At 68.6% G+C, this 177,260-nt stretch carries 148 protein-coding genes; 70 read left to right on the top strand and 78 right to left on the bottom strand.

Annotated features, from left to right (window positions below; translation table 11 throughout):
* Positions 1 to 483 precede the first annotated feature (483 nt).
* A complete protein-coding gene (locus ACWEQQ_RS30310; RefSeq protein ID WP_452350644.1) occupies positions 484 to 879 on the top strand; it encodes a hypothetical protein in 396 nt (131 codons plus the stop codon).
* A gap of 81 nt (positions 880 to 960) precedes the next feature.
* Here the strand turns inward: ACWEQQ_RS30310 and ACWEQQ_RS30305 are convergent, their stop codons facing one another.
* Positions 961 to 1,191 carry a hypothetical protein gene (locus ACWEQQ_RS30305; protein ID WP_452350643.1) on the bottom strand — a complete coding sequence of 77 codons (231 nt, stop codon included), beginning with the start codon at positions 1,189 to 1,191 and terminating at the stop codon, positions 961 to 963.
* A gap of 3 nt (positions 1,192 to 1,194) precedes the next feature.
* Complete coding sequence (locus ACWEQQ_RS30300; RefSeq protein ID WP_452350642.1) at positions 1,195 to 2,022, bottom strand: DUF4253 domain-containing protein; 828 nt, start codon at positions 2,020 to 2,022, stop codon at positions 1,195 to 1,197.
* 186 nt (positions 2,023 to 2,208) lie between these two features.
* Between ACWEQQ_RS30300 and ACWEQQ_RS30295 the strand changes: the two genes are divergently transcribed.
* Positions 2,209 to 2,835, top strand: coding sequence for a DUF7691 family protein (locus tag ACWEQQ_RS30295; protein ID WP_452346496.1), 627 nt, complete (start codon positions 2,209 to 2,211; stop codon positions 2,833 to 2,835).
* A gap of 317 nt (positions 2,836 to 3,152) precedes the next feature.
* Here the strand turns inward: ACWEQQ_RS30295 and ACWEQQ_RS30290 are convergent, their stop codons facing one another.
* A complete protein-coding gene (locus ACWEQQ_RS30290; RefSeq protein ID WP_452350641.1) occupies positions 3,153 to 4,487 on the bottom strand; it encodes a TY-Chap domain-containing protein in 1,335 nt (444 codons plus the stop codon).
* Here ACWEQQ_RS30290 and ACWEQQ_RS30285 point away from each other — a divergent pair.
* Positions 4,455 to 4,700, top strand: a complete 246-nt coding sequence (locus tag ACWEQQ_RS30285; RefSeq protein WP_452350640.1) for a hypothetical protein — start codon at positions 4,455 to 4,457, stop codon at positions 4,698 to 4,700. The two genes, ACWEQQ_RS30290 and ACWEQQ_RS30285, sit on opposite strands and share 33 nt — an antisense overlap.
* Positions 4,701 to 4,972: 272 nt before the next feature.
* Here ACWEQQ_RS30285 and ACWEQQ_RS30280 read toward each other — a convergent pair whose 3' ends face one another.
* Positions 4,973 to 6,124 carry a serine hydrolase domain-containing protein gene (locus ACWEQQ_RS30280; protein WP_452350639.1) on the bottom strand — a complete coding sequence of 384 codons (1,152 nt, stop codon included), beginning with the start codon at positions 6,122 to 6,124 and terminating at the stop codon, positions 4,973 to 4,975.
* A gap of 163 nt (positions 6,125 to 6,287) precedes the next feature.
* On the opposite strand from ACWEQQ_RS30280, the gene ACWEQQ_RS30275 reads away from it, so the two are divergent.
* Complete coding sequence (locus ACWEQQ_RS30275) at positions 6,288 to 7,166, top strand: sigma-70 family RNA polymerase sigma factor (RefSeq protein ID WP_452350638.1); 879 nt, start codon at positions 6,288 to 6,290, stop codon at positions 7,164 to 7,166.
* Positions 7,167 to 7,215: 49 nt separating this feature from the next.
* On the opposite strand, the gene ACWEQQ_RS30270 is transcribed toward ACWEQQ_RS30275, so the two are convergent.
* The 4 genes from ACWEQQ_RS30270 to ACWEQQ_RS30255 form a co-directional block, all read right to left on the bottom strand.
* Positions 7,216 to 7,575: a YciI family protein gene (locus tag ACWEQQ_RS30270; RefSeq protein WP_452350637.1), complete on the bottom strand. Its 360-nt coding sequence runs from the start codon at positions 7,573 to 7,575 to the stop codon at positions 7,216 to 7,218.
* Between the two features lie 284 nt (positions 7,576 to 7,859).
* Complete coding sequence (locus ACWEQQ_RS30265; RefSeq protein WP_452350636.1) at positions 7,860 to 8,306, bottom strand: DUF4442 domain-containing protein; 447 nt, start codon at positions 8,304 to 8,306, stop codon at positions 7,860 to 7,862.
* Positions 8,307 to 8,663: 357 nt separating this feature from the next.
* On the bottom strand, positions 8,664 to 9,185 hold the full coding sequence (locus ACWEQQ_RS30260) for a DUF6301 family protein (protein WP_452350635.1): 522 nt from the start codon (positions 9,183 to 9,185) through the stop codon (positions 8,664 to 8,666).
* Between the two features lie 585 nt (positions 9,186 to 9,770).
* Positions 9,771 to 11,090 carry a lipase family protein gene (locus tag ACWEQQ_RS30255; RefSeq protein ID WP_452350634.1) on the bottom strand — a complete coding sequence of 440 codons (1,320 nt, stop codon included), beginning with the start codon at positions 11,088 to 11,090 and terminating at the stop codon, positions 9,771 to 9,773.
* Between the two features lie 353 nt (positions 11,091 to 11,443).
* Between ACWEQQ_RS30255 and ACWEQQ_RS30250 the strand changes: the two genes are divergently transcribed.
* From ACWEQQ_RS30250 to ACWEQQ_RS30230, 5 genes are all read left to right on the top strand, one after another.
* Positions 11,444 to 12,028 carry a hypothetical protein gene (locus ACWEQQ_RS30250; RefSeq protein WP_452350633.1) on the top strand — a complete coding sequence of 195 codons (585 nt, stop codon included), beginning with the start codon at positions 11,444 to 11,446 and terminating at the stop codon, positions 12,026 to 12,028.
* A 57-nt stretch (positions 12,029 to 12,085) separates the two neighbouring features.
* Positions 12,086 to 12,937, top strand: a complete 852-nt coding sequence (locus ACWEQQ_RS30245) for an LLM class flavin-dependent oxidoreductase (protein ID WP_452350632.1) — start codon at positions 12,086 to 12,088, stop codon at positions 12,935 to 12,937.
* Between the two features lie 268 nt (positions 12,938 to 13,205).
* Positions 13,206 to 13,859: a TetR/AcrR family transcriptional regulator gene (locus ACWEQQ_RS30240; protein ID WP_452341787.1), complete on the top strand. Its 654-nt coding sequence runs from the start codon at positions 13,206 to 13,208 to the stop codon at positions 13,857 to 13,859.
* A 138-nt stretch (positions 13,860 to 13,997) separates the two neighbouring features.
* Positions 13,998 to 15,380, top strand: coding sequence for a flavin monoamine oxidase family protein (locus tag ACWEQQ_RS30235; RefSeq protein WP_452350631.1), 1,383 nt, complete (start codon positions 13,998 to 14,000; stop codon positions 15,378 to 15,380).
* Between the two features lie 32 nt (positions 15,381 to 15,412).
* Entirely contained in the window at positions 15,413 to 15,910 is a 498-nt protein-coding gene (locus ACWEQQ_RS30230) for a nuclear transport factor 2 family protein (RefSeq protein WP_452350630.1), read from the top strand.
* A gap of 172 nt (positions 15,911 to 16,082) precedes the next feature.
* Here the strand turns inward: ACWEQQ_RS30230 and ACWEQQ_RS30225 are convergent, their stop codons facing one another.
* Together ACWEQQ_RS30225 and ACWEQQ_RS30220 are read right to left on the bottom strand one after the other, a co-directional pair.
* Positions 16,083 to 16,880 (bottom strand): crotonase/enoyl-CoA hydratase family protein, encoded by a 798-nt coding sequence (locus ACWEQQ_RS30225; RefSeq protein WP_452350629.1) that lies wholly within the window; start codon positions 16,878 to 16,880, stop codon positions 16,083 to 16,085.
* A 200-nt stretch (positions 16,881 to 17,080) separates the two neighbouring features.
* Positions 17,081 to 18,091, bottom strand: a complete 1,011-nt coding sequence (locus ACWEQQ_RS30220) for a GlxA family transcriptional regulator (protein WP_452350628.1) — start codon at positions 18,089 to 18,091, stop codon at positions 17,081 to 17,083.
* Between the two features lie 12 nt (positions 18,092 to 18,103).
* Between ACWEQQ_RS30220 and ACWEQQ_RS30215 the strand changes: the two genes are divergently transcribed.
* From ACWEQQ_RS30215 to ACWEQQ_RS30190, 6 genes are all read left to right on the top strand, one after another.
* A complete protein-coding gene (locus tag ACWEQQ_RS30215; RefSeq protein WP_452350627.1) occupies positions 18,104 to 18,427 on the top strand; it encodes a putative quinol monooxygenase in 324 nt (107 codons plus the stop codon).
* Positions 18,424 to 19,506: a lipocalin-like domain-containing protein gene (locus ACWEQQ_RS30210; RefSeq protein WP_452350626.1), complete on the top strand. Its 1,083-nt coding sequence runs from the start codon at positions 18,424 to 18,426 to the stop codon at positions 19,504 to 19,506. The genes ACWEQQ_RS30215 and ACWEQQ_RS30210 overlap by 4 nt, the downstream gene beginning before the upstream one ends.
* Positions 19,507 to 19,896: 390 nt before the next feature.
* A complete protein-coding gene (locus ACWEQQ_RS30205) occupies positions 19,897 to 20,226 on the top strand; it encodes a PadR family transcriptional regulator (RefSeq protein WP_402766252.1) in 330 nt (109 codons plus the stop codon).
* Between the two features lie 2 nt (positions 20,227 to 20,228).
* Positions 20,229 to 20,591: a DUF1048 domain-containing protein gene (locus ACWEQQ_RS30200; protein ID WP_452350625.1), complete on the top strand. Its 363-nt coding sequence runs from the start codon at positions 20,229 to 20,231 to the stop codon at positions 20,589 to 20,591.
* A 28-nt stretch (positions 20,592 to 20,619) separates the two neighbouring features.
* Entirely contained in the window at positions 20,620 to 21,195 is a 576-nt protein-coding gene (locus ACWEQQ_RS30195) for a dihydrofolate reductase family protein (protein ID WP_452350624.1), read from the top strand.
* A 264-nt stretch (positions 21,196 to 21,459) separates the two neighbouring features.
* Positions 21,460 to 21,666 (top strand): hypothetical protein, encoded by a 207-nt coding sequence (locus ACWEQQ_RS30190; protein ID WP_452350623.1) that lies wholly within the window; start codon positions 21,460 to 21,462, stop codon positions 21,664 to 21,666.
* A gap of 132 nt (positions 21,667 to 21,798) precedes the next feature.
* On the opposite strand, the gene ACWEQQ_RS30185 is transcribed toward ACWEQQ_RS30190, so the two are convergent.
* The 3 genes from ACWEQQ_RS30185 to ACWEQQ_RS30175 form a co-directional block, all read right to left on the bottom strand.
* Positions 21,799 to 23,676, bottom strand: coding sequence for a potassium transporter Kup (locus ACWEQQ_RS30185; RefSeq protein ID WP_452350647.1), 1,878 nt, complete (start codon positions 23,674 to 23,676; stop codon positions 21,799 to 21,801).
* 239 nt (positions 23,677 to 23,915) lie between these two features.
* Positions 23,916 to 24,308 (bottom strand): hypothetical protein, encoded by a 393-nt coding sequence (locus ACWEQQ_RS30180; protein WP_452350622.1) that lies wholly within the window; start codon positions 24,306 to 24,308, stop codon positions 23,916 to 23,918.
* A gap of 357 nt (positions 24,309 to 24,665) precedes the next feature.
* A complete protein-coding gene (locus ACWEQQ_RS30175) occupies positions 24,666 to 25,484 on the bottom strand; it encodes an SDR family NAD(P)-dependent oxidoreductase (protein WP_452350621.1) in 819 nt (272 codons plus the stop codon).
* A 909-nt stretch (positions 25,485 to 26,393) separates the two neighbouring features.
* Between ACWEQQ_RS30175 and ACWEQQ_RS30170 the strand changes: the two genes are divergently transcribed.
* The gene (locus ACWEQQ_RS30170) at positions 26,394 to 26,648 is read left to right on the top strand and encodes a hypothetical protein (RefSeq protein ID WP_452341778.1); all 255 of its coding nucleotides are present in this window, start codon (positions 26,394 to 26,396) and stop codon (positions 26,646 to 26,648) included.
* A gap of 202 nt (positions 26,649 to 26,850) precedes the next feature.
* A complete protein-coding gene (locus ACWEQQ_RS30165; RefSeq protein WP_452341777.1) occupies positions 26,851 to 27,408 on the top strand; it encodes an RNA polymerase sigma factor in 558 nt (185 codons plus the stop codon).
* 276 nt (positions 27,409 to 27,684) lie between these two features.
* Here the strand turns inward: ACWEQQ_RS30165 and ACWEQQ_RS30160 are convergent, their stop codons facing one another.
* The 5 genes from ACWEQQ_RS30160 to ACWEQQ_RS30140 all read right to left on the bottom strand — a co-directional run bounded on the left by ACWEQQ_RS30160 (position 27,685) and on the right by ACWEQQ_RS30140 (position 33,167).
* Positions 27,685 to 28,878 (bottom strand): MFS transporter, encoded by a 1,194-nt coding sequence (locus ACWEQQ_RS30160; protein ID WP_452350620.1) that lies wholly within the window; start codon positions 28,876 to 28,878, stop codon positions 27,685 to 27,687.
* A 168-nt stretch (positions 28,879 to 29,046) separates the two neighbouring features.
* Positions 29,047 to 29,856 carry an MBL fold metallo-hydrolase gene (locus ACWEQQ_RS30155; RefSeq protein WP_452350619.1) on the bottom strand — a complete coding sequence of 270 codons (810 nt, stop codon included), beginning with the start codon at positions 29,854 to 29,856 and terminating at the stop codon, positions 29,047 to 29,049.
* Positions 29,853 to 31,442: a zinc-binding dehydrogenase gene (locus tag ACWEQQ_RS30150; RefSeq protein WP_452341773.1), complete on the bottom strand. Its 1,590-nt coding sequence runs from the start codon at positions 31,440 to 31,442 to the stop codon at positions 29,853 to 29,855. The genes ACWEQQ_RS30155 and ACWEQQ_RS30150 overlap by 4 nt, the downstream gene beginning before the upstream one ends.
* A 41-nt stretch (positions 31,443 to 31,483) precedes the next feature.
* Positions 31,484 to 32,044 (bottom strand): ester cyclase, encoded by a 561-nt coding sequence (locus ACWEQQ_RS30145; RefSeq protein WP_452350618.1) that lies wholly within the window; start codon positions 32,042 to 32,044, stop codon positions 31,484 to 31,486.
* Positions 32,045 to 32,057: 13 nt separating this feature from the next.
* Positions 32,058 to 33,167: a hypothetical protein gene (locus ACWEQQ_RS30140; RefSeq protein ID WP_452350617.1), complete on the bottom strand. Its 1,110-nt coding sequence runs from the start codon at positions 33,165 to 33,167 to the stop codon at positions 32,058 to 32,060.
* Between the two features lie 94 nt (positions 33,168 to 33,261).
* Here ACWEQQ_RS30140 and ACWEQQ_RS30135 point away from each other — a divergent pair, with 94 nt between their 5' ends.
* On the top strand, positions 33,262 to 33,957 hold the full coding sequence (locus tag ACWEQQ_RS30135; RefSeq protein WP_452341770.1) for a TetR/AcrR family transcriptional regulator: 696 nt from the start codon (positions 33,262 to 33,264) through the stop codon (positions 33,955 to 33,957).
* 6 nt (positions 33,958 to 33,963) lie between these two features.
* Here the strand turns inward: ACWEQQ_RS30135 and ACWEQQ_RS30130 are convergent, their stop codons facing one another.
* From ACWEQQ_RS30130 to ACWEQQ_RS30120, 3 genes are read right to left on the bottom strand one after another with little or no spacing between them, the layout of a single operon-like run.
* On the bottom strand, positions 33,964 to 35,382 hold the full coding sequence (locus ACWEQQ_RS30130; protein WP_452350616.1) for a phytoene desaturase family protein: 1,419 nt from the start codon (positions 35,380 to 35,382) through the stop codon (positions 33,964 to 33,966).
* Complete coding sequence (locus tag ACWEQQ_RS30125; protein WP_452341768.1) at positions 35,379 to 37,199, bottom strand: DUF3556 domain-containing protein; 1,821 nt, start codon at positions 37,197 to 37,199, stop codon at positions 35,379 to 35,381. Before ACWEQQ_RS30125 ends, ACWEQQ_RS30130 begins: the two co-directional genes overlap by 4 nt.
* Before the next feature lie 31 nt (positions 37,200 to 37,230).
* Positions 37,231 to 38,688 carry a class I adenylate-forming enzyme family protein gene (locus ACWEQQ_RS30120; protein WP_452341767.1) on the bottom strand — a complete coding sequence of 486 codons (1,458 nt, stop codon included), beginning with the start codon at positions 38,686 to 38,688 and terminating at the stop codon, positions 37,231 to 37,233.
* 167 nt (positions 38,689 to 38,855) lie between these two features.
* Between ACWEQQ_RS30120 and ACWEQQ_RS30115 the strand changes: the two genes are divergently transcribed.
* The 4 genes from ACWEQQ_RS30115 to ACWEQQ_RS30100 all read left to right on the top strand — a co-directional run bounded on the left by ACWEQQ_RS30115 (position 38,856) and on the right by ACWEQQ_RS30100 (position 42,615).
* A complete protein-coding gene (locus ACWEQQ_RS30115) occupies positions 38,856 to 40,130 on the top strand; it encodes a PucR family transcriptional regulator (protein WP_452341766.1) in 1,275 nt (424 codons plus the stop codon).
* 130 nt (positions 40,131 to 40,260) lie between these two features.
* Positions 40,261 to 41,970, top strand: a complete 1,710-nt coding sequence (locus tag ACWEQQ_RS30110) for a PHA/PHB synthase family protein (protein ID WP_452350615.1) — start codon at positions 40,261 to 40,263, stop codon at positions 41,968 to 41,970.
* Positions 41,971 to 41,980: 10 nt separating this feature from the next.
* Complete coding sequence (locus ACWEQQ_RS30105; RefSeq protein WP_452350614.1) at positions 41,981 to 42,433, top strand: MaoC family dehydratase; 453 nt, start codon at positions 41,981 to 41,983, stop codon at positions 42,431 to 42,433.
* Complete coding sequence (locus ACWEQQ_RS30100; RefSeq protein ID WP_452350613.1) at positions 42,430 to 42,615, top strand: hypothetical protein; 186 nt, start codon at positions 42,430 to 42,432, stop codon at positions 42,613 to 42,615. The genes ACWEQQ_RS30105 and ACWEQQ_RS30100 overlap by 4 nt, the downstream gene beginning before the upstream one ends.
* 81 nt (positions 42,616 to 42,696) lie before the next feature.
* Here the strand turns inward: ACWEQQ_RS30100 and ACWEQQ_RS30095 are convergent, their stop codons facing one another.
* Positions 42,697 to 43,593, bottom strand: coding sequence for a DUF4822 domain-containing protein (locus ACWEQQ_RS30095; RefSeq protein WP_452350612.1), 897 nt, complete (start codon positions 43,591 to 43,593; stop codon positions 42,697 to 42,699).
* Entirely contained in the window at positions 43,574 to 44,392 is an 819-nt protein-coding gene (locus tag ACWEQQ_RS30090) for an SDR family oxidoreductase (RefSeq protein ID WP_452350611.1), read from the bottom strand. The genes ACWEQQ_RS30095 and ACWEQQ_RS30090 overlap by 20 nt, the downstream gene beginning before the upstream one ends.
* Before the next feature lie 184 nt (positions 44,393 to 44,576).
* On the opposite strand from ACWEQQ_RS30090, the gene ACWEQQ_RS30085 reads away from it, so the two are divergent.
* The 3 genes from ACWEQQ_RS30085 (at position 44,577) to ACWEQQ_RS30075 (ending at position 49,098) form a co-directional block, all read left to right on the top strand.
* The gene (locus ACWEQQ_RS30085; RefSeq protein WP_452350610.1) at positions 44,577 to 45,980 is read left to right on the top strand and encodes a lipase family protein; all 1,404 of its coding nucleotides are present in this window, start codon (positions 44,577 to 44,579) and stop codon (positions 45,978 to 45,980) included.
* A gap of 114 nt (positions 45,981 to 46,094) precedes the next feature.
* Entirely contained in the window at positions 46,095 to 47,195 is a 1,101-nt protein-coding gene (locus ACWEQQ_RS30080; RefSeq protein WP_452350609.1) for a baeRF11 domain-containing protein, read from the top strand.
* 247 nt (positions 47,196 to 47,442) lie between these two features.
* On the top strand, positions 47,443 to 49,098 hold the full coding sequence (locus tag ACWEQQ_RS30075; RefSeq protein ID WP_452350608.1) for a cutinase family protein: 1,656 nt from the start codon (positions 47,443 to 47,445) through the stop codon (positions 49,096 to 49,098).
* 91 nt (positions 49,099 to 49,189) lie between these two features.
* Here the strand turns inward: ACWEQQ_RS30075 and ACWEQQ_RS30070 are convergent, their stop codons facing one another.
* The gene (locus ACWEQQ_RS30070) at positions 49,190 to 50,146 is read right to left on the bottom strand and encodes an undecaprenyl-diphosphate phosphatase (protein WP_379387505.1); all 957 of its coding nucleotides are present in this window, start codon (positions 50,144 to 50,146) and stop codon (positions 49,190 to 49,192) included.
* A gap of 187 nt (positions 50,147 to 50,333) precedes the next feature.
* On the opposite strand from ACWEQQ_RS30070, the gene ACWEQQ_RS30065 reads away from it, so the two are divergent.
* The gene (locus tag ACWEQQ_RS30065) at positions 50,334 to 51,209 is read left to right on the top strand and encodes an alpha/beta fold hydrolase (RefSeq protein ID WP_452350607.1); all 876 of its coding nucleotides are present in this window, start codon (positions 50,334 to 50,336) and stop codon (positions 51,207 to 51,209) included.
* 53 nt (positions 51,210 to 51,262) lie between these two features.
* Entirely contained in the window at positions 51,263 to 51,526 is a 264-nt protein-coding gene (locus ACWEQQ_RS30060; protein WP_354836231.1) for a hypothetical protein, read from the top strand.
* Positions 51,527 to 51,581: 55 nt separating this feature from the next.
* Here ACWEQQ_RS30060 and ACWEQQ_RS30055 read toward each other — a convergent pair whose 3' ends face one another.
* Both ACWEQQ_RS30055 and ACWEQQ_RS30050 read right to left on the bottom strand, forming a co-directional pair.
* Positions 51,582 to 52,292: a MarR family transcriptional regulator gene (locus tag ACWEQQ_RS30055; RefSeq protein ID WP_452350606.1), complete on the bottom strand. Its 711-nt coding sequence runs from the start codon at positions 52,290 to 52,292 to the stop codon at positions 51,582 to 51,584.
* A gap of 235 nt (positions 52,293 to 52,527) precedes the next feature.
* Entirely contained in the window at positions 52,528 to 53,610 is a 1,083-nt protein-coding gene (locus ACWEQQ_RS30050) for a substrate-binding domain-containing protein (protein ID WP_452341755.1), read from the bottom strand.
* A 132-nt stretch (positions 53,611 to 53,742) separates the two neighbouring features.
* Between ACWEQQ_RS30050 and ACWEQQ_RS30045 the strand changes: the two genes are divergently transcribed.
* Positions 53,743 to 54,396 carry a TetR family transcriptional regulator gene (locus ACWEQQ_RS30045; RefSeq protein ID WP_452350605.1) on the top strand — a complete coding sequence of 218 codons (654 nt, stop codon included), beginning with the start codon at positions 53,743 to 53,745 and terminating at the stop codon, positions 54,394 to 54,396.
* On the opposite strand, the gene ACWEQQ_RS30040 is transcribed toward ACWEQQ_RS30045, so the two are convergent.
* A complete protein-coding gene (locus ACWEQQ_RS30040; protein ID WP_452350604.1) occupies positions 54,345 to 55,295 on the bottom strand; it encodes an SMP-30/gluconolactonase/LRE family protein in 951 nt (316 codons plus the stop codon). The two genes, ACWEQQ_RS30045 and ACWEQQ_RS30040, sit on opposite strands and share 52 nt — an antisense overlap.
* Before the next feature lie 165 nt (positions 55,296 to 55,460).
* Here ACWEQQ_RS30040 and ACWEQQ_RS30035 point away from each other — a divergent pair, with 165 nt between their 5' ends.
* On the top strand, positions 55,461 to 56,960 hold the full coding sequence (locus ACWEQQ_RS30035) for a family 20 glycosylhydrolase (protein ID WP_452350603.1): 1,500 nt from the start codon (positions 55,461 to 55,463) through the stop codon (positions 56,958 to 56,960).
* On the opposite strand, the gene ACWEQQ_RS30030 is transcribed toward ACWEQQ_RS30035, so the two are convergent.
* Positions 56,961 to 57,839 carry a C40 family peptidase gene (locus tag ACWEQQ_RS30030; protein ID WP_452350602.1) on the bottom strand — a complete coding sequence of 293 codons (879 nt, stop codon included), beginning with the start codon at positions 57,837 to 57,839 and terminating at the stop codon, positions 56,961 to 56,963.
* 332 nt (positions 57,840 to 58,171) lie between these two features.
* Between ACWEQQ_RS30030 and ACWEQQ_RS30025 the strand changes: the two genes are divergently transcribed.
* Both ACWEQQ_RS30025 and ACWEQQ_RS30020 read left to right on the top strand, forming a co-directional pair.
* The gene (locus ACWEQQ_RS30025) at positions 58,172 to 58,918 is read left to right on the top strand and encodes a ParA family protein (protein ID WP_452341750.1); all 747 of its coding nucleotides are present in this window, start codon (positions 58,172 to 58,174) and stop codon (positions 58,916 to 58,918) included.
* Complete coding sequence (locus tag ACWEQQ_RS30020) at positions 58,918 to 59,970, top strand: hypothetical protein (RefSeq protein ID WP_452341749.1); 1,053 nt, start codon at positions 58,918 to 58,920, stop codon at positions 59,968 to 59,970. The genes ACWEQQ_RS30025 and ACWEQQ_RS30020 overlap by 1 nt, the downstream gene beginning before the upstream one ends.
* A gap of 226 nt (positions 59,971 to 60,196) precedes the next feature.
* Here the strand turns inward: ACWEQQ_RS30020 and sepX are convergent, their stop codons facing one another.
* The 4 genes from sepX to ACWEQQ_RS30000 form a co-directional block, all read right to left on the bottom strand.
* Positions 60,197 to 61,300: a divisome protein SepX/GlpR gene (gene sepX, locus ACWEQQ_RS30015; protein WP_452341748.1), complete on the bottom strand. Its 1,104-nt coding sequence runs from the start codon at positions 61,298 to 61,300 to the stop codon at positions 60,197 to 60,199.
* 273 nt (positions 61,301 to 61,573) lie between these two features.
* Positions 61,574 to 62,242 (bottom strand): GNAT family N-acetyltransferase, encoded by a 669-nt coding sequence (locus ACWEQQ_RS30010; RefSeq protein WP_452341747.1) that lies wholly within the window; start codon positions 62,240 to 62,242, stop codon positions 61,574 to 61,576.
* 82 nt (positions 62,243 to 62,324) lie between these two features.
* Positions 62,325 to 63,584, bottom strand: a complete 1,260-nt coding sequence (glp, locus tag ACWEQQ_RS30005; protein WP_452341746.1) for a molybdotransferase-like divisome protein Glp — start codon at positions 63,582 to 63,584, stop codon at positions 62,325 to 62,327.
* A 97-nt stretch (positions 63,585 to 63,681) separates the two neighbouring features.
* On the bottom strand, positions 63,682 to 64,644 hold the full coding sequence (locus ACWEQQ_RS30000; RefSeq protein ID WP_452341745.1) for a UTP--glucose-1-phosphate uridylyltransferase: 963 nt from the start codon (positions 64,642 to 64,644) through the stop codon (positions 63,682 to 63,684).
* Positions 64,645 to 64,843: 199 nt separating this feature from the next.
* On the opposite strand from ACWEQQ_RS30000, the gene ACWEQQ_RS29995 reads away from it, so the two are divergent.
* The 5 genes from ACWEQQ_RS29995 to mscL all read left to right on the top strand — a co-directional run bounded on the left by ACWEQQ_RS29995 (position 64,844) and on the right by mscL (position 68,680).
* Positions 64,844 to 66,490, top strand: a complete 1,647-nt coding sequence (locus ACWEQQ_RS29995) for a purple acid phosphatase family protein (protein ID WP_452350601.1) — start codon at positions 64,844 to 64,846, stop codon at positions 66,488 to 66,490.
* A 23-nt stretch (positions 66,491 to 66,513) separates the two neighbouring features.
* Positions 66,514 to 67,098, top strand: a complete 585-nt coding sequence (locus tag ACWEQQ_RS29990; RefSeq protein WP_452350600.1) for a 5-formyltetrahydrofolate cyclo-ligase — start codon at positions 66,514 to 66,516, stop codon at positions 67,096 to 67,098.
* Positions 67,099 to 67,168: 70 nt separating this feature from the next.
* The gene (locus tag ACWEQQ_RS29985; RefSeq protein WP_354836259.1) at positions 67,169 to 67,468 is read left to right on the top strand and encodes an FmdB family zinc ribbon protein; all 300 of its coding nucleotides are present in this window, start codon (positions 67,169 to 67,171) and stop codon (positions 67,466 to 67,468) included.
* Positions 67,469 to 67,555: 87 nt separating this feature from the next.
* A complete protein-coding gene (locus tag ACWEQQ_RS29980; RefSeq protein ID WP_452350599.1) occupies positions 67,556 to 68,203 on the top strand; it encodes an SAF domain-containing protein in 648 nt (215 codons plus the stop codon).
* Between the two features lie 78 nt (positions 68,204 to 68,281).
* Positions 68,282 to 68,680: a large conductance mechanosensitive channel protein MscL gene (gene mscL / locus ACWEQQ_RS29975; protein WP_452341740.1), complete on the top strand. Its 399-nt coding sequence runs from the start codon at positions 68,282 to 68,284 to the stop codon at positions 68,678 to 68,680.
* Positions 68,681 to 68,769: 89 nt separating this feature from the next.
* Here the strand turns inward: mscL and ACWEQQ_RS29970 are convergent, their stop codons facing one another.
* The 9 genes from ACWEQQ_RS29970 to ACWEQQ_RS29930 all read right to left on the bottom strand — a co-directional run bounded on the left by ACWEQQ_RS29970 (position 68,770) and on the right by ACWEQQ_RS29930 (position 77,086).
* Positions 68,770 to 69,450: an MspA family porin gene (locus tag ACWEQQ_RS29970; RefSeq protein ID WP_379442255.1), complete on the bottom strand. Its 681-nt coding sequence runs from the start codon at positions 69,448 to 69,450 to the stop codon at positions 68,770 to 68,772.
* A 65-nt stretch (positions 69,451 to 69,515) separates the two neighbouring features.
* A complete protein-coding gene (locus ACWEQQ_RS29965; protein WP_379442256.1) occupies positions 69,516 to 70,193 on the bottom strand; it encodes an MspA family porin in 678 nt (225 codons plus the stop codon).
* A gap of 300 nt (positions 70,194 to 70,493) precedes the next feature.
* Positions 70,494 to 71,165: an MspA family porin gene (locus ACWEQQ_RS29960; protein WP_452350598.1), complete on the bottom strand. Its 672-nt coding sequence runs from the start codon at positions 71,163 to 71,165 to the stop codon at positions 70,494 to 70,496.
* A gap of 63 nt (positions 71,166 to 71,228) precedes the next feature.
* A complete protein-coding gene (locus ACWEQQ_RS29955) occupies positions 71,229 to 71,903 on the bottom strand; it encodes an MspA family porin (protein ID WP_452350597.1) in 675 nt (224 codons plus the stop codon).
* A gap of 327 nt (positions 71,904 to 72,230) precedes the next feature.
* A complete protein-coding gene (locus ACWEQQ_RS29950) occupies positions 72,231 to 72,377 on the bottom strand; it encodes a hypothetical protein (RefSeq protein ID WP_379397343.1) in 147 nt (48 codons plus the stop codon).
* A gap of 98 nt (positions 72,378 to 72,475) precedes the next feature.
* Complete coding sequence (locus tag ACWEQQ_RS29945; protein WP_354836561.1) at positions 72,476 to 72,970, bottom strand: MogA/MoaB family molybdenum cofactor biosynthesis protein; 495 nt, start codon at positions 72,968 to 72,970, stop codon at positions 72,476 to 72,478.
* A gap of 98 nt (positions 72,971 to 73,068) precedes the next feature.
* On the bottom strand, positions 73,069 to 74,826 hold the full coding sequence (locus ACWEQQ_RS29940) for a trypsin-like peptidase domain-containing protein (protein WP_452350596.1): 1,758 nt from the start codon (positions 74,824 to 74,826) through the stop codon (positions 73,069 to 73,071).
* A gap of 95 nt (positions 74,827 to 74,921) precedes the next feature.
* The gene (locus ACWEQQ_RS29935) at positions 74,922 to 76,307 is read right to left on the bottom strand and encodes a HAMP domain-containing sensor histidine kinase (protein WP_364614579.1); all 1,386 of its coding nucleotides are present in this window, start codon (positions 76,305 to 76,307) and stop codon (positions 74,922 to 74,924) included.
* A gap of 89 nt (positions 76,308 to 76,396) precedes the next feature.
* Complete coding sequence (locus ACWEQQ_RS29930; protein ID WP_354836271.1) at positions 76,397 to 77,086, bottom strand: response regulator transcription factor; 690 nt, start codon at positions 77,084 to 77,086, stop codon at positions 76,397 to 76,399.
* Between the two features lie 330 nt (positions 77,087 to 77,416).
* Here ACWEQQ_RS29930 and ACWEQQ_RS29925 point away from each other — a divergent pair, with 330 nt between their 5' ends.
* From ACWEQQ_RS29925 to ACWEQQ_RS29905, 5 genes are read left to right on the top strand one after another with little or no spacing between them, the layout of a single operon-like run.
* Positions 77,417 to 80,386, top strand: coding sequence for an ATP-binding protein (locus ACWEQQ_RS29925; RefSeq protein ID WP_452350595.1), 2,970 nt, complete (start codon positions 77,417 to 77,419; stop codon positions 80,384 to 80,386).
* Entirely contained in the window at positions 80,383 to 80,790 is a 408-nt protein-coding gene (locus ACWEQQ_RS29920) for a roadblock/LC7 domain-containing protein (protein ID WP_154789962.1), read from the top strand. Before ACWEQQ_RS29925 ends, ACWEQQ_RS29920 begins: the two co-directional genes overlap by 4 nt.
* Positions 80,791 to 80,801: 11 nt before the next feature.
* A complete protein-coding gene (locus ACWEQQ_RS29915) occupies positions 80,802 to 81,179 on the top strand; it encodes a DUF742 domain-containing protein (RefSeq protein ID WP_040812792.1) in 378 nt (125 codons plus the stop codon).
* Complete coding sequence (locus ACWEQQ_RS29910) at positions 81,160 to 81,855, top strand: GTP-binding protein (RefSeq protein ID WP_354836276.1); 696 nt, start codon at positions 81,160 to 81,162, stop codon at positions 81,853 to 81,855. The genes ACWEQQ_RS29915 and ACWEQQ_RS29910 overlap by 20 nt, the downstream gene beginning before the upstream one ends.
* Before the next feature lie 47 nt (positions 81,856 to 81,902).
* Positions 81,903 to 82,736, top strand: coding sequence for an MHYT domain-containing protein (locus ACWEQQ_RS29905; protein ID WP_452350594.1), 834 nt, complete (start codon positions 81,903 to 81,905; stop codon positions 82,734 to 82,736).
* A gap of 103 nt (positions 82,737 to 82,839) precedes the next feature.
* On the opposite strand, the gene ACWEQQ_RS29900 is transcribed toward ACWEQQ_RS29905, so the two are convergent.
* Positions 82,840 to 83,640: a VOC family protein gene (locus tag ACWEQQ_RS29900; protein WP_452341734.1), complete on the bottom strand. Its 801-nt coding sequence runs from the start codon at positions 83,638 to 83,640 to the stop codon at positions 82,840 to 82,842.
* A 103-nt stretch (positions 83,641 to 83,743) separates the two neighbouring features.
* Between ACWEQQ_RS29900 and ACWEQQ_RS29895 the strand changes: the two genes are divergently transcribed.
* The gene (locus ACWEQQ_RS29895) at positions 83,744 to 84,763 is read left to right on the top strand and encodes a DUF1906 domain-containing protein (RefSeq protein ID WP_452350593.1); all 1,020 of its coding nucleotides are present in this window, start codon (positions 83,744 to 83,746) and stop codon (positions 84,761 to 84,763) included.
* A gap of 294 nt (positions 84,764 to 85,057) precedes the next feature.
* On the opposite strand, the gene rpmF is transcribed toward ACWEQQ_RS29895, so the two are convergent.
* The 3 genes from rpmF to mrf are packed head-to-tail and all read right to left on the bottom strand — an operon-like array spanning position 85,058 to position 86,812.
* Positions 85,058 to 85,231 (bottom strand): 50S ribosomal protein L32, encoded by a 174-nt coding sequence (gene rpmF / locus ACWEQQ_RS29890; RefSeq protein WP_452350592.1) that lies wholly within the window; start codon positions 85,229 to 85,231, stop codon positions 85,058 to 85,060.
* Positions 85,232 to 85,233: 2 nt separating this feature from the next.
* The gene (locus ACWEQQ_RS29885) at positions 85,234 to 85,518 is read right to left on the bottom strand and encodes a type B 50S ribosomal protein L31 (RefSeq protein ID WP_354836286.1); all 285 of its coding nucleotides are present in this window, start codon (positions 85,516 to 85,518) and stop codon (positions 85,234 to 85,236) included.
* A 4-nt stretch (positions 85,519 to 85,522) separates the two neighbouring features.
* Positions 85,523 to 86,812, bottom strand: a complete 1,290-nt coding sequence (gene mrf / locus ACWEQQ_RS29880; RefSeq protein WP_452350591.1) for a ribosome hibernation factor-recruiting GTPase MRF — start codon at positions 86,810 to 86,812, stop codon at positions 85,523 to 85,525.
* Between the two features lie 110 nt (positions 86,813 to 86,922).
* Here mrf and rpmB point away from each other — a divergent pair, with 110 nt between their 5' ends.
* The 4 genes from rpmB to rpsR are packed head-to-tail and all read left to right on the top strand — an operon-like array spanning position 86,923 to position 87,936.
* The gene (gene rpmB, locus ACWEQQ_RS29875; protein ID WP_354836567.1) at positions 86,923 to 87,159 is read left to right on the top strand and encodes a 50S ribosomal protein L28; all 237 of its coding nucleotides are present in this window, start codon (positions 86,923 to 86,925) and stop codon (positions 87,157 to 87,159) included.
* A gap of 11 nt (positions 87,160 to 87,170) precedes the next feature.
* Entirely contained in the window at positions 87,171 to 87,341 is a 171-nt protein-coding gene (rpmG, locus tag ACWEQQ_RS29870; protein ID WP_354836290.1) for a 50S ribosomal protein L33, read from the top strand.
* A 1-nt stretch (position 87,342) separates the two neighbouring features.
* Entirely contained in the window at positions 87,343 to 87,648 is a 306-nt protein-coding gene (rpsN, locus tag ACWEQQ_RS29865) for a 30S ribosomal protein S14 (RefSeq protein ID WP_354836292.1), read from the top strand.
* A gap of 33 nt (positions 87,649 to 87,681) precedes the next feature.
* Positions 87,682 to 87,936 carry a 30S ribosomal protein S18 gene (gene rpsR, locus ACWEQQ_RS29860; protein ID WP_040695439.1) on the top strand — a complete coding sequence of 85 codons (255 nt, stop codon included), beginning with the start codon at positions 87,682 to 87,684 and terminating at the stop codon, positions 87,934 to 87,936.
* Positions 87,937 to 88,028: 92 nt separating this feature from the next.
* Here rpsR and ACWEQQ_RS29855 read toward each other — a convergent pair whose 3' ends face one another.
* Positions 88,029 to 88,589, bottom strand: coding sequence for a LysM peptidoglycan-binding domain-containing protein (locus ACWEQQ_RS29855; RefSeq protein ID WP_452341730.1), 561 nt, complete (start codon positions 88,587 to 88,589; stop codon positions 88,029 to 88,031).
* Between the two features lie 214 nt (positions 88,590 to 88,803).
* Here ACWEQQ_RS29855 and ACWEQQ_RS29850 point away from each other — a divergent pair, with 214 nt between their 5' ends.
* Positions 88,804 to 89,265: a hypothetical protein gene (locus tag ACWEQQ_RS29850; RefSeq protein ID WP_452350590.1), complete on the top strand. Its 462-nt coding sequence runs from the start codon at positions 88,804 to 88,806 to the stop codon at positions 89,263 to 89,265.
* Between the two features lie 123 nt (positions 89,266 to 89,388).
* On the opposite strand, the gene purH is transcribed toward ACWEQQ_RS29850, so the two are convergent.
* The 6 genes from purH to sucC form a co-directional block, all read right to left on the bottom strand.
* On the bottom strand, positions 89,389 to 90,963 hold the full coding sequence (gene purH / locus ACWEQQ_RS29845) for a bifunctional phosphoribosylaminoimidazolecarboxamide formyltransferase/IMP cyclohydrolase (protein WP_452341728.1): 1,575 nt from the start codon (positions 90,961 to 90,963) through the stop codon (positions 89,389 to 89,391).
* Positions 90,960 to 91,592, bottom strand: a complete 633-nt coding sequence (gene purN, locus ACWEQQ_RS29840) for a phosphoribosylglycinamide formyltransferase (protein WP_354836569.1) — start codon at positions 91,590 to 91,592, stop codon at positions 90,960 to 90,962. The genes purH and purN overlap by 4 nt, the downstream gene beginning before the upstream one ends.
* Positions 91,593 to 91,697: 105 nt before the next feature.
* A complete protein-coding gene (locus tag ACWEQQ_RS29835) occupies positions 91,698 to 93,236 on the bottom strand; it encodes a cell division protein PerM (RefSeq protein WP_452350589.1) in 1,539 nt (512 codons plus the stop codon).
* Between the two features lie 123 nt (positions 93,237 to 93,359).
* A complete protein-coding gene (locus ACWEQQ_RS29830) occupies positions 93,360 to 94,355 on the bottom strand; it encodes a DUF5336 domain-containing protein (RefSeq protein ID WP_452350588.1) in 996 nt (331 codons plus the stop codon).
* Positions 94,356 to 94,647: 292 nt separating this feature from the next.
* Complete coding sequence (gene sucD / locus ACWEQQ_RS29825) at positions 94,648 to 95,562, bottom strand: succinate--CoA ligase subunit alpha (RefSeq protein ID WP_379387303.1); 915 nt, start codon at positions 95,560 to 95,562, stop codon at positions 94,648 to 94,650.
* 14 nt (positions 95,563 to 95,576) lie between these two features.
* A complete protein-coding gene (gene sucC, locus ACWEQQ_RS29820; protein ID WP_154789973.1) occupies positions 95,577 to 96,743 on the bottom strand; it encodes an ADP-forming succinate--CoA ligase subunit beta in 1,167 nt (388 codons plus the stop codon).
* 510 nt (positions 96,744 to 97,253) lie between these two features.
* Here sucC and ACWEQQ_RS29815 point away from each other — a divergent pair.
* Positions 97,254 to 98,534 carry a M23 family metallopeptidase gene (locus tag ACWEQQ_RS29815; RefSeq protein WP_452350587.1) on the top strand — a complete coding sequence of 427 codons (1,281 nt, stop codon included), beginning with the start codon at positions 97,254 to 97,256 and terminating at the stop codon, positions 98,532 to 98,534.
* 321 nt (positions 98,535 to 98,855) lie between these two features.
* On the opposite strand, the gene pgi is transcribed toward ACWEQQ_RS29815, so the two are convergent.
* Entirely contained in the window at positions 98,856 to 100,496 is a 1,641-nt protein-coding gene (gene pgi, locus ACWEQQ_RS29810) for a glucose-6-phosphate isomerase (protein ID WP_452350586.1), read from the bottom strand.
* 154 nt (positions 100,497 to 100,650) lie between these two features.
* Here pgi and ACWEQQ_RS29805 point away from each other — a divergent pair, with 154 nt between their 5' ends.
* Complete coding sequence (locus tag ACWEQQ_RS29805; RefSeq protein WP_452350585.1) at positions 100,651 to 102,102, top strand: NAD-dependent succinate-semialdehyde dehydrogenase; 1,452 nt, start codon at positions 100,651 to 100,653, stop codon at positions 102,100 to 102,102.
* Positions 102,103 to 102,328: 226 nt separating this feature from the next.
* Here ACWEQQ_RS29805 and ACWEQQ_RS29800 read toward each other — a convergent pair whose 3' ends face one another.
* A complete protein-coding gene (locus ACWEQQ_RS29800) occupies positions 102,329 to 102,634 on the bottom strand; it encodes a chorismate mutase (RefSeq protein ID WP_354836317.1) in 306 nt (101 codons plus the stop codon).
* Between the two features lie 343 nt (positions 102,635 to 102,977).
* On the opposite strand from ACWEQQ_RS29800, the gene pcrA reads away from it, so the two are divergent.
* The gene (pcrA, locus tag ACWEQQ_RS29795; protein WP_452341723.1) at positions 102,978 to 105,425 is read left to right on the top strand and encodes a DNA helicase PcrA; all 2,448 of its coding nucleotides are present in this window, start codon (positions 102,978 to 102,980) and stop codon (positions 105,423 to 105,425) included.
* On the opposite strand, the gene ACWEQQ_RS29790 is transcribed toward pcrA, so the two are convergent.
* The 5 genes from ACWEQQ_RS29790 to ACWEQQ_RS29770 all read right to left on the bottom strand — a co-directional run bounded on the left by ACWEQQ_RS29790 (position 105,426) and on the right by ACWEQQ_RS29770 (position 109,982).
* Entirely contained in the window at positions 105,426 to 105,665 is a 240-nt protein-coding gene (locus ACWEQQ_RS29790) for a hypothetical protein (protein ID WP_452341722.1), read from the bottom strand.
* Positions 105,662 to 107,266 carry a cytochrome bc1 complex cytochrome b subunit gene (gene qcrB, locus ACWEQQ_RS29785; protein WP_452350584.1) on the bottom strand — a complete coding sequence of 535 codons (1,605 nt, stop codon included), beginning with the start codon at positions 107,264 to 107,266 and terminating at the stop codon, positions 105,662 to 105,664. The genes ACWEQQ_RS29790 and qcrB overlap by 4 nt, the downstream gene beginning before the upstream one ends.
* Before the next feature lie 91 nt (positions 107,267 to 107,357).
* Positions 107,358 to 107,576: a hypothetical protein gene (locus ACWEQQ_RS29780; RefSeq protein WP_452350583.1), complete on the bottom strand. Its 219-nt coding sequence runs from the start codon at positions 107,574 to 107,576 to the stop codon at positions 107,358 to 107,360.
* 120 nt (positions 107,577 to 107,696) lie between these two features.
* The gene (locus ACWEQQ_RS29775) at positions 107,697 to 109,319 is read right to left on the bottom strand and encodes an acyl-CoA dehydrogenase family protein (RefSeq protein WP_452350582.1); all 1,623 of its coding nucleotides are present in this window, start codon (positions 109,317 to 109,319) and stop codon (positions 107,697 to 107,699) included.
* 12 nt (positions 109,320 to 109,331) lie between these two features.
* Entirely contained in the window at positions 109,332 to 109,982 is a 651-nt protein-coding gene (locus ACWEQQ_RS29770; protein ID WP_452350581.1) for a TetR/AcrR family transcriptional regulator, read from the bottom strand.
* A 119-nt stretch (positions 109,983 to 110,101) separates the two neighbouring features.
* Between ACWEQQ_RS29770 and ACWEQQ_RS29765 the strand changes: the two genes are divergently transcribed.
* Together ACWEQQ_RS29765 and ACWEQQ_RS29760 are read left to right on the top strand one after the other, a co-directional pair.
* Positions 110,102 to 110,863, top strand: a complete 762-nt coding sequence (locus ACWEQQ_RS29765; RefSeq protein WP_452350580.1) for a crotonase/enoyl-CoA hydratase family protein — start codon at positions 110,102 to 110,104, stop codon at positions 110,861 to 110,863.
* Between the two features lie 85 nt (positions 110,864 to 110,948).
* Positions 110,949 to 112,202, top strand: coding sequence for a hypothetical protein (locus ACWEQQ_RS29760; RefSeq protein ID WP_452341716.1), 1,254 nt, complete (start codon positions 110,949 to 110,951; stop codon positions 112,200 to 112,202).
* 7 nt (positions 112,203 to 112,209) lie between these two features.
* On the opposite strand, the gene ACWEQQ_RS29755 is transcribed toward ACWEQQ_RS29760, so the two are convergent.
* The 4 genes from ACWEQQ_RS29755 to ACWEQQ_RS29740 all read right to left on the bottom strand — a co-directional run bounded on the left by ACWEQQ_RS29755 (position 112,210) and on the right by ACWEQQ_RS29740 (position 116,344).
* Positions 112,210 to 113,823, bottom strand: a complete 1,614-nt coding sequence (locus ACWEQQ_RS29755; RefSeq protein ID WP_452350579.1) for a carboxylesterase/lipase family protein — start codon at positions 113,821 to 113,823, stop codon at positions 112,210 to 112,212.
* Between the two features lie 118 nt (positions 113,824 to 113,941).
* Positions 113,942 to 114,187, bottom strand: a complete 246-nt coding sequence (locus tag ACWEQQ_RS29750; protein ID WP_354836333.1) for a DUF2630 family protein — start codon at positions 114,185 to 114,187, stop codon at positions 113,942 to 113,944.
* Positions 114,184 to 115,578 (bottom strand): MocR-like pyridoxine biosynthesis transcription factor PdxR, encoded by a 1,395-nt coding sequence (pdxR, locus tag ACWEQQ_RS29745; protein WP_452350646.1) that lies wholly within the window; start codon positions 115,576 to 115,578, stop codon positions 114,184 to 114,186. The genes ACWEQQ_RS29750 and pdxR overlap by 4 nt, the downstream gene beginning before the upstream one ends.
* Positions 115,579 to 115,648: 70 nt before the next feature.
* On the bottom strand, positions 115,649 to 116,344 hold the full coding sequence (locus tag ACWEQQ_RS29740; RefSeq protein WP_452350578.1) for a DUF4184 family protein: 696 nt from the start codon (positions 116,342 to 116,344) through the stop codon (positions 115,649 to 115,651).
* Positions 116,345 to 116,422: 78 nt separating this feature from the next.
* On the opposite strand from ACWEQQ_RS29740, the gene ACWEQQ_RS29735 reads away from it, so the two are divergent.
* Positions 116,423 to 117,112: a pyridoxamine 5'-phosphate oxidase family protein gene (locus tag ACWEQQ_RS29735; RefSeq protein ID WP_452350577.1), complete on the top strand. Its 690-nt coding sequence runs from the start codon at positions 116,423 to 116,425 to the stop codon at positions 117,110 to 117,112.
* A gap of 3 nt (positions 117,113 to 117,115) precedes the next feature.
* Here ACWEQQ_RS29735 and ACWEQQ_RS29730 read toward each other — a convergent pair whose 3' ends face one another.
* Both ACWEQQ_RS29730 and cobF read right to left on the bottom strand, forming a co-directional pair.
* Positions 117,116 to 117,982, bottom strand: coding sequence for an Fpg/Nei family DNA glycosylase (locus ACWEQQ_RS29730; RefSeq protein WP_452341712.1), 867 nt, complete (start codon positions 117,980 to 117,982; stop codon positions 117,116 to 117,118).
* Positions 117,983 to 118,050: 68 nt separating this feature from the next.
* On the bottom strand, positions 118,051 to 118,824 hold the full coding sequence (cobF, locus tag ACWEQQ_RS29725) for a precorrin-6A synthase (deacetylating) (RefSeq protein WP_452350576.1): 774 nt from the start codon (positions 118,822 to 118,824) through the stop codon (positions 118,051 to 118,053).
* Between the two features lie 20 nt (positions 118,825 to 118,844).
* Here cobF and ACWEQQ_RS29720 point away from each other — a divergent pair, with 20 nt between their 5' ends.
* The 5 genes from ACWEQQ_RS29720 (at position 118,845) to ACWEQQ_RS29700 (ending at position 122,673) form a co-directional block, all read left to right on the top strand.
* Positions 118,845 to 119,651, top strand: a complete 807-nt coding sequence (locus ACWEQQ_RS29720) for a thymidylate synthase (protein ID WP_452350575.1) — start codon at positions 118,845 to 118,847, stop codon at positions 119,649 to 119,651.
* Positions 119,652 to 119,739: 88 nt separating this feature from the next.
* Positions 119,740 to 120,243 (top strand): dihydrofolate reductase, encoded by a 504-nt coding sequence (locus tag ACWEQQ_RS29715; RefSeq protein ID WP_452341709.1) that lies wholly within the window; start codon positions 119,740 to 119,742, stop codon positions 120,241 to 120,243.
* A gap of 105 nt (positions 120,244 to 120,348) precedes the next feature.
* Positions 120,349 to 120,675 carry a cupin domain-containing protein gene (locus ACWEQQ_RS29710; RefSeq protein ID WP_354836345.1) on the top strand — a complete coding sequence of 109 codons (327 nt, stop codon included), beginning with the start codon at positions 120,349 to 120,351 and terminating at the stop codon, positions 120,673 to 120,675.
* 62 nt (positions 120,676 to 120,737) lie between these two features.
* Positions 120,738 to 121,835, top strand: coding sequence for a Dyp-type peroxidase (locus ACWEQQ_RS29705; RefSeq protein ID WP_452341708.1), 1,098 nt, complete (start codon positions 120,738 to 120,740; stop codon positions 121,833 to 121,835).
* A 40-nt stretch (positions 121,836 to 121,875) separates the two neighbouring features.
* Positions 121,876 to 122,673, top strand: coding sequence for a family 1 encapsulin nanocompartment shell protein (locus ACWEQQ_RS29700; RefSeq protein WP_354836349.1), 798 nt, complete (start codon positions 121,876 to 121,878; stop codon positions 122,671 to 122,673).
* A gap of 20 nt (positions 122,674 to 122,693) precedes the next feature.
* Here the strand turns inward: ACWEQQ_RS29700 and ACWEQQ_RS29695 are convergent, their stop codons facing one another.
* Positions 122,694 to 123,680: a GlxA family transcriptional regulator gene (locus tag ACWEQQ_RS29695; RefSeq protein WP_452350574.1), complete on the bottom strand. Its 987-nt coding sequence runs from the start codon at positions 123,678 to 123,680 to the stop codon at positions 122,694 to 122,696.
* 128 nt (positions 123,681 to 123,808) lie between these two features.
* Here ACWEQQ_RS29695 and ACWEQQ_RS29690 point away from each other — a divergent pair, with 128 nt between their 5' ends.
* The 5 genes from ACWEQQ_RS29690 to ACWEQQ_RS29670 all read left to right on the top strand — a co-directional run bounded on the left by ACWEQQ_RS29690 (position 123,809) and on the right by ACWEQQ_RS29670 (position 126,699).
* Positions 123,809 to 124,399, top strand: coding sequence for an isochorismatase family protein (locus ACWEQQ_RS29690; protein WP_452350573.1), 591 nt, complete (start codon positions 123,809 to 123,811; stop codon positions 124,397 to 124,399).
* A 96-nt stretch (positions 124,400 to 124,495) separates the two neighbouring features.
* Positions 124,496 to 125,026: a hypothetical protein gene (locus ACWEQQ_RS29685; protein ID WP_452350572.1), complete on the top strand. Its 531-nt coding sequence runs from the start codon at positions 124,496 to 124,498 to the stop codon at positions 125,024 to 125,026.
* A gap of 163 nt (positions 125,027 to 125,189) precedes the next feature.
* On the top strand, positions 125,190 to 125,636 hold the full coding sequence (locus ACWEQQ_RS29680; protein ID WP_452350571.1) for a hypothetical protein: 447 nt from the start codon (positions 125,190 to 125,192) through the stop codon (positions 125,634 to 125,636).
* Between the two features lie 10 nt (positions 125,637 to 125,646).
* The gene (locus ACWEQQ_RS29675) at positions 125,647 to 126,096 is read left to right on the top strand and encodes an NUDIX hydrolase (RefSeq protein WP_452350570.1); all 450 of its coding nucleotides are present in this window, start codon (positions 125,647 to 125,649) and stop codon (positions 126,094 to 126,096) included.
* A 114-nt stretch (positions 126,097 to 126,210) separates the two neighbouring features.
* Entirely contained in the window at positions 126,211 to 126,699 is a 489-nt protein-coding gene (locus tag ACWEQQ_RS29670) for a hypothetical protein (RefSeq protein WP_452350569.1), read from the top strand.
* Here ACWEQQ_RS29670 and ACWEQQ_RS29665 read toward each other — a convergent pair.
* Positions 126,687 to 128,315 (bottom strand): DHA2 family efflux MFS transporter permease subunit, encoded by a 1,629-nt coding sequence (locus ACWEQQ_RS29665; RefSeq protein WP_452350568.1) that lies wholly within the window; start codon positions 128,313 to 128,315, stop codon positions 126,687 to 126,689. The two genes, ACWEQQ_RS29670 and ACWEQQ_RS29665, sit on opposite strands and share 13 nt — an antisense overlap.
* Before the next feature lie 173 nt (positions 128,316 to 128,488).
* Between ACWEQQ_RS29665 and ACWEQQ_RS29660 the strand changes: the two genes are divergently transcribed.
* A complete protein-coding gene (locus ACWEQQ_RS29660; protein WP_452350567.1) occupies positions 128,489 to 129,787 on the top strand; it encodes a TerD family protein in 1,299 nt (432 codons plus the stop codon).
* Positions 129,788 to 129,793: 6 nt separating this feature from the next.
* Here ACWEQQ_RS29660 and ACWEQQ_RS29655 read toward each other — a convergent pair whose 3' ends face one another.
* On the bottom strand, positions 129,794 to 130,483 hold the full coding sequence (locus tag ACWEQQ_RS29655) for a TetR/AcrR family transcriptional regulator (protein WP_379437846.1): 690 nt from the start codon (positions 130,481 to 130,483) through the stop codon (positions 129,794 to 129,796).
* A 226-nt stretch (positions 130,484 to 130,709) separates the two neighbouring features.
* Here ACWEQQ_RS29655 and ACWEQQ_RS29650 point away from each other — a divergent pair, with 226 nt between their 5' ends.
* The 5 genes from ACWEQQ_RS29650 (at position 130,710) to atzF (ending at position 137,409) form a co-directional block, all read left to right on the top strand.
* Positions 130,710 to 132,290 (top strand): amino acid permease, encoded by a 1,581-nt coding sequence (locus ACWEQQ_RS29650; protein ID WP_452350566.1) that lies wholly within the window; start codon positions 130,710 to 130,712, stop codon positions 132,288 to 132,290.
* 91 nt (positions 132,291 to 132,381) lie between these two features.
* On the top strand, positions 132,382 to 133,128 hold the full coding sequence (locus ACWEQQ_RS29645) for a DUF1989 domain-containing protein (protein WP_452350565.1): 747 nt from the start codon (positions 132,382 to 132,384) through the stop codon (positions 133,126 to 133,128).
* The gene (locus ACWEQQ_RS29640; RefSeq protein ID WP_452341697.1) at positions 133,125 to 133,742 is read left to right on the top strand and encodes an urea amidolyase associated protein UAAP2; all 618 of its coding nucleotides are present in this window, start codon (positions 133,125 to 133,127) and stop codon (positions 133,740 to 133,742) included. The genes ACWEQQ_RS29645 and ACWEQQ_RS29640 overlap by 4 nt, the downstream gene beginning before the upstream one ends.
* Positions 133,743 to 133,816: 74 nt before the next feature.
* On the top strand, positions 133,817 to 135,751 hold the full coding sequence (locus ACWEQQ_RS29635; protein ID WP_452350645.1) for a 5-oxoprolinase/urea amidolyase family protein: 1,935 nt from the start codon (positions 133,817 to 133,819) through the stop codon (positions 135,749 to 135,751).
* A 44-nt stretch (positions 135,752 to 135,795) separates the two neighbouring features.
* Positions 135,796 to 137,409 carry an allophanate hydrolase gene (gene atzF / locus ACWEQQ_RS29630; RefSeq protein WP_452350564.1) on the top strand — a complete coding sequence of 538 codons (1,614 nt, stop codon included), beginning with the start codon at positions 135,796 to 135,798 and terminating at the stop codon, positions 137,407 to 137,409.
* A gap of 7 nt (positions 137,410 to 137,416) precedes the next feature.
* Here the strand turns inward: atzF and ACWEQQ_RS29625 are convergent, their stop codons facing one another.
* Positions 137,417 to 138,259, bottom strand: a complete 843-nt coding sequence (locus ACWEQQ_RS29625; protein WP_452350563.1) for a patatin-like phospholipase family protein — start codon at positions 138,257 to 138,259, stop codon at positions 137,417 to 137,419.
* A 99-nt stretch (positions 138,260 to 138,358) separates the two neighbouring features.
* Complete coding sequence (locus ACWEQQ_RS29620) at positions 138,359 to 138,829, bottom strand: MarR family winged helix-turn-helix transcriptional regulator (protein ID WP_452341694.1); 471 nt, start codon at positions 138,827 to 138,829, stop codon at positions 138,359 to 138,361.
* A 110-nt stretch (positions 138,830 to 138,939) separates the two neighbouring features.
* Here ACWEQQ_RS29620 and ACWEQQ_RS29615 point away from each other — a divergent pair, with 110 nt between their 5' ends.
* Positions 138,940 to 140,067, top strand: a complete 1,128-nt coding sequence (locus ACWEQQ_RS29615) for a GDSL-type esterase/lipase family protein (protein WP_452350562.1) — start codon at positions 138,940 to 138,942, stop codon at positions 140,065 to 140,067.
* 14 nt (positions 140,068 to 140,081) lie between these two features.
* Here ACWEQQ_RS29615 and ACWEQQ_RS29610 read toward each other — a convergent pair whose 3' ends face one another.
* The 8 genes from ACWEQQ_RS29610 to ACWEQQ_RS29575 form a co-directional block, all read right to left on the bottom strand.
* Positions 140,082 to 141,650, bottom strand: coding sequence for a hypothetical protein (locus ACWEQQ_RS29610; RefSeq protein WP_452350561.1), 1,569 nt, complete (start codon positions 141,648 to 141,650; stop codon positions 140,082 to 140,084).
* Complete coding sequence (locus ACWEQQ_RS29605) at positions 141,635 to 142,402, bottom strand: ABC transporter ATP-binding protein (RefSeq protein ID WP_379397238.1); 768 nt, start codon at positions 142,400 to 142,402, stop codon at positions 141,635 to 141,637. The genes ACWEQQ_RS29610 and ACWEQQ_RS29605 overlap by 16 nt, the downstream gene beginning before the upstream one ends.
* Before the next feature lie 130 nt (positions 142,403 to 142,532).
* Entirely contained in the window at positions 142,533 to 143,102 is a 570-nt protein-coding gene (locus ACWEQQ_RS29600) for a Uma2 family endonuclease (RefSeq protein ID WP_452341690.1), read from the bottom strand.
* A gap of 170 nt (positions 143,103 to 143,272) precedes the next feature.
* Positions 143,273 to 144,433 (bottom strand): epoxide hydrolase family protein, encoded by a 1,161-nt coding sequence (locus ACWEQQ_RS29595; RefSeq protein WP_452350560.1) that lies wholly within the window; start codon positions 144,431 to 144,433, stop codon positions 143,273 to 143,275.
* 330 nt (positions 144,434 to 144,763) lie between these two features.
* Positions 144,764 to 145,621, bottom strand: coding sequence for a hypothetical protein (locus ACWEQQ_RS29590; protein ID WP_452350559.1), 858 nt, complete (start codon positions 145,619 to 145,621; stop codon positions 144,764 to 144,766).
* A gap of 399 nt (positions 145,622 to 146,020) precedes the next feature.
* Positions 146,021 to 146,710: an alpha/beta fold hydrolase gene (locus ACWEQQ_RS29585; protein ID WP_452350558.1), complete on the bottom strand. Its 690-nt coding sequence runs from the start codon at positions 146,708 to 146,710 to the stop codon at positions 146,021 to 146,023.
* 116 nt (positions 146,711 to 146,826) lie between these two features.
* Positions 146,827 to 147,807 (bottom strand): RNA polymerase subunit sigma-70, encoded by a 981-nt coding sequence (locus ACWEQQ_RS29580; RefSeq protein WP_452350557.1) that lies wholly within the window; start codon positions 147,805 to 147,807, stop codon positions 146,827 to 146,829.
* 188 nt (positions 147,808 to 147,995) lie between these two features.
* Positions 147,996 to 177,260, bottom strand: a 29,265-nt coding sequence (locus ACWEQQ_RS29575) for a non-ribosomal peptide synthase/polyketide synthase (RefSeq protein WP_452350556.1), incomplete at its 5' end; no start/stop codon positions are given.

Raw genomic sequence — 177,260 nt, 5'->3', positions numbered from 1 at the left:
GTCTGGTGTGGCCGAGACTATATCCGCCTTCGGAGGACATAGTCTCGGCCAGACCAGACCAGAGTCAAAAGATAGGTACGGGGGTGTGTTGGAGGACAAGGGTTTTGGGAGGTCAGGTGGTGAAGGAAGGACCACAAAGGAGAGGACCACAAGGGGGCGCGTCGCGTGCGGATGTAGCGTTGGCATGTGAGTTGCGTTGGGAGAGAACCACAACCGGGAGGGTTGGCCGCGCATGCGGCGGCACGTGCAGGGTTCGTACACGGAAGGACCACAACGAAGGGATCACCTCTTACGCGGGGAGATGGTCGACGTAGAGCACGACCGAGGAATCCCCAGCTGAGAGTTGAGGCGTACGCATCAATCTCCGTTGATCCGTACGCCTCAAGTCAGGGCCGCTTATGCCGGTCAGCGGGATTGATGCGTAGTCATCAATCAGGGCACTCACGGCCGGCACGGTCGGGTCCGTCGCATCCTGTAATGCCGATGAGCGAGCACTCCGCGGGGCACATACGCGCTGCGGCTTCCGAGAACTTGTGCCCTCAAAATTTGAAGCATGCTCGTTTCATCATGGCCGTGAAGGCGTATCGTCCGTCTGGCAAGTTGTCACGAGCAAAGGTTGCCAAAATGACCCGAACGCCGATGAAAATAGCTGCAGTAGCGATGATTTCGGCCGGAATCGGACTTTCCGCCCTGGGTACGGCCGCGGCGGGTCCGTTGCCGGAAGTCGCTCCGATCGTGGACACCGGGAGTTTCCAACAGGCCACGATGGAGCCGGGGTACATCGGATCGGTGGCGGTGACGCTGTGCGAATTGACTGGCGGCCGCATGCACCCCGCTATGGGTGGCGGCTACTGCGCCGGCGGCCTATTGGGATACTAGGCGATTCGCGCGCGAATCACTATGCCCCCAGTTTGATTCGGTCCCACCGTCCTGCGGGGGACCGAACCCGACGGGTTCCCGCTACGTCGGCGAGCAGAGCGCAAGATCGACGAAGCAAATGCGGCCACATCCGCACATGCCGCATACCGCGCTGACCGAACCGGCCAGCGCGGTACCGCCGGCGGCGAGATCGACAGCGGCCCAGAGACATCCGCTCATGCCGATGTGCGGAAGTCGGACGAGCAGCGCGAGCAGGGTGTCGAGTCTCAGCTTGCGCGCGGGGAGCTCCAGCTCCTCTGGCCAGGGTGGCATCGACTACCACAGGAATCTCCACAGCGGTGCGGGCATACGCTTTTTGAGTTCATCGAGGCTTTCCCACCCCTTGTAGATGAGGTTGGGGGCGTACAGAAACGATTCCAGCGCAACAGTGAGCGCGTCGTTGTCGTCTTGCGGCGGGTCGGCTACCCGCAACACCAACTCGTACTCGCTCAACGCGAGCAACTCCGCGCCCCAATGCCCAGCCCACCTGCGCAACAATGTTGCGTGGTCCGCACCGTCGAGATCGAAATCGCGTGCGCCGCTCCAATTCAACAGCTGCGGCACCAGCCACGGATTCGGCGCGGGCACGAGCACCAATCGATCGGCCTCCTCGAATTCGTCAACGGCGATCCACGCATCAGCCCAGTCGAATCCGTCGTAGTCGCGATCTTCCTCGGTGAGCACGTAAGCACTCTGAAGTATCGGGTCCTCGGCGTCTCGCGGCCCCTCGTCGTCGCGCGGCCCCTCGACCTGGGCGCGTTCGAGCCATGCTCGTCCATCCTGCACAGCTCCCGCGACGACCTGTTGGGCGCCTGGCGTATTCAGACTCTCCTCGATGAGTCCCAGAAGCACAGGCCATAGTCCTGTGCGCTCGTATACCCCACGCGCCCGCTGCCACAAATCGGTGGCCTGATACCCGGGCTCGACCTCGCACATCCACACCGCGCCACCATCGACCGTCCTGGACGCTCGTGTCAGCGGCAGCAATTCGACCCCGAGCGTGGCGAACAATGCCGTCGGATCTTCGTCTCCGGCCACCACATCAACGGACGCAGCCGCAACCGAGTCCGGCCGAAATTCCGCTGCCCCAAGCGCATTGAACATGGCTCGATCCAAGCACACCACAGCCATCCGCCGCTGATCACACGGATCGACCCAGCCAGGAACACCGTCCCGAAAGATCCACGGATCAAGGTCATCTCGGATCCACCGACTGGATCACCGAACGCACCCTCATGCCGAATTCAGTGCGGCGGTAGCCCGTTGGTGCCTAGTGCCTAGGCTGACCGCGTGTCGCATATCTTGCATGTGTACTTGGCCGACCTGGACGAACTTGCCGCCGTGATCGGCTCCCGGGATGAACGGCTCTTGAACCGAGTCCTGGCGAAGTTCCCCGACCCCGCCGGTCTGGGACCCGCCCTCGTCCGGGAGATCTTCGAGGGTGGCCCCTTTCTGCACGAAAACTCCGGGCTCTACGTCGAAGCGTTGGAATTGATATGCGAAGAGCTGGGGTCATACCTGGATGATGTTGGTTTCCGGTTCAGTTATGCACCCGAAGACATTATCGAACTGGCTCACGAGGAGTGTGATTCCGGGCCATGGCCCGAACCGGAAGCAGCAGGTTGGGGAGTCTGGGGCAAAGAGGACTCCGCCGAGCGGCTGGCGGAGCTGGAAGCTGCGAACGAAGACGACGAAGACGATGACGGATATACCGAGCATCGATTGATGTGGTTGCAGGCTTCCAAGGAAGCGAACAAGGATTTGATCGGCTTCTGGGGTGCGTCCGGCGAGTTGCTGTGGGGCCTGGGGCATCCTGCTGAGCCTGATCCTGTCAAGCGGTCCAGAATCCGAATGCTGTGGGAAGGTTCAGAGTTTCGGTGGGCGTTGTCGAGATTCTGGACTCGCCTCTGGTGGTGAGTCCCAGTCAGCGCGGTGCGGCAGAAGGTCAACTGGCTGTGACGACCCGAGGTCGGCCGAATGCCCGCTCATGCCGCATACCGCGCTGACCGAACCGGCCAGCGCGAGGCGCCGGCGGTCGGAACCCGCTGCGGCGCAGAACGTCCGCTACTGCCGAATGTCGGATATTTGGGGGGAAGAGCCTGTCCGGATCACTGAGGGTGAATGACTCGGCAACTTACTCGTCTATCCGTGATCCGTGTCGGCCGTCAACGGGGCACGAGAACTCGGAAAGCTAACGGGCGCCAAGTATCCGACATCTCACCAGATGCTGTGGACTACGGTGTGGCGGCGGTGTCGGTTCGCCTGTCGGGGTGGCACGGTATACCGAGTTCTCTGCTGATGTAGGCCTGGCGGCCATCGACGACGACACTCGCTGGTCCCGCGATCGAGAGGTCTTGCGGGCTGTTCACGCCGAACACAGTGCGGAAGGTATCCACCGTGAGCTGTGGGATTTTATCGAGCCGACGATCGAAAGAGCCAGCGCTGGAGCCGAACGGCCCGTACCACCATTCGGTGAAGCCGGTTCCCTTGCCGTCGAGTTCCTGCCAACCAGTTGCGCGTAGTTGCAGGTCAAGGCTGTCGAGATCAGGCCCGATGACGGTGTCGGCCATGATGATCACCGTTTCCAGCTCTCGCGCCTCCTGCAGAAATTGGATCACGCTGAGGTTCTCCACCGCAGGGGCTGTCAGGGTCACGATGTCGTAGCTGGGTAGCGTTCGTAGCACCCATTCCAGTCGCTCGGCGAAATCGGCCCAGTCGGTGCAGCGTTCGGGCGCACCGCGTTTGGTGGGCTGTTCGGCGGTCAACACGTGACGCAGCGCCCACGGTCCGGTGTCGAATCCGGATTCGTCACCGGCGGTGTAGCGGGTGCGCCGCAACTCCATTCCGAGCCCGTCGCGCATGACCGCGACAACCGCAGCCGATACCTCACGGAGTTCGATCGGTTCGGAATGGGTTGGACTCCAGCGGGTTTCGAACCGCTGCTCGTTGTAATAGGCACGAAACCAGATCGGGTGGGTCTGCAGCACGCTCAGCAACTGCTCTGCGGCAACCGGGTCCGAGGGGACCGTGACCGCGGCCTCCACCGCACCACCGTTCTCGTAGATCATGATGTCGGTACCGGTACCGCTGTCACGCAACCGAACGAACGCCCATTTCTGGATCAAGTTCGCGTCATCGTCGAGTTCGATGTACACCAGCTCCGGTATCGCGGCGCTTAGCTCGTCCCAGCCCTCAGCGGTCATGATCGTCCCTCCCGACGCTCTTTCTCGCTGCCGAACATATCCGCCGCCACCGACATCTACCAAGGTCGTCACCCACTCGGCCGCGGGAAGGCGCTCAACTGCGGCCGAGCTGGTTCGATCTGAGCCAAACGCACGATAATGCCGCATACCGCGCTGACCGAACCGGCCAGCGCGAGGCGCCGGCTGCCGGAACATGCTGCGGTGCAGAGCATCCGCTATTGCCTGCGGCCCGCGGTAACCCCGGCGGCGAACGTCCCCTAGATACTGACCGGCGTGGAAGATGTCGAAATCGTCGTCACCCATCACGAACGCGCGACCGTGCGGGTCGGTGAGGTGTTTCTGAAGATCGACGGTGATCAGGCGCACGACCTCGCCACATTGACACTCGGGCACCCGGAGCGCCTGAGAGATGTGGTGTCGGGCTACGGCACAGGTGTGGACCTCGAAGTGATCCGGGCTTGGTGGTCGTTACGAAGTCTGCGCGGCGTGCGCTGGCTGATCGATCATGGCTTCGATCCCACCTCGCCAGGATGCGAAATCGACGTGCTCAGAACCCAGGCGCGGCGGGATCAGCCGTGAAGAGCTGTATCCGCTTCTGCCGCATACCGCGCTGACCGAACCGGCCAGCGCGCGACGGCCGAAGATCAACCGGCCGTGCCGATCCGAGGCCGGCGGTACGTCGGCAACTGCCTGCGGGCTCAGGCCGCGAGCCCCAGGCCCGGTAGCCGAGATACACCGCCGGTTGTGTGGGTCCGCGGCCTGCTGATCGCCTCGGTCTGATGGTCGATGACCGCACTATGCCGAATGTGGTGCGGTAGTAGGCCTTACGACCAGAGGTACGGGAGTTTGATCTACGTTGCCGAAGCGGCGTGGTGGACGGCGGCGGCGAGGCGATGGTGTTCGGGGTAGGACCAGGTGGAGGAGAACCGGCGGCGAATGTAGCCGAAGGTGATGCCGCTGTGCGGGTCGGCGAAGGCTTCCGAGCCCGCGGAACCGTCGTGGCCGAACGTACGGGCGCTGAGGAACGGGTACTGCCAGCCCTTCGCTTGGAACCCCAGCATGTAGTGCTTGTCCGATCCGGAGACGAGGTCGGTTCCAGCGGCGTGGAGCATAGTGAACTCGCCGAGGGTGTCGGGCTTCAGCAGCGGTGGTCGTCCGTTGAGGCCGTGTACCGCGGCGGTGTAGAGCCCGGCAAGCCCTCGGGCGTTGCCGACTCCGCCGCACGAGGCTGGGCCGAGCGCGCGGACGCGCCGGGTGTTGGCGAAGGCCACCTGGTCCAGCGGTGGGTTCGAGTTGAGGCCGTAGCCGATCCCGGTGATGCTGTGGGGCCCAGGACCACCCGACCAATAGGTGGCGAGTTCGTCGGGGCTGAGTAGTCCCGGCTCGATCTCGCGATAGCGGTGCTCCTCGGATTCGGGTAACCCGAGGTAGAGGTCGAGCGCGTACGGGATTCGGACTCTCTGGCCGAAGATGTCTTGTAGTGAACGCCCGGTGCTCCTACGCACTACTTCGCCGAGGATCGCGAATTCGGTGAATGCGCCATAGCCGATGGCCGAACCCGGCTTCCAGTACGGTCGTTGAGTGGCTAGGCGGGCGGCGATCACCGCATCGTCGGCGAGTTCATCCGCCGTGAACCCGCCATCGACGCCGATGACACCGGAACGGTGGGTCAAGACGTCTCGCAGGGTGATCTCGCTTTTTCCGGCTGCCGAGAACTCCGGCCAACCGGCCGCGACAGGTTCATCCAGATCCAGCATTGCGTCCTGCACCAGCAGCGCCACCACAATGGCGGCAGCGCCCTTGGTCGAAGAATAGACACCGGTGAGGGTTTCGCCGGTCGCCTCATCCCCGAACCAAAGGTCGACCACCTGCCTGCCGTGCACGTAGACAGCGAGCTGGGCGCCAGCCGGACCGGCCTCCTCCGCGACGGCTGTGGTGGCGAATTCCGCACGGACGGTCTCGAATCCTGCGGCGACCGTTCCCTGCACCTGGATCGTGGTCATCGGTGTTGTGCTCCGTTTCGTGATCTGATCGAGCGCGTTGCCCGCACACCCCTTTGAGCCGCCACGTCTCGAGGATGTGACCGGGGACTGGCTGGCGCAGTCACATCCGTGAGTGAGGGCGGCTCATGCACATGCGAGTCGTGACGATGGGATGGTGTGACAGATGGACGAAAACAAGTGGCTAGCAGAGCGTTTCGAGAAGGAACGTCCCCGATTGCGTGCCGTGGCGTACAGGATGCTGGGCTCGGTCGACCAAGCCGATGATGCGGTACAGGACGCCTGGCTGCGGTTGAGCCGAACCGGACCGGCCGAGATCGACAACCTCAGCGGATGGTTGACCACCGTCGTAGCGCGGGAGTGCTTGCACCAGTTGCGTTCTCGCCGACATCGCCGGGAAGTTCCCATCGACACCCAGCTGCCGGAACTGCTCGTCTCGAATGCGGATCTCGATCCTGAACAGGAGATCATGCTCGCCGACGCGGTGGGACTGGCGCTGCTGGTGGTGCTGGAACGACTCGCCCCGGCCGAGCGGGTGGCGTTCGTACTGCACGACATGTTCGACCTGCCCTTCGCCGACATCGCCGACATCGTCGGCCGCACACCGGCCGCCACGCGGCAACTCGCCAGCCGAGCAAGGCGCCGTATCAGCGGAGCCGAGGTGCCACGACCCGATCCGGACCTGGCACGACAGCGCAAGGTGGTCGACGCCTTCTACGCGGCCGCCCGCAAGGCCGATCTCGACGGCCTGCTCCAGGTCCTCGATCCCGACATCGTGCACCGGACCGATTACGGCGCCAGCCGACCCGCGAGTGTCATCAACGGAGCAGCGGCCGTGGCCGAACAGGTACGTATCCCGCGCGGCGGAAAGCTGCGCCCCCTGCTGGTCAACGGAGCGATCGGCGCCCTGACCACCCGCGACCAACAGCCGTATTCGGTCATGATCTTCACCGTCGCCAACGACAGGATCGTCAGGATAGACGTCATCCGCGACACCAGTCGCGTCCACCGTGTCGCAGCCGAAATCGCCGGTCGAGCCAACTGACCGACGGCTCCGGGCCCGGCACGCGGACAGCACGCCGGGCCCGTCGTTTTCAGTAGTACTTGACCGAGGGTCGCACCTCGACCGCACCGCCCAGCCGTGCCTGCTGGACTCGCGCGGCCAGCGCGATGGCCGCGTCCAGATCCTCGGCCTCGACCACCGCGAAGCCGCCCACGGCGTGCCTGGCACCGAGCCACGGGCCCTCGGTGACAACGGCCGAACCGTCCTTCACCGTAACCGTGGTCGCGTCCTGCGGCAGACCCATCGGCGGCGCACCACTCCAGTTCTCCAACTTGTCGAGGGCGGCGAAATCGGCGTAGGCCGCCTTCTTGTCCTCCTGTGACACCCGCTCCGCTCCCGGCGTGCCCGGCAACGGATACGTGCCGTGGTAGATCACCAACACAAACTGCATCCTGTCCTCCTCACAACGTGTGCGCGTCAATCGCGCACACCCATGAGCCCCGACACCGGACCTATGTGACCAAATACCAACAAGCGATTCGAACATCCTGTACTGCCGCATACCGCGCTGACCGAACCGGCCAGCGCGGGGCATCGGAAGATCAACTGGCCGTGCCGATCCGACGCCGGCGGAACATCCGAAACTGCCGAATGCAGTGAACCTACGGACTTGTCTGACAGGTGATGCGGGATCAGAGCTCGGGTCCGCGACGTGCGGTTAGGTCGGCGGTCTGATCATCGAGCAGCTGCTCGCGCACCCGAATCGGTACGAGCCTTCCGGACATACAGGTCCTGGGTTGCGCGAGCGACGATCTTTCCGTCGGAATCATGAATCGTGGCGGTATGCGCGGTGATCGACTTGCCGCCGTCGCGGGTGGCCTGTCGAATCTCGTCGACTTGTGCACGGGTGAGCTCCATTGTGGTGGTGACGATCCCGCGTCCCGGTGCCAAGAACTCGATCCCGGCGGTGGTATTCCAGACTCGATATCCGTTACCGAGCTGTCCTTGCGCCATGAGCCCGAAGAACGGGTCGGTCATCGAGAACAGCGTGCCGCCGAACGCGGCCCCATTGTGATTGCGGTTCCAGAACCGGACTCGCAGCGCCACCCGGACGGAGGTCCAGTCGTCTGCGACGTGCTCGACCCGCACACCGGCGAACAACAACGGCGGGTATGCGCTCATCGCATACCGGAACACCTGTGGCGAAGGCAGCCGCACCACATTCCCCCAATTCTGGCCATCCCGAAGCGTTTTCGGTCGGGAAGCTGCGCACTACGCAGATGGATAGCGGATTCGAAGCCACCACGACCATCAGCAGGGTAGTGCAGATCGACGTTGCGGGCGAAGTTCACCATGGCTCGCTGAAAGCGACTGCCGTGCTTATCGAACACGTCGCAGGAGATCAGCGAACATCCTCTACTGCCGCATACCGCGCTGACCGAACCGGCCAGCGCACGGCGGCCAGCGGCGAGAGCCGCTGCGGCTCAGTGGCATTCGTTTCTGCCAAACCCGCGCGGTTCACCGGGACCCCTGGGGCGGTCAGTCTTCGTCCTGATCCTCGTCGTCTTCGTCATATTCCTCGTACGCCTCGGCTTCGAGTTGTTTGACTTCGTCGACGAAGCGCCAATAATCCGGATCATAGAGCTTTAGATGGACCGCACGACCCGACGCCGCCAGGTCGAAGACGACCTTCGGGGTGAGCCAGTGCAATTTCATTTCGTCGGTGACATCCGGGGATGCAGATATTCCCAGCGTCGTCGTTATCACCTCGCTGATCCTGTTGAACCATTGCGCGACTTCGTCAGCGACTTCTTCGGTATCCGAGGAGGCGACGTCGGTGACGAAGCATGAAATGTACTTGATTTCACCTTCGCTGCGATGGATTACAGCATCCTGCCGATCGACAGCGAAGTTGGTAGTTAGGTCCGAGTACCTGTCTTCCAGGTTGATTTGCCAGCCGGTTCGGGAACAGAACGGCCCCAGATCCTGGAGGGTCCAAGTCCAGTCGAAATCTGCTGCGAGGAGGGTGATTCGGGAGATGCCTTCGAGGTCTGAATGCATGGTCAAGATCGTAACTTCCTCAGACCGTGTCTCACGTCGTCGTGATTCCTTTGCCGCGTGCCGTATTCGGTTGCGCGGGATGATGTCCGGTCGCGATCGACGAGTTGTCGCGTTGGCTGGTGCCGGACGAGTTATGAGCTACGAACGCACTACTTTGCCGCATACCGCGCTGACCGAACCGGCCAGCGCGGGGCGACGCCGGCCCCGCAACCGTGGCCCGTCCGGTTTTTCTGGCGCCGAAGAAGGTTGCACCACAGGGCAATTGAAATGAAGGATCGAGAGAGTTCGTCCGCAGGACGTCCGCAGTAGCTTCGCTGACCGCCAATCCGACCCGATGCCACCAACGTCCGAATGCCTGGCCAGAGCTATGGTGCCAGCACAGCCAACACCACCCAAACCGGGCAAAACAGACAAGATCATCGTTCGCATCGAGAAGGTCAGGGGTTCGATTCCCCTTAGCTCCACAATCATCACAGGTGAAGGCCGGTTCCTCGTCGAGGACCGGCCTCTTGCTTTTCCGGATCTTCCAACAAACTCCCAACTTATTCCTCCCACCATGGCGAATCAGCGCAGGAGCGTCGCGCGCTACGCGCCGCCGAGCGCCATCGACGGCACCGTGCGTATCGAGCAGTCGTCCGGCGCGGGCTGCCCCGCCAGACGGTCATCGATCCACCGCAGGGCCGCAGCAGTCGCAACGACTTCGAGACTGGGATGCTCGCTCATCTGGTCCCGCGTATAGGTGATCGGCGCCCCCGATGCGCACCAATTCGCCACCGCCTGGTCGACCCATGCGATATGGACGATCTCGTCGTTCACGGCGTGATAGAGGAATGTCGGCACGGTCGGCGCCGTGATGCCGTAGTCCGTCTCGTCGAAGAACGCCTGTACCTGCTCGAACACTTGCGAGAAGGGGATCGTCAGGTAGTCGTCCATGTGCAGGAACGGATACTTCTCCACGAGCGGCACCGAGCATTCGTTGTCACCCGCGGCCATCAACGCTTTCCCGGCAGGCGTCAGATACGTGTCGAAAGCTGCCGCTAGACGTGGATCGGCGCGCATCATGCCCGGCAGGAGCGACAGCAGGAAACCGGAGAACGGACCGCCGTCGAGCGACTGCAGATAAGGGCCGACAGGCTCTGACGGCCCACCCGCCCCACCGCCCCGGGCAACACCGACCAGTCGTACTTCGGGAGCGTAGGTCGGCTGCAGCTGCGAGATCCAACCGCTGGCCAACGACCCGCCGGAATAGCCCGCCGCAGCAACCGGAGTATCGGTCCCGGACAGGCCGAGCGGCGTGAATGCCTCGGCCGCGCGCACGCCGTCGAGCGCGGTGTAACCCGGCTGCTTCGGGACGATAATCGCCCCGTTCGACCCCGCCCAGTCGGGTACGGAAATCGCGTGACCGGACGACAACATCTGGTCGATCTGCAAGAAATCCAAGGAGGCGTCGTACTTGTGGTCCAGCGGGACCGCTCCCTGCCGGAGCGCGTACGAGGGAGCGCACTGCGGGGCTGAGGCATCCTCGGCAGCCTGATAGGTGATCAAGCCCTTGACCTGCCCGGTGCGCGGGCGCAGCACCGTCGTCACGGTCGTCATGGGCCGGCCCGCGTTATCTGTCGTTCGATACAGCAACTGCCAGGCATCGGCGTCCTCCGCCTCCGGCCGCATCGAGGCCACCTCGACCGGCCGCGAATTCAGGATGGTGCCCGGCGCCGTCGATTCCCAGCCCGACGGCGGGGTGTAGAACGGGTCGTTCTGCGGAATCGGGATCGGATCCGCATTGCCAACCGCTGCCGGGGTGCCGGTGAGGCACAATGCGGCCGTTGCCGCGATCAGAACCGAGCGCAGTTGCCGGCGTCTGACGCCGGAAACCCCTGCGCCACAAGAAGATTCGACTTTACTCATCATTTGAACTCCCTCCGCCAGGGAGACTACACACCTGTAGAGGACGCATACCGCAATCCGACGAAAAAGATGACTGGCAGCCGCAACCACTCCCCGGCGCCAGATCAGCCGGTCACCGCACCGAAAATGTCTCCCCGCAAGGGAAGCCGGTCCGCATCCTCCGTCGATTCGCCGAGAGTGTTCGTGACGTATTCGCACGGCGGCGTGATACATCCGTGCCCAGGCCTCCCTCGAACTCGTGGAGGGTTCCTCCGTCGCCCACTTCAAGATGTCGGACCGGGACGGGCACCTGTTCTTCCCGACCGCCAACCCGGCGGGGATCGTCCTGTCGATCACGGTGGTGGGGAGCTGACATGCCGGCTGCGGTGATCGCCGCCTGCGCGAGCATTTTCGCGGCGGGCTTGACCTTCGTATTGGCCCAGCGCGGCTTGATCAGTCAAGAGCGGCGGCAAGCCAGACTGCTGCGTGTCAGCAGTCAACTCGCCGAGCTCTATGCTCCGCTACGCACCCTGGTGGACGTCAACGAACACGTCTGGGAGTCACTGCGGGGGTCCCAGCTGCCACCCCGCGCTCAGCGCCGCTTCGACCGGGACAACCCGGACTGGCGCCGGTGGCGCGACCACGTCCTGATGCCCGCGAACCGCGCCATGCGCGACCTGATCCTCGACCACGCCGACCTCCTTCTGGAGCCCGCTCTCCCAACCCCCCTCCGTGACTTCTGTGCCCACGTCGCATCGCTGGAAGTAGCCCTGGCGGCCGAATCCGAAGGCGTCACCGCACCGCCGCTGGTCCGTCACCCCGGCGACCGTTTCGTCCGTCACGTTCGAGACTCCTACGACCACTTGATATCCGAGCGCCAGCGTCTCCTGCCCGTCCGGCCCCATCCGCGACCAGATCGAACGACACGTCCACGCACTACGAGGGTCACCGTCCACTGACACGGCTGGCATGATCGCGGGGTGGACCTACGATTCGGTATTCAGTTGGCGCCGACGGTGACCGAGCTGCCTCAGCTGCGCGCGATGGCCAAGGTGGCGGACCGGGAAGGACTGGATCTGCTCGGCATTCAGGACCACCCGTACTCCGGCGGGCTGGCCGACACCTTCGCGGTAATCGCCACCGTTTTGGCGGAAACCGAACGGCTGCGGGTGTTTCCGGATGTGGCGAGCCTGCCACTGCGCGGGCCCGCCATGCTCGGGAAGCAGGCGGCGACCTTGGATCTCCTCAGCGGCGGACGATTCGAACTCGCCTTGGGCGCGGGCGCTTTCTGGCCCGCGATCGGCGCCATGGGCGGCCCGATGCGGTCGAATCCCGAAGCGCTGCAGGCACTCGAGGAGGCCACCGCGATCATTCGGGCCATGTGGCATCCGGGGACGAAGGCGAAAGTCGAAGGCACGCACTACACCGTGAAGGGCGTGCAGTCCGGACCCGCGCCCGCGCATCCGGTCGGGATCTGGTTCGGCAGCGTCGGCCCCAAGGCCAACGCGCTCACCGGGCGCATCGCCGACGGCTGGGCGGCGCCCATCCCGCACTACCTCCCGTACGAGAAATGGCGAGCGACACAGGACATCATTTCTGCCGCCGCCATCGACGCGGGACGCAAACCGGCCGACATCACCCGGATGGCACAGCTCGTCGGAACGATCACCGACACTCCCGGGCCGGTCACGCTCCGCGGCGAGGAACCGATTCGCACCGACGCTGCGGGCTGGGCCCGCATTCTGGCCGATCTCGCCACCGAAACCGGCTTCGACACCTTCGTGTACTGGCCGGAGTCCGCCGACGATACCCAACTCCATCGCTGGATCGGTGACGTCGTTCCTTCCACCCGCGCCCTGTGCGCCTGACCATCCAAGGTGCGCCGATTCGAGTAGCTTCGCCTCAGCTCAATTCCCGAACGATCGCCCGCGACCTCTGCAGAGGTCGCGGGCGATCGTCGTTTCAGGGCTGTTGGGGATCGCGGTTGGCGGACTCGAGGTCATCCGGACTCGGGACGACATCGGGCACGGTTCCCCACTCAAAACTCAGTCGGTTGTCCGACTGTAAGATAGGTCGGGTCTATGCGGTGTGCAACAGTTGTGCGAAGTTCGTCGGCCAGCGGAGCGAGGAGAACCCGTGGTTTACGTCAAAGCGTCCGAACGCGAGGAGCAGATCGTCGCGGCGGCCGTCACCACGCTCAGCGAATTGGGCGTGCCGGCCACTACGCTGCGCGCGGTCGCCGCCCAGGCCGGGCTCGCGCTCGGGACGCTGCACTACGTGTTCCCGACCAAGGACAAGCTGCTGCGCGCGGTCATCACCACGCTCATCCGCGACATCTCCGAGGCCCTGCGGGCGGAACTCGAACTCGACAAGGGCTTCGAGCACGCCCTTCGGCACGGCGTGACCAGCTTCTGGGAAAAGTTGGTGCGCAACCAGATCGGACTGCAGATCATGCAGTACGAACTGATGGCGTACTCCGTGCGCAGCGACGCGGGCGGCAGCCTCGCACAGCTGCAGTTCGAGCGCTACAGCTCGGTCGTCACCGAGTTCTGCGAGCAGGCCGCCCAGGCCGCGGGCGAACGGTGTGCCGTCGGTTTCGACACGCTCGGACGCCTGGCGCTGGCCCAGGTCGACGGGCTGATCCTGCAATACATCTCCAGGCCGGATGACGACCGAGCCCGGCGGGACCTGAACCAGGCTCTGGACATGCTCGTCCTGTTCGCCGACCCGCAGCCGGTCGCACGGAGTACCGCGCGGCGAACGAGCACGACTCACACCGACGCGTCATAGCTGTCCACGGCCTTCGCTTCACCGCCTATTGCGTCCCGGGTCACACTCGACCTATCGTAACCCGTACGGTTGACCGACTTAGTTCGAGGCGATTCCCTGTCCTCGGTCGGCCCGGTTCGCCATCTGGAGTGAGACGAAATGACCCAACAGAATCCTCATGACCTGCCCGGCCCTCGGGATCCCGCACGGACCGTCACGGTTGCCGTCATCGGTGCGGGGATAGCCGGTCTCATCGCGGCTCGCGAGCTGCACCGACGGGGCATCGACGTCATCGTGCTCGAATCCGCGGCGCGGGCCGGCGGGCGGGTGATGGCCGAGACCACCGTGCTCGGTTCGAGGGTCGACCTCGGCGGCCAGTGGATCGGGCACGGGCATCATCGTTTCGAAGACCTCGCCGCAGAGCTCGGCATGACCGTCTTCGCGATGCACACCCCCGAGCAGCCCAAGATCGTCGACGGCGACAAGACCATCGGGAACTTCGGGGCGTCGGCCGCGACCGTCAATGTGGTCCTGCTGGCCTGGGAAATCGCGACGCGCCTGGGTCTTCCGCGAGCATGGACCACCCGGAGCGTGCAGTCATGGCTGCAGCGAGTACCGGGCCGGCGCGCGCGCCGGCTGCTGGAAGTTCTTGTCTCGGTGTCCACTACCGCCGACCTCGACCGTTACTCGATGCACGCGTTCCTCGAGATGGTCCGATTCCAAGGCGGACTCACCGCCATGCTCTCCACGGCGGGCGGCGCGCAGGAAAGCCTCGTCGCCGAAGGGGCTGGGACACTGGCCGAACGACTGGCGGCCGACCTCGACGACAGGGTGGTGTTCAACAGCGCGGTGACGGCGTCGCATCGCGACGAAACCGGCGTGACCATCCACTCCGCTTCCGGGACATACCGCGCCGCCAAGGTGATCGTGACCGTCCCGCCGCCCATGGCTGCTCTCATCGAACACGCGCCTCCGCTGCCCGCCGCGCGAAATCGCCTGCAGGACACCACCTATATGGGTTCGGTGTACAAGGCGATCGCAGTCTATGACCGCCCGTTCTGGCGCGAGAACGGCCACGCCGAATCGCTGATACTGACCGATCCAGGCATGGCGGTGTTCGATACCTCGACGCCCGGCGGGCCTGGCCATCTCTGCGTTCTCATCGCGGGCCCCGAGGCGCGTGGGCTCGATGATCTCACCGCCGACGCGCGCCGCGCGTTGATACTCGGCGCCATTGCCGCACAGCTGGGCTCCGCGGTGCTCACACCACGAGGCTGGCACGAAAAGTCTTGGCACCAAGACCGATACGTCGGCGGTGGTTACTTGGCGCTGCCCGTCATCGGTCACGACGAGGGGTACCTTCCGGTCTCCGCAGAACCGGTGGGCAACATCCACTGGGCCGGCAGCGAGACCGCCGGCGAACACGCCGGATACATCGAAGGAGCAATCGAATCCGGCGAACGCGTCGCGAGGGTGATCGCCGAAATATTGTCCGCCACAAGCGGAAACGACACCGCAACCGGCTCCCGGACCAGTTCGTGACCACAGCCCCGCACTCACGCAAGGAACCCGCATTGGTATCGATCGACAACAGCGAACGTCACCGGCCGGCGGACATCTCGAAGTTCGCCGCCGACATCGAACGCATCACCAACGACGGCCTCGTCGACGAACTCCTGGCCCTGTTCACCCCCGACGCGGTCGCCGACTGGATCATGGACGGCGCCCACGACCGCCACGAAGGCATCGAGGCCATCCGCAAGGCCACCATCGAACTGGTCAGCGTCGGAAAAACACTCGGACTACACGTCCGCAAGACCGTCCAGTGCGCCGACCAAAACAGCATCGTCCTGACCTGGACCGGCGGATTCGGCCCTGCCAACCGCCAATTCGGCACCGAAATCTGGACATTCCGCAACGGCCTGGTCATCCGCCAACAGATGTACACCTACCTCGACATCCGCCCCAGCACCTCACCCCTCGCGAGCCTCCGACTCCTCGGGGTATCCCCCAAAGTTGTTGCTTCCCTGCTCAAATACCGCTGGCGAACCGGCACACTAATTCGCCACTGACCAACCGCGCAGACCGCCACCGCGGTTGTCGAGGACCCGAATGACGGTACGCCTGCCGACCCGGTCACCCTCGCCAATACCCAAACCACGCAGGGCATGAGCGAGCCGCGTCGCAGGCGACAGCTACTCGTCCTGCATGGTGCTCTTCATCGTTGCCTCGACTCGTTCTCCTTCAGCGACCGGTGAATTGGGCCGGGCGGCGTTCGATGAACGACAACATGCCTTCCTTGGCGTCGTCGCTGACCGAGATGCGTCGCAATTGGTCGCGGATCGCGTCACCGGCGGCGACCTCACCGTCGGTCAGCGCGAGGCGGGCAGAGGCCAAGGTGGTTTGGATACCGAGCGGGGCCTGCGCACTGATCCGGTGAGCCAATTCGATTGCGCGGGTGAGTTGCTGGCCGGTCGCGACAACCTCTTGAACCAGTCCCAACCGCAGCGCCTGGCCGGCGTCGAACGGATCTCCGGTCAGCAGCCAGCGCATCGCGTTGCCCCAGCCGGCTTCCCGTGGCAGCCGGTAGGTGGCGCCGCCGAGAGGGAAGATCCCTCGTTGCACTTCCATCTGAGCGAATTGGGCGTTGGCGGCGGCAATTCGGATGTCGGCTGCCAACAGCAGCTCGATTCCGATGGTCATCGACCATCCGTGCACGGCGGCGACGATCGGGGTGGTCCGGGCGGGGCCGGTGGTGAAGACGGGGTTCAGCTCGTCCTCGGCCCAGTCGACGCTGTCGTCGACGATCCGGGGAAGCACATCCGCGAGGTCGAGTCCGCCGGTGAAATGCTCGCCGTTGCCGTAGAGGACTCCGCAACGTAGATCCTCGTCCGTATCGAGTACGTAGTAGGCGTTTCCGAGTGCGCGGAGCAGATCCATGTTGAAGGCGTTACGTTTCGCCGGCCGGTTCAGGCCCATCAGCAAGACATGGCCGGACTTCTCGACGGTGAGGACCTCGCTGGGCCGCAAATTCTTGATCATGGGACTCCGTACGGAGCAACCGCTGCGCGGTCGCGTAGTAGGTGCTGGTCCGCGATACGGCCAGTTCGTCATTGCGACCGACGCTACGCAGCACAAATGCCACTGATGCGACACAGAAAGCACCCATTGCGACAAGTCGGCGTGTGGCTTCCGGGCGGCGATGAGAGAGGGCCGACTCGATCGAGTTCGTCTACCGGCCTTCAAGTTTCGGTGTTGTCGCGGTCGTCGGTGGTGCTGAGTGCCTTGCGAAGCGCGGCGGTGCTTTGATAGCCGACCATCGGAGCAATCTTGCTCAAGGTGAGATTGGTCGTTCGCTGCAAGTGGCGGGCTCGCTGCGCACGCATTTGCTGCACCAAGGCGTTAGGGGTGGTGCCCAACCGCTCGCGAATGTGGCGTTCGAGGGTGCGTCGAGTTGTGCCGATCGCCGCCGCACCATCGGCGATCGAGATGCGTTCAGCAAGGTGCAGCCGCGCCCAGGTCTCGAAGTCGGTGATCAGCCGGTCCGCGGTAGAGAGGTAACCCAGCGCGGATTCGACACTGCGCGCAGGCCGCTGGTCGATGAGCAATGTCGCGGCCGTGAACTCGGCCAACTGCGGACTGACCCTCGCGACCAGGTTGATCGCGAGGTCGATATGCGCGAATGCTGCTCCCGCAGTGGTGATGTGCCCGTCCTGCACCACCATGCGGGTCATATCCAGATCGACACGGGGATAGCGTCGCTCGAACTCCGTGGTGAGCCACCAACTCGTCGTGGCCCGGCGCCCGTTGAGAATCCCTGACTCCGCGAGCAGTAATGTGCCCGTGCACGCGGCCGCGAGCTGACGACCCTGCTCGGCCCAGTCACGCAGTAGCGCACGCCAATTCGCGATATCGGGGCGCATGAGCGCATCGATCACCCCGGCGGGGCTGTTGGCTCCGAGCGCAGGAACCACCAAGATGTCGAGAGTCGCCATTCGCGAGTCGTCGAAGGTGAAGTCGATCGGGACCAGGAGCCCGCCCTGAGTGGGCACCGGTGCCGATTCGGCGGCGATGACCTGCACCGTGATCGCGGGAATGTCGCGATCGACGCGTTCGCGGGCCGCGTTCGCGGTCCGCAGCACGTCCAGCACGGTGGTCAGGCCGGAATCCCAGCCACCCATGATCGCGGCAACGCCGATCCTCATGTCGCAAACTGTAGCTGTTTTGTCGCAATAGTGATCGCCCGAGTTCATAGGGTCACGGTCATGACAACGAGCACAACCAATACCGCCATCCTGGTCACCTGCACCGCAGCCGAGGGCAAAGCCGATGCCTTCGCGGAAATCCTCGAACGCGCCTTGCCCCACATCCAGGTCGAGGAGGGGACAACCGTCTGGCTCGCTGGACGATCCGCGTCCGAACCGTCGGCGTTCTACCTTGTCGACGTCTTCGCCTCTCCGGAGGCACAGCAATCACACATGGCCGGTCAGGCCGCGAAGCTGATCCTGAGTGCAGGCTCGGACCTGCTCACCGAACCGCCGGTCGTATCACCGCTCGCGGTGATCGCGGTCAAGAACGAGTCGGCATGAAAGCCGTCGTCGGCAGGACCGACACCCACTACCGCCGGGTAAACGAGACACCTGGAGTGATCCGCGCCTGGGAAGACGGTCTACGGACCGACGCAGCCGACGGGACATTCGAGTGGTGGTATTTCGACGGACACCTCGACGATGGTTCTGTCCTGACCGTCGAGTTCCACACCAAACCCCCGTACGTGTCACCCAAAGCACCACCGACCCCGTTTGTGCTGGTGACGTTGACCCGCGCTGACGGCAGCCGCGTCGAAAAGGCCTACCTGGGCAATCCGGCAGAGTTCTTCGCCGCGACCGACACCTGTGACGTCCGTATCGGCGCAAATGTATTCCGCATTCAGGACCAGCGCTACGAAATCCACGTCGAGATAGACGAACTCACCGTCGACCTCACCCTCACACCGCAGGTCCCGCCGTGGCGTCCGGAATCAGGGTTCCTGTATTTCGGCCCCGACGAAGAGCACTACATTGCCTGGCTGCCAGTAGTGGCGCGCGGCGCGGTCGAGGCCACCGTGACGATGGATGGCCGCACCACTGGCCTGAGCGGGCTCGGCTACCACGATCACAACTGGGGCAATATCGCGCCGCGCAAGGTCCTCGACCATTGGTACTGGGGCCGAGCGCTTCTCGGCGACTACACGATCGTGTCGCTGACCTTCGTCGTCAATGACAGTTACGGCGGCACAACGGTTCCCGTACTGCTGATCGCCAAGGGTGACCGGGTCGTCGCCGCCAGAGTGGGGGACGGTGTCGAGGTGATCACCGACGACCGATCGGTTCACCCCGACACCGGGGTTCCGGTCGACCGTCGGGTGCAGTACTCGATCGAGGAATCCGGCAGCAGCTACACCGTCACCTTCCGATACAACGCCGACCTCTTCCGGATCGACTTCGGCCAGCGTGGCGCGTACCACCGCTTCCTCGGCGACGTCGACTTTGTCGAAACCCGTGACGGGCACCGCGACTCCCTGAGTGCGAAAACCGTATGGGAACTGCTGTATTTCGGTGAACGAACCCACTCGCCCAGTGACGTCCTCGGCGATGACCGACCCGCGGTAGTCGGCCACCAAGCCTGACGCTCATCCAGGCAACGCACGATCGGTGTCCGCCGGGCCACCAAGTGCCCGACCGTCCGATGCCATGTCACCACCGTCGGTGGACGCGTACGCGCCCACCGACACCATGAACTCGACAGACCGATGCAGAGGAAACCTAATCGCCCACGCCAGCGCCACCAAGAATCCCCAGGTCGATGACCTGGGGATTCTTGCGATTCATGCCTCTTACCCAGGGCTGGTCGTCCAGTACTGAACGGCCGGCGTCGGGTCAGCAACCGACTGGGCGGAACGGAATATCCAGTAGTCCATGGGTTTACAGGCCTTCGGTGAGGACTACTTGCATGTTCACTACTCAGTGTTACTATCTACTAGTAGTCAGCAACACTGAGTAGTACGAGGAGGTGATCCGTGGGCAAGCAGATGACGGAGCTGCTCAAGGGCACGTTGGAAGGCATTGTGCTGGCGATCCTGTCCGTGCGGTCGGCGTACGGGTACGAGATCACGGCGTGGCTGCGGGAGCAGGGGTTCTCCGATATTGCCGAGGGCACCATTTACGCCCTGCTGATCAGGATCGAGAAGAAAGGTCTGGTCGACGTCGAGAAGGTCGCCTCGGAGAAGGGGCCGCCGCGCAAGGTGTTCACCCTCAACGCGCAGGGGCAGGACTATCTCGACGAGTTCCGCAGGAGCTGGAACTTCCTTTCCGAACGGCTCGAACAACTTCACGAAGGCGGCAAATAGTCATGGATATCTCGAAACTCACCGCGAAGGTGATCGGCGACCTCGGCGACAAGCGACGGTGGCGGCAGTACAAGGAGCGCGCACGACGTCTGCCGGCGAACTACCGCACGGCGATCGACGCGTTCGAGCGGTACCTGATGGTGTACGGGCCGGGCGGCAGCGTTGCCATGTTCGAGGACCTCGCCGACCTTTTCGAGCAGAGTGCGGCGGATCGCACCCCGATCCGGGAGGTCGTCGGCGACGACCCGGTGGAATTCATCGAGACGTTCGCACGGAACTACCAGGAGGACGCCTGGGTCAACCGCGAACGGAAGCGGCTGGTCGACGCCCTCGAGCGCGCCATGGGCGACGACACCGGCAGCTGACCATCGCAGCTTGAAGGGAGAGCGCCCGATGGGGAAGATCGTTCATGTCGTCCACCAGTCCCTGGACGGCTACATAGAAGGGCCGAACGGTGAATTCTACTGGCCCACCATGGATTCCGACGTCGACGCGTATTGGCGCGGACTCGCCGACACGGCGGGGACTTTCCTCTACGGCCGAGTCACCTGGGACTTCATGTCCGAGTATTGGCCTCAGGCCGAGCAATGCGCATTCCATTCCGGCGACGCCGACTTCGCGCCGGTCTGGCTGGCCAAGCCGAAGGCCGTCGTGTCACGCACGCTCGACAGTGCGCCGTGGAATACTCGCGTGTTCTCCGACTTCGGGTCGCTGGCCGATGCGGCGGCTCGTGAGCAGGGGGACTTCCTCCTGTGTGGTGGGTCCGAACTCGCGTCATCGTTGACGCGCGACGGATTGATCGCCGAGTACCACATTTTCGTGCACCCGGTCCTGTTCGGCGGCGGCAAGCCCGCTTTCATCGATGTGAATGTCGGTGCGGCCCTGCGATTGACCGAATCGCGGGTGCTGGACAAACAAGTCGTTCTGCTGCGCCACGAACGGCTCGAGGCATCGAATACACCGGGATGACCAGCGCGACCCAACCGATCAGCGCCACGCGGAACGCAGCGTGGTCGAATGGTCGACCGGGTGAGGCCCCACCGCTGATGCGGAACACTAGTGCGGGGTCATGGCGGACTCGACGGTACCGTGATTCGCTTCGAATGCGCCGACGCCGCTAAGAAATCGAAAATTCTGTGCGCGGGTCGGTGATGGAAGCGTCAAGAGCCACGGGGCGCCTTCCGGGTGGATATCCAATGGGAGCTCAGGCCATGTCGAAGCTGGAGGCAGGTTATGGGCATTATCGGCAGGGAAGTCTGCCTGTCGGCGTTCCATGTGCAATGGTCGCCGGCGGAGGAGGTGTACATCGCGCGCTCCGACCAGCACCCCGGTCTCGCCGCTCGCGATGAGTGGTCCTCCCTCGCCGCCGTCGACACCCTGATCGATCTGATCGAACGCCGAGGGCGGCACGAGGATTGGTCGGGGCGGCCCGCCGCGTGAGATACGCCGGCCCCGGCTCCTATCTCGAGTTCGATCGTCGGCGGGGTGAACGACACGTTCACCGCGCTGACCTCTAACGAAAACACTGGACATCCTGGGGCTCAGGCAGGCCCCAGCGGACGTCGGACCGGCCTACACCTCGATCTGCGAGCCCATGATGACCGTGCGGTCCCGGGGAAGGCCGAAGTATTCGGCGGCGTCGGCGGTGATGTGGCTGGTGGCGATGAACAGGCGTTTGCGCCAACGGGCCATGGTGGGTTCGGGGCCGGGGCGGAGTTCGATGGTGGACAGGAAATACGAAGCCTGGGCCAAGTCCAGCGGGCCTTCGGTTTCGGCGGGGTCGAGCAATGCGAGCGCGGCTGGGACATCGGGGGTTTCCATGTAGCCGTAGCGGGCGGTGACGTGGATGATGCCGTCTTCGCGGTAGTCCAGGTGGTCGATGGCGATGCGCTGGTCGACCGGAACCCGTGGGACCGGTTCGGTTTTGATCGACAGGAAGACGACCTGCTGGTGCCGTACATGGTTGTGCTCGACATTGGCGCGCATGGCCAATGGAGCGGTTTCCTTGCCGCGGTTGAGGAATACCGCGGTGCCGGGGACGGTGACCGTTGCCGGCACGCCTTCCTGCAACAGGTCGATGAACACGCGCAGTGATCCTTCGCGCTGTTCACGGTCTGTGGTGACGATTTCGCGGCCGCGCTGCCAGGTGGTCATGATGGTGAACGCGGTCAGGCCGATCAGCAGCGGCAGCCAGGCGCCGTGCACGAGCTTGGTGAGGTTCGCCGCGACGAACAGCAGGTCGACGATCAGCAGCGGGGTCGCGGCGAGCGCGATCAGCCACATGGGCGTATGCCATTTCGCCCGTGCGACATAGAAGAACAGCAGGGTGGTGATGGTGATGGTGCCGGTCACCGCCATGCCGAAGGCGAAGGCCAAGGCGGCCGAGCTGCGGAAGGCGAACACCAGCGTCAGGACCGACACCATCAGCAGCCAGTTGATCCACGGCACATAGATCTGCCCGATGGTCGATTCGGAGGTGTGCGCGATCCGCAGCCGCGGTAGGTAGCCGAGCTGGGCGGCTTGGGCGGCAACGGAATACGCGCCGGTGATCACCGCCTGCGAGGCGATGACGGTGGCCGCGGTGGCCAGGATGACCATGGGCAGTCGTCCCCAGCCGGGGACGAGCAGGAAGAACGGCGCGCCGGCATTGGCTGGGTCGTCGAGGATCAGCGCCCCCTGTCCCAGGTAGCTGAGCGTGCATGCCGGAAAGACGAGGAACAGCCAGGCCCGCGTGATGGCGCGCCGGCCGAAATGCCCCATGTCGGCGTAGAGCGCCTCGGCGCCGGTGACCGCGAGCACGACCGCGGCGAGTGCGAAGAACGCGATTCCGAAGTGGCCGAACAGGAATCCGAGCGCATAGGTGGGTGCGAGCGCCTTCAGGATTTCCGGATGCGCGGCGATGCCGGTGACGCCCAGTGCGCCGATGGTCACGAACCACACGATCATCACCGGCCCGAACATGCGGCCCACCGCCGCGGTGCCGCGCCGCTGTACGAGGAACAGTCCGATGATGATCACCGCCGTGATCGGCACGACCAGCTCCGCGAGCGAGGGCTGTACGACCTTCAGACCCTCGACGGCCGACAGCACCGAGATCGCCGGGGTGATCATGCTGTCGCCGAAGAACAGTGACGCACCGAAGATTCCGAGCGCCGACAGCGCCAGCGCGGTGCGCCGCCCGCCCGGCGCGACCCAGCGCCGCAGCAGCGTGATGAGCGCCATGATGCCGCCCTCACCCTCGTTGTCGGCGCGCATCGCCAGCAGGACGTAGGTGACGGTGACGATGATCATGACCGACCAGAACACCAGCGACACGACACCGAACACGTTGTCCCGGCTCACCGGAACCGGATGCGGGTCACCGGGATCGAACACCGTTTGCAGGGTGTAGATCGGGCTGGTGCCGATATCGCCGAACACCACACCGAGCGCACCGACCACGACCGCCAGCCGGGCCGTGTCGTGCGCGGCGGATACGCCCGGTGTCGAGTGCGGGGCGGTGGTGTCACCCGTTGCTCCAGTCGGTCGCTGCTCGGTCACAGTGGTACCTCCTCCGAGCGGGCGGCCGTGCGGGTGCCCGCGAATCGTGCCGGACGTTACCGGCTCGTAGGGACAACGTCCGACACGCCCTCATTCCAGCGCGGCGGTGACCACTGCAAGGGCCGAAACGGGTCTCGGCCAACGCGATGTCAGGCTCGAGACGTCGCGGCAATCCCTCCCGCCCTGTTGCGGCGCAAGCTCAGCACTCGGCCGGCGGCTCTTTCAAGGACCGAGCGATACTCTGCAAGCCGGCCGCCATCGTGAGGAGTCCTTCTTGCGGCGGTGTTCGACAGCGCTCGTGCGACCGCCTCGCCCCGGTCGGTCAGCCGCAGCGGCCCGGGAACCGTCAGGGGCTCGTCCCAACTGCCGTGGTTATCGGTGACGAGGAGGCCATGCGCCGCGATCAAGCGGAGAGCCGACGCCAGATCCGCGCCCTGCGCCGACACAAATCTCTGCAGAAGCGCTGTATTGCACCCGGATTCGGAAAGCATGTCGAGGATCTCGACGACGTGGCCATGGGTTGCCAGCTCGTCCAGCAGCATCGGGTCATCGTGATCGCCGACCAATCGAACCATCTCCTCTTTGCCCGAAAATCCTCCGGACGGAAGATGGAAGATAGGCGCGTCGGGGCGGTGGCAACAGCCGCGTTGACGCACCTTTGGCGCTGTCGACCTGCTTCTTTGCAATATCTATACGACCTGATGACGAAGCCGCCGCGGCCCATTCGGGATCGCGGCGGCTCCTGTCCTCGGCGCACCCGTGACATGCCGGTGACGGCTGCGCCGGAGGTTGGTCAGCCCTGGCCGGGCTTGTGGCCGTGGTTCGCCTTCTTCTTGCGGCGGGCGCGCTTCTTACTGGCTCGTTTGGGCATGTATTGCTCCCGGAGAATCCCGACTGGGTCAGGCGGTGTGGGTGAGTTGGTTGCTCCACGCGGCGAGCCGGGTGCGGGCACGCGAATTACGCACCAGTGCAGCAGCTTTCATAGGCGCAGTGCCCTCGTAGTAGCCGCCGTTCATGACCGGCGTGCTGGATGTGGCCAGCTGCACCAGTAGGGCTGCGGCGCTGTCGAGCGGCGCGGTGCGGTGGCTACGCAGGCGCGGCAGGTCGATCTCGAAGTCGGCCGGATGCACGCTGACCGAGGTCAGTCCGTCCGGCCCGGTTTCGGCCAGGGAGCGGCTGAACATGGTCAGCGCCAGCTTGGACTGCGCGTAGATCGCGAATGGCGTGTAGATACCGCGATTGCGGTCCAGGTCCGAGTAGTCGATGTTCCCGGCGGCATGCAGCCTCGACGTGACAGTGACGACCCGACCCCGGGCCGCTTCGAGCGCGGGAATCAGCGCCATGGTCAGGCGGTGCGGCGCGAGATAGTTGACCTGGAACGTCATTTCGTGCCCGTCCTCGGTGTGAGTGCGCGCATCGGGAGCCGCGATGGACGCGACATTGATCAGCGCTTCCAGGCGAGTGAACTCCGCAGCCAGTGTGCGGCCGAGTTCGTCGACCTCGGCCAGGCGGGTGAAATCGGCCTGCACCATACACACCTGGCCGGGCTCGGCCGTAGCCTGCAGCCGCTGCATCGTCTCGTCGGCATGGTTCTTGTCCAGAATGTGCGCGATGACGGTATCGCCGTCGGCGATCACCCGCTGCGCCGTCGCGAAACCGAGGCGCGTATCGGCCCCGGTCACGAGGACGGTACGGGCGCTGGACAGGGTTGCGGACATAGCTCTCCGATCAATGAGGGGGTGGCCCGCGCCGAGGCGCGGAAGCACACGAGATGTTCGCGATGACACTCGCGGGAAGGTGTGGAACGTCGCACTGACACTGGCGACACCGCGGCGCAGATACGCTGCGCAGCAAGGAATATGACGAACCAGCTAGGCCGGACTCGGCGGCTCGTCCTCACTCTGGAAGCCGAAGAGCTCCAAAGCGGACGGCATGCGCTCGACTCGGTACCGGGCAACGTCGACAGCAACGCGCAAGGCGCGACGAGGGTCGACAGTTGCAGTCACATCTGGGATATCACCCCATCAAGCAACCCCAAGCAATACTTCCGGGCCCGGTTTGACGGATATTTGACATGCCCCGACGCTGAAGCCGATAGCCCGCCATCACAGATCAGGCCTGCCCGCTCGCGCCCGCCCACGAGCCGTGCGGTGCCGCTGGGTCATGGCCGCAGGTCTACCTGACCACAGTCGGCTGCCCCCGCTCCCACCCAGCACCAATCTTGGCCACGACCTCGGCATGCTGCCCTACATCGCCGAAGCCGCCGACCGGCTCAGCGCCCGATCATGATCAGTTTTCGTCCAGCAGGTGGTTGATTGGTCGCAGCATGGCTGGTTGATTGGTCGCAAAGTTAGTGGTTGATTCGTCGCTATCCGGGTGGTTGATTCGTCGCGATGGATCCGATGGATTGGTCGCTACCTTCCACCGAACTATTCCGGCGATCCCCGGTTCGCTGCCGACAGTGAGGACATGCTCGGCGTGGCATACGACGGGCGAGCTTCCTCGTCGTCAGCGCGTAGGCCGTCATCGCCGCCCCGGCTGCTGCTTCGGGGCGATTGAACCGCCGATAGTCATCGGTGAAAATGGACAGCGCCGCCTTGTACCGATACCGCTGAGAAGAGCGCTGAATGTGGTTGGAGCTCGTCCTCATCGCGCTGCTGGGCATTGCGGTGATCACTGTCTCGCGGCGGCTGTGGCCCGCCCGGAATCGAGGCCTGGGCACCGACGTCGCCGACAGTGACAACGACCCCGGACACGAGTGGGGCGGGCTGGCCGGGCTACTGGTCGCAGGGTTCCGACGCTTCGTAACCCCGAGAGTGTGGCCACGGATCCAGCAACGACTGGACAACCAGCGGGAGCGGCGGGAGCGGCGGCGACGCTGAGCCTCATGGCCTCTCGGCATGGATGGGTCGAATCGGGTGGGTGGTGAATCCTTTTCGCGGTTGGTTGCTCTTATGGGGGTGCGGGCTTCCAGGTCGGCACGTGGAGGAAGGGTTCTCATGACCGTAGTGGTCGTTGCCGTGGTTGTTGCGGCTGTGTCGGTTTGTAGTTGTGTGCTGTTCCTGCGTAATCGGAAGCGGTCGCGTGGGTAGGGGCACGCCGTCCTCGTGGCCTGCGGCGGACATTGTGGTCGCGGCCCAGGGCGGGGATGAGGCGTCGATTGCGGCGTTGGTTTCCGGTGCGCATCCGCATGTGCGGCGGTTCGCGTATTCGCTGTGCGCGAGCAGTCAGGATGCCGAGGATGCGGCGCAGGAGGCGATGATCGTGCTGTATCGCAAGATCGGAACTCTGCGGGCCACGGGTGCGCTGGCCTCCTGGATGTTTCGGATCGTGCGCAACGAATGCTTGCGGCGAGTCGCGGATATGGCCCGGCGCTCCGAAACGAGTGCCGAGGCGTGCACCGCCTCGGCCGAGGACGATGTGCTGGCCCGGCTGGAGATCGAGCGGGTGGCCGCGGCCATCGCGTCCTTGCCCGCCGATCAGCGCCGGGTACTGATCATGCGTGACGTTCAGGGCCTGCCGGGAAGTGTGGTGGCCGAATCGGTCGGGCTGAGCACGGCGGCGATGAAGTCTCGGCTGCACCGTGCCCGCACCACCGTGCGCTCCGAGCTGGATGCCTGGAAGGAGGCGGCAGCGGAATGAACAGTCGTCTCACCTCGGGCGAAAGGTCTTTCGCCAGCACGTCCGTCCCTGCCCATCTGGCACGAGGAGTCATCGGATTCGGGCTGCTCGCCGGATCGGTCGCCCTGGCACCGGTTTTCGGCATACCGAGTCTGCTACTGCTGCCGATCGGTGTCCTGGCCCTGCGCGGCTGTCCCGTGTGCTGGGCGATCGGCCTGATCCAGACGATCTCACGAGGACGCCTGCAACGCTCCTGCACCGACGGCGCCTGTCACCTGACCCGCGTCGAAGGGAGCGTCAGGCGCGGGCCGCGCGCACCGACACGGTGATCGCGGCCGCGCCCACGATCGCGCCGGCGGCGACGAGAGCAGTTGCCGCCCAGCCGAACCAGCTCACCGCGGCCGCGCCGAACGCGGTGCCCGCACTGCCGCCGACGAAGTACACCAGCATGTACGCGCTGTTGAAACGCGCTGTCGCGGCCGGATCGATGGCGAGCACGGTGCTCTGATTGGCGACCTGCGCGGCGAACAATCCGGCATCGAACAGGCCCAGGCACGCCAGCGTGACAACGGTATTCGACAGGCTCGTCGCGAGAATCACGGTCGCGGCGGCCGCGAGCCCGAGCCCGGCCAGGATCACCCGGCGCGCCCCGACCCGATCGGTCCAGGCCCCGGCGACCCGCGTCGCCACGATGCCGAGCAGTCCGGCGCAGGCGTAAAGCCCGATGCGCTCGGCGGAATACGAGAACGGCGGTTCCGACAGGGCCACCGACAGTCCGGCCCACACCGCACAGAAGGCGAAGAACCACAACGCACCTCGCCCGGCAGCCAGCCGCAACACCGGGAACCGCGCGTACAGCCCCGGCAGTCCGTGCAGCAGCCCCAGGTAGCTGGTGCCGGCGTCCCCGGTTTCGGCGGGCAGCACCGCGCGCGCCGCGACCGCCACCACCGCGCAGGCCGCCGCCAGCAGAAGCAGCATGCCGCGCCACCCGATGGCATCGGCCAGCCACCCGCCCACGATGCGCCCCAAAAGAATTCCCGCCGAGATCCCCGCCGTGACCACGCCCAGCACGGTCGCCCGCCGCGCCGGTTCCGCGAATCGGCCTGCCACCGAACTCAATTGGGCCCCGACCGAGGAGCCGGCCCCGATCACGCCGATGGCGAGGCCGAGCAGCCACGGCGACCCCACCGCCGCCGCCCCGGCCAGCGCCACCCCCAGCGCCCAGAACTGCGCCGCCACCACCGTCCGCGGCGGCACCCGATCCACCAGCGGCACCAGCAGCGCGAGCCCCACCAGGTACCCCACCGGCCCGCACGCCAACGCTCCCCCGACCTCGGCGAGCGATGACCCGAACGACCCGGCCACCGCCGCGATGGCCGGCTGCAGCGGATAGATACTGGCAGTCCCGAACGCGGCCGCGATGGCGATGAACCACACCACCGGCGTCCGCAGGCCCGTAACCCGTTCAACGGCAATCAGTTCCGTTTCCATACTCCCGACGCTACGAACACCCCACCCGTGCGGCTGGCGAGATTCAGACATCACCGTCACGCCGGCAGCGGCGTGGTGGCAATGTGTCAGCGCATTCCTGCTACTCCGTTGCGGGGATGTCTGTTCCGCGATGACTGGGGCGTCGAGCAGGTGGTCGGTGACGGCACGTCATCTGCCGGCGTCGGTGTCGATCTGCTGGGCACGGCGGAGGAGGAGAGGGTCGTGGGCGTTGATCAGCAGCACGTCGGGGGACTGTCCGGCCCACAGCTCGGCGAGGCGTTCGTGGTTGGCGCGAACTGCGTTCATGTCGTGTGCGACAAAACGTTCCATTGCGGTCAGGGCTCGTGGCACCGGGGTGAGGCCGTCGATCTGGCCGTGGTGGTAGAAGGAGTCGCCGGCGTGGAAGATCCATCGTTCGCCGGTGTCGACGGCGATGGCGGCGTGGCCGCGAGTGTGGCCGGGCAGGCTGATCATGACGAGGCCGGGGGTGATCTCGGTGAGTTCCTCGGCGGCGGCGAAGCCGTACCAGGGATCGCCGTCGCCGGGGGTGTGGCAGACCAAGGTCGGGTGGTGATCGCGGTGGGTGGGCAGGTAGCGGGCCTTCTCGACGAAACCTGCCGGTTGCCGGGCCGCTTTCTCTTCATCGGCGGTGAGATGCACTCTGGCCCAAGGAAAGTCGGCGAGCCCGCCGGTGTGGTCGGCATCGAAGTGGGTCAGCACGATATCGCGGACATCACGCGGGTCGAAGCCGAGACGTTCGAGTTGCCGAATGGCGGACTCGTTCGCGTCGAACCTGGGGCGCACGTAGAACCGGGCCGAACCGAATCGGGCTGCGGGGTCGGCGGCATCGCGCAGCCCCAGCCCGCTGTCCACCAGCACGAGGCCGGTGCCGGTCTCCAGGAGCAGGACGTGACACACCAAACCTGCGGGAGTGCATGGGGGATGCATGGTGCCGCAGTTGAGGTGGTGGACTTTCATCCCAGCGCCTCGAGCATCGCCGTCATGGCTGCGGGATCGCCCCCGATGAGGCCGGCGTCGATGGTCTGGATCGGATTGCTGCCGTCCCAGTTCGCGGCTGCCATCCGGACCAGGTCGAAGACGAGCCGCTTGGTGCCGCCGACATCGGAGATCTCGATGACGGTGCCGGGGTGATGCTCCGTCTCGAGGTAGGCGAATCGGCCGTCGGCACCACCGATGCGACCCTCCTGCCCGACGGTGAATCCGGCCGCGAGCACCCGATCGTAGAGCTGCTGGTAACGGTCGCTCCAATAGGCGATGTGTTGCACGCCTTCGTGTCCCGCCTCGAGGAAGTCGCGGTACATCGAGGGCGCGTCGTTGACGGGGCTGATCAGCTCGATCTGAATGTCACCGCTGTTGGCGACCGCGACATCCATCACCATCGCCGACGGTTCACCTCGGTAGGTGAAGTCCTCCGGGCGTACACCGCGCAGGAAGAACCACGGACCGATACCGCAGGCGACGAAGTTGCGCATCGATTCCTCGATATCGCGCACCACGTAACCGATTTGGGCGATGCCGCCGAACAGGTTGGCCACCGGGTCGGGGGTCGGCGCCGGACCGGGGTGGGCGTCGGCGAACGACAGGACGATCTTGCCGGTGGCCGCGTTGTCGCGCAGGCGCTGCGCGGCGGCCCGCGCGTCGTCGACCGGGTAGACACTGTCGAGCGTGGGGGTGATCTTCCCGGCGGCGAGCGCGGGCAGGACCCGGTCGGCGAGCGCGCCGACGACGTCGGCGAGTTCGGTGCGGGTGCGAATGCTGAAGGTGGTGCCGAGCACTCGCTGACGGCGGAAGGCCAGGGTGTCGAGATCGAGATCGGTGCCCGCACCGGCGAGCCGGCCGATGCTGATGATCGTGCCGCCGATCGCGGTGGCGGCGGGCAGCTGCGCGAAGAGGTTCCCGCCGACGTGGTCGAGGGTGATGGTCGCGCCCTTGCCGCCGGTGGTCGCGAGCACCACCGCTGCCAGGTCCTCGGCGGTGGTGTCGACCACCACGTCGGCGCCCGCGCGCAGCAGGGCAGGCCGTTTACCCGCGCTGGTCGTGGTGGCGATGACCGTGCCGGCACCGAGGGCCTTGGCGAGCTGGATGCCGATCAGACCGATCGAACTGGCGCCGCCGACGATGAGCACGGTGTCGCCCGGGGTGAAACCCGCCTGGGTGACCAGTGCGTCGTGTTCGGTGATCAGGCCGACGGGCAGGGTCGCCGCGGCGTCGAAACCGAGATTATCGGGGATCGGCACCACCAGACGGGGGTGGCACAGGGCGTAGTCGGCGAAGGCTCCGGCGGTGATGCCCATGACCCGGGTACCGACGGGCAGGTGCGGTGCGAGCAGGCTGGAAGTCTCGACGACTCCGGCGACCTCCATGCCGGCGACGAAGGGCCCATCGCCCTGCGAATTGGCGGTGTAGCTGCCGTCGAGGGCGTAGAGGTCGGCACGGTTGAGACCGGCCGCCATGACCTGGATGCGGATGGCGCCCAACTGCTCTGGCAGCTCGCGGTCCTCACGAACCCACTCGGTTCCCTTGCCGCCGATGAGTGCACGCATTGTGGTCTTCTCCTCGCGTTCGTTCGAGTCCATGGCGGGAGTCAGTCGCCGAGTTCCGGAGGTGTGGTGTTCAGCAGGCGCGGGTCGGGTTCGCCGGTGATGGTGGCGGCTCCGGCGAGGGCTCGCGCGAGAGTGAGCAGGTCGCGGGGTTTGCGTTTGTCCAGACCGCCCAGCAGTTGTTTGAGGACGGTGAGCTGGTCGAAATAGATCCGCTCGATCGCCAGGTGCTCGTGCTCGTCGAACACGAAATAGGCCGTCATCCTGGTCCGATGGGCCGATCCGGTGGGCGGGATTTTGCCCAGCGGCCCCAAATGGGTTCCCAGCAGCCAGAATTCGACGATCACCGCGTCATGGCTGTGGCGCAGGGCGATGATCTCGTGGTCCTGGTCGGGGAAGGCGACGCGGGTGTCGCGGTAGTAGTCGCGGACCTCGGTGTCGCCGTCGTGGACGACCATCGGTGCGATCAGCTCGTAGTGCGGGTGCGGGAACGTCGACAGCGTGGCGTCCCAGTCCTGGGCCACCTCGTCGTGGAAATGATCGAGCACCAGCTTCTCCCGGGCGCGCAGCACGGCTTCGGGCGGCAGGGTGAATCGTGAAGACATGGTTGGTCTCTCCTCAGCGCTGAGGGCCATGAGTGAGGTGGCCGTGGTGGAAGGTGGGGTGGGTACCCGGGTTGGTCCAGACGCCGGTGAGTTCGCTGGACGGGAAGAACTGCAGGAAGCGTGGGTCGGCCTGACTGCGGTCGGCCAGCGTCTTCTCGAGGATGATCGAGTTGTACTGGTCGGCGGTGGTTTCCATGGTGTTGGCGTTGAGCACGATCTCCTGTCGCCATTCCCGCGCCCACCGCGCCAGCCCCGGCAATCGGGAGTGTTCCGGGGCGAGCGCCTCGGCCGCGATCACGTTCTCGCTGCTGACCCAGATCCCGGTCGAGGTGTTGACCACCAGGCTCTGATTGCCGAACACGTGCCCGGGAGTCTTGACCACGGCGACACCGGGCCCGAGGACGACCGAGCCCTCGATGGGCAGGAACGCCTCGGCGGGAACATCCCGGTACGCGGCGGGCTGGTACCACGGCTGCTGCAGCGGATGCAGCTCGGCCATGCCCGCGAGCTCGTCGCGTTGCACGATGACCTTGGCGTTGGGGAAGATCGCCGCCGGTGTGGTGTCGAGGTCGGTCTGATGGACGGTGGTCCCGATCCAGCGCCGCAGGTCCTGGGTGTGGAGATGGTCGAACATCAGATAGTCGACCTCGTCGCGCGCAATGCCCAGGCGAGACAGATGGCCCAGCACCGTACCGTGTTCGGTGACCATGCGCCGCTCGATCATCGCCGGGGTCCGCCGGGAGAGATTGTCGAAATACGGTGTGTAGCGGCCGAGTTCGACGTCGGAGGGCTCGAACAGCAGGGTGCGGGGGCGTCCGTCGGAGTCGTGCCAGCGGATCACGAGCATCCGGTTGGTGATCGACAGGAACGGCGCGATCGCCCGCGAGGCGCGGAACAGACCGAACCGCGTCGGATACGGCAGGGTCACCAGATCGCAGGTGGTGATGCTGTCGGGGGTGCCGGTGCCCGGGAATTCGCGACGGAACGCCTGCGCCTGTTCACGCGCGACCCGCAGCCGTGCGCCCGGACCGCCCTCGACGTGCGCGAGATCGGTGAAAGTGTCGATACGGGTTCCAACGGCCGGTAGATCGACCACATCGGAAGTGCCCCAGGGGAAACGCATGCCGGACTCCAATATCCACAGCGTGGGTTTTATGCAGTCGTGACGATATACCCACAGTGTGGATTTAATCAAGGGTGTGCGGCAGAATGGCCGCATGACCAGCCCAGCCCCCTCGACGCGCCGGGGACGGCCCCCGAAAGGGTCCGGCCAGCTCACCCGGGCGGGGATCGTCGCTGCGACCCTCACGGTGATCGACGGCGACGGTATCGACGCTGTCGGGATGCGCGCGGTCGCACGCGAGCTCGGTGTCGACCCGAAGAGCCTGTACAACCACGTCGACGGCAAGGACGGGCTGCTCGATGCGGTCGCCGAGCATCTGCTGGGCTCGATCGAGCTGCCCGCCCGCCGCGGCGATCTCCGAGGTGACCTGCGGGCCATCGCGGAGGCGTTCCGCGATCGGGCCCTGCTGCATCCCGCGGCCGCCGCCCTGGTGCTCACGCGGCAATTGGCATCGGTGGAGGGCCTGGCACCGATCCAGGCCGTCCTGGAAGTACTGCTCGCCGCAGGCTGCGATCCGCGGGAAGCGGTCCATCTGATGCGGACGATGGTGGCCGCCCTCATCGGCACCCTGCTGCGCGAAGTCAATGCCGGCCCCACTTACGGAACCAGCGACATCGCCGGGATCGCCGCGCGCCGGGCGACGCTCGAACAGTCGGGACTGCCCGCCGTCGCGGAAGTCGCTCCCTACCTGGCGAGATTCGACAAGCAGGAGGAATTCGACTACACGATCGATCTGGCGCTCGACGCGGTCATCGCCCGCATCGACGGTTCGACGCGGAACTCCCGGTAGTCGTCCTCACACGGATCCGAGATGAGCCAGGGCCGCCGCGGCGGCATTCGCGCCGCACATGCCGTGGGCACCCGGGCCGGGTGGGGTCGCGGCGGAGCAGATGTACATGCCGGGAATCCCGATCGCATATGGGGACAAGGTGATTCGTGGGCCGAAGACGAGCTGGCGGATGTCCTTGGATCCGGTCATGATGTCGCCGCCCGTGAAGTTCGGGTTGTGGGAGGCGAATTCGGCGGTCGGGCTGACGGTGTAGCCGATGACACGGTCACGGAAGCCGGGAGCGAACTGCTCGATGCGCCCGATGATCGCCTCGGTGGCATCGCCGGTATAGCCGTGCGGGACATGGGCGTAAGCCCAGACGGGGTGGACATCGCCCACCGAGCGTTGCGGGTCGGCCAGATATTGCTGGCCCACCAGGACGAACGGTCGCTCGGGCAGCCGACCGGCATGGATATCGCGCTCCGCGGCGGCGACCTCGGCGAACGGACCGCCCAGATGGACGGTCCCGGCGCGGCGGGCGTCCGGATTGGTCCAGGGCACACCCTCCGCGACCGCGAAGTCGACCTTGAACGCACCCGGTCCACGCCGGAATCGCCGGTACGCGTGGGAGATTCGCGACGGCAGCCGGTCGCCGAGGATCTCGGCCACCGACTCAGGGGCCAGGTCGAACATGGTGAGGTCGGCCTGCGGCAATTGGATGGCCGTCTCGATCCGGACGCCGGTCTCGATCTTGCCGCCGAGGTCGACGAGCAGGGCCGCCAGCGCGTCGGTGATGGACTGAGAGCCGCCGGCCGCCACGGGCCACCCGTAGCGATGCCCCGCAGTCAGGATGCCCAGGCCGATGGCCGAGGTCAGCGGCAGGTGCAGCGGCCGGAAGGCATGCGCCGCAACACCTCCGAACAAGGCCCGCGCCTCCTCGGTCCGGAAGATCCGGGCCAGCGTCGAGGCGGGCAGCGGGGTCGGTGCGCCGAAGCGGGCCAGGGTCAGCGGGTGCCGGGGCACCCGCAGCAGGGGTTGCAGGATGTCCTCGGCCAGGGCGTCGTAGCGGGCGGCGGGCCTGCCGAACAATGACGTCCACCGCTGCCCGTCGCGGCCGAGCCCGGCGGCGGTGCGCTCGACCGACCGGCGCAGGACGCCGGCCCGGCCGTCGGCGAGCGGGTGCACGCAGTCGATCTCCGTTGTGCGCCAGGACAATCCGTATCGATCGAGTCCGAGTTCACGCAGGAACGGCGAGCCCGCGGCCATCGGGTGGACCGCCGAGCAGTGGTCGTGCAGCAGTCCGGGAACAATGGCCTCGATGGTGCGGGTGCCGCCCCCGATCTCCTGGTCGGCCTCCAGGACGGTGACCCGCACGCCCGCCCGGGCGAGGGCCACGGCGGCGGCGAGTCCATTGGGCCCGCCGCCGACGACGGTCGCGGTGGTCATGCCAGCGCTCCGTGACCGTGCTGCTGCTGGTCGCGAATCTCCGCCGGGCCGGGCACTTCTCGCTGCGGCCGGGTCCAGGTGACCGCCAGCGGGATCGGGCCGTTGGGCAGCCACGGCTGCTCGGCCACGGCGTCGGCGACCTTCCAGGTGCCCCGCTCGATCACCCCGAGTGCGGCGTCGATGACCTGGTAGTGCTGCACCTGGCTGCCCCACGCCTGCGATTCCACCCAGACGACGATCGCCTCGCCCGGTTCGAAGCGGGCTTCGCGCTGTACGGCGGCGATGAAGTCCGCGTTGTGCAGGTGCCCGTCGCCGAAGTTGAAGCCGATCACCGAGTTGCAGAGGAATTCGCCCTCGCGCACGGTGCGGGCATCGATGTCGGGCAGGTTCTTCAGCAGCACCGAGAACAGGCCGCGGCCCTGGCTGTGCATGGTGCGCCAGGCGACGACCTGCTGCATGGTCACCTCGGCCCACGCCGGCTCGTAGCCGAATTCGACGAACTGGTCGACCTGGTTCTTGGCAGAGCGCGTCACCCTATCCAGTTTGCCCTCCGCGCCGGGGGCGAAGGCCCACACCGCCGAGGCCCAGTTGCCGGCGTACTGCCGCATGGACGGCAGGAACGACACCTTGTCGGGCCGGAAATTGCCGAGGATCGGGAAAACCAGCAGTCCGGCGATCAACCCGAGTGCCAGCCACGGCGAGGAGAGGTCGAAGACGCCGTAGCCGTGCCAGTTCGGGAAGCCCAGAAACAGGAACACCGTCGCGTAGGCGAAGAGCACGTTCCATTCCAGCGGCACCGCCAGCGGGAAGGTCGACACGATGAACAGGTGGAAGATCACCATCACCGCGACGGCCGCCAGGGTGAGCCAGCGGTCGGTGGAGAACAGCAGCACCAGCGGCGTGATCACCTCGACCGTGGTGCCGCCGACGTGCGCCATCACATCGGCGATACGGGACGGGCGCAGATCGCGCGGGAAGTCCCGGTAGTGCGCGCGTTTGAACCAGGTGAACGGTACCGACGGGCTGTTGCTCACCATGGGCGGCACCACCTGCGAGAAGTGCTTGCCGAACTTGGACACACCCGCGCCCACCCACACGACGACGATGAGCAGCTTCAGCGCGATGATCATGTCGACGAAGGGCAGCACCGCGAAGAAGAACAGTGCGGGCAGATACTGTTCGCCACGGGCGGCCAGGAAAATGGTCTTGTCCCGCAACCCGTTCAGGACGAGCAGCACGATCGGCGCGACGAGCAGCGCCGGATTCACCAGGCCGGAGGTGTTGCCCGGTACCGCCGCCGACAGCGAATCACTGTGCACGCCAGGCGAGAACAGCGCGACTGCCACGCTCACCAGCAACGCGATGTACAGCGTGATGTCGGACCAGCCGCGCCGGTCGCCCGCGGTGAACGGCACCCAGGTCCACGGCCGCAGCCGGATGGTGCGCGGCCGCGCCCAGAACCGGATGCCGCCGGTCATGGGTTTCACCTTGCCCGCCAACGGACCCCACGAGCCGGCGATGCCGATGCTCTCCAGCAGGACGGTCCACAGGATGACCTTCTGGTAGACGATCGGCTGGTTCCACCACTCGCTCACGTGCCAGAACGCGGGCAGGTGCGAGGTGGTGGTGGCGACGACAACGCCGCCGAGGGCGTACATCACGATCAGTTTCAGGATGTAGATCGTGTGCACCATGCGCGGTGAGCCGAAGCCGTGTTCGGCCCAGTTGACGGCCAGGATCCGCATGCGCTCCATGAGCGGCAGCCGCAGAAAGTGCTCGGGCTGCACGGCCGGCAGATCGGGTTCGATGAATCCCATGACGAGGCTCCTTGCTGAAAAGTGGTGGGAATCAGAGCGTTTGCGCGTCGAGGCGGCGCAGCGCGGGTTTGTCGATCTTGCCGACCGCGTTCTTGGGCAGCTGGTCGAGAATCGAGATGGAGACCGGCAGTTTGTATTTCGCCAATCCCCGGCGGGCGTGCTCACGAATGCCGTCGGCGTCCAGGGCAGCGCCGGTGGTGAGGGCGGCGAACAGGATCGGCTGTTCGCCGTAGACCGGGTCGGGCCGGCCCACGACAGCCGCCTCGGCGATCTCGGGCAGCTGGTAGACGACGGTCTCGATCTCCTTGGGGTAGATGTTCTCGCCGCCGCGGATGATCATGTCCTTGGCCCGGTCCACCAGGACCAGATAGCCGTCCTCGTCCAGCCGCCCGATATCGCCGGTGTGCAGCCAGCCGTCCACGACGGTGGCGGCGGTGACCTCGGGCCGATTCAGATAGCCGCGCATGACATTCGGACCGGAGATCAGGACCTCGCCGGCCTCCCCTTCCGGCGCGTCGTCACCGTCCGGACCGAGGATGCGGATGCGCTGGCCCGGCAGCGGCAGACCGACCGTGCCCGGCTTACGCAGTCCGGCAATCGGATTGATCGTGCTGGCACACGTGCCCTCGGACAGGCCGTAGCCCTCCACCACCGGGATGCCGTAACGGGCCTCGAATTTCGCCAGTACCCCGATGCTCGCCGGGGCGGCCCCGCAGATGCCGAAGCGCACCGACGAGGTGTCCGGGCGTACGTCCGCGGGCCGGTCGGCCAGCATGGCGTAGATAGTCGGCACGGCGGAAAAGTATGTGGGCCGCGCCTTTTCGATCCGGTCGAAGAAGCTGCCCGCATCGAACCGGCCCGCGACAGTGGTGCGCCCGCCCGCCAGTAGCGGGGACAGCACGCTCACCACGATCCCGTTGACGTGGAACAGCGGCAGGACGAGCAGGCTGTGGTCGCTCTCGTCGAGATCCAGCGCGTCGATGACCATGCCGCACATGGCGAGCAGGTTGGCGTGGTCGAGCATGACCCCTTTGGGCCGCCCGGTGGTGCCGCTGGTGTAGATGAGCAGGGCCAGCGCGGCGGGGTCCGCGTCGATCGGCTCGACGTCGATGCCAGGGCCCGCGAGCAGCTCGCCCAGCGGGACGACCGCGCACCCGGGGCCATCGAACGGCGCATCGGTGACCATCGCCTTCGCGCCGGCGTCGGCCACCTGGAAGGCGACCTCGTCGGCGACCAGCGCCGGATTCACCGGTGTGACCGCCGCGCCCAGCCGCCACGCGGCGAACAGCGTCACCACCAGGTCCGCGGTATTGGGCAGCCGCACCGCGACCACGTCGCCGGCGCCGACACCGTGGCCGCGCAGGGTCGCGGCGGCCCGCTGCACCGCCGCGAGGAACCGGGTGTTGTCGAGATCGGCCCAGTCGTCGGCGAGGGCGGGGGCGGTCGGACGGGCAGCGGCCCTGCGATCGGGTAGTGCCGGGAGGTTCATGAGTTATGTCCTTGCGGGAGGAAAAGTGATGGCGACCACGGTAGAAATGGCCGGCCCCCGCGCCACCGTCGTGTGTGAACGAAGTTCCGGGCCGCATTTGTCGCCGGGAGACAAACCCGGTCGGCGAATCCGCCGCCACCGCGCGGTCCCGGATCTACCGTGGAGGGGTGACGGTTGCGCGGCGCGACGGCGAGGTCGCGGTGAGCCGCTATGTGGAAGCGATCGCCGCCCGGTTGAACGCCAGGGTGACGCAGGTGAGCGCCGCCATTCGCGACGCGCTGGAGGACGACATCGTCGTGCTGCGCGGCGATATCCGCACGGTGGACCTGCTCGGCGCGAGCGTCGAGGCCAATGTGGACACCCTGCTGCAGGCCATGCGCCACGACATTCCGGTGGACCGCATCCAGGCCCCCGGCGCGGCCGTCGAGTACGCCAGACGCCTTGCGCAGCAAGGCATTCCGGCCAATGCGCTGGTACGTGCCTATCGGCTAGGGCAGCGCCGGATGACCGAGATGGTGTTCACCGAGCTGCACACCATGGACATTCCGGCGGCCGAGCGGGTCACCGCCATCGAGCGCATCACGGCGATCCTGTTCGAATACATCGACCGCATCACCGAGCAGGTCGTGTTGATCTACGACGACGAGCGTGAGCGGTGGCTGGAGAGCCGGAACAGCCTGCGCGCGCTACGCGTCCGCGAATTGCTGACCAGCCGCAAGACCGTCGACGTGGACGCCGTGTCCACCGCCCTCCGGTATCCGCTGCGCTGGCATCACGTGGCGCTGGTGCTCTGGTATTCGGGCTCCGAGGACGACGAGATCCCCCGCCTGCAGCAGTTCGTCCGCGAGCTCGGGCAGGAGCTGGCCGTGGAGGCGAATCCCCTGTTCGTCGCCACCGATCCGGCCGGCGCGTGGGCCTGGCTGCCCTATCGCGCGGATCCCGGCGATCCGCTCGCGCGCATTCGGGCCCGGGTCTCGGCCGAGTCCGGCCCGCCGGGTATCGCCATCGGCCCGGCCCAGCCGGGCCTCGACGGCTTCCGGGCGTCCCATCGGCAGGCCGAGCGAGCCCACGGCGTAGCGCTCGCCCGCGGACTGGCGAATCCGCTGCTGGCCGCGTGGGAACCGGGTCTCGCGGCGGCGGCGCTGCTGGGCGGCGATCTCGGCGAAACCCGCGAGTGGGTGGGCGAGGTGCTGGGAAATCTGGCCTGCGACACCGGCAATGACGAACGCCTGCGCGAGACGCTGCGCGTATTCCTGCGCAGCGGTTCGAGTTTCAAGGCCGCGGCCGGTGAACTGGATCTGCATTTCAATTCCGTGAAGTACCGCGTCGGCCGGGCCATCGAGCGTCGCGGCCGGCCGATCACCGGCGATCGGCTCGACGTCGAACTCGCCCTGCTGGCCTGCCACTGGTACGGCCCGGCGGTGCTGCGCCCGCAGGGCTGAGATCGCGAGCGGCTGCCGCACGCGGAGGACAAGACCAGGACTCATCTTCGTCTCCTCGACACAATGGCAGCAGCGCGCCGGCGGCCTACCTTTCTCGCCATGAATTCCCCCATTCCCCGAGGAGTGACTCATGGTGACCAATTCCGACTACGCCGCTGAACCCGCACAGGCCGACGAACTGGCCGCACCGCTGGATCTACTGCTGACCGGATCGGCAGTCGGCATCGGCCGTCGGATGCTGCCCAACAATTCCTGGAGCCGGCTGGCCGTGCACCTGGCCCGGCGACCCCGGGTGGTGGGCGGGCGGGTGTCGGCGCTGCGGCACGAGCTGACCGATATCGCGCGCGGACGATCCGAACGGGCTCCGGTCAAGGCCGACAAGCGCTTCGCCGATCCGGCCTGGCAGAGCAATCCCATCCTGAAGCGCAGCATGCAGGCGTATCTGGCCGCCAGCGACACCGCCGAGGAACTGCTCACCGATGCGCACCTGGATTGGAAGGACGAGCAGTGGATGCGCTTCGTGATCGACAATGTCCTCGAAGGGGTGTCGCCGAGCAACAATCCGCTGCTCAATCCGCTGGGCTGGAAGGCGCTGGTCGACACCGGCGGGGCGAGCGCGGTGCGCGGGCTGCGGCGCTTCGTCGGCGATATGGCCCGGGCGCCCCGGGTTCCCGCCATGGTGGAGCCGAACGCCTTCACGGTGGGCGAGAACGTCGCGGTCACGCCGGGTTCGGTGGTGCTGCGCACCGAGGTCTTCGAGCTGATCCAGTACGCACCGCAGACCCCGCGGGTGCACACGGTCCCCTTGCTCATGGTGCCGCCGGTGATCAACAAGTACTACATCATGGATATCGCGCCGCACCGCAGCATGATCGAGTACTTCCTGTCGCAAGGCCAGCAGGTGTTCGCCATATCGTGGCGTAATCCCTCGGCCGTGCAACGGGATTGGGGTTTCGACACCTACGGCCAGGCCATCATCGACGCGCTCGGCGCCGTCGAGACGATCACCGGTTCCGAACGCACCCACCTGCAGGCGTCGTGCTCCGGCGGCATTCTGGCGGCCATGACCGCGGCCCACCTCACCGAGATCGGGCAGGATCACCGGCTGGCCGGGCTGACCCTGATGGTGACCGTCCTCGACCAGGCCCGCGCCGGATTCGCCGCGGCCGCCATCGACGAGGAGACCGCCAAGACGGCCATCGCGGTCTCCCAGCGCCGGGGCTACCTGGACGGCCGCGCGCTGGCGGAGGTGTTCGCCTGGCTGCGGCCCACCGATCTGGTCTGGCGGTACTGGGTCAACAACTATCTGCAGGGCCGCGCGCCCGCGCCCTTCGACGTGCTGTTCTGGAATGCCGACACCACCCGCATGACCGCCGCCCTGCACCGCGACATGGTGCTGATGGGTGTGCACAACTCGCTCACCGTCCCCGGAGGGGTGCACATGCTCGGCACGCCCGTGGACCTGTCGCGGGTGACCGTGGACACCTACGTGGTGGCCGGGCTCGCCGACCACATCTCGCCGTGGCAGGCCTGCTACCGCAGCGCCCGGCTGCTGGGCAGCAAGGATTGCCGATTCGTGTTGTCCACCAGTGGCCATATCGCCGCGCTGGTGAATCCGCCCGGAAATCCGAAGGCCGCCTATCGCGTCGGCGCGCCCGACGACGCCGATCCGGCCGCATGGGTGGACAACGCTGCGCAGCAGGCCGATTCGTGGTGGCCCGACTTCGCGCACTGGCTCGCCGAACGCAGCGGACCGGACCGGAACGCACCGGCGACACTCGGTGCCCCCGATCTGCCGGCACAGGACCCGGCCCCCGGCACCTACGTACTCACTCACTGAAAGGCCCACCGTGACAACACGACTCGACTCACCCGCCGACCTGATCGGCCTGACCGGACAGCAGCTCGGTACCACCGAATGGATCGAGATCACCCAGCCGCAGGTGCAGCTGTTCGCCGACGCCACCGGCGATCACCAGTGGATCCACACCGATCCGCCGCGGGCCGCCGACGGGCCCTTCCACGGCACCATCGCGCACGGCTATCTCACGCTCTCGCTGGCGCCGGTGATGATCGCCGATGTCCTCGAGATCCGCGACCTCACCGCGGCGCTGAACTACGGCCTGAACAAGGTCCGCTTCCCCGCGCCGGTGCCGGTGGGGTCCAAGATTCGGGCGGTGGTGACGCTGAATGCGGCCCAGCGGAAGACCTCCGGCGTGGAGGCGGTGTTCGGCCTCACCTATGAGATCGACGGCAGCAGCCGCCCCGCCTGCGTCGCCGACGTCGTGGTGCTCTACCCGTGAGCACGCCGATGCCCGCCGACGACGTCGAGCAACGGCTCATTCCCGTACTGGGACAGCAGATTCGGGTCCGGGTGCACTGGGGCGCGGGTGTTCCGCCGGCCCCGGTCATCGAATCCTTCCGCGCCGGCCTGAACCGGCGGACCGGGCACGGGAATCGCTGGGCGGCAACGACGTCCCGATAGGGCACACAGCGGTGCGAATCGACCGCACCGCCCGCGCCATCAGGAGCGGACGCGGGCGGCATTCGGCTGCCGGAGTGCGGCTTACCTGGTGGGTTCGGGGTGGGTCGTCGGGGTGTGGATGATGTCGAAGTAGACGGTCTTGTCGTCGGCCGTGGGATAGACGCGGTAGGTGAAGTCTTTGTCGTTCAAGGTGACGATGTCGACCGCGCGGGTGAATTGTTCTTGGCCCGCATCATTTTTCGCGACGATGGTGCGAGTTCTGCCGTCCGGGGAGACGGACCAGTCGCCGTGCATTTTCGGGGTGTCGTCGAGGTTGAACATCGTGAAGGTGCCGTCGGACTTGAAGTAGGCGAAGCCGACGTAGTTTTTGACATTGTCGTCGGTGAGGGGGACCGCGGCGCCGTGGGCGTCGGTCGCGGAGGTGGTCTCCCAGGGTGTGGCGGCCAGCATGGCGGCGGGCGAGCCCGGCGTGACCGCCGCGGATGCCGAGGTGGGCGCCGCACCGGAGGTGGTGGTCGGGATCGGCTCGCTGCTGTTGCTACTGCAAGCGCCGAGCATGCCGACCGCCGCGAGGGCCATGGCAAGAGTCGCGATCTTTTTCGTCATCTCTTTACCTGTCATCGGACTCACTGTAGTTATCCGGTGGCGAGACTCCGCTCGACGAAACGCTGGCAAGCCTGCACCCTCGAGGATGGCGACGCTGTCGTTCTCCCGGACGAAGCGCGCCTGGATGCGCTGCGCCAGCTGGTCGACCAGCGCGGCCTTGCTGCCGAAATGGTGGTTGGCCAGGCCGCGGCTGTACCCGGCCACCTGCCCCACCTCGGCCAGCGAGGTCTGGTCGACCCCACGCTGGGCGAACAGTTCTTCGGCCGCGTCCAGCAGCGCCTGCCCGGCCTGGGCGGCGCGTTCCTGCTGGGTCCGGCGCGGGGGCGGGGCCGGCCGGGTCGGGATCGTCGACTCAGTTACCCTGGGCGGCAACCGAAATCGGCTGCCACTTACGCCAGGTCTCCAAGCGCGATTCGTAGTCCGCGGTGGCGATTGCCAGCGGAATCTCGCCGAGGAAGATACGCAGCGGGGGCTCGTCGGCGTCGACCACCGCGAGAATGGCCTGACCGGTGGCGCCGGGGTCACCGCGGCGAACCGACGAACGCTGAGCGGCGCGGGCCGCACGGGAACCGTCATAGGCAGGATTCGGGGCGGCATGCCGCGAGGACGGACCGGCCCAGTCGGTGTCGAAGCCGCCCGGCTCGATGAGGGTCACATGAATGCCGAAGGGCGCGACCTCCTGAGCCAGCGACTGGGACAGACCCTCGAGTGCCCACTTCGAGGCGTGGTAGGCGCCCAGATTCTGGAAGGCGGAGATGCCGCCGATGCTGGAGACCTGCAGGATGTGACCACTGCCCTGCGCGCGCAGGATGGGCAGTGCGGCCTGGGTCACCCACACCGCGCCGAACACATTGGTCTCCAGCTGATCCCGGAGCTCCTGTTCGGTGAGCTCCTCGATCATGCCGAACTGGCCGTAACCGGCATTGTTCACGACGATGTCGAGGCGTCCGAAATGGTCGGCCGCCTGCCGCACGGCGGCGAAGTCGGCCGCGCGGTCGGTCACGTCGAGCCGCAGCGCCAGGAAGGTCTCCGGATACTTGGCGACCAGCTCGTCGAGGGTGCTCAGATCGCGCGCGGTACCCGCGACCCGATCCCCCCGCTCCAGTGCGGCGAGCGCCCATTCCCGCCCGAAACCCCTTGATACACCGGTGATGAACCACACTTTGCTCATGTTCTCCGACCCTAGACAGCTGGAGTGCACTCCAAGCAAGGGCCGAGACGGTCGCGCCCGGATATATATGCCGATTCCGCCACGCGCGCATATTGCGAGCCGGGTCACAGCTGTGGCAAAGTGAGCTCGGCAATATTGAGACTATACGGTCTCACAATGGGGATCAGGGTGAGGAAGTGGGTCGATGAAGACCAGGCGACTGACCGGGCGGTTACTGCGGCTCGGGACGGTGTCCATCAGTGCACTGGTGGTGACGGGACTGACCGCGGGACCGGCGCCGGCCGATCCCGCCGCGCCCGTCCTGCCCTCGATTCAGCCGGCGCAGATCCTGCCGCTGCCACCGGAACTCGATCCGGGCTTCTACCAGCCGCCCGCCGACGTGGTCGCGGCCGCCGCGCCCGGTGAGATCATCGCCGCCCGGCAGGTCGATCTCGCCAACTTCGGCCTGATCCCGCTCAATGTGGATGCCTGGCAGGTCTCCTACCGCTCCAACAACGGTCGCGACGAGGCGATCCCGGCGGTGGCCACCCTCATCAAGCCGCGCGGGGTCGCGCCGGCGCCGCGCAAGCTGCTCTCGGTGCAGATCGCCGAGGACTCGACCCAGGGATACTGCAGTCCCTCCTATGCGCTGCAACATCTTTCGGCCGCGCCGTTCCTCGGGCAGATCGTCGCGCCCGCCGAGTTCCTGTTCGCGCAGGCCGCGCTGCAGAAGGGCTTCGCGGTGGTGATCCCCGATCACGAGGGCCCGAATTCGGCCTATGCGGCGGGCCCGCTGGGTGGCCGCATCACCCTCGACGGCATTCGCGCCGCCACCTCCTTCACGCCGCTCGAGGTCGGCGCGGGCGCGCCGGTGGCCCTCTACGGCTACTCGGGTGGATCCATGCCCACCATGCACGCCGCCGAACTGCGCAAAACCTATGCGCCGGAACTGAATATCGTCGGCGCGGCCTCCGGCGGCACCGGCGCGGATCTGGGCGCGACCCTGCTCATGGCCAACAACCAGGCGACCGCGGGCCTGGTGCTCGGCGCGGTACTGGGCCTGTCGCGCGAGTATCCGGACTTCAACGCCCTGCTCGATCAGAAGCTCAATCCGCTCGGGCAGTTGCTGCGGACGGTGAAGGCCCCGTTCTGCGTGCAGTACCAGACGGCGTTGCTGCCGTTCCTGAACATCACCGGCCTGATCGATTCGCCCGACCCGCTCCAGGAACCGGCGGTGCAGGCCATGCTCGAGGACACCCGCCTGGGCAAGAGCCTGCCGGACATGCCGCTGTTCATCTGGCACTCGCACTGGGACGAGATCCTGCCGCTGCCCTCGACCAACCAGCTGGTCGACACCTACTGCCGGCAACTGGACGCGCAGGTGACCTACATCCGGGACTGGGCCAGCGAGCACATCCTGGCCGAGGTCACCGGCGGCCCCGCCGCGCTCATGTGGCTCTTCGATCGGCTGAACGGCGTTGCGGCACAACCGGGTTGCTCCACCACCGACATGCCGTCCATGCTCGGCACCCCGGGCGAGCTGCAGACCCTCGGCGACACCCTGGGCGAGACCTTCGCCTCCTTCTTCGGAAAGCCCATCGGGGCCTGACCGACCCGACCCATCGGGCCCGGCCGACGTCGGCGATGCGGGCCCAGTCCGGATGTAGCAACGTGTCAGCTACCTTGGACTGGGCAGAAGAAACAGACTCCGTGGAGGGTGAGCATGCTGCATACAGATATCCCCACGCGCGGCGAGATTCTGGCGCTGGCGTCGGCCACCGGACCGTGGTGCGTATCCGTCTACACCCCGACCGAGGCGGATACCCCGACCCCGGACAAGAACCGGGTCGCCTTCGAAAACCAGGTGAAAGAGGTGCTCGACCGGGTCACCGACAAGCAGGCCCGGATCGCGCTGACCGACGCCTTCGCCGACCTCGTCGATGACGAGGACTACTGGCGCTTCCAGTCCCGCACCCTGGCCGTGCACGCCACGCCCGAGGGCATGCGCACCTACCGCCTGCCCAACCGGCTCGAACCCAGCGCCACCCTCGGTGACCGCTTCTACATCAAGCCGCTGCTGCGGGCGGTGACCTTCCCGCAAACCGCCTTCGTGCTGGCCCTGTCCGAGAACGCGGTGCGGCTGGTGGAGGTCGCGGCCGAAGGCCCGGCCGCGGAGGTGGCGGTCGCCGGACTCCCGACCGATCTGAACAAGTACCTGGATCTGCCGCCGCTGGGCCGCAGCCCGCACGGCCGACTGCAGGGCAGCGAGGGCCGCAAGGTGCGGGTGCGGCAGTTCTGCCGGGCCGTGGACCAGGCACTGCGGCCGGTGCTGGCCGGTCACGACATCCCGCTCATCCTGGCTGCGGCCGAACCGACGGATTCGCTGTACCGCTCGGTCGACAGCTACCCGCTGCTGCTGGCCGAAGGCATTCCCGGCAATCCCGAGCACCTCTCCGACGGCGATCTCGCGGCCCGCGCCCGGCAGCTGCTCGATCAGCACTACGCCGCCGAATTGGCCGATGTCCGAGGCGAATTCGAGAAGCGCCGCAGCGACGGCCGCGGCGTCATCGATCTCTCCGACATCGCCCGCGCCGCCACCTACGGCATCGTGCACACCCTCCTCGTCGATATCGACGCGTCGGTTCCCGGCGCCGTCACCCAGGACGGCGCACTCGCCGCCGCCACCGGCGACGGCGAGGCCCCGGGCGTCCTCGACGAAATCTCCAGGCGCGTGCTTCTTGCCAATGGCCGCGTGCTGGCCGTCCGCGGCGACGACATTCCCGACGGCGCGCACGCGGCGGCCATCCTCCGCTACGCGCCCTAGTCCCACCCGGTAACGCGGGGATCACACCCGTCACCCGTACCCGACCGGCCGCCGGAACCGGGTGCGGGTGACCACGTTTTCGCTGCTCCAGCCTCTGTGCCGGGCCCCGGCCCAGGTCCTGGTGCGGTAACGACTCATTCGATCAAGTAACGTTCGAATCTCCTGTGACGACGTCTCCGGTGGTAGACGGCCCGGACGCGCGCAGGGCCTGACAGTTCACTTGTCGGGGTGAGATGGGGATTCGGGCATGGATATTCGTGGCTTCATGAAACGACATAAGATCGCGTCGGCGGTGGCGGCGCCGGCGACGCTGGGCGTGGCGGTAGCGGTCGCGGCCACGTTCGCGATCACGTCGTCGCCGGACTCGAAGCAGGCCGATCCGGCGCTGAAGGCCTCGGTCACGGAATGTCACGACATGGTGACCATCTCGGTGGCCGGGCGCAACGATTCGCCGCAGCAGGGCACCACGAAGATGCTGGTCGACGCCAATGGCAACGAGCTGCCCGCGGCCCTGTCGGACGACTACCAGAGCCACTGGGTGGATCCGGTGGTGAACGCGCCCGGCGGATCGGTCGACTCCAACTCGTACTGGGCCGTGTACGTCTCCTATCCGGCGAACCTGAACAGCTACGAGGACGCCGTGAACACCGGTGTCGCCAATACCGAGCAAGTGATGCGCGACATCTCCGCGGCCTGCCCCAACACCAAGTACGCCATCGTGGGCTACAGCGAGGGCGCGGATGTCGCGCGCCGGGTCGCCATGGATGTCGGGCACCAGAGCGCCGGGGCGGACGGCAAGTACGGGATCGTCGATCCGGGCAATGTGGCCGGTGTCGTCATTCTCGCCGACTCGGGCCGGACTGCGGGTGAGGGTCCGTTCCCGGGCGCGCAGGACCCCAGCCATCCCGACAACTTCAATCAGAGCTATCAGACCGGCAAGGACGTCGCCGGCGGCCAGGGCGCACTACCGGACCATTCCGGTGACTTCGGCGCGCTGAACGGCCGGATCGCCTCCTTCTGCTCCGACGGCGACCTCACCTGCGCCGCGCCGAAGAACATCTCGCTGCTCCAGCTGGCCATCAATGTCGGCCGCCAGATCAATGCCGACCAGATGCAGAGCGATGGCCTCACCCCCACCACGGGCATGGATGTGGCGGTCGTGCTGGGCAAGATCGCCGGTAACGCCTTCGCCGACATCGCGCACAACCCCGGCTGGTGGACGAGCAAGGAGACCTTCCTCGACGTCCTGCTCAAGGTCTCGCAGCCGGGCTACAAGCCGAATCAGGACAACCCGACCCCGGTGGCCGCGGACTCGATTCAGGCCGAGACCATGTCGCCGCTGGCGTACCTGCCGCAGAAGGTCTTCAACGAGGTCGTCGGTCTGATCACCACCAACCAGAACACCATCCCGGTGCTCCTGAACGACCCGTACAACCTGACCCTCGGCCCCAACGGCACCGGTCACCACTTCGACTACTGGCGGGATTCCAACCCGGACAACGGCAAGCCCCTGACCTCCGCGGAGTACGCCGCCGCGTGGCTCACCGAGCTCGCCAAGGAGGCCCAGGCCGGCCAGCTGAACCCGAAGACGCTGACCTCGACCGCCACCACGGCCCCCAACGTGCTGGCCGCGGCGCCGAAGAGCGCCACGTCCGGAACCACCACTCCCGCAACCGGTTCCACGACACCGGCCGCCGGAACCACCACCCCGGCCACGACGACGCCCACCACCACCACCACGACGCCGCCGCCGACCACCACGGTCACCCCGGATGCGGCCACCCCGGCGACCACCACGCCGCCGGTCACGACCACCCCGCCGGTGACCACCACGACGGTTCCGGTCACCACCACTCCCCCGGTGACCACGACGACACCGCCAACCACCACTCCCACGCACTGACCCACCGGCGAAACGAGCATGCGCTGGGGCGTCACCCTTCCGGGTGCGCCCCAGCGCATGCTCGTTTCCGAAGGAGCTCGCCGGTTCCGGCTCAGCGGATGGTGAACCAGACCAGGCTGCCCAGGCCCGCGACCAGGCAGTAGATGGCGAACGGGGTCAGGGTCTTGGTCTCGAAGTAGGCCGTGAGGAACTTGACCGAGATATAGGAGAGGACACCCGCGACCACACTGCCCGCGAAGGCCGGGCCGAGGATGGCGTGGTTCTCGTGCTTGAAGAGCTCCGGCATCTTCAGCACGCCCGCCGCCAGGATCACCGGCGTGGCCAGCAGGAAGGCGAAGCGGGCGGCATCCTCGTGGCGCATGCCCTTGAACAGGCCCGCGACGATGGTGCTGCCGGACCGGCTGATACCGGGGAAGAGGGCGGCGATCTGCGCGGCGCCGATCAGGGTGGCGTCGCGCATGCCGAGGCGGGACAGCCGGACATCGGAGGCGCGGGCCGGGTCGGTCATGGGGAGCACGACGGTGTCCTCCATGGAGAGGTCGCCGGTGCGGCCGGTGGGGCTGGCGAGCTGGAACTCGGGTTCGTGTTCACGCTTGCGCATGAGCTCGGCCGACAGCAGCACGAAGCCGTTGATCGCCAGGAAGATCGATGTCGGAACGGGCGTGCCGAGATAGTTGCGGACCGCCTTCTCCAGCAGCAGGCCGGCCAGGCCGACCGGAATTGTGGCGATCACCAGCAATACGCCCAATCTCGCTTCGGGCGTTCGTATTTGGCGTGTCAGCACCACATCCCACAGCCCCTGAACGATGCGTACCCAGTCCCGCCAGAAGAAGATCACCAGGGCAAGCGCGGTGGCGACGTGCATGGCCACCAGCAGCGCCAGATACGGGGAGTCCTTGGCGGACATGCTCAGATCGTCGGCCCATTTACCGCCTACCCAGGCGGGCAGCAGGATGCTGTGGCCCAGGCTGGATACCGGGAAGAGCTCACTCACCCCCTGGAGCGCGCCGACGATGATCGATTCCAGGTAACTGATGGCCATTCGAATTCCTGTCGGGGGCGGTGCGGGGATCCGAACACCCCGGGCCGATACACGGGCATTGTGTGATCGCACCGGGGCAGCTCGCTTGGCGAGGCTACTCGATGCCGTGTCGGCGTGCGCACACGTGGTGGATCGGCGGAGGATGCGGCAGGATGAGAACGATCGGTATACCGGCGATGGGCGGGAGACGGAAATGCGAGCGGAACTCACCGAGTGGATGTCGCGGGGGAGCTACTTCGACTTCGACGGGCATCGGATCTTCTACATCCGAGAGGGGAAGGGACCGACGCTGCTATTGATCCACGGCTATCCCTTCAACTCCTACGACTGGCATCGCATCTGGCCGGACCTGACCGCCCACTACGACGTCATCGCGCCCGACATGCTCGGGATGGGCTTCTCCGACAAGCCCATTCGCCACCACTACAGCGTGCTCGAGCACGCCGATATGCACGAGGCGCTGCTGCGACGGCTCGGCATCGGCGAAACCCTGCTGCTGGCACACGATCTCGGCGTGAGCGTGGCGCAGGAGCTGCTGGCCCGCCGCCTCGACGGCACCGCGGCGGCCGACATCCGGGCCGTGGTGTTCCTCAACGGCGGTCTGTTCGTGGAGGCGTATCGCCCGCGCCTGGTGCAGAAACTGCTGGGCACACCCCTCGGCCATCTGGTGGGCCCGCTCATGACCGGCGGGGTCATCGCGCCCGCGGTGCGCGAGGTGTTCGGCCCGGACACCAAGCCCACCGCCGACGAGATGCGGACACTGCAGGAGGTGCTGTTCTACGGCAACGGCCGCTTCGTCAATCATCTGGTCGGTCGCTTCGTGGCCGAGCGCACCACCTACCGCGACCGCTGGGTCGAACCGCTGCTGCGCAAGGAGATTCCGATGCGGCTGATCAACGGCCCGCTCGACCCGAACTCCGGTGCGCACATGGTGGCCCGCTACCGCGAACTGGTCGCCGACCCGGATGTGGTGAGCCTGGACCGGATCGGGCACTGGCCGCAGCTCGAAGACCCCGCGGGGGTATTCAATGCGGCGCACGCATTCCTGCGCGCCGCGAATTCGGCCTAGACGCAATCCATTTGCGCGACGCGGAGCCCGGCTGCGTGGAATACTTCCGCGATATGCAGTACAGGGGATTCGACAATCCCGACGCCGGCGAGGATCCCGAGTTAGCTCAGGCCCGCATCTTCCTGGACGAATTGGAAAGGCATGTAGTCAAACTGACCCGGCGATTGCAGACCGCACCCACCCTCGAAGCCCGGCAGTCGATCAGTGCCGAACTCTCCACGGTGCGCCGGTATGTGGATCGCATTCACCACAGATTCCCGGGAATTGCCGTCGCGAATCCATTTCGCGGCTCACCACCCGGAGCCCCCGCGCTCTAGGCCGGCTACCGGGCCGGATTCGATTGCGGCTCAGCCGGTAGGCCTCGATCGCCGCTCACCGGGCCAGGTGTGCGCGCCAGCGTTCGGCGGAGCGGACCATATCCAGGCCCACCCGCTCGAGATACTCGCTCATGCCCAGCAGCCGCACCCCGGCGGGCGTGGCCGAACCCAGTGCGCCGGCGCCGTCGCGTGCCGTGGCGGCCAGCCGCTCATTCGTGCGCGCACCGGCGAGAGTAGCTCGGTACCAGGCGGATTCGTCGATCACATAGCGGTCGCGACGACTGCCCGGATCCCGGTTCCGCCGGATCAGCGCCTGCTCCTGCAGGTAGCCCACGGCCGCGGACACCGTCGCGGGACTCACCCGCAGCCGGGCCACCAGCTCGGCGGCGGTGAGGCTGCCCGAATCCGCGGCGTACAGGCGGGCCAGCACCGCCGACGCCATGCGCGGCATGCCGGACTGCGCGAACAGCGCCGCGAACTGGGCGCTGAAATCGGCCAGCAACACCGGGTTGCGGCCGTATTCATCGACGACAGCGGCCTTTTCGACGGGTCTGGGCCGGGATGCGCGACGGCGTGAGCGCACCACGGTGGCGGCCTGCGCCAGATCGGCGCGATAGCGACCGGGCCCGCCATTGCGGGTCACCTCGCGGCTCACGGTGGACGTCGGCCGTTCGAGGCGGCGGGCGATCTCGGCATAGCCGAGCCCATGGGCCAGCCCCGCGGCGATGAGACGGCGATCCTCCTGGCTGAGTCTTCCTCCGGGCATCGGAGCGGCTCCTTCATCAGATGCCGCCGAGGCGGCGCGGCTCACCCTATTGCAACACACCACGTGCGGAATCGGCCTGGGATATGGTCGCGTTGGGACACGAATTCCCTTGTGACACAGTCGTTATCCTGTGCATGACGGCCTCTCCTCATTGCCATCGTTGTGAACGCAACGTAGCGTTCGCCCTCATTCGAACGAGCCACCCGGGGGCGAACGGCGGACGAGGACAGCCGATTCAGAGCCCGGTCAGATCGGCGATCACGCTGAAGTCCATGACATCCGTCCCCGCCAGGTACACCGGCTGGGTCGTGTGCGCCCCGCGCACGCGCACCTCACCGCGCGGACCCCCGTAACTCACCCGCGCCGCTTCGCGCTCGATGACCCGCACATCCAGGCTGCGCGCCGCCTCCGCCAGCGAGGCGAACAGCAGCAGGCCCTCGTAGCAGGATTCGCCGATATTGTTCAGCGCCGGGGCCAGTTGCCCGAAGCGGGCCGTGTAACGGCCGCCGAACGCCATACCCTCGCGCGACACCAGACTCTCGAAATAGCCACAGGCCGTGAACAATCCGCGCGCGCTCTCCGGACCGCCCGCGTACAGCACGTCCTCGCCGATCATCATGCTCAGCCGCAGCCGCCCGTCGTCCAGCCCGGCCGCCGCGAACGCCTGATTGAAGGCCGCGCAGTCCGCGCCGACCATGAACACCAGCACCCCCTGCGCGGGCGAGCGCCGGATCAGGTTCAGGGCGGCGGTGAAATCGCGGCCGCCCAGCGGGACGAACACCTCGCCGACCACGTCGATATCGGTGCTGCGCACGAATTCCCATGTTGCCCTGGATGTTTCACGCGGCCACACGTAGTCGTTGCCGACGACGCACCAGCGCCGCACCCCCAGTTCGGAGCGGAACCAGCGCAGCGCGGGGAACAATTGCTGGTCGGGCGTCTCCCCCACCATGTAGACGCCGTCGGAATCCTCGCCGCCCTCGTAGAAGGTGGTGTAGACGTAGGGCACCCGGCCCGCGGTGTGCGGCGTGATCACCTTGCGGGCATTGGACAGGTGCCAGCCGACCACCCCGTCGATCATGCCCAGGCTCACCATCCGGTCGATCTGCGCGGCCAGCACCGGCAGCGGCGCACCGGCGTCCACCGGGTGCAGCCGGACCGGCCGGCCCAGAATGCCGCCGACGGCATTGATGTCCTCCACGGCGAGCGTCGCACAGGCTTCACAGGACGGCCCGAAGATGCCCGCGGGACCGCTCAGCGGCACCACCAGCGCGAGGTCCACCGTGGCCCGGCGCGACCGGAAATCCCGTCGCGTCATCGAATATCACCACCGTCATCGCTGCCTGCGTCCGCCCGGTACGGGGCGGTACATGCCGAAGAGGCACGATAGTACCGTTTCGCCGCGAACCGGGAAATCACTACAGCCCGGCCCCGCCCTATAGTGGCCCCGGTGAACAGTCCTGACGCGCGCGAGCTGATCCTGCTCGCCGGTGAGCGCACCATCGCCGAACGCGGACCGGACGCGGCCCTGCGCGATATCGCGGTGGCGGCGGGACAGCGCAACAACTCCGCGGTGCACTACCACTTCGGTTCCCGGGACGGGCTCATCGCGGCCATCATCGAACGGCATCAACCGGCACTGGAATCCCGGCGCACCGAACTGCTGGCCGAGCACGAGGCCGCGGGCGCGCCGGACAGCGTGGCCGCGCTGGTCGCCATTCTGGTGCGGCCCATGTTCGACGTGCCCTACGCCGAGGGGTCGACGCACTACGCGCGATTTCTCGAGCAGGCGCGCGCGCATCCCGCCGTGACCGGACCGAACCTGCACGAGAAGCGCTGGGCCGCAACACGAGTCCTGGTCGCGCGGCTCTACCGCGCCATGCCCGACAGTACCCCGGCGCAACGCCGATACCGGCTGCAGGCCATGACCACCGTCATGTTCGCCCTGCTCGCCGACTACGAACGCCAGGACCTGCCCACCGCGGCCGAGCGCGCCGACGCCCGCGACAGCATCATCGCCATGATCGTCGGGCTACTGACCGAACCGGTCGGTCAGGACGCCGCGGTCCGGGCATCCGGGTCGAAGCCGCCGGGAATCTCGTAGACCATCCCGCTGAAGGTGATGCCGAACAGCCGCCCGGCCGAGAAGCCGTGGCCGCCACGGCCGTACTGCACCTCACTGGTCAGCTGCGGTCCGGAGCCGAGCACGCAGTATCGCCCCGGCGCGTCGATACGGACCACCTGACCGGACGAATTGAACGGCAGCACAGGGCGTTCCAGCGAATCCAGCGTCAGCCCGTCGGGCGCGGCGAGCAGATCACCGCCGGACAGGTCCAGTAGCGACTGCGGGGCCCACGGGGCATTGGTGGGAATCCGGCTCACGCCCGGGTTCACGAAGGTGCGCGACACGTAGAGGTACGAGTCGTCCTGGTCGAGCACCGCGCCATTGGCACTGGGGAAGCTCGCCCAGTTCGGCTGCACCACACGGTTCGGGTACACCTTGCCCACCAGGGAACCGAAATCATTGGTGGCATAGACGGTTCCGTCGTGCGCCACGTCCATGCCGTCGGCCGCCGAGAGGCCCGTCGCGAAGGGAGCCACCGCCCCGATGTCCGGGTCGACGGTGACGATCCCGGCCTGCCGCAACGCATCACCCACGAACACCCGGGGATCCGCGCCGTAGCCGACCAGCAGCCGGCCGTCCGGCAGCCAGGCCAGCGCGCCCGCGCCGCCACTGGGCACCTTGGCGATCGGCACCGCCGGCGCACCCGGCGCGTCGATGCGGAAGACCTGCCCGCTGACCAGATCGGTGACGAACGCCCGCCCGGCGGGGTCGATGGTCAGCCCCTCGAGCGCCGCGCCCGGCAACGAGGCCACCACCGCGGTCGGCTGTCCCGCGCCGGGACAGACCGGCGCGGCTGAGGCCGGCGCCGCGGCGAAAGACGACAGCGCCGCGCAGGCGAGCATCGCGCAGGCGAGCGCAGCGGATTTCCTGATCCCCATGTCGTACCTCGTCCATGTCGGCCGGTAAATCCCTGCATCGTATGACGTATCAGGAGCCCGAAGGGTTCAATTGTGGCCGTGCTCGGGATTTCGATTCGCCCCACTCGCCACTTCCGTCGCCTCGCCGCCGGTCTCGCGCTGGCAACCTCCTGGACTTTCGTCCATATGTCCGTGATTCACGCGGATACTGTTGCAGCACAACCACTTCCAGCGACCGTCCCGAGTATTCGGCATTGGACGCCGACCGGACCGGATAAGCCCGGATTCGTTCTCGGCTCCGAATCCCGCATTATCGCCGACGCCGGCTCCACCGAAATCGCGGAACACCTTGCCGAGGACCTGATCCGGGCCGGAAAACCGATTTCCCTGGCCGACGGTAGCGACCGGCCGGGCGATATCGTGCTGCGCACAGGCGATATCGACGACCCGGCCGCGGAGTCGTATCGCATCGCCGTCACCGATCGGCTCACCATTACCGCCGACAGCCAGACCGGCATCGTGCACGGCACCCAGGCCGCCCTGCAATGGCTGCGGCAGACCAGCACCCTGCCCGGCGGCGTCGCCGAGGACCGGCCGGACTACAGCGAGCGCGGGCTCATGCTCGACACCGGGCGCGAGTTCTTTCCCGTCGACTGGGTGAAGGCCCGCATCCGCGACGCCGCGTACCTCCGGATGAACCTGGTGCAGCTGCACCTGTCGGACTCGCAGGGCTTCCGGCTGGCGAGCGTCATGCACCCGGAGATCACCTCGCCCGAGCACTACAGCGCCGACGATATTCGCGAACTCGTCTCCTATGCACGATCTTTCGATATCGATATCGTGCCCGAAATCGACATGCCCAGCCACATGAACGCCATCCTGGCCCAGCATCAGGACCTGGTCCTGCGCCCGGCCCGCACCACACCGCAGGACGCGGTGCTGGACAGCGTGATCGGCGGCGGTGCCGGCGGCAAGATCGATCTCACCAATCCCGGTGCCCGCCGGTTGATCAGCGACATTCTGCACGAGTTCGTACCTCTGCTCCCGGGGCGCTACTGGCACCTGGGCTGTGACGAGTACATTTCCGACTACACGCGCTATCCCCAGCTGGGTGACTACGCCACACGGACGTTCGGCCCGGGAGCCGCACCCGGCGATATCCTCATCGACTTCGCCAACTGGGCCGCGGATCTCGTCGAATCGCTCGGCAAGACGCCGCGGGTCTGGAACGACGGCTTCGACCATCCGGGTGTCCTGACACCGAAACCCGAACTGGTGGTGCAGTACTGGTCGGCCGGCGCCGGTGGGCTGCCGTGGCTGCCCGGCGGTCGCACACCCGCCGACTTCACCCGGGACGGGCATCCCGTCCTCAATGCGGCCTTCACGCCCACGTACTTCACGACCGGCGGGCCGGCCGCGGCGCTCAACGCTCCGCCGGAACTGCTGTGGGCCTGGGACCCGGGGCTTTTCGTGAACGGGCAGCGGCTGCCCGATTCCGATCGCCCGCTGTTGCGTGGCTCCATGCTCTTCCTCTGGTGCGATGATCCTGCCGCCCTGACTCCGGAGCAGATCGTCGCTCCGCTGCGGGCCCGGCTGCCGGTCATGGCCCAGCAGTTGTGGGCGGGCACCGGCGGGATCGGGTATCCGGACTTCCTCGGCCGCGCGTCCGCGGTCGGGTGGCCCTGATCAGAAGCGTCTGGCGCCGGCCATCGGCATGGTGGTCAGTGGTGAGACCTTCACGCCGGAACCGTAATCGCTGGCGTGGATGACCTTTCCGTCACCGAGATACAGAGCGGAATGGCCGCCGCCGTAATAGGAGACCAGATCACCCGGCTGCAGGTCGTCCACCGACACCGGCGTTCCGGCGGCCAGCTGTGAATAACTGGTGCGCGGCACTTCGACTCCGGCCTCACGATACGACCACTGCACCAAACCCGAGCAGTCGAAGGTGTCCGGGCCATCGCCCCCCATGGCGTAGGTCGCGCCGAGCTTGGTGCGGGCGGCCTCCACGGCGCGTTCGCCGACGGTCTTCTTCGGCATGGCCGCGGGTACCGGCGCGCGGGGCGCCGCGGGATCGGTCACGCCGGGGATTCCGACCAGCGGGGGCAGGCTGCTCGGCACTGCGAAGGTGCCGAGACCGGCCACCACCACCGAGCGGGATTCCGGAGCTGGCATGACGGGGTACAGCGGAACGGGCGAAAGCGCCTGGACCGGAATCTGATCCGGTACGGGGTCGGCCGGGGCGATAGTGATATGTCCCGGAATCCCGACCATGCGCGAGGCATCCGCCCAGCCGACAGCGGAGGTCTCGCCGACCGCGGGCAGCGGCGCGATATCCACACTCGGCGGCAAGATATCCACACTCGGCAGCGTGACATCCACACTCGGCACTGAAGGGAGGCCGAACGGGGTCGCGATCTCGGTGGGAATCTCGATCTGCCCGATACCGGGGACCGAGACCGGCGCTGCGTGCGCCTGGCCCGCTGTGAACAGCAGGGCCGCTCCGACGGCTGCCGCGCCGAGGACTCCTGTCGCCAGGGCCCGCACGCTCAGCCGCGGTAGCATTCGAACCTTCTGTCTATCACCGTTGGTTTCCATGAGCGGTCGTCCTCCGATCAAGCCGTGAAAGCTATACGGTTTCCGTCCATCACACTCGAACTCTTCGGTCCTGCAGCAGATCCGAGAGTGCATATTTCGCCCGAATTGCACAGGGTGCAACAAGTGACGTGCGTGTTATCGATAACGAAACAGTAACCATTGACGGCTGTGTCCAATTGGACACAGCCGATTTTCATCGAATTCGACGACATCGCGCGAGCCTTCACTGGCCTGGACGCGCGCCCGTGTGAGACTGATCGACGGAAAAACAGCCCTCCCCATCATCAGGAGGATGATCGATGACCAAATCCGGTGCGCTACCGAATCTTCCCGAGCCCCTGGTTGTCACACTGGGGAATCTCAAAGGCGGCGTGGGTAAAACGACCTCCGCCTTCTTCCTCGCCTCGTATTTCGCCACGGTGCACGAACTTCGGGTACTCGTGATCGACGCCGACCCGCTCAGCCAGACCGGTTACTCCTGGTATCGGCGGCTACAACGGGCCGAGGTCGGCATTCCCTTCGAATTGCTCGCCTTCCCGTCCCGGCACGTGAACGACTGCATCACCGACAATTCCGCGAATTACGACGTGATCATCGTCGACGCCGGCGGCGAATCGGCCGACATCTTCAAGGCCGCCGTCACGGTGAGCGATGAGCTCGTTCTCGTCACCAGCGTCAGCCCGTCGGAGGTCAAACGCGTGCCCAGTACCTATCGCGCCGCGGAAGAGGCGGCCGCCGAACACGAAAAGGCCATTCGGGTGCGGGTGCTCATGACCAAGGTGCCGGTCACCATGAAGAACGGCGTCAATGTCTCCACCGAATACCGCACGCAGCGCGCCAATCTGGAGGACGCCGAATACGACGTATTCGAATCCTATGTGAGCGCCTGGAAGTGGTACCGCGAAGCCGCCGACGGCGAAGTCGGCGACGGCGCCGAGAATCCGATCGAGGATCTCGGCGAATACCGTGCCGTCGGTGACGAATTGATACAGCCCTATCTGGAGGCCGCGCAGTCCACCCGCATGCCGGCGGAGGTGTCGGCCTGATGCCGCCCCAGCGCCGCAAGAGTTCCATCGGCGGGGGCCTGGGCCGTAACCCGCTCTCCGACGAGGCCGAGCACACTCCCCCGGTCTCGCCGCTGCGCGACGCCAAATGGCCGCGGACCCCGAAGCTGTCCCAGGCCGCGACCACGGTACTCATGGCCCCGGCCAAACCCGCACAGCCGGAGGCGGACTCGGCGATATCGGCACCGGAACCAGCGCAGTCGACACCGGCTCCGGAGCCGGCCGCACCCGCCCCGCCACAGCCCGAACCGGTGGCGACCGCACCCGAACCGGTTGCCGCCCCGGCCGCTTCGGCACCGTCCGGACCCGCGCCGGTCCGGGCGGCCGCCCCGCCGGAGGTCGAGTCCGCGCCGAGCGTGCTCGATCTGCCGCTGCCCAGTGCGGGTGGCGAGGGACCGCTCAGCCGGACCGAATCCGATCAGCTCGAGCTCTGCGAGTCCTCCATCGACGCGCTGCGGGTGGCCTTCTGGACCGCCGGGCGCGCCCTGCAGATCGTGCGCGACGGGCGGCTCTACCGCGCTGATCACGCGACCTTCGACGAGTACGTCGAGAAGCGGTGGGACATGCAGCGGTCCTACGCGCACAAGCTGATCCGGGCCTGGCCGCTGGCCTCCCGCCTGCACCCGCTCGCGCCCGCCATCAACGAGGGACAGATCCGCGAGCTGCTGCCGGTGGCCGCGGCCCACGGCGAGGACGCGGCGGTCACCGTCTACACCACGCTGGCCGCCGACGTGAGGGTCACCGCGGGCAAACTGCGCGAAGCGGTCGCGGTGCTGCCCGACGACTACGACGAGAGCACGGTGGTGCAGCGGCTGCGGGCGTGGCTGCGCGGCGACCTCATCGAGGAGCAGACGCAGACACCCGATCTGTTCAGCTCGGTGGAGTCGCGCCTCACCGCGCTCACCCAGAAGGTGGTCAAGGGCTCCACCGACCATCCGGTCGCGGCCCGCGAATTCGCGGCCAAACTGCGGACGCTGGCCGAACTCATCGAGCGCCAGATTCCGCTTGCCGGGCGAATGCCCGACACCGAATAGCCTTACTCCGCAGCGTCACAGCGCTACTCCGCAGCATCGAAAGGGCCCGGCCGAGTGCCGGGCCTTTTCGATGTCCGCGCTCGCCGCCGCGAATTCGATAGGAATGGGGTCTTTCTGAAATAGCAAAAACCTATCAACGCGGACTTTGGCCACACGGCACGACTTTGCCCACACAGCGAAAAGGCCCCCCGATCGCTCGGGGAGCCCTCGCACTGTGTCCGGTAGGTTATTCGCCCACCGCGTGGCGTTCGCGGGCGCCGGCGGCGCGCTGGCGGGTGGCACGGGCGGCCGCAGCGTCGAACAGCTCCAGGTGCTCGAACAGCGGGTCCTCGTCATCGGATTCGACCAGGACCGCCCGGCGCAGCTGGGTACGGGTCTGCTCGCGATCCGGGCGCGGGCGTTCGCGGCGGCGCGACTCCTCCTCGTCGTCCTCGGCGCGCTTGCGGGCCAGGCGGGCGGCGCGGCGGCGGCGGATGTCCTCCTCGATGCGGACCTGTCTGCGTAGGTAACCCAGGTACGCCACCAGGACCGCGCCGGACAGGGCGCACAGCCACCACAGCACCGGCGAGACGGCGAGACCGGCGGCAGCCACGACCAGGGTGGACAGCACCAGGCCGAGCACGGCGCGCTGACGGAAGGTGTACCGGGCCGCCCGGGCGGCGGCGTCGGCCTCGGGATCGAAACCGCCGCGGCCGCGGCGGGACGGCACGAAATCCGCGTCCTCGTCCTCGTCCTCGGATTCGGGCTCCGGTTCCGGTGCCGGATCGGGCTCGCGCAGCGCGGGGGTGCGGGCGCGCTGGGGCGCTTCCTGCCGTTCTGCGCGCTCGGCCTCGCGGTCGGCGTCGTCTGCCACCGCCCCATCGTTCTCGGATTCGCCCTCGGCCGTGGCGGTTTCGGGGAGCGTCTCGGACTCGGCCGGCTCGGACTCGGATTCGGCCGCGATCTCCGCCGCCTCGACACCGTCGGCCGAATCCCCCTCGGGCCCGGGCACTTCGGTGGGCGGCGTCTGCGCTTCGGCGATGGGCGCAGCCTCGGTGTCGACTTCCTTCTCGTCCGATGCAGCTGCGTCGTCCGATCTGGTCATCCGATCCTCCGGATCCTCGCTCGGGTGCTGAAGCTTTCTGCGAACCGGCACGTAGTCCGGGTCGGTGTCATGTCCGGTCGCCGGACCTTTCCTGGTGCGCTGTGCGGCACCACCGCGATGCAGGATCCGCGTGGAGAGCGCGGCGTCGGTGTGCTGCCGGATACGGGGATGACGGTTGGCCAGCATCGGAAACAGGACGAAGACCCAGAGCACCACCAAACCGATCCACAAGATCGAATTCGGCATTGCCGTCACACCTCCGTCCCGCCCAGCTCATAGTCCCTTCGACGTGCACCGCAGCGCCAACCGGTGGGTACACAGACGCACCACCGGCGTCCGTAGGTTAATTCCACACCGGGGTAATTCCCCACAGGCGCGCCGACCACACAGGTAACACTAGTAACAGCCAACCCCTCGGTCGTTCTCCGGGTCGGGCCCCGGAAACCCGATTCGGCGGGGCAATTCTGGTGAGCCGCAGGCAGAGGCGGTAATCGGGCCGCCGAAATACACAGCGAGTTATCAGGCTCTGGTGGCGCGTCCGGCGCGAATCAGCCTGTCCACCACCGTTCCTGAGACCTCTTCGACCGTCATGCCGACCAGCAGGTGATCGCGCCAGGCCCCGTCGACATCCAGGTAGCGCTCCAGCAGGCCCTCCTCGCGGAAGCCGACATTGCGCAGAACCGCCTGGCTCGCAAGGTTTTCCGGCCGCACCGTGGCCTCCACCCGATGCAGGCCCACCTCACCGAAGCAGTGGTCCAGCCCCAGCGCCAGCGCCGCGGTGGCCACGCCCTGCCCGCTCAGCTCGCTCGACACCCAGTAGCCGATCCACGCCGAACGCAATGCGCCGCGCACGATATTGCCCACCGTGAGCTGCCCGCTGAACACGCCGTCGACCTCGATGACCAACGGGATCATGGCGCCGCGCCGGGCCTCGGCCTTCAGCGCCGACCACAGCGCGGGCCAGTTGCTCGAGTGGTTGCGCGCCTCCCACGGGCCGCGGCCGGTCGGCTCCCACTTCTCCAGATAGTCCCTGTCCCGGATACGAATCCGGCTCCAGGCGGAGGCATCACGCAAACGGATCGGACGCAGGGTGACGATGCCCGCCGCGACCCGCACCGGCCCCAGATGCGCCGGCCAGCCCGGATGCTGGGCGGTCCGGAAGACATTCACGCTGTGCCCATTCGACATGCTCGGGGGCCCTCCGTGGTTACGCTCGCAAGCGCAGGGTGGTGGAGCGACGCCTGCGGGCCATGACCGATCATGTCGGGCCTCACCCTCGCTGCGCAAGGAACGCGACCTGCACCTCGTCACCGGTGCGCACCTCGGTGACCTCGGGATCGATCACGATCAGGCTGTTGGCCTCCGCCATGGTCGCCAGCAGATGCGAGGACGCGCCGTTCGGGCCGCCCAGCGGCTGCACCAGGTAGTCGCCGGTCTGCTCGTCGCGCATGAGCTGTGCGCGCAGATACCCGCGCCGGCCCGGAATCGAGGCGATCGGCAGGATGGTGCGCGCCCGCACCATGCGCCGCATGGGATGGCGGCGGCCCAGCGCGATCCGGATCAACGGACGCACCATGACCTCGAAAACCACCAGCGCGCCAACCGGATTCGACGGCAGCAGGAAGGTCGGCACCTCGTCGCGGCCCAGCAGGCCGAAACCCTGCACCGAGCCCGGATGCATGCCCACCCGGGTGATCTCCAGCTCGCCCAGGCCCTCGAGGGCCTCGCGCACCTGCTCCGACGCCCAGCCGCCGACCGCGCCCGCGATCACGACCACCTCGGAGCGAACCAGCTGGCCCTCCACCACATCTCGCAGCCGCTTGGGATCGGCGCTGACGATGCCGACCCGGTTCACGTCCGCACCCGCGTCGCGCGCGGCGGCGGCCAGCGCGTAGGAGTTCACGTCATAGACCTGGCCCGGTCCGGGGGTACGGTCGATGTCGACCAGCTCGCCGCCGACCGACAGCACCGACAGCCGCGGCCGCGGATGCACCAGCACCTTGTCCTTGCCCACCGCGGCCAGCAGACCCACCTGGGCCGGGCCGATGATGGTGCCCGCACGCACGGCCAGATCGCCGGGCTGCACATCGTCGCCGATGCGGCGCACGTAGTCACCGGAGCGCACCGACTCGAAGACCTTCACCCGGGCCCGGCCGCCGTCGGTGTTCTCCAGCGGCAGCACGGCATCGGCGAGGGTGGGCAGCGGCGCGCCGGTGTCCACGCGCACGGTCTGGCGCGGCTGCAGCCGGATCGGCTGCCGCGAGCCGGCGGCCACCTCACCCACCACCGGCAGGCTCAGGTGCACCGAATTACCGTCCTCGTCACGGATATTCGCGCCCGCGCCGGCCACATCCACACTGCGCACGGCGTATCCGTCGATGGCGGCCTGATCGAAGCCCGGCAGTGGACGTTCGGTCACCACGTCCTCGGCACACAGCAGTCCCTGGGCCTCGCTGATCGCGACCCGGACCGGCCGCGGGGCCACGGCCGCAGCGGTCACCTTGATCTGCTGATCCTCAACCGAGCGCATGCCGCCCTTCCGTTGTCTCGCCCGCCGCCGTCGACGTGTCGCCCGCCGGGCCGCCCACGCGACCCCGGCGCCTGTCCTTCACTTCTGCCCGTTGCGGCTATTCGTACGAGGTCAGCTGGGGATTCCAGCCGGACCCGAGCCGCTGCTCGAGCCACTCCCGCAGGGCGGGACCGTATTCCTCGCGTTCCAGAGCGAAATCGACCGCTGCTCGAAGATAACCGCCCGGGTTCCCCAGATCGTGTCGCGACCCACGATGCACCACGACGTGTACCGGGTGACCCTCGGCGATCAGCAGCGCGATGGCGTCGGTCAGTTGCAGCTCACCGCCCGCGCCGGGGGCGATGCGGCGCAGCGCGTCGAAGATGGCGCGGTCCAACAGGTATCGCCCGGCCGCGGTGAAGGTGGACGGGGCGTCGGCGATGGCGGGCTTCTCCACCATGCCGTTGACCTTGAGCACGTCCTGCGGGCCGCCGGGCAGCTCCTCGACGTCGAAAACGCCGTAGGCACTGACCTCTTCCTTCGGTACGTCGATGGCGCACAGCACCGAGCCGCCGTAGGTGCTGCGCACCTTGGCCATCAGCTCGAGTACGCCGCCGGGCAGCACCAGGTCGTCGGGCAGCAGCACCGCGATGGCGGACTCGTCGGCGTCGAGCACCGATTCCGCCTGTGCCACCGCGTGACCCAGGCCCAGCGGCTCCTCCTGCACCACCGAGGTCACGTCCAGCAGCGCGGGCGCCTTGCGCACCTTCTCCAGCAGATGGAACTTGCCGCGCTCGGCCAGGGTGCTCTCCAGCACCAGGTCCTCGACGAAATGTGCGACCACACCGTCTTTTCCGGGCGAGGTCACGATCACCAGCCGATTGGCGCCGGACTCCGCGGCCTCGGCGGCGACCAATTCGATGCCCGGGGTGTCGACCACCGGCAGCAACTCCTTGGGCACCGTCTTGGTCGCGGGCAGGAACCTTGTGCCGAGCCCCGCCGCGGGAACCACCGCGGTACGGAAGCACGACTCGGCTGCGCCGCCGTTCGACGACTCGGCTCCGCCGCCATTAGCTGTCATGAATTCACCCTATCCATCCGTCACACGCCCGAGACCGGCTCAGGGCCGCCTCGATATCCCCGAGAGCCTAAGGGGCGGGAGCGTCGGGAGCGCACCGAACGCCGGACCGGAGCGGAACTGGCAGACCGACCTGTTCATTTCATTTCAAGTTCGCCGCACTGTGACCTCTCACGTACCCAACGGTTGTTAGCTGACACCTATGACCGATCGTGAGGATTCCCACAGCCCCGATTCCACCTCGGACAACCCCGCCGCGAACTCGCCCGACGCCGCGCGCGGGCTGAGCCGCCGCCGGCTGTTCGGCGCGTCCGCGGTGGCCGGGCTGGCCGGGCTCGCGGTCGGCGCCGGCGGAGCGGTCGCGCTGCGCGGCGGCGCATCGAACTCCGAGGCGTGGCCGCGCTCGGCCGAACTGGTGACCACCCCCGACCGCGCGGCCGCGCCCCGGGTCGCGGGCCTGCACCTGCAATTCGGATCCGACACCACCCGCGAAGTGGTGGTCAGCTGGCACACCACCGGATCGGTCACCAAGCCCACCGTGCGCTACGGCACCACCGACGCCGGCTTCGGCAAGAGCGTGCAGGCCGAGACCCGGACCTATCGGGATGCCAAGTCCGGCATCGAGATTCAGGCCCACCACGCCCGGATCACCGGCCTGTCCCCCGACACCGACTACGTGTACGCCGCCGGGCACGACGGCGCGCCGCCCGAACTCGGCACCATCCGCACCGCGCCCGCGGGCCGGGCCAAGTTCCGGTTCACCAGCTTCGGCGACCAGGGCACGCCCACCGTCGGCAAGATCGTCGACGGCAAGGCCCTCAACGACAACCTCGGCTCCCAGTACGCCGGCGACGTCACCTCGGCGGTGGAATCGCTGGCCCCGCTGTTCAACCTGGTCAACGGCGACCTCTGCTACGCCAATATCGCCACCGACCGCATCCGCACCTGGAACGACTGGTGGGCCAACAACTCTCGCTCCGCCCGCTACCGGCCCTGGATGCCCGCGCCCGGCAACCACGAGAACGAGCTCGGCAACGGGCCCATCGGATACCAGGCGTTCCAGACCTACTTCACCGTCCCGGACTCGGGTGGCGAGGACCACGCCAAGGGCCTGTGGTACTCGTTCACCGTCGGCGGCGTGCGGGTGATCGCGGTCGCCAATGACGACATCTGCCTGCAGGACGGCGGCAACTCCTATGTCAGGGGCTACTCGGGCGGCGCCCAGAAGCGTTGGCTGGAGGGCGAACTGGCCCGGGCGCGGGCCGACCGGGGCATCGACTGGGTGGTGGTGTTCATGCACCAGGTCGCCATTTCCTCGGCCGACAAGTTCAACGGCGCGGACCTGGGCATCCGGCAGGACTGGCTGCCCTTGTTCGACAAGTACCAGGTCGATCTCGTGCTGTGCGGGCACGAACACCATTACGAGCGTTCGCATCCGGTGCGCGGGGTGACCGGGTCCGAGACGCTGACCCCCAGGCCCGCGGACACGCGTAAGGACGTCGTCGACACCAGTAAGGGCACCGTGCACCTGGTGATCGGCGGCGGCGGCACCTCCGCGCCGTCGAATCAGCTGTTCTTCCCCGGCGACAAGTGCCGGGTCATCACCGCGGTCGGCGAGGTGGATCCGGCCACCGGCAAGAAGGCGCCGGTGTACGTCCTCGAGGACGCGCCCTGGTCGGCCTTCAAGGACGCCGAACACCCTTACGGTTTCTGCGCTTTCGACGTGGACCCGGGTCAGCCGGGCGGCAACACCACCATCACCGGCACCTACTACGCCCTCACCGGGCCGACCAGCGACCTGAAGGCCGTCGACACCTTCACCCTCACCCGGCCGCGCTCGGACCGCTGACCCGCCCGTCCTAGGGTGGAGGCGTGACCGACGAGCGGGACAAGCGCGCCTGGCGCGAGGAGATCCTCGCGCGGCGCAAGGCGCTGCCCGTCGCCGACCGGGAGCGCGAGGCGGCGGCACTGGCCGCCGCGGCCGGGGCGCTCGCCGACGCGGAGTGGGTGTGCGCCTACGTGCCCGTCGGCGGTGAGCCCGGCTCGCTCGCCATGCTCGACGCGCTGCGGGCCGCCGGGGCGCGGGTGCTGCTGCCGGTCACCGGCGAACCCGGTCCGCTGGAATGGGCCGAGTACACCGGTCCGGCGGGGCTGCGGCGCGGGCGCTTCGGACTCCGGGAACCGGAAGGCGCGCCGGTCACGAATGGGATCGCGAAGGCCGCGGCGATTCTGGTTCCGGCATTGGCGGTGGATCGCCGCGGGGTTCGATTGGGGCGCGGGGCCGGTTATTACGATCGAAGTCTGAGCGCCTGCCGCGCCGACGCGCGATTGATCGCGGTGGTGCGCGACGACGAACTCGTGGAGCGTTTGCCGGAAGAGCCGCACGACCACCGAATGGGGTGGGCACTGACCCCGCTCGGGGGCCTGCGACGGCTCGAAGATCGGGTCGGGAATTGACACCCGATTGGCAGCGTTGGCACTGCCAGCTGTAGAGTGCTAATTCGACGAAGAGCGTGGAGGTTTCCCGATGCCTACTTACTCGTATGCATGCACCGAGTGCGACAACAAGTTCGACATCGTGCAGTCCTTCTCCGATGACGCGCTGACCACCTGCGACCAGTGCAACGGCAAGCTCCGCAAGCTGTTCAACTCGGTCGGCATCGTCTTCAAGGGCAGCGGGTTCTACCGCACCGACAGCCGCAACGGATCGACCTCCTCCGAGCCGGCCAAGTCCTCGTCCACCTCCTCGGAGAGCTCCAGCTCCACGGCGTCGAGCTCCTCGACCTCGGCCGCGTCGACCAGCGGCTCCAGCACCTCCGCCGCCTGATCCGAGTTTCTCCACAGGCTTTTCGTTATCCACAGCCCGGGTTCCGCCCGGGCCTGTCGGTACCGGGGCGGCCGTACGCTGCCCCGCATGACGCGACCGTATCGAGCCATCCTGCAGGAATTCCGTAGCCGCCTGATCTGGGCGGACGCGGTGCTACTGCGCCGGGCCGGGGCGGTCGCGCTGCTCGTTCTGGCGGGGTTTCTGGCCGTGCGCGCCGACCCCGCGGCCGGACACACCCAGGTCCTGGTCGCCACCCGGGATCTGCCACCCGGACAGGTACTGGGCGACGGCGATGTGCGGGTCGCGGCACGGGAGACGGCGACCCTGCCCGCCGGCACCGTGCGGGAGGCCGCCCGGCTGCGCGGAGCCACCCTGGCGGGCGCGCTGGCGGCGGGTGAGATCGTCACCGAGGTCCGGGTGGTGGGGCCGCGGCTGGCGGCGGTGGCAGCGCAGTCCGCCGATGCGCGCATCGTCCCGATTCGTTTGGCGGACAATGCCGTTGCCGAAATCCTGCGGGCCGGGGACCGGGTGGACGTGGTGGCCGGCGAGGACTCGGGCGGGGGCGGCCGGCCCGCGCGGCTGCTCGCGGCCGACGCGGCCGTGGTGCTGGTGTCGGGGACGGAGAACTCACGCGGGCGCACCGACCGGATCGTGCTGCTGGCATTGGATTCCCGGCGGGCCGCCGCGGTGGCCGCGGCCTCGCTGCGGACGGCACTCACCGTCGTGTTCCACTGAACCGGCCCGCGGGTGAACTAGCATCCCGTATACCCCCATTACTCTGCGTTCGATCCCTCAGGTAGAGGAGCTTCCGCAATGCTCAAGGGTTTCAAGGATTTCCTGATGCGCGGCAATGTCATCGACCTGGCGGTGGCCGTGGTCATGGGTACCGCCTTCGTCGCCATCGTCACCGCGTTCAGCGACGGCATCATCACCCCGCTGCTCGCCGCATTCGGCGGCACCAGCCAGCTCGGCCTGGGCTTCCAGCTGGTGGCCGACAAACCGGCGACCTATGTGGCCGTCGGCCCGATCATCACCGCGGCCATCAACTTCGTGATCATCGCGACGCTGCTCTACTTCGCCCTGGTGCTGCCGTACAGCAGGGCCAAGAAGCTGTGGGGCACCGCGGAGGACCCGGTCACCGACACCGAACTGCTGACCGAGATCCGGGACCTGCTGGCCACGCGCAGCGCCGGCGGCAAACACGAGATGTGAACGGGGACATAGCAATATCGGATCGGGATACAGCAAACGGGCCCGGCGCGAAAAGCGCCGGGCCCGTTGCCATTACCAGCTAGCGGGTTTTACCCCAGGCTGAAGGGCTGGCCCCACAGGGTGACCCAGCTGATGACGTTGTCGGTCTCGACCTCGACGCTCACGAAGGAGCGCGCCTGGGCGTAACCGGCACAGCCGTTCAGGCCGATGGTCTCATCCGACCAGGTCACCGAACCGTCGGTGCCCTTGAAGGCGTTGCGGGTCTTGTGGGCTTCCTTGCCGTAGTCGTCCGGCATTTCCAGGTCGAGGATGTAGAACGACTTGGCCTGGCCCGGACCCAGGGTCAGGTTGGCGCCGGTGTTGGCGCCGGCCTGCGGGGTGACATTGCCGGAGTTGTCCCAGCTGGCACCGCCGGTCGCGCCACCGTTGACGTTGCCGCCATCGATGGTGACCTGGCAGCCCACCACGTAACCCGGGTAGATCTTGCCGCCGGTGGCGGTGGTGTCACCGTCGATGTGGACCTGCGCCGACGCCGAGACCCAGGCGTTGCGGTGCACCGGGGTGGCACCCAGCGACGGGCTGATGTTGGCGGACTCGCCGACCAGCTTCACCGTGACAACGGTGCCGTCGGACAGAGTCTGGGTGATTTCGCCGCCCGGCAGCGGCACGAAGGTGTCGGCGTTCGCCGCACCGGTGGAGAGCAGGCCAAGGGCGGCGGTGGCAACGGCACCTACACCGGCCGCCCGCGCCACGGTCTTACGGATACTCATTTCTGTTGTCCCTCGTGGGTCGAATTCGCTTATGCGAGAAAGGATTTGGCGGGTCGAGACCACGGTCAGCCGATGCTGAACGGCTGTCCGTAGAGCGTGGTCTTCGAGTAGTCGTTGCCGATGATTTCGACGGTGGTGTACGCACGCGCCTGGGCGTACCCCGCGCAACCCTGAATCTGCATCTCCGCGTCCCGGTACTCGACCGAGTAGGTGCCGGACTTGGTGATGTCCTTGGAGTCGATCTGAACGAAGGCGACCTGGCCGGGGCCGAGGTTGACGCCGATGGAACCACCGACGCCCGCGCTGTTCAGGCTGACATTGCCGGAGATACCGGCGGAGATGGCGTCCTCACCGATGCTGATCTGGCAACCGACGATGTAGCCGGTGCTGATGATCGACGAACCATGGGTGGACGAATTGTTCGAACCCGGGCTGTTGGTCGGGCCGTTCCACGGACCGACGGTGCCATCCGGAGTGTCGACGACGGCGCTCGCGGCGCCGCTGACCCATACGACACGACCCGCGCCATTGGCGGCGAGCGACGGCGACACGATCGCGTGCTCACCGGTGCGGGTGATGGTGACGGTGCCCGCCGGGTTCACCTTCTGGCCGTCCGGCAACGGCACGAAGGTGTCGGCGTTAGCGGCACCAGTGGAAAAAAGGCCGAAGGCCACGGCCGCAGCCGCGCCGATGCCCGCAATGCGGGCAGCGGTACGCGCACCGTGGGTGCGGTTCTCGCTCATACTTCCCCTCATCAGGTTTCAAGCAGTTCAACCTCGACCACCGAGGTTGAAATGGGACCCTTCCGAATCCCCGGTTGAGTTTGTCGCCACATTGTTGCCACCGTGTTACTGGTCACAAATTCTTTTGGCGTAGCGACGCAGGGCACTTTACATCACAGGAGTGGGCTCTGAGACGTGAGCGAACAGAGTCGACCACTCGCCAACACAAACCCGCAGGTATGTCGAGAAAGTCGCGGATAGCAAAAGGGGCCCGGCGCTAATCGCACCGGGCCCCTTCGGAATCCGCTGAGCGGAAACTGATCAGCCGAGACTGAAGGGCTGACCCCACAGCGTGTAGGCGGTGATGACGTTGTCGGTCTCGACCTGGACCGCGACGAACGAGCGCGCCTGGGCGTAGCCGCCGCAGCCGCTCAGGTTGATGGTCTCGTCGGACCACGTCACCGAGCCGGAGTTGCCCTGGAACTTGTTGCGCAGATTGTGCGACTCCTGGCCGTAGTCGTCCGGCGCTTCCTCATCGAGCAGGTAGAACGCCTTCGACTGACCGGGGCCCAGGGTCAGGTTGCCACCGACGTTGGCGCCGGCGGACGGGCTGGAACCGTCGTAGTTGGCGCCCACGCTGGGGCCGCCACTGGCGCCGCCACCGGCGATGTTGACCTGACAGCCGACCACGTAACCGGGCACGATCTTGCCGCCGACAGAGCTGTTGGTGCCGGACAGCTGCACCTGCGCGCTGCCCGACACCCAGGCATTGCGGTGCAGCGGGGTGGCGCCCATGGACGGGTTGATGTTGGCGGACTCGCCGGTCATGGTGATGGTCACGACGGTGCCGTCGTCCATGGTCTCGGTGATGGAGCCGCCCGGCAGCGGCACGAAGGTGTCGGCATTGGCAGCGCCGGTCGAGAACAGGCCCAGGGCGGCGGTGGCGACAACGCCGACGCCGGCGGCCCGCGCCAAGGTCTTGCGAACGTTCATGATGAAATCCCTCTGGGGTCGAATTCGCTTACGCGAGAAATGAATCGAGTGGTCGACCACACGTCAGCCGAGGCTGAACGGCTGCCCGTAGAGGGTGGTCTTCGAGTAGTCGTTGCCGATGATCTCGACCACGGTGTAGGCGCGCGCCTGGGCGTAGCCCGCGCAGCCCTGCGCGTCGACCGGCACATCCTGGTAGTCGATCGAGTAGGTACCCGGCTTCAGGATGTCCTTGGAATTGATCTGAACGAAGGTGACCTGACCGGGGCCGAGGTTCAGGCCGATGGAGCCGCCCGCATTGGCGCCGGTGAGGCTCACGCCGCCGGAGACGCCGGCGGAGACGGCGGTGTCGGAGATGTTCACCTGGCAGCCGATGAGGTAGCCGGTGTTGATCTGCGACGCACCGTGGGTGGACGAGTTGTTGGAGCCCGAGCCGTTCTTGGGTCCGTTGTTCGGGCCGACGGTGCCGTCCGGGGTGGCGGTGACGTCGGCGACGGCCTTGCCCGAGAGCCAGGCGGTGCGACCCGCGCCGTTCGCCGACAGCGACGGCGAGATCACGGCGTGCTCGCCGACCCGGGAGATGGTGACGCCGGGTCCGACCTTCTGACCGTCCGGCAACGGCACGAAGGTGTCGGCGTTGGCGGCGCCGGTCGACAGGAGGCCGAAAGCCACGGAGGCCGCCGCGGCAACGCCCGCGACACGGGCGGCGCGACGCAAACCGGCGTTCCGGTTCTCGCTCATAGTTCCCTCATCAGTTTTCTTGCGGACAACCCCGACCACCGGGGCTGAAGAGGCCACTACGACACGAGATTCCGACAAAAGCAACGCTCGAGCACGCAACTCAAACTCGTTCGAGCCGCAGCTTTGGTGACCAGCGAGAGATATTAGCCACAGCAGCTACCAGATGGCAACAACCAAATAACGGACGTATCAAGTCAGATAACAAGAGGCATGGCAATTATCTGGCGAATGGCACCGTCAGACCGTGAACAGGCATGCGAGATCTACGGCGTATAGCCGGATATGAATACGTCGCGAGCGCGACTCGACCGCGATACGGCAGCAGGATCAGCCGTGATGTGGCGGAACTTGGGAGCGCAGCCAATCGTCGGAGGATCGGCCGGATTCGGGCTCGGGAGTGCGCTCGTCCGTGGTAGTGGACGGCAGCTCGTCACCGAAGATGCGCGCCAGCCGGGCGCGCTCGGCGGGTGTCAAACGACGAGACCCCGCCCGGCGCTCGGCCGGACGGGGTGGTTCCGAGGTCTCGGATGACCCGGAGGTCTCGGATGACTCGGAAGGCTGCTCGGCGTCGATCATTCCGACAGACCGGACAGTTCATCGATGACCCGGCTGGCCAGCGGGCCCAAGGTGGCCATGCCGTCGCGGATCGCGGCGCGCGAACCCGGCAGGTTCACCACCAGCGTGCTGCCGGAAACCCCGGCCAGACCGCGGGACAGCCCCGCGTCCAGCGAACCCGAGGCCAGCCCGGACGAACGCAGCGCCTCGCTGATGCCGGGCAGCACCCGGTCCAGCACCTCCTCGGTGGCCTCCGGGGTCACGTCACGCGGCGACATGCCGGTGCCGCCGACCGAGATGACCAGGTCGACACCACCGATCACCGCGGTATTGAGCGCATTGCGGATCTCCACCTCATCGGCCTGCACCGACACCGAGGCGTCCACCAGGAACCCGGCCTCGGTGAGTAGCTCGGTGACCAGCGGACCCAGCGAGTCCACCCCGCCATGGGCGGTTCGATCGTCGACGACCACGACAAGAGCACGGCCCGCGACAGCGGTATCGATTTCCATGGTGCTCACCGTAGCGCCCTTGTCCGACAACAGCTCCCAGCCCCCGTCACCGGTGACGCGAATCGCCGGGGTCGGTTCTCTACCGCTCTCGTGAATCATCATCGGCCGCCCTCCGCAGCTGCCTCGCCGAGGGTCACCTCGACGGTCTTGGGGTTCTTGCCCTGGTCGTCGGTGTAGGTCACCTTGACCTTGTCGCCGGGCCGGTGCGAGCGCACCCCGGCGATCAGCGAATTACCCGAATCCACAATCTGATCATCGATTTTCGTGATGATCGCGTTCTTCGGAATGCCGGCCTTGGCGGCCGGGCCGTCGGGCGACACGTCCATGACGCGCGCGCCGTTGACGTCGTCCTGCGCCCGCACGGTCACCCCGATCTGGGCGTAGGTGGCCTTGCCGTTCTTGATCAGCTCGTCGGCCACCCGGCGCGCGGTGTCCACCGGAATGGCGAAGCCGAGGCCGATGGAGCCGCTCTGCGCGCCCGCCGACTCGGCGGTGCCCATGGTCGCGATGGCGGTATTGATGCCGATCAGCTTGCCGGTCATATCGACCAGCGCGCCGCCGGAGTTGCCCGGGTTGATGGCCGCGTCGGTCTGGATGGCGTCGATGACGGTGCCCTGCGAGCCCGGCTCACCGCTGGTGGAGACCGGGCGGTTGAGCGAGGACACGATGCCGCTGGTCACGGTACCCGCCAGGCCCAGCGGCGAACCGATCGCCACCACGCCCTGGCCGACCTCCAGGTTCGCCGACTGGCCCAGGTCGATCGGCTGGAGACCGGTCTTGCCGGTGACCCGGATGACCGCGATGTCCGACACCGGATCCGCGCCCACCACGGTGGCCGGGGCGGTCGTGCCGTCGCTGAAGGCCACATCCATCTTGGCGTTCTGGCCCGCGCCGCTGACCACGTGGTTGTTGGTGAGGATCAGGCCGTCCGAGGACAGGATCACGCCCGACCCCTCACCCTCGGCCCGCGCGCCGGCGACCCGGATCATGACCACGCTGGGCAGCACCTTCTGCGCCACCGCCTGCACCGAACCTTCCGGCGCGGGCGCGGTCTTGCCATTGCCGACCGGCTGATCGAGCGCGTTGGTCACCGTGGAGCGGGTGTCGTTGTGGTGGGTGGCCAGCGCGCCGACCGCGCCGCCGATGCCGCCGCTGAGCAGCGCCAGCACCACCGCACCCGCGACCAGACCGGTGCGCCCGGATCGCTTGGGCGCGGGCGCGCCCGCGTAGGGCATCCCCAGCGCGCCCGGCATACCCGGCATGCCCGGGCCGCCCGGTGCACCCGGAATCACCTGTGTCGGATGTTGTCCGGTGGCGTACCCGGCCCCCGACGCCACGTACGCCTGTCCGTAGAGGCCGGCCGGAATCTCCTCGGTCGGATGCTTCCCGGCGCCGTACTGCGCCGAATAGGGCTGTGCCCCACCGAAAGCCGCGCCGTAGGCCGGGGTGCCCTGCGGCGCACCGTAACCCGCGCCGGGCAGGATCTGGGTCGCCGGGTCCGCGCCGTAGGCGGGGCCGGGGCCCGGCCCCTGGGCGGCGCCGGGGGAAAAGGACTGCGCCGCACCGAATCCGGCGGGAGCCGCGGGTGCGGGGGTGGCCGATCCGGGGGCTGCGACCGGTCCGGCGGGGGCGGGATGGCCCGGCTGCGCCGGTGGCGTCATTCCGCCGGGGGCGGGTGCGACCGGCTGCGGGGCCGCGGAGGCGGCGAAGCCGTCGAAGGGCTGGGATCCGGCCTCGGGGGTGGCGGAGCCTGCGGGGTCGCGCTTGGGCAGGCCGGAGGCGGTGGTATCCGGGGCGTCGCCTTCGGGCTCGGGGCCCTGCCCGCCAGCGGGGGATACTGTCGAATCCTCGGTCATTTCTCGTTTTCTCCTCGAGTCTCGTCGCCAAGCCTGGCGGTAACGACTGAGAGTGGACTGAGACCGTGCTTGCTTTTCGCCGAGCTTTCCGGCGCTCAGTCCGGCGCCGAGTCGGGCAGCGGCGGTGCGCCTTCTCCAGGCAGCACGATACGGATCAAAGCGCCGCCGCGGTCGGAAGTATCGATGTTGATGGTGCCACCGTGTTTGGTCACCACCTGCTTGACGATGGCCAGCCCGAGTCCGGAGCCGGGCATGGAGCGCGAGGCGGTGGTCCGGTAGAAGCGTTCGAACACCAGTTCCCGCTCGGCCGGCGGAATGCCGGGCCCGGCGTCGTCGACGGCGAACTCCAGCAGCCCGCGTCCGCTCTCGCGCATGGCGACGAAGACCTTGGCGCCCTCGGGGCTCCATTTGGCCGCATTGTCGAGCACATTGAGCAGTGCGCGTTCCAGTCCCGGTTCGTCGCCGTAGATGAACCAGGGGCGCAGCTCGGCGTCGAATTCGATTCCGGTGCGCCGCCGCCGGACTCGTTCCAGCGCCCGCTCGGCCACGTCGCCGAGGTCGATCTGCTCGTAGACGGTCTCGGGCGCGTCCTCGCGGGCCAGGTCGACCAGATCGCCGACCAGCGTGGACAACTCCTCGATCTGGGCCATCACGTCGGAGCGCAGTTCGGCCATGTCCTCGTCGGGGATGCGGGGCGCGCCCGGCCGGGAGGAGGCGATGAGCAGTTCCATATTGGTGCGCAAAGAGGTCAGTGGCGTCTTCAGCTCATGACCGGCGTCGGCGACCAATCGGCGCTGCCGTTCCCGGGATTCGCCCAGGGCCCGCAGCATGGTGTTGAAACTGTCGGTGAGCCGGGCGAGTTCGTCGTCGCCGGTGACCGGGATGGGGGTGAGGTCGTCGGTGCGGGCGATGCGCTCGGTGGCCGCGGTGAGCCGGGCGATGGGCCGCAAGCCGGTGCGGCCCACGGTGGTTCCGGCCGCCGCGGCCACGATGACCCCGCAGCCGCCGACCACGAACAGCAGCCAGGCCAGCCGGTCCAGCACCTCCTTGGTGGGTTGCAGCCGCTGCGAGACGACCAGGGTGGATCCGGAGTGGGTGCGCCGCGCCAGCACTCGCTGATCCTCGACGGTGCGCAGCGAGAAGCTGATCTCGCCGCGGGCCACCGCGCGCTCCTGATTGCCGATCGGCGGAAGCGTGGTCTGCGGGGGCACGTATTGCGACTGATCCGGGAAGACCAGGGCGACGCCGACATCGCTGGAGTACAGCCCGGCGAACACCAGCGACTGGAAACCGAGGCTGTCGAGGTTGTTGTCGATCATCACCGAAGCCCGCGCCCGCAGTTGCGAATCCACGTCCGCGTACAGCGAGCGCGCCACCATGGCGTAGGCGGCGATGGAGGTGAAGGCGACCGCGACGGCCACCACGGAGGCGGCCAGGAGCGTGACCCGCCAGCGCAGCGAGACCGACCGGGTCAGCGGCATGGGCGGCCGCAGTTCGGCCGACTCCGGACGCGACCCGAGTCCGGCGACCACCGGCCGCCGGGGAACGGTTCTTCCCACGAGCACGGCTCCTACGGCGGGGTCTCGCGCAGCACGTAGCCGACGCCGCGCACGGTATGGATGAGACGCGGTTCACCGTCGGCCTCGGTCTTGCGGCGCAGATAGCCGATGTACACCTCGAGCGCATTGCCGGAGGTGGGGAAGTCGTAGCCCCACACCTCCTCCAGAATGCGACTGCGGGTGAGCACACGGCGGGGGTTGGCCATCAGCATTTCCAGCAGCGAGAACTCGGTGCGGGTCAGGCTGATCTGGCGTTCTCCACGGGTGACCTCGCGGGTGACCGGATCCAGCGACAGGTCGGCGAAGGCCATGGCCTCCGAGAAGGCGTCGGCCGGATCGCCGGCGGTGCGGCGCAGCAGCGCGCGCAGCCGGGCCAGCAGTTCCTCCAGGGCGAAGGGCTTGGGTAGGTAGTCGTCGGCGCCGGCGTCCAGTCCGGCGACGCGTTCGGAAACCGAATCCCGTGCCGTGAGTACCAGAATCGGCAGATCGTCGCCGGTGCTGCGGAGCCGGCGGCACACCTCGAGCCCGTCGAGCCGGGGCATCATGACGTCCAGGACGAGGGCGTCGGGTCGCTGACTGGCGGTCTTCTCCAAGGCGTCCAGACCGTCGACCGCGAGGTCGACGGTGTACCCGTTGAAGGTCAGCGAGCGACGCAGCGATTCCCGGACCGCGCGGTCGTCGTCGACTACCAGAATGCGCATGGCAACCAGTCTGCCCACAGCGACTGAGAGGTGACTGAGAAGGTCCCCTTCGACACGCCGGACGAGTGAGGCAGATGACCTGCGCGTTTCACGGCGGGCCGACGCCAAGTGGTTGCGGTGTCACCCAAATTCGCGCGAAACCCGTTGCGGGAAGGCCGCATTCGGGAACTAAACCTCAAAGTCCTACGAATTGCCGTTGGACAGCTCACGCGGTATGTTGCAGGCCGTAAAAGAAGACCCTTAGTTGGTTCCGCGCGGGTTCGACCCCAAAGCCGTACAACCGCATACGTACCCGAGGGTCAATCGTGAAGCGGAGGCGACGGAAGCGGGATGGAAGCAGCACCCCGGTCGTGGCAATTCAGCCTGTCCAACTGGCCCGTTACCCGCAAGGTCGGGATCGTGCTGGTGCTCCCGGTGCTCCTCGCCGCGACCTTCGCGGTGCTGCGCATCAACAGCGAATTGCAGACCATTTCGAAATTGAGCGCGGCGAGCGAGCAGATGGACGTGCTCCGCCCCACGATCAAATTCCTCGTCACCAGCAACGAACTCGCGGTCGCCGCGATCACCGGCGGCAATCAGGACGTCGACCCCGACCTCGACGCCGCCACGGCCAAGTTCGATCAGGCCGAGGCCGAACTCGAAACAGTCCTCAAGTCCTCCAACGCCGATCCGGGTGTCACCAAGGAACTCGGCGCCTCCATCGCCGTCGCCAAGACCATGCGCAACAGCCTGCGCACCAGCTCCCCGCAGACCATCGGAGATCAGGTCGACGAGGTGCAGACCCGGGCGCAGAACGCGCTCGCGGGCGCGCCCACCGTCGGCGACCTCCGGGTGCAGCAGTCCTTCCTGCAGTTCGGTGCCGCCGAGACCGCCTCCCGCCTGCTCACCCAGGAGCGGATCATGCTCGCCGCGCCCGGGGCGGGTTCCAATCCGGCGCTGCGGACCAAGCTGCTCACCGCCATCGGCGCCGAGATCACCATGATCGAGGTGTATCGCGGCATGGCGCCGGACGCGGCGCAGAACGCGAACACGCTGAAGGACAATGCCGGCGCGCGTGTCGGCATCCTGATGCAGAACGTGCCCGATCCGGGCAGCCTGCCGGCCATGCAGGACTCGTTGCGCGGCAGTGCCGACGCCTACGAGAAGGAAGTGTCCACGGTCGCGAACTCGATGGACTCCAAGCTGGCCGCGCTCACCACCGAGGCGCGCAACAACGTGCTGCGCGACACCTCCATCGTGATCGGCATGCTGCTGGCCGGTCTCGCGCTGGCGCTGGTGGTGGCCCGCTCGCTGGTCGTCCCGGTCCGCCGCCTGCGGCGAGACGCCTTGCAGGTGGCCCACATCGACCTGCCGCAGGAACTCGAGGTGGTGCGCGCCGGCGGCGCGACCCCGGAGATCTCGCCGGTCGACGTGCACACCACCGAGGAGATCGGGCAGCTGGCCCGAGCCGTCGACGACATCCATTCCCAGGCCCTGCACCTGGCCGCCGAACAGGCGCGACTGCGCCTGCAGATCGGCAACATGTTCGAAACCCTCTCGCGCCGCAGCCAATCCCTCGTGGAGCAGCAGCTGTCGCTGATCGAGGAGCTCGAACGCGACGAGGACGACTCCGAGCGCCTGCAATCGCTGTTCCGCCTCGACCACCTCGCCACCCGCATGCGCCGCAACGGCGACAACCTGCTGGTGCTGGCCGGAACCGCGCTGCGCCGTGGCCATCTCGCGCCGGTGCCGCTGTCGGACATGCTGTGGTCCTCGGTCTCCCAGGTGGAGGACTACCAGCGCGTGGAGATCGGCACCGTGCCCGACGGCATCGTCGCCGGTGAGCCCGCCGTCGACATCGAGCACCTGCTGGCCGAGCTGATCGACAACGCGCTGCGCTACTCCCCGCCCACCACCCCGGTGGCGGTATCGGTGGCGCGGGCCGTGGACGGCGGCTATCTGATCGAGATCACCGACCGCGGCCTCGGCATGAACGCCGAGGACCTGCAGGGCATCAACGACCGCCTGGCCTCCGGTGGCGAGGTCAATGTCGAGACCGCCCGCCGCATGGGTCTTTTCGTCGTCGGCCGCCTGGCCAAGCGGCACAACATCACCGTCAGCCTGCGCCGCACCTCCGCCATGGTGCAGCAGCCGGGCATCACCGGCAGCGTGCACCTGCCGGGCAGCCTGGTCTCGCCCGCGCCGGAGCGCGTCGGCGACCCCACCGGTCAGTACCCCGTCGCCTCCCCGTTGCCGGTGCCCCCGGCGGCCCTGGTCTCCGGCCCGATCGCGATGCCGTCCGGGCCGATTCCGGTACCGTCCGCCCCGATTCCGGCGCCCTCGGGCCCGATCACGGGCCCGCAGCCCGTGCAAGCCCCGCCGCGGCTGACCCCGGTGCCGAACCTGCCCGAGCCCACCGCGGCCACCACCACCGCGCGTTTCACCAGTTCCGGCCTGCCGCAGCGCAAGCCGGGTCCCGACACCGGTGAGCACCCGATCGTTCCCACGTTCACCGAGGCGCCGCAGCCGGCGCAGGTGCAGGACCGGTTCTCCGACGGCTTCACCGACGCCTTCACCGAACCCGAGGACGCGCGCGCCTACAGCGTGTCCGCGCTGCGGCCGGAACCGGCTGCGCCGCAGCAGAGTCCCGCGCCGATGCACTACTGGGGCGAGGCGCGCACGCCCGAGCCGGAGCCGGCTCCCGAGTCCGTCTGGGTGCCCGAGACCGTCGCGCCCGCCCCCGAGCCGCAGATCACGGAGCCGGCGCGGGGCTGGAATCCGAACGGGCCCGACACCGGCAGCTACTTCGGCAACGGGTACAGCGCCTTCGGCGACAACGATCGGCCCACGATCCCGGCCGCCGACACCAACGGCAGCACGAATGGCAGCGGCAGCACGAACGGCAACGCCGACACCATTGTTCGCGGCGACGAGGCCGCACCCGCCGCCGCGCGCCCGGTGGCTCCCCCGCCCGGCCTGCGGCCGGTCGGCGCGGCCCCGACCCCGATCTATCAGCGCATGGTGTCCGAGTGGCTGGTGGAACCGGCCGACGGGAACCAGGACGGCGCTGCCTGGTCGTCGACTTCGGACAGCGGCTGGGCCGCGGCCGAAGAGGCGGCCAATCCGACCACAACCAGTCGCACCGAGGGCGGCCTGCCGATTCGGCGACCCGGCGCCCAGCTGGTGCCCGGTGCCGTCGTCCAGGAGGACGACGGCAGCGGCCGCAATCCGGACGACATCCGCGACAGCCTCTCCAGGCATCTCAGCGGCGTCCGCTCCGGGCGGGCCGACTCCCAGTACAACGACGGAGGGCATGCATGACCGACACCCAGCGCACCACCACCGATGAGAATCTGAACTGGCTGGTCACCCGCTTCACCCGGGAGGTACCGGGCGTCTCGCACGCCGTCCTGGTCTCCGCGGACGGTCTGCTGCAGGCCACCAGCCCGCACCTGCCGGCCGACCGCGGTGAGCAGCTGGCCGCGGTGACCGCGGGTCTGGCCAGCCTGTCCGCCGGGGCCGCACAGCTTTTCGAGGGCGGCAAGGTGATGCAGTCCATCGTCGAGATGCAGCGCGGCTACCTGCTGGTCATGAGTGTCGGCAATGGCTCGCACCTGGCGGTGCTGGCCAACAAGCAGCACGACATCGGCCGCATCGGCTACGAAATGGCCCTACTGGTCGACCGGGTCGGGTCCGTGGTCTCGGCCACCGCCCGCACTGCCTAGATGAGCTGCGCATGACCAATCCCCTTGGCGGCGGCGGTAATCGGCCACCGACCACACGTGTTCGTCCCTACGCACTGACCTCCGGCCGCACCGAGCCGGCGGTGGAGCTACCGCTCGAGGCGGTCGTCGAAACCCTGTCCTACACCGCCCATTTCGACTGGCCGGCCGGTGACGTGCGCACCGAGATCCTGCGACTCGGTACGGCGCGACTCTCGGTTGCCGAGATCGCGGCCCATCTGGGCCGCCCACTGGGTATGGTGCGGGTCGTGATCGGCGATCTCGTCGTCGCCGGAACCCTGCGTGTGCATTCGACTTTGAGCGATCAGGCGACCTTCGACGAGCGCCGGTCACTAATGGAGAGGACACTGCATGGACTCCGCGCCCTATGACGGCGGAGGCTACCCCGGTGGCCCGCACGGGGCCCCCGGGTACACAACCGGGCAGTTCCCGAACCTGGCGCTGCAGTACCCGCCGCGACCGGGTGAGGAGTCCCGCACGGCGTCGACCAAGATCGTCGTAGCCGGCGGTTTCGGCGCCGGCAAGACGACCTTCGTGGGCGCGGTCTCGGAGATCGTGCCGCTGCGCACCGAGGCCATGGTGACCGGCTACTCCGACGGGGTCGACGACCTCGCCGCCACGCCGGGCAAGGAAACCACCACGGTGGCCATGGATTTCGGCCGCATCATCCTGCCCGGCAACCTGGTGCTGTACCTGTTCGGCACGCCCGGGCAGCGGCGGTTCTGGTTCATGTGGGACGACCTGATCCGCGGCGCCATCGGCGCGGTGGTGCTGGTCGACACCCGCCGCATCGAGGACAGCTTCGCGGCCGTGGACTTCTTCGAGGCCAAGTCGCTGCCGTTCCTGATCGCGGTCAACCGCTTCCCGGACGCGCCGCGCTTCCCGGTCACCGAGCTCCGTGAGGCGCTCAGCGTGCGCGAGGGCGTGCCGATCGTGGACATCGACGCGCGCGACCCGGCCGAGGTGCGCCGGGCACTGGCCGCCGTCACCGAGTACGCGATCGAACGGCTGACGGCCGCACAGCGCGAAACCGCGCAGCACGGTTAGCGGTTCGCGCGTCCAGGGTCGCAGCAGACGAAGACAGAGGTGTCGGGATGATCTACTTCTCCATGGGCTACTGGGTGCTGGCGCTGGCCTTGATCGTGTCGTTCGCGGGCGCGGCGTGCGGTCTGGCCTGCATTCGCCAGTCCACCAAGTCGGTGACCCAGCGGTTCCGGATCGTGTGGCTGTTCGTGGCGGCGGTGTCCATCGGCGGCGTCGGTGTCGCCATGCCGGTCTTCGTGTCGATGCTCGGCTTCGACGTGCGGGGCAGCCAGCTGCGCTACGACAACGTGTCCATCACCCTGTTCTCGGTGCTGTCGGCGGCCACCGTGTTCGCGGCGCTGCTCATCAACGGGCGGCGGCTGGTCTGGTGGCGGCTGCTGGTGGCGGCGGCCGTGATGGCCTTCGGTTTCGGTGACGTCCACCAGCTGCTGCTGGGCGCCATCCGGATTCAGGGCAGTGTCGATCGCAGCCTGGTGTCCTCGGTGGCGGTGTACGTGATCGCCTTCGTGCTCTCGGCGCTGATGCTGTGGTTCAGCCTGTGGGTCGCCTCGGTGCCGATGGTGCTGGCCGGCGCGGTGCTGTACGCGATCCTGGTGATCGGCATGCACTATGCCGGGCTGACCGGGCTCGAGGTGCACGTGGACCCGGCCGCGGCCACTCCGCACGGCAACGTGCTGTTCAACTTCTTCGTGCCGACCTTCATCATCGGCACGCTGTCGCTGGCGATTCCGATCACGGCCATTCTGGTCGCCCCGGACCGGCGTGCGGCGCGGACCCCGATGAGGACCGCGAATCCGCAGGCTGCGCACGGCACTTCGCTGCAGGCGGCCTCGCAGCAGGCCACGGCGCAGCAGAGTCCGCGGCGGCCGGAATCGGTGCGCTGAACGTTGTTTTCGCGGCGCGACCGTTCCTTCTCGGAGCGCGTGACGCGCGAGTGGGTCCCGGGCCGGGTCGGTGCCGATCGACCCGGTTCGACTCGTCTCCGGATCAGCCTGCGGCCGCGGGCGGTTCGGCGGTGGCGGGATCGAGCAGGCCGAACAGTTCACCCTGCGGCGCGGCCATGATGGCCATTCGGCCGAAGGGTCCGTCGGTGGCGGACATGAGCACGGTCGCGCCCAGCTCCACGGCCCGGGTGAGGCCGGAGTCGATGCCCTCGAACTGGAACCAGGTCAGCCAGTAGGGCTGGGCGGCGGCCACGCCGTTGACGCTGTCGTCGTTGATGCCGCCGACCGACTCGGTCCCGCCGGGCGGGGTGAAGGTGGCGTAGCGCATGGCCTCGTCGTCGAATTCGGTGAAGGTGAAGCCGAAGACCTCGCCGTAGAAGGCCTTGGCGGCGGCGAAATCGCCGGTGTGCAGATCGTTCCAGACGTAGGCGCCGTGTTCGTTGTACACCGCCGCGCCGTCGTGCGCGCGGGCCTGCCAGACCGCGAAGGGCGCGCCGGAGGCGTCGGCGGCCACGAACATGCGGCCGGACTCCAGCACGTCGAAGGCCGGCACCAGCAGGCTGCCGCCCGCGGCGGTCACCTGCTCGGCGGCTTTGTCGGCGTCGGCGACCGCGAGGTAGGTGGTCCACACCGACGGCACCCCGGCCTCCGGCTTGGGCCCGATGCCCGCCACCGCGTGTCCGTCGCGCAGGGCCATGAGGTATCCCCCGGCGTCCTCGCCGCCGCCTTGCATGTCCCAGCCGAAGAGCGCGGCGTAGAACTCACCGGCCTTCGCCGGATCGTCGACCTGACAGTCGACCCAGCACGGTGTTCCCGGGGGCCAGGCCTCATTGCGTATCGGCATCGGTCATCACCTTTCCGCCTCTCCGCGACTTTCGCTCATAGCCGACCAGTCAACCACCGCAATCCGGCACAGTCGGCGTGTCCGCCGAATTACAGTGGGAACCATGCGTTTCGGGCTGGACTACGCCGCAGGTCGTCCCGCGCCGAGTGCCATCAGGGCGGCCGGATACGACTTCGTCATCCGCTACCTGTCCGACGGCGGGCCCACCCTGCCGGGCAAGCTCCTCACTCCCGCCGAGGCGGACGGCCTGCGCGCACAGGGCATTTCCATCGTCTCCAACTGGGAGACCACCGCCGCCCGCATGCTCGACGGCTACGGCGCGGGCGTCACCGATGCGCGTGCCGCACTGGCCCAGGTGCTGCGCTGCGGGGGCCGGGCCGACCGGCCCATCTACTTCTCCGCCGATTTCGACGCCACCCCGCAGCAGCAGGTGCCCATCGACGCCTACCTGGACGGCGCGGCCAGCGTCATCGGACGCGCGAATGTCGGGATCTACGGCGGATATTGGCCGGTGAGCCGGGCGCTGGACAGCGGGACCGCGACCTGGGCGTGGCAGACGGTGGCCTGGTCCGGGGGGAATATCGATCCGCGTATCGCCCTCTATCAGACCGGCGAGCAGGTCACGGTCGACGGCGTGCAATGCGATGTGAACCAAACCGACCGAGCCGACTTCGGCCAGTGGGATGTGGAAACGGAGGAACCCGACTTGACTCCCGAACAGGACGAGGTGTTGCGCGACATCCAGACTCAGCTGCGCGGTCCCGGTCTGCAGGGCTGGCCGCAGCTGGGCACCGATGCCCAGGGCCGCGACCGGACGGTGGTGGACGGGCTGGCGGCGGCACTGGCGCAGATCGACGAACTGCGCACCGAGATCAGCGATCTGGAGACCACGACGGCCGAGCTCAAGGACGAGGTGGCGCGGCTGTCGGGTCAGCATCGCTGGCCGTTCCCCTTCTCGCTGGTGGAGGGTCCGGCCACGGCGATCGCCGATCAGCTGGCAAAGCTCGAGCAGTTGCTGCCCGGAGTGCCGCTGCCCGGCTGGGGCACCGGCCCGAACGGCCATCCGGCCGCCGCGGAACAAGCTCCGGCGGCGCAGCAGCCGAACGTGGTATCCGACAGTTGATTTGGCCGATTTGTCGGATTTATTCCAGCACACGGCCGGCGACCGACCGGACCGCATGTTATTGCGGAACAGTGCGTGAACTGGCGTGAAAGCGAGCCTGAACTGGCCCTGAAGTGGCGATGAGCGGGTTCTTCTGTGATCAGAAGAACCCGCCCTCAAGGCACGAGAATACCGTCGCCAGGCTACGAGTTCACAACTTCGGGGAAACTTTTTCGCACCCACGCCACATTCGGACGACCGAGCGCGGTAGGGGCAACACCCGAGCAGATGCCCGGTGGGACAGCAACTTCGGGGCTATTGTCCGGATCGTCCGATCAGGCCGCGCTCCACCGCCCGCGCGAGCCGGCGCGGCACCTGGTACACCACTCCCCCGACCTCGACCGGAATCAGATCCGGCGGAGTCGCCTTCCACTGCGAGCGCCGGCTGCGGGTATTGGCCCGCGACATTCTGCCCTTCGGAACGGCCATGGTCAGTTCTCCTCATCCCTGGTCGAATTGCGATTGCCACGAACGCGTTTGCCGTAGCGGCGCTCGAACTTCTCCACGCGGCCCGCGGTGTCGAGCACACGCTGATTCCCGGTCCAGAACGGATGCGAATCCGAGGTCACATCGACCACCAGCAGCGGGTAGGTATTGCCGTCCTCCCACTCGATGGTGCGAGTGGACACCGCGGTGGAACGGGTCAGGAAGCACTTTCCGGTGCTCACGTCCTGGAAGACCACCGGATGGTAGTCGGGGTGAATTCCCTGTTTCATCACTTCACCTTTCGTTGTTGCGCGTGGCGCCGTCCCCGGCGCTGGGCACGGATCGGGTTGTGTCACATGGCTCTTCGTGCTGATCGCCGAACGGGTCCGCCCACAGCGCGACCCGTTCCGGCGCGAAGCGCACCTGCCGCAGTTCGTCCTCGTCCACCAGCGCCCAGTGCAGCGCGTGGCGGACCTCCTCGGGATCGGCGTCGGCGACCAGGATCACCAGCGAGGTGTGGCGGTCGCCGAAGTGCTCGTGCCAGCGCAGCGAGGCCAGCGCGCGCCGCTCCGGATCCACCTCGTCCAGTTCCCCGGATGCCATGGCCGCCAGCCACTTTCCCGCGCCGCCGACCCGCAGCCCGCCGCCCGCCGATTCCAGCCACACCACCTCGTCCGGCTGGGTGGCCAGCCACACCCGGCCCCGGGCGCTCACCACGCCGTCCAGCAGCACGTCGATGGCCGAGTGCAGCCGATCGGGGTGAAAGGGGCGGTCGGTGGCGAATTCCACCAGTGCCACACCGCAATCCGGCTCCAGCGGCGGACCGCCGGCCAGCAGCGGGGCGTGCGGATCGAAGGGTGCGCCGCGGCGCGCGTCCGCGGGTACCCGGCGCAGCAGCCAGGTCAGGTCGTCGGCACCCAGGGCGGGCGGCCCGGCCATCCAGGCGACCGGGGCGCGCGGGGCCAGCCGGGCCAGCACTGCGGCGGTGCGCTCGCGGTCCAGCAGATCGGCGTCGCCGTCGAAAACCACCAGGGCATCGGCGAATTCGACCTGGCCGACGGCCAGCTGCGCCACCGTGCGCTCGTCCTCCGCGGTGGCGTGGCCGCGCTCGGACAGCGTCTCGTCGCCGGTGGCGTCGGCCAGCCAGTCGCGGGCGTCGACACAGGTGAGGACGGTGTCGACGCGCACGCTGCGCCCGGCCGGGCCGTCGACCCGGCCGACCACGCCGGTCACCGTCACGTCGGCGATGGCCTGGCACACCGCCTCCGCCTCGAAGGCCGGATCCAGCGCGAGCACGATGCGCCGCACCGAATCCCGCTCGGCCAGCAGGCACAGGTAGGGCAGCAGGTCGGCGCGCAAGGTGCAGGAGACGCAGCCGTGCGCGAGTTCCAGCACGGTCGTGGTCTCCCGGCCGTCGATGCGGACGATGCGCCGCACCACGCCCTGGCGTAGCTCGCTCAGGTCGTGCCGGACCACGACCGTTCCGGGCTTCCCGCCCAGCAGGCGGGCGGCCTGCTCGACACCCTCGGCAGCGCGTCCGGGGAGTCCCGCGAGGACGAGCACGGGCTTGCGTTGGGACGGCACCGGTCCCCCTTTCGACAATGATTTTCAATTACCGAGGACCGAGGGTACCGTGGAATAGATTCGTTGTCGAAAACGATTGTCATGTACATCTACCACCGGAAGGGGTGCCCATGTCGGCCATCTGCCAGGTCACCGGCCGCAAGCCGGGCTTCGGCAAGTCCGTATCGCACTCGCACAAGCGGACCAACCGGCGCTGGGACCCCAATATCCAGCGCAAGACCTACTACCTGCCCAGCGAGGACCGGCGCATCACGCTGACCGTCTCCACCAAGGGCATCAAGACCATCGACCGCGACGGCATCGAGGCAGTGGTAGCCCGGCTGCGCGCCCGCGGCGAGAAGATCTGAAAGGGAGAGCAATGGCATCGAAATCGACCGACATCCGGCCCGTCGTCAAGCTGAAGTCCACGGCCGGGACCGGCTACACCTACGTCACCCGCAAGAACCGGCGCAACGATCCCGACCGGATGATCCTGAAGAAGTACGACCCGGTCGCCCGCAGGCACGTCGACTTCCGTGAGGACCGGTGACGTGGCCAAGAAATCGAAGATCGCCAAGAACGAAGCGCGCAAACTCGTCGTGGCACGGTGGGCGCAGCGGCGCGCGGAATTGAAGGAGATCATCCGCAAACCGGCGAGCAGCGACACCGAACGGGCGGCCGCGCAGGCCGCCCTGCAGAAGCTGCCGCGGGATGCCAGTCCGGTACGATTGCGCAATCGGGACGCCGCGGACGGACGCCCGCGTGGTCATCTCCGCAAGTTCGGTCTCTCGCGTGTGCGCGTTCGCGCGATGGCCCATCGAGGAGAGCTGCCCGGTGTGCACAAATCGAGCTGGTAAGCATCCACGATTCGTGAGTGAGGAACCGCTGACATGGCAGTGAAGCGAGCACCGTCGAAGAAGGTCCGTGCCGAGCAGGCCCGTCGCCCGAAGAAGAATCCCCTCATCGCCGCCGGCGTCGAGACCGTCGACTACAAGGATGTGAACCTGCTCCGCACGTTCATCTCCGACCGCGGCAAGATCCGCAGCCGCCGCGTGACGGGGCTGACCCCGCAGCAGCAGCGCCAGGTCGCCGTCGCGGTCAAGAACGCCCGCGAGATGGCGCTGCTCCCCTTCACGAGCCGCTAGCGATCGCCTGAAACGACGAAAAGAAAAGAGGCTCCGATGCTTTCGCATCGGAGCCTCTTTCTTTGATCCCGAAATCCTTGGCGGAGCGCCGATTACGGGATGGTCAGCACCTGGCCGGGCTGGATGAGGTCGGGGTTGTCGATGCCGCTGGCGTTGGCGATCTCCTGGTAGCGGTTGCCGTCGCCGTAGAAGCGCTCGGCGATGGCCCACAGGGTGTCACCCGGCTCGACGGTGTAGGTCTGGGCGGCGGGCGGCGGCGGGGGCACGTCCTCGACGACCGCGGCGGGCTGGGCCTGGACCGGCTCCGGTGCGGGGAGCGGGTTGTCGGTGTTGGTGCCCGACGACCAGACGGCGCCTTCGGGGCCGTACAGCACCACATTGCGGTCGGGCTGGACGACCAGACGGTCCACGTTCTTGCCATTGGTCTCGGTGGACCAGGCGGCGCCGTCCTCCTTGTAGAGAACGAAGTTGCCGTCGTCTTGCAGGGTGGCCCGGACGACGCCCTGGCCGTTGGTGCCGGTGGCCCACACGACATTGCCGCTCGGTTCGGACAGCACCAGGTTGCCATCATCTTGCAGAGTCAGGGTGTAGGCACCGCCTTGCAGCGCTTCTCCACGACCGAGTTCTTCGCCGACCTTCAACGAGTCGCCCACGGTGCGTCCTTTCGGGAGGGGGGATCATGAGATAAGCCGATGGCGCGGAACTGCATTCGCACATCTGTCACGACACTACCGATCGCGCGCCGGTCACCGCACGGTTACGCGCCGGTTCTGCGAAGATTTCGGCGTGTCTTCGCCAGAAATTCGCCAGGGGGCCGAAGCCGGCGCGTACGCCTGCCGTGCGGTCGCGGACACTAGGGTGTCAGCCATGTACGGGACACGGGGACGCCGCCTGATCGCTGCCGCCGCAGCCACTCTGATCGGGCTCACCATCACGGCGTGCGGAAGCACGAAGAGCAACGGCGACCAATCGAAGACCGGCGCCGCCGCGACCAGCACCAAGACCACGCCCACCGAGGCGCCCAACGGGCAGATCGGACGGGCCTTCACGGCGGATCCGACTATCGTGAGCCCACACGGCATTTCGTTCGACAGCTGGACCCGGGTCGCACCCGACCGGATCGCGGTCAACTTCCAGACCGGCTCCCCCGAGTGCTACGGCGTGAACGCCACCGTCACCGAAACCTCCTCGACCGTCACCGTCGACCTGAAGTCCGGCACCCTGCCCGACGCGGTCGGCAAGATGTGCACCATGATCGCCGTCTTCGGCACCCTCGAAATCCAGCTGAAGTCCCCGCTGGGTGATCGAAAAGTCCTCAGCGCCACCTAGTTTCCCGGCGCTGCGGCGGAGGCGGTCCATGCACGCGACAGGGGCCCGGATCGATGTGCGATCCAGGCCCCTGCCCCGATGTTGTTGTCCCGCTGCACGACTCGCGTCAGCGGGGCCTCATCCTCAGTGCGCGAAGTGCCGGGAACCGGTCAGGTACAAGGTCACTCCGGCCTCACGGCACAGCTCGATGGTGTCCTTGTCACGGATCGAACCACCCGGATGCACGATGGCGCGCACGCCGGCGGCCACCAGGATCTGCGGGCCGTCCGAGAACGGGAAGAACGCGTCCGAGGCCGCCACCGAACCCTTGGCGCGGTCACCGGCCCGCTCCACCGCCAGCTTGCAGGAGTCGACCCGGTTGACCTGACCCATGCCGACGCCGACGGCCGCGCCGTCATCGGCCAGCAGGATGGCGTTGGACTTCACGGCACGGCACGCGCGCCAGGCGAATTCGAGATCGCGCAGGGTGGCCTCGTCGGCGGCCTCACCCGCGGCCAGCGTCCAGTTGGCGGCGCTGTCACCCGCGGCGTCGAGGATGTCGCGCTCCTGCAGCAGCACACCGCCACTGACCGGACGCAGCTCCGCACCCTTGCGCTGGGCCGGCTCGGCCACCAGCACGCGCACGTTCTTCTTGCGCTGCAACACCTCGACCGCGCCATTGGCGTAGGACGGGGCCACGATGACCTCGGTGAAGATGTCGGCGACCTGCTCGGCCATCTCCACGGAGACCTCGCGGTTGGCCGCGATCACGCCGCCGTACGCGGAGACCGGGTCGGTGGCGTGCGCCTTGCGGTGCGCCTCGGCGATATCCGCGCCGACCGCGATGCCGCACGGGTTGGCGTGCTTGATGACCGCCACGGCCGGCTCGTCGAAGTCGTATGCGGCGCGCCAGGCGGCGTCGGCGTCGGTGTAGTTGTTGTACGACATCTCCTTGCCGTGCAACTGCTGCGCCTGCGCCAGCCCGACCGGGCCACCCTGGTTGGTGTACAGCGCGGCCGCCTGATGCGGGTTCTCGCCGTAGCGCAGCACATCCGCGCGCTGCCAGGTGCCGCCGATCCACTCCGGGAACTGCTGCGCGTCTTCGGGTTCCGGCGCGACGGCCGGGACCGCCACACTGGTCATCCAGCTTGCGACGGCCACATCGTAGGTGGCGGTGTGCTGGAAAGCCTTGGCGGCCAACGCGGTCCGCTCGGCCAGGGTGAAACCGCCCTGCTGCACGGCGGCGATCACGTCGGCGTAGTCACCGGTGTTCACCACGACCGCGACCGACGGGTGGTTCTTGGCGGCGGCGCGCACCATGGACGGCCCGCCGATGTCGATCTGCTCGACGCACTCGTCGACGCTCGCGCCGGACGCGACCGTCTGGGTGAACGGGTACAGGTTCACCACGACGAGCTGGAAGGCCTCGACACCCAGCTCGACGAGCTGGTCGACGTGCTCCTCCTTGCGGGTGTCGGCCAGGATGCCGGCGTGCACCCGCGGGTGCAGCGTCTTGACCCGGCCGTCCAGGGTCTCCGGGAAACCGGTCAGGTCTTCGACCTTGGTGACCGGAATGCCGGCGTCGGCGATCTTGCCGGCGGTCGAGCCGGTCGACACCAGCTCCACGCCGGCACTGTGCAGACCGGTGGCCAGTTCGATCAGACCGGTCTTGTCGTAGACGCTTACGAGGGCCCGCTTGATCGGCTTGCGTTCACTCACCGGAGAACTCGCTCATCTGGGATAACTGCCTTTCGTCCATCGGAGACTATGCCTCGGGTAGCGACAGCGGCGACGACCTCCGCCAGCAGCCGGCGCTCCACGACCTTGATGCGCTCGTGCAGGGTGTCCTCGTCGTCATCGGGCAGCACCGTGACCGCCTCCTGCGCCAGGATCGGCCCGGTGTCGACACCGGTGTCGACCAGATGCACGGTGGAACCGGTCACCCGCACGCCGTAGGCGAGCGCGTCCCGCACCCCGTGCGCGCCCGGGAAGGCGGGCAACAGCGCGGGATGGGTATTGATGATGCGACCGCCGAAACGGTCCATGAAAGCGGGGCCGAGAATCTTCATGAAGCCCGCGGACACCACCAGATCGGGTTCGAAGGCGGCGACCACCTCGGTGAGCGCGACATCCCACGCGGCGCGGTCCGGGAAATCGCGCAGCGCGACCTTGAACGACGAGACATCGAAGGCCGCGGCGTGCTCGGTGGCGGCGCAATCGCGATCCACCCCGACGGCGACCACAGTGGCCGGATAACCCGGCTGCTGCGTCGCTTCCAGCAGCGAACGCAACAGGGATCCGGTGCCGGAAGCCAGCACCACGACGCTCGCGGGCGCGGTCGGCGGCAGCTGCGGGGCGGGCGTGGACGTCAGCGCACTACTCCCTGTCGATCGGAGCGGGATGGGGACGGCGGAAACGAACCCGCCGCCTCAAGCCTAACGACCGTCCACTTGCTACTTGTCCGGCAGGTCTCCCTCTACCACTTCCGCGTCGACGATGTCGGGGTTGTCGGTGGATTTCACAGCGGCCGCGGCGGCGTACTCGTCCTGGTCGTCGACCAGTTCGGCGTCGAGGGCGCCGTCGAGATCCTCGTCGCCGTACCAGCCGCCCTCGTCGTCGAAATCCTCGTCGTAGTCGTCGTACTCGTCATCGTCGTACTCGTCATCGTCGTAGTCGTCGTCCGCGTACTCGGCGTCGTCGTCCGCGTAGTAGTAGTCGTCCTCGTAGTCATCGTCATAGGCGTCGTCGAAGGCCGCGGGGGCCACCACGGCCGGGCCGCCGAAGAACCGGGCGCCCAGCATGCCCACGTATCCGGCGACGGCCAGCCAGATAAACACCAGCGCCGCGCCCACCGCGTTCGGCGCGATCCGGCCGAAGGTGCCCAGCTCGCCCCCGGCCACCACGCCCAGCAGCGCCACCACGACGGCCGCCACCCCGGCGGCGGTCAGCGTCGCCCAGGGCGCGGTCGCCCGATCATGCGAGGTGCGTCCACACTCCAGGCCCGACAGCACCCCGATCGCCGCGGGCGCGAGGAGCAGCACCAGCCACCACACCGCCACCGGACCCGACGGCACCGCGGCCGCCACCGGCACCGCGGGTACCGGCGCGCCCTGAATCGCGAACAGGCTCAACGATCCCGGGCCGATCTGTACCTGGCCGCCGGCCAGCACGCTCACCGCGTCGACCGCCACATTCGGCAGGTAGGCCAGCGACAGCAGCGTCAAACCCAGTGCGCCGACCGCGTTTCCGGCCGCATGGTAGGTGTCGCCGAGGCGGGACCAGTGCAGCAGGAACGACACCACCGTCACCGCGGTCGCCGCCAGCAGCAGGCGGCCCACTGCCCGCAGCCCCGTCCGGAAACCGGGAACCACCCAGTCCGGCAAGGGAATCGGCAGCAGATCGGCGAAGTCGCGCCAGCGTCGCGCACCGATGCCCACGAGCGCCGCCAGTAGATTCAGCCCGAGCACCCAGGCGAAGGCGGCCAGGGTGTCCGGCGGCTGCAGCGACACCACCGCCGCCGCGTCCTCGGCCACCGCGAGGCACACCGCGGTGATCAGCAGCGGGCCGCCCACCGCGGCGCCCAGCACCCAGCCCAGCTCGGCGGTCTCGCACTCCGGCCCGGCCGCCTGCGCGCTGTCCCGCGCCACCAGCCACAGCATCAGCAGGGTCGGCAGCAGCGGCCACAGCCCAATCCCGGTCTTGCCGATCACCAGCGGAACCTGGTGCACCGCAAGCCAGCTCGCGGCGATGGCGCCCGACGAACCGCTCATCCCGCTGCCCGCCGCGAACAGGGTGGCGTACACCAGCACGAAGATCACCAGCAGCGTGATGGCCGAGGCGCGCGCGGCGACCAGCATCAGCACCCGGGCGCGTTCCGGGGTCAGCGATCCGAAACCCCCGCCGCCCCCGCCGCGCCGCCGGACCGGGGGCCGCGGCTGCTCCCGGAGATCGGGGTCGCTCAGGCGAGCCAGGGCAGTTCTGGGGGCATTCATGGACATCCAGCGTGGCAGCATCTCGGAAACCGTGGGGTCAGGCGCGCCGGAACGACCGGCGCGCTGGCAAAAGAGAACGGCCCCCGGTCACATACCGGAGGCCGCTCCTGACGGGAGGCGAAACTACTTGTCGTCCTGGCCCGGCCGGAAGGCCCGGGTGGCGTCCGCCGACGGATCCGCCGCCTGCTCGCCGCCGAACGGCTGCGCCGGGCGCTGTGCCTGGGCGCCGAAATGCTGGGTCGCGTCCGCACTCCCGGCCGGCTGCTGCGGCGTGCCGTACGGCGACTGCTGGCCGTAACCGGGCTGGGCGGGCTGCTGGCCGTAGGACGGCGGCTGCTGGCCGTAGGTCGGCTGGGAACCGGTGCCGTAGCCCGCGGGCTGCTGACCGTAACCGGCCGGCTGACCGTAGGACGGCTGCTGCGGCTGCTGACCGTACCCCGCCGGCTGACCGAACGACGGCTGCTGACCGTAGCCGGGCTGCTGACCGAACGCCTGCTGCTGATACTGCGGCCCGGTGGAGCTGAACGGCTGCGGCGGCTGCTGACCGTAACCACCCTGCGGCGCGGCCGGTTTCGGCTCCGGCGCCTTCACGATGCCGAGCTCGAACAGCAGCGCCAGCACGGCCACCACGGCCTGCACGAACGACAGGAACAGGATCACCCAGCCGCCCCACTTCAGCGTCACGCTGTCGCCGAGGTCGAAGGAGCCGAACAGGATGCCCAGGAACGCGCCGAACGAGGCGGCCGCCACGATGCCGGTGTTGCCGCTCTGCTTGGGCAGCAGCGACAGGCCGGCCAGCAGACCCGCGATCAGCAGGATCGTCACCAGCGCCGCGGAGCCGGTGCTCTCGAACAGGCTGAAGCTGGTGTCACCGCCGACCCGGGTGTTGCCGATCTCGACGGCCTTGGTGCCGATATAGGGCGCGAAGCCGAGCAGGAAGTTGATGACGCCGAGTGCGGCCACGCCCACGGCGAGGAAGAACGGCAGGCCCTTGCCCGCAACGGGCGACGTGCCCGACCCGGCAGCAGGGGCGCCCATGGGCTGCGAGCCGTAGCCAGGTACGGAGGAGGGCGTCGGCTGGGGCGCGTTGTATCCCGAGCCCCCGGTCGGGTATGACATGTCGTCGTCTCCTATCGAGTCGTTCACGAACCTCCACCGACGCTACTGCACTCGACGGCAGCGGGCACCATCTACCACCAGCCGTGGCTCGACCGCAATACCCGAATCGGCGCGGTGCACAACCGCGTTACCCGGACCGTCGCACCCGCAAACCCCCGCCCCGGGCCGGTTTCGTCACAGGACCGCGAATCACGAAGGCCGCCCGTCGAATTCGACAGGCGGCCTTCGTATTCAGCCAATCAGATCTCGCCCTGTGCCCTGCTTCCGCCAGGAAACAGGGCACAGGCATTCATCAAGCGCTGATGCTCGCCTTCTCCAGGATCTCGCGCGCCAGGGCGGCGGTCTCGGACGGGGTCTTGCCGACCTTCACGCCCGCGGCCTCGAGGGCGTCCTTCTTGGCCTGGGCGGTACCGGCGGAGCCGGAGACGATGGCGCCGGCGTGGCCCATGGTCTTGCCCTCCGGCGCGGTGAAGCCCGCGACGTAGCCGACGACCGGCTTGCTGACGTTGGCCTGGATGTAGGCCGCGGCCCGCTCCTCGGCGTCGCCGCCGATCTCGCCGATCATGACGATGAGCTTGGTCTCCGGGTCCTTCTCGAACGCCTCGATGGCGTCGATGTGGGTGGTGCCGATGACCGGGTCGCCGCCGATGCCGATGGCGGTGGAGAAACCGAAGTCCCGCAGCTCGTACATCATCTGGTAGGTCAGGGTGCCGGACTTGGAGACCAGGCCGATCGGGCCCTTGCCGGTGATGTTGGCCGGGGTGATGCCGACCAGCGACTCACCCGGGGTGATGATGCCGGGGCAGTTCGGGCCGATGATGCGGGTCTTGTTGCCCTTGTCCACGTTGTAGGCCCACGCGTAGGCGGTGTCCTGCACCGGGATGCCCTCGGTGATGACCACGAGCAGCGGGATCTCCGCGTCGATGGCCTCGATGATGGCGTCCTTCGAGAAGGCCGGGGGAACGAACGCGATGGAGGTGTCCGCGCCGGTCTTCTCCATGGCCTCGGCGACGGTCGCGAAGACCGGCAGCTCGACCTCGTTGCCCTGGGCGTCGACGTGCTTGACGGTGGTACCCGCCTTGCGCGCGTTGACACCGCCGACCACGTTGGTGCCCGCCTTCAGCATCAGGGCGGTGTGCTTGGTGCCCTCGCCGCCGGTGATGCCCTGGACGATGACCTTGTTGTCCTTGTTCAGGAAGATAGACATGTTGGTTCGTGTCCTTACTTGGCCGCAGCCAGCTCGGCGGCCTTGTCGGCGCCTTCGTCCATGGTCTGAGCGAGGGTCACCAGGGGGTGGTTGGCGTCGACGAGGATCTTGCGACCCTCCTCGACCTTGTTGCCGTCGAGGCGGACGACCAGCGGCTTGTTGGCCTCGGCGCCCAGGATCTCCAGGGCCTGCACGATGCCGTTCGCGACCGCGTCACAGGCGGTGATGCCACCGAAGACGTTCACGAACACCGACTTGACCTGCTCGTCGTTGAGGATGACGTCCAGGCCCGCGGCCATGACGGCGGCCGAAGCGCCACCGCCGATGTCGAGGAAGTTGGCGGGCTTGACGCCGCCGTGGTTCTCACCGGCGTAGGCGACGACGTCCAGGGTCGACATGACCAGGCCGGCGCCGTTGCCGATGATGCCGACCTCGCCGTCGAGCTTCACGTAGTTGAGGTCGTTCTGCTTGGCCTTGAGCTCGAGCGGGTCGGTGGCGTCGATGTCCGCGAACTCGGCGTGGTCGGGGTGGCGGAACTCGGCGTTCTCGTCCAGGGTCACCTTGCCGTCGAGGGCGAGGATCTCGTCGTTGGGGGTACGCACCAGCGGGTTGACCTCGACCAGGGTCGCGTCCTCCTTGATGAACACCTCCCACAGCTTCTGGATGGTCACCGCGGCGGCGTCGAGGATGTCGGCGGGCAGGTGGCCCTGCTCGGCGATGGAACGGGCGAAGGCCAGGTCCACGCCCTTGACGGCGTCGACCGGCACCTTGGCCAGGCGGTCCGGCTTGGTGGCGGCCACCTCCTCGATCTCCATGCCGCCCTCGACCGAGCACATGGCCAGGTAGGTGCGGTTGGAGCGATCGAGCAGGAAGGAGATGTAGTACTCCGAGGCGATGTCCTTGGCCTCGGCAACCAGGATCTTCTTGGTGATGTGGCCCTTGATGTCCAGGCCCAGGATGTTCTGCGCGTGGGTGAAGGCGTCGTCGGGGGTGGCGGCGTACTTCACGCCACCGGCCTTGCCGCGGCCACCGACTTTGACCTGCGACTTGATCATCACCGGCTTGCCGATTTCTTCCGCGATCGCACGGGCGTCCTCGGCCGAGTCCGTGACGCGGCCCTCCGACGAAGGCACTCCGTGCTTCACGAAGAGTTCCTTCGCCTGATATTCGAAGAGATCCATGTACTCACCGTCTCGTCTGCGTTGTTGTGACAACGTCTTGGTTGGCGGCCCGTCGTCGGAGGCGGGTTGGCTCGGACTCTAATCAGTCACATGGAGCGGAAATCAGCCGCATACAGCCTAAGTGGCGCAGGTCACGGTACTGTCTCCGCGGCCGCAAAAGCCCTCGTCAATGCTACTCATCGGTAGCTTGTTGACCCCGCGCCAGGTGGGACACACGAATCCCGGACCGTGATACTGGCTACTACGTTGCGTCGTCGACAAACCTCACTCGGTTACCCGAAGCACAGTGAGCGCATTCCCGCTCGGAACGTGATCAATATCACAGCAGCGTGTCGAACCAAGTCCATCGCTTGCTGAGCCGCAATCGTTTCGTTACCGTCGTTGCGGTCGATGTCACAACCCGGTCACGGACAGGAGGACGGCAGGCTTGACGCAGCACAGCGCTCCCAAGGTAATGAGCCGCTTCGCAGGCGACTTGTCGGCCCCGCAGCACTCTCCGGACCGGCGCAAATGAGCGACGGCCCCTTCCCCTCGCAGCCCCGCGCCCGTCGCGGACACCGCTATCGCGAGGACGCAGAGAATTACGGCGGCGCGACCACCTTCGATGCCCCCGCCCCGACGCACAGCGGGGTCGCCCACGGCGACTGGGATGCCACCCAGGCCTGGAACGGCGACACGCAGTGGGATTCCGGCTCCGAGTGGAATTCCGATGCGGACTGGAACGGCGGTCAGCAGTGGGGTGAGACCCCGCAGTGGGACGAATCCGCCGACTGGCAGCCCGAACCGAGCTGGGACTACAACGCCCAGACCACCGTGAACGGCTGGGCCGCACCGAATCCGAGTGATTGGGCCCCGCAGTCGCGGACCAACTGGGATCCGACCGCGGACCCGACCCCCTCCGACGAGTACCGGCCGGTCTACACGTTCAAGACCGCGTCCGGCGAGAAGCTCCAGTTCTCCGGCGACGGCGCCCGCCTGAATCGCAGTGCGCGGGCGGCCGATGTCGAGCACGACGCCGACTACGACGACGAGCCGCGCCCGACCCGCTCCGGCGGCAAGCGCCGCTCCGGCGGCACCCACCGCCTACCCGCCCCGCCCACCGCCCTCAAGGGCCGCGCCGCGGTCGTGGCGGTCGCGGCCGGTGCGGTCGTGGCCGCGGGCCAGGCCACCATCGAGTCCACGGGCCATGACAACAGCAATGTCGACTATCAGGCCGCCAACCAGGTCAAGGAGGTCGCTGCGACCTCGGTGGTCGGCGACGGCGCCCCCGGATCGCCCCAGGTGGTGAGCCCGAACGCGCCCGCGAGCCTGGACCAGTTCAACGACATTCTGGCCAAGGGCAAGCAGTTCGCCGCCGACATGGCCAACCAGGAGGCGTCGAAGAACCGGCCGCTGTGGACGAAGTTCGCCGCCGGCACCTTCACCTCCGGCTTCGGCATCCGCTGGGGCGTCGCCCACCAGGGCGTGGACATCGCCGCCCCGATCGGCACCCCGATCTACGCGGTCGCCGACGCCACCGTGCTCGAGGCCGGTCCCGCTTCCGGTTTCGGCATGTGGGTCCGGCTGCTCCACGACGACGGCACGGTCACCATCTACGGCCACATCGACACCGCGACCGTCTCGCAGGGCCAGCGCGTGCTGGCCGGCGACCAGATCGCGACCGTCGGTAACCGCGGCTTCTCGACCGGCCCGCACTGCCACTTCGAGGTCTGGCTGAACGGCGTCGACAAGATCGACCCGCTGCCCTGGCTGGCCTCGCGCGGCATCTCGCTCGGCCCCGAACGGGACTGACCCGCAACCGAACCCGATCTGAAAGGCGCGCCCGGCCGGGCGCGCCTTTCGGCGTTCCGGGCGGCTCCCCGCGGAATCGGGCTGACCGGCGACCGGATCGAACCCGTCATGCGGACCGTGCCGATCGACGCCGAGGCGTCGTGGCGGACGGCCCCATCGCGCGGCCCTGACGGCCCCGGAGGCGAGTCCGGCTGCTGCGCGCCGAGATCGCGTCGGGGTGATTGGATCCCGTTGCGGTACGGGCGATTCTGGACGCTCTGCTCGGGCCGGCAGGCGGGCCGCGCCGACGAGTGACGCCCGATCAGCGCGGTCCGAGCCCGATCAGCCGCGGTTGGAGCGGTACCAGCGGATCAGCGCGTCGGTGGACGAATCCGATTGCGGCGCGGGCTCTTCCGCCGCGGTCAGCAGCGGCTCCAGGGCCAGCGCCTGCTGCTTGCCCAGTTCCACGCCCCACTGGTCGAAGCTGTCGATGCCCCAGAGCGCACCCTCGGTGAACACCTGGTGCTCGTAGAGGGCGATCAGCTGGCCCAGCACCGACGGGGTCAGCTGCGGCGCCAGGATGGCCGTGGAGGGCCGGTTACCGGGCATCACCTTGTGCGGCACCAGGTTCGGGGCGGTGCCCTCGGCCGCGATCTCCTCGGCGGTCTTGCCGAAGGCCAGCACCTTGGTCTGGGCGAAGAGGTTGCTCATCAGGATGTCGTGCATGCTGCCCGAGCCGTCCATGGTGGGCAGATCGCTGACCGGACGGGCGAATCCGATGAAGTCGGCGGGCACCAGCCGGGTGCCCTGGTGCAGCAGCTGGTAGAAGGCGTGCTGGCCGTTGGTGCCGGGCTCGCCCCAGAAGATCTCGCCGGTGGAGGTGGTGACCGGGGTGCCGTCGGCGTGCACGGACTTGCCGTTGGACTCCATGGTCAGCTGCTGCAGATAGGCCGGGAAACGGGCCAGGTCGTTGGAGTACGGCAGCACCGCGCGGGACTGCGCGCCGAAGAAGTTCGAGTACCAGACGCCCAGCAGGCCGAGCAGGATCGGGCCGTTCTCCGCCAGCGGCGCATTCGCGAAATGCTCGTCCACGGCGTGCATTCCGGCCAGGAACTCGGCGAAACGCTCCTTGCCGATGACCGCCATGACCGACAGGCCGATGGCCGAGTCCACCGAGTAGCGGCCGCCGACCCAGTCCCAGAAGCCGAACATGTTGGCGGTGTCGATACCGAAGTCCGCCACCCGCTGCGCGTGGGTGGACACCGCGACGAAATGCTTTGCGACAGCGTCCTCGCCGAGCGCGGCCACCAGCCAGCGGCGGGCCGCGGTGGCATTGGTGAGCGTCTCCAGGGTGGAGAAGGTCTTGGAGGCGACGATGAACAGCGTGGTGGCCGGGTTCAGGCCGTCCAGCTTCGCCACCAGATCCGACGGATCGACATTCGAGACGAACCGCGCCGAGATGCCCGCGTCCGCGTAGTGCCGCAGGCCCAGCGTCACCATGGCCGGGCCCAGATCCGAGCCGCCGATGCCGATGTTCACCACCGTGGCGATGCGCTCGCCGGTGGCGCCGCGCCACTGCCCGGAGCGCACCTGGTCGGTGAATTCGCCCATGCGCCGCAGCACTTCGTGCACGTCGGTCTCGACGTCCTGGCCGTCCACCGTGAGCGGCCGGCCGACTGGCCGGCGCAGCCACACGTGCCCGACCGAGCGGTCTTCGGAGGTGTTGATGCGCTCGCCACCGAACATGGCGTCGCGGCGCTGCTCGACCCCGGCGGTCTGCGCCAATTCGGCCAGCAGGTCCAGGGTTTCGCGTGTCACCCGATGCTTGGAGTAGTCGATGTGCAGGTCGGCGACCTGCACGGTCAGCTCACGACCACGCTCGGGATCCTCGGCGAAGAACTCACGCAGATGCCGCCCGGCGAGAGAGGCGTGGTGATCGTGCAGTTTCCGCCAGACCGCCGATGCGGTGATGTCGCTGCTCACGATCGCCGAGGTTACAACCTTCACCTTGCGACGCGCAGGTAACAAGACGTCATTCGCGGGATTCTCCCAGCGCAGAGCGATTTTCGGCCGACAGCGGGGGTGCGGATTCCACGGACTCCGGCGGCTCGGACACACACGCGCCTAGGCTCGTCTCATGGTGACCGAAAGCGCCCTACTCTCGTCCATTCCCACGCGACTTTGGATCGGCGGACCGGTGGATGCCACCGGTGGCGCGACCTTCCCGGTGCACAATCCGGCGACGGGTGAGGTCATCGCCCAGGTCGCCGACGCGACACCCGAGGACGCGGTGCGCGCCCTCGACGCGGCCGCGGCCGTGCAGGCCGAATGGGCCGCCACCCCGGCCCGGCAGCGCGGGGAGATCCTGCGCGCGGTGTTCGAGGCGATCACGGCGCGGGCCGAGGAGTTCGCCCTCCTCATGACCCTCGAAATGGGTAAGGCCCTGCCGGAGAGCCGCAATGAGGTTCGCTACGGCGCGGAGTTCTTCCGCTGGTTCAGCGAGGAGGCGGTCCGCATTCACGGCCGCTACCAGCCCGCCCCGGCCGGGACCGGGCGAATCCTGGTGCACAAGCAGCCCGTCGGCCCGTGCCTGGCCATCACGCCCTGGAACTTCCCGCTGGCCATGGGCACCCGCAAGATCGGCCCGGCGCTGGCGGCGGGCTGCACCATGATCGTGAAGCCCGCGGGTGAGACCCCGCTGACCATGCTGCTGCTGGCCCAGCTCTGCAGCGAGGCCGGCCTGCCCGACGGCGTGCTGTCGGTCATCACCACCTCGCACTCGGGTGCGGTCACCGCGCCGCTGCTGAACGACCCGCGGCTGCGCAAGCTGACCTTCACCGGTTCCACGCCGGTCGGCAAGAAACTGGTCGAGCAGTCCGCGCACGGCCTGCTGCGCACCTCGATGGAGCTCGGCGGCAATGCCCCGTTCGTGGTCTTCGACGATGCCGACGTGGATGCCGCCGTGCAGGGCGCGCTGCTGGCCAAACTGCGCAATGGCGGTGAGGCGTGCACCGCGGCCAACCGCTTCCACGTCCAGAATTCGGTTCGCCAGGAATTCACCGACAAGCTGGTGGCGGCCATGGCGGAGTACCGGCTCGGCAATGGCGTGGACCCGGACACCACGCTGGGCCCGCTCGTCAACGAGAACCAGCTCGACACCGTGAGCGAGCTGGTCGACGACGCGGTGTCGGCGGGTGCGCAGGTGAAGCTGGGCGGCAAGGCCCCCGGCGGCCCGGGCTGGTTCTATCCGGCCACAGTGCTCACCGATATCCCGGCGCAGGCCCGCATCCTGCGCGAGGAGGTGTTCGGCCCGGTCGCCCCGATCGTCGGCTTCGACACCGAGGAGCAGGGCCTGGCCGCGGCCAACAACACCGAATTCGGCCTGGTCGCCTACGTGTACACGCGCAGTCTGGACCGGGCGCTGCGGGTGGCCGAGGGTCTGGAGAGCGGCATGGTCGGGGTTAATCGGGGCGTCATCTCCGACCCGGCCGCGCCCTTCGGCGGCGTGAAGGAATCCGGTTTCGGCCGGGAGGGCGGCTTCGAGGGCATCGAGGAATACCTCGACACCAAGTACATCGCCCTGCCGTAGACAGGAAAGAGCCGCCCCGGGGTCGAGACACCCGGGGCGGCTTTGGGGAGGCTGCATCCGTGGCACGCATGCAGCGCGGTCTGTGTGGGGCCGCACTTCGCGACGCACCGCATGGTGTATCGAGCATGCGATGCCCGGCGTTAACGGGCCCTGCCGAAGGCGGCGGGGCCGGGGGTTTCAGGGGTTCCGGGTGCGCAGCAGGCCCCCGAGAGCCTTACGAGAGTTGTCAGTGTCCGAGGCGGCCGCGGCCCAGGCGCAGCAGCAACATCGCGAGGGTGTGGCCCTCCTGGCCCAGCTCGCTGAATCGCTCGAGCACCTTCATCTCGCGGGAGTGGACGAGCTTGGGCCCGCCGTTCGCCATACGCGTTCGCCCGATGATGCGCGAGACCTCGGTGCGGCGCTTGATAGCGGCGAGGATTTCGGCGTCCAGCTTGTCGATTTCCAAGCGCAGCTTGTCGATCTCAGCCTCGGAGGGCAGGGCGGAGTCCGAGCCGGTGGCAGACTCGGAATGTCCCGTCGTCGAGATGCTCATTCTTCAACTCCTCGTGGTCCAGAACGTCGATCGGCGGGTGGACCCAACCTGTTACCGATCGGTTCTTCACCAAGAATCAGACCTGTTGGCCATACATTGTCCCCCTGGGACCGCACCACATTGTCCCCCCGGGATCGGGCTCAGGTGCAATGCGTCGCCTTGGAGCCGGTCATGCGACGAGTGTGCCATGCATAGGGACCTATGCAAAACAGGTACGTTTGTGAATCTCCTGAGTTTCCCGACCTGGTGCGGTTCACCGGATGTTCGCCGGACCGGCACTTATCGGACACCTGCGCGGTCCGCCCCGCCGTCTGTCGGTGCGCGCCGGTAGCGTGGATGGGCGATGAATACGACGGTGGCACAGGACGAGCAGAAGACCGAGCGGTTGCTCGAGGGATTGAATCCGCAACAGCGCGCCGCGGTGATGCACACCGGCACCCCGCTGCTGATCGTGGCCGGGGCCGGGTCCGGAAAGACCGCTGTCCTCACCCGTCGCATCGCCTATCTGCTCGACGCTCGCGGGGTGCGGCCCGGCGAGGTGCTGGCCATCACCTTCACCAACAAGGCCGCCGCCGAGATGCGCGAACGGGTGGCCGGGCTGGTCGGCCCGCGCGCGGCCGGCATGTGGGTGTCCACCTTCCACTCCAGCTGCGTGCGCATCCTGCGCACCCAGGCGTCGCTGCTGGCGGGGCTGAACTCCAACTTCTCCATCTACGACGCGGACGATTCCCGGCGGCTGCTGGGCATGATCATTCGCGATTTCGAGATCGACGCGAAGAAGTACTCGCCGCGCCTGCTGGCCACCGCCATCTCGAATCTCAAGAACGAGCTCATCGACCCGCCGCAGGCCGCGGCCGACGCCGAGACCGAGGACAGCGAGCTGCCGCGCATCGTGGCCCGGGTCTACGACGAGTACCAGCGGCGGCTGCGCGCGGCCAATGCCCTCGACTTCGACGATCTGATCGGTGAGACGGTGTCGCTGCTGCAGCGGCATCCGCAGGTGGCCGAGTACTACCGGCGGCGCTTCCGGCACGTGCTGGTCGACGAGTACCAGGACACCAACCACGCGCAGTACGTGCTGGTGCGCGAACTGGTGGGCCACCATCGGGGCGGGCCGGGTGACGATGTCGCTGCCGAGGATCGGGTGCCGCCCTCGGAGCTGTGCGTGGTGGGTGACGCGGACCAGTCCATCTATGCCTTCCGCGGCGCCACCATCCGCAATATCGAGGAGTTCGAGCGCGACTTCCCGGATGCGGAAACCATTCTGCTGGAACAGAACTACCGCTCCACCCAGTACATCCTGACCGCCGCCAACGCGGTGATCGCCCGCAACGAGGGCCGCCGCGAGAAGAAGCTGTGGACCGACCAGGGCGACGGCGATCTGATCGTCGGCTATGTGGCCGACAACGAGCACGACGAGGCCTCGTTCGTCGCCCGCGAGATCGACAGGCTGGTGGATCAGGGCGACGCCAACTACGCGGATGTGGCGGTCTTCTACCGCACCAACAACAATTCGCGGGCGCTGGAGGAGATCTTCATCCGCATGGGGCTGCCCTACAAGGTGGTCGGCGGGGTGCGCTTCTACGAGCGCAAGGAGGTTCGCGACATCGTGGCCTACCTGCGCGTCCTGGAGAACCCGGATGACGCGGTGAGCCTGCGGCGGGTGCTCAACACCCCGCGCCGCGGCATCGGCGACCGTGCGGAGGCCTGTGTGGCCGTGCACGCCGAACAGCGGAATATCGGCTTCGCGCAGGCGCTCCGGGACGCGGCCGCGGGCAAGGTGGCGCTGCTCAACAGCCGCTCGCAGCGGGCCATCGCCGGATTCCTGGAGCTGCTGGAGGAGATCCGGGCCGCGGGCGCGCAGGCCGACATGGACTTCCCGGATGTGGGTTCGGTGGTGGAGGCGGTACTGGACCGCACCGGCTATCGCGCCGAGCTGGAGGCCTCCGACGATCCGCAGGACGGCGCGCGCCTGGACAACCTCAACGAATTGGTCAGCGTCGCACGCGAATTCAGTTCCGAGGCGCGCAACAATGTGGAGGCCGCGCGGGCCGAGGGCATGCTGCCCGAGCAGGCCGAGGGCGAACCGGAACCGGGTTCGCTGGCGGCGTTCCTGGAGCGCGTCTCGCTGGTGGCCGACGCGGACCAGATTCCCGAAGAGGGTTCGGGCGTGGTCACGTTGATGACCCTGCACACCGCCAAGGGCCTGGAGTTCCCGGTCGTGTTCGTGACCGGCTGGGAGGACGGCCAGTTCCCGCACATGCGCGCCCTGGGCGATCCGACGGAGCTGCAGGAGGAGCGCCGGCTGGCGTATGTGGGCATCACGCGCGCCCGCAAGCGCCTGTATCTGACCCGGGCCGTGGTCCGTTCGGGTTGGGGGCAGCCGGTCTCCAATCCGGAATCCCGCTTCCTGCAGGAGATTCCGGGCCATCTGGTGGATTGGCGGCGGCTGGAGCCGGCCCCGTCGCAGACCTCGCGCGGTTTCCGCCGGCGCGGCGAAGACGAAGGGCTGGAACGGGATTGGACCCGCGGTGACGGCTGGTCGGAGCCCCGCCCCGGTCTGCGCGATCGCGGCGAGCGGCGGCCCGCGCCGGCCGCCGCGGGGGTCAAGCGCAACAACACCGGTCTGGTGCTGGCCGTCGGCGACCGGGTCAACGACGACAAGTACGGCCTGGGCCGGGTGATCGCCGCCGAGGGCTTCGGCTCGCTGGCGACGGTCACCATCGACTTCGGCACGGCCGGCAAGATCCGGCTGATCCCGCAGTACAGCCGGACCCTGACCAAGCTCTGATCAGTTGGTGTGGCGGCTGAGGACGGCGTAGGCGCGCACGGCGTCCTCGGGGAAGACCAGGATCCGGAAGCGGTCCTTGATATTTCGCCAACGGTGGATGCGTGCCCGGCCCATGGTGGCGCGTACCCCGTGGGAGTGCAGCAGCTGCCGGACGGCGCGCGCGGACTGCATGTCGTAGACGGTGGCGGCGGGCACCAGCAGCCCGTATTCCTCGTCGCCGGTGCGTGTCCGGAGTTTCATCCTCGACTCCCGTTGTCCTGCTTGGCTTTCAGCATGGTGAGCTGTGCGTGCTCCTCATCATGATGCTGGGCGGCCAGGAGCGCGCGCTCCTCGGGTGGGTCGGCGGTGAGGAACCCGCCGGGTCCGGGTTTGCCCGCGGAGCCGAGCTTGCTCATCTTCTTGGGGACGGCCGCGCCCTGGTACGCCAGGGGAATCGGATGGCCGTGCCGGTCCACCGGCCCGAGCGACTGGTGCACCTCGATGTACTCGCCGTGCGGCAGCCGTTTGATGATGCCGGTCTCGATGCCGTGCTCGAGCACCGCCCGGTCGCTGCGCTGCAGGCCCAGGCAGAACCGGTAGGCCACGGCGTAGGCCAGCGGCGGCAGGGTCAGCAGCGCGATCCGGAAGAACCAGGTGGTCGCGTTGAGGGAGACGTCGAACTTCAGCGCGATGATGTCGTTCACGCAGGCGAAGGTGAGCACCAGGTAGAAGGCGATGGCCATGGCTCCGATCGCGGTGCGCACCGGCACATCTCGCGGCCGCTGCAGCAGATTGTGGTGCGCGGTGTCCTTGGTCAGCCGCTTCTCGATCCACGGGTACAGCGGGATCACCGCCAGCACGATGCCCATCACCACCGCCACCCAGAAGGGCGCGGGAATGGTGTAGCGGCCCAGGTAGATCTCCCAGGGCGGCATGAGCCGGGCCAGGCCGTCGGTCCACATCATGTAGAAGTCGGGCTGGGATCCGGCCGACACCTGGGCGGGGTTGTAGGGCCCCAGATTCCAGATCGGGTTGATCTGGAACAGCCCGCCCATGAGCGCGACGGTGGCCAGGGTGAAGGCGAAGAACGCGCCCTGGTCCAGGGAGAACACCGGAACGATGCGCGCGCCCACCACATTTCGCTCGGTGCGGGCGGGCCCGGGGAACTGGGTGTGCTTCTGGTACCAGACGAGTGCGATGTGAGCGCCGATGAGCGCCAGCATGATTCCCGGGAACAGCAGCACGTGGGTGATGTAGAGCCGCGGGATCAGGACGGTGCCGGGGAATTCTCCGCCGAAGAGGAAGAAGTGGATCCAGGTGCCCACCACCGGGACCGCCATGGTGATGCCGCCCAGCGGTGACCGCAGGCCGGTGCCGGAGAGCAGGTCGTCGGGCAGCGAGTAGCCGAAGTAGCCCTCGAACATGGCCAGGATCAACAGGACCGCGCCGATCACCCAGGTGGCCTCGCGGGGTTTGCGGAAGGCGCCGGTGAAGAACACCCGGAACATGTGGATGATGATCGACGCCGCGAACAGCAGGGCGGCCCAGTGGTGGACCTGCCGCACGAACAGCCCGCCGCGCACGTCGAAGGAGATGTCCAGCACGCTGCGGTAGGCGGCCGACATCTGGACGCCGCGCAGCGGCTGGTAGCTGCCGTTGTAGGTCACCTCGGTCATGGACGGCTCGAAGTAGAGCGTGAGGTAGACCCCGGACAGCAGCAGGATGATGAAGCTGTAGAGCGCGATCTCCCCGAGCAGGAACGACCAGTGGGTCGGGAAGACCTTGTTGATGGAGCGTTTCAGACCCGCGGCCAGGTGATACCGCTGGTCGGCGGCATCGGCGCGGTTCGCGGTGGCATTCATGAACATGAGACGCCGGAGCGGGCCGAAACGTGACACCTGGATCGAGGGGTTGTCCCGGATCACACCCCGCGCGGTGTCGTCGGGGCGGGTGTCAGCCGATGCTGGTCTGGGTGCCGAGGGTGAAGGTATGGCCGTGCGACGTGCAGGTCATGCCGCCGCCGTGCGGACGCCCGCCGAGGCAGGTCGCGCCCGCGTAGTCGAACTGGGTGCCGGCGTAGACGTTTCCGGCGGGCGCGGCACGTCCCAGAGCTGACGGGCATTCGGATTGCCGTGCCGGCCGCCGAGGCCGAAGGTCGGGTGGGCGGGGCACAATAGTCGTGCGCCGCGGGCGTATTCCGAACAACAAAGGCACAGATCTGGCTGGACTACTGGTTCGGCTGATGCCGGGGCGGCTATCGATCGCCGCCCACGGCCACGACCTCGTGTCAGCTCAGTCGACGTAGGCGCGCTGGATGATCGCCTCGGTGTCCACGCCGGTGGGCAGCGTGCCGAAGGCGATGCCCCAGTCGCCGCCGAACCTGGTGCTGCAGAAGGCGTCCGCGACGGCCTGGTGGCCGTGCCGCACCAGCTGCGCGCCCTGCAGCACCAGCGCCATCAGCTCCACCACGCGGCGGGCGCGGTACTCGATATCGGCGAAGTCGGTGAGCTCCTTGCCGATTCGGTCGATGGCCTCGTCCAGGTGGCGGTTGGCGCCGCGGGACAGGTTCACCTCGGTGAAGAACGCCTCGACCGTCTCCGGCTGCCGGCCCATGGCGCGCAGCGCGTCCAGCGCGGCCACATTGCCCGAGCCCTCCCAGATGGACATGAGCGGGGCCTCCCGGTACAGCCGCGGCATGCCGGACTCCTCGGCATAACCGTTGCCGCCGAAGCATTCCAGCGCCTCGGCCGCGTGCGCGGGGGCACGCTTGCACACCCAGTACTTGGTGACCGCCAGCGCGATGCGGCGCAGCGCCGCCTCGGTGGGATCGGTGTCGGCGCGATCGGTGGCCCCGGCCAGGCGCATCATGACGGTGGTCGCCGCATCGGATTCGATCACCAGGTCCGCCAGCACATTCCGCATGGCGGGCTGGTCGACCAGGTGCTTGCCGAACACCTGGCGATGCCGGGCGTGGTGGGTGGCGTAGACGGCCCCGGCCCGCATGCCGGTGGCCGAGCCGATCACGCAGTCCAGCCGGGTCATATTGACCATTTCGATAATGGTCTTCACGCCCGCGCCCTCCTCGCCGACCAGCCAGCCGATGGCGTTCTCGTACTCCAGTTCCGAGGAGGCGTTGGACTTGTTGCCCAACTTGTCCTTGAGCCGCTGGATGCGCAGCGCGTTGCGGGTGCCGTCGGGCAGCACCCGGGGCAGCAGGAAGCAGGACAGGCCGCCCGGCGCCTGGGCCAGGGTCAGGAACAGGTCGCCCATGGGGTGCGAGGTGAACCACTTGTGGCCGACGATGCGGTAGGTGCCGTCGGCGAGCGGGGTGGCCGTGGTGGTGTTGGCGCGGACGTCGGAGCCGCCCTGCTTCTCGGTCATGGACATGCCCGCGATGAGACCGGCCTTGCTGGACGGCTCGCGCAGGCCGAAGTCGTAGACGCGGGAGGCCAGCAGCGGCTCGAACTTCGCGGCCAGTTCGGGGTTGTGGCGCAGCGCGGGCACCACGGCGTAGGTCATGGAGATCGGGCACATGTGCCCGGCGTCGGCCAGGCCCCAGGTGAAGAACTTGGCGGCGCGGGCCACGTGCGCGCCGGACCGGTCGTCCTGCCAGGGCGAACCGTGCAGACCGTGCGTCACCGCGGTGTCCATGAGGTTGTGCCAGTACGGGTGGAACTCCACCTCGTCGATGCGGTTGCCGTAGCGGTCGTGGGTGTGCAGGATCGGCGGGTTCTCGTTGGCCAACCGGCCCCACTCCTGCGCGGCCGCGCCACCCGCGAGCACGCCCAGCTCCCGCACCTCGGCCTCGGCCCAGCCCGCGCCTTCCCGGTGCAGGCCCTCGAGCAGCGCGGGATTGCGCGAATTGTCGAAGGGGACGATGGGCGGCACCTGGTTGAAGACGTCGTGCGTGTGCATTGCGGGTGACTCCTATTCGTGTGGGACGCCGCGAGATTCGGGGTGGTCGCCGGAGGCGTGTGGCTGGACGCCGAGGGCGCGCAGGGCGAAGGCGACCAGTTCCGGCAGCACCGATTCGCTCTGGAGTTGTTCGGAGAGCGGGCCGACGAGCACCTCGCCGATGGCCCCGACCAGCGCGGTCGCGGAGGTGCGCGGATCCTGAGGCGGCAGTTGACCGGTGGCGATGCCGTCGGAGATGGCGGACACGTAGGTCTCGGCGAAGGCCCGGCGGAAGCGCAGGCGTTCGGCGTCGACGGCGGCGTCCACCGGTTCGGCGAGCAGCACGTAGGCGAGTTTGGGGTTCTTGAGGGCGCGGCCGGCGAAGGTCTCGACGGCGGCGGTGACCCGGTCCGGGGCAGTACGCCCCTCCCCCGCCGCCCCGGCCGCGGCGACGGCGTCGACCTCGCGGGTGACGACCTCGCGGAAGACGGCGGTGACGAGCTCGGCCTTGCCGCTGAAGTTCTTGTACACCGTCCCGGTGGCGACTCCGGCCTCGGCGGCGACCGCGGCCATGGACAGTCCGGCGAACCCGTCGCGGGACAGCACGGTCATGGCGGCGCGCACGATCGACCCCGCCTGAGCATCCAGGCGGGCCTGGACAGCGGGGGTTCTGCGATAGGCCACACAAGAAGTGAACCACCAATTCATTTCTTGACGCAAGCCCACCCGTCGCCCACGACCACCCTCGACCGAGGCGCTCCGCGCCGCTGTGCAGAACCCACTGACGGCGTACTGTCGGCCACGTGACAGTACGAGTGGAGCGCAACGGCCCCGTCTACACCGTGATCCTGCACCGCCCCGAAGCCCGCAACGCGGTCGACGGCCCCACCGCGAAAGCCCTGGCCGACGCCTTCCGCGACTTCGACGCCGACCCCACCGCCGCGGTCGCCGTGCTGTGGGGCGACGGCGGCACCTTCTGCGCCGGCGCCGACCTCAAGGCCCTCGGCACCGAACGCTCCAATGAGGTCACCGAGGACGGCGACGGACCCATGGGCCCGACCCGCATGAAGCTGTCCAAGCCCGTCATCGCCGCGGTCTCCGGGTACGCGGTCGCGGGCGGCATCGAGCTGGCACTCTGGTGTGATCTGCGAATCGCGGAGCAGGACAGCACCTTCGGCGTGTTCTGCCGCCGCTGGGGCGTACCGCTGATCGACGGCGGCACCGTGCGGCTGCCCCGCATCATCGGCGAGGGCCGCGCCATGGACCTGATTCTCACCGGCCGGGCCGTCGGCGCCACCGAGGCGCTGCAGATCGGGCTGGTCAACCGGGTGGTGCCGAACGGCGAATCCCGCCGCGCCGCCGAGGAACTCGCGCTCGAGCTGGCCACGCTGCCGCAGACCTGCCTGCGCTCGGACCGCATGTCGGTGCTGGAGCAGAACGGCCTGGAGGAGTCCGAGGCCATCGCCAACGAGCTGCGCCACGGCATGAAGGCCCTGATGGACGGCGCGCTGGACGGGGCGCAGCGCTTCGCCTCGGGCGCGGGCCGCCACGGCCACCCGGCCTGATCCGGGCTCCGGTTCGCCGGTCGTGCGAAAGCCCCGAATACGCGCGGCAGCAGCCCATGGAACCGATCGGTACGCTAGCCGTTCGATGGATCGGCTGAGCGTGCTGGACGAGATCTTCCTGCGGTCGCATCGGGGCATGGGCACCCCGATCGTCCTGCAGGGACTCTGGCGTACCGCCGAACCGGTACATCCGGCCCTGCTCTGGCGGGTGCACCGCGATCTGCGCACCGGGCCGCTCGGCCGCCGGGTGGTGCGCTCGCGGGTGCCCGGGGCACGGCGGCGCTGGCAGCCGAACGAGACCGCGCACCCGTTCACCATGACGCCGGAGCCGATTCCGCGTGCGGCCGTATTGGATTGGGCCGACCGCCAGGGCGCGGACCTCGATCCCGAGGCCGGGCCGGGCTGGCGGCTGTCGGCGGCACGCCTCGACGACGGCGGCTGCCTGGTCGCGCTGACCTGTTCGCACGCGCTGGCCGACGGCCGCGCGCTGACCCTGGCCATCGACAACGCACTGTCCGGCAGCCCGCTCGCGGCGCCCCTTGCGGGACATTCGGATTGGGCCGACGCCCGGCGCATGTGGGCCACGGTCCTGGGTGGGACCGCTCGCGCGCTGCGGCGCGGCCTTCCCGCACGCCCGGCCACACCCGAAGCGCGAAAGGTGGTGCCGGGCACCGCGAATGCCCTGCCCGGAACCGCCACCACCTGCGGGACGGTGCTGGAGATCCCGGCCCGGGACTGGAACCGCGTCGCGGTCGCGCACGCGGGCACGGCCAACAGCCTGTTCGTCCATCTGATCGCGAAGATGCTGTGGTCCAGCGGTTTTCCCGCCGACACCATAGCCGCCAGCCTCCCGGTCGACACCCGTGACGAGCCGCGTGTGGACAACGACATGTCCATGACCGAGGTCGCCATCACCCGCGACGACACCCCGGCGACCCTGCGCCGCAAGGCCCGTGCGGCCTACGAGCACCGCATGACCAGCCCGGGCGGCATCCCCGAGGAGATCCTCCAGGTCATGCCCGACCGGTGGGCGTATCGGCTGGCCCGGGGCGCGGGCGAGCGAGACGTCCTGTGCTCCAATATCGGCAACCTGCCCGAGTCGCTGCTGGCGCTGGGCCCGCACTCGTGCACCGGGGTGGCGGCCCGCGCCATCCACCCCGGGCTCCGGCCCGACGCCCTGCCCCGGACCCGGCTCTCGGGGTACCTGACCCGGATCGCCGACACCTACACACTGTCGCTGATCGGCCTGGATCCGGACGCCATCCCGACCTCCGCCGCGCTCACCGCGCTTGCCGAGACGGAACTGTCCGCACTCGGCCTGTCCGGTACGGCCTGGTGACCGCCGCTCAGGTGAGGGCGGGGATCCGAACCCCCTGCCACGCCAGGCGTTTGGTGCGGTCCGGGTCGAGTTCGACGCGGCCGGGCGAATCGATGATCAGCGTCGCGCGCTGCTCCTCGGTGTAGGCGGGCCAGGCCGGCAGCGGAGTTCCGGTGCGGGCGAAGGCCAGCCAGTTGTCCTGGAACTGGCTCGACACCTCACGGAAGCCGCGGTGGCCGCCGAGCGCGGTCATGGCACGGCCGAAGGACGAATCGACCGCGCCGAAGACGGGGATCAGATCCAGGGCGTGCGTGGCGCCGAAACCACTCAAATGGATTGCGCGCGGGGCGAAGTCGTAGCGGTACGCGTAGGTCGGCGCGTACCGGCTGTGTGCCTCCATGACGCGGACGGAGGGCCGCCAGAAGGTGAAGTCGCCGCCCATGCGGACGGAGGCCCGCTTGCCCGGAAAACCGGGATAAGCCGCGGCGACCCGGGATTCGACGGCCGCGCCGAACTCGGACAGCGTCTCGTGCAGGCGCTCCTGCGAGGTCGGCATGGACTGGCCGAGTTTGGTGAAGATGGGGCTGTCGCCGCCCTCGCCCAGGGCCTGATCCACATGGCGCAGCAGCCAGCGCATGCGATCGGGGGTGGTGGGCAGGGTGTCGTCGAAGCGCACGAAAAGGGTGGCCTCGTCCCGGTTGGTCCCGATGATGAGCGGCACCCGGTGCGCGGTGCCGGTGGCGAACGCGGCCAGCGGTGCGGCGGGCAGGAATTCGCCGTCCACCACCGGGGCCACCGGGAACAGGCCCGGCTGCTGGTGCATGATCCGGGCGACCGCGTGATCGACGGCCTTGCGGATGTCGTTCGCACCGGCGGTGCGCAACGCCTTGGCGGCGTCCCCGGGGGCGATGCCGAGGTCGTCGAGGCAGCGGCGGGCGAACAGCCGGGCTTCGGCCTGACTCGGGGCCCAGTCCGCGGGCGCGCTCTGGGCGATGCCGCGGTGGAACAGCCCGGCCGCGGCGGGGGTGGCCATGAGGGCCAGCACCGCGTGCGCCCCGGCCGATTCGCCGAAGATGGTGACATTGTTCGGGTCGCCGCCGAACGCGGCGATATTGCGCTGCACCCATTCCAGGGCCGCGACCTGATCACGCAGGCCCAGGTTGGAGTCGAATCGGCTGTCGGGCGTGGAGTATTCACCGAAGTCGACGTAGCCGAAGGCGCCGAGCCGGTAGTTGACCGACACCACGATGACATCTCCGCGAAGCGCCAGCCGGGCGCCGGAATACAGCCGCAGCGCGGAGGTTCCGATCATGTAGCCGCCGCCGTGGATGAACACCATGACCGGGCGGGGCGTGGCCGACGGCGCGTTCGGCGCGGTCACGTTCAGCGTGAGGCAATCCTCGCCGGTCGGCTGTGCCTGCCGCGGCCCGATCCGCGCGCCGTCCCGGTGTTGCATTGCGGCATAACCGAAGTCGGTGGCGTCGCGCACCCCGCTCCACGGTTGCACCGGCCGCGGCGCCCGGAAACGGAACTCCCCGACCGGAGCCGCCGCGAAAGGAATGGACCGCCAGCGTGAAACGCGGCGGCCCCGGAGTCCGCGAACCGTGCCGTCCGCGGTCGTGATGTCTGTCGTTGCCACCATTCACAAAGGGTAGTCCCAACTCTCGGGGGCTCCCAGGGCCTCGGACCACGGAGCACGAAGGTGGCGGGAACGGACGACCCGCCGGCCGGCGGGAACGGCCGGACGGCGGGGTGGGCGGTTACTGCAGGTAGCCCTCGACCTGGCGGGCGGGGTTGACCTGGGCCTCGTCGGGGTTGCGCCCCTGGTCCATGCGGGCGCGGCGCTGACGCAGCAGGTCCCAGCACTGGTCGAGCTGGACCTCGATCTCGGCCAGCTGGCGGCGCTCGGCCTCGGGGTCGAGTTCGCCGCCGGTGGTCTTGGCCCGGAGCTCGTGCTCACGATCCACGAGTTCCTTGATGCGCGCGTGGATGTCCTTTTCGGTCATGCGGACCACTCTACGACCCGGGCCAGCGCCGTCCCCGCCGACCGAACCGCGCGTGGCAGCTCCGCCGCAGGCAGCGCGGCATATCCGAGGGCGATGCCGAAGGTGTGCCGGGCGCCCAGATGGTGGCGGGCCAGCGCGTCGAGGTGGACGCCGAGCTCGCGGGCGGTGGCCACCGCGCGGTCCTCCTGCTCCGGGGCGGCGAGCGGCACGAAGACGTGTGATCCGGCGTCATCGCCACGCACGTCCAGGCCACGGCCGCGCAGCTCGTCCACCACCAGGGCGCGGCGGGCCGGCATGTCGCGGCGCAGGCGGCGCAGATGCCGGGCCAGGTCACCGTGCCGGGCCAGTTCGGCCACCACCTGCTGCCCCGCCGGGGCCGGACCGGTGCCGGTGAGTTCGCGATGGGCGAGCACCGCCGCGGCGACGGCCGGATCCGCCACCAGCCAGCCGATGCCGAGGGTGGGCGTGAGGATCTTGCTGGTGGTGCCCAGATGCACGACCACATCGGGGGCCAGGGTGGCCAGCAGTGGCAGCGGCGCGGTGTCGTACCGCAATTCGCCGTCGTAGTCGTCCTCGACCACGAGTGCGCCGGTGCGGCGGGCGAATTCGATGAGCTCGACCCGGCGGGCGGCGGGCATGCGCGCGCCGAGCGGAAACTGGTGCGCGGGAGTGCAATACACCAGGCGCGCGTCCTCGGGTAGCAGCTCCACCCGCAGGCCCTCGGCGTCCACGGGCACCGGGACCGGCCGCATGCCCGCCGCCCGGAACGCCCCGGCCGCCCGCTGATAGCCGGGATCCTCGATGGCCACCACGTCGCCGGGCCGCAGCAGCGCCGCCGCGAGTTCGCCTGCGGCCGCGCTGGTTCCGGCGGTGGCCAGCACGGTGGTCCCACTGCCCGCGCCCAGCCCGCGATGCCGCAGCAGGTGTTCGGCGACGGCCTCCCGATAGTCGGGCTCCCCGCGCCGGTCCTTGCGGATCAACGGCATTCGATCCGAGGCGGCCCGCCACGCCCGCCGCCAGGCGGCGGGGTCGATGGCCTCGATGGACGGCGCGCCCGCGCCGAGATCCAGCGGTCCCGCCAGCGGTTCGGGCAGGTCGGGCCCGCCGGTCTGCGCGCCGACCGGTGCCGGCGCGGCCGTCAGGTAGGTGCCCGAGCCGTGCCGCCCGTCCAGCCAGCCCTCGGCGTGCAACTGGTCGTAGGCGGCGGTGACGACGGTCCGGCTCACCCCCAGCCGATTGGCCAGCTCACGGGAGGACGGCAGCCGATCACCGCCGCGCAGCGCACCGGTGGTGACGGCCCGGCGCAGTCCGTCGGCCACCTGAACGGCCAGCGGCACGCCGCTGTCCCGTTCGACGATGAACGGTAGATCGTCGTCGACCAGCCGATTCACTCGCAAGTGGCCTCCTGATCATCCGGCAACTGGTGGATATCAGAATGCCACTCCGCGCACGACAGTGCGATCAACGACGTCCCCTGACGGCCGAAACTACCGCGGAAGCGAGCGCATACACCACGAAACCCGTTGCAGCGCTGGTGATTGCGTAGACCAGCACGTGCCGCACGCAGTCGTAGAGACTGACGTGCGCCACCGGATCGGTTCGGGCGACGAGACCGGAGAGCACCGCCACCGCGAGCAACGCAGCCAGCACCAGGGCGCGCCGGGGATCCGGCGCGACCGGCCGGGCTCGCCGGTACCAGGCGGCGAAATAGCCCGCGAGCAGCAGCATTCCGCCGATCGAGGAGATGTAGCCGATCACGTTGTACACCCGGTGCGGTCCGATCACGGACTCCCGCAACACGTCCCAATGTCGCACGGCCGGACCGTCGGTATGAGTGAAGGCATCCCAGGCGAGGTGGGTGAGCGCCCCGATGAGGAGAGCCGCCACCGCCGCCACCGGCCCCGGCCTACTCGCGGTGATCCCCTTGCCGATCATGCCCGAGACGGTGCCGCGCAGCGCCCACCCGATGGCCACCAGGATCGCGCCCAGCAGCACGTCCACCGGAAGCCCCCGGAGCGCATGCGTCAACTCGCCATCCACGCCTATCCGCAGGTAGTACGGAAGGTCGGGCGCGATGCTCCCCGCGACAAGTCCTGGAAACCAGAGCACCCGGCGCATGGGCAGCACAGCGGCCGGATGTGCGAGCGTGAACGGCACGGATCCCCCCAAGTGGTCTGTACATCTTGCGGAGAATTGGCTATTCAGGAATGCCATTTCCCCCTCGAAACTGGTCCTATGAGTGAGACAGCTTCGAACCGGACCCCATTGTCACCGACCCCGCGCAGCAGCCTCACCCGGTCCAAGGAGCGGGGTCGCACCGACCGCGCCGAACTGGACGCGGTCCTCGACGCCGGGCTCATCTGCCACCTGGGCGTGGTCCTGAACGGCAGCCCGGTGGTCATCCCGACCATCTACGGCCGCGACGGCGACACGCTGTACCTACACGGCTCCACCGGCTCCGGCAATCTGCGGGCCGCCCTGACCGGCGACGTCTCGCTGACCGTGACGCACGTGGACGGCATCGTCTACGCCCGCTCCGCCATGCACTTCTCCATGAACTACCGCTCGGCGGTCATCCACGCCCGGCCGGTCGAGCTGACCGACCCGGACGAGCGCAGGCACGCGCTGCGCGTCATCGTCGAGCAGGCCGCACCCGGCGCGTGGGACGCGGTCCGCTCGCCGAACAAGAAGGAGCTGGCCGCGACCATGGTCCTGGCCCTCGACCTGACCGAGGCCTCGGTCAAGGTCCGCACCGGCGGCCCGCGCGACGAGCAGGCCGATATCGACACCGGTGGCGTCTGGGCCGGCGTCCTGCCGCTGCGGCAGGTCTTCGACGCCCCGATCCCGGCCGCGGATCTGGAAGCGGGAGTGGAGATTCCGGCACACGTGCTGGACCGCCGCACCGACGCGGTGGCCGTGGTCTAGGGGCTACTTCAGCAGCCGGGACATGCGGCGGTCGGCCAGGATCTTGCCGCCGGTCTGGCAGGTCGGGCAATACTGGAACGACTTGTCCGCGTAGGAGACCTCGCGGACGGTGTCGCCGCACACCGGGCACGGCAGGCCGGTGCGGGCGTGCACCTGGAAACCGGAACGCTTCTCGCCCTTGAGGCGGGCGGCGTCCTGGCCCACCGAGCGCAGGATGGCGTCGGACAGCGTGGCACGCATGGCCGCATACAGGCGCGCCACCTGTCCGGCGTCCAGCGAGCCGGAGGCGGCGAACGGCGAAAGCCTTGCGGTGTGCAGGATTTCGTCGGAGTAGGCATTGCCGATACCGGCCAGCAGGCTCTGATCGGTGAGCGCGTTCTTGACGCGCTGCGAGGTGCCGCGCAGGATCTCGGCGAATTCCGGTTCGCTCACGGCCAGGGCGTCAGGTCCCAGCCGCGCGATGCCGGGCACCGAGAGCGGATCGCCGGTGACCCACACGGCCAGCCGCTTCTTGGTGCCGGCCTCGGTGAGATCGAAAGCGGGGGTGGCGCCTTCAGGAGTGAAGAAGTGCACGCGCAGGGCCAGCGGTCCCTTGCCGGGCTTGGGCGGACCGACCCCGGGCTCGTCGATCCACCGCAGCCAGCCGCCGCGCGACAGGTGCGTGATCAACCACAGCCCGTCGCAATCCAATCCGAGGTGCTTGCCCCAGTGCCCCACCCCGGTCACGTCGCGTCCCGACAGCGCGGTCACCGGCGGATCGAAGGTCTTCAGCACGCTCAGGGCCGCCACGTCGACCCGCCCGACCACCGCCCCCACCGCATGCTCGGCCAGGAACTGCTCGAGCGCCACAATCTCCGGTAGTTCGGGCAACGGATCTCCTCCAATGGGCGACCATTTCCGTCGTCCACCCTAACCGCACACCCCGACACCCGGCGGATTCAGCGCGCGGCGCCCGCCTGCCGCAGCAGGTAGATATCCATGATCCAGCCCTTGGCCTCGCGCAGGGCCGCCCGCCGGCGGGCGATACGGCCCTCGACCACGCGCAGCGGGCCCTCCACGATCACCTCGTCGGGCATGCCCAGGTACGCGCCCCACCAGATGTAGACATCGTCGCCCGGCACCTGCGTGAACGAGCACTCGCCGTCCAGCATCACCAGCGTGGACTGCCCGGGGACCAGCCCCTCCTCGCGCAGCCGCCGCCCGGTGGTGATGTGCAGCGGCTCGCCGATCTCGTGCAGCACGATGCGGTGCGCGGCGGCCAGCGCCTGCGCGCTGGTGACGCCGGGAATCACCTCGTACTCGAACTGGATGCGCTCGCGTTCGAGCACCCGCTCGACGATGCGCAGCGTGCTGTCGTACAGCGACGGGTCGCCCCACACGAGAATGCCGCCCACCCCGTCGGTTTCCGCGAAGGCCCGCTCCAGCAGCTCGGCCCGCGCCTCGTGCCAGTCCGCGACCGCGCCCTGGTAGACGGCGTCCGCGCCGCTGGCGGGCACGCCCCGGTCGCGCGGCGGGTCGACGATCTCTACTATCGAATGCGGCTGGCGCGCGTACTCGGACAGGATGGCCGACCGCACGTCGGTGAGCTCCTGCTTCTCGGCCCCCTTGCCGATGAGAAAAAACACGTTTACCTGGCACATCGCCTTGATGGCCTGCACCGTCACCTGGTCCGGGTCCCCCGCCCCGATTCCGATCACAAACAACTTCCGCACGGTGCGTAAGCTTGCCAGGCGTGGAGAGCGCCCGAGATACCCAGTACGAGGACCTGCTCCGACTGGTGCTGGAGTCCGGCACCGCCAAGGCGGATCGGACCGGAACCGGCACCCGCAGCATTTTCGGGCATCAGCTGCGCTACGACCTGTCGCAGGGCTTTCCCCTGATCACCACCAAGAAGGTGCACCTCAAGTCGATCGTCTACGAGTTGCTGTGGTTCCTGCGCGGTGACTCCAATGTGCGGTGGCTGCAGGAACACGGCGTCACCATCTGGGACGAATGGGCCGACGCGCAGGGCGAATTGGGCCCGGTCTACGGCGTGCAGTGGCGGTCCTGGCCGACCCCGGACGGCACCCACATCGATCAGATCTCGCAGGTGCTGCAGACGCTGCGCACCGATCCGGATTCGCGGCGCATCATCGTCTCGGCGTGGAACGTGGCCGAGCTGAACAAAATGGCGCTGGCCCCCTGCCACGCCTTCTTCCAGTTCTATGTGGCCGACGGCAAGCTGTCGTGCCAGCTGTATCAGCGCAGCGCGGATCTGTTCCTGGGCGTCCCGTTCAATATCGCCAGCTACGCGCTGCTGACCCACATGGTGGCCCAGCAGACCGAGCTACTGCCCGGTGACTTCATCTGGACCGGCGGCGATGTGCACATCTACGACAATCACCTGGCCCAGGTGCGCGAGCAGCTGACCCGCGAGCCCTACCCATTCCCGCAGCTGCACCTGCGGCCCGCGCCCACGCTGTTCGACTACGCGTACGAGGACGTGGAAATCCAGGGCTACCAGCACCATCCGGCCATCAAGGCGCCGGTGGCGGTATGAGTGGCCAGGGCCGGAGGCGCCGCTCCACCTCCCCGCGCTTGCGGAGTGTGACCATGGAGGCCCCCAGCTCATACCCGGCGGGCACAGCATGAGCCGGACCATCGGGCTGATCTGGGCCCAGACGCCGCGGGGAATCATCGGGCGGGACAACACGATTCCGTGGCGCGTGCCCGAGGACATGGCGCATTTCAAGGACGTCACCTTCGGGCATCCGGTGATCATGGGCCGCAAGACCTGGGATTCGCTGCCGGTACGCTTCCGTCCGCTCGACGGCCGCCGCAATATCGTCGTGACCCGGCAGGCGGACTGGTCCGAGGCCGGGGCGGAGCGGGCGGGCTCGCTGGCCGAGGCCCTGCACATGACCGGCGAGAAGTCGGTGTGGATCATGGGCGGCGGCGAGATCTACCGTGCCGCAATGTCTTTCGCGACCGAGCTGATGGTCACCGAGATCGACGCGGACATCGACGGCGACACCCTGGCGCCGGCCATCGATCGCGCCTGGCAGACGGATGCGGCCGACTGGCGCGAGTCGTCGACGGGTCTGCGGTATCGCTTCCGCCGCTATCGCCGCGCCACCCCGGGCTTGCGGTAACGCCTGTATTCCTAGTCCGGCAATTCCTGCAAACACCGCCTCGAAACCGCCGATCGGCCCGGGTGCGTCCGGCATACTCAGCGATATTCCGGCGAAAGGCAGTCCATGGACAAGAAATCGCTGACCGCGGTTGCCCGCCAGCAACTGAAGCTGGCGGCCACCGCCTCGAGCGGGCGCAGTTCGTTGACCATCTATGGCGGCCACACCCACACCCTGCGCCAGACGGTCATCGCGATGACGGCCGGACAGACGCTGGCCGAGCACGAGAATCCGGGCGAGGCGACCCTTGTGGTGCTGAGCGGGGTGCTGGTGGTGATCAGCGGCACCAACGAGTGGAAGGGCTCGGCGGGTGACCTGATTGTGATCCCCAACGCCCGCCACAGCGTGAAAGCCATCGATGACGTGGCATTTCTGTTGACCGTCGCCAAATAGTCCGGGGGACGCGGGCATACCGGACGGGTCGGCGGTCGGCCGCACCGCATAAGGTGGTGCCCATGGGTGAGCCACAGCCGATCCTCGACCCGCTCACACCGGCCGCGATCTTCCTCGTCGTCACCATCGACGAAGGTGGCGAGTCGGTGGCGCGGGATTTGCTCGCAGATCTGCCCGGGTTGCGCCGCTCCGTCGGATTCCGGGTGCCCGGATCCGGCCTCGCGTGCATCACCAGCATCGGGTCCGCCGCCTGGGACCGCCTGTTCTCCGGGCCGAAACCCGCACAGCTGCACGAGTTTCCGGGTTTCATCGGTGAGCGGCACCAGGCCCCGGCCACGCCGGGCGACCTGCTGTTCCATCTCAAGGCCGAAACCCAGGACGCCTGTTTCGAATTGGCGATGAAGATCGCCGAGCGGCTGTCCGGCGCGGCCACCATCGTGGATCAGACGGTCGGCTTCCGCTATTTCGAGCAGCGCGATCTGCTCGGATTCGTGGACGGCACCGAGAATCCGGAGGGCCGGCTCGCCGCCACCGCCGCGCTGGTCGGCGACGAGGATCCCGAGTTCGCCGGTGGCAGTTACGTCATCGTGCAGAAGTACCTGCACGATCTGGGCTCGTGGAAGGCGCTGTCCACCACCGAACAGGAAAAGGTCATCGGGCGAACGAAACTCGACGACTTCGAACTGTCCGACGCCGACAAGCCCGCGAATTCTCATGTGGCCGTGAACGATCAGGACGAGATCGGCAACATCGTGCGTGCCAATATGCCGTTCGGCTCGATCCAGGACGGCGAATTCGGCACCTATTACATCGCCTACGCCGACGACCCCGCCATCACCGAGAACATGCTGGTCCGCATGTTCCTGGGCACGGCCGACGCCGCCTACGACCGCATCCTGGATTTCTCCACGGCGGTCACCGGCACCTCGTTCTTCGCCCCGCCCGCAGGTTTTTTCGACGCACTGCCGGATGCACCCACCGCGTCCGCGGCCCGGCTCGATTCTGGACTGCGCTCCGCCTCCCCGCGCTTGGAGCGGGGGAGCGAAGCGGAGGAGCGGAGGAGGGAAGAATCGAGCTTGCAGGGCCGCGGACAGCCGGAGCGAAGCGGAGGCAAATTGGACACGGGATCCCTCGGCATCGGGGCCCTACGCAATCGTTGAACCGACGCTACGGAATCGTTGAACCGAACGGAGCTGACGCATGAACAACCTGCATCGCGAACTCGCGCCCATCACCTCGGAGGCCTGGTCGGCCATCGAGGAGGAGGCGACGCGAACCTTCAAGCGGCACATCGCCGGTCGCCGCGTGGTCGATCTGTCCGGCCCGCACGGCACCGACTACTCCGCCGCCGGACTGGGCCGTACCTCCACCATCACCTCCCCCGGTGACGGAGTGCAGGCCCGCCAGCGCGTGGTGCTGCCGCTGGTGGAGCTGCGGGTGCCGTTCACGCTCTCCCGCGAGGAGCTGGACAATATCGAGCGCGGCGCGCACGACGCCGATCTGGATCCGGTGAAGACCGCGGCCAAGAAGATCGCATTCGCCGAGGACCGCGCCATTTTCGAGGGCTATCCGGCGGCCGGGATCATCGGCGTCCGGGCCTCCACCTCGTGCGAGCCGGTGAAGCTGCCCGGCGACCCGCGCCTGGCCCCGGAGGCGGTGGCGCAGGCGCTGAGCAAGCTGCGGCTGGCGGGTGTGGACGGGCCGTACTCGGTGCTGCTGTCGGCGGATCTGTACACCGCGGTGAGCGAGACCTCCGATCACGGGCACCCGATCCGCACTCATATCGAGCGGCTCATCGACGGTGACATCATCTGGGCGCCGGCCATCGACGGCGCGTTCGTCCTGTCCACGCGCGGTGGCGATTTCGATCTGCAGATCGGCCAGGATCTGTCCATCGGCTATCTCTCGCACGATGCCGAGACGGTGCAGCTGTACTTCCAGGAGAGCCTGACGTTCCTGGTGTACACCGCCGAGGCGGCGGTCCCGCTCGAGGCGTGACCAGCTGATCCGGGACGAAACTAGGTGAGCCGGAAGCGGTTTCGATACTCCGTCGGCGTGGTGTCCAGTACGCGCCGGAAGGCCCGGGTGAGGGTGTCGGTGGTGTTGAAACCGCTCAGGGTCGCCACCCGTTCGAGCGTGTGATCGGTCGTCTCGAGCTGATTGCGCGCGAATTCGACTCGGGCGGACTCGATATAGGCCGCCGGGGTGGCGCCGAGATCGGTCTTGAAGATGCGGGTCAGCTGCCGTTCGCTGACATGGGCCTGCGCCGCCAGATCCGCGACCGTCAACGGCTCGGCGAGATGGCGGGCGATGTAGTGGCGCAGGTCGTCGATCCGGCGCGTGGTCGAGATGGGTTCGAGTGACACGCTGAACTGGCTCTGCCCGCTGGGCCTTTTCAGGAACATGACCAGCTGCCGCGCCACGCGCAGTGCGAGGGCGTCGCCGAAATCGTCGGCGACCAGTGCCAGGGCCAGGTCCAGGCAAGCGGTGAGTCCCGCACCGGTCCAGACGTTCTGGTCGCGGATGAAGATCGGATCGGCGTCCACGGTGACGGCCGGATGTTCCGCCGCGAGCTGCTGTGCGGTGGACCAGTGGGTGGTGGCGCGCTTGCCGTCCAGCAGCCCGGCGTCGGCGAGAATGTGCGCGCCGACGCAGACCGAGGCGACGCGGCGGCTGTCGGCGGCCAGCTTCGCCACCCACGCCACCACCCGCGGATCGCTGAGCGCGCGCACCCGGCCGTCGCCGTCCACCTCCACCGAGCCGGGCACCACCAGCGTGTCGATCGCACGCCCGGCGAGGTCGGCGAAGGTGATGTCGGGCAGCACTCGGACTCCGGCGGAGGTGGTGACGGGGTCGAGGGTCTCGGCGGCCAGCGCCACCTGGTACCCGGTGTCCCCGTTCATCTCTCGCTGGAGCAGCGCGAAAACCTCCGGCGGCCCGGTCACATCCAGCAGATCGACCCGGTCGAACAGCACGATGACGACGAATCGCGCCGGTGCAGCCACGGTTCCTCCCTCCCTCGGCATGTCCGAATCTGCAGGCTACATGACATTTCCGACACGCCCGCCGGCCCATAGCGTGAAAACGTCCACCGCACAGGGCGGTTCGGATGTGCAAACCCAGGAGGATCTCCATGCCCGCGCAGACCCTGCGTGACCTCAGCGGCTTCGATCAGACCCCGGCCACCCTGGCCGACGCGACCCTGATCCTCGTCGACTACCAGAACACCTACACCCGCGGCGTGATGGAGCTGACCGGGTGGCAGCCCGCCCTCGACGCCGCCGCCGGCCTGCTGGCCCGCGCCCGCCGGGCCGGCTCGGCGATCATCCACATCGTCAACGACGGCGGCCCCGGCACCCCCTACGACATCACCGCCGACATCGGCGCGATCCACCCCGCCGTGGCCCCGGCCGACGGCGAACCCGTTGTCGTCAAACAGGTTCCGAACGGCTTCCACGACACCGACCTGGCCGCCCGGGTGGATGCCGCGGGCAACAAGAACCTGATCATCGCCGGCTTCATGACCCACATGTGCGTCACCTTCACCACCGAGGGCGCCTTCCTGCGCGGCAACCACCCCACCGTCGTGGCCGATGCCTGCGCCACCCGCCCCCTGAAGTCGGCCGTCGGCGAGGTGACCGCGGCACAGCTGCACGACAGCGCGCTGGCCACCATCGCCGATCTCTACGGTGTCGTCGTGGCCTCCGCCGCCGAGCTGAACTGACCCGCGGGGCCGTCCGGGTATCACCCGTCCGCGTCGAATTCATCGGCGATGCGCACCGGCGGGTACGGTGACCGGCAGTCGGTTTCGGGAGGCGGAATGACGATGGTGCGGGCGGGCGTGGTGCCGGGGCGGCGCATGGCCGGGTACGTGGCCGCGGGGATACTCGCGGTGGCCGTCGTCTGTGCGGGCACGGTCGGGGTTTTCGGCCTGCATCGGGTGTTCACCGGACTGTTCTTCGGTGCGGCCGTCGCGGTGGGGCTGATGGTCGCGCTGTTCGGGCGGGACCGGGTGGAGCTGACCGAGGATGCGATCGTGCGGCGGACCCCGTGGGGCGCCTCGACGGTGGCGTGGGATCGGGTGGTGGCCGGACGGTTCGCGCTGGGCGAGAAGGGCCGCTGGACCCTGGCGCTGGATCTCAACGGCGGCGACGAGCCGCATCGGGAACTGGTGCTGCTGTCCATCCCGCCGGTGCAGCGGCCCATCGCCAACGCCTACGACATGCGCAAGCGTGAACAGGTCGACGAGATCCGAACCATGTTGCGGCACAAGCGGATTCCGGTGATCATCCTGCCGGAGATCGCCGATGCCCTGCAGCGGCACTGGAAGATCGCCCCGCCCACCCGGTGAGCCCGCACACCTAGGGGATCTCCCTGAGCGACCGGCGACCACCGGACGATGCGTCCGCCCCGGTCACAGCCCGAGAATCCTTGGTGTGGCTGGTGATCGCAGCGTCCTCTACGGAACCTCACAGCCACGGCGGATCGGATGCACAGCCGTAGGTGTGAGGGTGATGATCGTGGCGTTGAGCGTTGTGGCGGAGGACTTCCGCCAGTATGGATGGACGATCGAGACGACCGGCGACGGCGTCGACTTGATCACCGGCGAGCAGATCGCGGCCATCGAACTCACCGGGTCCGTCGCTGCCGGGGTGCGCCGGTACCTGCGCGCCAACAACCTCTCCGGACCGGTCATCGAGGTCCCGGGTCCGGAGCGGCGGGAAATCCATCTGGTCGTCGGCGTGGCCAAGGCCGCACGGGCCATCGAGAGCCTGCGCGCCGCGGGGGTGATCGTGCACACCGACGGTGACCGGGTCCCGCTGCCGCAACCCGGCCGCGGGACCGCGTGGAGCGTCATGCCCCACGAGGCGCGCTGGGTGCCGCCGGTGGTCGCCATCGCCGCGGCCGTGCGCGCCGTCGCGGCCGGCGACCGGGCGCGGCTGCGGACCGTGGCCTGCTGACACCGGCCCGATGACACCGCCGCCCGCGCCTCCCGCGCTACCGCGGCTGGCTAGGGTGGGACGGGTGATTCGCACCGCGGCACTGGCGCATATCCGGGATCGTCGCATGTTGCAGACCCGGTCCACCGGCAAGGATGTCTTCTATATGGCGGGCGGCAAGATCGATCCGGGTGAGACCCCGGAGATGGCCCTGCACAGGGAGATTCACGAGGAACTCGGGGTGGCCGCCACCGGCGTCAGCGAGCTGGGCGTGTTCGAGGCGGAGGCCTACGGGCACGCGCCCGGCACCCGCCTGCACATGACCTGCTTCCTCGGCGAGCTCACCGACGAGCCGCGCCCCTCCGGGGAGATCGCCGAACTGCGCTGGTTCACCCTCGGCGAATACGCCGCCATGAACGCGGTCGCCCCCGGCTCGCTGCTGGTCTTCCGGCGGCTGCACGGGCTCGGCCTGATCGACTGATCCTCGCACTGTAACCACCCGCGCTACTTCTGAATGGCAACTACGCCAACCGGATCCGCGCCCCGAGATGCGCCGGTCCGGATTCCGGATCGCACCGAATCAAGGGTGATTGCAGTGATCAAACCGCTTACTCTGCTCGCGACGGCCGTGCTGGCCGCGGGTGGCCTCGGCTTCGGCACCGTGGCGGACACCCGTTTCGACTCCGGCGCCGACTGCCTGTGGGCGGGCGGCGCGCACCCGCAGGGGTCACAGGTGGTGGCGGGCGGCTCGGCCTTCACCTGCGGCAGCGACGCAGCCGGTCCGCACTGGTACCGGGGCGGCGCGGCGGCCGGGAGCACCGTGCCGAATCCCGGGGCGGATACCAATCCGGCGGGCCGCTTCAGCGCGGGGGCGCGCCAGCCCGGCACCGATTACGACGACTACTGCGTCGGCGATCAGCTCATCCCCGGTGTCGGGGACGTCTTCGAGGCGGTCCCGACCAGCGGCGGCCTGCTGTGGAAGTCGGCGGGCCCGGTCTCGCAGTGGACCTTCGACCCCGGTGTGGTGCAACCGAAGACGTCCACCCGCTCGTCCGGGATGTGCCTCGACGGTCAGCTGCTCTGAGCCTCCTCGTCCTCGTCCGCCGCCGGGTAGGGCCGGTTCGGGATGAGGGCGGCCGAGGCCAGGCCGACGAGCAGGAACAGCGCCGCGGCCAGCAACGCGGTCCGGGTGGAGTCGGTGAAGGCCCGGCTCAGGGCGTCCACGATGGCCGCGGCGCCGTGGTGGTCCCGCAACCCGCTGATGGCCCCACCGGCCGACTGCCGGGTCGCGGTGGCGAGGGTGTCGGCGGCCGGCTTCTGCAGATCGGGCACGTGTGCGAGCCGTTTGGGCAGATCGTGGGCCAGCGCCGCCGACAGCAGCGCACCGATGACCGCGGTACCGAAGGCCGAACCGATCTGCCGCACCGTGGACTGGGCGGCCGATCCCTGGCCCGACTGCTCCGGCGGCACATCGGCGAGCACGGTCCCGGTCAGCTGCGCGGAGGCCATCCCCAGCCCGATGCCGTACCCGATCAGCAGCACCGCCAGCCACCAGCCGGAAATGTGCGGGGTGATGAACAGCGCGGCCAGCACCACGGCGACGGCCTCGAAGACGAGGCCCAGCTGCACCACCCGCACCGGTCCGAACCGGCGCACCAGCCGCTCGGCGAGCCCCGCGGCCAGGAGCGCGCCGACCGCCATGGCGGCCAGCACATAGCCCGCGCCGAGGGTGGACAGCCCGAGCACGTTCACCATGAACAGCGGCAGCACGAACAGCAGGCCGAATTCGCCGAGCGCCACCAGGAACGCGGTGATATTGCCCCAGCGGAAGCTGGGGATCCGGAACAGCGCGGGATCCAGCAGCGCCGAGCGGCCGATCAGACGGCGGTGCTGCTCCCAGCGGATGAACAGGTACAGCGCCACCACCCCGAGCACCAGCAGGATCGGGATCAGCGAGACCGGCGCGCTGGCCGGCCAGTTCCACCCGACGAGCGGGAATTCCCGCAGCGGCTTCCCCCAGCCGTAGGTCTGACCCTCGATGAGCGCGAACACCAGCAGCGCGAAACCCGCTGCGCTGAGCAGGAATCCGTCCACGTCCAGGCCCGGCGCGGCCTTGCCCATGCGGGTCTCCGGGACGTACAGCACCAGCCCGATCAGCACCACCGCGCCCAGCGGCAGGTTCACCAGGAAGATCCACGGCCAGGTGAAGTAGGTGGTGAGCCAGCCGCCCAGCAGCGGGCCGATGGCGGCGACACCGGAGACGACCGAGCCCCAGACCGCGAAGGCGATCACCCGGTCACGGCCCCGGAAGAGGGCGTTCATGGTGGCCAGCGTGCCGGGCAGGACACCGGCCGCGCCGATGCCCTGCACGGTGCGACCGAGGAGCAGGGGCCAGGCGCTGTGCGCTGCTGCGGAGAGCACGCTGCCGAGTACGAAGATCACCACGCCCAGGGCGAACATCCTGCGCCGTCCGAGCCGGTCGCCGAGGCGGCCGCTGGTGATCAGCAGCGCGGCCAGCACGACCGCGTAGATGCTGTTGATCCATTGCGCCTGAGTGAAATTCAATCGCAATTGGTCGATGATGACGGGCAGGGAGACCGCGACGATGGTGCCGTCCAGCACCACCATGGACAGTCCCAGCGCCAGGACACCGAGGGTGATCCATTTGTTGCGACCCAGGTCGAGCTGCGTTTCCGTCATTCGTCGCTCCCGCCGCTGAACAGCCGTCCGAAGAGTCCGATTATCCGTTAGCCGCCTATGCGCCAATTGTCCGTTCAACAGTGTATGTCGAGGCGGCTGGGCAGCCGAATATTTGCCGAGAGGTGACCTCTGAACGGCGGATGTCCGGATCGGATACGTTGGATCGTGTGTCGATGCTGAAGGGTTCCAACGTTCCGGTGGTGGTGTCCGAGATTCGGATCGAACTGGGGTGGCAGTCGGGACCCGGGGTTCCCGACGCCGACGCCTCCGCACTGCTGCTGTCGAGCGGCCGGGTGCGCTCGGACGCCGATTTCGTCTTCTACAACCAGCCGCTGCACGCGTCGGGCGCGGTCCGCCACCACGGCAAGCAGACGGGACCGCTGATCGTGGACGCCCTCTCGGTGCACCTGGGCCGGGTGGAACCGCAGATCGACGCCATCGTGCTCGCGGCCTCGGCCGACGGCGGCACCTTCGCCCAATTCCAGGGCCTGCACGTGCGTTTGGTGGATATGGGCGGCGTGGAGCTGGCCCGCTTCGACAGCACCGACGCCACCTCGGAGACCGCCTTCGTACTCGGCGAGCTGTATCGCCGCGACGGCGGCTGGAAGTTCCGCGCGGTCGGTCAGGGCTACGACTCCGGATTGGCAGGGCTGGCAACCGATTTCGGCATCTCGGTCGATGAAGCGCCTGCCCCGCAACCGAATACACCGCAGCCCCTCACGCCCCCGCAGCCGGTCACCTCGCCCCAGCCCGCGGCCACCCGACCGCCGATCGCTCCCCCGCAGCCGATGCCGGCGCCGCAACACAATTTCGGGCCGCCGCCGACGCCTGCACCCCGGCCGAACACCGGCAAGATCTCGCTGACCAAGGAGGCTCCGGCGGTCTCGCTGACCAAGCAGGGCGCGACCGGCGGGATCATGCGGGTCAACCTGAACTGGTCGGTGCCGAGCTCGGGTGGTTTGTTCGGGCGCAAGCGGGCGAACGGCGGGCTCGACCTGGATCTGTGCGCGTTCTGGGAACTGGCCGACGGGTCGAGGGGCTGTATCAGCGCGCTGGACACCTTCGGCGATCTGTACAAGCCGCCGTTCATCGCGCTGGATCGCGACGATCGCACCGGCGGCAGCGCGACCGGCGAGAACCTGTCCATCAACCTCGATCACATCGCGGATTTCCGCCGCATCCTGGTATTCGCCTCGCTCTACGAGGGCGCGCAGGACTTCCGTGGCGTGCACGCCACCGCGACCCTGTTCCCCCGCAATACGCCGCCGATCGAAATGGAAGTCGGTGGCTGCCAGGATGATTCGCGCGAGATGGTGCTGGCACTGATCGAGAACGTGCACGGCGAGCTGGTGGTGCGGCGGGAGGGCCGGTTCGTGCGCCCGCCGGAGGGCCGCCGGTTCTGGGGCAAGCTGGCGGTGGATCAGGCCTACGGCTGGGGCCTCAAGTGGGGCACCTCGAAGGGCAAGTCCTGACGCGGATCACTCCGGAGCGAGTCGCCGCGCCAATTCCAGTGCGGCGACCCGGGTTTCGGCCAGCGAACCGGGCCAGCAGAGCAGTCGCAGGATGGCGTCGGGAATGAGCTGCTCGGCGTACTCCGGCGCCGCGCCCTCATCGGAGCGCATATTGATGACCGACTCCACCAGCCGGAACGGCAGCAGTTCGGCCCCGGCCACCGCGCCCGCGCCGGCCGCGGCGATGACGGACCCGGCCTCGGCGATCACGGCGGCGGACAGCGTCTCGTAGTGGCCGCGCAGCTCGTCGCGGCGTTCCCGGAAGCGGGCGAAGCGTTCGCTGCGCAGCTCCGGCAGCAGGTACAGCGCGCCGAGATTCCAGCGGCTGGCGCACAGCTGGCTGACGTCGTACCAGGCCAGCGCGTACAACCGTACGGCCGCGGGCTCGGTCCGGCCGGCCAGCACGCCCGCCAATTCCAGTGGCGTGGTGACCGTTTCGGCGAGCAGGGCGTCGAGGATGTCGTCCTTGGCGGCGAAGTGGTGATACAGCGAGGCCTGCCGGATGCCGACGGCGTCGGCGACCGCGCGGGTGGAGGTATTGCCGTAGCCGTGACTGGTGAACAACTCGGCGGCGGCGTCGAGGATTTCGGCGCGCGGCGTCTGGCCTGCACGCCGGCGTGGTTCGAGGCGAGGACGGCCGGGTCCGAGTTGGGTCACCCTGCCATTCTGTCCTACCCGCACCATCGGCCCGGCTACGCGCATAGCCGGCCCGTCCACCCGAGCGGCCGACCTGCACAGTGAGGTTCCTGTCATTCGACAGAAATACCGGCAATACAGAAGTTACGGCGGGCCATCCGACCGATACAGCGGCGTCACCTGAGCCGCGATCGCGACCGGAAAACTTTCAAGCGATAGATATTCGCCTCGCGAAAGACTCACCGCCATGGTTGCCTCCGCCGACGCCATCATTCCCCAGCCCCCACCGGCCACCGCCGGGACCAGCCCGAACAGCGCCGAAACCAGCTCGGACAGCGCCGATCTGGCGCGCTTCGGCTATCAGCCGGTGCTGCACCGCAAGCTCGGCCGCTACGCCTCCTTCGCGGCCGGATTCTCCTTCGTCTCCATCCTGACCACGATCTTCCAGTTCTTCGGCTTCGGCTACTCCTTCGGAGGCGCGGCCTTCTTCTGGACCTGGCCGATCGTGTTCGCGGGCCAGTTCCTGGTGGCGCTGAACTTCGCGGAACTGGCCGCCCGCTACCCGATCTCGGGCTGCATCTATCAGTGGTCGCGCCGGCTGGCCGGGGAGATCGTCGGCTGGTTCGCCGGCTGGATGATGATCATCGCCCAGATCGTCACCGCCGCGGCGGCCGCGATCGCGCTGCAGGTGGTGCTGCCGACCATCTGGTCCGGATTCCAGCTCATCGGCACGAACAGCGATCTCACCTCCCGCGACGGGGCGTCGAACGCGGTACTGCTGGGCAGTGTGCTGCTGGTGATCACCACCCTCATCAATGTGGTGGGCATCGACTGGATGGCGCGCATCAACTCGCTCGGGGTGACCATCGAGATCATCGGTGTGATCGCGGTGATCGCGGTGTTCTTCACCCACACCGACCGCGGGCCGGGCGTGGTCACGCACACCGATCAGGCCGCGGCCGGGCCGTACTGGGCCGCCTTCCTGGCCTCCGGATTGATGGCCGCCTACGTCATGGTCGGATTCGATTCCGCCGGTGAGCTTTCCGAGGAGACCAGGAATCCGCGGCACGTCGCGCCGCGCACCATTCTGTCGGCGCTGGCCGTGTCCGCGCTGGGCGGCGGACTCATCCTGCTGGGCGCGCTCATGGCCGCACCGAGCCTGTCCGACGGCTCGCTGGCCAGTGGCGGGCTGGCGTACGTGATCGAGGCCAAGCTGACCAGCGTTCCCGGCAAGGTGGTGCTGGCCTGCGTGGCGTGCGCGATCACGGTGTGCACCCTGGCGATTCAGACGGCCGGTTCGCGCCTGCTGTTCTCGATGGCCCGCGACGGGCGGCTGCCGTTCGCCAAGCCGCTGTCGACGGTGCATCCGCGCTTCGGCACTCCGGTGTGGCCCGCCGTGGTGATCGGCGTGCTGGGTATCGGCCTGCTGGTGGTGAACCTGGGCAATGCCGCCATCTTCGCGACGCTGGCCAGTGTCTGCATCGTCATGCTCTACCTCGCGTACCTGCTGGTCACGGTGCCGCTGCTGGTGCGCCGGATCAAGGGCTGGCCCGCCGATATCGCCGGCGACGCCGGCGGCACGAAACTGTTCGCGCTGGGCCGCTACGGCATTGCGATCAATGCGCTCGCGGTGATCTGGGGCATCGCCATGGCGGTGAACCTGGCCTGGCCGCGCGCCGCGGTCTACACCCCGACCGGCGGCGGCTGGTGGATGCTCTGGGCCGCACCGCTGTTCGTGCTGCTCACGGTGGCGGTCGGCGCGGTGGTGCATCGGATGGTGACCCCCGCGCGCGGCGTAGTCACCGATCCCATTCCCCAAATCGCCTGATCCACAGGATATTCCGATGATATCGCCGGAGACCCGGCCAACGCCTGCACCGCCGGCCGGGTCTCCGGCATCCCCGAGAAACGGAGTAGCAATGAGCACAGCCAACACCACCGGCGCGCGGGATCATGCCCGGTCCCAGGCGGCCGCCGCCGAACGCGTCGGGCCCGAGCTGCCCGTGGACGTCGACATCGCGAAAATCACTTTCGCCCAGCGGATTCCGGCGGGCGGATACGCGAATGCGGTGCTCGCGCGTGGTACCCGGGTGCGGCTGTCGGATCCGTTCGGCGCGGCGTGTGCGCATCTGCTGCTGCTACGAGCCGAATCGCCTTGGGAACGGCTCAATGTCGCCGACACGGTAAAGGTGCCGTGGCAGGCGTATCTGGGCGTCGGTCATCCGCTGCTCTCCGATCAGGGGCGGGTGCTGGCCACGGTGATCGCGGACTCCTCCGGCCGTCACGACACCCTGTGCGGCCCGTCGCCCGCCGCGCGCCAGAGCCTGCGACTGGCCGGGGTCAAGCAGGGGCTCGAGCCACGGGATATCGGTCCGACGGTGTCGTTCTTCCGGGGTGTGCGCGTGGAATCCGATGGCGCGCTGACGATCACCGGCGGCACGGCAACGGGCACGGCGGTCGACCTGCTCGTGCACCTGCCGGTGACCCTGCTGGTCGCCAATGCCGAACACCCGCTCGACCCCACTCCCCCGACCGAGCTCGACCTCGTGGCGTGGTCCGCCCCGGAAGAGCTCGCGCACGCGCACGGTACCGACCCGGAATACCTGCGCGCGGTGGAGAACACCGAACAGGACTGGCACGCACGCACTCTGGAGGCCCGCGCATGATCACCACCGCCCGCACCGTCGTACTCGACGAGACCGTCCCCGCCCGCGCCGCCTGGTCGGCCGTGGTGCGCGCGGGAGACCAGCTGGACATCATCGATCTGCACGGCAATCAGGCGGTGGACTGCCTGCTCTACAACGCCGCCGATCACACCGACCGGTACAGCGCGCAGACGACGATCACGGCCCAGCGCAATATCTTCCTGACCACCGGCAGCGTCCTGCTGACCGAGGCGGGCACCCCGCTCATGACGGTGGTCGCCGACGAGGTCGGCAATCACGACACCGTGGCCGGGGCGTGCTCGCAGGAGTCCAATACCCTGCGCTACGGCCACCACACCCGCCACCAGCACGCCTGTGTGGAGAACTTCCTGGCCGAGGGTCTGAAGTGGGGGCTGGGCAAGCGTGACCTGGTCTCGAACATCAACTGGTTCATGAACGTTCCCGTCGAGGCGGACGGCACGCTCGGCATCGTGGACGGGCTCTCGGCGCCGGGCAAGAAGCTCACGCTGCGCGCCGAGATCGACACCCTGGTGCTGGTCTCCAACTGCCCGCAGATCAACAACCCCTGCAATGGCTTCGACCCCACCCCGGTGCGCATGGTGGTGACCCGATGACCGCCGTGCTGCCGGACCTCACCGCACCCGAGCACTCGTCCCCGGCCGCGACATTCCAGGTGATCCGGCCGGGCATGCAGACGACCGTGCAGGATTGGCCGGGCCGGGTGGGCTACTGGCATGTCGGGGTGCCGCCGTCCGGCCCGATGGACGACCTGTCGTTCCGGCTCGGCAATCGGGCGCTCGGCAATCCGGAGGGCGCGGCCGGGCTGGAGTGCACCCTGGGCGGACCGGCCCTGCGCTTCGACGCCGCCACCTGGGTGTGCGTCACCGGTGCACCGGTGCCCGTGACCGTGAACGGCCGCGCGGTGCGGCAGTGGCGCAGCGTGCTGGTGCCGGCGGGCGGCGTGCTGGACATCGGCATGGTGCGCGGGCCGGGAATGCGGTGCTACCTGCTGGTGGCCGGCGGTATCGAGGTGCCCGAATACCTGGGCAGCCGTGCGACTTTCACCCTCGGCAAGTTCGGCGGCGGCACCGGCCGAGCCCTGGCGGCGGGCGATGAGTTCACGCTCGGCGTGCCCGGGCGGGTGACGGCCGGGGTGACCGGCGACGATCAGCCCGTGCTGACCCGGCGCTGGGAGCTGGCGGTCACCGAGGGACCGCACGGCGCACCGGAGTTCTTCACCCGCGGCGATTTCGACACCATCATCGGCACCGACTACGAGGTGCACTTCAACTCCGATCGGACCGGGGTGCGGCTCATCGGCCCGAAACCCCAGTGGGCGCGGCGGGACGGCGGCGAGGCGGGACTGCACCCGTCCAACATCCACGACAACGCGTATTCCGTTGGTGCGCTGGACTTCACGGGCGACACCCCGATCCTGCTCGGCCCGGACGGCCCCAGCCTGGGCGGCTTCGTCTGCCCGGTCACGGTGGTGGCGGCCGAGCGCTGGAAGCTGGGTCAGCTCACGCCGGGCGACCGCGTGCGCTTCGTCCCGGTCCGCGCCGACCACGCGGCCTCGCTGCGCGAGCTCGGGGCCGAGCGCCGGGCCGCCTGGCCGGTCGTGCTGTCCACGGGCGGCGACGGTGACGACGGCGTCCTGGCCCGCCGCGACGGCGCGGACACCGCGGTCACCTATCGGCGCGCGGGCAATGACGGCCTGCTCGTCGAATACGGGGACATGACACTGGATCTGGAGCTGCGCGCCCGCGTGCACGCTCTGCACCAGGCGCTGCTGGAACGGTCCGAACCGGGGATCACCGAACTGACCCCGGGCGTGCGATCGCTGCAGGTGCGCCATGATCCCGGCCGGCTGCCCACCCGCACCCTGCTGGGCCTGCTCGCCGAGGTGGAGGCCGAGCTGCCGCCCGCCGACGAGCTGGTGGTCCCCAGCCGCACCGTGCGGCTGCCGCTGTCGTGGGACGATCCGTCCACCCGCGAGGCCATCACCCGCTACATGCACGGCGTCCGCGCGGATGCCCCGTGGTGCCCGTGGAATATCGAGTTCATCCGGCGGATGAACGGATTGGCCTCCGTGGACGAGGTTTTCGACACGGTATTCGCGGCCGAATACCTGGTCCTCGGTCTGGGCGACGTGTACCTGGGCGCACCCGTGGCCACGCCGACCGATCCGCGGCATCGGCTGGTCACCACCAAATACAACCCGGCCCGCACCTGGACGCCGGAGAACGCGGTCGGCATCGGCGGCGCCTACCTCTGCATCTACGGCATGGAGGGTCCGGGCGGCTACCAGTTCGTCGGGCGCACCACCCAGGTGTGGAACCACCGCTCCAGCGGCGTCGGCGAAGACCCGTGGCTGCTGCGGTATTTCGACCGCATCAGCTGGTATCCGGTGAGCGCCGAGGAGCTGCTCGACCTGCGCGCCGACACCGCGGCGGGCCGCGGCGAGTTGCTTGCCGAGGACGGCGAGTTCCGTCTCGTCGACTACCGGAAGTTCCTGTCGGACAATGCCGCATCCATCGACGAGTTCCGCGCCCGGCAGGCCGACGCCTTCGCCGCCGAACGCAATTCCTGGCGCGAGGCGGGCGAACTCGCCGAAACACCCTGAGCGCCTCGGCCCGTTCGCATCCATCCCAGATCCTAGGAGACCCCATGACCGTGTGGATCCACCATCGCCCGGACGCCGAGGTGGACGTCGAAATCGCCACCGCCGCAGGCGCTCTGGCGGGACTGCGGCTCGCCGTCAAGGACAATGTGGATGTCGCGGGCCTGCCGACGACCGCCGCCTGTCCCGACTTCGCGTATACGCCGGATCGGGACGCGCCCGCGGTCGCCGCGCTGCGCGCGGCCGGTGCGGTCGTGGTCGGGAAGACCAATCTCGATCAGTTCGCCACCGGATTGGTCGGCACCCGCTCGCCCTACGGCGTCGTGGAGAACGCGCTGCGGCCCGGATACGTCTCGGGCGGTTCGAGTTCCGGGTCGGCGGTCGCGGTCGCGACCGGGGCGGCGGATATCGCCATCGGCACCGACACGGCCGGGTCCGGGCGCGTTCCGGCCGCGTTCCACGACCTGGCCGGTATCAAGCCCACCGTCGGCGTGATCTCCACCGAGGGCGTCGTCCCCGCCTGCCGCTCCTATGACTGCGTGACGATCTTCGCCGCCGATCTGCGCCTGGCAAGTCGGGCCATGGGCGTCATGGCCGCGGGTGCGCCGGGCCGGCCGTGGCCCGCCGACACCCGGCTGGCCGCGCCGCCGCAGCCGGTGATCGCGGTGTTCAGCGCGCTGCCGGAGCTGGATCCGCAGTGGCACAGCGCCTTCGAGCGGACGGTCGCGGCACTGCGCGATCGGGGCGCGACCATCGTGGAAGTCGATCCGGAGCCTTTCCTGGCCGCCGCCAGACTGCTGTACGACGGCGCGCTGGTCGCCGAACGCTATGCGGCGGTCGGCGAATTCATCGACGCACACCCCGAATCGGCCGATCCCACGGTCGGATCCATCATCCGCGCCGCCCGCGAGCTTCCCGCGCATCGGCTGGTCACCGATCTGGCCGCGCTCGAACGCCTGCGTGCCACCGCCATGGCGAGCCTCGCGGGGGCGGACGCGCTGCTGACCCCGACCGCACCGGCCCACCCGACCATTGCCGAGGTCGCCACCGAGCCCATTGCCGTGAATGCCCGGCTCGGCACCTACACCAACTTCTGCAATCTCTTCGACCTCTGCGCGGTCGCAATCCCCACGGATGAGCCGCATTTCGGCGTCACCGTGCTGGCCCGCGCCTTCGAGGACGCCGTGGCGCTCGATATCGCCGCCATGATCACCGGCGCCCCGCTCGACCCCGGCGAGCCGTGCTGGCCCGCGACGGTCGCGGCCGCGCACGATCTGGTCGTCTTCGGCGCGCACCTGCGCGGCCAGCCCCTCGAACACCAGCTGATCGACCTGGGCGCGCGCTGGGGTGGCCCGGTCGAGACCGCTCCGCAGTACCGCCTGGGTGCGCTGGACACGGTGCCGCCCAAACCGGCCGTAACCCGGGTCCCCGCAATGGAATCCGGTGTCGCGGTGGCCGGGGAACGCTGGCTGCTCTCGCCCGCCGCCCTCGGCCGCTTCCTCGCGGCCCTGCCCGCCCCCATGCAGCTGGGCGCGGTCGAACTCGCCGACGGCAGCTGGCACACCGGGTTCGGCTGCACCGGCGCGGCCGCCGAATCCGCCAAGGACATCAGCGAATACGGCGGCTGGCGCGCGGCGCTGGCGGCGGGGGCGGTGAGCTGACGGTCCGTCAGTTCTGCCAGAGCGCCAGGACGCGGTCCGCGTCCGCCTTGCCCTGCGCGCGACCGGCTTCCAGGGACGGGACCCGGGTGGCGGTGTCGAGCGGGTTGAGGCCGAAGGCCGCGGTGGCCGCCTCGTCCGGGGCGATCACCTCGACCCGGGCGCCGGCCGCGACCAGGCCCGCCACCTGGGCCTCGAGTTCCGCGTCCGGCATGGGCGCGATCACCAGCACCCGGGCGTAGCCGGTGGCGAGATCGGCGTTCACCGACGTCCGGACGCCGCCATCGGTGTAGCGTGCGCCGTCGACCGTGGCGCAGGGCCACACCATGGGCACCGCGGAGCTGGCGGTCACCGCGTCGACCAGTGCGACACCGGAGTCCTTGTCGAAGATCCGCAGCTCGCCCGTCTCGGCATTCACCGAGACGATCCGGACATCCCGATCGGACCATTCGTGCACGGGCAGCCGGGTCTCGATGACGGCCCGCCGCTCCGGCTCCGGGACCGACTCCGCCCGCAGCGCGAGCGCGCCGATGCGCTGCCGGCGCTCGACCGAATCCACCTGCAGTTCCTCGATGATGGCGGCCAGCGTCTCCCAGAGCCCGGCGAACTTCTCCATCGAGGGCACGATCTCGCGGCTCTGCACCGCCGGATCCACCTGCCGCCGAACCAGTTCCGCGAGTTCGAGCCCGCTGCCCACCTGGGCGGCCACATTGGACCCGGCGGAGGTGCCGAGCAGCAGATCCGCCCCGGTCACGTCGGCGCCCGCATCCGCCAGCCCGGCGAGAATGCCCGTCGCCCAGGAGATCCCGGCCACCCCGCCGCCGCCGATCACCAGCGCACGTTCCGTCGTCATACCCGCACTCACTTTCCTACCCGCTGCGAAAGACACCCTGCGGTACGAAAACTACCGGCCAGGCCGCCGGAGCGGTGGCTATGGCTCGATTTCCACCACTCATTCCGAGACGTGCGTCGCGTCGGGATTGGTGGCGTCGCGAATGATGCGCAGGCTCGCGGTGAGCTGATCGAGTTGCTCGGGGCCGAGCAGACCGGTGAACCAGCGGTCCACGCCGTCGAGGTAGGCGGGCAGCACGCGCGCCACGCGGGTGGCCCCGGCGGCGGTGAGCACCGCGTACGAGCTGCGCCGGTCGGCCGGATCGGCCTCACGGCGGACGAAGCCGTTGCGCTCCAGGCGGTCCACCAGCCGGGTGACGCCGGAGGTGGACAGGCTGGTCTGGGTGGCGAGATCCGTCATGCGCAGCTTGCGGCCCGGTGAACGGCTCAGGCGCAGCAGGGCATTCAGGTCGAGTCCCGACAGGCCATTGCGCTTCCAGGTCTCCTCGAGCCGGTCGATGAGCCCGTCGTGAGCCTCGTAGAGCAGACCGATCGCGGTCAGCCGGGGGTCGTCGAAGAGGTTGGGATCCACGGTGACCAGCCTAGACCAGACGTTTTCAGTGCGGATAGTTGACACGCGGAACATTTTCGATATCTTGTTGCTAACGCAATATTCCGCAACGCAACTACATGGAGGTTCCGATGACGACCGAGCGCTGGGTGGCGGGATTCCGTGCGCCGCTGGTGAATCCGGCCGAGGAGATCAAGCTCGCCGAGCCGCGGGCCTTCGCCGGCGAGACCGTGCGGCAGGTGGTGCGATTGGCCGGCGGCGGGTCACGGCTGCGCGTGCGCCTGACCAATCGCTACGGCACGGACGAACTTGTGATCGGCGCGGCGCGGATCGCCGTGCGCAAGACGGGCGGCGAGATCGTGCCCGAGACCGACACCGCGGTGCGGTTCGCGGGGTCCGCAGCCATCCGGATCCCGGCCGGGGCCGATATCGTCAGCGACCCGGTGGACCTGGCCGTCGAGGCGGGAACCGAACTCGCGCTGAGCGTGTACCTGCCCGAACCGGCGCTGCCCGCGTTCGCGCAGTTCCCGGTCGAGAGCAGCTGGATCAGCGCCGGCGATCGGACGGGCGACGGCGCTCCGTCCGATGCCGAGGAGACCGCGGCGCGGTTCCTCCTCACCGGAATCGACGTCGCTGCCGACTCCGAGGTTCCGGTGCTGGTGGCCTTCGGCGACTCGTGGTTCGAAGGCTTCGGCTCGACCCACGGCGCGAACCGCCGATCGGTGGATGTGCTGAACCAGCGGCTGGCCACCGGGTGGGCGGTCAATCAGGGCATCGGCGGCAACCGGCTGCTCACCGACGAGATCGGCGAGCACGGGCTGGCCCGGTTCGAGCGGGACGTGCCGTCGGTGCCGGGAGTCGCGGCCGTGTGGGCCAACTTCGGCATCAATGACCTGATCCTGGCCGGCACCGCGACCGCCGGGGCGCTCATCGCGGGCTTCACCGCGCTGGCCGAGCGGGCGCACGCGGCCGGACTGCCGATCTACGCCAACACCATCGGACCGTTCGGCGGGGCCATCTACCCGGGTCTGGCGGTGGCCGAGGGCATTCCGGTGCGGCGCGCGGTGAACGAGTGGCTGCGCACCACCACGGTGTTCGACGCCGTCTTCGATGTGGCCGCGGCCGTGGAGAATCCGGCGGATCCGGACTTCATCCGGCCCGAGTTCGACAGCGGCGACGGCATGCATCTCAATGACGACGGGGCCCGGGCCATGGCGGAGGCGGTGGATCTCACCGCGCTGCCGCCGGCCTTCCGGTGAGCTGCCGGCGCTGTTCAGCGCGGTTTGACCTCGGCGAGCAGCTCGGGTCCACGGGCCTCCAACCGGGTGGTCGCCCAGCGGATTCCGAGTGCGGCGCCCACCCCGCCCAGCAGTACTCCGATCGGCAGTGCCGCCCACTGGAGTAGCGAATTGTGGAGTGCCACACCGATTCCCAGTATCACGAGGACCGGGGCCGCCGTCAGCAACTGCACCAGGCCCACCGCGAACTGCATGAGGATCTTCAGGCAGCCGGGATTGCCCGAGCCCGCGAACGGGTTGCCGCGCTGCGGGGGCAGGGCGAAGGCGGCATGCGTGGACAGGAACACCACGGCCCCCACGCCGACGCCGACCAGCACCGGCAGCGTCGACAGCGCCCAGACGTACAGGTACGGCCGGCCGAGCGCGCCGGGCAGGATGAGGGTGGCGAGCACCGACGGCGGGGTGACCAGGAGCAGCCAGGCGTAGGCGCGGCCGCGCACATCCGCGCGTGGCGCGCCGGGCGTCACCAGCGTTTGCCAGATCGCGGTGCCGTCGAATCCGTACAGGTTGGTGCTGGACATGGTGGCCAGCCACACCACGAAAGCGCCCGAGAACGGGATGGTTCCGCTACCGCCGGTGCGGAGCGACAGGAAGATCGGCAGCACGAAACCGATGAGCAGCAGGGGCAGCAGGGCGGCGCGGCGACGGCCGTCGCGCCACCAGGTGCGCAACTCCTTGGCGACCACGGCGCCGACCGCGGTGGCGGGGATGAAACGGTCGAGCAGCCCGCCGCCGGTGTCGACCACCTGGCCGGCGGGTGCGGCCGGGGTGGTGAGGCGGCGTTCCAGCAGGACTGCCCAGGACTGCCACAGGATCAGCGACAGCAGCGCCAGGCCCAGCAGGGGCAGCAGGGCGAGCAGGTAGTTGCCGCGGGCCGCGGCCTCGACGGCGTAGGGCGCCCAGCCCGACGGAACCGCGCGCAGCGTCACCGACAGACCGCTGTGGTCGCTCTGCAGTTTCGGGCCGACAGCCGAAACCAGCAGGTTCAGTGGGTAATACGCCAGGCCGATGAGGGCGGCGAAGAGCACGCCCAGGTCCTTGCCGCGCCGGGACCGCATGGCCGCGCCGAGCCAGGCCACCACGACCCGCGACAGCAGGACCACGAATACCAGTTGCAGGACCGCGCCGAGCGCCGCGATCGCGGTGGCGCCCAGGCCGATCGGCGCGGCGAGCAGGACCAGGCCGCCGAACGCGATCAGGTTGACGATGGGCGCCGGCCCGACGAAAGCCGCCGCGCCGAGCCCATAGGCCAGTTGCCGAGTCGTCAAGGGCAGCAGGCGGAATTGCTCGGGTTGCAGGGTCTCGTCGCTGCTGCCGGTGAGCACCGGGCCGCAGATCCAGCCGAGGGTCCAGGCCGCGAAGATCGCCGCCGCCACCGTCACTCCCCCGTGCACGGTCTCGCGCGCGCCGGCGATGATGAGCGCGGTGGCCACCGCGGCGATCAGGCCGAAGATGCTGCCGGTCCAGAAGTTCAGTGCCGCACGGCCTTCCCGCATGTGCCGCGCGGTGATACGCAACCGCATGCGGATCAGGACGCCAACCACGACAGCCCCTCCTCGCCGCCCACGCGTCCGCCCACCAGCCGCACGAAGGCCTCCTCCAGCGTGCCCTCGCCGCGCACCTCGGTGAGCGTCCCGCCCGCCACCACCCGTCCTCGGTTGATCACGGCGACCCGGTCGCAGATCGATTCCACCAGTGCCATCACATGACTCGACAGCACCACCGATCCGCCCGCGGCCACGAACCGCTGCAGAATCGTTCGAATCGTTCCCGCCGACACCGGATCCACCGCCTCGAACGGCTCATCCAGCACCAGCAGTTTCGGTGCGTGCAGCAGAGCGGTGGCGAGGCCGATCTTCTTCCGCATACCCGCCGAATAATCAACCACCACAGTGTTTTCCGCGCCGTCCAGCTCGAGCACGTGCAGCAGCTCGTCCGCCCGCCCGACCACGGTCGCCTTGTCCATCCCGCGCAGCAACCCGGTGAAGTTCAACAACTCTCGCCCGGTGAGCCGCTCCGGCAACGCCAACCCGTCCGGCAGCACCCCCACCACGGTCTTCGCCCGCACCGGATCCGCCCACACCTCGTGCCCGAAGATCCGGGCCGCCCCATGATCCGGCCGCAACAACCCCACCGCCATCGACAGCGTCGTCGTTTTCCCCGCCCCGTTCGGCCCCACCAACCCGAAGAACGACCCGGGCGGCACCGCCAGGCTCACCCCCTCGACCACCCAAGGCCCGCCGAACTTCTTGTAGAGCCCGTCCAGCTCGAGCGCCAGTTGCCCATCGACAGTCATATGCCCTCCTCGGAGCCCCCACCTACCGCCCTTTCACGATAAGCATGCTGCTCCACTGCCAGACATATCGCTCAACGCGCACTCCACCGCAACCGGGCGCTCGAATCCGGCGCTCGCGCATCAGGGCGCGCTATGGCCGGAGCGATGCGGGGTCGAAGGCGATGTCGAAGGGGAGGTTCAGGGCGGCAATCCGGCCGGCCGGGCACCGAGCGACCAATTCGTATTCGCCGCTGTCGGTGAGCGCGTACGCGAACAGGACCGGGAGCTCTTCGCTGGACAGCTGCCCCTTGAAGCGATTGGTCTCGATCCGCCAGAAGTTCGGGATCCCGCCGTCTGCGTAGAGGTCCGGTTTCATCCGGCGATCCATGGCGGCGGTCGAGCGCGAGACGACCTCCACCGCCAGTGCGACCTGCGCCGCAGGTATCCCCCGCTCGTCCCAGGGGACCGGGCCCGCACACACCAGCAGATCCGGGATCGGCTCATCGTCGCCGATGAGCACCCCGACCCCGGGGATCATGAAGAGCCCGTCCGGTAGCGCCGAGTCGAGTATCCGCCCCAGCTGGGACACCATCAGCTGATGGATGGGTTTCGGCGCGGCATTCACGACAAGCTGCCCATACACGACCTCGTACCGGAGTCCGTTCTCGGGAAGGTGATCGAGATCGGCCGCGGTCCAACGATCGGAAGCAGGCACATGCATAGACGAATTGTCTGGCTCGAGTACCGGCATCGCCAAGGCAAACACCCCCTTTTCCCCAATCTGGTTGCACACCACCGCCAACAAGGCTGAACGGTAGCTCGATCCCTACAGCGACTCGCCGGTGACGAACATTTGTTCGCTCATCACCGGCGAGTTGCAGCGCGCTCCGATCAGCGGGTGAGGGTGGTGAAGAATTCGCGGATGTCGCCGGTGAGCAGGTCGGGGACTTCCAGGGCGGGGAAGTGGCCGCCGGAGTAGAACTCCGACCAGTGCACGATGTTGTGGGCCTTCTCCGCGAAGCGGCGGATGGCGAAGTCCGCGGTGGTGAACACCGCGACGCCGGTCGGGACCGTGCCCTTCGGCTTCGGGGCGAACATCGTGTAGTCGTGGAAGCGTTCGTAGTAGTAGTTGGCGACACTGCGGGCGGTGTCGGTGAGCCAGTAGATCGCCACGGTGGTCAGGATCTTGTCCCGATCGATCGCGTCCTCGGGCAGCTCGTGGCCGGCGTCGGTCCATTCCTTGTACTTCTCCACGATCCAACCCAGCTGTCCCGCAGCCGAATCCGCCAGCAGCTGCGCGATCGTGTTCGGCCGCGACCCGGCCAGGTTCATGTAGGCGGAGCCGTCGTCCTGGAACTGCTTCATCGCCGCCAACCGCTGCCGTTCCGCCTCGGTGAGCGCGGCCATGTCGGCCGGGTCGCCCGTGGGGAAAGTGACCAGCGCATTGACGTGCACACCGATCACGCGGTCGCTGAAATCGCGGGCCACGCGCGGCGCGACGAATGCGCCGTGGTCGCCGCCGTGCACCCCGAAGCGCTCATACCCGAGCCGGGTCATGAGCTCGGCCAGGGCGGCAGCGACTTTCCCATCGTCCCAACCGGTTTCGGTCAGCGGCCCGGAGAAGCCGTGCCCCGGCAGGGTCGGGATGACCAGGTGGAAGGCCGGGGCGGCGGCCTCGCCGTGGGCGGCCGGATCGGTCAGCGGGCCGATCATGTCCAGGAAGTCGGCGGGGGTGCCGGGCCAGCCGTGGATGAGCAGCAGCGGGGTCGCGTCGTCCCGTTCGGAGCGGACGTGCAGGAAGTGCAGGCGCTGCCCGTCGATGGTGGTAGAGAACTGCGAGTGGGCGTTCAGCGTGGCTTCGATGGCCCGCCAGTCGAACTTCCCGGCCCAGTAGCCGGCGAGTTCACGCAGGTAGGAGGTGGGGACGCCGCGTTCCCAGCCCGTGCCCGGGACCTCGTCGATCCACCGGGTACGAGTCAGGCGCTGGTTCAGGTCGTCGAGGTCGGCCTGCGGGATGTCGATGCGGAAAGGGCGGATGCCGGTGTCGCTCATGACATCGAGTTTTCCGATAAAGAGGGGCCCTCCACATCACGACAATTCGTTATTCCCCGCACCGCACCGACCCACGACCGCCGACGCCGACAACCCCAACCGCTTCTACCTCAACGAGGCCTACGACGACGAGCCGCCTTCAACCTCCACGCCAAGGGCCCCCACTTCGCCCGCTTCTTCGACATCATCAACTCCTTCGCCACCGGCCCCACCTGGCTGATCAAAGGCACCCGAATCGAAGACCCCCGGTCGTAACTCTCCACCCACCAACCAAGATCAGGGAGCCCTGGGCGCGGACAAACCCCACACCCAGAGCTCCCTGATCTTGAACTACTCGAAAATCTGCTCGGCGGCATCCACCTCGAGCGTCCGATCCAGCCAATGGGCCAGCAGGTCGGGATCCGAACAGTCGAGGATGCGCGCTCGAACGGCAGCGTCGATGGTCAGTCCGCGGCGTTCGAGAATCCGCAACACCGACCCTGCCAACGCTTCGGCCCGGCCCTCGGCACGACCTTCGGTCCGACCCTCGGCGCGGCCGATGGCCTGGTGTTCGCGGGCGAAGTCGCTCTCCCAGTGGTAGTTCTCGATTGCAATGGCCACGAGTTCCTCCCACTCCTTCCGGTACCGGGAAGGTACGCATTTGCTGATGTAGTCATGGTAGTGGACACGCAGGTCCGGCTCGAGGTGTTGCATGGCCTCGAGGGCCATTGCGAGAACGCGACGGCGCTCGGTGTCGCCCAGGTGACCCGGCGCGGAGAGCAGCGCTAACTCCGGCCATTGGTCTGCCTCGGCGACTGTGGTGATCGCCGGCAACATGCCGGGCCAGTAGGTCCGCGCTCGGAACACGAAATCGGGATGCCCGGTTTCGACGGGTGTGGCAACCTTGCCGGCGATCCGTTCGTCGGGGCAGAACGCCAGCAGGACGACCGGGCAGCCCAGGCGCTGACGCACGTGGGTGACGTAGGCCGGCCAGCTCAGGGCGATACGTTCCAGTTCGTCTGCGCAACCCGAGTTTTGGACCTCGTGGATGATGGCGAACTCCGGTTTGTCGGCGGTCGTGCCGACCAGCACGATGTCGAGATGGAGTTCGCCGGGAGACAGCAGGGTGACCGTTTCCGGCCCAGGCCGCCAGCACGGTAGATCCGGCACTGGCAGGCCGAGCACGTTGCGGGCGATCCGGGGTGCCACCTCGGGTCTGTGACGCAGCAATTGCAGCGGAACTTCGTGGCGGATGGACGGCACAACAGAAACGTATCGCCTTGCCCGAGTGCATATTTCGAGCTCCAGTGAAACTGTCCGTTTCATCCGCGTGCCCGACGTCCGGCGTGTCCCACAGGTTGAATATTCGGATGTGGGCGGGTCAGCGGGTAACCGCGCGAACGCCGGCCGGATGAGAGGGCTTGGTGCACAAACCATCTGGCGGCGAGACCGATGGCGGCCCAGAGACATCCGCTGCTGCCGATGTGAGTATCGATCGCTGGTCGATGCAGATAACGATGTGTTGCCGGCCGGACAGGAAAGTGTGCGGCCGGTAACGGGGCAGGGGTCACTTGGAACGTCGAGGATCTCGATCGCACCCCGTGATGTTCACAGTGGTGTTGAGTTCGTGGGGGTACATGCCTCCAGTTGATCTGCGAGTTGTCGGGGGCGGGCGAGCGCGATCATGTGGCCGCCGTCGATCTCGTTGGGAACGACGCCGAGGCGTTCGGCGACGATATGGCGCATGAACGCGGCGGGCAGGAAGCGGTCATGACGGCAGAGCAGGAAGGTCGTCGGTGTCGCCGGCCAGGTGGGCAGGGGCCAGGGTTCGGTGAACGGGGTGGCGGATTGCCGACGGCTGTGTTTCCGGGCCTGGGCTGCCAGCCCGGGCGGGACATCGTGGAAGAACAGAGCATCCTCGTCGTCGGGGTGTCGGCCGTCGCATTCGTCCTGCCGACGGCGGGCGTGCTCGTAACCGGTATTGGCCCACCACTCACCGGGGGCTTCTCCGGGCCGCGGGATCATCGCGGACAACAGCATCAGTCGCCGGACCGGGACGCGCTGGCAGACCAGCGGTGCGGTGAACCCGCCGAAGGAGTGGGCAACCAGCACGGTGTCGGTGTGATCGCTGATGGCAGCGGCCACGGTTTCGGCATACTCGAGCAGCCCAGCCGCGTCGTCGTCGCAGGGCAGGTCGGGAGTGGCCACGCGGTGGCCGCGGGACCGTAGCTCGCTCGCGAGCCGGTGCCAGTACCAGGAATCGGTCCCGGCCCCGGAGATGAACACGTACTCGGTCACGCCTGCCCCCATCGCGTCGATATGTCCACACCCAGCTCCTTCGGGTCATCGACCACGCTGGTCGCGGTCGTGCCCCTGTGAGACCGGCAGTGCGCGAAAAAGGAATCGGAGCCGAATCAGGGCAGGGCCGCAGGCAGACCGAAGGCGGCGAACACCTCGGGCCCGAACGCGGTGATCTCGACGATCTGCCCGTCCCGGACACGCACCGCGTTGAGCACCTGTGCCCGATAGACCTGCTCATCCGGTCGGCAGAGGTAGCCGGCCATGGCCGGCTGCCGGTTCGCCCGAACCGGCACGCCCCGCCACTGCCCCTTATACAAGGTCGAGCCCGGCCCCAACGCGTTCTCGGCGAACGCGGCGACCTCCGAACGGCCGACGAAGGAGTACGGCAACGGCGGCATGGACAGCCGCACATCCGCGCTCAACAGCTGCGCGAACGCCGCGATATCGGCGCGCTCGTGGGCGGTCATGAAACGCCGCAGCAGCTCCCGCTCTTGCGCAGTCATAACCTGCCCGGAGTCGTGTTGCGGCAGATGCGCCCTCAGCACAGGTCGTGCCCGCTGCAACGCGCTCTTCACCGCGGCCACGCTCATGCCCAGCAACTCACCGGTCTCCGCCGCTGACCAGCCGAGCACGTCTCGCAGGATCAACACCGCGCGCTGCCGAGCCGGCAAGTGCTGGATCGCCACCAGGAACGCCAGCTCGATGGTCTCCCGCGCGACCACCACGGCCTCCGGCTCCGCTTCCGGGTCGGCCACCGGCTCCAGCAACCGATCCGGAAACGGCTGCAACCATCCCACCTCCGCCGGTCCGCCGGCCCCACCCGCCACCGGCTGCCGTGGGTGCCGGTCGAGGAAGTCCAGGCACACATTCGTCGCGATCCGGTACAGCCACGCCCGAAACGTGGAGCGGCCCTGGAAACTTCGCCTATAGCGCCACGCCCGCAGCAACGTCTCCTGCGTCAAGTCCTCGGCCTCGTCGAACGAGCCCAACATCCGATAGCAGTGCACCCGCAACTCCCAGCGGTAACGCTCAGCCAGGCCCGCGAACGCCGCCTCGTCCCCAGCATCCGCCGCCGCGACGCTCTCACGCTCCACAACCCCGACCGTACCCACAGAGCTCAACAATCGACCCAGTCATCTGCTGGCCGCCCGGCATTCTCGGTGAGGAGCATGGTCACCGCATGCGCCAGCGCACGTCCACATCGACCCGGCTGAGGTTGCTCAACGAGTAGGCCGCTTGCCGCCCGGTGACGAACGGGGTGTTCGTCACCGGCGGGGCGGGGTCAGTCGATGAGGCGGATGTCTTCGCCTGCTTCGTCTCTCGGGTCGCCCGGGGTTGTGAACCAGTGGGTGACTTCGCCGTCTTCCAGGTCGGCGGGGGTGTTGCCGGTGGGGAGGACGGAGAGGGCGCCTGCGGTGGCGGAGGCCAGGAATTCGTCGATCGCGGGTTGGTCGGTGGAGGCGGTGGTGTACGTCGTGGACTCGTAGTCGACGTCGTTGTCGGCGCGCAGGGTGGCTGCGCGGTCGAGGGCCTCGGACTGGGTGAGGGTGGCCCAGGTGTCGGCGTCGCGGTAGACGAAGGCGGGGTCGGATTCGGACAGGGGGCGGACGCGGTCGGTGTAGGAGACCGGGTGCGCGGGGCGGGTGGCCAGGTCGGACTGGACCTTCGGGTCCGACGGGACCAGCCAGCGGACCGAGCTGGCGGCCGGTTCCTGGGCGATGCCGAAACCGGCTCCGGCGGCGAGGATGTCGCCGAAGGAGAGGCCGTCGGCGAAGAGCACCGCGGCACCGGCCTTGTGGATGGCCCAGACCGCGACCACCGCTTCCACCGTGTGCGGGAGGGCCACGGCGACGACGTCGCCGGGGCCCGCGCCGCGCTCGATGAGCAGGCGCGCCAGCTGGGAGCTGCGGCGGTCCAGGATGGCGTACGCGATCTCCTGGCCGTCGGACAGCAGGGCGGGCGCCTGCGGGTCCTCTTCGACGACCTCGGCCAGCACATTGGCCACGGTCGCGGTGCCGACGCGCGCCGCGTCCGCCGCGGAATCGGCGGGGGTGACGGCGCTTTCGGCGAGGATGCGGGCGCGCTCGGTGGCATCGAGGATGTCGATGTCACCGACCAGGCCCTCGGCGTCTCCGACCAGCGCGTCCAGGATCCGGTTGAAGCGCGCGGCGAGGATGGCGACCTCGTCGGCGGTGAACCGGCTGCCCAGGTAGCGCATGGAGATGTCGATGGTCTCGCCCGCCATGATGACCAGGCTCATCGGGTAGTGGGTGTTGTCGTTGATGCCCACACCGCTGACGGACATGCCGTCGATGGAGCTGGCCGCGGCGATGGCGTCCTTGTCCACCGGGTAGGACTCGAACGCCATGATGGTGTCGAATTCCGCTCCGGCGCCGGCCAATCGCTGGATCTCGGTGAGCCCGATGTGGTGGTGTTCGAGCAGATCGGCCTGATCGTGCTGAACCCGCTGCAGCAGCCCCGCGATGGTCAGCCGGTCGTCGACCCGGATGCGCACCGGCACCGTGTTGATGAACAGACCCACCATGGACTCGACACCGGGCAGATCACCCGGGCGACCGGAGACGGTCGCGCCGAACACCACGTCACTGCGCCCGGTGAGGCGGCCGATCAGCACCGCCCAGGAGGTCTGGATCAGCGTGTTCAGCGTGACATTGAGTTCCCCGGCGCGCTTGGTGAGCGCGCGGGTGCGGTCGGCGTCGATATCCAGTGTGTAGCGGCCGATTTCGTAGTTCTCGTCGCGGGTCGCGGCGGGCGCGAGCTGGGTCGGCTCGCTCACCCCGGCGAGGGCGCGCTGCCAGGCGGCGAGCGATTCGTCCCGGTTCCGTCCGGCCAGCCAGGCCAGGTAGTTCCGGAACGACGGCACCCGCGGCAGCACCGACATGTCGCCGCGCACCGCGTACAGCACCAGCAGGTCCTGCATGAGCAGCGGCATGGACCAGCCGTCCACCAGGATGTGGTGGGTGGTGATGACCAGGTGCACCAGGTCGTCACTGATCCGGAACACATTGAACCGCATGAGCGGCGCCGCGGACAGATCGAAGTGATCGGCGCGATCGGCCTCGATCATCTCCCGCATGCGCGGATTGCGTTCGGCCTCCGGCAGATCCGTGAGATCGATGACCGTGAACGGCGCCTCGACCCGGTCCAGCACCACCTGGTGGGCCTGGCCGTCGGCGTCGGTGACGAACGCGGTCCGCAGGCTCGGGTACCGGTCCAGGATGGCCTGCGCGGCCACCTTCAGCCGATCCACGTCCACCACACCGCTCAGGTCGAGCACGGTCTGAATGGTGTAGACGTCCACCGTGTTCTGGGTGAGCAGCGCGTGGAACAGCAGACCCGACTGCAGCGGCGAGAGCGGCCACACGTCGGACAGCGCCGGGTACGTCCGCTCCCACACCTCGATGTCGGACTGCTCCACCCGCACCAGCGGCAGGTCGGACGGCGTGAAGCCGCCCGCCTCCGGCCGCTTGGCGTGCGCGGCCAGCGCGGTCAGCGCCGCCACGAACAGGTCGGCGAACTCCCGCACCCGTTCGCGTTCGAGCAGCCCACTCGGGTAGGAGAAGGCCGCGCCCAGCTCCGGGCCGTCCGCGCCGTCGGTGACGATGGCGTTGATGTCGAGGGTGGCGTTGGCGGGCATGTCGGCGTCCATGTCGCCGTCGAGGCGGCCCAGGTCGTCGACCGGCACCCAGCCCAGTTCGGCCATGCCCTCGGGCACCTCGCCCGCGGACATCCGGCCCAGGTAGTTGAAGCTGATCTGGCCGACATCGCGCAGCTGCGTGGCGGTTTCGGGGTTGAGGTAGCGCAGCAGACCCCAGCCCAGACCCTTGTCGGGCAGCGCCAGCAGCTGTTCCTTGACCGATTTCACGATGTCGCCCAGGGCGTTTCCGCCCTCGAAGGCATCGGCGAGATCCGCGTCGTTCAGGTCCAGTCGCACCGGGAAGGCGGCGGTGAACCAGCCGACCGTCCGCGAAAGATCCGCGCCCGGAACGATGTCCTCTTCACGGCCGTGGCCCTCGAGCTTGATCAGCGCCGAGCCGCCGGTGGTCTCCCCGCGCCAGCGCGCGACCGCCAGGGCCAGCGCCGACAGCAGACCGTCGTTGACGCCACCCCGGTACAGGCCCGGGACGGCGGTGAGCACGGCCTCGGTGACCGATGCCGGCACCGTGACCTCGATCCGCTCGACGGTGGCGAAGGTGTCGACCTTCGGGTCGAACGCCCGCGACCCGAGCAGCGGATCCGGCGTCTCGGTAACCCGCTGCCAGAACGGCAGTTCCGCGACCCGCGCCTCACTGCGCGACTCCTCGACCAGGGCGTGCGCCCAGCGTCGCATGGAGGTGCCGGTCTCGGGCAGCGCCAGCGGCTGCTCGAACGCCACCTGCGACCAGGCCAGGCCCAGGTCCGGAATCAGGATGCGCCAGGAGACGCCGTCGACCACCATGTGGTGCGCGACGATGAGCAGCACGTCCCGGCGGACGCGTGCCTCGTCGGAACCCTCGGGGGCGAAGGCGAACCAGACGAACTGCACCATGGCCGCATTCGCCGGATCCAGACGGCCCAGCGCCGCATCGAATTCGATGCTGCCGACCCGGGTCAGCTCCTCGTCGGAGATGTCCGCGGCCAGCTCGACCCGGTGCACCAGCGCGTCGACGTCGACGGCCCCGCGCGGCAGCGCCTCGAATTCGAAGCCCTCCGAAGCGTTCTTTCCATGGGCGCTGCCGCGCAGACGCGACCGCAGCACGTCGTGGTGGTCGAACAGCGCACCGATGGCCCCGACCAGCACCGTCCGCGTGATGCCGTCCGGCAGTCGCAGCGGCATGGTCTGCGAGAACCGCTCGTACGACGACCCACTCGACAGGATCGCGTGCATGATCGGCGTCAGCGGAATGTCGCCGACCCCGCCGCCCGGCAGTTCCGCCAGCTTCTCCTGCGCGGTGTCCCCGCCCAGCGTGGCGATCTCGGCCAGCCCCGCAACGGTCCGCTTCTCGAACACGTCGCGCGGCGAGAACACGATGCCGCGCGCCTTGGCCCGGGAGACCAGCTGGATGGACAGGATCGAGTCGCCGCCGAGCGCGAAGAACGAATCGTCCGCACCCACCTGGTCGACGCCGAGCACGTCGGCGAAGACCTCGGCGATGCTCGCTTCCAGTTCGGTGACCGGAGCGCGGAAGTCCCGCGCGGTGAACACCGGCTCGGGCAGCGCCCGGCGATCCAGCTTGCCGACCGGGGTCAGCGGGATGGCGTCCAGGATCGTGATCGCCGTCGGCACCATGTATTCCGGCAGGCGGCCCGCGACATGCTCGGTCAGCGCCGGGATGTCGATGGTCCGGCCCGCCACCGGCAGCACGTAGGCCGCCAGGATGGTGGCCCCGGCCTCGGTCTTGTGACCGACGGTGACCGCGAAGTCGACGGTCTCGTGCGAGGCCAGCGCGGCGTCGATCTCACCGAGCTCGATGCGGAAGCCGCGCACCTTCACCTGGAAGTCGTTGCGGCCCACGTATTCCACCTCGCCGGTGGGGGTCCAGCGGACCACGTCACCGGAGCGGTACATCCGCTCGCCGGCCACGAACGGGTTGGCGACGAACCGCTCGGCCGACAGGCCCGGGCGGTCGTGGTAGCCACGCGAGAGCTGGATACCCGACAGGTACAGCTCACCCGCGACGCCCACCGGCACCGGACGCAGGCGCGCGTCCAGGATGAGGGCCTGCATACCGCGGATGGGACCGCCGATGGTGACCAGATCGCCCGGCACCAGCGCATCGCTGATGTTGGTCATGATGGTGGTCTCGGTGGGGCCGTAGCCGTTGTGGAACGCACGAATCGTGCGGTTCTCCAACGGAATCGCCCACTTCTCGACCAGATCGGCCGGCACGGCCTCACCACCGGCGACCAGCACCCGCAGCGAGTCCAGACCCTTCGGGTCGAGGGTGGCGAGCGCGGCCGGGGTGATGAAGGCGTGCGTGGCCCGCTCGCGCTTGATCAGCTCGGCCAGTTCCTCGCCGCCGTAGACGCCCGGCGGGACCACCACGAGGGTGCCGCCCGCGCCGATGGCGAGCAGGTACTCCAGCACCGACGCGTCGAACGACGGCGAGGCGAAATGCAGTGCCCGCGAACCGGAGTCGAGGTGGTAGCGCACGATCTGCTCGGTCGCGAAGTTGGCGAGACCGGAGTGCGTCACCACGACGCCCTTCGGCATGCCCGTCGTACCCGAGGTGTAGATCACGTAGGCCACGTGGTCCGGCCGGACCGGCGCCCACCGCTCCGCGTCGGTGACGGGTTCGGCGAAGTGCGAGGCGATCTCGGCCTGCACCATGGGATCGTCGAGCGAGATCCAGCCCGCCAGGCTCTTGACCGGCGGCAGCCCCTCGAGCTCGGCGTCGACCGTCAGGCCGAGCACCGCGCCGGAGTCGTTGACCATGTGCGCGATGCGGTCCGCCGGGTAGGACGGATCGACCGGCACGAAGGCCGCACCCGACTTGGCGACGGCCCAGATGGCCAGCACCGATTCGAAGGAGCGCCGGATGGCCACGGCGACACGGGTTTCCGGTCCGGCGCCGCGCTCGATGAGCACGCGCGCCAGGCGCGAGGAGGCCGCGTCGAGTTCGGCGTAGCCCAGGGCCTGGCCCTGGAACACGACCGCCTCGCCGACCGGGTTGTTGGCGACGGCCTCGGCCAGCAGCTCGGGCAGCACGCGCGGCTCGATGGCCGGACCGCCCGTGCGGGAGATCAGGTCGGCGCGCTCGTCGGCGGCCAGGATCTCCAGGTCGCCGACCGCGGTGCGCGGCGCGGCGATGATCTCGCCGAGCAGGCGGAGGAACCGCTCCGCGAAGCCCGCCACCGTCTCCTGGTCGAACAGGTCACGGGCGTAACCGAATTCGGCGTACATGCCGGCGTCCGCGTCGGCCGGAGCCTCGGTCAGGGTGAGCATGAGGTCGAACTTGGCGATCTCGTTCTCGAAGTCGACCGCCGCGGCCCGCAACGCGGGCAGTTCGAAGGAGCTGTCGGGCAGGTTCTCGAACGACAGCGCCACCTGGAACAGCGGGTGCCGCGCGGTGGACCGCTCCGGGTTGAGCAGCTCGACGAGCCGCTCGAACGGAATGTCCGCGTGCGCGAACGCCTGCAGGTCACTGTCCTTGGCCTGGGCCAGCAGCTCGGTGAAGCCGGCCTGTCCGCTCACCTCGGTACGCAGCACCAGGGTGTTGACGAACATGCCGATCAGGTTGTCCAGCTCGGCCTCGCCGCGGCCCGCGATGGGCGCGCCGATGGCGATGTCGGAGGTGCCGGACAGGCGCGCCAGGAACACCGCGAGGGCGGTGTGCACGACCATGAACATGGTCGCGTTGTTGGTGCGCGCGAGCTGCTGGAGTCCGCGGTGCAGGTCCTTGCCGATCGGGAACAGCACCCGGCCGCCGCGGAAGGACTGCGCGGTGGGGCGCGGGCGATCCGAGGGCAGGTTCAGCTCGTCGGGCAGATCCGCCAGTGCGGTGCGCCAGAATTCGGCCTGCGCGGCGATCAGGCTGGTCGCGTCGTCCTCGGAGCCGAGTACCTCGCGCTGCCAGATCGAGAAGTCCGCGTACTGCACCGGCAGCGGCGCCCAGCCGGGCGCGACACCGGCGGCGCGGGCGGCATAGGCCACCATGACGTCGCGGGTGAGCGGGCCCATGGACCAGCCGTCGGCGGCGATGTGGTGGGTGACGAAGACCAGCACATGCTCGACGGCGGCGGTGCCGTCGATGGACTCCGTTTCGGCACCGTCGACGCGGAACAGCTTGGCGTGCAACGGCACTTCCGCGGTCACGTCGAAGCCGGCGGTGACCAGCGCGGCGATCCGCTCGGTCACCGACTCGGCCGCGACGACGACCGGCGTCAGATCCGGAACCGCCTGCGCCACCGGCACGATCACCTGCGCGGCCGCGCCGTCCACCTGCGGGTAGACGGTGCGCAGCGTCTCGTGGCGGCCGATCACGTCGGCGACGGCCTGCTGCAGCGCGTCCACATCCAGCGCACCGGTCAGACGCACCGCCACGGGGACGTTGTACGCGGCGGACGCGGTGTCGAACTGGTTGAGGAACCACATGCGCTGCTGTGCCAGCGACAGCGGCACATTGTCGGGCCGCGGTGCGGCCGTGAGCGCCTTGCGATCTCCCGCACCAGCGTGCTGCTCGACCTTGGCGGCCAGCCCGGCGACGGTCGACGCCTCGAACACGGCGCGCACCGGTACCCGCGCGTCCAGGGCCGCGCCGATGCGCGCGGCGACCTGGGTGGCGAGCAGCGAGTTGCCGCCGAGGGCGAAGAAGTCGTCGTCCGCGCCCACGCGCTCGGCGCCCAGGACCTCGGCGATGACGCCCGCCACGATCTCCTCGATCGGGGTGGACGGCGCCCGGAAGGCGGTGGTCTCGAACTCCGGCTCCGGCAGCGCCTTCCGGTCCAGCTTGCCGTTCACATTGAGCGGCAGGGCATCCAGCACCACGAAGGCCGACGGCACCATGTACGACGGCAGCGCCGCCGCCAGCGCCGACTTCACCAGCGGCACATCGACACCCGAGCCGGACGGCACCAGGTAGGCCACCAGGCGGTCACCCGTCCTGGCGTCCTGCTTGGCCAGCACCGCGGTCTGCGCGATCTCCGGCAGCGCCAGCAGCGCCGCCTCGATCTCGCCGAGCTCGATACGGAAACCACGGATCTTCACCTGGAAGTCGGTGCGGCCCCGGTACTCCAGCTCGCCGTTGCCGGACCAGGCGACCAGGTCACCGGTGCGGTACATGCGCTCGCCGACGGCGAACGGGTCGGCCACGAAACGATCCGCGGTCAGATCCGGACGCGCGAAGTAGCCGCGGGCCAGCTGCGCACCGGCGAGGTAGAGCTCGCCGGAGACGCCGTCGGGCACGGGGTTCAAGCGCGCGTCGAGCACGTAGACCCGCGAATTCCATTCCGGCGCACCGATGGACACCGAACCCTGGTCGGCGTCGGTGACCCGGTGGCTGGTGATGGACACCGCGGCCTCGGTCGGGCCGTACAGGTTGAACAGCCCGGCGTCCGGATTGCCCGCACGGAAGCGCTGCGCCACTGTCGCGGGCAGCGCCTCACCGATGGCGAGCACCCGCCGCAGTGAATCGTTCAGCGTCCCTTCGGCCGCGGTGAGCAGCGCGTCCAGCATGGACGGCACCACGTGCAGGGTGGTGACCCGCTCGCGCGCCATCAGCTCGTCGAGGTACGCCGGATCCCGGTGCCCGTCGGCCGCCGCGATCACCAGGCGGCCACCGGACACGGCGGCCGACCAGAACTCCCAGACCGACAGGTCGAAGGTGGCGGCGGTCTTGAGCAGCACCGCGTCGTCCGCGCCGAGCTCGAATTCCGCGCTCTTCCACTGCAACTGGTTGGCGATGGCCGCGTGCGGCAGCGCCACGCCCTTCGGGCGACCGGTGGAACCGGAGGTGAAGATGACGTAGGCGGTGTGCTCGGGCCGCAGCGGGGCGACTCGCTCGGCATCGGTGACCGGGCCGGGGTTCGCGCCGGACAGCGCGAGCTCGTCCAGCCGCACCAGCGGCGCGATATCGGTCGTGAACTCGGCCGCGGCGTTGGTCAGCACGCACACCGGCGCGGCGGTTTCCAGGATGTACCCGGTCCGCTCGGCCGGCTGGTCCGGGTCCACCGGCACGTACGCGCCACCGGCGACCGAGACCGCGTACATGGCCACGACCAGGTCGACGGAGCGCCGCAGCGCCAGCGCGACCCGCGCCTCCGGGCCCACGCCCAGCGAGATCAGATGGCGGGCAAGGCCGTTGACCCGGGCGCCGAGTTCGGCGTAGGTCAGCGTCTCGCTGTCCGGTCCGATGAGCGCGATGGCGGTCGGCTTGGCCGCCACCGTCGCTTCGAGCATGGACACCAGCGTCGCGGCCGAATCCACCTGGTGCGCGGTGGCATTGCGCCGCTCCAGGATCTCGGTCCGTTCGGCCCCGCCCAGCAGCTCGATCTCGCCGACCACGGTGCGGGGTGCGGTCACGATCTCGCGCAGCAGGTGCACGAACCGATCCGCGAAGCCGTGCGCGGTGTCCCGGTCGAAGATATCGGTGGCGTAGGTCAGGATGCCGGTGATGCCCTGGGCCGCACCGTCTTCGCCGTAGATGTCGGAGACGATGAGGTGCAGGTCGAACTGCGACAGCTCGGTGTCGACGTCCAGGCCGGACACGCTCAGGCCCGGCAGTTCCAGGGTGGAGCGGGTCAGGTTCTGGAAGGACAGACCCACCTGGAACAGCGGGTGCCGCGCGGTCGAGCGGGCCGGGTTGAGCACCTCGACCAGGCGCTCGAACGGCACGTCGGCATTGGCGTAGGCCTGGATGTCGGTCTCGCGCTGGCGCGCCAGCAGCTCGGCGAACGGCTGCCCGCCGTCGACCAGCGTGCGGAACACCAGGGTGTTGACGAACATACCGATGAGGTCGTCCAGGACGGCCTCGCCACGACCGGCCATCGGGGTGCCGATGGCGATGTCGTCGGAGCCCGACAGGCGCGACAGCAGTACCGCGAGCGCGGTGTGCACGACCATGAACAGCGTCGCGCCCTCGGTGCGGGCCAATTCGACCAGCGCCGCGTGCAATCCGGCGTCGATGCGGACGTCGATCTTGCCGCCCGCGAAGGTCTGCACCGCCGGACGCGGCCGGTCGGCCGGGAGGTCCAGCTGATCCGGCAGGCCGGCGAGCGCCTGCGCCCAGTAGGCGACCTGCTTCGACGCCAGCGATTCCGGATCGTCCTCGCTGCCCAGCAGTTCGCGCTGCCAGATGGAGTAGTCCGCGTACTGCACCGCCAGCGGGGTCCAGCCCGGCTTCTGCTTGATGGAGCGCGCCGCGTAGGCGGTCATCAGGTCGCGGGTCAGCGGGGCCACCGAGGAACCGTCGCCGGAGATGTGGTGGATCACCAGGGCCAGCACGTATTCCGCGGGCGCGGGGCCGTCCGGGTCCACGACCGGGAACTGGCCGGTGGGCTCGATGTCGGCGAAGTCGAAGGTGTAGGCCGCCGCGTGCGCCGCGGCCTCCGACGGCCCGCGCGTCGCGGCACCGGACTCGGCCGCGGGAGCCGGGACCTCGCCCTCGATCTTGAACAGCGCCACCTTGATCGGCACCTCGACGGTCACGTCGAAGGCGGTGGAGGTCAGCTCGACCACCGCGCCCACGACCTCGTCGGCGGTGACGGTGCGCACCTCGAGCTCCGGTACGGCCTGCGCCGGCGGCAGGATGACCTGCACCGGCCCGTCCTCGGTCTGCGGGTAGATGGTCCGCAGGATCTCGTGGCGGGCAACCACATCCGCGATGGCGGCGCGCAGCGCGTCCTCGTCCAGCAGGCCCGACAGCCGCACCGCGACCGGCACGTTGTAGGCGGCCGAGGCGGTGTCGAAGCGGTTGAGGAACCACATGCGCTGCTGGGCCAGCGACAGCGGAACGTTGTCCGGCCGCGGTCCGGCGGTGAGCGCCTTGCGGCCGCCGGCGCCGGCGTCGCGTTCCACCCGGGCCGCGAGCGCGGCCACCGTGGACGCCTCGAACAGCAGTCGCACCGGCACCCGGGTGTTGAGCGCCTCGCCGAGGCGCGCGGCCACCTGGGTGGCGAGCAGCGAGTTGCCGCCCCACGCGAAGAAGTCGTCGTCCAGGCCGATGCGGCCGGATTCGACGCGCAGCACCTCCGCGAACACGCCCGCCACGATCTGCTCGATCGGGCTGACGGGGGCGCGGAAGACCGCCTTCTCGAAGGTGGGCTGCGGCAGCTCCTTACGGTCCAGCTTGCCGTTGGCGTTGAGCGGCAACGCGGTCAGCGGCATGAAGACCGACGGGATCATGTACGACGGCAGTTCGGCGGCCAGCGCCGACTGCAGCTGCTGCTTGTCGGGGTCGCCGTCGCTGCCGACGATGTAGGCCACCAGGCGGTCGCCGAGCACCGGATCGGTGTGCGCGACCACGGCCGCCGAGGCGACGGAATCCAGGCGCAGCAGCGCGGATTCGATATCGCCGAGCTCGATGCGGAAACCGCGGATCTTCACCTGGAAGTCGGTGCGGCCCCGGTACTCCAGCTCCCCGTTCTCCTGCCAGGCCACCAGGTCACCGGTGCGGTACATGCGGGAACCGTTGTCGAAGCGCGGGGAGGCGGAGCGGAACGGGTTCGCCACGAACCGGTCGGAAGTGAGGTCCGGGCGGCCGTGGTAGCCGCGCGCCAGTTGCGCGCCGGCCAGGTACAGCTCGCCGGAGACGCCCACCGGCACCGGCCGCAGGCGCGCATCCAGCACGTACACCTGGGAGTTCCACTCGGGCGAGCCGATGGACACCGACAGCTCGTCGCGGGCGGTGACCCGGTGGTTGGTGATGGACACCGCGGCCTCGGTCGGGCCGTACAGGTTGAACAGCTCGGTGCGCGGCCGCTCCCGCAGCACGCGCTGCGCCAGCGGGCCGGGCAGCGCCTCACCGATGGCCAGGATGCGCCACAGCGAATCCGGCAGCCCGTCGGCGAGCAGCGCGTCCAGCATGGACGGCACCACGTGCAGCGTGGTCACCCATTCGCGGGCCATGAGCTCGTTCAGGTACGCCGGGTCCTTGTGGCCGTCCGGCGCGGCGATGACCATGCGGCCACCGCAGGCGGCGGCGGACCAGAACTCCCAGACCGAGAGGTCGAAGGTGGCGGCGGTCTTGAGCAGCACCGCGTCGGCCGGGTCGAGGCCGAATTCGGTGACCTTCCACAGCAACTGGTTCACGACCGCGCCGTGCGGCAGCGCCACACCCTTGGGGCGGCCGGTGGAACCGGAGGTGAAGATGACGTACGCGGTGTTCGCGGCCGTCAGCTCGCGCACCCGCTCGGCGGCCGTGACCGGCTTGGCCGAGTGGCCGGACAGGTCCAGCTCGTCGATGCGCAGCACCTCGGTGAGTTCGGTCTCGAAACCGACTGCGGCCGTGGTGAGTACGGCCTCGGGCGCGGCCGTCTCCAGGATGTAGCCGACGCGCTCGGCGGGCTGATCCGGGTCGATCGGCACGTAGGCGGCACCCGACTTGGCGACCGCGTACATGGCGACCACCAGGTCGGTGGACCGTCGAATGGCCAGGGCCACCCGGTCTTCCGCGCCGATGCCGCGCGCGATGAGCTCGCGGGCGAGCTGGTTCACGCGGGCGTCGAGCTCGGCGTAGGTCAGCTGCTCGGTGCCCTCGGAGGTGTCGGCGACGATGGCCACGGCCTTCGGGTCGTCGGACACCGCCCGGTCGAGCAGCGAGACCAGGGTGGCCTCGGAACCGCCGTCCATGACCGACTCCACGTCCTGGGCGGTGTTGTTCCACCGCTGCAGGATTCGCACGTTCTCGTCCTCGCCCAGCAGGTCGAGGTCGCCGACCGCGACGGTGGTGTCGGCCAGGATGGCGTCCAGCACCCGCACGAACCGGTCGGCGAAGGACCGCACGGTCGATTCGTCGAACAGGTCGGTGGCGTAACCGAATTCGGTGAGGATCTCGGCCGGTGTGCCGTCCTCGGTGTACCGGTCGTAGAGCGTGACGTGCAGGTCGGTCTTGGCCAGCTGCGAGTCGAATTCGACCGCGGCCACGTGCAGGCCCGGCAGCTCGAAGGCGGTCTCGGCCAGGTTCTGGAACGACAGGCCCACCTGGAACAGCGGGTTGCGCGCGGTGGAGCGGACCGGGTTGAGCACCTCGACCAGGCGCTCGAACGGCACGTCGGCGTTGGCGAAGGCTTCGAGGTCGCGCTCGCGCACCTCGGAGAGCAGGTCGGCGAAGCTCGCGGCGCCGTCGACCTGGGTCCGGAACACCAGGGTGTTCACGAACATGCCTATCATGTCGTCGAGTTCGCGTTCACCGCGGCCCGCGATCGGGGTGCCGACCGCGATGTCGTCGGTGCCGGACAGACGGGCCAGCAGCACCGCCAGGGCGGCGTGCACGACCATGAACAGCGAGGCGTTGTTGGCCCGCGCCAGCTCGTGCAGCTTGGCGTGACGCTCGGCGTCGATATCGAAGCGCAGCGCCTTGCCGTGGAACGACTGCGCCGGGGGGCGCGGCCGGTCGGTGGGCAGCTCCAGCTGGTCCGGCAGCCCGGCCAGGGCGCGGGTCCAGTACGAGACCTGCTTGGCGGCAAGCGATTCCGCGTCGTCCTCACGGCCGAGCACCTCACGCTGCCACAGCGCGTAGTCGGCGTACTGCACCGGCAGCGGAGCCCACTGCGGCACATCGCCGTTCACCCGGGCCACGTAGGCGGCCATGATGTCGCGCGCCATCGGGCCCATGGAGGAGCCGTCGGCGGAGACGTGGTGGACGGTGAAGGCCAGCACGTGCTGGGTGGTCTCACTGTCCGCGATGCGGAACATCTTGACGGCGAGCGGCACCTCGACGGTGACGTCGAAGGTGGTCATGGCGAATTCGATGACCTTCCCGAGCAGTTCGCCCTCGGTCACCTCCTCCGGCACCAGCGACAGATCGGTCTTCGAGGCGGGCAGCACGACCTGGTGCGGCCCCTCGGCCGACGCTCCACCTCCCTGCGCTTGTGGGTACACCGTGCGCAGCACCTCGTGGCGGGCGATCACATCGCCGATGGCCTGCTTCATGGCGTACAGATCCAGCGCGCCGGTGAAGCGCACCGCCAGCGGAATGTTGTCGACCGCCGAAGTGCTGGTGTCGAACTGGTTGAGGAACCAGTAGCGCTGCTGCGCCGGGGACAGCGGCAGGTGCGCGGGACGCTCACCGGGGATCAGGCGCGGACGCGCCCCGGAACCGGCATTGCGCTCCACCCGCGCGGCCAGCGCCGCGACCGTGGACGCCTCGAACAGATCGCGCACCGCGAGCTGGGTGTCCAGGGCCGCGCCGAGGCGGGCGGTGACCTGGGTGGCGATCAGCGAGTTGCCGCCGAGCTCGAAGAAGTCGTCGTCCAGGCCGACCCGTCCGACGCCGAGCACGTCGGAGAAGGTGCCCGCCACGATCTCCTCGATCGGGGTGGACGGGGCGCGGAAGACCTTGGCCTCGAACACCGGTGCGGGCAGCTGCTTGCGATCCAGCTTGCCGGAGGCATTGAGCGGGAAGGCATCCAGCACCACGAAGGCGGTCGGAACCATGTAGCCGGGCAGGCCGTCCTGCAGTTCGGCGCGCACGGCGTCGAGGTCGACGCTGTGGCCGGCGGTCGGGATGACATAGCCGACCAGCTGCTCGCCGAGCCGATCGTCGCTGCGGACCACGACCACCGACTGGGCGATGGCATCGATGGCGGTGAGCGCGGATTCGATCTCGCCGAGCTCGATGCGCAGACCGCGCAGCTTCACCTGGAAGTCGGTGCGACCCAGGTACTCCAGCTCCGCTCCGCCTCCCCGCGCTTCACGACCGGTCCACTTGACGAGGTCGCCGGTGCGGTACATGCGCTCGCCGTCGTGGAACGGGTCGGCGACGAAGCGATCGGCGGTCAGCTCCGGACGGGCGACGTAGCCGCGCGCCAGCTGGACGCCCGACAGGTACAGCTCACCCGCGACACCCGGGGCGACCGGGTGCAGGCGCGAATCCAGCACGTACACACGGGTGTTGAAAACCGGCGCGCCGATCGGCACCGACAGCGCGTCGGTGTCCTCCACCTCGTGGTAGGTGACGTCGACGGCCGCTTCGGTCGGGCCGTAGAGGTTGTGCAGTCGTGCGCCGGTGAGCTCGCGCAGCTTCTGCGCGGTCGGCGCGGGCAGCGCCTCACCCGAGGCGAAGACCTGCTGCAGCGAAACACATTCGGCGGCCTTCTCCTCCGCCACGAACACCGACATCATCGACGGCACGAAGTGCGCGGTGGTGACACCGGTCTCGATGATCAACTCGGCCAGGTAGCCCGGATCGCGGTGACCGTCCGGCTTGGCGATGACCAGGGCCGCGCCGATCTGCAGGGGCCAGAAGAACTCCCACACCGACACGTCGAAGGTGGCCGGGGTCTTCTGCAAGACGACATCGTCGTCGAACAGGCCGTACTCGGTCTGCATCCACACCAGGCGGTTGACGATGGCCGTGTGGCTCACCGCCACGCCCTTCGGGCGGCCGGTCGAACCCGACGTGAAGATCACGTATGCGACATGGTCGCCGCGCAGCGGGGCGATCCGGTCGGCGTCGGTGATCGGGGCGTCCGAGTAGCCCGACACGTCCAGCTCGTCGATCAGCAGTGTGCGCGTGGTGGTTTCGAACCGATCCCCGCGGGTGCTGAGCACGCACACCGGCCGCGCGGTGTCGAGCACGTACTGGTTGCGCTCGGCCGGGTGGTCCGGGTCCAGCGGCACGTACGCGCCACCGGCGACCGTGACGGCGTACATGCCGACCAGCAGCTCGAAGGAGCGGCGCATGCCCAGGGCCACATAGGTGTCCGGTCCGACGCCCTCGGCGATGAGGTGGCGGGCCAGCTGGTGCACGCGAGCGGCGAACTCGCCGTAGGACAGACTCGTCCCCTCGAACACCAGCGCGGTGAGGTCGGGGGTCTGCTTCAGCTGGGTCTGGAACATCGACGCGAGGGTGACCTCGGCGTCGATCTTCTTGCCGCCCAGGGCGACCCGCTTGACGTCGTACTCGGTGGCGTTCCAGGTGCGCAGCACCTGGCGGCGCTCGGCCGCGTCCAGCAGCTCGATATCGCCGACCAGCGCGGTCGGCTCGGCGACCACGGTCGACAGCAGGCGCACCAGGCGCTCGCCGAAGGCGGCGATGGTGGCCGGGTCGAACATGTCGGTGGCGTAGGCGAATTCGGCGGTCATGCCGTCGCCGTCGGCCCGTTCGGTCAGGTTGAGGTGCAGGTCGAACTTGGCGGTGACCACGTCCAGCGGCACGCCCGCCACTTCCAGCCCGGGCAGGGCGAAGGTCGCCGCGCCGGTGTTCTGGAACGACAGCATGACCTGGAACAGCGGGTGCCGGGCCTGCGAGCGGGCCGGGTTGAGGATCTCGACCAGGCGCTCGAAGGGCAGGTCGGCGTGGCCGAAGGCGGCCAGGTCGGTGTCCTTGGTGCGGGCCAGCAGCTCGGCGAACTTCTCCCCCGAGTCGACGGCTGTGCGCAGCACCAGGGTGTTGACGAACATGCCGATGGCGTCGTCGAGCACCTGCTCGCCACGGCCCGCGACCGCGGTGCCGATGGCGATGTCGTCGCCGCCGGACAGGCGCGCCAGCAGGGCCGCGAAGGCCGCGTGCACGACCATGAACAGCGAGGCGCCGTGCTCACGAGCCAGGCCGTTGAGCCCGGCCAAGAGGTCGGCGTCGATCGAGAACTCGTGCACCCCACCGGCATTGGACGCCACCGCCGGGCGCGGGCGATCCGAGGGCAGGTCGATCTGGTCCGGCAGCCCGGCCAGTTCGCTGCTCCAGTAGGAGACCTGCTGGGCGATCAGCGAGTCCGCGTCGTCCTCGTCGCCGAGGGTTTCGCGCTGCCACAGCGCGAAGTCGGCGTACTGCACCGGCAGCGGCGCCCAGTGCGGCGCTTCACCGGTGGCGCGGGCCGCGTAGGCGACCATGACGTCGCGGGCCAGCGGGCGCACCGACCAGCCGTCGCCGGAGATGTGGTGCACCACGAAAACCAGTACGTGCGTGGGCTGTCCGGCATCCGAGACCCGGAACAGTCCGGCGCGCACAGGGGCCGCGGCGGTCACGTCGAAGCCGGTGAGGACCAGCTCGGCGATGTGCTCGCGCAGGTCGGCCTCGGCCACCTCGACCGCGGCCAGGCCGGTGCCGCCGCCGTGGACGCCGGCATTGGCGGCCGAGTCCAGGCGGACCTGGTCGGCGGGCAGGATGACCTGCACGCCACGGCCTTCGGCGTTCTCCGGGTAGATGGTGCGCAGCACCTCGTGCCGCTCCAGCACGTCGCCGACGGCGGCCAGCAGGGCGTCCACGTCGAGGTCGCCGGTCAGGCGCACCGCGAGCGGGATGTTGTTGACGGCCGAGGCGGTGTCGAAGCGGTTGAGGAACCACATGCGCTGCTGGGCCAGCGACAGCGGGATCTCGTCCGGCCGGGCCTGGGCCACCAGCGCGCGGCGGCCACCGGTGCCCGCCTGCGCTTCCACGCGCGCGGCCAGGGCGGCCACGCTCGGGGCGTCGAACAGGGTGCGGACGGGGATGCGGGTGTCGAGCGCCGCGCCCAGTCGCGCCACGACCTGGGTGGCGATCAGCGAGTTGCCGCCCAGTTCGAAGAAGTCGTCGTCCGCGCCGACCGGGTTCTCGAGCCCGAGCACCTCGGTGAAGACGCCGGCCACGATCTCCTCGGCACGCGTTGCGGCGGCACGGAACTCGCGGGCGGCGAACTCCGGTTCGGGCAGTGCGCGGCGGTCCAGCTTGCCGTTGGCGCTGAGCGGGAACGCGCCCAGGGCCACGAAGGCGGCGGGGACCATGTAGGACGGCAGCTGCGCGGCCAGGTGCTCGCGCACGGCCTCCACGTCGAGGACGTCCGCGCCGAGCTCGACCGGTTCGGTCGAAACCGATTGCGCCGGAACCACGTACGCGACCAGCTGGTCACCGGTGCGGGCATCGGACCGCAGCACCACGACGGCCTGGGCGACCGACTCGTGGGCGGTCAGCGCGGCCTCGATCTCGCCGAGCTCGATGCGCAGACCGCGCAGCTTGACCTGGAAGTCGGTGCGGCCGATGTACTCCAGCTCGCCGTCCGCGGTCCAGGTGACCAGGTCACCGGTGCGGTACATGCGCTTGCCCGGCGTGAAGGGGTTGGCCACGAAGCGATCCGACGACAGGTCGGGGCGCGCCACGTAGCCGCGCGCCAGCTGCACGCCGGCCAGGTAGAGCTCGCCCGCCATGCCCGGCGCGACCGGGTGCAGGCGCGAATCCAGCACGTACACCTGGGTGTTGAACACCGGGCGGCCGATCGGCACGGTCTCGGTGTCGGCGTCGGTGACCTGGTGATAGGTGACGTCGACGGCCGCTTCGGTCGGGCCGTACAGGTTGTGCAGGGCGGCGCCGGTGACCCGGCGCAGCTGCTGGGCGGTGGTCGCGGGCAGCGCTTCACCGGAGGCGAAGACCAGCCGCAGGCTGTGTCCAATTCGCCCCTCCGCTTCGCTCCGGGGCGGGTTCGGGGTTTCTCCGGCTCGACTCTCGCGCTCCGCGACGAACACGGCCAGCATGGACGGCACGAAGTGCGCGGTCGTGACGCCTTCGCGGGCAATGGTCTCGGCCAGGTACACCGGATCGCGGTGCCCGTCCGGCTTGGCCACGACCAGCTTCGCGCCGATCTGCAAGGGCCAGAAGAACTCCCACACCGACACGTCGAAGGTGGCCGGAGTCTTCTGCAGCACCACGTCGGCGGCGGTCAGGCCGTACTCGGCCTGCATCCACACCAGGCGGTTCACGATCGCCGAGTGCGGCACCGCCACACCCTTCGGGCGACCGGTCGAACCCGACGTGAAGATCACGTAGGCGGTGTTCGAAGCCCGTAGCGGCGCACTGCGATCCGCGTCGGTCAGCACGGCGTCGGAGTAACCCGACAGGTCGACGGTGTCGACCGCGACAGTCGGGACGCTCGCGTGGGTGAATCCGTCCCGCTCGGTGGTGAGCACGCACACCGGCCGAGCGGTCTCGAGCACGTAGTCGATTCGGTCGGCGGGCTGGTCCAGGTCCAACGGCACGTACGCGCCACCGGCCTCGATGATCGCGTACATCGCGACCACCAGGTCCACCGAACGGCGAATGCCCAAGCCCACCAGGCTCTCCGGGCCGACCCCGGCCTCGATGAGCTTGCGGGCCAGCTGATGCACCCGTGCGGTGAACTCGCGGTAGGGCAGACCTGACCCCTCGAAGCTGACCGCAGTCGCCTCGGGGGTCCGCGCGGCCTGGGCCTCGAACAGTGCGACCAGGGTCTCGCCCGCGTCGCCCGAGGCGCTGCGCACGATCTCGCCCTCGGCCGTGGTCTCGCCCGACAGAGTGCCGGAGGTCAGTTCCGCCAGCACGGAGACGACGTCGGCGGTGGTGCGGTTCCAGTCGCGCAGTACCCGGGTGCGCTCGCCGGAGACCAGCAGGTCGATATCGCCGATGGCCCGTTCCGGCTGCGCGGCAATGGCCTTCAGCAGCCGGTCGAACCGGTCGGCGAAACGCTCCATGGTGGCCGCGTCGAACAGGTCGGTGGCGTAGATGAGTTCGGCGGTGATGCCGGACGGGGTCGCGCCGTGGCCGTTGCCCGCCACGTCGTGGGTTCCCAGCTGCTCGGTGAGGACCAGCTGCAGGTCGAACTTGGCGGTGTCGATCGGGAGATCGACGGCGCTCACGGTCAGGCCGGGCAGTTCCAGTTCGGTGATGCCGGTGTTCTGGAACGACAGCATGACCTGGAACAGCGGGTGCCGCGCCTGCGAACGCGCCGGGTTGAGGATCTCGACCAGGCGCTCGAAGGGCAGGTCAGCGTGGCCGAAGGCCTGGATGTCGGTGGCGCGCACCGTGTCCAGGAGCTCGGTGAAGCCGGCGCCGCCGTCCACCTCGGTGCGCAGCACCAGGGTGTTGACGAACATGCCGATGAGGTCGTCGAGGGCGCGTTCACCACGACCGGCGACCGGGGTGCCGATCGCGATGTCCGCCTCACCCGACAGCCGCGACAGCAGCGCCGCCAGGGCGGAGTGCATGACCATGAACAGGGTCGCGCCGCGGGTGCGGGCCAGTTCGGTCAGCTTGGCGTGGGTGTCGGCATCGACGGTGAAGACGTGCGTCGCACCGCGGCCCGACGCGACGGCCGGACGCGGCCGGTCGGCGGGCAGGTCCAGCTGGTCGGGCAGGCCGCGCAGTGTGTCGCGCCAGTACGAGATCTGCTGGGAGATCACGGATTCGGTGTCGGTCTCGTCGCCGAGCACCGCGCGCTGCCACAGCGCGTAGTCCGCGTACTGGACATCCAGCGGCTGCCAGCCGGGCTCGCCGCCCTCGACGCGAGCGCCGTAGGCGGTCATCACATCCCGGGTGAGCGGGCCCATGGAGAAGCCGTCGGCCGAGATGTGGTGCACCACCAGCGCGAGCACGTGCTCGGTGGGGCTGACCTCGAACAGGCGGGCCCGGAACGGCACGTCCACGGTGACGTCGAAGCCGCTCAGCACCAGCTCCGAGAGCGCCTGCGGCAGTTCGGCTTCGGAGACCTCGACCGGGGTCAGGTCCGGAATGACCTGTGCGGTGGGGACGATCTCCTGGAACGCTTGCGCTCCGCCTCCCCGCGCTTCGCCGATCTCCGGGTACCGGGTGCGCAGCGACTCGTGCCGCGCCAGCACGTCGGCGACGGCGATCTGCAGGGCCTGGCGGTCCACCAGACCCGACAGGCGCACGGCCGCCGGGATGTTGTCCACGGCCGATTCGGGATCGAACCGGTTGAGGAACCACATGCGCTGCTGGGCCAGCGACAGCGGCAGCCGCTCCGGCCGCTGCTGCGCGATCAGCGCCTGGCGAGTGCCCGCGCCGGAATGGGTTTCGGCGCGCGCCGCCAGGGCGGCCACGGTCGACGCCTCGAAGATCTCGCGCACACCCAGGTGGGTGTCCAGCGCGGCCGACAGGCGCGCCGCCACCTGGGTGGCGATGAGCGAGTTGCCGCCGAGGGCGAAGAAGTCGTCGTCGAGGCCGACCCGCTCCAGGCCGAGGATCTCGGCGAACACGCCGGCCACGATCTGCTCGACCGGAGTGACCGGAGCGCGGAACACCGCGGCCTCGAACACCGGCGCGGGCAGCGCCTTGCGGTCCAGCTTGCCGGAGGCATTGAGCGGGAACTCGTCGAGCGCCATCAGGACCGACGGCACCATGTACGCGGGCAGGCTCTCGCCGATCTCCAGGCGCACCTTCTCGACGTCCACGGTGTGGCCCGCCGCCGGGATGACATAGGCGACCAGCTGATCGCCGGTGTGCACGTCGCTGCGCACCACGACCACCGACTGCGCGATGGAATCCATTGCGGTGAGCGCGGATTCGATCTCCCCGAGCTCGATGCGCAGACCGCGCAGCTTCACCTGGAAGTCGGTGCGGCCGATGTACTCCAGCTCGCCGTCCGCGGTCCAGGTGACCAGGTCACCGGTGCGGTACATGCGCTCGCCGTCCCCGAAGGGGTTGGCCACGAAGCGATCCGAAGTGATGTCCGGGCGCGCGACATACCCGGTCGCGAGCTGATCGCCCGCCAGGTACAGCTCACCCGCGACACCCACCGGAACCGGCCGCAGACGCGAATCCAGCACGTACACCTCGGTGTTGAACACCGGGCGGCCGATCGGCACGGTATCGACGTCCGCGTCCACGACCTGGTGGAAGGTGACGTCGACCGCGGCCTCGGTCGGGCCGTACAGGTTGTGCAGCTCCGCGCCCGTGAGCTCACGCAGCTTGTGCGCGGGCTTGGGCGACAGCGCCTCACCGGAGGCGAAGACCTTGCGCAGGCTGGTGCAGCGCGCGGCGGCCTCCTCGGCCACGAACACCGCGAGCATGGACGGCACGAAGTGGGTGACCGTCACACCCTCGCGGGCAATGAGATCCGCGAGATACGCCGGGTCGCGGTGGCCTTCCGGCTTGGCCACGACCAGCGTCGCGCCGATCTGCAAGGGCCAGAAGAACTCCCACACCGACACGTCGAAGGTGGCCGGGGTCTTCTGCAGGACGACATCGTCGGCGGTCAGCCCGTAGGCCGCCTGCATCCAGACGAGGCGGTTGACGATGGCCGAGTGCGGCACCGCCACACCCTTCGGGCGGCCGGTCGAACCGGAGGTGAAGATCACGTACGCGTTGTTCGACTCCCGCAGCGGCGCACGGCGATCCGCATCGGTGAGCGGAGCGGCCGAGTAGTTGGCCAGCTCCAGCATGTCGATGCGGACCTGCGCGGTATCGATCGGCAGATCCTCGCCGGAGGTCAGCACGGTCACCGGGTCGGCGGTCTCGAGGATGTACTCGATGCGCTCGGCCGGGTGATCCGGGTCCAGCGGCACGTAGGCGGCACCGGCGACGGTGACGGCGTACATGCCGACCACCAGGTCGATGGAACGCCGCATACCCAGGGCCACGAACGATTCCGCTCCGACACCACGCTCGACGAGCCAGCGCGCCAGGCGGTGTACCCGGTCGGCGAACTCGGCGTAGGACAGAGTTGTAGCCGGTTGGGAGGTATCGGCGTGCTCGAAGCTGAGCGCGGTCGCGTCGGGCGTCCGCTCCACCTGCGCCTCGAACATCGCGACCAGGGTCGCGGCCTCGGCCGCCAAGCGCGGGGAGGCGGAGCGATCGGTGAGCACGGCCTCGACGTCGAAGGCGGTGTCGTTCCAGCGCTCGACGACCAGCTCGCGTTCGGGTGCGTCCAGCAGTTCGATATCGCCCACGGCCGCAGCGGGTTCCGTGGTGATGGCGGTCAGCACGCGCACCAGGCGGTCGGCGATGCGGTGGACGGTGTCCTCGTCGAACAGGTCGCGCAGGTAGCCGGCGCGGATACGCAGGCGGGTGTCGAGCTGGGCGATGAGGGTCAGCGGGTAGTGGGTGGCGTCCGCCGCGTCCAGGCCGGTCACGGCCATACCGTCGATATCCGCGGCCTGCGACCGAATGCCTTCGGCGTCAACGGGATACGACTCGAACACCACCAGGGTGTCGAAGAGTCCGCCGATGCCGGCCGCCGACTGGATGTCGGCCAGGCCCACGTAGTGGTGGTCGAGCAGATCGGCCTGCTCACCCTGAGTACGGGTGAGCAGCGCGCTCGCCGGCTCGGCCGGGTCGAAGGCGACCCGCACCGGCACGGTGTTGATGAACAGACCCACCATGGACTCGACGCCGGACAGCTGGGCCGGGCGGCCGGACACCGTGGTGCCGAAGAGCACGTCCTCGCGGCCGGTGAGGCGGCCGAGCAGGATGCCCCAGGCGACCTGGAGCACGGTGTTCGGGGTGACGCCGAGGTCGGCGGCCAGCGCGGTCAGGCGCGCGGTCGCGGCCTCGTCCAGGTCGAAGAAGTACTCGCCGGACAGGGCGGTGATCTCGCGGCCCGCGTCGGGGCGGGTGAGCAGGGTCGGCTCGGAGACGCCGTGCAGCGACCGCTGCCACGCCGCCAGCGAGGCCGGACGGTCCTGCTGCGCAACCCATTCCAGGAAGTACCGGTAGGACCGCACCGGCGGCAGCACCGCGGTGTCGGAGTGCGTGGCGTACAGCACCAGCAGGTCCTGCATGAGCAGCGGCATGGACCAGCCGTCGAGCAGGATGTGGTGGTTGGCCACGGCCAGCTGGTAGCTGTTCGCGGCGGTTCGCACCAGCGTGTAGCGGATGAGCGGCGGCGCGGTCAGGTCGAAGCGCTGCACCCGGTCGGCGGCGATGATCTCCGCCGCGCGTGCCGCGCGGGCTTCCGCGTCGGCGATATCGGTCAGGTCGTGGTTGGTCCACGCCACCTGCACGCCGTCGATGACCACCTGCACCGGAACACCCGACGCGTCGTTCACGTAGGCGGTGCGCAGGATCTCGTGGCGTTCGATGAGCGCCTGCGCGGCCGACCGCAGCCGGTCGGCGTCGACGCGGCCCTCGAGGGTGAGCACCGCCTGCGCGGTGTACACGTCGACCGAGGTGGCGGCCAGCTGCGCGTGGAACAGCAGACCGGCCTGCAGCGCGGACAGCGGCCACACCTGGTTCAGCGCACCGTACTGCTTCTCCCAGCCGTCGATATCACGCTGGGTGACGCGCACCAGGCCGAAGTCGGACGGGGTGTGCCCGCCCGCCTGCGCGGAATCGGCATGCCGGGCAACGGCTTCCAGCGCCGAGATCCACAGCGCCGCGAATTCGGCGATCTCCTGCGCACCGATCAGCGTGCTCGGGTAGCCGATATTGGCGGTCAGCTTCTCCCCGACCACGATGGCGTTGATGTCGATCGGGGCCATGGCGGGCATGTCGCCGTCGTAGGCGCCGGCCAGATCCGCCAGCTCGGGAGCCGGGATCCAGCCGAAGCCGCGCAGCGCCTCCGGCACATCGCCCTCGTTGACGCGGCCCAGGTAGTTGAAGCTGACCTGGCCCGGCAGCTGCTTGGGCAACTGCGAGGCGGTGTCGGAGTTCATGTAGCGCAGCAGGCCGTAGCCGATGCCCTTGTCCGGCACCGCGAGCAGCTGCTCCTTGACGGCCTTGATGGCCCGGCCCATGGCGGGCCCACCGGTGAGGGCGGCGTCCACGTCGATGCCGGCCAGCTCGAAGCGCACCGGGAAGATGGCGGTGAACCAGCCGACCGTGCGGGACAGGTCGGCACCGGGCACGACCTCTTCCTCGCGGCCGTGGCCCTCGAGGCGGACGAGGGCTGTGTCCTGCCCCCCGGCCTTCTCCCCCAGGCCCTTGGCCGCGCGGAACTTGGCCACCGCCAAGGCGAGTGCGGTCAGCAGACCGTCGTTGACACCGCCGTGGAACAGCGCGGGCACGGTGGTCAGCAGCGCCTTGGTGGCCTCGGCCGACAGTTCGACGCGGTGCTTCTCGATGGTGGCGGTGACGTCGACGGCCGGATCCATGGGGCGCTCGGTGAGCAGCGGGTCCGGGCCCTCGACGACGGTGCGCCAGAACTCGAGTTCGGCGACGCGCTCGTCGGTGGCGGCCTCACGCTCGAGGGCGTGCGCCCAGGTGCGCATGCTGGTGGCGGGCGCGACCAGCTCGGGGGTCTGTCCGGCGGACAGCTGACCCCAGGCGGCGACGAAGTCCGGCACCAGGATTCGCCAGGTGACGCCGTCGACTACGAGGTGGTGCGCGGCGACGACGAGACGTCCGGCACGAGCGGTGCCCGATTCCCGGCTCGCCGTGGCGCCGGACGGCTCCAGCCACACGAACCGGATGACCTGTCCCGCAGCCGGATCCAGCTTGTCGAGGGTGGCATCCAGTGCGGCGGTGGCGATCTCGACCAGCTGTGCGTCGGTGACGCCCGCGTCGAACTCGGTGCGATCGATCAGCGCATCCGCGTCGATCGTTCCGGGAGCGGCGGTTTCGACAATCCAGTCCGCGTCCGGCACCCGGCGCAGGCGCGCCCGCAGCATGTCGTGGCGGTCGATGACCGCGCCGACGGTGGCGGCGATGCCCGCGCGATCGATGCCGATCGGCAGCTCCAGCGCCATGGTCTGGTTGAAGCGGCCGAACTCGCCCGACCGGCCCGCCATGAAGCGCACGACGGGGGTCAGCGGCATGACGCCCACGCCGCCGCCCGGCAGCTCGGTCAGCTGCGGGGTCGAATCGCCCTGGCCGTCCACGGATACCGTCGCGATGGCGGCCAGACCGGAGACCGTGCGCTGTTCGAACACGTCGCGCGGGCTGAACACCACGCCGCGCGCCTTGGCCCGCGACACCAACTGGATGGAGACGATGGAGTCACCGCCCAGGGCGAAGAACGAGTCGTCGATACCGACCCGCTCCAGGCCCAGCACCTCGGCGAAGACCTCGGCGATGGTGTGCTCGAGGGCATTGCGCGGCGCGCGGAAGACCACCTCGGTGGCGAAGACCGGCTCGGGCAGCGCCCGGCGGTCCAGCTTGCCGACCGGCGTCAGCGGCACCCGGTCGATGACCATGACCGCCGACGGCACCATGTACGCGGGCAGACGCGCCTCGACGTGCGCGGTCACGGCCGCCACATCGATCGAACGACCCGGCGTGGCAACCACATACGACACCAGCGACGTCGCGCCCGCGGCGTTCTTGTGGCCCACGGTGACCGCGAAGTCGACGGACTCGTGCGAGGCCAGCGCGGCGTCGATCTCGCCCAGCTCGATGCGGAAACCACGCACCTTGACCTGGAAGTCGGACCGGCCGACGTACTCGACCAAGCCGTCCGGGGTCCAGCGCACCACGTCGCCGGTACGGTACATGCGCTCGCCCGCCACATACGGGTTGGCGACGAACCGGTCGGCGGTCAGGCCCGGTCGCGCGTGGTAGCCGCGCGCCAGCTGAATGCCCGACAGGTACAGCTCACCCGCGACACCCACCGGAACGGGGCGCAGGCGGTTGTCGAGGATCAGCGACTGCATGCCCCGGATGGGACCGCCGATGGTGACCAGATCGCCCGGCACCAGCGCATCGCTGATGTTGGTCATGATGGTGGTCTCGGTGGGGCCGTACCCGTTGTGGAAGGCACGAATGGTGCCGTCCGGCCCGGTCCCCTCGCCGATCGGCACCGCCCACTTCTCGACCAGATCGGCCGGGACGGCTTCACCACCGGCGACCAGCACGCGCAGCGAGTCCAGACCCGCCGGTCCGAAGGTGGACAGCGCGGCCGGGGTGATGAAGGCGTGGGTGGCCTGCTCACGGCGGATCAGCTCGGCGAGCTCCTCACCGCCGTAGGTGCCCGGCGGGACGACCACGAGGGTGCCGCCCTTGCCGATGGCGAGCAGGAACTCCAGCATGGACGCGTCGAACGACGGCGACGCGAAATGCAGTGCGCGCGAGGAGGAGTCGAGCGCGTACCGCTCGGCCTGCTCGACGCTGAAGTTGGCCAGACCCGCGTGGGTGACCACGACGCCCTTGGGCACGCCGGTGGAACCGGAGGTGTAGATGACGTAGGCCGGGTGCTCAGGGCGCAGCGGGCGCACCCGCTCGGCGTCGGCGATCGCGGTGTCCGCGAACGCATTCGCTCCACCTCCCAGCGCTTGCTCCAGCTCGTCCAGCACCAGCCACTCGACCGAGTCCGGCATGTCCGCGCGCACCGATGCCACGGTGAGGCCGACCGGCGAACCGGAGTCGGTGACCATGTGGGCGATGCGGTCGGCCGGGTAGTTCGGGTCCACCGGTACGAAGGCCGCACCGGTCTTGGACACCGCCCATTCGGCGAAGTAGGAGTCGTCCGACCGCGGCACGGCCACGGCGACCAGATCCTCGGCGCCGATGCCGCGCTCGATGAGCAAGCGCGCCAAGCGGTTCGAGCGCGCATCCAGCTCGCCGTAGGACAGACTCCTGCCCTGGAACACGACCGCAGTCGCGGCCGGATCGATGGCGACGGCGTCGGCGATGAGCTCGGGCAGCGTGCGCGCCGGGACGGCGGGCAGGCCGAAACGGGCCACCAGATCGGCGCGTTCGTCCTGGTCCAGGATGTCGATCGCGCCGACGCCGAGCTCCGGGTCGGCCGCGACGGCCTCGAGCACCCGCACCCAGCGCTGCGCGAATCCGGCCGCGGTGGCCTCGTCGAACAGGTCGGTGGCGTAGGTCAGCGCCAGCGCCATCCCGGAGTCCTGCTCCGACAGCGTGAACTGCAGGTCGAAGCGGGAGATGTTCTCGTCGAGGTCGAGCGTGGAGACGGTCAGCCCCGGCAGCTCGATGCTGGTGCGATCCAGGTTCTGGAACGCCAGCATGACCTGGAACAGCGGGTTGCGGGCCTGCGAGCGCTCGGGCGCGAGCAGTTCCACCAGCCGCTCGAAGGGCACGTCGGCATTGCCGAAGGCGTCGAGGTCGGTGTGCCGCACGCGGTCCAGCAGGTCGGTGAACGACTCGGCCGGGTCGATGCCGGTGCGCAGCACCAGGGTGTTGACGAACATGCCGACCAGGTCGTCCAGCGCGGCCTCACCACGACCGGCGACCGGGGTGCCGACCGCGATATCGTCGCCGCCGGACAGCCGGGCCAGCAGCACCGCGAGGGCGCTGTGCATGACCATGAACAGCGACGAACCCCGGCGGCGGGCAACGTCTTCCAGCGCCGCGACGAGCTCCGGCGACAGCGTGCGCTGCAGCGTGGCGCCGCGGTGCGAGGCGATGGCCGGGCGCGGGCGGTCGGTGGGCAGGGCCAGCTCGTCGGGCACGCCGCCGAGCACGCGCTGCCAGTAGGCCACCTGGCGGGCCATGATCGAGGACGAGTCCTCTTCGGAGCCCAGCACTTCGCGCTGCCAGACGGCGAAGTCGGCGTACTGGACGGCCAGCGGGGCCCAGCCCGGGACCGCGCCCTGGTTGCGCGCGGTGTAGGCGACCATGACGTCGCGGGCCAGCGGGGACATCGAGAAGCCGTCGCCCGCGATGTGGTGCACGACCACCACCAGCACGTGCTCGGTGGCGTCCTCGCCGCCGACGCGGAACAGGCGGGCGCGCAGCGGAACCTGTTCGGCCACATTGAAGCCCAGCGTGGCGAAGGCGGTCACGGTGGCGGTCACGTCCGCGGCCGCCACGGTGACCGGCCGCAGGTCGAGGGCGATCTCCTCGGCCGGGACGACCACCTGCATCGGGGTGCCGCCGTGCTCCGGGTACCGGGTGCGCAGCGACTCGTGCCGGCGGACCACGTCCGCGACCGCGAGTTCCAGTGCGGCGGTGTCGAGTTCGCCGGTCAGGCGGATGGCCAGCGGCAGGTTGTAGGCCGCCGAGGAGGTGTCGTACTGGTTCAGGAACCACATGCGCTGCTGCGCGAACGACAGCGGCGCCAGGTCGCCGGGAGTCCTGGTCCGGGCCACCAGCTTGGCGCGGGACGCCCCGTCGGCGTGCGATTCGATGCGGGCGGCCAGGGCCTCGACCGTGGTGGCCTCGAACAGGGTGCGCACCGCGACCGTGGTGTCCAGGGCCGCGCCGATGCGCGACACCACCCGGGTGGCGATGAGCGAGTTGCCGCCCAGGTCGAAGAAGTCGTCGTCCAGGCCGACCCGCGGTAGATCCAGGACCTCGGCGAAGACGGCGGCGACCGTCTCCTGCACCGGGGTCTCCGGGGCGCGGAAGGCCCGCGCCTGCGCGGCCGGAGCCGGGAGCGCCCGGCGGTCCAGCTTGCCGTTGACGGTCAACGGGATTCGGTCCAGCACCACGATGGCGGACGGGACCATGTAGGACGGCAGCAGCTCGGCCGCGCCGTCGCGGACCGCGTCCACGGCCGGCGCGATGCCGTTCTCCGGCACCACATAGGCCACGATGCGCTGATCGCCCGGCTGGTCCTCGCGCACGATGACCGCGGCCTGCGCCACGCCCGGCTGGGCCAGCACGGCGGACTCGATCTCACCGAGCTCGATACGGAAGCCGCGCACCTTGACCTGATCGTCGGCGCGGCCCAGATATTCCAGCTCACCGAAGCGGTTCCAGCGCGCCACATCACCCGAGCGGTACAGCCGCTCGCCCGCGATGCCGAACGGACTGGCCACGAAGCGGGCCGCGGACAGGTCCGGGCGGCCCAGGTAGCCACGCGCCAATTGCGGTCCGGCCACGTACATTTCGCCCGCGACACCGACCGGCACCGGGTGCAGCCGGTCGTCGAGAACGTAGACGCGCAGGCCCGCGATGGCCCGGCCGACCACCGAACCGGTGGCGGCGGCGATGGTGTCGGCATCGAGCACGCGCACGGACACGTGCACGGTGGTCTCGGTGATGCCGTACATGTTCACCAGGTACGGCGAGGAATCTCCGTGGCGGGCAACCCAATCCGACAGGCGGCGCAGCTCGAGCGCCTCGCCGCCGAAGACGACGTAGCGCAGCGCCAGCGACTGCTGGTCACCGGCGCCGGTATCCGATTCCCGGCTCGCCGAGGTAGCGATCCGGTCCGCCTCGGCCAGCTGGTAGAACGCCGACGGGGTCTGGTTGAGCACCGTGACCTGCTCGCGGCGCAGCAGTTCCAGGAACTGCTCGGGCGAGCGGGACACGTAGTAGTCGACCACGACCAGCTTGCCGCCGTAGAGCAGCGGACCCCACAA

It is taken from the genome of Nocardia sp. NPDC004123, assembly GCF_053603795.1.
Note: the sequence above shows the minus strand (reverse complement) of the source record. Positions and strands in the feature narration are given on the sequence as shown.

Bases quoted from the DNA above. Each gene is read 5' to 3' on its own strand.
- ACWEQQ_RS29895 (WP_452350593.1), top strand. From the start codon at position 83,744: ATGCGTTTCGGGCTGGACTACGCCGCAGGTCGTCCCGCGCCGAGTGCC.
- ACWEQQ_RS30270 (WP_452350637.1), bottom strand. From the start codon at position 7,575: ATGCAGTTTGTGTTGGTGATCTACCACGGCACGTATCCGTTGCCGGGC.
- ACWEQQ_RS30175 (WP_452350621.1), bottom strand. From the start codon at position 25,484: ATGTCCGCAACCCTGTCCAGCGCCCGTACCGTCCTCGTGACCGGGGCC.
- ACWEQQ_RS29650 (WP_452350566.1), top strand. From the start codon at position 130,710: ATGGTTGCCTCCGCCGACGCCATCATTCCCCAGCCCCCACCGGCCACC.
- ACWEQQ_RS30130 (WP_452350616.1), bottom strand. From the start codon at position 35,382: ATGACCACCGCGACCGTCGTCGGCGGCGGGCCCAATGGACTCGCCGCC.
- ACWEQQ_RS29905 (WP_452350594.1), top strand. From the start codon at position 81,903: ATGATCTACTTCTCCATGGGCTACTGGGTGCTGGCGCTGGCCTTGATC.
- ACWEQQ_RS29775 (WP_452350582.1), bottom strand. From the start codon at position 109,319: ATGCACACGCACGACGTCTTCAACCAGGTGCCGCCCATCGTCCCCTTC.
- ACWEQQ_RS30055 (WP_452350606.1), bottom strand. From the start codon at position 52,292: ATGCCCGGAGGAAGACTCAGCCAGGAGGATCGCCGTCTCATCGCCGCG.
- ACWEQQ_RS29910 (WP_354836276.1), top strand. From the start codon at position 81,160: ATGGACTCCGCGCCCTATGACGGCGGAGGCTACCCCGGTGGCCCGCAC.
- ACWEQQ_RS30035 (WP_452350603.1), top strand. From the start codon at position 55,461: ATGTCCGTGATTCACGCGGATACTGTTGCAGCACAACCACTTCCAGCG.
- ACWEQQ_RS29750 (WP_354836333.1), bottom strand. From the start codon at position 114,187: ATGACCGAAAAGGACATCCACGCGCGCATCAAGGAACTCGTGGATCGT.
- ACWEQQ_RS30260 (WP_452350635.1), bottom strand. From the start codon at position 9,185: ATGCATTCAGACCTCGAAGGCATCTCCCGAATCACCCTCCTCGCAGCA.
- ACWEQQ_RS30250 (WP_452350633.1), top strand. From the start codon at position 11,444: ATGCCGGCTGCGGTGATCGCCGCCTGCGCGAGCATTTTCGCGGCGGGC.
- sepX (WP_452341748.1), bottom strand. From the start codon at position 61,300: ATGCCGAATTCGATCTTGTGGATCGGTTTGGTGGTGCTCTGGGTCTTC.
- ACWEQQ_RS29985 (WP_354836259.1), top strand. From the start codon at position 67,169: ATGCCTACTTACTCGTATGCATGCACCGAGTGCGACAACAAGTTCGAC.
- ACWEQQ_RS29955 (WP_452350597.1), bottom strand. From the start codon at position 71,903: ATGAGCGAGAACCGGAACGCCGGTTTGCGTCGCGCCGCCCGTGTCGCG.
- ACWEQQ_RS30170 (WP_452341778.1), top strand. From the start codon at position 26,394: ATGTGGTTGGAGCTCGTCCTCATCGCGCTGCTGGGCATTGCGGTGATC.
- ACWEQQ_RS30040 (WP_452350604.1), bottom strand. From the start codon at position 55,295: ATGGGGATCAGGAAATCCGCTGCGCTCGCCTGCGCGATGCTCGCCTGC.
- ACWEQQ_RS30195 (WP_452350624.1), top strand. From the start codon at position 20,620: ATGGGGAAGATCGTTCATGTCGTCCACCAGTCCCTGGACGGCTACATA.
- rpmF (WP_452350592.1), bottom strand. From the start codon at position 85,231: ATGGCCGTTCCGAAGGGCAGAATGTCGCGGGCCAATACCCGCAGCCGG.
- ACWEQQ_RS30225 (WP_452350629.1), bottom strand. From the start codon at position 16,880: ATGATCAAGAATTTGCGGCCCAGCGAGGTCCTCACCGTCGAGAAGTCC.
- ACWEQQ_RS30210 (WP_452350626.1), top strand. From the start codon at position 18,424: ATGAAAGCCGTCGTCGGCAGGACCGACACCCACTACCGCCGGGTAAAC.
- sucC (WP_154789973.1), bottom strand. From the start codon at position 96,743: ATGGATCTCTTCGAATATCAGGCGAAGGAACTCTTCGTGAAGCACGGA.
- ACWEQQ_RS30135 (WP_452341770.1), top strand. From the start codon at position 33,262: ATGACCAGCCCAGCCCCCTCGACGCGCCGGGGACGGCCCCCGAAAGGG.
- ACWEQQ_RS30120 (WP_452341767.1), bottom strand. From the start codon at position 38,688: ATGAACCTCCCGGCACTACCCGATCGCAGGGCCGCTGCCCGTCCGACC.
- ACWEQQ_RS29790 (WP_452341722.1), bottom strand. From the start codon at position 105,665: ATGAAACTCCGGACACGCACCGGCGACGAGGAATACGGGCTGCTGGTG.
- ACWEQQ_RS29595 (WP_452350560.1), bottom strand. From the start codon at position 144,433: ATGAGCGACACCGGCATCCGCCCTTTCCGCATCGACATCCCGCAGGCC.
- ACWEQQ_RS30065 (WP_452350607.1), top strand. From the start codon at position 50,334: ATGCGAGCGGAACTCACCGAGTGGATGTCGCGGGGGAGCTACTTCGAC.
- ACWEQQ_RS30305 (WP_452350643.1), bottom strand. From the start codon at position 1,191: ATGCCACCCTGGCCAGAGGAGCTGGAGCTCCCCGCGCGCAAGCTGAGA.
- rpmG (WP_354836290.1), top strand. From the start codon at position 87,171: ATGGCATCGAAATCGACCGACATCCGGCCCGTCGTCAAGCTGAAGTCC.
- ACWEQQ_RS30180 (WP_452350622.1), bottom strand. From the start codon at position 24,308: ATGCTGCTGGACGAGCTGGCAACCCATGGCCACGTCGTCGAGATCCTC.
- ACWEQQ_RS30215 (WP_452350627.1), top strand. From the start codon at position 18,104: ATGACAACGAGCACAACCAATACCGCCATCCTGGTCACCTGCACCGCA.
- pcrA (WP_452341723.1), top strand. From the start codon at position 102,978: ATGAATACGACGGTGGCACAGGACGAGCAGAAGACCGAGCGGTTGCTC.
- ACWEQQ_RS30025 (WP_452341750.1), top strand. From the start codon at position 58,172: ATGACCAAATCCGGTGCGCTACCGAATCTTCCCGAGCCCCTGGTTGTC.
- ACWEQQ_RS29680 (WP_452350571.1), top strand. From the start codon at position 125,190: ATGATCGTGGCGTTGAGCGTTGTGGCGGAGGACTTCCGCCAGTATGGA.
- ACWEQQ_RS29815 (WP_452350587.1), top strand. From the start codon at position 97,254: ATGAGCGACGGCCCCTTCCCCTCGCAGCCCCGCGCCCGTCGCGGACAC.
- ACWEQQ_RS29625 (WP_452350563.1), bottom strand. From the start codon at position 138,259: ATGACGACGGAACGTGCGCTGGTGATCGGCGGCGGCGGGGTGGCCGGG.
- ACWEQQ_RS29930 (WP_354836271.1), bottom strand. From the start codon at position 77,086: ATGCGCATTCTGGTAGTCGACGACGACCGCGCGGTCCGGGAATCGCTG.
- ACWEQQ_RS29675 (WP_452350570.1), top strand. From the start codon at position 125,647: ATGACACCGCCGCCCGCGCCTCCCGCGCTACCGCGGCTGGCTAGGGTG.
- ACWEQQ_RS29705 (WP_452341708.1), top strand. From the start codon at position 120,738: ATGGGTGAGCCACAGCCGATCCTCGACCCGCTCACACCGGCCGCGATC.
- ACWEQQ_RS29760 (WP_452341716.1), top strand. From the start codon at position 110,949: ATGGATCGGCTGAGCGTGCTGGACGAGATCTTCCTGCGGTCGCATCGG.
- ACWEQQ_RS29660 (WP_452350567.1), top strand. From the start codon at position 128,489: ATGCTGAAGGGTTCCAACGTTCCGGTGGTGGTGTCCGAGATTCGGATC.
- ACWEQQ_RS30310 (WP_452350644.1), top strand. From the start codon at position 484: ATGAGCGAGCACTCCGCGGGGCACATACGCGCTGCGGCTTCCGAGAAC.
- ACWEQQ_RS30090 (WP_452350611.1), bottom strand. From the start codon at position 44,392: ATGAGCAAAGTGTGGTTCATCACCGGTGTATCAAGGGGTTTCGGGCGG.
- ACWEQQ_RS29960 (WP_452350598.1), bottom strand. From the start codon at position 71,165: ATGAACGTTCGCAAGACCTTGGCGCGGGCCGCCGGCGTCGGCGTTGTC.
- ACWEQQ_RS29690 (WP_452350573.1), top strand. From the start codon at position 123,809: ATGCCCGCGCAGACCCTGCGTGACCTCAGCGGCTTCGATCAGACCCCG.
- ACWEQQ_RS30010 (WP_452341747.1), bottom strand. From the start codon at position 62,242: ATGTCGAATGGGCACAGCGTGAATGTCTTCCGGACCGCCCAGCATCCG.
- ACWEQQ_RS30200 (WP_452350625.1), top strand. From the start codon at position 20,229: ATGGATATCTCGAAACTCACCGCGAAGGTGATCGGCGACCTCGGCGAC.
- ACWEQQ_RS29640 (WP_452341697.1), top strand. From the start codon at position 133,125: ATGATCACCACCGCCCGCACCGTCGTACTCGACGAGACCGTCCCCGCC.
- ACWEQQ_RS30085 (WP_452350610.1), top strand. From the start codon at position 44,577: ATGAAGACCAGGCGACTGACCGGGCGGTTACTGCGGCTCGGGACGGTG.
- ACWEQQ_RS30220 (WP_452350628.1), bottom strand. From the start codon at position 18,091: ATGAACTCGGGCGATCACTATTGCGACAAAACAGCTACAGTTTGCGAC.
- ACWEQQ_RS30255 (WP_452350634.1), bottom strand. From the start codon at position 11,090: ATGAGTAAAGTCGAATCTTCTTGTGGCGCAGGGGTTTCCGGCGTCAGA.
- ACWEQQ_RS30145 (WP_452350618.1), bottom strand. From the start codon at position 32,044: ATGTCTTCACGATTCACCCTGCCGCCCGAAGCCGTGCTGCGCGCCCGG.
- ACWEQQ_RS29915 (WP_040812792.1), top strand. From the start codon at position 80,802: ATGACCAATCCCCTTGGCGGCGGCGGTAATCGGCCACCGACCACACGT.
- rpmB (WP_354836567.1), top strand. From the start codon at position 86,923: ATGTCGGCCATCTGCCAGGTCACCGGCCGCAAGCCGGGCTTCGGCAAG.
- ACWEQQ_RS29925 (WP_452350595.1), top strand. From the start codon at position 77,417: ATGGAAGCAGCACCCCGGTCGTGGCAATTCAGCCTGTCCAACTGGCCC.
- glp (WP_452341746.1), bottom strand. From the start codon at position 63,584: ATGCGCTCGGTTGAGGATCAGCAGATCAAGGTGACCGCTGCGGCCGTG.
- ACWEQQ_RS29935 (WP_364614579.1), bottom strand. From the start codon at position 76,307: ATGCCGCTGACCCGGTCGGTCTCGCTGCGCTGGCGGGTCACGCTCCTG.
- ACWEQQ_RS30160 (WP_452350620.1), bottom strand. From the start codon at position 28,878: ATGGAAACGGAACTGATTGCCGTTGAACGGGTTACGGGCCTGCGGACG.
- sucD (WP_379387303.1), bottom strand. From the start codon at position 95,562: ATGTCTATCTTCCTGAACAAGGACAACAAGGTCATCGTCCAGGGCATC.
- ACWEQQ_RS29885 (WP_354836286.1), bottom strand. From the start codon at position 85,518: ATGAAACAGGGAATTCACCCCGACTACCATCCGGTGGTCTTCCAGGAC.
- ACWEQQ_RS30190 (WP_452350623.1), top strand. From the start codon at position 21,460: ATGGGCATTATCGGCAGGGAAGTCTGCCTGTCGGCGTTCCATGTGCAA.
- ACWEQQ_RS29645 (WP_452350565.1), top strand. From the start codon at position 132,382: ATGAGCACAGCCAACACCACCGGCGCGCGGGATCATGCCCGGTCCCAG.
- ACWEQQ_RS29635 (WP_452350645.1), top strand. From the start codon at position 133,817: ATGCAGACGACCGTGCAGGATTGGCCGGGCCGGGTGGGCTACTGGCAT.
- ACWEQQ_RS30020 (WP_452341749.1), top strand. From the start codon at position 58,918: ATGCCGCCCCAGCGCCGCAAGAGTTCCATCGGCGGGGGCCTGGGCCGT.
- ACWEQQ_RS30140 (WP_452350617.1), bottom strand. From the start codon at position 33,167: ATGCGTTTCCCCTGGGGCACTTCCGATGTGGTCGATCTACCGGCCGTT.
- mscL (WP_452341740.1), top strand. From the start codon at position 68,282: ATGCTCAAGGGTTTCAAGGATTTCCTGATGCGCGGCAATGTCATCGAC.
- ACWEQQ_RS30000 (WP_452341745.1), bottom strand. From the start codon at position 64,644: ATGACAGCTAATGGCGGCGGAGCCGAGTCGTCGAACGGCGGCGCAGCC.
- ACWEQQ_RS30280 (WP_452350639.1), bottom strand. From the start codon at position 6,124: ATGACCACGATCCAGGTGCAGGGAACGGTCGCCGCAGGATTCGAGACC.
- ACWEQQ_RS29800 (WP_354836317.1), bottom strand. From the start codon at position 102,634: ATGAGCATCTCGACGACGGGACATTCCGAGTCTGCCACCGGCTCGGAC.
- ACWEQQ_RS29600 (WP_452341690.1), bottom strand. From the start codon at position 143,102: ATGCATGTGCCTGCTTCCGATCGTTGGACCGCGGCCGATCTCGATCAC.
- ACWEQQ_RS30125 (WP_452341768.1), bottom strand. From the start codon at position 37,199: ATGGGATTCATCGAACCCGATCTGCCGGCCGTGCAGCCCGAGCACTTT.
- ACWEQQ_RS29685 (WP_452350572.1), top strand. From the start codon at position 124,496: ATGACGATGGTGCGGGCGGGCGTGGTGCCGGGGCGGCGCATGGCCGGG.
- ACWEQQ_RS29850 (WP_452350590.1), top strand. From the start codon at position 88,804: ATGTACGGGACACGGGGACGCCGCCTGATCGCTGCCGCCGCAGCCACT.
- ACWEQQ_RS29715 (WP_452341709.1), top strand. From the start codon at position 119,740: ATGAGCCGGACCATCGGGCTGATCTGGGCCCAGACGCCGCGGGGAATC.
- ACWEQQ_RS29980 (WP_452350599.1), top strand. From the start codon at position 67,556: ATGACGCGACCGTATCGAGCCATCCTGCAGGAATTCCGTAGCCGCCTG.
- rpsR (WP_040695439.1), top strand. From the start codon at position 87,682: ATGGCAGTGAAGCGAGCACCGTCGAAGAAGGTCCGTGCCGAGCAGGCC.
- ACWEQQ_RS29920 (WP_154789962.1), top strand. From the start codon at position 80,383: ATGACCGACACCCAGCGCACCACCACCGATGAGAATCTGAACTGGCTG.
- ACWEQQ_RS29830 (WP_452350588.1), bottom strand. From the start codon at position 94,355: ATGTCATACCCGACCGGGGGCTCGGGATACAACGCGCCCCAGCCGACG.
- ACWEQQ_RS30075 (WP_452350608.1), top strand. From the start codon at position 47,443: ATGGATATTCGTGGCTTCATGAAACGACATAAGATCGCGTCGGCGGTG.
- ACWEQQ_RS30150 (WP_452341773.1), bottom strand. From the start codon at position 31,442: ATGCGTGCACTCATCGGCGGCAAGGGAACCGAGTGGGTTCGTGAGGAC.
- ACWEQQ_RS30300 (WP_452350642.1), bottom strand. From the start codon at position 2,022: ATGTTCAATGCGCTTGGGGCAGCGGAATTTCGGCCGGACTCGGTTGCG.
- qcrB (WP_452350584.1), bottom strand. From the start codon at position 107,266: ATGAATGCCACCGCGAACCGCGCCGATGCCGCCGACCAGCGGTATCAC.
- ACWEQQ_RS29605 (WP_379397238.1), bottom strand. From the start codon at position 142,402: ATGACTGTCGATGGGCAACTGGCGCTCGAGCTGGACGGGCTCTACAAG.
- ACWEQQ_RS30060 (WP_354836231.1), top strand. From the start codon at position 51,263: ATGCAGTACAGGGGATTCGACAATCCCGACGCCGGCGAGGATCCCGAG.
- atzF (WP_452350564.1), top strand. From the start codon at position 135,796: ATGACCGTGTGGATCCACCATCGCCCGGACGCCGAGGTGGACGTCGAA.
- ACWEQQ_RS29995 (WP_452350601.1), top strand. From the start codon at position 64,844: ATGACCGATCGTGAGGATTCCCACAGCCCCGATTCCACCTCGGACAAC.
- ACWEQQ_RS30080 (WP_452350609.1), top strand. From the start codon at position 46,095: ATGCTGCATACAGATATCCCCACGCGCGGCGAGATTCTGGCGCTGGCG.
- ACWEQQ_RS30030 (WP_452350602.1), bottom strand. From the start codon at position 57,839: ATGCTACCGCGGCTGAGCGTGCGGGCCCTGGCGACAGGAGTCCTCGGC.
- ACWEQQ_RS29710 (WP_354836345.1), top strand. From the start codon at position 120,349: ATGGACAAGAAATCGCTGACCGCGGTTGCCCGCCAGCAACTGAAGCTG.
- ACWEQQ_RS30275 (WP_452350638.1), top strand. From the start codon at position 6,288: ATGGACGAAAACAAGTGGCTAGCAGAGCGTTTCGAGAAGGAACGTCCC.
- ACWEQQ_RS29945 (WP_354836561.1), bottom strand. From the start codon at position 72,970: ATGGAAATCGATACCGCTGTCGCGGGCCGTGCTCTTGTCGTGGTCGTC.
- ACWEQQ_RS30265 (WP_452350636.1), bottom strand. From the start codon at position 8,306: ATGAGCGCATACCCGCCGTTGTTGTTCGCCGGTGTGCGGGTCGAGCAC.
- ACWEQQ_RS29755 (WP_452350579.1), bottom strand. From the start codon at position 113,823: ATGGTGGCAACGACAGACATCACGACCGCGGACGGCACGGTTCGCGGA.
- ACWEQQ_RS29970 (WP_379442255.1), bottom strand. From the start codon at position 69,450: ATGAGTATCCGTAAGACCGTGGCGCGGGCGGCCGGTGTAGGTGCCGTT.
- ACWEQQ_RS29940 (WP_452350596.1), bottom strand. From the start codon at position 74,826: ATGACCGAGGATTCGACAGTATCCCCCGCTGGCGGGCAGGGCCCCGAG.
- ACWEQQ_RS29835 (WP_452350589.1), bottom strand. From the start codon at position 93,236: ATGAATGCCCCCAGAACTGCCCTGGCTCGCCTGAGCGACCCCGATCTC.
- ACWEQQ_RS29900 (WP_452341734.1), bottom strand. From the start codon at position 83,640: ATGCCGATACGCAATGAGGCCTGGCCCCCGGGAACACCGTGCTGGGTC.
- ACWEQQ_RS29700 (WP_354836349.1), top strand. From the start codon at position 121,876: ATGAACAACCTGCATCGCGAACTCGCGCCCATCACCTCGGAGGCCTGG.
- ACWEQQ_RS30155 (WP_452350619.1), bottom strand. From the start codon at position 29,856: ATGAAAGTCCACCACCTCAACTGCGGCACCATGCATCCCCCATGCACT.
- ACWEQQ_RS30050 (WP_452341755.1), bottom strand. From the start codon at position 53,610: ATGACGCGACGGGATTTCCGGTCGCGCCGGGCCACGGTGGACCTCGCG.
- ACWEQQ_RS29735 (WP_452350577.1), top strand. From the start codon at position 116,423: ATGAGTGAGACAGCTTCGAACCGGACCCCATTGTCACCGACCCCGCGC.
- ACWEQQ_RS29805 (WP_452350585.1), top strand. From the start codon at position 100,651: ATGGTGACCGAAAGCGCCCTACTCTCGTCCATTCCCACGCGACTTTGG.
- ACWEQQ_RS30235 (WP_452350631.1), top strand. From the start codon at position 13,998: ATGACCCAACAGAATCCTCATGACCTGCCCGGCCCTCGGGATCCCGCA.
- ACWEQQ_RS29615 (WP_452350562.1), top strand. From the start codon at position 138,940: ATGACGACCGAGCGCTGGGTGGCGGGATTCCGTGCGCCGCTGGTGAAT.
- ACWEQQ_RS29965 (WP_379442256.1), bottom strand. From the start codon at position 70,193: ATGAGCGAGAACCGCACCCACGGTGCGCGTACCGCTGCCCGCATTGCG.
- ACWEQQ_RS30110 (WP_452350615.1), top strand. From the start codon at position 40,261: ATGGTGACCAATTCCGACTACGCCGCTGAACCCGCACAGGCCGACGAA.
- ACWEQQ_RS29665 (WP_452350568.1), bottom strand. From the start codon at position 128,315: ATGACGGAAACGCAGCTCGACCTGGGTCGCAACAAATGGATCACCCTC.